212 protein-coding genes (2 of these 212 running past the window's edge) are annotated in these 230686 nt (G+C 65.6%); 84 read left to right on the top strand and 128 right to left on the bottom strand.

The features are described from left to right. The 6 genes in view from RT614_RS12535 to RT614_RS12510 are tightly spaced (at most 31 nt apart) and all read left to right on the top strand, a layout consistent with a single transcriptional unit that may run on beyond the window. Positions 1-165, top strand: the final stretch of a protein-coding gene (locus RT614_RS12535; RefSeq protein ID WP_313622483.1) for an alginate O-acetyltransferase AlgX-related protein. 891 nt of this gene lie to the left of the window's left edge; 165 of the gene's 1056 nt are visible here — the last part of the coding sequence; its start codon lies off the left edge, out of view; its stop codon occupies positions 163-165. Between the two features lie 9 nt (positions 166-174). After that, complete coding sequence (locus tag RT614_RS12530; protein ID WP_313622416.1) at positions 175-1755, top strand: MBOAT family O-acyltransferase; 1581 nt, start codon at positions 175-177, stop codon at positions 1753-1755. A 24-nt stretch (positions 1756-1779) separates the two neighbouring features. After that, positions 1780-2019, top strand: a complete 240-nt coding sequence (locus RT614_RS12525; RefSeq protein WP_313622415.1) for an acyl carrier protein — start codon at positions 1780-1782, stop codon at positions 2017-2019. A 31-nt stretch (positions 2020-2050) separates the two neighbouring features. Next, positions 2051-3553, top strand: a complete 1503-nt coding sequence (locus RT614_RS12520; RefSeq protein WP_313622414.1) for an AMP-binding protein — start codon at positions 2051-2053, stop codon at positions 3551-3553. Then, complete coding sequence (locus tag RT614_RS12515; protein ID WP_313622413.1) at positions 3550-4224, top strand: alginate O-acetyltransferase AlgF; 675 nt, start codon at positions 3550-3552, stop codon at positions 4222-4224. Before RT614_RS12520 ends, RT614_RS12515 begins: the two co-directional genes overlap by 4 nt. Before the next feature lie 9 nt (positions 4225-4233). After that, positions 4234-5364 (top strand): acyl-CoA dehydrogenase family protein, encoded by a 1131-nt coding sequence (locus RT614_RS12510; protein ID WP_313622412.1) that lies wholly within the window; start codon positions 4234-4236, stop codon positions 5362-5364. A gap of 16 nt (positions 5365-5380) precedes the next feature. On the opposite strand, the gene RT614_RS12505 is transcribed toward RT614_RS12510, so the two are convergent. The 5 genes from RT614_RS12505 to RT614_RS12485 form a co-directional block, all read right to left on the bottom strand. Further along, positions 5381-6253, bottom strand: coding sequence for a DUF4434 domain-containing protein (locus RT614_RS12505; protein ID WP_409558460.1), 873 nt, complete (start codon positions 6251-6253; stop codon positions 5381-5383). A gap of 132 nt (positions 6254-6385) precedes the next feature. After that, on the bottom strand, positions 6386-6799 hold the full coding sequence (locus RT614_RS12500; RefSeq protein ID WP_313622411.1) for a YidB family protein: 414 nt from the start codon (positions 6797-6799) through the stop codon (positions 6386-6388). A 117-nt stretch (positions 6800-6916) separates the two neighbouring features. Beyond that, on the bottom strand, positions 6917-8134 hold the full coding sequence (locus RT614_RS12495; RefSeq protein WP_409558459.1) for a lytic murein transglycosylase: 1218 nt from the start codon (positions 8132-8134) through the stop codon (positions 6917-6919). After that, positions 8122-8838, bottom strand: coding sequence for an MOSC domain-containing protein (locus RT614_RS12490; RefSeq protein WP_313622409.1), 717 nt, complete (start codon positions 8836-8838; stop codon positions 8122-8124). Before RT614_RS12490 ends, RT614_RS12495 begins: the two co-directional genes overlap by 13 nt. A 15-nt stretch (positions 8839-8853) precedes the next feature. Then, on the bottom strand, positions 8854-9678 hold the full coding sequence (locus RT614_RS12485; protein ID WP_313622408.1) for a ferritin-like domain-containing protein: 825 nt from the start codon (positions 9676-9678) through the stop codon (positions 8854-8856). Positions 9679-9774: 96 nt separating this feature from the next. Between RT614_RS12485 and RT614_RS12480 the strand changes: the two genes are divergently transcribed. After that, positions 9775-10902 carry a GNAT family N-acetyltransferase gene (locus tag RT614_RS12480; protein ID WP_313622407.1) on the top strand — a complete coding sequence of 376 codons (1128 nt, stop codon included), beginning with the start codon at positions 9775-9777 and terminating at the stop codon, positions 10900-10902. A 132-nt stretch (positions 10903-11034) separates the two neighbouring features. Here the strand turns inward: RT614_RS12480 and RT614_RS12475 are convergent, their stop codons facing one another. Further along, positions 11035-11505: a DUF1854 domain-containing protein gene (locus RT614_RS12475; RefSeq protein ID WP_313622406.1), complete on the bottom strand. Its 471-nt coding sequence runs from the start codon at positions 11503-11505 to the stop codon at positions 11035-11037. A gap of 21 nt (positions 11506-11526) precedes the next feature. Next, complete coding sequence (locus RT614_RS12470; protein WP_313622405.1) at positions 11527-13812, bottom strand: ABC transporter ATP-binding protein; 2286 nt, start codon at positions 13810-13812, stop codon at positions 11527-11529. Positions 13813-14072: 260 nt separating this feature from the next. Here RT614_RS12470 and cphA (RT614_RS12465) point away from each other — a divergent pair, with 260 nt between their 5' ends. From cphA (RT614_RS12465) to RT614_RS12445, 5 genes are all read left to right on the top strand, one after another. Continuing rightward, positions 14073-16688, top strand: coding sequence for a cyanophycin synthetase (gene cphA, locus RT614_RS12465; RefSeq protein ID WP_313622404.1), 2616 nt, complete (start codon positions 14073-14075; stop codon positions 16686-16688). Between the two features lie 62 nt (positions 16689-16750). Continuing rightward, positions 16751-19321 carry a cyanophycin synthetase gene (gene cphA, locus RT614_RS12460; RefSeq protein ID WP_313622403.1) on the top strand — a complete coding sequence of 857 codons (2571 nt, stop codon included), beginning with the start codon at positions 16751-16753 and terminating at the stop codon, positions 19319-19321. A gap of 562 nt (positions 19322-19883) precedes the next feature. Further along, the gene (locus RT614_RS12455; protein WP_313622402.1) at positions 19884-20084 is read left to right on the top strand and encodes a CsbD family protein; all 201 of its coding nucleotides are present in this window, start codon (positions 19884-19886) and stop codon (positions 20082-20084) included. Positions 20085-20112: 28 nt separating this feature from the next. Next, on the top strand, positions 20113-20277 hold the full coding sequence (locus RT614_RS12450) for a DUF1328 domain-containing protein (protein ID WP_082586272.1): 165 nt from the start codon (positions 20113-20115) through the stop codon (positions 20275-20277). Positions 20278-20351: 74 nt separating this feature from the next. Next, on the top strand, positions 20352-20690 hold the full coding sequence (locus tag RT614_RS12445) for a BON domain-containing protein (RefSeq protein ID WP_313622401.1): 339 nt from the start codon (positions 20352-20354) through the stop codon (positions 20688-20690). A gap of 92 nt (positions 20691-20782) precedes the next feature. On the opposite strand, the gene RT614_RS12440 is transcribed toward RT614_RS12445, so the two are convergent. The 10 genes from RT614_RS12440 to RT614_RS12395 form a co-directional block, all read right to left on the bottom strand. Further along, positions 20783-21655 (bottom strand): PhzF family phenazine biosynthesis protein, encoded by an 873-nt coding sequence (locus tag RT614_RS12440; RefSeq protein WP_313622400.1) that lies wholly within the window; start codon positions 21653-21655, stop codon positions 20783-20785. Between the two features lie 75 nt (positions 21656-21730). Then, positions 21731-23128 (bottom strand): 4Fe-4S binding protein, encoded by a 1398-nt coding sequence (locus RT614_RS12435; RefSeq protein ID WP_313622399.1) that lies wholly within the window; start codon positions 23126-23128, stop codon positions 21731-21733. A gap of 41 nt (positions 23129-23169) precedes the next feature. After that, complete coding sequence (locus RT614_RS12430) at positions 23170-24018, bottom strand: FTR1 family protein (protein WP_313622398.1); 849 nt, start codon at positions 24016-24018, stop codon at positions 23170-23172. A gap of 14 nt (positions 24019-24032) precedes the next feature. Then, a complete protein-coding gene (locus tag RT614_RS12425; RefSeq protein ID WP_313622481.1) occupies positions 24033-24374 on the bottom strand; it encodes a cupredoxin domain-containing protein in 342 nt (113 codons plus the stop codon). A 14-nt stretch (positions 24375-24388) separates the two neighbouring features. Beyond that, positions 24389-24925, bottom strand: a complete 537-nt coding sequence (locus RT614_RS12420; protein WP_313622397.1) for an iron transporter — start codon at positions 24923-24925, stop codon at positions 24389-24391. 218 nt (positions 24926-25143) lie between these two features. After that, positions 25144-25710, bottom strand: coding sequence for a polyhydroxyalkanoate synthesis repressor PhaR (gene phaR / locus RT614_RS12415; protein ID WP_313622396.1), 567 nt, complete (start codon positions 25708-25710; stop codon positions 25144-25146). Between the two features lie 120 nt (positions 25711-25830). After that, on the bottom strand, positions 25831-26568 hold the full coding sequence (locus tag RT614_RS12410; protein WP_180099096.1) for a 3-ketoacyl-ACP reductase: 738 nt from the start codon (positions 26566-26568) through the stop codon (positions 25831-25833). An 84-nt stretch (positions 26569-26652) separates the two neighbouring features. Then, positions 26653-28287, bottom strand: a complete 1635-nt coding sequence (gene phaC, locus RT614_RS12405; RefSeq protein WP_313622395.1) for a class I poly(R)-hydroxyalkanoic acid synthase — start codon at positions 28285-28287, stop codon at positions 26653-26655. Between the two features lie 115 nt (positions 28288-28402). Next, the gene (gene pgeF / locus RT614_RS12400) at positions 28403-29167 is read right to left on the bottom strand and encodes a peptidoglycan editing factor PgeF (protein WP_313622394.1); all 765 of its coding nucleotides are present in this window, start codon (positions 29165-29167) and stop codon (positions 28403-28405) included. Continuing rightward, on the bottom strand, positions 29155-30195 hold the full coding sequence (locus RT614_RS12395) for an RluA family pseudouridine synthase (protein ID WP_313622393.1): 1041 nt from the start codon (positions 30193-30195) through the stop codon (positions 29155-29157). The genes pgeF and RT614_RS12395 overlap by 13 nt, the downstream gene beginning before the upstream one ends. A 137-nt stretch (positions 30196-30332) precedes the next feature. On the opposite strand from RT614_RS12395, the gene RT614_RS12390 reads away from it, so the two are divergent. Further along, a complete protein-coding gene (locus RT614_RS12390) occupies positions 30333-31091 on the top strand; it encodes an outer membrane protein assembly factor BamD (protein WP_313622480.1) in 759 nt (252 codons plus the stop codon). 65 nt (positions 31092-31156) lie between these two features. Here the strand turns inward: RT614_RS12390 and RT614_RS12385 are convergent, their stop codons facing one another. Further along, positions 31157-33247 (bottom strand): ATP-dependent DNA helicase, encoded by a 2091-nt coding sequence (locus tag RT614_RS12385; protein WP_313622392.1) that lies wholly within the window; start codon positions 33245-33247, stop codon positions 31157-31159. A 238-nt stretch (positions 33248-33485) separates the two neighbouring features. On the opposite strand from RT614_RS12385, the gene tex reads away from it, so the two are divergent. Continuing rightward, positions 33486-35861 carry an RNA-binding transcriptional accessory protein Tex gene (gene tex, locus RT614_RS12380; protein ID WP_313622391.1) on the top strand — a complete coding sequence of 792 codons (2376 nt, stop codon included), beginning with the start codon at positions 33486-33488 and terminating at the stop codon, positions 35859-35861. 303 nt (positions 35862-36164) lie between these two features. Then, a complete protein-coding gene (locus tag RT614_RS12375; RefSeq protein ID WP_313622390.1) occupies positions 36165-36671 on the top strand; it encodes a hypothetical protein in 507 nt (168 codons plus the stop codon). 115 nt (positions 36672-36786) lie between these two features. On the opposite strand, the gene RT614_RS12370 is transcribed toward RT614_RS12375, so the two are convergent. From RT614_RS12370 to RT614_RS12315, 12 genes are all read right to left on the bottom strand, one after another. Beyond that, complete coding sequence (locus tag RT614_RS12370) at positions 36787-38142, bottom strand: tryptophan--tRNA ligase (RefSeq protein WP_313622389.1); 1356 nt, start codon at positions 38140-38142, stop codon at positions 36787-36789. A gap of 99 nt (positions 38143-38241) precedes the next feature. Further along, positions 38242-38565: a DUF3325 domain-containing protein gene (locus tag RT614_RS12365; RefSeq protein WP_313622388.1), complete on the bottom strand. Its 324-nt coding sequence runs from the start codon at positions 38563-38565 to the stop codon at positions 38242-38244. Then, positions 38562-40259, bottom strand: coding sequence for a PepSY-associated TM helix domain-containing protein (locus RT614_RS12360; protein WP_313622387.1), 1698 nt, complete (start codon positions 40257-40259; stop codon positions 38562-38564). The genes RT614_RS12365 and RT614_RS12360 overlap by 4 nt, the downstream gene beginning before the upstream one ends. After that, a complete protein-coding gene (locus tag RT614_RS12355) occupies positions 40256-40537 on the bottom strand; it encodes a DUF3649 domain-containing protein (RefSeq protein ID WP_313622479.1) in 282 nt (93 codons plus the stop codon). Before RT614_RS12355 ends, RT614_RS12360 begins: the two co-directional genes overlap by 4 nt. A 260-nt stretch (positions 40538-40797) precedes the next feature. Continuing rightward, entirely contained in the window at positions 40798-43311 is a 2514-nt protein-coding gene (locus RT614_RS12350; RefSeq protein WP_313622386.1) for a TonB-dependent siderophore receptor, read from the bottom strand. Between the two features lie 82 nt (positions 43312-43393). Further along, positions 43394-44413 carry a FecR domain-containing protein gene (locus RT614_RS12345; protein ID WP_409558452.1) on the bottom strand — a complete coding sequence of 340 codons (1020 nt, stop codon included), beginning with the start codon at positions 44411-44413 and terminating at the stop codon, positions 43394-43396. Next, positions 44406-44939: a sigma-70 family RNA polymerase sigma factor gene (locus tag RT614_RS12340; protein ID WP_313622384.1), complete on the bottom strand. Its 534-nt coding sequence runs from the start codon at positions 44937-44939 to the stop codon at positions 44406-44408. Before RT614_RS12340 ends, RT614_RS12345 begins: the two co-directional genes overlap by 8 nt. 112 nt (positions 44940-45051) lie before the next feature. Then, on the bottom strand, positions 45052-46143 hold the full coding sequence (gene zapE / locus RT614_RS12335) for a cell division protein ZapE (protein ID WP_313622383.1): 1092 nt from the start codon (positions 46141-46143) through the stop codon (positions 45052-45054). Positions 46144-46235: 92 nt separating this feature from the next. Further along, complete coding sequence (lpdA, locus tag RT614_RS12330; RefSeq protein ID WP_313622382.1) at positions 46236-47663, bottom strand: dihydrolipoyl dehydrogenase; 1428 nt, start codon at positions 47661-47663, stop codon at positions 46236-46238. A gap of 132 nt (positions 47664-47795) precedes the next feature. Beyond that, positions 47796-49034, bottom strand: coding sequence for a 2-oxoglutarate dehydrogenase complex dihydrolipoyllysine-residue succinyltransferase (gene odhB, locus RT614_RS12325; protein ID WP_175122879.1), 1239 nt, complete (start codon positions 49032-49034; stop codon positions 47796-47798). A gap of 103 nt (positions 49035-49137) precedes the next feature. Next, on the bottom strand, positions 49138-52005 hold the full coding sequence (locus tag RT614_RS12320) for a 2-oxoglutarate dehydrogenase E1 component (protein ID WP_313622381.1): 2868 nt from the start codon (positions 52003-52005) through the stop codon (positions 49138-49140). Positions 52006-52333: 328 nt separating this feature from the next. Then, a complete protein-coding gene (locus RT614_RS12315; RefSeq protein ID WP_313622380.1) occupies positions 52334-52804 on the bottom strand; it encodes an Lrp/AsnC family transcriptional regulator in 471 nt (156 codons plus the stop codon). Positions 52805-52997: 193 nt separating this feature from the next. Between RT614_RS12315 and RT614_RS12310 the strand changes: the two genes are divergently transcribed. After that, on the top strand, positions 52998-54014 hold the full coding sequence (locus tag RT614_RS12310) for a 1-aminocyclopropane-1-carboxylate deaminase (RefSeq protein ID WP_313622379.1): 1017 nt from the start codon (positions 52998-53000) through the stop codon (positions 54012-54014). A 44-nt stretch (positions 54015-54058) separates the two neighbouring features. Here the strand turns inward: RT614_RS12310 and RT614_RS12305 are convergent, their stop codons facing one another. After that, positions 54059-55267, bottom strand: a complete 1209-nt coding sequence (locus RT614_RS12305; RefSeq protein ID WP_313622378.1) for an MFS transporter — start codon at positions 55265-55267, stop codon at positions 54059-54061. A 146-nt stretch (positions 55268-55413) separates the two neighbouring features. On the opposite strand from RT614_RS12305, the gene RT614_RS12300 reads away from it, so the two are divergent. The 4 genes from RT614_RS12300 to RT614_RS12285 all read left to right on the top strand — a co-directional run bounded on the left by RT614_RS12300 (position 55414) and on the right by RT614_RS12285 (position 60355). After that, positions 55414-56331, top strand: a complete 918-nt coding sequence (locus RT614_RS12300; protein WP_313622377.1) for a LysR family transcriptional regulator — start codon at positions 55414-55416, stop codon at positions 56329-56331. A 115-nt stretch (positions 56332-56446) separates the two neighbouring features. After that, complete coding sequence (gene puuE / locus RT614_RS12295; protein WP_313622376.1) at positions 56447-57391, top strand: allantoinase PuuE; 945 nt, start codon at positions 56447-56449, stop codon at positions 57389-57391. An 11-nt stretch (positions 57392-57402) separates the two neighbouring features. Next, positions 57403-59118, top strand: a complete 1716-nt coding sequence (locus RT614_RS12290; RefSeq protein WP_313622375.1) for a hydantoinase/carbamoylase family amidase — start codon at positions 57403-57405, stop codon at positions 59116-59118. Between the two features lie 4 nt (positions 59119-59122). Then, positions 59123-60355 carry a M20 family metallopeptidase gene (locus RT614_RS12285; RefSeq protein ID WP_313622374.1) on the top strand — a complete coding sequence of 411 codons (1233 nt, stop codon included), beginning with the start codon at positions 59123-59125 and terminating at the stop codon, positions 60353-60355. A 22-nt stretch (positions 60356-60377) separates the two neighbouring features. Here RT614_RS12285 and RT614_RS12280 read toward each other — a convergent pair whose 3' ends face one another. Next, complete coding sequence (locus tag RT614_RS12280) at positions 60378-62429, bottom strand: OPT family oligopeptide transporter (protein WP_313622373.1); 2052 nt, start codon at positions 62427-62429, stop codon at positions 60378-60380. Positions 62430-62641: 212 nt separating this feature from the next. On the opposite strand from RT614_RS12280, the gene mdeB reads away from it, so the two are divergent. From mdeB to RT614_RS12265, 3 genes are all read left to right on the top strand, one after another. Continuing rightward, positions 62642-65329, top strand: coding sequence for an alpha-ketoglutarate dehydrogenase (mdeB, locus tag RT614_RS12275; RefSeq protein ID WP_313622372.1), 2688 nt, complete (start codon positions 62642-62644; stop codon positions 65327-65329). A gap of 218 nt (positions 65330-65547) precedes the next feature. Next, positions 65548-67848: an NADP-dependent malic enzyme gene (locus RT614_RS12270; RefSeq protein ID WP_313622371.1), complete on the top strand. Its 2301-nt coding sequence runs from the start codon at positions 65548-65550 to the stop codon at positions 67846-67848. 170 nt (positions 67849-68018) lie between these two features. Then, entirely contained in the window at positions 68019-68471 is a 453-nt protein-coding gene (locus RT614_RS12265) for a DUF2214 family protein (protein ID WP_313622370.1), read from the top strand. A gap of 9 nt (positions 68472-68480) precedes the next feature. Here the strand turns inward: RT614_RS12265 and RT614_RS12260 are convergent, their stop codons facing one another. The 8 genes from RT614_RS12260 to RT614_RS12225 form a co-directional block, all read right to left on the bottom strand. Beyond that, positions 68481-69593, bottom strand: a complete 1113-nt coding sequence (locus RT614_RS12260) for a hypothetical protein (protein ID WP_313622369.1) — start codon at positions 69591-69593, stop codon at positions 68481-68483. Positions 69594-69681: 88 nt separating this feature from the next. Continuing rightward, on the bottom strand, positions 69682-70992 hold the full coding sequence (locus tag RT614_RS12255) for a citrate synthase (protein ID WP_013392312.1): 1311 nt from the start codon (positions 70990-70992) through the stop codon (positions 69682-69684). A 19-nt stretch (positions 70993-71011) separates the two neighbouring features. After that, positions 71012-71272, bottom strand: a complete 261-nt coding sequence (locus tag RT614_RS12250) for a succinate dehydrogenase assembly factor 2 (RefSeq protein ID WP_076519448.1) — start codon at positions 71270-71272, stop codon at positions 71012-71014. Positions 71273-71406: 134 nt separating this feature from the next. Further along, the gene (locus RT614_RS12245; RefSeq protein ID WP_056322095.1) at positions 71407-72123 is read right to left on the bottom strand and encodes a succinate dehydrogenase iron-sulfur subunit; all 717 of its coding nucleotides are present in this window, start codon (positions 72121-72123) and stop codon (positions 71407-71409) included. 18 nt (positions 72124-72141) lie between these two features. Further along, a complete protein-coding gene (gene sdhA / locus RT614_RS12240) occupies positions 72142-73920 on the bottom strand; it encodes a succinate dehydrogenase flavoprotein subunit (protein ID WP_175122896.1) in 1779 nt (592 codons plus the stop codon). 3 nt (positions 73921-73923) lie between these two features. Continuing rightward, entirely contained in the window at positions 73924-74307 is a 384-nt protein-coding gene (gene sdhD, locus RT614_RS12235) for a succinate dehydrogenase, hydrophobic membrane anchor protein (RefSeq protein ID WP_056567857.1), read from the bottom strand. Next, positions 74308-74721: a succinate dehydrogenase, cytochrome b556 subunit gene (gene sdhC / locus RT614_RS12230; RefSeq protein WP_008161845.1), complete on the bottom strand. Its 414-nt coding sequence runs from the start codon at positions 74719-74721 to the stop codon at positions 74308-74310. A 120-nt stretch (positions 74722-74841) separates the two neighbouring features. Beyond that, entirely contained in the window at positions 74842-75621 is a 780-nt protein-coding gene (locus RT614_RS12225) for a GntR family transcriptional regulator (RefSeq protein WP_171664171.1), read from the bottom strand. A 368-nt stretch (positions 75622-75989) separates the two neighbouring features. Here RT614_RS12225 and RT614_RS12220 point away from each other — a divergent pair, with 368 nt between their 5' ends. The 14 genes from RT614_RS12220 (at position 75990) to RT614_RS12155 (ending at position 90900) form a co-directional block, all read left to right on the top strand. Next, complete coding sequence (locus tag RT614_RS12220; RefSeq protein ID WP_054429535.1) at positions 75990-76979, top strand: malate dehydrogenase; 990 nt, start codon at positions 75990-75992, stop codon at positions 76977-76979. A 170-nt stretch (positions 76980-77149) separates the two neighbouring features. Further along, positions 77150-78040, top strand: coding sequence for a methylisocitrate lyase (prpB, locus tag RT614_RS12215; protein ID WP_105237844.1), 891 nt, complete (start codon positions 77150-77152; stop codon positions 78038-78040). A 90-nt stretch (positions 78041-78130) separates the two neighbouring features. Further along, on the top strand, positions 78131-79324 hold the full coding sequence (gene prpC, locus RT614_RS12210) for a 2-methylcitrate synthase (RefSeq protein ID WP_313622368.1): 1194 nt from the start codon (positions 78131-78133) through the stop codon (positions 79322-79324). Positions 79325-79381: 57 nt separating this feature from the next. Further along, a complete protein-coding gene (locus RT614_RS12205) occupies positions 79382-80833 on the top strand; it encodes a bifunctional 2-methylcitrate dehydratase/aconitate hydratase (protein WP_313622367.1) in 1452 nt (483 codons plus the stop codon). Between the two features lie 166 nt (positions 80834-80999). Beyond that, on the top strand, positions 81000-81428 hold the full coding sequence (locus tag RT614_RS12200) for a CopD family protein (RefSeq protein ID WP_313622366.1): 429 nt from the start codon (positions 81000-81002) through the stop codon (positions 81426-81428). Positions 81429-81956: 528 nt separating this feature from the next. After that, positions 81957-83309 carry a class I SAM-dependent RNA methyltransferase gene (locus RT614_RS12195; RefSeq protein WP_409558458.1) on the top strand — a complete coding sequence of 451 codons (1353 nt, stop codon included), beginning with the start codon at positions 81957-81959 and terminating at the stop codon, positions 83307-83309. Between the two features lie 265 nt (positions 83310-83574). Next, positions 83575-83763, top strand: a complete 189-nt coding sequence (locus tag RT614_RS12190) for a hypothetical protein (RefSeq protein ID WP_008161862.1) — start codon at positions 83575-83577, stop codon at positions 83761-83763. Positions 83764-84099: 336 nt separating this feature from the next. Next, complete coding sequence (locus RT614_RS12185; protein WP_313622365.1) at positions 84100-84621, top strand: RDD family protein; 522 nt, start codon at positions 84100-84102, stop codon at positions 84619-84621. Between the two features lie 138 nt (positions 84622-84759). Beyond that, positions 84760-85668: a DUF2167 domain-containing protein gene (locus tag RT614_RS12180; protein WP_313622364.1), complete on the top strand. Its 909-nt coding sequence runs from the start codon at positions 84760-84762 to the stop codon at positions 85666-85668. Positions 85669-85808: 140 nt separating this feature from the next. Next, the gene (locus RT614_RS12175) at positions 85809-86681 is read left to right on the top strand and encodes a UDP-2,3-diacylglucosamine diphosphatase (RefSeq protein WP_313622363.1); all 873 of its coding nucleotides are present in this window, start codon (positions 85809-85811) and stop codon (positions 86679-86681) included. Between the two features lie 125 nt (positions 86682-86806). After that, entirely contained in the window at positions 86807-88525 is a 1719-nt protein-coding gene (locus tag RT614_RS12170; protein ID WP_313622362.1) for an AMP-binding protein, read from the top strand. A 2-nt stretch (positions 88526-88527) separates the two neighbouring features. Next, on the top strand, positions 88528-89049 hold the full coding sequence (locus RT614_RS12165; RefSeq protein WP_313622361.1) for a gamma carbonic anhydrase family protein: 522 nt from the start codon (positions 88528-88530) through the stop codon (positions 89047-89049). Positions 89050-89122: 73 nt separating this feature from the next. Then, complete coding sequence (gene hslO, locus RT614_RS12160; RefSeq protein ID WP_313622360.1) at positions 89123-90052, top strand: Hsp33 family molecular chaperone HslO; 930 nt, start codon at positions 89123-89125, stop codon at positions 90050-90052. Positions 90053-90126: 74 nt separating this feature from the next. Beyond that, positions 90127-90900 (top strand): pilus assembly protein, encoded by a 774-nt coding sequence (locus tag RT614_RS12155; RefSeq protein WP_313622359.1) that lies wholly within the window; start codon positions 90127-90129, stop codon positions 90898-90900. A gap of 48 nt (positions 90901-90948) precedes the next feature. Here the strand turns inward: RT614_RS12155 and ftsB are convergent, their stop codons facing one another. The 4 genes from ftsB to RT614_RS12135 form a co-directional block, all read right to left on the bottom strand. Then, positions 90949-91383: a cell division protein FtsB gene (ftsB, locus tag RT614_RS12150; protein ID WP_313622358.1), complete on the bottom strand. Its 435-nt coding sequence runs from the start codon at positions 91381-91383 to the stop codon at positions 90949-90951. Positions 91384-91450: 67 nt separating this feature from the next. Next, entirely contained in the window at positions 91451-92737 is a 1287-nt protein-coding gene (gene eno / locus RT614_RS12145; RefSeq protein ID WP_008161881.1) for a phosphopyruvate hydratase, read from the bottom strand. Positions 92738-92741: 4 nt separating this feature from the next. Then, the gene (locus tag RT614_RS12140; protein ID WP_008161884.1) at positions 92742-93026 is read right to left on the bottom strand and encodes a DUF1330 domain-containing protein; all 285 of its coding nucleotides are present in this window, start codon (positions 93024-93026) and stop codon (positions 92742-92744) included. A 203-nt stretch (positions 93027-93229) separates the two neighbouring features. After that, entirely contained in the window at positions 93230-94882 is a 1653-nt protein-coding gene (locus tag RT614_RS12135) for a CTP synthase (RefSeq protein ID WP_313622357.1), read from the bottom strand. 222 nt (positions 94883-95104) lie between these two features. On the opposite strand from RT614_RS12135, the gene RT614_RS12130 reads away from it, so the two are divergent. Continuing rightward, positions 95105-96106, top strand: a complete 1002-nt coding sequence (locus RT614_RS12130) for a hypothetical protein (protein WP_313622356.1) — start codon at positions 95105-95107, stop codon at positions 96104-96106. A gap of 100 nt (positions 96107-96206) precedes the next feature. Here the strand turns inward: RT614_RS12130 and RT614_RS12125 are convergent, their stop codons facing one another. The 9 genes from RT614_RS12125 to RT614_RS12085 form a co-directional block, all read right to left on the bottom strand. After that, entirely contained in the window at positions 96207-97997 is a 1791-nt protein-coding gene (locus RT614_RS12125; protein WP_313622355.1) for an aminopeptidase P family protein, read from the bottom strand. Between the two features lie 14 nt (positions 97998-98011). After that, positions 98012-98845 (bottom strand): M55 family metallopeptidase, encoded by an 834-nt coding sequence (locus RT614_RS12120; RefSeq protein WP_313622354.1) that lies wholly within the window; start codon positions 98843-98845, stop codon positions 98012-98014. A gap of 20 nt (positions 98846-98865) precedes the next feature. Continuing rightward, positions 98866-99960, bottom strand: coding sequence for a P1 family peptidase (locus RT614_RS12115; protein ID WP_313622353.1), 1095 nt, complete (start codon positions 99958-99960; stop codon positions 98866-98868). Between the two features lie 144 nt (positions 99961-100104). Then, positions 100105-101004, bottom strand: a complete 900-nt coding sequence (gsiD, locus tag RT614_RS12110; protein ID WP_313622352.1) for a glutathione ABC transporter permease GsiD — start codon at positions 101002-101004, stop codon at positions 100105-100107. A gap of 7 nt (positions 101005-101011) precedes the next feature. Further along, on the bottom strand, positions 101012-101932 hold the full coding sequence (gsiC, locus tag RT614_RS12105) for a glutathione ABC transporter permease GsiC (protein WP_313622351.1): 921 nt from the start codon (positions 101930-101932) through the stop codon (positions 101012-101014). 89 nt (positions 101933-102021) lie between these two features. After that, the gene (gene gsiB / locus RT614_RS12100; RefSeq protein WP_313622350.1) at positions 102022-103575 is read right to left on the bottom strand and encodes a glutathione ABC transporter substrate-binding protein GsiB; all 1554 of its coding nucleotides are present in this window, start codon (positions 103573-103575) and stop codon (positions 102022-102024) included. A 38-nt stretch (positions 103576-103613) separates the two neighbouring features. Beyond that, on the bottom strand, positions 103614-105500 hold the full coding sequence (locus RT614_RS12095; RefSeq protein ID WP_313622349.1) for a dipeptide ABC transporter ATP-binding protein: 1887 nt from the start codon (positions 105498-105500) through the stop codon (positions 103614-103616). Between the two features lie 116 nt (positions 105501-105616). Continuing rightward, the gene (locus tag RT614_RS12090; protein WP_313622348.1) at positions 105617-106597 is read right to left on the bottom strand and encodes an isoaspartyl peptidase/L-asparaginase; all 981 of its coding nucleotides are present in this window, start codon (positions 106595-106597) and stop codon (positions 105617-105619) included. After that, positions 106594-107469, bottom strand: a complete 876-nt coding sequence (locus RT614_RS12085) for a MurR/RpiR family transcriptional regulator (protein WP_313622347.1) — start codon at positions 107467-107469, stop codon at positions 106594-106596. Before RT614_RS12085 ends, RT614_RS12090 begins: the two co-directional genes overlap by 4 nt. A 187-nt stretch (positions 107470-107656) precedes the next feature. On the opposite strand from RT614_RS12085, the gene RT614_RS12080 reads away from it, so the two are divergent. Continuing rightward, on the top strand, positions 107657-108118 hold the full coding sequence (locus RT614_RS12080) for a GNAT family N-acetyltransferase (protein WP_313622346.1): 462 nt from the start codon (positions 107657-107659) through the stop codon (positions 108116-108118). Between the two features lie 100 nt (positions 108119-108218). Here RT614_RS12080 and RT614_RS12075 read toward each other — a convergent pair whose 3' ends face one another. The 3 genes from RT614_RS12075 to RT614_RS12065 all read right to left on the bottom strand — a co-directional run bounded on the left by RT614_RS12075 (position 108219) and on the right by RT614_RS12065 (position 110323). Then, on the bottom strand, positions 108219-108872 hold the full coding sequence (locus RT614_RS12075) for a CoA transferase subunit B (RefSeq protein ID WP_313622345.1): 654 nt from the start codon (positions 108870-108872) through the stop codon (positions 108219-108221). Between the two features lie 12 nt (positions 108873-108884). Beyond that, the gene (locus RT614_RS12070) at positions 108885-109583 is read right to left on the bottom strand and encodes a CoA transferase subunit A (protein ID WP_313622344.1); all 699 of its coding nucleotides are present in this window, start codon (positions 109581-109583) and stop codon (positions 108885-108887) included. Positions 109584-109873: 290 nt separating this feature from the next. After that, the gene (locus tag RT614_RS12065; protein ID WP_313622343.1) at positions 109874-110323 is read right to left on the bottom strand and encodes an acyl-CoA thioesterase; all 450 of its coding nucleotides are present in this window, start codon (positions 110321-110323) and stop codon (positions 109874-109876) included. Positions 110324-110436: 113 nt separating this feature from the next. On the opposite strand from RT614_RS12065, the gene RT614_RS12060 reads away from it, so the two are divergent. The 4 genes from RT614_RS12060 to RT614_RS12045 all read left to right on the top strand — a co-directional run bounded on the left by RT614_RS12060 (position 110437) and on the right by RT614_RS12045 (position 114555). Then, complete coding sequence (locus tag RT614_RS12060) at positions 110437-112083, top strand: electron transfer flavoprotein-ubiquinone oxidoreductase (protein ID WP_313622342.1); 1647 nt, start codon at positions 110437-110439, stop codon at positions 112081-112083. A gap of 71 nt (positions 112084-112154) precedes the next feature. After that, positions 112155-113006, top strand: coding sequence for an NAD-dependent epimerase/dehydratase family protein (locus RT614_RS12055; protein ID WP_313622341.1), 852 nt, complete (start codon positions 112155-112157; stop codon positions 113004-113006). 71 nt (positions 113007-113077) lie between these two features. Beyond that, positions 113078-114214 (top strand): cytochrome, encoded by a 1137-nt coding sequence (locus RT614_RS12050; protein ID WP_313622340.1) that lies wholly within the window; start codon positions 113078-113080, stop codon positions 114212-114214. Continuing rightward, positions 114211-114555 (top strand): antibiotic biosynthesis monooxygenase, encoded by a 345-nt coding sequence (locus tag RT614_RS12045; protein WP_313622339.1) that lies wholly within the window; start codon positions 114211-114213, stop codon positions 114553-114555. The genes RT614_RS12050 and RT614_RS12045 overlap by 4 nt, the downstream gene beginning before the upstream one ends. Before the next feature lie 18 nt (positions 114556-114573). Here the strand turns inward: RT614_RS12045 and ltaE are convergent, their stop codons facing one another. The 6 genes from ltaE to RT614_RS12015 all read right to left on the bottom strand — a co-directional run bounded on the left by ltaE (position 114574) and on the right by RT614_RS12015 (position 122620). Continuing rightward, entirely contained in the window at positions 114574-115584 is a 1011-nt protein-coding gene (gene ltaE / locus RT614_RS12040; protein WP_313622338.1) for a low-specificity L-threonine aldolase, read from the bottom strand. A gap of 40 nt (positions 115585-115624) precedes the next feature. After that, positions 115625-116473, bottom strand: coding sequence for a DMT family transporter (locus tag RT614_RS12035; RefSeq protein WP_409558457.1), 849 nt, complete (start codon positions 116471-116473; stop codon positions 115625-115627). Between the two features lie 168 nt (positions 116474-116641). Continuing rightward, entirely contained in the window at positions 116642-118621 is a 1980-nt protein-coding gene (gene acs / locus RT614_RS12030; protein ID WP_313622336.1) for an acetate--CoA ligase, read from the bottom strand. A 329-nt stretch (positions 118622-118950) separates the two neighbouring features. Then, on the bottom strand, positions 118951-120291 hold the full coding sequence (locus tag RT614_RS12025; protein ID WP_313622335.1) for an MFS transporter: 1341 nt from the start codon (positions 120289-120291) through the stop codon (positions 118951-118953). Then, complete coding sequence (locus tag RT614_RS12020) at positions 120288-120695, bottom strand: heme-binding protein (RefSeq protein ID WP_313622334.1); 408 nt, start codon at positions 120693-120695, stop codon at positions 120288-120290. The genes RT614_RS12025 and RT614_RS12020 overlap by 4 nt, the downstream gene beginning before the upstream one ends. After that, entirely contained in the window at positions 120692-122620 is a 1929-nt protein-coding gene (locus RT614_RS12015; protein WP_313622477.1) for a propionate--CoA ligase, read from the bottom strand. Before RT614_RS12015 ends, RT614_RS12020 begins: the two co-directional genes overlap by 4 nt. Positions 122621-122869: 249 nt before the next feature. On the opposite strand from RT614_RS12015, the gene RT614_RS12010 reads away from it, so the two are divergent. Then, on the top strand, positions 122870-123529 hold the full coding sequence (locus tag RT614_RS12010) for a C40 family peptidase (protein WP_313622333.1): 660 nt from the start codon (positions 122870-122872) through the stop codon (positions 123527-123529). Positions 123530-123712: 183 nt separating this feature from the next. Here the strand turns inward: RT614_RS12010 and RT614_RS12005 are convergent, their stop codons facing one another. The 4 genes from RT614_RS12005 to RT614_RS11990 form a co-directional block, all read right to left on the bottom strand. Beyond that, a complete protein-coding gene (locus tag RT614_RS12005) occupies positions 123713-124036 on the bottom strand; it encodes a DUF2325 domain-containing protein (RefSeq protein WP_035212827.1) in 324 nt (107 codons plus the stop codon). A 210-nt stretch (positions 124037-124246) separates the two neighbouring features. Beyond that, on the bottom strand, positions 124247-125191 hold the full coding sequence (locus RT614_RS12000; protein WP_008161940.1) for a CysB family HTH-type transcriptional regulator: 945 nt from the start codon (positions 125189-125191) through the stop codon (positions 124247-124249). Between the two features lie 96 nt (positions 125192-125287). After that, entirely contained in the window at positions 125288-126781 is a 1494-nt protein-coding gene (locus RT614_RS11995) for a CoA-acylating methylmalonate-semialdehyde dehydrogenase (protein WP_313622332.1), read from the bottom strand. Positions 126782-126875: 94 nt separating this feature from the next. Next, positions 126876-128093 carry an ABC transporter substrate-binding protein gene (locus tag RT614_RS11990; protein ID WP_313622331.1) on the bottom strand — a complete coding sequence of 406 codons (1218 nt, stop codon included), beginning with the start codon at positions 128091-128093 and terminating at the stop codon, positions 126876-126878. Between the two features lie 202 nt (positions 128094-128295). On the opposite strand from RT614_RS11990, the gene RT614_RS11985 reads away from it, so the two are divergent. After that, positions 128296-129216 (top strand): LysR family transcriptional regulator, encoded by a 921-nt coding sequence (locus RT614_RS11985; RefSeq protein WP_313622330.1) that lies wholly within the window; start codon positions 128296-128298, stop codon positions 129214-129216. 41 nt (positions 129217-129257) lie between these two features. Here RT614_RS11985 and lptF read toward each other — a convergent pair whose 3' ends face one another. After that, positions 129258-130361, bottom strand: coding sequence for an LPS export ABC transporter permease LptF (lptF, locus tag RT614_RS11980; protein ID WP_313622329.1), 1104 nt, complete (start codon positions 130359-130361; stop codon positions 129258-129260). A 57-nt stretch (positions 130362-130418) separates the two neighbouring features. On the opposite strand from lptF, the gene RT614_RS11975 reads away from it, so the two are divergent. From RT614_RS11975 to RT614_RS11935, 9 genes are all read left to right on the top strand, one after another. Continuing rightward, entirely contained in the window at positions 130419-131927 is a 1509-nt protein-coding gene (locus RT614_RS11975) for a leucyl aminopeptidase (RefSeq protein WP_313622328.1), read from the top strand. A gap of 22 nt (positions 131928-131949) precedes the next feature. Continuing rightward, a complete protein-coding gene (locus RT614_RS11970) occupies positions 131950-132411 on the top strand; it encodes a DNA polymerase III subunit chi (RefSeq protein WP_313622327.1) in 462 nt (153 codons plus the stop codon). Between the two features lie 62 nt (positions 132412-132473). Beyond that, complete coding sequence (locus RT614_RS11965; protein ID WP_313622326.1) at positions 132474-132884, top strand: hypothetical protein; 411 nt, start codon at positions 132474-132476, stop codon at positions 132882-132884. A gap of 132 nt (positions 132885-133016) precedes the next feature. Continuing rightward, the gene (locus RT614_RS11960; RefSeq protein ID WP_175122939.1) at positions 133017-133727 is read left to right on the top strand and encodes a Bax inhibitor-1/YccA family protein; all 711 of its coding nucleotides are present in this window, start codon (positions 133017-133019) and stop codon (positions 133725-133727) included. A gap of 90 nt (positions 133728-133817) precedes the next feature. Beyond that, positions 133818-134735, top strand: coding sequence for an aldo/keto reductase (locus RT614_RS11955; protein ID WP_313622325.1), 918 nt, complete (start codon positions 133818-133820; stop codon positions 134733-134735). Positions 134736-134739: 4 nt separating this feature from the next. After that, the gene (locus RT614_RS11950; RefSeq protein ID WP_313622324.1) at positions 134740-136029 is read left to right on the top strand and encodes an NTP/NDP exchange transporter; all 1290 of its coding nucleotides are present in this window, start codon (positions 134740-134742) and stop codon (positions 136027-136029) included. Between the two features lie 90 nt (positions 136030-136119). Further along, the gene (locus RT614_RS11945) at positions 136120-137076 is read left to right on the top strand and encodes a tripartite tricarboxylate transporter substrate binding protein (RefSeq protein WP_313622323.1); all 957 of its coding nucleotides are present in this window, start codon (positions 136120-136122) and stop codon (positions 137074-137076) included. 31 nt (positions 137077-137107) lie between these two features. Next, complete coding sequence (locus RT614_RS11940) at positions 137108-138088, top strand: succinylglutamate desuccinylase/aspartoacylase family protein (protein WP_313622322.1); 981 nt, start codon at positions 137108-137110, stop codon at positions 138086-138088. Positions 138089-138091: 3 nt separating this feature from the next. After that, a complete protein-coding gene (locus RT614_RS11935; RefSeq protein ID WP_313622321.1) occupies positions 138092-139192 on the top strand; it encodes a pyridoxal-phosphate dependent enzyme in 1101 nt (366 codons plus the stop codon). Between the two features lie 15 nt (positions 139193-139207). Here RT614_RS11935 and RT614_RS11930 read toward each other — a convergent pair whose 3' ends face one another. From RT614_RS11930 to RT614_RS11845, 18 genes are all read right to left on the bottom strand, one after another. Further along, positions 139208-140116: a LysR family transcriptional regulator gene (locus tag RT614_RS11930; RefSeq protein WP_313622320.1), complete on the bottom strand. Its 909-nt coding sequence runs from the start codon at positions 140114-140116 to the stop codon at positions 139208-139210. Between the two features lie 21 nt (positions 140117-140137). Continuing rightward, positions 140138-140725, bottom strand: coding sequence for a DNA repair protein RecO (gene recO / locus RT614_RS11925; protein WP_313622319.1), 588 nt, complete (start codon positions 140723-140725; stop codon positions 140138-140140). After that, positions 140718-141608: a GTPase Era gene (era, locus tag RT614_RS11920; RefSeq protein WP_313622318.1), complete on the bottom strand. Its 891-nt coding sequence runs from the start codon at positions 141606-141608 to the stop codon at positions 140718-140720. The genes recO and era overlap by 8 nt, the downstream gene beginning before the upstream one ends. Continuing rightward, a complete protein-coding gene (gene rnc, locus RT614_RS11915; RefSeq protein ID WP_313622317.1) occupies positions 141605-142366 on the bottom strand; it encodes a ribonuclease III in 762 nt (253 codons plus the stop codon). Before rnc ends, era begins: the two co-directional genes overlap by 4 nt. Positions 142367-142368: 2 nt before the next feature. Continuing rightward, positions 142369-143253 carry a signal peptidase I gene (gene lepB, locus RT614_RS11910; RefSeq protein WP_313622316.1) on the bottom strand — a complete coding sequence of 295 codons (885 nt, stop codon included), beginning with the start codon at positions 143251-143253 and terminating at the stop codon, positions 142369-142371. 23 nt (positions 143254-143276) lie between these two features. Next, positions 143277-145070 carry a translation elongation factor 4 gene (lepA, locus tag RT614_RS11905; RefSeq protein ID WP_313622315.1) on the bottom strand — a complete coding sequence of 598 codons (1794 nt, stop codon included), beginning with the start codon at positions 145068-145070 and terminating at the stop codon, positions 143277-143279. A gap of 290 nt (positions 145071-145360) precedes the next feature. Continuing rightward, on the bottom strand, positions 145361-146842 hold the full coding sequence (locus RT614_RS11900) for a DegQ family serine endoprotease (RefSeq protein WP_313622314.1): 1482 nt from the start codon (positions 146840-146842) through the stop codon (positions 145361-145363). A gap of 38 nt (positions 146843-146880) precedes the next feature. Beyond that, positions 146881-147969, bottom strand: a complete 1089-nt coding sequence (locus RT614_RS11895) for a MucB/RseB C-terminal domain-containing protein (protein ID WP_313622313.1) — start codon at positions 147967-147969, stop codon at positions 146881-146883. Then, complete coding sequence (locus RT614_RS11890; protein ID WP_313622312.1) at positions 147969-148475, bottom strand: sigma-E factor negative regulatory protein; 507 nt, start codon at positions 148473-148475, stop codon at positions 147969-147971. The genes RT614_RS11895 and RT614_RS11890 overlap by 1 nt, the downstream gene beginning before the upstream one ends. 12 nt (positions 148476-148487) lie before the next feature. After that, positions 148488-149087, bottom strand: coding sequence for an RNA polymerase sigma factor RpoE (gene rpoE, locus RT614_RS11885; RefSeq protein ID WP_008161984.1), 600 nt, complete (start codon positions 149085-149087; stop codon positions 148488-148490). A gap of 492 nt (positions 149088-149579) precedes the next feature. Continuing rightward, entirely contained in the window at positions 149580-150809 is a 1230-nt protein-coding gene (gene fabF, locus RT614_RS11880) for a beta-ketoacyl-ACP synthase II (RefSeq protein ID WP_313622311.1), read from the bottom strand. A 186-nt stretch (positions 150810-150995) separates the two neighbouring features. Continuing rightward, entirely contained in the window at positions 150996-151235 is a 240-nt protein-coding gene (gene acpP / locus RT614_RS11875) for an acyl carrier protein (RefSeq protein WP_003813816.1), read from the bottom strand. A gap of 192 nt (positions 151236-151427) precedes the next feature. Beyond that, positions 151428-152180 carry a 3-oxoacyl-ACP reductase FabG gene (gene fabG, locus RT614_RS11870; RefSeq protein WP_313622310.1) on the bottom strand — a complete coding sequence of 251 codons (753 nt, stop codon included), beginning with the start codon at positions 152178-152180 and terminating at the stop codon, positions 151428-151430. 4 nt (positions 152181-152184) lie between these two features. Beyond that, entirely contained in the window at positions 152185-153120 is a 936-nt protein-coding gene (gene fabD / locus RT614_RS11865; RefSeq protein ID WP_313622309.1) for an ACP S-malonyltransferase, read from the bottom strand. A 95-nt stretch (positions 153121-153215) separates the two neighbouring features. Beyond that, entirely contained in the window at positions 153216-154202 is a 987-nt protein-coding gene (locus tag RT614_RS11860; RefSeq protein WP_313622308.1) for a beta-ketoacyl-ACP synthase III, read from the bottom strand. Further along, positions 154202-155269: a phosphate acyltransferase PlsX gene (gene plsX / locus RT614_RS11855; protein ID WP_313622307.1), complete on the bottom strand. Its 1068-nt coding sequence runs from the start codon at positions 155267-155269 to the stop codon at positions 154202-154204. The genes RT614_RS11860 and plsX overlap by 1 nt, the downstream gene beginning before the upstream one ends. A 59-nt stretch (positions 155270-155328) precedes the next feature. Beyond that, positions 155329-155511 (bottom strand): 50S ribosomal protein L32, encoded by a 183-nt coding sequence (gene rpmF, locus RT614_RS11850; RefSeq protein ID WP_006218037.1) that lies wholly within the window; start codon positions 155509-155511, stop codon positions 155329-155331. 52 nt (positions 155512-155563) lie between these two features. After that, positions 155564-156202, bottom strand: a complete 639-nt coding sequence (locus tag RT614_RS11845; RefSeq protein WP_409558456.1) for a YceD family protein — start codon at positions 156200-156202, stop codon at positions 155564-155566. A 177-nt stretch (positions 156203-156379) separates the two neighbouring features. Here RT614_RS11845 and RT614_RS11840 point away from each other — a divergent pair, with 177 nt between their 5' ends. Genes RT614_RS11840 through RT614_RS11830 form a run of 3 tightly spaced genes read left to right on the top strand, consistent with a single transcriptional unit; the run spans position 156380 to position 158477 of the window. Next, a complete protein-coding gene (locus RT614_RS11840) occupies positions 156380-156982 on the top strand; it encodes a Maf family nucleotide pyrophosphatase (RefSeq protein WP_313622305.1) in 603 nt (200 codons plus the stop codon). Then, the gene (locus RT614_RS11835; protein ID WP_313622304.1) at positions 156979-157689 is read left to right on the top strand and encodes an SAM-dependent methyltransferase; all 711 of its coding nucleotides are present in this window, start codon (positions 156979-156981) and stop codon (positions 157687-157689) included. The genes RT614_RS11840 and RT614_RS11835 overlap by 4 nt, the downstream gene beginning before the upstream one ends. Positions 157690-157691: 2 nt before the next feature. Continuing rightward, complete coding sequence (locus RT614_RS11830) at positions 157692-158477, top strand: N-acetylmuramoyl-L-alanine amidase (protein ID WP_313622303.1); 786 nt, start codon at positions 157692-157694, stop codon at positions 158475-158477. Positions 158478-158492: 15 nt separating this feature from the next. Here RT614_RS11830 and msrQ read toward each other — a convergent pair whose 3' ends face one another. The 4 genes from msrQ to RT614_RS11810 form a co-directional block, all read right to left on the bottom strand. After that, complete coding sequence (msrQ, locus tag RT614_RS11825) at positions 158493-159143, bottom strand: protein-methionine-sulfoxide reductase heme-binding subunit MsrQ (protein ID WP_313622302.1); 651 nt, start codon at positions 159141-159143, stop codon at positions 158493-158495. Positions 159144-159151: 8 nt separating this feature from the next. After that, complete coding sequence (gene msrP / locus RT614_RS11820) at positions 159152-160114, bottom strand: protein-methionine-sulfoxide reductase catalytic subunit MsrP (protein WP_313622476.1); 963 nt, start codon at positions 160112-160114, stop codon at positions 159152-159154. Positions 160115-160264: 150 nt separating this feature from the next. Next, positions 160265-160933: an HAD family hydrolase gene (locus RT614_RS11815; protein WP_313622301.1), complete on the bottom strand. Its 669-nt coding sequence runs from the start codon at positions 160931-160933 to the stop codon at positions 160265-160267. A 1-nt stretch (position 160934) separates the two neighbouring features. After that, positions 160935-161897: an RluA family pseudouridine synthase gene (locus RT614_RS11810; protein ID WP_409558451.1), complete on the bottom strand. Its 963-nt coding sequence runs from the start codon at positions 161895-161897 to the stop codon at positions 160935-160937. Between the two features lie 522 nt (positions 161898-162419). Between RT614_RS11810 and RT614_RS11805 the strand changes: the two genes are divergently transcribed. Beyond that, positions 162420-165470: an Rne/Rng family ribonuclease gene (locus RT614_RS11805; protein ID WP_313622299.1), complete on the top strand. Its 3051-nt coding sequence runs from the start codon at positions 162420-162422 to the stop codon at positions 165468-165470. Positions 165471-165595: 125 nt separating this feature from the next. Here the strand turns inward: RT614_RS11805 and RT614_RS11800 are convergent, their stop codons facing one another. Beyond that, on the bottom strand, positions 165596-166492 hold the full coding sequence (locus tag RT614_RS11800) for a LysR family transcriptional regulator (protein WP_313622298.1): 897 nt from the start codon (positions 166490-166492) through the stop codon (positions 165596-165598). Positions 166493-166662: 170 nt separating this feature from the next. Here RT614_RS11800 and RT614_RS11795 point away from each other — a divergent pair, with 170 nt between their 5' ends. Next, a complete protein-coding gene (locus RT614_RS11795) occupies positions 166663-167598 on the top strand; it encodes a dihydrodipicolinate synthase family protein (protein WP_313622297.1) in 936 nt (311 codons plus the stop codon). 63 nt (positions 167599-167661) lie between these two features. Here the strand turns inward: RT614_RS11795 and RT614_RS11790 are convergent, their stop codons facing one another. Together RT614_RS11790 and RT614_RS11785 are read right to left on the bottom strand one after the other, a co-directional pair. Next, the gene (locus tag RT614_RS11790; protein WP_313622296.1) at positions 167662-169209 is read right to left on the bottom strand and encodes an altronate dehydratase family protein; all 1548 of its coding nucleotides are present in this window, start codon (positions 169207-169209) and stop codon (positions 167662-167664) included. A 62-nt stretch (positions 169210-169271) separates the two neighbouring features. After that, a complete protein-coding gene (locus tag RT614_RS11785; RefSeq protein WP_313622295.1) occupies positions 169272-170279 on the bottom strand; it encodes a tripartite tricarboxylate transporter substrate binding protein in 1008 nt (335 codons plus the stop codon). An 83-nt stretch (positions 170280-170362) separates the two neighbouring features. Between RT614_RS11785 and RT614_RS11780 the strand changes: the two genes are divergently transcribed. Further along, positions 170363-170578, top strand: a complete 216-nt coding sequence (locus RT614_RS11780) for a hypothetical protein (protein ID WP_313622294.1) — start codon at positions 170363-170365, stop codon at positions 170576-170578. Here RT614_RS11780 and RT614_RS11775 read toward each other — a convergent pair. The 5 genes from RT614_RS11775 to argE form a co-directional block, all read right to left on the bottom strand. Further along, positions 170566-171114: an acyloxyacyl hydrolase gene (locus tag RT614_RS11775; protein ID WP_313622293.1), complete on the bottom strand. Its 549-nt coding sequence runs from the start codon at positions 171112-171114 to the stop codon at positions 170566-170568. The genes RT614_RS11780 and RT614_RS11775 overlap by 13 nt on opposite strands. A 285-nt stretch (positions 171115-171399) precedes the next feature. Next, entirely contained in the window at positions 171400-172275 is an 876-nt protein-coding gene (accD, locus tag RT614_RS11770; RefSeq protein ID WP_313622292.1) for an acetyl-CoA carboxylase, carboxyltransferase subunit beta, read from the bottom strand. A gap of 36 nt (positions 172276-172311) precedes the next feature. After that, positions 172312-173175 (bottom strand): tryptophan synthase subunit alpha, encoded by an 864-nt coding sequence (trpA, locus tag RT614_RS11765; protein ID WP_313622291.1) that lies wholly within the window; start codon positions 173173-173175, stop codon positions 172312-172314. 4 nt (positions 173176-173179) lie between these two features. After that, the gene (gene trpB, locus RT614_RS11760; RefSeq protein WP_313622290.1) at positions 173180-174379 is read right to left on the bottom strand and encodes a tryptophan synthase subunit beta; all 1200 of its coding nucleotides are present in this window, start codon (positions 174377-174379) and stop codon (positions 173180-173182) included. Positions 174380-174498: 119 nt separating this feature from the next. Beyond that, the gene (gene argE, locus RT614_RS11755; RefSeq protein WP_313622289.1) at positions 174499-175650 is read right to left on the bottom strand and encodes an acetylornithine deacetylase; all 1152 of its coding nucleotides are present in this window, start codon (positions 175648-175650) and stop codon (positions 174499-174501) included. A gap of 134 nt (positions 175651-175784) precedes the next feature. Between argE and RT614_RS11750 the strand changes: the two genes are divergently transcribed. Continuing rightward, positions 175785-177098 (top strand): MFS transporter, encoded by a 1314-nt coding sequence (locus RT614_RS11750; protein WP_313622288.1) that lies wholly within the window; start codon positions 175785-175787, stop codon positions 177096-177098. A 39-nt stretch (positions 177099-177137) separates the two neighbouring features. On the opposite strand, the gene RT614_RS11745 is transcribed toward RT614_RS11750, so the two are convergent. Next, a complete protein-coding gene (locus RT614_RS11745; RefSeq protein WP_313622287.1) occupies positions 177138-179414 on the bottom strand; it encodes a bifunctional (p)ppGpp synthetase/guanosine-3',5'-bis(diphosphate) 3'-pyrophosphohydrolase in 2277 nt (758 codons plus the stop codon). Between the two features lie 107 nt (positions 179415-179521). Here RT614_RS11745 and RT614_RS11740 point away from each other — a divergent pair, with 107 nt between their 5' ends. Both RT614_RS11740 and RT614_RS11735 read left to right on the top strand, forming a co-directional pair. Beyond that, the gene (locus tag RT614_RS11740; protein WP_313622286.1) at positions 179522-180355 is read left to right on the top strand and encodes a zinc-dependent peptidase; all 834 of its coding nucleotides are present in this window, start codon (positions 179522-179524) and stop codon (positions 180353-180355) included. After that, complete coding sequence (locus RT614_RS11735) at positions 180352-180861, top strand: NAD(P)H-dependent oxidoreductase (RefSeq protein ID WP_313622285.1); 510 nt, start codon at positions 180352-180354, stop codon at positions 180859-180861. The genes RT614_RS11740 and RT614_RS11735 overlap by 4 nt, the downstream gene beginning before the upstream one ends. Positions 180862-180966: 105 nt before the next feature. On the opposite strand, the gene RT614_RS11730 is transcribed toward RT614_RS11735, so the two are convergent. Together RT614_RS11730 and pncB are read right to left on the bottom strand one after the other, a co-directional pair. Further along, on the bottom strand, positions 180967-181317 hold the full coding sequence (locus RT614_RS11730; protein ID WP_056321843.1) for a RidA family protein: 351 nt from the start codon (positions 181315-181317) through the stop codon (positions 180967-180969). Positions 181318-181388: 71 nt separating this feature from the next. Then, positions 181389-182564: a nicotinate phosphoribosyltransferase gene (gene pncB, locus RT614_RS11725; RefSeq protein ID WP_313622284.1), complete on the bottom strand. Its 1176-nt coding sequence runs from the start codon at positions 182562-182564 to the stop codon at positions 181389-181391. 157 nt (positions 182565-182721) lie between these two features. Here pncB and fdxA point away from each other — a divergent pair, with 157 nt between their 5' ends. From fdxA to RT614_RS11665, 12 genes are all read left to right on the top strand, one after another. Next, a complete protein-coding gene (gene fdxA / locus RT614_RS11720) occupies positions 182722-183045 on the top strand; it encodes a ferredoxin FdxA (protein ID WP_006389264.1) in 324 nt (107 codons plus the stop codon). A gap of 48 nt (positions 183046-183093) precedes the next feature. Next, positions 183094-183894, top strand: coding sequence for a ferredoxin--NADP reductase (locus RT614_RS11715; RefSeq protein WP_313622283.1), 801 nt, complete (start codon positions 183094-183096; stop codon positions 183892-183894). 212 nt (positions 183895-184106) lie between these two features. After that, on the top strand, positions 184107-185333 hold the full coding sequence (locus RT614_RS11710) for a polyhydroxyalkanoate depolymerase (RefSeq protein ID WP_313622282.1): 1227 nt from the start codon (positions 184107-184109) through the stop codon (positions 185331-185333). 112 nt (positions 185334-185445) lie between these two features. Further along, entirely contained in the window at positions 185446-186087 is a 642-nt protein-coding gene (gene rsxB / locus RT614_RS11705) for an electron transport complex subunit RsxB (RefSeq protein WP_313622281.1), read from the top strand. Then, positions 186084-186719: an endonuclease III gene (gene nth / locus RT614_RS11700; protein WP_313622280.1), complete on the top strand. Its 636-nt coding sequence runs from the start codon at positions 186084-186086 to the stop codon at positions 186717-186719. Before rsxB ends, nth begins: the two co-directional genes overlap by 4 nt. Positions 186720-187070: 351 nt before the next feature. Continuing rightward, positions 187071-187844 carry an ABC transporter ATP-binding protein gene (locus RT614_RS11695; RefSeq protein ID WP_313622279.1) on the top strand — a complete coding sequence of 258 codons (774 nt, stop codon included), beginning with the start codon at positions 187071-187073 and terminating at the stop codon, positions 187842-187844. Beyond that, a complete protein-coding gene (locus RT614_RS11690; protein WP_313622278.1) occupies positions 187841-188551 on the top strand; it encodes an ABC transporter ATP-binding protein in 711 nt (236 codons plus the stop codon). The genes RT614_RS11695 and RT614_RS11690 overlap by 4 nt, the downstream gene beginning before the upstream one ends. Positions 188552-188612: 61 nt before the next feature. Next, entirely contained in the window at positions 188613-189827 is a 1215-nt protein-coding gene (locus tag RT614_RS11685; protein WP_313622277.1) for an ABC transporter substrate-binding protein, read from the top strand. 96 nt (positions 189828-189923) lie between these two features. Further along, positions 189924-190811, top strand: coding sequence for a branched-chain amino acid ABC transporter permease (locus RT614_RS11680; protein WP_313622276.1), 888 nt, complete (start codon positions 189924-189926; stop codon positions 190809-190811). Further along, positions 190808-191791 carry a branched-chain amino acid ABC transporter permease gene (locus tag RT614_RS11675; protein ID WP_313622275.1) on the top strand — a complete coding sequence of 328 codons (984 nt, stop codon included), beginning with the start codon at positions 190808-190810 and terminating at the stop codon, positions 191789-191791. Before RT614_RS11680 ends, RT614_RS11675 begins: the two co-directional genes overlap by 4 nt. Positions 191792-191909: 118 nt before the next feature. Beyond that, positions 191910-192932 (top strand): ABC transporter substrate-binding protein, encoded by a 1023-nt coding sequence (locus RT614_RS11670; RefSeq protein WP_313622274.1) that lies wholly within the window; start codon positions 191910-191912, stop codon positions 192930-192932. A gap of 98 nt (positions 192933-193030) precedes the next feature. Further along, entirely contained in the window at positions 193031-193876 is an 846-nt protein-coding gene (locus RT614_RS11665; protein WP_313622273.1) for a branched-chain amino acid aminotransferase, read from the top strand. A gap of 11 nt (positions 193877-193887) precedes the next feature. Here RT614_RS11665 and RT614_RS11660 read toward each other — a convergent pair whose 3' ends face one another. The 18 genes from RT614_RS11660 to RT614_RS11575 all read right to left on the bottom strand — a co-directional run bounded on the left by RT614_RS11660 (position 193888) and on the right by RT614_RS11575 (position 210973). Continuing rightward, complete coding sequence (locus RT614_RS11660; RefSeq protein WP_313622272.1) at positions 193888-194700, bottom strand: N-acyl homoserine lactonase family protein; 813 nt, start codon at positions 194698-194700, stop codon at positions 193888-193890. A 1-nt stretch (position 194701) separates the two neighbouring features. Continuing rightward, entirely contained in the window at positions 194702-195415 is a 714-nt protein-coding gene (locus RT614_RS11655; protein ID WP_313622271.1) for an ABC transporter ATP-binding protein, read from the bottom strand. Further along, positions 195402-196184 carry an ABC transporter ATP-binding protein gene (locus RT614_RS11650; protein ID WP_313622270.1) on the bottom strand — a complete coding sequence of 261 codons (783 nt, stop codon included), beginning with the start codon at positions 196182-196184 and terminating at the stop codon, positions 195402-195404. The genes RT614_RS11655 and RT614_RS11650 overlap by 14 nt, the downstream gene beginning before the upstream one ends. Continuing rightward, entirely contained in the window at positions 196181-197155 is a 975-nt protein-coding gene (locus RT614_RS11645) for a branched-chain amino acid ABC transporter permease (RefSeq protein ID WP_313622269.1), read from the bottom strand. Before RT614_RS11645 ends, RT614_RS11650 begins: the two co-directional genes overlap by 4 nt. Before the next feature lie 3 nt (positions 197156-197158). Continuing rightward, positions 197159-198028, bottom strand: a complete 870-nt coding sequence (locus tag RT614_RS11640) for a branched-chain amino acid ABC transporter permease (RefSeq protein ID WP_313622268.1) — start codon at positions 198026-198028, stop codon at positions 197159-197161. 18 nt (positions 198029-198046) lie between these two features. Then, positions 198047-199210: an ABC transporter substrate-binding protein gene (locus RT614_RS11635; RefSeq protein WP_313622267.1), complete on the bottom strand. Its 1164-nt coding sequence runs from the start codon at positions 199208-199210 to the stop codon at positions 198047-198049. A 51-nt stretch (positions 199211-199261) separates the two neighbouring features. Then, complete coding sequence (locus tag RT614_RS11630; protein ID WP_313622266.1) at positions 199262-200110, bottom strand: alpha/beta hydrolase; 849 nt, start codon at positions 200108-200110, stop codon at positions 199262-199264. Continuing rightward, positions 200107-200502 carry a hypothetical protein gene (locus tag RT614_RS11625; protein ID WP_313622265.1) on the bottom strand — a complete coding sequence of 132 codons (396 nt, stop codon included), beginning with the start codon at positions 200500-200502 and terminating at the stop codon, positions 200107-200109. Before RT614_RS11625 ends, RT614_RS11630 begins: the two co-directional genes overlap by 4 nt. Positions 200503-200616: 114 nt before the next feature. Then, positions 200617-201288, bottom strand: coding sequence for a 3-oxoacid CoA-transferase subunit B (locus RT614_RS11620; protein WP_313622264.1), 672 nt, complete (start codon positions 201286-201288; stop codon positions 200617-200619). Next, positions 201278-201970: a 3-oxoacid CoA-transferase subunit A gene (locus tag RT614_RS11615; protein WP_313622263.1), complete on the bottom strand. Its 693-nt coding sequence runs from the start codon at positions 201968-201970 to the stop codon at positions 201278-201280. The genes RT614_RS11620 and RT614_RS11615 overlap by 11 nt, the downstream gene beginning before the upstream one ends. A gap of 31 nt (positions 201971-202001) precedes the next feature. Then, on the bottom strand, positions 202002-203174 hold the full coding sequence (locus tag RT614_RS11610) for a thiolase (RefSeq protein ID WP_313622475.1): 1173 nt from the start codon (positions 203172-203174) through the stop codon (positions 202002-202004). Next, a complete protein-coding gene (locus RT614_RS11605; RefSeq protein WP_313622262.1) occupies positions 203174-203572 on the bottom strand; it encodes a Zn-ribbon domain-containing OB-fold protein in 399 nt (132 codons plus the stop codon). Before RT614_RS11605 ends, RT614_RS11610 begins: the two co-directional genes overlap by 1 nt. A gap of 57 nt (positions 203573-203629) precedes the next feature. Next, the gene (locus tag RT614_RS11600) at positions 203630-205717 is read right to left on the bottom strand and encodes a 3-hydroxyacyl-CoA dehydrogenase NAD-binding domain-containing protein (protein WP_313622261.1); all 2088 of its coding nucleotides are present in this window, start codon (positions 205715-205717) and stop codon (positions 203630-203632) included. A gap of 7 nt (positions 205718-205724) precedes the next feature. After that, positions 205725-205937, bottom strand: a complete 213-nt coding sequence (locus RT614_RS11595) for an acetyl-CoA carboxylase biotin carboxyl carrier protein subunit (RefSeq protein ID WP_313622260.1) — start codon at positions 205935-205937, stop codon at positions 205725-205727. 41 nt (positions 205938-205978) lie between these two features. Continuing rightward, positions 205979-207364: an acetyl/propionyl/methylcrotonyl-CoA carboxylase subunit alpha gene (locus RT614_RS11590; protein ID WP_409558455.1), complete on the bottom strand. Its 1386-nt coding sequence runs from the start codon at positions 207362-207364 to the stop codon at positions 205979-205981. Next, complete coding sequence (locus RT614_RS11585; RefSeq protein ID WP_313622258.1) at positions 207364-208908, bottom strand: acyl-CoA carboxylase subunit beta; 1545 nt, start codon at positions 208906-208908, stop codon at positions 207364-207366. The genes RT614_RS11590 and RT614_RS11585 overlap by 1 nt, the downstream gene beginning before the upstream one ends. Positions 208909-208954: 46 nt before the next feature. Next, positions 208955-209935 (bottom strand): tripartite tricarboxylate transporter substrate binding protein, encoded by a 981-nt coding sequence (locus tag RT614_RS11580; protein ID WP_313622257.1) that lies wholly within the window; start codon positions 209933-209935, stop codon positions 208955-208957. 69 nt (positions 209936-210004) lie between these two features. Continuing rightward, complete coding sequence (locus RT614_RS11575) at positions 210005-210973, bottom strand: tripartite tricarboxylate transporter substrate binding protein (RefSeq protein ID WP_313622256.1); 969 nt, start codon at positions 210971-210973, stop codon at positions 210005-210007. A 172-nt stretch (positions 210974-211145) separates the two neighbouring features. On the opposite strand from RT614_RS11575, the gene RT614_RS11570 reads away from it, so the two are divergent. The 5 genes from RT614_RS11570 (at position 211146) to RT614_RS11550 (ending at position 216896) form a co-directional block, all read left to right on the top strand. Continuing rightward, complete coding sequence (locus tag RT614_RS11570; RefSeq protein WP_409558450.1) at positions 211146-212600, top strand: aldehyde dehydrogenase; 1455 nt, start codon at positions 211146-211148, stop codon at positions 212598-212600. 73 nt (positions 212601-212673) lie between these two features. After that, positions 212674-213570 carry an NAD(P)-dependent oxidoreductase gene (locus tag RT614_RS11565; RefSeq protein ID WP_313622255.1) on the top strand — a complete coding sequence of 299 codons (897 nt, stop codon included), beginning with the start codon at positions 212674-212676 and terminating at the stop codon, positions 213568-213570. Positions 213571-213589: 19 nt separating this feature from the next. Next, positions 213590-214306: an IclR family transcriptional regulator gene (locus RT614_RS11560; RefSeq protein ID WP_313622254.1), complete on the top strand. Its 717-nt coding sequence runs from the start codon at positions 213590-213592 to the stop codon at positions 214304-214306. Between the two features lie 47 nt (positions 214307-214353). Next, complete coding sequence (locus RT614_RS11555) at positions 214354-216495, top strand: phosphocholine-specific phospholipase C (RefSeq protein WP_313622253.1); 2142 nt, start codon at positions 214354-214356, stop codon at positions 216493-216495. After that, complete coding sequence (locus RT614_RS11550; RefSeq protein WP_313622252.1) at positions 216477-216896, top strand: ASCH domain-containing protein; 420 nt, start codon at positions 216477-216479, stop codon at positions 216894-216896. The genes RT614_RS11555 and RT614_RS11550 overlap by 19 nt, the downstream gene beginning before the upstream one ends. A 99-nt stretch (positions 216897-216995) precedes the next feature. On the opposite strand, the gene RT614_RS11545 is transcribed toward RT614_RS11550, so the two are convergent. The 7 genes from RT614_RS11545 to RT614_RS11515 all read right to left on the bottom strand — a co-directional run bounded on the left by RT614_RS11545 (position 216996) and on the right by RT614_RS11515 (position 224113). Continuing rightward, positions 216996-217757: an ABC transporter ATP-binding protein gene (locus RT614_RS11545; protein WP_313622251.1), complete on the bottom strand. Its 762-nt coding sequence runs from the start codon at positions 217755-217757 to the stop codon at positions 216996-216998. Beyond that, on the bottom strand, positions 217757-219592 hold the full coding sequence (locus RT614_RS11540; RefSeq protein ID WP_313622250.1) for a branched-chain amino acid ABC transporter ATP-binding protein/permease: 1836 nt from the start codon (positions 219590-219592) through the stop codon (positions 217757-217759). The genes RT614_RS11545 and RT614_RS11540 overlap by 1 nt, the downstream gene beginning before the upstream one ends. Before the next feature lie 4 nt (positions 219593-219596). Further along, on the bottom strand, positions 219597-220634 hold the full coding sequence (locus tag RT614_RS11535; RefSeq protein WP_313622249.1) for a branched-chain amino acid ABC transporter permease: 1038 nt from the start codon (positions 220632-220634) through the stop codon (positions 219597-219599). Between the two features lie 177 nt (positions 220635-220811). Continuing rightward, the gene (locus RT614_RS11530) at positions 220812-221975 is read right to left on the bottom strand and encodes an ABC transporter substrate-binding protein (RefSeq protein ID WP_313622248.1); all 1164 of its coding nucleotides are present in this window, start codon (positions 221973-221975) and stop codon (positions 220812-220814) included. A gap of 270 nt (positions 221976-222245) precedes the next feature. Beyond that, positions 222246-222803, bottom strand: coding sequence for a biotin transporter BioY (locus RT614_RS11525; protein ID WP_313622247.1), 558 nt, complete (start codon positions 222801-222803; stop codon positions 222246-222248). 39 nt (positions 222804-222842) lie between these two features. Beyond that, positions 222843-223439 (bottom strand): energy-coupling factor transporter transmembrane protein EcfT, encoded by a 597-nt coding sequence (locus tag RT614_RS11520; protein ID WP_313622246.1) that lies wholly within the window; start codon positions 223437-223439, stop codon positions 222843-222845. Further along, positions 223436-224113, bottom strand: coding sequence for an ABC transporter ATP-binding protein (locus RT614_RS11515; protein WP_313622245.1), 678 nt, complete (start codon positions 224111-224113; stop codon positions 223436-223438). Before RT614_RS11515 ends, RT614_RS11520 begins: the two co-directional genes overlap by 4 nt. Before the next feature lie 52 nt (positions 224114-224165). Here RT614_RS11515 and msrB point away from each other — a divergent pair, with 52 nt between their 5' ends. The 4 genes from msrB to RT614_RS11495 all read left to right on the top strand — a co-directional run bounded on the left by msrB (position 224166) and on the right by RT614_RS11495 (position 226283). Beyond that, positions 224166-224564: a peptide-methionine (R)-S-oxide reductase MsrB gene (gene msrB / locus RT614_RS11510; RefSeq protein WP_313622244.1), complete on the top strand. Its 399-nt coding sequence runs from the start codon at positions 224166-224168 to the stop codon at positions 224562-224564. Continuing rightward, positions 224565-225149, top strand: a complete 585-nt coding sequence (locus RT614_RS11505) for a septation protein A (protein ID WP_313622243.1) — start codon at positions 224565-224567, stop codon at positions 225147-225149. 70 nt (positions 225150-225219) lie between these two features. Beyond that, positions 225220-225489, top strand: coding sequence for a BolA family protein (locus RT614_RS11500; RefSeq protein WP_313622242.1), 270 nt, complete (start codon positions 225220-225222; stop codon positions 225487-225489). A 17-nt stretch (positions 225490-225506) separates the two neighbouring features. Beyond that, positions 225507-226283, top strand: a complete 777-nt coding sequence (locus RT614_RS11495) for a peptidylprolyl isomerase (RefSeq protein WP_313622241.1) — start codon at positions 225507-225509, stop codon at positions 226281-226283. A gap of 167 nt (positions 226284-226450) precedes the next feature. Here the strand turns inward: RT614_RS11495 and ligA are convergent, their stop codons facing one another. The 3 genes in view from ligA to smc are tightly spaced (at most 46 nt apart) and all read right to left on the bottom strand, a layout consistent with a single transcriptional unit that may run on beyond the window. After that, positions 226451-228550: an NAD-dependent DNA ligase LigA gene (gene ligA / locus RT614_RS11490; protein ID WP_313622240.1), complete on the bottom strand. Its 2100-nt coding sequence runs from the start codon at positions 228548-228550 to the stop codon at positions 226451-226453. Further along, positions 228550-229635, bottom strand: coding sequence for a cell division protein ZipA C-terminal FtsZ-binding domain-containing protein (locus RT614_RS11485; protein WP_313622239.1), 1086 nt, complete (start codon positions 229633-229635; stop codon positions 228550-228552). Before RT614_RS11485 ends, ligA begins: the two co-directional genes overlap by 1 nt. 46 nt (positions 229636-229681) lie before the next feature. Continuing rightward, positions 229682-230686, bottom strand: partial view of a chromosome segregation protein SMC gene (gene smc / locus RT614_RS11480; protein ID WP_313622238.1) — the end only. Its footprint extends 2529 nt past the window's final position; 1005 of the gene's 3534 nt are visible here — the last part of the coding sequence; its start codon lies off the right edge, out of view; it ends in the stop codon at positions 229682-229684.

Here is a 230686-nt window from a genome sequence, read left to right as displayed (position 1 = left end):
ATGAGCCTGGATGGCGGGCAGTTTTCGGGCGCGCTGCTGCTGGCGCTGAAGCAGCGCAAGCAATGGCCTGCAAGCCTGAAGCTGGTGATCTGGGAGTTCTCCGAGAACGCGCTGTCCCTGCCGCTGACGGCGGACGAGCAGGCCCTGTTGGCCCGCATCCCGTAGCGAACCAAGATGCTATTCAACTCGTACCTTTTCCTGCTGATCTTCCTGCCCGTCACGCTGGCGGTGTACTACGCGCTGGGACCGCTGAACGTGCGCCTTGCGGCGCTGTGGCTGTGCCTGACTTCCATCGTTTTCTATGGCTGGTGGAATCCGCAGTTCGTCGTGCTGCTGGCGGGCTCCATTGCCTTCAACTACATCGTCAGTCAGTTGGTGCTGCACTATGTGGACCGCCCCCGGCTGCAGGGACTGATCGTCGGCCTGGGCGTGGGCGCCGACCTGGCGCTGCTGTTCCACTACAAGTATTTCGCAACGCTGCTCAATTTCCTGAACGACCTGGGCATGACGGGTTCGTCGATGGACGACATCATCCTGCCGCTGGGCATCTCGTTCTTCACGTTCACGCAGATCGGCTACCTGCTGGACTGCAAGGCCGGCGTGGTGAAGGAGCGCAGCCTGCTCAGCTACGTGCTGTTCGTCACGTTCTTTCCGCACCTGATCGCGGGCCCCATCCTGCATCACAAGGAAATGATGCCGCAGTTCGCCCAGCCGGAGAATTACCGGTTCAAGGCTGAAAATCTGTCGGTGGGCGCGATGCTGTTCGTGATCGGGCTGGCCAAGAAGGTGCTGCTGGCCGACGGCATCGCCCCGTATGCGGACGCCGGCTTCGCGGCTCCGGGTGAATTGCAGTTCTTCGGCTCGTGGGGCGCCAGCCTCTGCTATGCGCTGCAACTCTACTTCGATTTCTCCGGCTATTCGGACATGGCGCTGGGCCTGGCCAAGATGTTCGGCATCCGCTTCCCGTTGAATTTCAACTCGCCCTACAAGGCCGGCAACATCATCGAATTCTGGGCGCGCTGGCACATGACGCTGACGCGCTACATCACCGCCTACCTGTACTACCCGGTGGCGGTGGCGGTGAACAAGTGGCGCACGGACCGCAACCTGCCCGTCGGCTCGGCCGGCCTGAAAACGCTGAGCGGCTTCGCCGGCAGCATCGCGCTGCCGACGCTATTCACGATGACGCTGGCGGGGGTATGGCACGGCGCGGGCTTTCAGTTCGTCGTGTTCGGCCTGCTGCACGCCATGTACCTGTCGGTGAACCACGCCTGGCGCATTTTTGTCGTGGGCCGCAAGCCTGCGGCGGCGCGGCAGTCGCATCCCGCCACGCGCGCGCTGTGCGTCCTGGTGACTTTCATTGCGGTGCTGGTGGCGCAGGCCTTTTTCCGCGCACATGGCGTGGGCGACGCGCTGCTGCTGGTGCAGGGCATGGTCGGCGCGCGCGGCACGGAATCGCTGGACCTGTCGGCGCACGTCGCGGGACTGGCCTGGGGCGACGCCTGGCGCGTTATCGTTGGCCATCACCTGCAACTGATCTATGCCGTCGTGCTGCTGTCCATCGCCTGGTTCACGCCCAATGCGCACCAGATTCTGGGCCGCTATTCGCCCGCGCTCTTCAAGCCGCATGAGGCCCCGCAGGCCTTCATGCGCTGGCGCCCCAACCTGGCCTGGATGGCCGTCATGCTGGCGCTGCTGGCTTTTTGCCTGGTCAACCTGCACAAGGAAACCCGGTTCCTCTACTTCCAATTCTGACCGCACGCGGTCACGGAGCCCCTTATGGACATCAACGCTATCGAAGCCAAAGTCGCGCAAATCGTCGAAGGCATCATCCTCACGCAAGTCGATCCCGACACCCTGCTGATCGAATCTGGCCTGGTCGACTCGCTGGCCGCCGTCGACGTGGCGCTTGCCGTGGAGCGCGAATTTGGCTGCAAGATCCCGCCGACCGAGATCGACGTGCACCTGGAATCCGTGCACACGCTGGCCGCCTTCATCGCACAGAGCGGCCGCGTCTGACGCGCGCGCAAAAGCCAGGAGGGCCGCGACCATGCGCTTCGATTTCCAGAGCTGCGATTTCACGGACACGCAGGCCGGCGCCGACGCCATCGCCGTGGTGGACGCGCAAGGCGCGTTGACATGGGGCGACCTGCGCGCGGCGACCATGACATGGGAAGAGGCGGCGGTAGCCGCCGGGGCCCGCGCGGGCGTGCCGCTGGTGATCTCGGGCCACAAGGAGGCCGCATTCCTGGTGGCCATGCTGGGCTGCCTGCGGCTGGGCGTTCCCTTCGTGCCGGCGGATGTCATCAACCCGCCCGAGCGCATTGCGCGCATCGGCGAACTGGTGCGGGCGGCCCTGCGCTACGACGCGCAGGCGCAGGCTTTTGTGCGCGCCGCGGACGATCCCGCTGTCCTGGACGAAAAAGACCTGGCCTACGTCATGTTCACGTCGGGCAGCACAGGCGACCCCAAGGGCGTGCAGATCGGCCGCGAAAGCGTGGCCCTGTTTGCCGGCTGGATACGCGACTGCCTGGCATTGGGCCCCGCGCCGGTCTTCATGGACCAGATGCTGTTCAGCTTCGATTTCTCGCTGTTCAACTGGGTCGGCGCGCTGGAACTGGGCGGAACCTGCGTACTGTGCCCGCGCGAGACCATCGCGCAGCGCGACGCCTTCGTCTCGTACCTGGCCGCCACGCGCATCAGCGTATGGGCTTCCACGCCCTCGTTCGTGCGCCAGCAACTGTTCAACCCCGCCTTCGACCACCACCATCTGCCCGACCTGCGCGTCTTCGTCTTCGGCGCGGAATCCCTGACGCCGTCGATGGCGGAGGAACTGTGGCAGCGCTTCCCCCTGGTGCGCATCATCAATTCCTACGGGCCGACGGAGGCCACCTGCTCCACCACCTGGGTGGAGATCGACGCGGCCTTGCGCGCCGCGGCGCCGAATCCCTATCCCATCGGACGCGCCAAGCCCTATGCTGATGTCTTCATCGAGCACGGCGAGATCAACATCGTGGGCGACCACGTCATGCGGGGCTACCTGAACCGCCCGGACCTGAACGCGACGCGCATGTTCATGCGTGACGGCAAACGCGGCTATCGCAGCGGCGATCTGGGCGAGATCGACGCGCAAGGGCTGGTCACGTTCCGCGGCCGCATCGATGACCAGATCAAGCTGCACGGCTACCGCATCGAACTGGCCGAGATCGACGCCGCCCTTGCCGCCCTGCCCGGCGCGCGCGCGGGCGCGACGGTGGCCTTGCGCCGCGCGGACGGGGCCATCGTCCGGCTGATCGGCTTCGTCGAGCCGGCTGCGGCTGGCCCGGTCCTGGACGGCGATGCGTCAGCGGCGCCCGCGCTGCAGCCGCTGCCGTCGGAGCTGGCCGACTGGAAGCCAGCGCTGGGCAGGCGGCTGCCGCCCTACATGATTCCTTCCGAACTGGTGGCCTGCCACCGCTTTCCCACGACCAGCACTGACAAGGCGGACCGCAAGCAGCTGGAACGCCTGTATCTGGACGCGCGCCTCAGCAAGAAACCGGAGCAGCAAGCATGACTCGCCCTTTCCATTCCCTGATCCTTGCCGTGGCCCTGTCGGCCTGCGCCGCCAGCGCCGCCGCCGAAGGCGTGCTCGCCCAGCTGTATGCGGCGCGCCCCCCGGCGGGGTCGTCCTTCGTGCGCGTGGTCAATCCGCACGTGAACCCGTTGCAGGCGCAGATCGGCCAGGGGCCGGCGCAAGAGATCGGCCTCGACCGGCAGGCCACCACTTACGCCATCGTCAAGGGCAACCAGCCCTTCGACGTGCGCATCGACGGCAAGCTGGCGGGCACCTTGCAGGTTGCGCCCGACACCTTCAGCACCCTGGTGCCGCGGCGCGACGGCGGCAGGCTGTCCTTCAGCGTGATCGACGACAGCGCCGGCGCGCAGGATGCATTGAAGGCGGAGTTGCGCTTCTATAACCTGGCGGCCGACTGCCCAGCGGGCGGACTGTCCGTAAGCCCGTCGGGCCCCGTGCTGTTCAAGGACATCGAACCGGGCGGCTCGGCGGCCCGCGCCATCAACCCCGTCAGCGCCACGCTGGCGGCCGGCTGCGGCGCGGAGGCATCGCCGGCCCTGCCGCTACCCGCGCTGCAGCCGGGCGACCACTACAGCCTGTTCCTGACCGGCACCGCGCAGGCCCCCGTGCTGCGCGGCCAGGTCAGCGGCACGGACCCCTACAGCAAGTAAGGAAGCATCATGCGCCGCGTATTCCGGGATGACCACGAACTGTTCCGCGACCAGGTCAAGCGCTTCATCGCCAACGAGATCGCGCCGCGTTATGCCGAATGGGAAGAGGCTGGCGTGACCCCTCGCACGCTGTGGCGGCGCGCCGGGGAAGAAGGCCTGCTCAACTGCGCGTTGCCGGATCCCTACGGCCTGGGCGGAGATTTCGGCCATTCGGCCGTGGTGATCGAGGAGCTGGCCCGCGCGAACTTCCTGGGCATCGGGTTTTCTATCCATTCCGACATGGTGGCGCCGTACCTGTGGAACGTCGGCACCGATGCGCAGAAAGACCGCTGGCTGCCGGCCATGACGCGGGGCGAAACGATCGGCGCCATCGCGCTGACCGAGCCCGGCGCGGGCAGCGACCTGAAGGCCGTGCGGACACGGGCGCGGCGCGACGGCGACCACTATGTGCTCAATGGCCAGAAAACCTTCATCACCAACGGCGTCAACGCGGGGCTGGCCATCGTGCTGGCCAGCACCGAACCCGACCTGGGCGCCCGCGGTTTGTCGCTGTTCTGCGTCGAAGAGAACCTGCCCGGCTACACCAAAGGGCCGGCGCTGAACAAGATCGGGCAGCACAGCCAGGACACCTGCGAGCTGTACTTCGACGATGCGCGCGTGCCCGCCGATTGCCTGCTCGGGCCGCTGAACAACGCCTTCGAAATCATGACGCGCGAACTGGCGCGCGAACGACTGGCGATCGCGCTGCGCGCTGCCGCCTCGCAGGAAGGCATGCTGGACGAAGCCGCGCAGTACACGCGCGATCGCAAGGTGTTTGGCCGGCGCGTGATCGACTACCAGAACACGCGCTTCAAGCTGGCCAGCGCGCGGGCCCAAAGCACCATGCTGCGCGTCTTCCTGGACGACTGCCTGGCGCGCATGATGGAAGGCGAGCTGGACGCCACCACGGCCGCCATCGCCAAGCTCAACGCCACCGAGATGCAGGGCCGCATCCTTGATGACCTGCTTCAGCTTTACGGCGGCTACGGCTACATGGCGGAATACGGCATTGGGCGCGCCTGGACCGACGCCCGGGCGCTGCGCATCTTCGGCGGCACAAGCGAAGTCATGCTCGAGATCATCGGCCGCAGCTTCAACTGACAGCGCATGGCGGCCCTCAGAGGCGCGCATCCATCCAGTCGCGCAGCAGCGCGCGCGCTTCGGGCGTGTCGTCGATGACCCACGGATCCAGCGCAAATGCCACGATCCGCTTGGCCCCGTAACCCCGCGCGACTTCCCACTGCTGCCTGACGCGATCGAACTCCGCGGAGCGCGCCTTGAAAGTGGTGCCGTCATTGGCCCCCGAGGGCAGCTCCTCGAATAGTTCCAGAATCAGGTCGAACGATGCGTGGCGCGCCAGCAGCATGTCGTGCAACGGCGCCAGCGCCTGGAAATTGGCGAGCCCCGCCACACCCACGCCGTCCTGGATCATCGGATGGATGCGCACGTGGTCCAGGATGTGGCTCCAGAGCTTCATCAGCGATCCGTCGCCCGGCAGGCGGCTGTGATAGGTGGAGATGCAGGGAACGCCCCGGCTGGCGTCGCGCGCGGCTTGCGACAGCGCGTCCAGCCACGGCACCAGCAACGCCTGGCGCTCGGCGGAGGCCCAGTTGTACTGCTCCAGCTCATACGGCAGATACCATCCGCGGAACGCTTTGCGCTGGTTCCAGGACGCTGACCGCATGTACGCCACGCCCCGCTCGCGCGTCTGGTCCAGGTAGGTAGCCAGTGCCGTGGTGTCGGCGCGGGCCAGCACGTCCCACCAGCGCTGGTCGTACGGCAATCCCACATGGATGCCTATGCCCTGCCGCGCCGCCTCGTCGAAGAGCGTGCGCAGCAGGGAATCGGGAACCATCCAGTCATCCGGACGGCCGCCTTCCAGGCCGACCCACTGCAGGAAGATTTCGCGGCAACCCAGCCGCCGGAAGGACCGCAGCCGAAGCCGCCAATCTTCGGGAGTCAGGTCGAGATGGCTGCGCCACAGCTGCAGGAATGTCGCGTTGAGCGAAAGCGGCGGCGAACACGCCGCCAGGGGGACCAGCGAACCGATGGCCAGCGCCTGGAGCAGGCGCCGGCGGGCAAGAGACTTGAGCTGCGGATGTGCCAGGAAAGAACCCTGCCTTTATCCGCGGTTGCCGAACATGCCTGACAGGGATGCCAGCAGATCGGTCGGGTTGAACTGCTGGCCGGGCTGCACCTCGCCTTGCGGCGTGGCCTTGTCGACCAGTTGCGGCAGAAGGGCCGACAGGGAATCCAGCACGGAGTTGGTGTCCTGCCCCGTCTTGGCGGCCAGATCGTTCACGACGCCGGGGTCCAGCACCGAGCCCAGCTGGCTGGGGCTGACGGGCAGGTTCTGGCCGGTGCCGATCCACGAGGCCACGATTTCGCTCAGGCCGCCCTTCTGGAAGCTGGCGATCAGGCCTGTGAGGCCGCCCGGGTACTTGTTCAGTTGCTCGATCAGCGCCGGCAGCAGCGATGCAGATCCGCCTTGCTGACCGCCGCCGGCCATCGAGGCCAAAGTGTCCAATAGACTCATTGCCGCGCTCCTGGAAAAGTCGGGAAACCAGTATAGGCCCATGAAAGACGCCGCGTGCGCGCTCAGGGCCTGCGAAAGCCCCCGACTTTGCAAAACTTGTAAATGCCGCGTGCGGGCTCAGCCTCCCGGCGCAGCGGCAGCACGCAGCGCCTTCAGCGCCTTCTGGCCCGCGCGCCCGTCGGCAGGCAGCCCGAGTTCCCGCTGCGCGGACTGCAACGCCTGGCGGGTGCGGGCGCCGACCATGCCATCGGGTTCGCCGACCTCATAGCCGCGGGCGATCAGCAGGCGCTGCAGTTCACGCCGTTCCGCCCGCGACAGGCCGGGATCGTCCGTGGGCCAGGGCTGGACCAACAGCCCGCCCCCGCGCAGCCGATCCGACAGGTGCGCGATCGCCAGGGCATAGCTTTCCGCGGCGTTATAGGAATACAGGGCGTCGAAATTGCGCGTGACCAGGAACGCCGGGCCGCCGCGGCCGGCGGGCAGCAGCAGTCCTGCTGGCGTGTCGCCGGCGGGCAAGGGCTGGCCGTCGGCCCGTGTCACGCCCTGCCGCACCCACGCCGACATGGGCCGCTTGTTCTTGCGCCCTGCCCCCTTCGTGTCCAGCCCGGCGGGCAGTCGCACCTCATACCCCCAGTGCAGCGCGGAATTCCAGCCTGCGCGCTTGAGGAAGTTGGCTGTGGACGCCAGCGCGTCCGGCACGCTGTCGACCAGGTCGCGCCGGCCGTCGCCATCGAAATCCACCGCCAGGCGCAGGTAGGTCGACGGCATGAACTGGGTCTGGCCAAAGGCGCCGGCCCAGGAACCGACCAGCCGATCGGACGCGATGTGTTCGTCCTGGATGATCTTCAGGGTGGCGAAGAATTCGCCGCGGAAATACGCCTGGCGGCGGCCGAAGCACGACAGCGTGGACAGCGACGTCAGCAGCGGACGGCCGCCCAGCGTTCGACCAAAATTGCTTTCCACGCCCCACACCGCCGCGATGGTGGCCGGATCCACGCCGTAGCGCTGCGACGCGCGCTCCAGTTCGGCCTGCCAGCGCGCCATGCCAGCCTGCCCGTCCGCCACGCGCTCGTCGTCGACCAGGCCCGCCATGTAATCCCAGATGGGCGTCTTGAACTCGGGCTGGGCATCCAGGAGGTCGATCACCGCCATGTCCGGCGCGAGATTCGCGGTGTGCGTATCGAAGGTTGTCGCCGAAACGCCGGCCTTCAGCGCCGGGCCGCGCAATTGGGACAGGCAGGCGGCAAAGTCGTCGGCGGCCAGCACCGCCGGAGCCAGCAGGATCAGCGCGGTGCTAGCAAGTGCGCGGCCCAACAGGGTTTTCATGCTTGGGATTCCTTGGGAGGTGCGATCGCGGCATCGCCTTGCAGGCGCCGCGTCCAGTCTTCGACTTCGCCGGCGCGGGCGCGCTTTTCAAACAGCGCGCGCCAGTTGGGCGACAGTTCCGGCAGATTTGCCAGCGCATGCAGTATGTCCGGATCCAGCACGCGGCGATTCAGGATGTCCTGCACGCGCGCCAGTGTCCATTGCGCGTGCGGCCGCTCGTGCAGCGACAGCGTGTCGCCCGGCGCCAGCCAGCCCGTCTGCAGCACGCGGTAGTACCAACCGGTCATGCCGCTGGCCTGCACCTGCGCCGCCATGCCCTTGCGGCCGAAGCGGTGGTCCAGCTTCCAGCACGGCTGGCGCGCCTGTGACACCTGGATCACCGCCGTGCCGGCGCGGTAGACATCGCCCACGCAGACGTCGCTTTCCGTCATGCCGGACGTGGAGATGTTCTCGCCGAAGGCGCCAGGCGCGCGCAGCACCGCGCGATCGCCCAGCGCATCGAGCCACGCGGGATAGTGGTCGCGCGCGTAGTGATGCAGCGCCTTTTCGGGGCCGCCGTGATAGCGGCGGTCGGCCTGCTCGTCACCGCCCAGTCCTTCCGGCCCCAGCCACAGGCGTTCGGCGACGGGGTGCTTGTCGATGCCGCTGTCGCGGCCGGACTCGCCCAGCGGACGGACGGCGCCGGTCAAGAGCGCGTCGATGGTAATGTGCATTCGTTTGCCTTCGGATCAGCCCGCCTGCAGCGCGGCAAGCTCGGCGTCGTCGAAACCGGCGGCGCGGCGCGCCTCCAGGTTGAAGGGGCCGCGCAGGCGCGGGGCGTCATAGCGCTGCGCCAGTTCGGCATAGCAGGCGACGGGCTCCTTGCCCGCCAGCGCGCATTGCTGCTTGTACCAGTGGTTGCCGATAGCCACGTGGCCGATTTCATCGCGCAGGATGATGTCCACGATGGCCGCGCTTTCCGCGTCGCCCGCGCCGGCCAGCTTGTTCCGGATCATGGGCGATGCGTCCAGCCCGCGCGCCTCGAGCGTGCGCGGCACCAGCGCCAGGCGAGCCAGCAGGTCGTCCTGCGTTCTTTCGGCCATGTCCCACAAGCCGTTGTGCGCGGGAAAATCGCCGTAGGCGTGGCCCAGGGCGTCCAGCCGCTGGCGCAGCAGGTCGAAATGCAGCGCCTCTTCGCGGGCGACGCGCAGCCAGTCGCGATAGAACGCCTCGGGCATGCCGGCAAAGCGCCAGATGATGTCCAGCGCAAGATTCACGGCGTTGAATTCGATATGGGCCAGCGCGTGCAGCAGCGCGGCGCGCCCCTCCTGCGTGGCCATGGAGCGGTGGCTGACCTGCGCGGGCGCCACCAGTTCAGGCCGCGGGGGCCGGCCGGGCAGTCCGTCGACAGGCGGGAACACACGCTCGCAATCCAGCCTGACGTCATCGGCGATGGCACGCACGCGCGCCAGTTTTTCCGGCCATGTCGCCGCCGCCAGGGCCGCCAGCGCCTGTGCGCGCATGCAGTCCGGTTCGTTGCCCTGCCCGTCCGGGGAGGTATTGCTGCTGTGCATGTTGCTTCGCTTCCCAGGCGTCCCGCCGGCGCCTCAAATCCCTGTCGATGGCACGGCTTCGCCGCCATGCGTTCACGAAGACTTTATCATTCGCGGATGGATGACCTGCGCCTGACCGTTGAAACCGACCTCTCCCGCATCGATGCCCGGCAATGGGACGCGCTTGCCGGCGACCAGCCCTTTCTGCGGCACGCCTTTTTGCTTGCCTTGCACGAAACCGGCTGCGCGGCGCGCGGCACCGGCTGGGCGCCGCACTACCTGGCGCTGTGGCGCGGCGATGCGCTGGCCGCGGCGGCGCCGCTCTACCTGAAATCGCATTCGCGCGGCGAGTACGTGTTCGACTACGCCTGGGCAGACGCCTTCCAGCGCCATGGCATGCGTTACTACCCCAAGCTGCTGTCGGCGGTGCCGTTCACGCCGGTCACCGGCCCGCGGCTGCTGGCGGTGAACGACGAAGACCGCGCCACGCTGGTGCGCGGTCTGGTGGCGTTTGCAGAGGAAATCAACGTGTCGTCGCTGCACGTGCTGTTTCCCGTCGACGCCGATATGCGCGCCTTGCGGGAAGCGGGTTTCATGATCCGCGAAAGCGTGCAGTTCCACTGGACCAACGCGGGCTATGCGGACTTCGACGCGTTCCTCGCGGCGATGAGCCACGACAAGCGCAAAAAGATCCGGCAGGACCGCAAGAAAGTGGCCGCGGCCGGCCTCTCGTTCCGCTGGTTGCGCGGCTCCGATATCGGCGAACAGGACCTGGAATTTTTTTACGCGTGCTATTGCCGCACGTACTTCAACCACGGGAATCCGCCCTACCTGAGCCGCGAATTCTTCGATCGGGCGTATCGCGAGCAACCCGATGCATTTGTGCTGATCCTGGCCGAACGCGAAGGCGAGCCGGTGGCGGCTGCGCTGAATCTGGCCGGCGGCGACGTGCTGTACGGCCGCTATTGGGGCGCGACCGAATACGTTCCCGGGCTGCACTTCGAGACCTGCTACCTGCAATCCATCGCCTGGTGCATCGCGAACGGCATGGCGCGTTTCGAGGGTGGCGCGCAGGGCGAACACAAGATGGCGCGGGGCCTGCTTCCGACGCCGACGTGGTCGGCGCACTGGGTGGCCCATCCGGGGTTCGCCGAAGCGATACGGAACTTCCTGGACGAAGAGACCGAGGCGGTCTCGGATTACCTGGGCGAACTGGAATCGCATACGCCCTTCAAGAGCGCCTGACGTCGCGTCAGGTGATGGGCCTGCGCCTGCCGCGAGCGCCCGATATCCGCCAGCTGCTGATGCAGGCACAACGCTGTCATCGCAGGGGCCAAACGTCGGGCGGAGGAGCTCCGAAGCGGCGGAGCCTTCGTGTCAGAGAAAACGATCCAGCAGCTTGCGGCTGTGCTTGTCCAGCGCCTGGATGTCGCGCACCAGATAGAAAATGCCGTGGTTATCGGCGATGAGCAGCGTGTGCGGGCTCAGGCGCCGGATGTCCTCTTCGCCGCGCAGCGTGAACGAGGTCGGGCCGCGGTCAGTTTCGACTTTCCAGGTGCTGGGCGTGGCATAGGTGGACACGCTGCTCAGCTTCTGGATTTCCGGCATGAACTCGCGGCTGGCGAGTTCTTCTTCGATCAGGCCGCGCTGCTCAGCGGGCACGTCGGACAGGTGTTCGATCCACACCAGTTCGTGTCCGTCGCTTGTCACCAGCGACAGGCCGCGGCCCGCCTCACTGATGGGAAAGGCACGAACGGGAATGACGCCCTCGTGCGACTCGCCGTCGGCGGACTGGAATTCAAGACGCCCGAAGGCGTTGCGGCGCAACTGAAAGGACGGCAAGGTCATGGCGTTGTTTCCGGTTCCGCGTCAGGCCACGGCGGCCATGTCTTCGCTGCCCGACGCCTGCGCATCGGCTTCGGCCTGGCGCGCCTGCGCCTGGTACAGGCGATAGTAGGCGCCCTCGCGGGCCATCAGTTCTTCGTGCGGCCCCTGCTCCACGATCTGGCCGCGGTCCAGTACCACCAGCCGGTCCGCCTTGCGCAGCGTGCTCAGGCGGTGGGCGATGGCGATGGTGGTGCGGCCGCGCACCAGGTTGTCCAGGGCCTTCTGGATTTCCTTTTCGGTGGTGGTGTCCACCGACGAGGTCGCTTCGTCCAGGATCAGGATGCGCGGATCGATCAGCAGCGCGCGCGCGATCGAGATGCGCTGGCGTTCGCCGCCGGACAGCGCCTGGCCGCGTTCACCCACCAGCGAATCGTAGCCGTGCGGCAGGCGCAGGATGAACTCGTGCGCGTGGGCTGCACGCGCGGCCGCCACGATCTCGTCACGGGTGGCGTCGGGCCTGCCGTAGGCGATGTTCTCGGCGATGGTGCCGAAAAACAGGAAAGGCTCTTGCAGCACCAGACCGATGTTGCGGCGATAGTCGGCCACGCGCACCGACCGGATGTCGGCGCCGTCCACCAGCACCGCGCCTTCGGACACGTCGTAAAAGCGGCAGATCAGATTGATCAGCGTGCTCTTGCCCGAACCGCTGTGCCCCACCAGGCCGATCATTTCGCCGGGCGCGATGGTCAGGTTCAGGCCGCGGATGACCTGGCGGTTGCCATAGCGAAAGCCCACGTCGCGCAGTTCGATGCGGCCGTTGATGTGCGGCAGCTTGGCCGGATTCTGCGGTTCCGGCACGCTGGATACGTGGTCCAGAATGTCGAAGATGCGCTTGGCGCCGGCGGCGGCCTTCTGCGTCACCGACACAATGCGGCTCATCGAATCCAGGCGCATGTAGAAGCGGCCGATATACGCCAGGAACGCGGCCAGCACGCCCACCGTGATCTGCTTTTGCGACACCTGCCAGATACCGAAGATCCACACCACCAGCAGGCCGACCTCAGTCAGCAACGTGACGGTCGGCGAAAACAGCGACCACGTGGTGTTGACGCGGTCGTTGACTTCCAGGTTGCGGTTGTTGGCTTCGCGAAACCGCGCAACTTCGCGCTTTTCCTGCGCAAACGCCTTGACCACGCGGATGCCTGGAATCGTGTCGGCCAGCACGTTGGTGATTTCCGACCAGATGCGGTCGACTTTTTCAAAGCCATGCCGCAGGCGGTCTCGCACGGCGTGGATCATCCAGATGATGAAGGGCAGCGGCACCAGCGTGACCAGCGCCAGCCACGGGTTGATGCTGATCAGGATGACGGCCGTCATCGCAATCATGAGGATGTCGGTGGCGAAGTCCAGCAGGTGCAAGGACAGGAACACGCAAATGCGGTCGGTCTCGCTGCCGATCCGGGAAATCAGGTCGCCGGTGCGCTTGCCGCCGAAGTACTCCAGCGACAGTTGCTGCAGGTGCGCGTAGGTGGTGGTGCGCAGATCGGCGCCGATGCGTTCGCTGACCCAGGCCAGGATGTAGGTCCGCGCCCAGCCCAGTCCCCAGGCCAGGATGGCTGATCCCAGCAGCCCGCCCAGGTAAAGCCGAACCAGGCTGTAATCGATGGGGGCCCCGTTCTGGAACGGGATCAGCACATCGTCCATCAGCGGCATGGTGAGGTACGGCGGCACCAGGGTGGCGGCCGTGCCCAGCAGGGTCAACAGGAAACCGGCAAACAGCGGGCCCCGGTATGGCCGGGCAAAACGCCAGAGCCGCAGCAACGCCCAGGTGGTGGACGGCGCCGCCTGCTCCTGGTTGCAGGTCGGGCATTCTTCTTCGCCCGCGGGAATGACGTTATTACAGATGGTGCAGGTGCGCTCCGCCAGTTCTTCGGCGGGTTTGCCGGAAAGCCGGATGGACTGCTGGGTTTCGAACTGAGCCAGGAGGCGCAGCGCGGCCGGGTTGCAGGCCAGCGTGAAACGCCATACGGCCAGGCGCCCCGCGTCATCGTGCAACTCGAGCACGGCGGCGCCGGCGTGGTCGCTGAGCGAAAGCTTTAATTGGGGGCCATATGACCAGGATTCCCAGCCGGAATCGTCGGGAAGGCGGGCGAACAGCCGTTTGTCGGTAACGGCGACCAGGCCCGGCTGGAACTTCAAACGCTGATCTAGGTCTATTTCGACCCAGGCCAGAAGGGTTTCGTCATCCGCCAGTTCAGTGCGGATTTCATCCCGCCAGCGGGCAGGAAAAGCATCGGCAAGGCCGGAAAGCAGGTGTGGTTTTTTCATTGGAACGCATACCGGGCCAGGACTCTGCCCTACTAGGCGGCAACCGGTTCGACGCCGTCGGCGGCAAACGTGTCCCTTCCTTACAACACAACGAGTTCACGCCTTTAAGGCGTCGTATAGTAGCAGCCGATTTTTCTAATTAGGAATATCTGGGATCCCCCAACTCGTTGGCATTATTCTAAAGGCGCAACCCCAATAAACTCGCGGTCTTTCATAGGGGCGTCCGCGCGTGCCAACCTGCTTCTCAAGTAAATTAAAACATGAAAAAGAAAGACATTGAATTTATCGATGTCGTGGCTTTGCGCGGCCCGAACATTTGGACGTATCGCCCGGTCCTTGAAGCATGGGTGGATATCGGCGAACTGGAGGATTACCCCTCCAACACGATTCCCGGATTTTATGAGCGCCTGACCGAATGGCTGCCGACCCTGATCGAACACCGATGCAGCCCCGGTGTGCGCGGCGGCTTCCTTGCCCGCCTGAAAGAAGGCACGTGGCCTGGACACATTCTCGAGCACGTCACGCTTGAACTGCAGAACCTGGCCGGCCTGCGCGGCGGCTTCGGCAAGGCCCGCGAAACTTCCCAGCGCGGGGTCTACAAAGTGGTGGTGCGCGCCTGGCAGGAACAGGTCACCCGCACCGCGCTGAACGAGGCGCGCGACCTGGTCATGGCCGCCATCGAGGACCGCCCGTTCGATGTGCCCGCCACCGTCGCGAAGCTGCGCAGCCTGGTCGACCGCCATTGCCTGGGGCCAAGCACCGCCTGCATCGTGGACGCCGCCGACGACCGCGACATTCCCTACATCCGTTTGTTCGAGGGCAACCTCGTCCAATTCGGCTACGGCTCGGCGCAGCGCCGCATCTGGACGGCCGAGACCGATCGCACGAGCGCCATCGCCGAAGGCATCTCGCGCGACAAGGACCTGACCAAGGAACTGCTTTCCACCTGCGGCGTGCCCGTGCCGGAAGGCCGGCTGGTCGAAAGCGAGGCAGACGCCTGGGAAGCCGCCGAGGACATCGGCCTGCCCGTGGTCGTCAAGCCGTACGACGGCAATCACGGCCGCGGCGTGTTCACCAATCTGACGACCCGCGAAGAAGTGATTTCCGCCTACCGCGTCGCCGTGGACGAAGGCAGCGGCGTGATCGTCGAGCGCTTCGTGCTGGGCAATGAACACCGCCTGCTGGTGGTGGGCAACCGCATGGTCGCCGCCGCGGCGGGCGAGCCGGCCTGGGTGACGGGCGACGGCAAGTCCACCATCACCGAACTGATCGACAGCCAGATCAACACCGATCCGCGTCGCGGCCGCACCGAGAACCACCCGCTCAATCCCGTGCGCCTGGACTCCGCCGCCCGCCTGGAAATCGCCCGCCAGGGGCTGTCCGACAACAGCGTTCCGCCTGAAGGCCAGCGTGTGCTGGTGCAGCGCAGCGGCAACGTGGCCTTCGACGTGACCGACCGCGTCCACCCCAGCGTCGCGGCCACCGTGACGCTGGCGGCCCGCATCGTCGGCCTGGACATCGCCGGCGTGGACCTGGTGGCCGAAGACATCAGCCGCCCCCTGGACGAACAGCGCGGCGCCATCGTCGAAGTCAACGCCGGCCCGGGCCTGCTGATGCATCTGAAGCCCGCCGACGGCACGCCACGCCCCGTGGGTCGCGCCATCGTCGACCATCTGTTCCCGGACGGCGACGCGGGACGCATCCCCATCGTTGGCGTGACCGGCACGAACGGCAAGACCGTCGTGGCCCGCCTGGTGGCGCGGCTCTTGCACCTGTCGGGCAAGCGCACCGGCCTGGCGTGCAGCGAAGGCCTCTACCTTGACCGTCGCCTCGTCCAAAAGGGCGACCGCGCCGACTTCGCGTCTGGCACGCGCCTGCTGATGAACCGCAACGTGGATGCCGCCGTCATCGAAAACGACAGCGGCGTGATCCTGGGCCAGGGTCTGGCTTACGATCGCTGCCAGGTTGGCGTGGTCACCAACATCGACGACGGCGACCATCTGGGCGAATTCGACATCAACGAAACGGAGCGCCTGTTCAACGTGTTCCGCACGCAGGTGGACGTGGTCCTGCCGGACGGCGTCGCCGTGCTGAACGCGCGCGATCCGCGCGTGGTTGAAATGGCCGAGCTCTGCGACGGGTCCGTCATCTTCTTTGGCATCGACCCCGCCCTGCCCGCCATCACGGCGCACCTGCAGCAGGACGGCCGCGCCGTGTTCGTGCGCGACGGCGGCATCGTGCTGGCGCGGGGCGACCAGGAAGAGCGCCTGGCCGACGTGGCCGCCATTCCGCTGACGCACGGCGGACGCGTGGCCTTCCAGGTCGAAAACGTGCTGGCGGCCGTGGGCACGGCGTGGGCGCTGGACATCCCGGTGGAGCTGATCCGCGCCGGCATCGAAACCTTCGATATCGACCAGGCCGACGCCCCCTGGCAGTTCACCCTGTTTGAACGCAAGGGCGGCACGGTCGTGGTGGACGACGTGCACAACGCATCCGCGCTGCGTCCGTTGATCACGGCCATCGACCAGTTCCCGTCGACGACGCGCGCCGCGGTCTACTCGGCCGGCGCCGACCGCCGCGACGCGGACCTGATCGAACAGGGCAAGCTGCTGGGCGATGCGTTTGATCGTGTCGTGCTTTATGACGACACGACCGTGCGCAGCAAGCGTCCCGAGGGCGAAGCCCGCGCGCTGCTGCGCCAGGGCCTGGCGCAAGGCAGCCGCGTCAAGGACGTCCAGGAAGAACCTGACCACGGCACGGCCATCGGCCGGGTGCTGGACGGCATGGCTTCCGGGGACTTCGTCCTGCTGCAGTCCGACGAGGCGTTCTCCGGCCCCACCATCGACCTGGTCCGCCGCTGGATCCAACAAAACTGACACTATCCCGCGCGCGCCCGCAGCCACACGCGGACGCGCGCCAGTCGACAGGAATACCTGCCATGGAAGTCTCCCGTATCCGAGCATTGCGCGGCCCCAATCTCTGGAGCAAGAACACCGCGATCGAGGCCATCGTGTCCTGCGGCGATGCCGAATGCTCCATCGACAACCTGCCCGAGTTCGAAGCCCGCCTGCGCGCGCGGCTGCCGCAGACCGGGTTGCTGCGCCCCGAAGGTCACCAGGGCTCGGTGTCCATCGCCCACGTGCTGCAGATCGTCGCGCTGACGATGCAGGCGCACGCCGGCTGCCCCGTCACGTTCGGGCGCACCGCATCCACCATCGAGCCCGGCGTGTTCCAGGTGGTGGTTGAATACAGCGAAGAAGAAGTCGGCAAGCTGGCGATGGAGCTGGCGCAAGACCTGGTGCGCGCCGCGCTGGACGACACGCCGTTCGACATCGCCGACGCTTTGAAGCGCCTGCGCGAACTGGACGAAGACGTCCGCCTGGGGCCCAGCACGGGCTCCATCGTGAACGCCGCCACGACCCGAGGAATCCCTTATCGCCGCCTTACGCAGGGCAGCATGGTGCAGTTCGGCTGGGGCAGCAAGCAGCGCCGCATCCAGGCCGCGGAAACCGATCTGACCAGCGCCATCTCCGAATCCATCGCGCAGGACAAGGACCTGACGAAGATGCTGCTGGACGCCGCTGGCGTGCCGGTGCCGATGGGCCGTTCGGTCACCAGCGCCGAAGAGGCCTGGGAAGCCGCGCAGGAACTGGGCGGTCCGGTGGTCGTCAAGCCACGCGACGGCAGCCAGGGCCGCGGCGTCGCCGTCAACATCGAGACGCGCGAACGCGTGATCCAGGCGTTTGAAGTGGCCGAGGAAATCAGCTCCGAAGTCATCGTCGAACGCTACATCCCGGGCCACGACTTCCGCCTGCTCGTCGTGGGCGGCGCGCTGGTCGCGGCATCGCGCCGCGATCCGCCCCAGGTAACCGGCGACGGCCAGCACACCATCCGCCAGCTGGTCGACCAGGTCAACGCGGACCCGCTGCGCGGCGACGGCCACGCCACCTCGCTCACGAAGATCCGTTTCGACGACATCGCCCTGGCCACGCTGAAGAAGCAAGGCTTTGGCGCGGATTCCGTGCCGCCCGCCGGCACGCTGATCTTCCTGCGCAACAACGCCAACCTGAGCACCGGCGGATCGGCCACCGACGTCACCGACGAGGTCCACCCCGAAATGGCGGCGCGCGCCGTATCCGCGGCCCGCATGATCGGTCTGGACATCTGCGGCGTGGACGTCGTGGCCGAAAGCGTCCAGTACCCGCTGGAAGAACAGCATGGCGGCGTGGTCGAGGTCAACGCCGCGCCCGGCCTGCGCATGCACCTGAATCCGTCGTTCGGCAAGGGACGCGCGGTGGGCGAGGCCATCATCGCGAACATGTACGCGGATGGCGACGACGGCCGCATCCCCGTCGTCGCGGTCGCGGGCACGAATGGCAAGACCACCACGGTTCGCCTGACCGCGCACATCCTGGGCGCAGCGGGCAACCGTGTGGGCATGACGAACTCCGACGGGGTCTACGTGGACAACCTGCGCATCGACACGGGCGATTGCAGCGGCCCCCGCAGCGCCCGCAGCGTGTTGATGCACCCTGACGTCGACGCCGCCGTGTTCGAGACCGCGCGCGGCGGCATCCTGCGCGAGGGCCTGGCCTTCGACCGCTGCGACGTCGCCATCGTCACCAACATCGGCATGGGCGACCACCTTGGCCTTGGCTACATCAGCACGGTCGAAGACCTGGCGGTGGTCAAGCGCGTCATCGTCCAGCACGTGCATCCTTCCGGCATGGCCGTGCTGAACGCCGCGGATCCCATCGTGGCCGAAATGGCCTCGAGCTGCCCCGGATCGGTGACCTACTTCGCCGACGACCGCAACCATCCCGTCCTGGCGACACATCGCGCCCAGGGCCTGCGTTCGGTCTACCGCGAGGGCGACGCAATCGTCGCGGCACAGGGCGCCGACGAAGTCCGCATCCCGCTGTCCGAGATCCCGCTGACGCGCAACGGCACGATCACGTTCCAGGTCGAGAACGCCATGGCGTCGATCGCGGCGGCGTGGGCGCTGGACCTGGGCTGGGACGTCATCCGCCGCGGCCTGGCTACCTTCGTCAACGATGCGCAGACGGCTCCCGGACGATTCAACGTGTTTGAATACCGCGGCGCGACGGTGATTGCGGACTACGGCCACAACCCCGACGCCATCCAGGCGCTGGTGCGCGCGGTGGACGCCATGCCTTCCAAGCGCCGCTCCGTGGTCATCAGCGGCGCGGGCGACCGCCGCGACGAAGACATCCGCATGCAGACCGAAATCCTGGGTGCGGCATTCGACGACGTGCTGCTGTACCAGGACCAATGCCAGCGCGGTCGCGCCGACGGCGAAGTGCTGGCCCTGCTGCGCGAGGGCCTGGTGGGCGCCAGCCGCACCACGCACACCGAGGAAATCCACGGGGAATTCCTGGCGATCGACACGGCCCTGGCGCGCCTGACTTCCGGCGACCTGTGCCTGATCCTGGTCGATCAGGTGGAAGAGGCGCTGGAGCACATCGCCCAGCGCATCTCGCAGGCCTGAACCGCGCGAGCGCAAAAACGAACGGGGCGCCCTGCGGCGCCCCGTTTTTTTTATGCGCATCCCGCGCGCATGCGCCCTTTACGCGCGAGGCGAGGCCAACGGCGCCGTCGCCTGATACCGGTCTGTCACGTGCGTGCAGCCAACGGCCGCCATGGCGCCCAGCGCCAGCAAGAGCGCGCTGCAAAGTCGTTTCGTCATGCGAGCTTTCCTTTTTTCCGTGTTGAACCGCCAGCCGGTTCCGAGTGGACTATACCGGCATGCGCACACCCCTACCACCCGCGCCAGTGCTTGCTTTCGAGCGGATCCGTTACGAGCCACGCTCAAAAGGGGTCAAATGGTTGCTCAAATGTAACTCAGCCTCCTGGCACCCGAATGGGGCTTTCTCGTCGGAAATTCGCCGATTTTCCCGAGGGGGCGCCGTTACATTTTTCCACAGCCCCGTTTGACGCCCTTCTGCGGGACTCGTACGGTAGTAACTAGCTGATCAGTACCCAACTCAACCGCGCCAGACGGGTTTATAGGCCATAAGCCTGTCGCCGCAAGCAACCAGAGAGAGGTCACCATGAACAACGACATCATCGCCGGAAAGTGGAAGCAGCTGACGGGCAAGGCCAAGGCGGCCTGGGGTGAACTCACCGATGACGAGCTGACCCGCTCGGAAGGCAACGCCGAACGCCTGGCCGGCCTTATCCAGGAGCGCTACGGCAAGACCAAGGAAGAGGCGCAGAAGGAAGTCCGGGATTTCTTCGACCGCAATCCCTGATTCCAATTAACCACCAGGAGAAGCTGACATGCTGCATTACGCCGTAGTTTTCTTCGTCATCGCGATCATCGCGGCTGTCCTGGGTTTCGGCGGTATCGCCGCCGGCGCCGCGGGCATCGCCAAGGTCCTGTTCTTTGTTTTCCTGGTACTGGCGCTGCTGTCCATTCTGGGCGGCGCCTTCCGCAAGAAATAGAACACGCACCGGAGCTTTCCCAGATCATCATTGCGTCTTGAACGCGCAAAACACCACTAACAAGGAGCATTACTATGGAAATTCGCAAGCTGATCGCCGCCGCCGCACTGGGTACGGGCGCTGTCTTCACTTCCATGGCTTTTGCCGCCAACGACGGCAAGCCTAAACAGTCCGTGGGTGAATACGCGTCCGACGCCACCGTGACCACCAAGGTCAAGGCCGCTTTCGTGGCCGACAAGCAACTGAGCGCTTTGGAAATCGCCGTGGAAACCAACAACGGCGTCGCCACGCTGACCGGCACCGTGGGCACCGCCGCTGAAGCGGACCAGGCCGCCAAGGTCGCACGGGGTGTCGAAGGCGTGAAGCAGGTCATGAACAACATCAAGGTCGACCCAGCCAAGAACCGGAAGTAAGACCGGCTTCGTTCATACCCGAGCCTGAAATGAAAGCGGCGCCTGTGGCAACACAGGCGCCGCTTTTGCATGGGCTAGCTTGAGCTACGTCGCTACAGCGTGACGCTGCCTCTGCCGATCTCGAGGGCTTGGCCGCCCACCTGGATCCGGCCGTCTTCAAGAACATCCAGCATCAGGCGGCACGGCCGTCCGGTCTGGTCGCCCTGCTGCACCTGGATGCTGGCCGGCAACGAATGCTGGCGATGCAGCAGCCAGCCGCCCAGGTTGGCGCATGCCGACCCGGTGCCCGGGTCTTCATGGATGCCGCCGCCCGGCTTGGCGTAGAAATAGCGGGCGACCACCACCTGCCGTCCGTCCTGCACATTGGCTTCATCGAAGGCAAACACGTAAAGCGTCTTGCGGCCCAGGCTGCTGGCCTGCCAGCGGTGAAGCTGGGATGCGTCGGGCGCTGCCCGGCGCACCGCGTCGACGCTGGCCAGCGGCACCAGCAGATGGTCGGCGCCGGTATCCACCCATATCGGGTCCGCCTGCAAATCAGTTGCGGACAGGCCCACCAGCGCGGCGATGCCTGCGCGGTCGAGTTCGGGCGCCGCGGTGCGCACGCCGTCCGGGCACGGCGCAGTGAATGTCCAGGCGTCGCCGTTGGCGGACAAGGGCACGACGCCGGCCGGGAACTCCAGTGTCAACGCGTCGCCGGTCTGCTGGAGACTGCGCACGACCTGCGCCGTGCCGATGGCCGGATGGCCGGCGAACTTCATTTCGAAGCCCGGCGTGAAGATGCGCACCCGCGCCGCCGCATGGTCGGAGGGCAGGATGAATGTGGTCTCGGACAGCTTGAATTGCGCCGCGAGATTGAGCATGGTGGCATCGTCCATGCCGCGGGCGTCTTCAAACACGCAAAGCTGGTTGCCGCTGAAAGTGGACGAAGCAAAGACGTTGAGCAGGCGGAACGCGTAAGTGGCCATGGCAAAAAGCAAACTGGAGAAATGCCGGCCATGGCCGGCGAAGTCCCCACTTTATCGCAGCGTCTTGAAGGCCGCTTACCAGACCGCGAAGAACAGCACCCAGGCCAGGCAGAACGGCGCGAGGCCCGCCGCCAGCACCAGGCCGGCCAGGACTTTGCGCGGTGCGCTTGCCGGACGCGGCTTGAGCAGCCGCGCATAAAGGCGCAGGGTCCAGAGCACCGCGAGCGTCAGCAGCGTAAAGCGCACGGGCGTCGCCCACGCCGCCTGAACGCCTTCATGCTTGAGCAGCGTGATCGTGGTTGCCGACAGCCCCAGGAACACACCGATGCCGGCGGACGGGATCAAGGCCTGGGCCAGCTTGTGCAGGCCGGGACGCCCCCAGCGCGTAACGGGCGCGCCCGGCACGGGTGCGGCGGGCGCCAGCCGGTCCGCGATCCAGAGCGACAGGAAGGTTGCGCCGCCCACGCACACTGTTGCGCCAACCACGAACAGCAGGATGCCCGCGCCGTCCAGCCACGAAAAGCTGTCGTTCACGTCCGGGTAGTGCGTCAGGATGAACCAGGGTGCGTTGTCCATCAGCGGCCACATGATGTCGTGTTCGACCAGCCAGGTGGCCGCCCACTGCTTGGCCGTCACGTACCAGGGGCTGGCGCTCCAGAGGAACGCGCCGATGGCGATGCCCATCAGGCCGAAGCACAGCAGCGCCGTCTGCCAGGGATCGCCGTCGGTCACGTGCACGATCTCTTCTTCGGGCGACCTTGGGGTAAGCGCGATCGCGCCGCGATAACCGCTGCATCGGCCGCACACGTGGCAATCGCCCGCGCCCTTCATGTGGCGCAGCGGCACCAGCGGCGCGCAGTTGATGGGTTCGATGCGGATGACCGGATGGCGCCACTTTTCTTCGTCGACCTTGAAATGCCAGGGCGCCAGCTTGGCCAGCAGATTGAACACGCCATTGACCGGGCACAGGTATTTGCACCACACCCGCTTGCTGCGGCCGTATCGCCAACCGACGATCATGGCCGCCACGGTCGATCCGCCCAGCACGGCCAGGACGGCCAGCGGATACTGGTAGACGCTGACCAACTGGCCGTAGATCGTCGTCAGCCCGAAGGCCACGAACGGCCAGCCGCCCCAGCGCATCCATTTGGGGATGGCGCGGCCCTGGCCGCGCTCGCTGGCCCATTCGGTAAGCATGCCTTCCGGACAGAGCCAGCCGCACCAGGCGCGGCCGAGGATCGGCATGGAAATCAGCACGAACGGCCACCATACGCCCCAGAACGCGAACTGCGCCACGACGGTCAGGTTGTTGAACACCGACGCCGTGTTGTCGGGCAGCGGCATCAGCGCCGGCACGATCAGGAGGAATGCGTAAAACGCGACAATGCCCCACTGCAGCTTGCGCAACAGCGGGGCATGGTCACGGAGAAAGTCGGCGATACGGGAGGTTGCCCTCCCGAGCAAAGCTGCCATGGTCAAACCTTCAAATATTCAGTCCGGCGAAAAGACCGGAATCAGGATGCCCCCCGGGCTGCGGGCACCGGGGCGGCCTTGCCGCCCACCCAGCGCAGAAGCGCCCAGACGACGATCCAGTAAGCCACCCACAACAGCACCGAGATGAGCGCGGGCAATGCGCGGTAGCCGGCAAAGTCGGCAAGCACCTTGCCAAAGCCCGTGCTGTCGCTCAGCAACCAGGAGCTGTCCCAGACCGGGTCGACGATGGTCGGCAGGACGTCCAGCGAAATCAGGTGATCCAGGCCGCCCACCAGCAGCGAACCGGCCAGGAGCAGCAGCAGGATTTCAGTCAGGCGGAAAAAGCGGCGCCACGTGATGAGCTTGCCGCCCAGTTGCAGCAGCCAGAACGTCAGCAGCGCCACGGCAAAGCCCGCCACGCCAGCCAGAGCCAGCATCAGCATGTCGCTGCCGCCCTCGCCCGCCGACACGGTGCCGTACAGGAACACCACGGTCTCGCTGCCTTCGCGGGCCACGGCGATAGCCACCAGGACCAGCAGGCCCCACCAGTTGTCATTGGCCACGGACGACCGCGCGCCGCTTTCGAGTTCGCCCTTGAGCGTGCGGCCGTGTTTCTTCATCCACACGACCATCTGCACCACCAGGGCGCAAGCCGCCAGAGACATGATGGCCTGGAACCATTCCTGGCCTTCGTCGCTGAGCCAGGACGACACGCCCAGCAGCACCAGCGCCAGCGCCACGGCCAGGGCCAGCCCGGCTGCAACCCCGCCCCACAGATAGGGCAGCCCGCGCTTGCCTTCCGGCGTGGCGCGCAGCCACGAGTACAGGATGCCCACGACGAGCAGGGCTTCGACGCTTTCGCGCCAGACGATGAAAAGTACCTGTTCCATGGCTTGCTGCCGTTCTATTCCTTGGGCTTGACGACCAAGGTGCCTTTCACGCTTTGGTGAAAGTCGTCAAAAAAGGGATACTCGCCCGGACGCGAAATGGTGATCACCACGAAGGATTTCACCCCCGGGCCCAGGACTTTTTCCTTGCGCAGCGGAATGCTTTCGAATTCCACCGGCTCATTGCTTTCGTTGATCAGTTCGATCTTGAAACGGCCCGCCGGGACTTCCAGCGTGGCGGGCTCGAACGTGCCGTCCGGCTTGAATCTCAAGGTGAACGTGGGCAATTCGTCCGCCTGCGCGGGCGCCATGCCGGCCACCCCGGCCAGGCCGATCAGCATTGCGGCAAGAACGCGCAGCAGGCGGGGCACGATCAGTAACCGCCCTTCTTGCCGGTGCCGGCGTAGACGAATTCGTATTCCAGGTCGAACGGTTCAAACCAGTCGCCCACGCCGGTTTCCTTGTCGACGTGACGGCCGAAATGGCTCATCTTGTTCGCGGTCGGCGGCAGGATCGTGTACTTCAGCTTGTACTTGCCCGGGCCTTCGAGCTTGACGTTTTCGCCATAGTGCGGACCATCGTTGGCCACCATGGGCATGAACGTGCCCTTCTGCACGTTCTGGCTGCCGACCTTCTGGATTTCGTAGTTCACGACCAGATAGGGCACCCACTCGCCTTCCGGAAAGCCCGTCTTGTTGCCGGCGGTGGCGTGGATGTCGGCCTCGAGGTGCACATCGGAGTCCTTGGCCGGACGCATCATTCCGGGCGGGTCCATTTCGATCGGCTGCAGGTAAACCGCGCCGATTTCCATGCCGCCCTTTTCTACCGGCTTGCCGATGGGGTATTCGGCCGCATTCGCGGCGGACACGCTCAAAGCGACAATGGCCAGCGCCAAGGCTTTCTTGATCATGTGCATAATCCTCGAGACAAATGAAAATAACGGCTCCAAAACACAAACAAGAACCGTTTTCATTAATTTACGGGATTTTGCTGACACATCCCTGAACTTCGCCGCCTAATAAGTGCCGGATCATTGCGTTCGGTCAAGCTGCAAAAAGGCCGCCGCGGCTTTCGCCACGGCGGCCCTATCACTTGACGCAGGCCAGCGGGGCCCGGCGTCAGCCGTTCTTATTTGCGTCCCGCGCCGGGGTTGCCGCCGGGCGTGAACGGGAAAGTCGAGAACATCGCGCGGGTCTGGTCCTGCATCTGGTCCTGCATCTGCACGAACAGGTTTTTGCTCTGGTCGATGTAGTTGTTCATCATGTTCTGCAGCATGGGCGTCTGCACGTTCATGAATTGCGTCCAGGCTTCAGGCCCGAACTGGCTTCCATACAGGCCCTTCGACTGCTCAGCCATGCGCTGCTGGATCTCCATGAACGCCTGGATGTTCTTTTCCAGGTAGGACCCCATGATGCCTTGCATGGCGTGGCCGTAGAAACGGATGATCTGCGACAGCATGTTCGACGAGAACATGGGCATGCCGCCGCTTTCCTCTTCCAGGATGATCTGCAAAAGGATGCTGCGCGTCAGGTCTTCGCTGCTCTTGGCGTCGACGACCTGGAACTCCTCGTTGGCCAGGACCAGTTGCTTGACATCTGCCAGGGTGATGTAGGTGCTGGTCCGGGTGTCGTATAAGCGACGGTTGGGGTACTTTTTAATCAGGCGCAGGCTGGCGCCGGTTTGTGCTTGCGTCATGGTTGTCCCCGGATCGGGCGATCTCTTAGGCTTCGAATAAGGTGAAGTGTAATACCGGCCGGCCTTTTGCCCGAGGCCAGCCGGAGCCGGTGGCGCCGCCTTGCGGCGGCCCACGTTGCGTCAGCCCATGTGCAGGCCGCCGTTGAGCGAGAAGTCCGCTCCGGTCGAAAAGCCGGATTCGTCGGACGCCAGCCATGACGTCATGGAGGCGATTTCCTCGGGTGTGCCCAGGCGGCGCACCGGAATCGTCGCGACGATCTTTTCAAGCACGTCCGGGCGGATGGCTCGGACCATGTCGGTGCCGATATAGCCCGGCGAAATCGTGTTGACCGTCACGCCCTTGCTTGCCACTTCCTGCGCCAGGGCCATGGTGAATCCATGGATGCCGGCCTTTGCCGTGGAGTAGTTGGTCTGGCCGAACTGCCCCTTCTGGCCATTGACCGAACTGATGTTGATGATTCGTCCCCACTGGCGCTCGACCATGCCGTCGATGACCTGCTTGGTCACATTGAACAAGCTGTTCAAGTTGGTATCGATGACCGCGCGCCAGTCGTCGGCGCTCATTTTCCGGAACAAGCCATCGCGGGTGATGCCCGCGTTGTTGACCAGCACGTCCACCGGACCAAGATCGGCGGTGACCTTTTCGAAAGCGGCCACCGTGGAATCCCAGTCGGACACGTTGCCGACGGACGCATAGAACGTAAAGCCTTGCGCGGCCTGCTCATCCAGCCATTGCTGATAGTTGCGGCTGGGGCCGCAGCCTGCCACCACGCGAAAGCCATCCTTGGCCAAGCGCTGGCAAATAGAGGTGCCAATCCCGCCCATCCCGCCTGTTACGTAAGCCAGTTTTCCGCTCATTGGACTTCCTCCTGTGTGCGACGGACGCCTCGTTGATTAATAGCCTTCTTTGTAGCCCGGTGATCGACCGCAAGCCGCGCGGTGTCAGGCAGCCCGGACCTTTACATACCTGCCAGGAGCCGGCTCGATCGGCCGGTACTTGGCATTGCCTGTCTTTTCCTTCGCCTTGACCTGCTTGCCCGCATGGCCGGCCAGCCAGTCCGTCCAGTCCGGCCACCAGCTGCCGGGATGCTCGACGGCCTGCTCGAACCATGCCTTGGGATCGCCAGGCAGGGGCTGGTTCGTCTGTTCCAGCGCGTCGGCCACCCAGTAGCTGCGACGCTTCTTGGCGGGCGGATTCACCACGCCCGCGATGTGGCCGGACGCGCCCAGCACGAAGCGCTGGGGTCCGCGCAGGATCTGCGTGGATGCATAGGCCGACACCCAGGGCACGATATGGTCTTCGCGCGATCCGAAGATATACGCGGGCATGTTCAGCCGCGTCAGGTCGAGCGGGAGGCCGGCTGCCTGCGCGCGGCCCGGCACCTTCAGATTGTTCTCCAGGTAGGTATTGCGGAAATACCAGGAGAAGAAGGGGCCCGGCAGATTCGTGCTGTCGCCGTTCCAGAACAGCAGGTCGAAGGCCGGCGGCTTCTGCCCCTTCAGATAGTTGCCGACCACGTAATTCCAGACGAGCTCGTTGGGCCGCAGGAAGGAGAACGTGGTGGCCAGATCGCGACCCGGCATGAGGCCGCCCTTGCCCAGTTGATGGTCGCGCAGCAACGCGTGGGCCTCGTCGACGAACACATCCAGGATGCCGGTGTCGTGGAAATCCAGCAGCGAGGTCAGCAAGGTAAGCGAGGCCACGGGGTGTTCGCCGCGCGCCTCGGCCAGCGCAAGCGCCGACGCAAGCATGGTGCCGCCCACGCAGAAGCCTAACGCGTTGACCTGCGGCTGCTTGCTGATGTCGCTGGCCACGCGCAGCGCCTGCAGCACGGCATCGTCCAGATAGTCGGACCAGGTGGCGCGGTCGACGCCGTCCGTATCCGAATCCACCGGATTGCGCCACGAAATCAGGAACACCGTCTGGCCCTGCGCGACCGCATTGCGCACGAAGGAATTTTCGGGCTGCAGATCCAGGATGTAGAACTTGTTGATGTTCGGCGGCACGATGACCAGCGGCCGCTCGAACACGGTGGCGGTCGAGGGCGCATACTGGATCAGCTGGAACAGCGTGTTTTCGTAGACCACGTCGCCCGGCGTGGTGGCGACGTTGCGGCCGATTTCGAAATGGGACTCGTCGGTCTGCGTGATGCGCCCTTTGCGGACGTCGCCCAGCAGGTTCGCCATGCCTTCGGTCAGTGCGCGGCCCGCGCTTTCCACGATGGACTGCTGGGCGTCGGGATTCAGCGCCAGGAAGTTCGCCGGAGACAGCGCGTCGATCCACTGCATGATCGAGAATCGCAGGCGGTCGCGCATCGGTTCGCTGACCTGCGCCGCATCGACCATGCGCGACATGGCGCGCGCCGACAGCAGATAGGTGTGAGCCAGCAGCAGGTGGGAAGCATTGGCCGCCCAGGCCTCGCCCGAGAAGCGGCGATCGGACGGCGGCGCCAGCGCGCCGCGCCGGGCATCGTCGCAAAGGCGTTGCCATTCGCGAGAAAATTCTGCCTGGATGTCAGCCAGGACTTCCGGTGCCACGCTCACCGGAATGGGACCTGCGGAGAGATTGGCATTCACTTCGACACCTTGTTATCGAAACTTCGCGATTGATGTTGCATTCCGTGTCCAGGACTGTCAATGCGGGTATACAAGGAGGGGCCGCACCGGGCCCGGGCTCAGCGTTTGAGCGGCGTCAAACCGGGTCCAACCAGGCCAGCAGCGCCATGCGTCCAGTCTCGCCGTCGCGCCGGTACGAAAAATACCGGTCCGACTCGCTCACCGTGCATATCCCGCTAAGGGACACTTCTTGTACCCCGGCGCGCCTCAGCCGAAAATCCGCCAATCCGGCGAGGTCGGCCAGCCACTTGCCCGCGATGCCCGGCCGTGGCGCGAAATAGCGCGCGGTGGCCGGGTCGTCGGTCGTGAACGCATCCAGCACGTCCTGCCCCACTTCGAAATGCCGCGGCCCGATGCCCGGCCCGACCCAGGCGCGCCAGGACGTGGCCTGCGGCGCCTTGGCGCGCATGGCGGCCAGCGTATGTTCCAGCACCCCGCCCGACAGGCCGCGCCAACCGGCGTGCGCGGCTCCCAGCACGTTGCCGCTGGCGTCGGCAATCACGACGGGCAGGCAGTCGGCCACCATGATGGCGAGTACGCGTCCAGGCTGCGCCGTGACGCTGGCGTCCACCGCAGGTTCCGGCGGCACGTCGGGACGGTCGGCGTCCACGACCTCGCTGCCATGAACCTGGCGCAGCCACAAGGGTTCGGACGGGACCGCCGCGCGCACGCGGCGACGGTTCTCGGCCACGGCGTCGGGATTGTCGTTGGCGCGCAGGCCGAGGTTCAGGGTGTCGTGCGGAGCCACTCCCACCCCGCCCGCGCGGGTGGTGCAGAAATAGCCGACGCCCGGCCATTCGGGGCCGGTGACGACGGGCAGGCCCGCGATCAAGCGCTCCATGCGATGCTCTCCTGGACTTGCGCCATGTCGGCGGGCACCGCCGCGGCGAACTGGACTTCTCCGCCGCCGCCCGGATCGTCGAAATGCAGCGCGCGGGCATGCAGCATCTGGCGCTGCGCGCCAGCGATATTCTTGCCGCCGTAGATCGTGTCGGCCAGCAGCGGATGGCCAAGGCTGGCCATGTGCACGCGGATCTGGTGGGTCCGGCCGGTTTCCAGGCGGCACACCACTTCGGTGACGCGGCCGCCGGGATCCACCATGCCGCGGCGGGCCGGGGCGTAATTGGTGATGGCCGGCTTGGGCGCCACCGGCCGCTCGACGCTCATGCGCACCGGCACGCGCGGATCCCGGCCGATGGCGCGGTCCACTTTGCCGGAGGCGGCAAGCCAGCCATGCGCCAGCGCGACATATTCGCGACCCATGCTGCGCGCCTGCAACTGGCGCACCAGGTGGGTCTGCGCGATCTCGTTGCGGGCCACCACCATCAGCCCGGAAGTGTCCTTGTCCAGCCGATGCACGATGCCGGCTCGGGCCACCTGGGCCAGTTCGGGATAGCGGTACAGCAGGCCATTGAGCAGCGTGCCGCTCCAGTTGCCGGCGCCCGGATGCGTGACCAGCCCCGCGGGCTTGTTGACCACGATCCAGTCGGGGCTTTCGGCCACGACGGCGAATTCGACGGGTTCCGGCGTGAACGCCTGGGTTTCGGGCGCGGGCTGGGCCCAGACCGTCAGTTCGTCTCCCGGCCCGACCGTCTGCCGGACCTTGCCCGGCTGGCCGTTGACCAGCACGTTGCCGGATTCGATCCAGCCCTGCAGGCGGTTGCGGGAGTGATCGGGCAGCAGTCCGGCCAGCACCTTGTCGAGCCGGTCAGCCCGGGTGGCGGACGGCACTGTTACAACTTGAGGTTCACCGCGGGGGGATTCGTCGAGCGTTTCGTCGTCGGCGCCCAGATCGGCGGCATTTTGGTCGACGGAACCCTGGAGTTTGCCGTCGGAAACAAGATCTGCGCGGGCGGCTGTATCAGACATGGAGACAAATCATATAATCAGCCTGCCATGCTAACACCAAGGATACGATTCTCGTGATTCACCACCCTGCAGCTCCCTCGAACCCCGCATCCCGCAGCGGGTCGGTTTTGCGCGTGGTCATCGCGCTATTTGCCGCCATGGTCATCGCCGGTTGCAGCGGCACCGACGGCAAGTATGACAAGACCACCAACTGGAGCGCAGAGCAACTCTACGCGGACGCGAAGGCCGAAATGTCCTCGGGCGGCTGGAAAGAAGCCCGCGAGCGCCTGACCGCCATCGAAAGCCGCTATCCCTTCGGCGTCTATGCCCAGCAGGCGCTGCTTGAACTGGCGTACGTCAACTGGAAAGACGGTGAAAACGAACAGGCGCTGGCCGCCATCGACCGCTTCCAGCAGCTCTACCCCAACCACCCCGGCACCGACTACGCGCTGTACCTGAAGGGCCTGATCAACTTCACGCCGGCCAGCGCGTTCATGACCAACATCACCGGCCAGGATCCGTCCGAGCGCGACCCCAAGGGCCTGCGCGCGTCCTATGACGCCTTCAACGAACTGATCAAGCGCTACCCCGAAAGCAAGTACAGCGTCGACGCCGAAAAGCGCGTGGCGTGGCTGGTCAACACCATCGCCATGAACGAAGTCCACGTCGCCCGCTACTACTACGAGCGCGGCGCATATGTCGCGGCGGCAAACCGCGCGCAGACCGTCATCACCGATTTCGAAGGCGCCCCCGCCACCGAAGAGGCGCTGTACCTGATGGTCGAGTCGTACGACAAACTGCACATGACCGAACTCAAGAACGACGCGCAGCGAGTCTACGAAAAGAACTACCCGAACAGCGAATTCCGCACCAAGGGCCTGAAGGCCGACAAGAGCTGGTGGAATCCGTTCAACTGATTCCGCCCGCATGGGAATAAAAATAGCCCTTCGCTTGAAGGGCTATTTTTTTGCCCGGGGCGGGCTTATTCGTCGTCGGGGCCGCGCTTGCGCCGGTAGAACGCCAGCACTTCTTCCAGTTCGCGTGTGCGCGCAAAGGGCGGCAAGCCGCGCCACAGGCGCTTGCCGTAGGGCTTTTCAACCAGGCGCGCATCGCCAACCATCAGCACACCCCAATCCGACTCCGTGCGGATCAAGCGGCCGGCGCCCTGCTTGAGCGAAATGGCGGCCTCGGGAAGCTGGTATTCCGCGAACGGATTGCCGCCCTGGGCGCGACAGGCCCGCAGCCGGGCCTCGATGACGGGATCGTCGGGCGGCGCGAACGGCAGCTTGTCGATCGCCACAAGAGTCAGGACATCGCCCGGCAGGTCGATGCCTTCCCAGAAGCTTGCGCTGCCCACCAGTATGGGGTGCTTGAGCTTGCAGAAGCGATCCAGCAGGTCGCGGCGCGTGCCCTCTCCCTGTTTCAGCAGCGGCCAGTCATGCCCCGCGTCGTCGAAGGCGTCGGCCAGCAGGTTGGCGACCTTGTCCACCGCGCGCAGCGTGGTGCAAAGCACCAGGGTGCCGCCTGGACTGGCTTCCAGCAACGGCATCAAGGTCTGGACGAAACGGTCCAGGAACTGCGGCGACTGGGGCTCCGGCATGCCGCGCGGCACGAACAGCAGCGCCTGTTCGGGGTAGTCAAAAGGCGATTCCCATTTGCCCGTGCGGGCGCGGTCCAGGCCAAGCTGGCTGGTGAAGTGCGTGAACTCGCCGTTGATGGACAGCGTGGCCGACGTCATGATCCAGGCCTGGCCCGGCTTGCGGAATTTGGAGAAGGCCTGCGCCACCGATAGCGGCGCCGAGTGCAGGCGCACGTGGTGCAGGCCGTGTTCGACCCAGCGCACCGCGGGCCCCGTCCATTGTTCGGCCAATGCGGCGCCTTCCAGAATGGCGGCAGGCGTGGACGGCCCGTCGCCCAGCGCGCTTTGCGTGGGCGCCTGGTCGTCGCGGCCCCAGCCTTCGTCGTCCATTGCGCCGCCGGCTCGTCCCGGCGTCGCCCAGCGCTTGAGCTTGACCGAAATCTCGGCGCCCGAACGCGCGGCCGCGAGCAGGTCGGGATGCTTCTCGGCCACCGCGCCAAGCGCCTTGGTGGCGCTGTCCACGGCTTCGCGCAACGCCAGGAACGCTTCGTCGAATTCCTCGGGGTTGGGGATGGCTTCGAACGTGGCCTTGCGGCCCGGCATCTTGTCCAGCGGCGCACAGGCCAGGCGCAATTCACGCGCGGCGGTTTCCAGGTGCCGGCTGACGTCGCTCCATTTGGCGGCTTCACGCGCGTAGGCCAGCCCGGCGACTTCCAGCGCGCGGCCGAAGTCCATCAGTTGATGCGTGGACACGCTGCTGCCAAGAAAGCGCGTGGCGGTGTCGGGCAGTTGATGCGCTTCGTCGAAGATGACGGTGTCGGCTTCGGGCAGCAGGTCGGTGACGCCCTCTTCGCGCAGCATCAGGTCGGCCATGAAAAGCGCGTGGTTGACGACGACCACGTCGGCCTCCTGGGCCTGGCGGCGCGCCTTGACCACGAAGCAGTCGCGGATGCGCGGGCATTCCTGGCCCAGGCAGTTTTCACGGGTGGACGTCACGCGCTGCCAGATGTCGGCGTCTTCGGGCACCTGCGCGAGGTCGCCGCGGTCGCCGGTCTTGGAGATGCCCGCGAACACCTGGATCTGGCGAAGCTGCTGGATCTCGGAGCGCGACTTCAGCGCGCGCTCGTCGCCCTGCAGGCGTTCCAGGTGGTAGTGGCAGACATAGTTGCCACGGCCCTTGAGCAGCGCCGCGGTCACGGGCGCAGCCAGCGCCGCGCGGACCCGCGGCAGATCACGGGTGAAGAGTTGGTCCTGCAAGGTGCGCGTGCCGGTGGAAATCAGCACCTTGCCGCCTTGGATGAAGGCAGGTACAAGATAGGCCCAGGTCTTGCCGATGCCGGTGCCGGCTTCGGCCACCAGCGTGGCGCGGTCCTGGATGGCCTGGCCAATGGCCTGCGACAGTTCTACCTGTGAAGGGCGCGGCTTGTAGCCGGGCAAGGCCGTGGCCAAAGGCCCGTCCTCGTCGAAGAATTCGGAAATGTCCAGGTCCAGCATTACAGCAGCCTAGTGTCGGTCGGGATGGGGTGAACCGGTGCCGGGACATGCGGTTCGGGCGCCAGACACTGATTTGGGAAAGGACCCAAATGATACCCGTTGCCGCCGCGCTTGCCCGCTTGCGCGTTGCCGCAAGTGCTCCTACAGAGGGACAGATCGATCCCCTCCGGGCACGTTCTGTAACAGCGGCTTATGGCACAATCCGCCCCTTGTTTTTCCTTTTTGCCGTCGTATAGAGATGTCTGAAACTTCCGCTATCACGTACGTCGCCGCCGGCGTCGACAACGCCCGCATCGTCGCGCAGATCGCCACCGAGCTTGGCGCGCGCGCTACCCAAATCGCTTCGGCGGTGGAACTGCTGGATGACGGCGCCACCGTGCCCTTCATCGCCCGTTATCGCAAGGAAGCCACCGGAGGCCTGGACGATACGGTGCTGCGCAACCTGGAAGTCCGACTGGGCTACCTGCGCGAACTCGAAGAGCGCCGCGGCGCCATTCTTGAGTCCATTTCGCAGCAGGGCAAACTCACGTCCGAACTGCAGCAGGAAATCGGCTCGGCCGACACCAAGCAGCGACTGGAGGATTTGTACGCGCCGTACAAGCCCAAGCGCCGCACGCGCGCCCAGATCGCCCGCGAGGCCGGCCTCGAGCCCCTTGCCGACGGCATCCTGGCCGATCCGGCCTGCGACCCCGCCGCGCTGGCCGCGCAGTACCTGAATCCCGAGGCCTCCATCAACGACGCCAAGGCGGCGCTGGACGGCGCGCGCGACATCCTGGCCGAACGCTACGCGGAAAACGCGGATCTGCTGGCCGACATGCGCGAGCACCTGTGGTCCACCGGCCTGATCTACTCGAAGATGATCGACGGCAAGGAAGCCGAGGGCGCCAATTTCCGCGACTGGTTCGACTTCAACGAACCGCTGCGCACCCTGCCCTCGCACCGCATCCTGGCGCTGCTGCGCGGCCGCCAGCAAGGCGTGCTTGAACTGCGCCTGGGCCTGGAAGCCGAACTCGAAGCACAGACGCCGCATCCCTGCGTCGCGCGCATCGCGAATTTCCTGAAGCTGGGCAACGGCCTGTTCGCGCTGGACGCAACGCCGCGCGCCCGCTGGCTGGGCGAAGTGTGCCGCTGGACCTGGCGCGTGAAGCTGTTGACGGCATTCGAAAGCGAATTGGTCGGCCGCCTGCGCGAAAGCGGCGAAGCCGAGGCGATCCGCGTGTTCGCCGCCAACCTGAAAGACCTGCTGCTGGCCGCCCCCGCGGGCCCCAAGGCCGTGCTGGGCCTGGACCCCGGCATCCGCACCGGCTGCAAGGTCGCCGTGATCGACCAGACCGGCAAGGTGGTCGACACCACCACCGTGTACCCGTTCGAACCGCGTCGCGACCGCGAGGGCACGATCAACACGCTGGCCGCGCTGGTGGCGCGCCACAAGGTGGACCTGATCGCCATCGGCAACGGCACGGCTTCGCGTGAAAGCGAAAAGCTCGTGGGCGACATGATGGAACGCTTCCCGGACCTGAAGGTCACCCGCGTGGTGGTGTCCGAAGCCGGCGCATCGGTGTATTCGGCATCGGAAACCGCCGCCCTGGAATTCCCCGACCTGGACGTGACCCTGCGCGGCGCCGTGTCCATCGCGCGCCGCCTGCAGGATCCGCTGGCCGAACTGGTCAAGATCGACCCCAAGGCCATCGGCGTCGGTCAGTACCAGCACGACGTCAACCAGCGTGAGCTGGCGCGGTCGCTGGACGCGGTGGTCGAAGACTGCGTGAACGCCGTGGGCGTTGACGTCAACACGGCCTCGGCGGCCCTGCTTGCCCGCGTGTCGGGCTTGAATTCCCTGCTGGCCAAGAACATCGTGGCGTGGCGCGACGAGAACGGCGCGTTCCCCACGCGCGAGATCCTGCGCAAAGTGCCCCGCTTCGGCGACAAGGCGTTCGAACAGGCCGCCGGCTTCCTGCGCATTCCGCAAGGCGACAATCCGCTGGACGCTTCGTCCGTGCACCCGGAAGCCTATCCGGTGGTCGAACGCATCGTGGCCAAGATCAAAGCCGAAGTGAAGCAGATCATCGGCCAGCGTGACGCCCTGAAGGGCGTGTCGCCGTCCGACTTCACCGATGAGCGCTTCGGCCTGCCCACCGTGAGGGACATCTTCGCCGAACTGGAAAAGCCCGGCCGCGATCCGCGTCCCGAATTCAAGACGGCCCAGTTCAAGGAAGGCGTCGAAACGCTGAACGACCTGTATCCGGGCATGGTGCTGGAAGGCGTCGTCACCAACGTGGCCAACTTCGGCGCGTTCGTCGATATCGGCGTGCACCAGGACGGCCTGGTCCACATCTCGGCGCTGGCCGAGAAGTTCGTGAAAGACCCCCGCGACGTGGTGCGCGTGGGCCAGACGGTCAGCGTGAAGGTGCTGGAAGTGGACGTCGCGCGCAAGCGCGTGGCCCTCACCATGCGCCTGAACGACACCGCCTCGCCCGCACGTCGCAGCGGCGACGCGCCCAAGGGGGGCGACCGCCCGCGCCGCCAGGGTGACGGTGGCCGCAGCGCGGGCGCCAGCGGCGCAGGCGGCATGAACAGCGCCATGGCGGATGCGTTCGCCAAGCTCAAGCGCTGATCGCTGCGCTTCGGCACCAAGATCCCGGCTCATCGCCGGGATTTTTTTTGCCCCCGCCTCACCGCCCCTGCCCCTAGGACTTACCCGTAGCAAGCCGGCTTTCGTTGCGTTGTCTCAATTCGAAATAACAAAAATAAGAGAAAATATCGAATTGTGTCTAAATAATAAAAAGCCACACCGCGGGGTGATCGCCCCGACGACACAAGACCCACGATCAGGCGAGCAGCGGCGCGAAACGTCTATCGGGAAGCAGCACAAGAAAAACAGCGCCCCCCCCCTGATAGACCCGGAGATCCATCCGCCATGCTCAGCATCATCACGCTTGCCGCCAACGAAACCGCGACCATCACCGAAAAAGAATTCGGCCCAAGCGGCGTCTACGGCGACGTCACATTGGGCCAGTATTCGCATTTGATCGTGGACGGCGCTGAACTGACGTTCAAGCATGTCACCCTGGAACGCCTGGGCAGCCGGGTCATCGAACTGCGCAACGGCGCGCAGTTGCACGTGGGGGCGTTGGGCTTTGCCAGCATGGGCGCCAGCATCATCTACCGCATCGGCGCAGGCTGCGTGCTGACGTACGACGCCAGCCAGTGGGATCCAGAGGTCGTGGCCAACACCACGTTCGATTTCGCCAGCCAGGGCAGCGGCACGCTGAAGTACTTTCCGTTCATCAACCCGGAATGGCTGGACTGTCCCAATGTCACCGGCTATTCCGACGGCGATCTGCTTGAAATCGCCGGGCAAGGCCATGTGCAGCGCTTCCAGGTGCGCGACGGGCGCATCGTGGCCAGCGCGCGGCTGAACTGATCGCCAGGCTGAGACGCAGCGCGCGGCCGGTTGCCGCGGCGTTTGGCGCCTGCCTGTGGCACAGGCAGGGCCCGACATCCTGCAGGCGGTGCTAGACGCGCCGCCTTCCCGCCGATTATTCCTGCGACAGCGACTGCAGGGCCTCGCGCGTGCGAGACAGCAGCGCGGCGGGTTCGCCTTGCGCACCGGCGGGCGCCGACGCAACGGCCACGCCGTCGATCAGCACCGCATAACCCTGCGCGCTGGGCTCCAGGAAAGCGTCCGAGCCTTCCGCCTGCAGGCGGCGCATCAGCGCGCCGGCTTCCTTGGGGTCGGCAAAACCTTGCGACAGCAGCAGCTCTTCGCCGTCCGCGGCCAGCAGGCGGAAGCGGAAGCTGCCGTCCTCGTCGCGGAAGCTCACGAAGCGCGCGCCCTTCGACTTTTCCTTTTTGCCCTTGGCGCCCTTGCCCGACGCGGCAGCCGCGCCCAGGGTGCGCAGGCCCACGGCCTCGCGCAATTCCTGCATGAACGGCACAGCCAGTTTGCGGGCCTTGGCGGCGCCGGCCTGCAGGATGTCTTCGATGCGGCCCGGATTGGCGATCAGGTCGATGTACTTTTCGCGCATCGGGGCCAGCAAGGTTTCCAGATGCAGGTAGAGCGCCTGCTTGGCATCGCCCCAGCCCATGCCTTCTTCGAGCTGCTTGCGGAACGCCGCCGACTCCGCCTGCGTCGCGAACGCGCGATACAGGGTGTACAGATGCGAGGACTCGGCGTCCTTGGGTTCGCCCGGCTCGCGCGAGTCGGTCACGATGCGCATCACGGAAGCGCGCAGCGCGCTGGCGCCGCCTTCGAACAGGGGAATGGTGTTGTTGTAGCTCTTGGACATCTTGCGGCCGTCCAGCCCGGGCAAGGTGGCGACCTCTTCTTCGATGACCACTTCAGGCAGCGTGAAATAGTCGCGCCCGTAAAGGTGGTTGAAGCGCTGGGCGATGTCGCGCGCCATTTCCAGGTGCTGGATCTGGTCGCGGCCCACGGGCACCTTGTTCGCGTTGAACATGACGATGTCCGCGGCCATCAGCACCGGATACGAGAACAGCCCCATGTTGATGCCGTCGTCCGGGTCCACGCCCTTGGCCACGTTCTGGTCCACCGAGGCCTTGTACGCATGCGCCCGGTTCATCAGGCCCTTGGCCGTGACGCAGGTCAGCAGCCAGCTCAGTTCGGGGATTTCCGGGATGTCCGATTGGCGGTAGAACGTCACGCGATCGTGGTCCAGGCCCACGGCCAGCCACGTCGCGGCGATTTCCAGGCGCGAGCGCGCGACCCGTGCGGGATCGTCGCACTTGATCAGCGCGTGGTAGTCCGCCAGAAAGAAGAATGCGTCCACGCCGGGTTGCGTACTGGCCTGGACCGCCGGACGAATTGCGCCCGCGTAGTTGCCAAGGTGGGGAGTTCCAGTGGTGGTGATGCCGGTAAGGACGCGGGTGTTCATGAGGCGAAATGGCGTTTGCGTGGGGAAGCCGCCAGTGTAACTTGCCGCGCTGCGGCTCATCCGGCGCCCGGCGATCGAATCACCCGGATGCGCGACGGCCTACAGCACCGCCAGCAACGGCGCGGCCAGCGCGCACAGCCCGCCGGCGGTCAAGGCCGCGCGCGGCCGGAACGTCAGGAACCAGATCAGCAAAAGGCCCGCGATGCTGAGGATGCCGATCCATTCGACCGTCCCGTAGCTCCAGCCCCAGACCGCCGCCGACGCCCACAGGGAAAGCGCAAGCGCGATCCAGCCAAACAGCCGCAGCGGCAAGCGGTGCCGGCGCGGCAGCGCGCGGTCGAACAGGTCTTCGTAGTGACGGTCCATGCCCAGGCACAGGGCGGAAAACCCCGCATAGGCCAGGCAGAAGGCGGCAAGCGTCATGGCATATCACCTCGCGGTTCAAGAACGGTCCGTTGGGTCGCGGCGGTAACCGCGGGCGTCTGGACGACGGGCGACGCGGCGGCGGCAACGGCGGCCTTCACGGCTTCATTGCGTTGGGGCCGGGCCTTTCCGGGCGTCTTGGCAGGCGCCTTGCTGGCCTTGGCGGCCTTGCGGGCCATCCATCCGAACAGCACGGCGCTGGCCAGGCAGGTCAGGTCGAAGCCGGCCATTACCCAGTCTCCCTCGGGCAGGGACACGCCCAGGTGTCGGTGCGTGGTAAGCGCATTGACGACGGGCACCAGGGCCAGCGCGGCGGCGGCGACGGCCAGCAGGTCCTGCCACTTGCGCCGCTGGAACAGGAAGGCGTAGACCAGGGACAGGCCCCACGCCGAGAAGAATGCGCGGACTTCCCACACCTGGCGTCCCGGCATTTCCGCCGGCAGCAGGCGGTTGGCCAGGAACACGGCCGCAACGCCGAACACCACGCCGGCGATGGTGCCCGCGTTCAAGCCGTCCACCAGGCGCAGCGAAAAGGCTTCGCGCGCATCGCCGGGGCGCGCCTTCTGGCGGCGCTTGGCGATCCACAGCACCAGGCCGGTGGCGACCATTCCCGTGCCGGCCAGGCTGACCAGGAAATAGAGCCAGCGCAGCAGCGGCTCGGCAAACAGCCCCAGGTGCAGGCCGGTGATGGCGCCGGCGGTGACGACCGTAGCGCTGCGCTCGTCCGAGCCTTCCTGCAGCGCGCCCGTCACGCCGTCGAAGCGCATATAGGGCGCCAGGCGGCCGTACGACACGCCATCAGCCTCATCGCGGGTCAGCGTGATGGTGGCGCCCGCGTCGCCCGGATTGTTGACCGTCACGCGCCCCACCCTGCCTTGCCAGTGCTGCTGGGCCTGCTCCACGAGCGGCGCGATGGCCACCAGCGGCGCAGGCTGGTTCAGCGGCGGCGTGACCTTGAAGGCTTTGAAGACGTCGTCCGTGTACTGCCGGGGCGTGTCATAGACGGCCTGGATGCCCGCCGGCATCAGCATCACCATGAACAGCACAAGACCGCTGAAGGTGATCATCAGGTGAAACGGCAGGCCCAGCACCGACAGGACATTGTGTCCGTCCATCCAGGCGCGCTGACCGCCCTTCTTCGGCCGGAAGGTGAAGAAGTCGGTGAATATCTTCTTGTGGGTGATGATGCCGCTGATGATCGCCACCAGCATGAACATGCCCGCAATGCTGGCCAGCCAGCGTCCCCATGGGAACGCGGTTTCCAGTTCGAAATGGAAGCGGTAGAAGAAGTCGCCGCCGCGCGTCTGGCGGCCCGTGACGGCCTGCCCGGTAGCCGGATCGAGCTTCACGCGCACGAAGCCGCGTTCGCCCGGCTTGGGCTTGGGGGTCTGGTACAGCAACTGGATCAGCGGTTCGCGATCCGACGGGGGCGTGATGAACCAGCGCTTGGCGTCCGCCGCGTTTTCATTCAGGTAGCGCTGCGCGGTTTCCACCGCCTGCACGGCGGGGCCCGGCTGCACCTGAATCTCGGGCTGCATCCAGCGCGTGATCTCCGGGCGGAAGAAAGCCAGGGATCCGGTCAGGAACATGGCGAACAGCACCCAGCCGAAAATCAGGCCGGCCCAGGTGTGCAACCACGACATCGATTGGCGCAGGCCCTCTTCGCCCTGGGCCTTGGGCTTGGCTGCTTTCATGCCGCCCCCATCATGCGACCCGCCAGGAACAGGCCGCCCAAAATCGCCGCAGGCCCCAGGATGCCCGCCCAGGCACGCCAGGCGTTGCGCGTGGCGAACACCCAGATGACGCCGCAGGCGTAGACCACGAAGGACAGCAACTGCGCGGTGGTGACGGCATCCGCTCGACCCAGCGGCAACCACACCGCCAGGCAGGCGGCAGCGGCAGAGGCCAGGGCATAGCCGCCCAGAATGGCGGCCGTCGCCCGGGAAAAGACGGCGATACGGTAGCGCATCATGCCTGCGCCGGCTGCGGGAGCTTTCACTTGTTCTTGCTGATGGTAGTTGCGGAAACGGTGCGTAAGCCGGTACGAGCCCAGGCGGTTCGCGCGGATTTCCTGCGAAGGGTATGAATTATAACCATTCTCGTTAACGTGAGAACGTCATCGAATGGGGCGTGACGGATGGGAACTGGCGGACTGGAAAGTGGCGGACTGAAAGACTTTGCGCGGCGCCAAACGAAAAGGCGGCCCCGCCGGGGCCGCCTTTTTCCTTGCGATTACCAGCGATAGCGCAAGCTGGCCTTGATCGAGCGCTGATAGCCGAACCAGCACCAGGACTCGCCCGAGCATGAAGCGATGTATTCCTTGTCGAACAGGTTCTGAATGTTCAGGGCCACCTGCATGCCCTTGAGCGAGGGCGACGCGCGGCCCAGGTCATAGTCCAGCATCAGGTCCACCAGCGTGACCTTCGGCACCTTCAGTGTGTTGGCGTCGTTGGCATACGACGACCCGATGTAGCGTACGCCGCCACCGACTCCCAGGCCGGCCAGCGGCCCTTCCTTCAGCTGGTAGCGCGCCCACGCCGAGGCCTGTTGCGACGGCAGCGCAACCGGCGTCTTGCCCTTCAGGTCAAAGCCGGTCGTGTTCGGGTATGCCTTGGTGTACTCGTTGTTCATCAGGGAGTAGGCAGCGATCAGCGACAGCCCGCGCATCGGTTCGGTCTTGGCTTCCAGCTCGATACCCTGCGTGCGCACCTCGCCCGCCTGGATCGAGCAGCGTCCGCCGGACGTGCCGCACAGGTGCGTCGGATCGGGATCGGTGGTCGTCATGTTTTCGCGGCGGATGTCGAAGGCCGCGAACGTCAGCAACGTCGACGAGCCCGGCGGCTGGTACTTGATGCCCACTTCGTACTGCTTGCCCTCGATCGGCTTGAAGGGCGTGTTGTTCCAGCCCGTGCCCGACTGGGGCTCGAACGACTCCGAGTAGCTGAAATACGGCGCCACGCCGTTGTCGAAGTTATAGATGGCGCCAAACCGGCCGGAGAACGCTTCCGCGTTCAGGGACGACGGCGTCACGCGGCCCGTGGAGATCGCCTTGCTTTCGCCCACGTTGCGCGACCAGTCATAGCGCCCGCCCAGCAGGAAGGACAGACGGTCGAACCGCATCTGGTCCTGGAAATACACGCCGGTCTGGTATTGCGTGGTGGTGGCATCGGTGGAAAACGCCGGAACGGGGATGTTCTGGTGATTGTCCGGGTTCTTCACGTACAAGGCCGGCGCGGACCCGAAGCCCGACAGCGTGTCGGTCTTGACGTGCTGGTAGTCAAAGCCCACCAGCACGTTGTGGCCGATCTTGCCCGTGTTGAAGCGGGCCTGCAGGTTGTTGTCGATGGTCAGCGCGCCCACTTCCACGTCCGTCGCGATCGATGCGCGCTGGTGGTACAGGTAGGTCCTGTCCGTGTAGCCGTAGTAGTTGGTCATCGCACCGTAGATGCTGCGGTACTTGGCGTCCGCATGCGTCCAGCGCAGGCTTTGCGACACCTTGAAGGTGTCGTTGAAGCGATGGTCCAGGATGTAGCCCAGCGAATAGCTCTTGCGGTCGCTCTTTTCGAAGTTGGCGTCGCCGTCGTAGTAGTCAGCGGGCAGGCGGAAGCCGTCCGGCGCGTTCAGCAGCGTGCGCATCGCGGGCGCGGCGCCATACGAACCCATGTCGGGATCGTGCTGGAAGTTCGTCAGCACCGTGAACGACGTGTCCGCATTGGGCTTCCACGCGAAGGCCGGCGAGACGAAATAACGGCGCTCCTTGGTGTCCTTCACCTGGCCGTCGGACATGTAGCCCGAACCAACCAGGCGGTACAGGTACTTGCCCTCTTCGTCGATGGGGCCGCCAAAGTCGAAGTTGGCCCGGCGGAAATCATAGTTGCCGACCTGCAGCTCGACTTCGCGCTGCGCTTCTTCCAGCGGCCGCTTGCTGACCTGATTGACCACACCGCCAGGACCGCCCTGCCCGTACATGACAGAGGCCGGGCCCTTGAGCACGTCCACGCGTTCCAGCCGGAAGGCATCCACCTGCGGCAGCGCGTCGCGGCCGCCGAACACGCGCAGGCCGTCCAGGTACGTGGATGCGGAAAAGCCGCGCACGTTGAACTGGTCCAGGCGCGTCGCCGTGGCGCCGCGCGATTCGGTGGCCACGCCGGCCGTGTAGCGCAGCACCTGGTTCAGCGTCTGCGCGCCCTGCTCGACGATCTGTTCACGCGTGACCACGGACACCGACTGCGGCGTCTCGATCAGCGGCGTGTCGGTCTTGGTGGCGCTGGCGCTGGCCGTGGCCACATAGCCCACGGTGGGCGCGTAAGCGCTTTCGGACATGCCCGAAACGGTCACGGGCGCGAGCACGTGCGTATCGCCCGACGACGCCGGCGCGGGCGCCAGCGTCCAGGTATTGCCGGATTGCGCGCGCGCCTGCAGGCCGCTGCCCGACAGGATGCGGGCAAAGCCTGCGCCCACGGTATACGCGCCGTCCAGCCCTTCCGAGCGTCGCCCGCGCACCAGCGCCGGGTCGAACGACAGCACCACGCCGGCGCTGCGCGCGAACTGCGTCAGCGCGTCGGCAAGGGGGCCTGCCGGAATCTGGTAGCTGCGCTGCGCGCTGGCGGCGGCCGGCGCGGACTGCGCCCAGGCTACCGGGACGACGGCGACGAGCGCGCCCGCGCAAGTGGCGGCCAGCACGGCCTTGCGGCCGGCGGTCAGCGGTGCACGCAGGCGCGTATGGATTGAAGCGGACACAAACATCTCCCTGTACGGTGGTCTCTATTCCTGCTTTCCGTACGGGGCGGCAAAACCTGCAATGCGTCGGCAAAGAATTTTGTAACTGTCAGATCTCGCGAGGTCCGACCTGCAGCCAGTATTGGGTATGGCGCGTGACGGTGATCGGCAAGGCGGGCTCCAGCGCCTTGAGCGCCCGCTCGGCATCGTCCAGTGGAAACACACCGGACAGCCGCAATGACGCGACCGCGGGATCGACGCGGATCACGCCCACCCGTTGGCGCGCCAGGTATTCGGCGAAATCGTCCAGACGCCATTCTTTGGCCACCACCATGCCGTCCACCCAGGCAAGGCGGTCAGGATCCGACGCCCCGCGGCGGGTCTCGGCATCGTCGGCATAGGCCAGACGCTCTCCTGCGTTCACGTGAGTCAGAACGCCGTGCCGCAGCAGCGCCACGCTGCCTTCGTAGACGCCGACGCGCGAGCCAAGGGCTGTGCGCCGCAGGTCGAAACGGGCGCGTTCGGCCCGCAGTTCTCCGTAGCCAGTGTCAACGCGCAATGCCTCGATGCCTGGACGCAGTTCGGCCGCCACCAGCATTTCGCCGCGCAGCAGGTCGATGTTGCGCGCATTGCCGCTCACGTTGACGCGCACGGCCGTATCGCTGTTCAGCGTGACGCGCAGCCCGTCGGCCAACGCCAGCGATCGCCTTTCTCCGACATCGGTACTGAAGTCGGCGACCAGCCGCTGCCACGGCGCATGGCGATAGCCCGCCCAGCCTGTGACCGCTACGCCAGCGATGGACAGCATGCCGCGCAATGCGGCGCGCCGGCCGCGCGATGCGGGGGCGTTCAGCGCGGTATGCGCCAGCGCCGATGGCACCCGGCGCGCGTCTTGGCCGATGGCCTGCAGACGATCCCACGCCAGGCGATGCGCCGGGTCCTCCGCCAGCCAGGCGCTACAGGATTCCTGGTCTCGCAAATCCGCCACCCCGGACTGCAGCTTGGCCCACCAGACAATCGCCTGGCGCACGACGGAGTCCGAGGGGCGATGGGCTGGCGGCAGTCGGTGCAGCGGCCGGCGATCTGGCGGCCGGCGGTCCGGCGGCATTCCGTTGGCGGTGTCAGGCATGAAGCGCCGCATAGCACGCGGACATCGCGCGCACCATGTATTGCTGCACCGAACTCAACGACACGTCCAGGCGTTCGGCGATCTCGGGATAGGTCAAACCGTCCAGTTGGGACAGCAGGAACGCGGACCGGGCTTTGGGCGGCAGTCCGTCCAACTGCCGGTCCAGCGCCATCAGCGCCTGCAACTGCTCGGCCTGCGCCTCGGGAGACGGCGCGTACGGTTCGGGCACCGATTCCAGGTAGGCGAGGTACGCGTGTTCCAGCGCGGCATGGCGCTGGTGGTCGATGACCAATCCCTTGGCGATCGTTGTGAGCAGCGCGCGCGCTTCGGTCGCGCGCACCTGCTTGCGACCCTGCATCACCCTGACGAAAACGTCCTGCGCCAGGTCTTCGGCGCGGTGCTCGCACCCCAGCTTGCGGCGCAGCCACCCGAACAGCCACGGGCGATGATCGCGATACAAGCCATCGACGGGCGCGATCTGGGCGTCTGCGCACGGCGCCGATGAGGAAAGCAAGGTGGAAGACACGGTTGAGACTGCGGTGCTTGACCAAAAGTCTCAAAATCTTAATTGATAATGACTTGCATTAACAATGACTAAGGCGGTCCGGCCCGAAAAAATCGGACCGGATGCAGCATAACTACAACGACGCCGCCAATCGGCGCTCGGATTCCAGGTATTCGCGCGACTGCATTTCCAGGATGCGCGAGACCGTGCGATGGAACTCGTTGGCCAGCGCCCCTTCGGTATAGATCTCCTCGGGCTCGCACTCGGCGGACATGATCAGCTTGACGCGATGGTCGTAGAACACGTCGATCAGCCAGGTGAACCGGCGCGCCTCCGACGCCTGCCGCGGACCCATCCTGGGCACGCCCGACAGGATCACCGCGTGAAAGCGGTTCGCCAGCTCGAGGTAGTCGTTCTGCGAACGGGGCCCGCCGCACAACGTGGCGAAGTCGAACCACACCACCGAGCCGCCCAGCGCCAGGGCGCGGATCTCGCGATGCTCGATATGCAGCAGGGGCTCCTGCGGAGGGGTGTCCGCCAAGCTGTTGAAGGCGGCTTGCAGCGCCTGCTGGGCATGTTCGTCCAGCGGCGTGTGATAGCACTGCACCTGCTCCAGCGAGCGCCGGCGGTAGTCCACGCCGGCGTCCACGTTCATGACGTCCATCCGCGCCTGGATCAGCGCGATGGCCGGCAGCACGCGGTCGCGATGCAGCCCGTCGGTGTACAGCGTCGACGGTTCGTAGTTGGACGTCATCACGAAGGACGTGCCGTATTCGAACAGCTTGAACAGTAGACGGTGCAGAATCATCGCGTCCGCCACATCGGACACGTGGAATTCGTCAAAGCAGATCAAGCGATAGCGCTTGGCCACGCGCCGCGCCACCTCGTCCAGCGGATCCTGCATGCCCTTCACTTCTTCGAGTTCGCGGTGCACGCCGCGCATGAACTCGTGGAAATGCAGGCGCGTCTTGCGCACGACGGGCACGGTGGCGTAGAAGGCGTCCATCAGGAAGCTCTTGCCGCGGCCCACGCCGCCCCACAGATAGACGCCGCGCGGCACGTCGGGGCGGTTAAGCAGCTTTTTCAGCGCATTCGAGCGCATCGACTTGAACTTGATCCATTCGTCGTAATAGCGCTGCAAGCGGTCGATCGCCGTCTTCTGCGCGTCGTCGGGCTTGTAGCCGCGTTCGGCCAAGGCGTGTTCGTAGTATTCGCTGACGTTCATGTGGGAAGCGGATCAGGCTGAATGGAATAAGGCGATAAAGAAAAGGGCGGGTCCTGGAACCCGCCCCCGGTCTTGCAAAAGTCAAGCGCGACTTAGAAGTTCAGCGCGCGCTTGTCCACGGCCAGAGCGGCTTCCTTCACGGCTTCCGACAGGGTCGGGTGCGCGTGGCAGATGCGGGCGATGTCTTCGGCGGCGCCGCGGAATTCCATGATGGTCACGGCTTCCGAGATCAGTTCCGAGGCCATCGGGCCCACGATGTGCACGCCCAGGACTTCGTCGGTCTTGGCATCGGCGATCACCTTGGCAAAGCCGGTGGTGTCGCCCAGCGCGCGGGCGCGGCCGTTGGCCAGGAACGGGAAGCTGCCGGCCTTGTACTCGCGGCCTTCGGCCTTGAGCTGCTGCTCGGTCTTGCCAACCCAGGCGATTTCCGGCGAGGTGTAGATGACCCACGGCACGGTGTCGAAGTTGACGTGGCCGTGCTGGCCGGCGATGCGCTCGGCAACCGCCACGCCCTCTTCTTCGGCCTTGTGCGCCAGCATCGGGCCGCGCACCACGTCGCCCACCGCCCAGACGTTCGGCAGGTTGGTCTTGCAGTCGCCGTCCACGGCGACGAAGCCGCGCTCGTCCAGCTTCAGGCCAACGGCGTCGGCATTCAGGCCGCCGGTGTAGGGAACGCGGCCGATCGAGACGATCAGCTTGTCCACCACCAGCTTCTGTTCGGCGCCCTTGGCGTCGACGTAAGGCACGGTCACCGACTTGGCGGTCGCCTTGATCTCGCCGATCTTGACGCCCATCTGGATGTTCAAGCCTTGCTTGGTGAAGGCCTTCAGGGCTTCCTTGGCCACTTGCGCGTCAGCAGCGGCCAGGAATTCCGGCATCGCTTCCAGGATCGTGACTTCGGAACCCAGGCGGCGCCACACGCTGCCCATTTCCAGGCCGATCACGCCGGCGCCGATGACGCCCAGCGTCTTGGGCACGGCGCCGATGTTCAGCGCGCCGTCGTTGGACAGCACGACCTTTTCGTCGAACGGCAGGCCGGGCAGTTCACGCGCCGACGAACCGGTGGCGACGACCACGTGCTTGGCGACGAGGTCTTCCTCGGCGGTGCCGGTGACCTTGATGGCCCAGCCGCCGTCGACCTGGCCGGCGAAGGCGCCCTTGCCATGGAAGAACGTGACCTTGTTCTTCTTGAACAGGTACAGGATGCCGTCGTTGTTCTGCTTGACCACCGTGTTCTTGCGGCCGATCAGCGTGTCGAGCTTCAGGCTCACGCCCTTGACTTCGATGCCGTGCTCGGCGAAGTGGTGGTTGGCTTGTTCGAAGTGTTCCGACGATTGCAGCAGCGCCTTGGACGGGATGCAGCCGACGTTGGTGCAGGTGCCGCCAGGAGCCGGGCCGCCTTGGCCATTCTGCCAGGCGTCGATGCAAGCCACCGACATGCCGAGTTGCGCGGCGCGGATGGCGGCGATGTAGCCGCCGGGGCCGGCGCCGATCACGACGACGTCAAATTGTTTGGACATAGTGTTCTCGCGAATGAGGATTGGGGTGGAGCACGCCCCGCCCAGCGGCTGGGGGCTGCGGACCGGCGGGGAGCCGGCCCGGGCGCCGCGGAACCCGGGGGTTGCGCGCGGCGCCGGCCAGGGGCGTCGAGATTACAGGTCCAGCAACAGGCGCTGCGGATCTTCCAGGGCGTCCTTCATGGCGACCAGGCCCAGCACGGCTTCGCGGCCGTCGATGATGCGGTGGTCGTAGGACAGGGCCAGGTAGTTCATCGGGCGGATGACGATCTGGCCGTTTTCGACGACGGCGCGATCCTTCGTGGCGTGCACGCCCAGGATGGCCGATTGCGGCGGGTTGATGATCGGGGTCGACAGCATCGAACCGAACACGCCGCCGTTGGAGATCGAGAACGTGCCGCCGGTCATTTCTTCAATGCCCAGCTTGCCGTCGGCAGCGCGGCGGCCGAAGTCGGCGATGGTCTTTTCGATGTCGGCGATGGACAGCTGGTCGGCGTTGCGCAGGATCGGCACAACCAGGCCGCGCGGGCTGCCGACAGCGATGCCGATGTCGAAGTAGCCGTGATAGATGATGTCCTTGCCGTCGATCGAAGCATTGATCAGCGGGTACTTCTTCAGGGCGGCGACAGCGGCCTTGACGAAGAACGACATGAAGCCCAGCTTGATGCCGTGTTCCTTTTCGAACTTGTCCTTGTACTTGGCGCGCAGATCGATGACCGCCTGCATGTTCACTTCGTTGAACGTGGTCAGGATCGCGTTTTCCTGTTGCGACTGCAGCAGGCGCTCGGCGATGCGGGCGCGCAGGCGGCTCATCGGCACGCGCTGTTCCGGACGGCCGTCCAGCGACAGCGTGGTCGGGGCGGGAGCAGCGGCAGCCTTGGCCGGGGCGGCCTTGGCGGGAGCGGCGCTGGCGGCCAGGGCATCGCCCTTGGTCACACGGCCGTCACGGCCCGAGCCAGCCACGGAAGCGGCGTCAACGCCCTTCTCGGCCAGGATCTTGGAAGCGGCGGGCGACGCGACGCCGGCAGCGGCGGTCGAGGCCGGTGCGGCAGCGGCGGGCGCGGGAGCAGCGGCGGCTTGCTCGGCAGCCTTGGGGGCTTCGGCGGGCGCGGTGGCGGCAGCGCCGGCCTTGGCGGCCGTGTCGATGCGGGCCAGCACTTCGCCGGAGGTCACGGTGCTGCCATCGCCCTTGACGATTTCAGCCAGCACGCCCGAGGCGGGGGCCGGCACTTCCAGCACGACCTTGTCGGTTTCGACTTCGATCAGGATTTCGTCGGCTTCGACGGCAGCGCCCGGCTGCTTCTTCCAGGTCAGCAGGGTCGCTTCGGAAACGGATTCGGAAAGTTGGGGAACGACGACGTCGGTAATAGCCATTTTATTTATTCCGTAAAGAGTGTGTTCTTGTCACGCGGCGCGGCAAGGTTCGAAACGGGGTTCCGGAACACTTGCCGCCCGCGGCGCGTGCATCAAGTAAAGGTTACTTCGTCAACATGACCTTGAACTTGGGCGCGAAGGCCGTTTCGATCAGGGCCTTCTGCTGCTCCTGGTGCTTGGCCAGGTAGCCCACGGCCGGCGATGCCGAAGCGGCACGGCCTGCGTAGCCCAGCTTCTGGCCTTCGACCATGTTCTCGTACACGTGATGCTGAACGTAGAACCAGGCGCCTTGGTTCTGGGGTTCGTCCTGAACCCAGATCACCTCGGTGGCCTTCGGGTACTTGCGCAGCTCGGCTTCGAACGACTTGTGCGCAAACGGATACAGCTGTTCGACGCGGACGATGGCGACGTTGTCGGCGCCACGCTCGCGGCGGGCGTTGACCAGGTCGTAGTAGACCTTGCCCGAGCAAGCCAGGACGCGCTTGACCTTGCTGGCGTCGATGGCGTCGTCGACCTCGCCGATCACCGGGCGGAAGCTGCCGCCGGCCAGATCGGTCAGGGGCGAACCCGCATCCTTGTTGCGCAGCAGCGACTTCGGCGTGAACAACACCAGCGGCTTGCGGAACGGACGGATCATCTGGCGGCGCAGAACGTGGAAGATCTGCGAAGCCGACGTCGGCTGGATGACCTGCATGTTGTTGTCGGCGCAAAGCTGCAGGAAGCGCTCGATGCGGCCCGACGAGTGCTCGGGGCCTTGGCCTTCGTAGCCGTGCGGCAGCATCAGGGTCAGGCCCGACTGGCGGCCCCACTTGGCTTCGCCGGAGCTGATGAACTGGTCGATCACGACCTGGGCGCCGTTGACGAAGTCGCCGAACTGGCCTTCCCAGATGGTCAGCGTGTTGGGCTCGGCGCTGGAGTAGCCGTATTCAAAGCCCAGCACAGCCTCTTCGGACAGCACGGAGTCGATCACGGTGAACGGAGCCTGGCCTTCCGACACGTTCTGCAGCGGAATGAAGGTGCCGTCGTTCCAGCGTTCGCGGTTCTGGTCGTGCAGCACGGCGTGGCGGTGCGTGAACGTGCCGCGGCCCGAGTCCTGGCCGGTGATGCGGATGGCGTAGCCCGAGGACACGAGGGTCGCGAAGGCGAGGTGTTCGCCCATGCCCCAGTCCAGGTTCATTTCGCCCTTGGCCATGGTGCGACGGTCGTTCAGCAGCTTGGCGACCAGCGGGTGCACCGTGAAGCCTTCCGGCACGGTGGTGATGCGTTCGCCGATGCGCTTCAGTTCAGCCAGCGGCACGGCGGTGTCGGCCTGGTCGGTCCACTTGGCGCCCAGGAACGGCGACCAGTCGATGGCGTACTTGCTCTTGTAGTCGGTCAGCACCGGTTCAATGGTGCGCTGGCCGTCTTCCATGAGCTGGCGGTAGTCCTTGACGAGCTGATCGGCTTCGCCGTCGGCCAGCACGCCTTGCGTGGTCAGCTTGTCGGCGTACAGCTTGCGCGTGCCGGGGTGATGGCCGATGCGCTTGTACATCAGGGGCTGCGTCAGCGACGGGGTGTCTTGCTCGTTGTGGCCCAGCTTGCGGAAGCAGACGATGTCGACGACGACGTCGTGACGGAACTGCTGGCGGTAGTCCAAGGCCAGCTTGGTGACGAACACCACGGCTTCGGGATCGTCGCCGTTGACGTGGAACACCGGGGCTTCGATCATCTTGACCACGTCGGTGCAATACAGCGTCGAACGCGAATCGCGCGGGTCGGACGTGGTGAAGCCGATCTGGTTGTTGATGACGATGTGCAGCGTGCCACCCGTGCCGTAGCCGCGCGTCTGGGCCAGGTTCAGGGTTTCCATCACGACACCCTGGCCGGCGAAGGCCGCGTCGCCGTGCACCAGCACCGGCAGCACTTGCTGGCCTTCGGCGTCGCCGCGGCGTTCCTGGCGAGCGCGCACGCTGCCTTCGACGACGGGGTTGACGATTTCAAGGTGCGACGGGTTGAAGGCCAGCGACAGGTGGACGGGGCCGCCGCGCGTGGACAGGTCGCTGGAGAAGCCGTTGTGGTACTTCACGTCGCCGTCGGTCAGGCCTTCGGCGTGCTTGCCTTCGAACTCGGCGAACAGGTCGCCGGGCATCTTGCCCATGATGTTCACGAGCAGGTTCAGGCGGCCGCGGTGGGCCATGCCGACCACGATTTCCTGGACGCCGTTTTCACCGGCGTGGTTGACCACTTCGTCCATCGAGGCGATGAAGCTTTCGCCGCCTTCCAGCGAGAAGCGCTTCTGGCCGACGTACTTGGTGTGCAGGAAGCGTTCGAGGCCTTCGGACTCGGTGAGCTGCTGCAGGATGTGGCGCTTTTCTTCGACCGAATACGTGGGCGCGCCCAGGGTGGTTTCCAGGCGTTCCTGGATCCAGCGCTTGGCGGCGGGGTCGGAGATATGGGTGAATTCTGCACCGATGCTGCGGCAGTAGGTGTCGCGCAGCGCCTTCAGGATGTCGCGCAGCGTCATGGTGCTGGCGGTCGTGAAGTAGGTGTTGGTGGCCGAGTAGGTCTGGTCCAGATCGGCTTCGGTCAGGCCGTAGAAGGCGGGATCGAGTTCCGGGATCGGGGGACGTTCCTGGCGCTTGAGCGGATCCAGGTCGGCCCAGCGCGAGCCCAGCGAGCGGTAGGCGGCGATCAGCGATTGCACCGACACCTGCTTGCTGGCGACGCTCAGGTCGGGTTCGGCGGCGCGTTGCACGAAGGCATTGGCCTTGGCGCGCTGGGCGAACGATTCGACGATGGGAGCGTGGGCCTGGTCTCGAGTGGACTCCTGGCCGTCGGTTGCGGGAGCGTGCTGCAGCTGGTCGAAATACTCGCGCCAGTTGTCAGGTACCGAACCGGGGTTATCGAGGTAGGCTTCGTAAAGCTCCTCGACATACGGGGCATTACCCCCAAAGAGGTAAGACGTGGATAGAGATTCTATTTCCGAAGACATATCGCTTCACCTTTACGAGTGCTTCACTCGAGACGATGCAGGAAAACCTTCCGCGACACGGGCTTCCCGTTAAGCGGATAGCAGGGGCAGAAGGCGGTGTACAAGCCTTGAAAGCCTATGGAATGAAAGTATAACCCTTTGAGTTTACGGGCGTCTTCCTGCAATTTTGTGGCGCAAAAGCGCTTTCGGAATGCTGTCATGCGGCGAAGGAATGTCCGTCCAACCACTGACATTGCGCCGTCTACACGCCACCAAAATCCGTCATTGCAAAATGCCGCAGCGCGTCATTTTTATTAGCATGAAAGACGAGTGTTGCATTTAAGCCGCGTCAAACTGGCAATGCCGTGGTCGATAAAATCTCTTTCAACACGAAAAAGGTGCGGATCTGGCGTACGCCAGGCAGCTTGATGATCTCGCCCGCATGCAGCTTGTTGAAGCGTTCCAGATCGCGTATGCGCAGCATCAGGAAGTAGTCGAACTCGCCCGCCACCAGGTGGCATTCCAGGCAACCGCTGATGCCCTTGGCTGCTGCCTCGAAGTCGGTGAACGACTCGGGCGTCGAGCGGTCCAGCACCACGCCGACGATGACAAGCGTCGCCATGTCCACATCGGCGGGATCCAGCAACGCGACCGTTTTTCTGATGATGCCTTCGCTTTTCAGGCGTTCGACCCGGCGCAGGCACGCCGCCGGGCTGAGATGGACGCGTGCGCTCAGGTCCAGGTTCGTTATCTGCGCGTCGTCCTGCAGGATGCGCAGGATCTGGCGGTCTATGCGGTCCAGTGTGAAAACGGCGGTCATTGATATGTCCCTGAAAATTTAATTTCGCCGGATTACTAATATAAAAAATAATAAATCCATAGGCTCGAAAAAATCCGATCCCCGATTCGACGAATTAAAAAAATACGCAATTGACCGTTCAATCCCATGATTTCTATGATTTTTGCGAACCGCGCCGCAAAGCGCGGGCCCGCCCGGATCACCAGGAGCCACCATGGATCTGCAACGATTTCCCCGTCACCGTCTGACATTCGGCGACACCCCGATCGAAAAGCTGGACCGTCTTTCCCAGTACTTGGGAGGCAAGGTCGAGATCTACGCCAAACGCGAGGACTGCAACAGCGGCCTGGCCTTCGGCGGCAACAAGCTGCGCAAACTGGAATACCTGATTCCGCAGGCGCTGGAACAAGGCTGCGACACGCTGGTGACTATTGGCGGCATCCAGTCCAATCACACTCGCATGGTCGCGGCGGTCGCCGCCAAGCTGGGGCTGGCCTGCGTGCTGGTGCAGGAAAACTGGGTGGACTATTCGGACGCCGTCTACGACCGGGTGGGCAACATCATGATGAGCCGCCTGATGGGCGCGGACGTGCGCCTGGTGGACCAGGGCTTCGACATCGGATTTCGACGCAGCTGGGAAGACGCGCTGGAAGAGGTGAAGCGACGCGGCGGCAAGCCATACGCCATTCCGGCGGGCGCGTCCGACCACGAACTGGGCGGCCTGGGCTATGTGGGATTTGCCGAAGAAGTGCGGCGCCAGGAAGCCGACCTGGGTTTCAAGTTTGACTACATCGTCGTCTGCGCGGTGACGGGCAGCACGCAGGCCGGCATGGTGGTGGGCTTCGCGGCCGACGGCCGCGCGGACCGCGTCATCGGCATCGACGCCTCGGCCACGCCGGACCAGACGCGGGCCCAGATCCTGCGCATCGCGCGGCGCACCGCCGACCTGGTCGGGCTGGACAAGCCGATCGAAGACAAGGACGTGGTGCTGGACACGCGCTACGCCTACCCCGCCTACGGACTGCCATCGGCCGAGACCAACGAAGCCATCCGCACCTGCGCCCGTCTGGAAGGCATGGTGACGGACCCGGTGTACGAAGGAAAATCCATGCAGGGCATGATGGACATCATCAGCCGGGGCGAGCTTCCCGCCGGATCACGCGTTTTGTATGCGCACCTGGGAGGGGTGCCGGCGATCAACGCCTACAGCTTTCTCTACCGGAACGGATAGCGGCTTCGGTGTCACGGCATGGCCCTGCAGCGACCTGCGATGACCTAGGCCCCCTGCCCGGCCACCGCGGGAAAGCCATGATGCCTGGCGGCTCGCAACACGATCAGCGTTGCCGCCAGCAGGGCCAGCAGCGCGGGCGCAAACGCGTCGACTCCAACGCCGTCGAGCAGAAGGCCGCCAACGATTCCGCCCCCGGCGATCGCCAGGTTCCAGGCCGTGACCAGCATCGACTGCGCCACGTCGGCCGCATTCCCGGCGGTCTTTGCGAGCGCGGTCTGGAACAGCGTGGGCGCTCCGCCGAAGGCCACCCCCCAGGCCGCCCCCGCCGCGTACACCGCGATGGGCATGGTGGCGGCCACCCCCAGGATCAGCGCGGCGAGGGCGAACAGGACCGTGCTGGCCAGGGTAAGCGCACGCAGATGGGTGTCGATCAGCACGCCAATGATCCAGAGCCCCACCAGAGACGCCAGGCCGAACACCAGCAGGATCAGGTCCGTCCGGTCGCCCATGCCCGTCGAAGCCAGGAACGGCGCGATGTACGTATAGAGGATGTTGTGGGCCAGGACGAATGCGAACACCACGAACAGCACCGAGCGCACGCCGGGCATGACCCACACGCTACGCAGCGAGGACCGCTTGCCCGCCCCCTGCCCCGCAAAATCCGGAACCTGGATCCGCACCCACACCATCAGTACCAACGCCAGCGCGCTCATGACGCCGAAGCACAACCGCCAGCCCACCAGGTTGCCCAGAAAGGTGCCCGCCGGCACACCCAGCGACAACGCCAATGGCGTGCCCACCATGGCGATGGCAATGGCGCGCCCCTTCTGGCGGTCGGGAACCATGCGCGCGGCATAGCCCGCCGCCAGCGCCCATAACAGGCCGGCGGACACGCCTGCCAGAAACCGGGCCACCATCGTCAATACATAGCTGGTGGACAGCGCGGTAATGGTATTGGCCACCACGAAACCGGCGATCGCCGACAGCAGCAACGGGCGCCGGCGCGCGCCCTGGGTAGCGGCGGTCAGGGGGATGGCCGCCACCAGCGAACCCACCGCATAGACGGTGACCAGCTGCCCGGCCAACGCCTCGGAAATATTCAGGCCGGCGCTGATCTGCGGCAACAGGCCGGCCGGAAGCGCTTCGGTCAGGATAGTGACGAAGCCGGCCAACGCCAGAGCCAGCAGCGATGCAATGGGAAGGCGCGCACTTTGCGCGCCGCGGCCGACGGCCGTGGTTGGGGAACCAGCCATGTTCTACCTTTTTCAGCGGCCGGTGGCGGCGCAGCGCGCGCGACCAGCCCGTGTTGAATGAAGGCAGCCATGTTGGAGGGAGAGTCGATCCGGGACAATAATGCCGCTGTTCAAAACATATCGGACAAATAGTCTTGAATCGAGCCATGGTTGAATCACTCAGCGCCATCGCGTTCTTCGTCCAGGCGGCGGATACCCTCAATTATTCGGAGGCGGCCCGCAACCTCGGCGTGTCCGCGTCCGCCGTCGGCAAAAGCGTTTGCCGGCTGGAATCGCGTCTGGGCGTGCGCCTGCTGCATCGCAGCACGCGCAGCATCACACTCACCGCCGAGGGCGCCGTGTTCCTCGAACGCTGCCGCCGCATCCTTTGCGAGATCGAAACGGCGGAACTGGAGCTTTCCGAAACCCGGCAAGCGCCGCGAGGCCGGCTGCGCATCAGCCTGCCCCTGGTCGGCATGCTGATCATGCCGGCGCTTACCGCGTTCATGCACCGCTATCCCGCCATCGGACTCGACGTGGATTTCTCGGACCGCCTGGTGGACGTAATCAACGAGGGCTTTGACGTCGTCATGCGCACGGGCGAGCCGACGGACTCGCGCCTGGTTTCGCGTCCCGTTGGCCACTATCGGCTGCAACTCGTCGCATCGCCCGCCTATCTGGCAAGCCGCGGAACACCTGACCATCCCGGCGACCTTGCGCATCACGCCTGCCTGCAGCACAAATTTCCCAGCACCGGAAAACTCGAACCGTGGCCATTGAAACGCGCGCCCGATTCATTGGAATGGGCGCTGCCGGTTTCGATGGTCTGCAACACGTCCGCGGCCTTGCTGGATGTGGCCGTCGCGGGGCTGGGGATCGCATGCCTGCCGGATTTCCTGGTTCGACCGGCGGTCGAAAGGGGCGATCTCGTCCCGGTGCTGGACGGTCACATCGAGCACCAGGGCACCTTCCGGCTGTTATGGCCATCGAGCAAGCACCTGGCGCCCAAGCTGCGCGCCTTCATCGACTTCATGGACGCGGAGCTGTTCAAGGCCGCCCCAGCCGCGCGCGAACTACAGGCGTAGGGCAATCGCGGATAGCGCCGACCGCGCATTTTGATGTACATACTTTGTATACACGAAGCGGTGGCCACGCCGCGTCGTGCCCAGCCCACCCACCTGGCCAGCCGCCGGTTTGCAGATGCCCGCCTACGACACCACGTTGCCCTACCCTCGCGACCTTATCGGCTATGGACGCAATCCGCCTCATGCGCAGTGGCCGGGCAATGCCCGCATCGCCGTGCAGTTCGTGCTGAATTACGAGGAAGGCGGCGAAAACAGCGTCCTCCACGGCGACGCCGGGTCCGAGCAGTTCCTGTCCGAGATGTTCAATCCGGCAAGCTATCCGGAACGCCACCTGAGCATGGAAGGCATCTACGAATATGGTTCGAGGGCCGGCGTGTGGCGCATCCTGCGCGAATTCGAAAAGCGCCAATTGCCATTGACCGTGTTCGGCGTCGGGATGGCCTTGCAGCGACATCCGGACCTGACCGCTGCGTTCGTTGAACTCGGCCATGAGATTGCCTGCCACGGTTGGCGCTGGATTCACTACCAGAACGTGGACGAAGCCACGGAGCGCGAGCACATGCGGCTTGCCATGGATGCCATCACCGCGCTGACCGGCACGCGTCCGCTGGGCTGGTACACCGGGCGCGACAGTCCGCGCACGCGCCGTCTGGTGGCGGATGACGGCGGGTTCGAGTACGACAGCAACTATTACGGCGACGACCTGCCCTTCTGGATGCAGGTGCGCAAGACGGATGGCTCGGTGGCGCCGCAGCTCATCGTGCCTTACACGCTGGATTGCAACGACATGCGCTTCGCGCTGCCGCAGGGCTACTCCCACGCCGAACCATTCTTCCAATACTTGAAAGACAGCTTCGACGCGCTGTACGCCGAAGGCGACGAAGCGCCCAAGATGCTCAGCGTCGGCATGCATTGCCGGCTGCTGGGCCGGCCCGGACGCATCGTCGCACTGCAACGCTTTCTGGACCACATCGCGCGTCACGACCGCGTCTGGGTTTGCCGCAGGCTGGATATCGCCCGGCACTGGAAAGCCACTCATCCCTACACCCCCGCCCGTTGATCAGGACGACCATGGCTCACACCGTAGATGACCTTAACGCCGCCACGCCAGCCCAGGCGCAAGCCTTGCTTGGCGACGTGTACCCGCAGGCGCCATGGGTTGCGGCGCAGGCGCTCGAATCGCGCCCCTTTCGTTCGGTGGCCGACTTGCGCCAGCGCCTGCGGCAAGCCGTGGACGCGGCGGCCCCCGAGGCCCGCGCGGCGCTGGTCAGCGAACACGCCGGCCTGCCGCAGCCGGCCGGCGCCAGCGCCGAAGAAACCGCCCGCCTGGCGCAACTGGGCGCCGCCTATGCGGATCGTTTCGGACGTGCGCCGATCGCCGCCCCGCGCGGGCCGCGAGGCACGGCCCTGGATGGCCGCCAACTTCTGGACGACCTTGCCCGGCGGCTGGACAACCCGCCCGACGCCGAACTGGAAGAATCCCTGCGCCACGTCCATCGCGCCGCCGAACTCGCCTTGCGTGAGCGGTTCGGCGAGCCGGCGTTGGGCAATCACATCTGGGACTGGCACGAAGCGCTCAGCGCCTACAGCGACCCCGGCTATGCCGAAAAAGGCCAGTTGACGGTCACGTACCTGACCGACGCGCATCTTGCTTGCGCGCGGCGCATTTCTGAATGGATGCGTGACTGCGGCTTCGACGAAATCACCGTCGACGCGGTCGGCAACGTGGTTGGCCGCTATCGCGCCGCCCGCCCGGGCGCCCCCACGCTGATGACCGGCAGCCACTTCGACACCGTGCGCAACGCCGGCAAGTACGACGGAAGGCTGGGGATCTTCGTGCCCATGGCCTGCGTGCGAGAACTGCACCGGCAGGGCCGCCGCCTGTCGTTCGATGTGGAAGTCATCGCATTCGCCGAAGAGGAAGGCCAGCGTTATCGGGCGACTTTCCTGGGATCGGGCGCGCTGATCGGCGGCTTCAAGCCCGAATGGCTGGACCAGAAAGACGCCGACGGCATTTCGATGCGCGACGCCATGACGGCGGCCGGACTGCGCAGCGACGATATTCCCTCCCTGCGGCGCGACCCGGCCAATTATCTGGGCTTTGTCGAGGTGCACATCGAACAGGGCCCGGTCCTGTATGAACTGGGGCTGCCGCTGAGCGTCGTCACGTCGATCAACGGCTGCGTGCGCCATCAGGTGCAGATCCTGGGTCTGGCAAGCCATGCGGGCACCACGCCCATGAACCGCCGCCGCGACGCTGCCCTGGCCGCCGCCGAACTGGCACTGTTCGTCGAGCGCCGCGCGGCAAGCGATGGAGACTCGGTCGGCACCGTCGGGATGCTTGAGGTGCCCAGCGGGTCGATCAACGTCGTGCCCGGCGAGTGCCGATTCAGCCTGGATCTGCGTGCCCCCAGCGATGCGCAGCGCGACGCGCTAGTCGACGACGTGCTGGCCGAACTGGCCGCCATCTGCCAGCGCCGCGGCCTGCGCTATGCGCTGGAAGAAACGATGCGCGCCGCCGCCGCGCCCAGCGATCCGCGCTGGCAGCAACGCTGGGAGCGCGCGGTGGACGCCTTGGGCGTGCCCGTGCACCGCATGCCCAGCGGCGCGGGACACGACGCCATGAAGCTGCACGAAATCATGCCCCAGGCCATGCTGTTCGTGCGCGGCCAGAACAACGGCATCAGCCACAACCCGTCCGAATCCACCACCAGCGACGACATCGAGCTGGCCGCCCTCGCCATGCTGGGCCTGCTGGATGCGCTGGACCACGAAACCACGACATAACGCCATGACCGATTACGCCCGACTCGACGCCTGGATCGACGACCACTTCGACGAAGAGGTCCGCTTCCTGCAGGAACTGGTGCGCGTGCCCACTGACACGCCGCCCGGCAACAATGCGCCGCACGCCGCGCGCACCGCGGAACTGCTGCAAGGCTTCGGCCTGGAGGCCGACGCGCATCCCGTTCCCGCGCAGGATGTGCAGGACTACGGCATGCAGTCCATCACCAATCTCATCGTGCGCCGCGAATACGGCAAGGAGGGCCCTTGCATCGCGCTCAATGCCCACGGCGACGTGGTGCCCCCGGGCGACGGATGGACGCATGACCCCTATGGCGCCGAGATCGAAAACGGCAACCTCTACGGCCGCGCCGCCGCCGTCAGCAAAAGCGACTTCGCCAGCTTCACCTTCGCCCTGCGCGCGCTCGAGGCGGTCGCGCGGCCGGCCCGCGGCGCGGTCGAGCTGCACTTCACCTACGACGAAGAATTCGGCGGCCTGCTTGGCCCCGGCTGGCTGTTGCGGCAGGGCCTGACCAAGCCCGACCTGATGATCGCCGCCGGATTCAGCTACGAAGTCGTGACTGCCCACAACGGCTGCCTGCAGATGGAGGTGACGGTGCATGGCAAGATGGCCCATGCCGCCATTCCCAGCAGCGGGGTGGATGCATTGCAGGGCGCCGTCGCGATCCTCAACGCCCTGTACGCCCAGAACGCGCTGTACCGGCAGGTCACGTCCCAGGTCCCCGGCATCTCCCATCCCTACCTGAACGTGGGGCGCATCGAGGGCGGCACCAACACCAACGTGGTGCCCGGCAAGGTCAGCTTCAAGCTGGACCGCCGCATGATCCCCGAGGAGAACGCCGGCGACGTCGAGACCGACATCCGCCGCATCATCCAGGAAGCCGCCGCGACAATGCCTGGCATCCGCGTGGACATCAAACGCCTGCTGCTGGCCAATTCGATGCGCCCCCTGGACGGCGCACAACCGCTGGCGCAGGCCATCCAGAAGCATGGCGAAGATCTTTTCGGCGAACCGATACCCGCGATGGGCACGCCGTTGTACACCGACGTGCGGCTGTACGCCGAAGCCGGCGTACCCGGCGTGATCTATGGCGCGGGACCGCGCACGGTGCTGGAATCGCACGCCAAGCGCAGCGACGAACGCGTGGCACTGGAAGATCTGCGCCGCGCCACGAAGGTCATCGCGCGCACGCTGTCCGACCTGCTGCGGTCAACGTGAGGCCCGGCGCCTGTTCCCGCCGCTACGCCAACCGCATGACGCGGCGCCAGAACAGCACTGCCACCAGCGCGAACACGGCCAGGCCCAGATAGGAAGCCGTTCCCTCGAAGCCTTCGCCCGCGATCGCCAGCGGGGCATCGGTGCCGGCAGCTCCGATGATCGCCGCCATCAGCACGCCCACCAGGCTTTCGCCAACGATCAGCCCCGAAGCAATCAGCACTCCGCGACGGTTCGCCGCCTCGGCATAGCTGTCGTAAGGCTGGCCGGCGGCGGCGGCCCGGCGGCGCAAGGCGCCTTCGAGCAGCCAGGCCAGCAGGGCTCCCACCACGATGGGCGCGGCCACGGTCGGCGGCAGGTAGATGCCGATGCCCACCGCCAGCACGGGGATGCGCGCGACCTTGCAGGTGCGCTTCAGGATTTCGTCCACCACGATGAGGCCCACGCCCACCGCCATGCCGATCAGGATCATCGTCCAGTTCAATTGGTGCGTGAAGATGCCGCGGGCAATCGCCAGCATCAGCGTTGCCTGCGGCGCGGACAGCGCCTGCGCCGGGTCCATGCCCTCGCGCGGCATCGCGTCCGCGAAACCGTAGGCGTTGTACAGCAGCTCGAGCACCGGCGAGATCACGGCGGCACCGACCACGCAGCCGATCAGCAGCGCCACCTGCTGGCGCCACGGCGTCGCGCCTACCAGCCATCCGGTCTTCAGGTCCTGCAGGTTGTCGTTGGAAATGGATGCCACCGCCACCACGGCCGACGTGCTGAAGATCGCCAGGGCGATCGCCATCTGCACGCCGTTCTGCACGGCCATCAGTTCGCCGCCCACGCCCAGCATCAGCACGGAAACCAGCACGATGGCGACGATGCCGACGCCGGAGATCGGGCTGGTCGACGAGCCCACCAGGCCGGCCATGTAGCCGCAGGCCGCCGCCACGAGAAAGCCGAACACAAAGGCGAACAGCACCGCGTACGCCACAAGCTTCCAGATGGCGCCGGCCGACAGCGGCGCACCGGCCAGGAAGACCTGGAATGTGATTACCAGGATCGCCACGAGCACCAGCGTCACGATCGAGATCCAGCCGGCCGACAGGTCGCGTTCGGTGCGCGGGGCGCTGCCGGCGCGCGCGGCGCCTTCCTTGGTCAGCGCCGAAAACGAGGCCTTCACGCCGCGCGCCATCGGCACGAACAGCGTCGCGAGCGTCCAGATGGCGCCCACGCCGATGACGCCCGCGCCGATGAAACGCACCTGTGAAGACCACAGGCCCGTGGCGTAGGACGCCAGCGTTGCGCCGGCCGGCATGTCGCCCATGGCGGTCAGGATGGGCACCGCGATGCCCCACGCGATGATCAGTCCGGTCAGCATCGCCAGCCCCGCCACGATGCCGATCAGGTAGCCCGCGCCAAGCAGCGCCAGCGAAAAACCCATGGGCAGGCGGAACACGGCCCCGCCCAGCGCGACCCACCCGCTGACGCTGTCGCCCAGCACCCGCAGCCCGCTGGCCGCGAAGCTGACCACGGCGGCGGCCAGGCCGCCGGCGACGATGTCGCCCATGCCCGTCTCGGCAGGCTTGGCGGACGCCCGTGCGCCGGTTTGCTCGGCGTCCTGCTCGCGTTCGGCGCTGCCGACGCGAAGGATTTCTGCCGCGGCCACGCCTTCCGGATACGGCAGGTCGCTCTGAACCACCATCACGTGGCGCAGCGGGATGGTGAACATCACCCCCAGCATGCCGCCAGCGGCGCAGATGCCCAGCGTCTGCCAGAACGGAAAGCCCTGCCAGTGGCCCATCATGACCAGGGCCGGCAGGATGAAAATGATGGAGGACAGGGTGCCGGCTGCCGAGGCCTGCGTCTGCACCATGTTGTTTTCAAGGATGTTGGCGTCCTTGAACATGCGCAGGACCGACATCGAGATCACCGCCGCGGGAATGGCGGAGGAAAACGTCAGGCCGACCTTCAGCCCCAGGAAGACATTCGAAGCCGTGAAAATGACGGTGATCAAGGCGCCGAGCAGGACGCCCCGGAACGTCAGTTCCGGCAAGGTGACTTCCGCAGGGACGCGCATGGGTTCGGTCATGGGTTTCTCCCTATTGTTAGCCGCGCATTCTAGCGCCTCGGCGTCCACCCCATGGTCACCGACCGTAAGCACGATCCCGCGGTAGAACCTGCCGTGGCGCGAAAACCAGACAACAGAATATGCTGAAACGCGCGGATTTCTACCAGGATTTTGATTACTCATGCCTGCGGCTAGGGTCTAGCATGAGTGATAAAACAGGAGACAAGCCCACCATGCTCGACCCACGCCAAGCATTTCCCGGACCGGCCCATCAAGACGACGCAGACCCCGCCGAAACCGCCGAATGGCGCGACGCGCTGCAGTCCCTGCTCCAGGCCGAGGGAGCCGAGCGAGCCGGCTATGTGCTGGACAGCGTCCTGGGCCACGCCGCGTCTCTCGGCCTGCGTGCCAACAGCCAGACTCGCACCCCCTACCTGAACACCATCCCGGCCGACCAGGAACCGCCGTTCCCCGGCAACCTGGCCGTCGAAGAACGCATCGCGCGCATCAACCGCTGGAACGCGCTGGCCATGGTGGTGCGCGCCAATCAGGCCCACGGCGAACTCGGCGGACACATCGCCAGCTACGCGTCCGCGGCCGACCTGTTCGAAGTGGGCTTCAATCATTTCTTCCGCGCCCGCACGCCCGACAGCCCGGGCGACATCGTCTACATGCAGCCGCACTCGGCGCCCGGCGTCTATGCCCGCGCCTACCTGGAAGGCTTCCTGGGCGAGGACGACCTGGCGCACTTCCGCCAGGAAATCACCGCCACCGCGCGGGGCCTGCGCGGCCTGTCCTCCTATCCCCACCCGTGGCTGATGCCCGATTTCTGGCAATTTCCCACCGGCTCCATGGGCATTGGTCCCATCAACGCGATCTACCAGGCGCGCTTCATGCGGTACCTGGAGCACCGGTCGCTGGTGCCGGCCGCGGACCGGAAGGTCTGGGGCATCTTCGGCGACGGCGAAATGGACGAACCCGAGTCCATTGCCGCGTTGACACTGGCGGCGCGCGAAAAGCTCGACAATCTGATCTTCGTCGTCAATTGCAACCTGCAGCGGCTGGACGGCCCGGTGCGCGGCAACGGCCGCATCATCGACGAACTTGAAACGCTCTACGCGGGAGCCGGCTGGAACGTCATCAAGCTGGTCTGGGGCAGCGACTGGGACGCGCTGCTGCGCCGGGATACCGGCGGCGCGCTGGCCCGCGCCTTCGCCAACACCGTCGACGGCCAGTTCCAGACCTTCGCGGCCAACGATGGCGCGTTCAACCGCGCGCATTTCTTCAACCAGAATCCCGAGCTTGCGGCCCTTGTGGCCGACTGGTCCGACGAGGCCATTGACCGCCTCCATCGCGGCGGCCACGACATGGTGAAGATCCATGCCGCGTATCACCGCGCCGCGCGCCATCGCGGCCAGCCCACCGTCATCCTGGCGCAGACCAAGAAGGGCTTCGGCATGGGCACGGCCGGCCAGGGCAAGATGACCACGCACCAGCAGAAGAAGCTGGACGACGAAGCGCTGCTGGCCTTCCGCGACCGCTTCGCGCTGCCCATTTCCGACGCCGATTGCCTGGCGCTCAAGTTCCACCGCCCTGCCGACGACAGCGCCGAGATGCGCCACCTGCAGGCGCGCCGCGCCGCCCTGGGCGGCCACATTCCGCGGCGCCAATCGCAGGCTCCGCGGCTGGCGCCGCCGGCCGCGGACCAATGGGCGCGCTTCGCCCTGGCCGCCGACGGCAAGGAAATGTCGTCCACCATGGCCATCGTGCGCATGCTGACCGCGCTGCTCAAGGACCCCACCGTGGGGCCGCGCATCGTGCCCATCGTGGCGGACGAGGCGCGCACCTTCGGCATGGCCAATCTGTTCCGGCAGATCGGCATCTATTCCGCGCAGGGCCAGCTCTACGAACCCGAAGACATCGGGTCGGTGCTGTACTACCGCGAGGCCCGCGACGGGCAGATCCTGGAAGAAGGCATCACCGAGGCCGGCGCGATTTCCTCATGGACGGCGGCGGGCACCAGCTATTCGGTCAACGGCCTGCCCATGCTGCCCTTCTACATCTATTACTCGATGTTCGGTTTCCAGCGCATCGGCGACCTGATCTGGGCCGCCGCCGACCAGCGCACCCGGGGCTTTCTCATCGGGGCGACGTCCGGCCGAACCACGCTGGGCGGCGAAGGCCTGCAGCACCAGGATGGATCCAGCCATATCGTGGCCGCCGCCGTGCCCAATTGCCGGGCCTATGACCCGGCCTACGCCTTCGAGGTCGCCGTCATCGTCGAACACGGCATGCGCCGCATGCTGGACGAACAGCGCGACGAATTCTTCTACCTGACCGTCACCAACGAAAACCTGGCCCAGCCCGACATGCCGGCGGATCCGGGCGTGCGCGAAGGCATCCTGCGCGGCCTGTACCGCCTGCGCCCTGCCCCCGGAGCCGTCGACGTGCGGCTGCTGGGCGCCGGCCCCATGCTGCGAGAATCCGAGATCGCGGCCGCCCGCCTGCAGGCGGAATACGGCGTGAATGCCGAGGTCTGGAGCGTCACCAGCTTTTCGGAACTGGCCCGCAGCGGGCGCCAGGCCGAGCGGGCGCGCGTGCTTGGCCTCGCCACCGCATCGGAAGACGACTGGGTGCGCGCGTGCCTGGGCGCCAGCACAGCGCCGGTAATCGCCGCCAGCGACTACGTCCGCGCCGTGCCCGAACAGATCCGCGCCTGGGTGCCCGCGCCCTACCGCACGCTGGGCACCGACGGTTTCGGCCGCAGCGACACGCGTGCCCAGCTGCGTGATTTCTTCGAAGTCAGCGCCGACTGGATCGTGCTGTACGCGCTGGACAGCCTGGGCAGACAGGATGACGTGAAGGCGCTGCGCCAGAAGCTGAACGCGGACAACCGGCAGGCGCCGCCCTGGGAAATCTAGCCTCGCGGCATCCATTGGCCGTCATCCATTCGGCTGGCGCGACCGGCCGGTTTTTTGATTAAAAGCCAATGGATCGCTGCAGTGCAGCAACCAAGCACCCGCGCTTTCTGGTGAAATACGGGTGTTCCCCAAGCATTTCGCAAAGAATACGGCGGGCCGCGAGCCCGCCTTTGTCATCCCTGCTTCCTTTTCAGTTAGCCCTTACAGGCCCCGATCCCATGGACGAAACTCTCACCAAACTGGCGTTGGATTACCACGCCTACCCCACCCCCGGCAAAATCTCGGTCACCCCGACCAAGACCCTGGCCAACCAGGACGACCTGTCCCTGGCCTACTCGCCCGGCGTGGCGGCGGCTTGCATGGCCATTTTCGACCAGGGCGACGACGCGGCATCCAAGTACACGTCGCGCGGCAACCTCGTGGGCGTGATCACCAACGGCACCGCCGTGCTGGGCCTGGGCAACATCGGGCCGCTGGCCGCCAAGCCTGTCATGGAAGGCAAGGGTTGCCTCTTCAAGAAGTTCGCCGGCATCGACGTGTTCGACATCGAACTGGCCGAAAACGATCCGGACAAGCTGGTTGACATCATCGCCGCGCTGGAACCCACGCTGGGCGGCGTCAACCTGGAAGACATCAAGGCGCCCGAGTGCTTCTACATCGAAAAGAAGCTGCGCGAGCGCATGAAGATTCCCGTCTTCCACGACGATCAGCACGGCACCGCCATCATCTCGTCGGCCGCCATCCTGAACGGCCTGAAGGTCGTGAACAAGGACATCGGCTCGGTGAAGCTGGCGTGCTCCGGCGCCGGCGCAGCCGCCATCGCCTGCCTGGACCTGCTGGTGCACCTGGGCATCAAGCGCGAGAACATCTACGTGATCGACTCCCGCGGCGTCATCTGGGAAGGCCGTGAAGAAAACATGGAGGCCAACAAGAAGCGCTACGCGCAGAAGACCGACGCGCGCACGCTGGCCGACGTGGTCAATGGCGCCGACGTGTTCCTGGGCTGCTCCACCGCCGGCGTGCTGACGGGCGACATGGTCAAGACCATGGCCGACCGCCCGCTGATCCTGGCCCTGGCCAATCCGGAACCCGAGATCCGCCCTGAAGTCGCCAAGGCCGCCCGCCCTGACTGCATCATCGCGACCGGCCGTTCGGACTACCCGAACCAGGTCAACAACGTGCTGTGCTTCCCCTTCATCTTCCGCGGCGCCATGGATGCCGGCGCCTCGCGCATCACCGAAGAAATGAAGCTGGCGTGCGTCAAAGCCATCGCCGATCTGGCCCAGGCCGAACAGAACGATGAAGTGGCCCGCGCCTACGCCGGCCAGGAACTGTCGTTCGGTCCGGACTACATCATTCCCAAGCCTTTCGACCCGCGCCTGATCGTCCAGATCGCGCCGGCCGTGGCCCAGGCCGCCGCCGACTCCGGCGTCGCCGCCCGTCCCATCGAAGACATCGAGGCCTACCGCCAGAAGCTCATGGGCTTCGTGTACCACTCGGGCCAGCTGATGCGTCCGTTGTTCGCCCAGGCCAAGAAGGCGCCCAAGCGCGTCATCTACGCCGACGGCGAAGACGAACGCGTCCTGCGCGCCGTGCAGACGGTCGCCGACGAAAAGCTGGCGTTCCCGATCCTGATCGGCCGTCCCGCCGTCATCGAGATGCGCATCCAGAAGGCAGGCCTGCGCCTCATCGCCGGCCAGCACTTCGAGATCGTGGATCCGGAAGACGACAACCGTTTCAACGAGACCTGGAACGCGTACTACCAGTTGAAGGGCCGCGAAGGCGTGACGCCGGCCATCGCCAAGGCGATGATCCGCAAGCACAACACGCTGATCGGCGCGATGCTGCTGCGTCGCGGCGACGCCGACGCGCTGCTGTGCGGCGTGGCCAGCAAGTACGACAACCAGCTCAAGTATGTCGACGAAATCATCGGCAAGAAGGAAGGCCAGACGTACGCCGCCCTGAACGTGCTGATGCTGCCCGACCAGACGCTGTTCGTCACCGACACGCACGTCAACGAAAATCCGTCGGCCGAAGAGATCGCCAGCATCACCATCCAGGCTGCCGACGAAATGCTGCGTTTCGGCGTGGTGCCCAAGATTGCGCTGCTGTCGCACTCCAACTTCGGCAGCCGTGTCACGGAATCGTCGCGCAAGATGTCGGCCGCGCGCCAGATCGTGCAAGACCGCGCCCCTGACCTGGAAGTCGACGGCGAAATGCACGCCGACGCCGCCCTGTCGGAAAAGATCCGCGTCCTGGCCTATCCGGACAGCACGCTGAAGGGTCCGGCCAACCTGCTGGTCATGCCCAATCTGGACACCGGCAACATCACGTACAACATGCTGAAGATGACGGGCAGCAATGGCGTCGCGATGGGCCCGATCCTGCTGGGCGCCGCGCGCCCCGTGCACATCCTGACCACCAGCGCCACCGTGCGCCGCATCGTCAACATGACGGCGCTGGCCGTCGTCGACGCGCAGCAGGAAGCGGCCGAAGAGGCCAAGAAGCGCCGTCGTTGATCGCGTAGCTTCGCTGCAATGCCAAGGGCGCCCTACTCAGGGCGCCCTTTTTTTGGGCTGGCTCTCGGCCCATGCGGAAAGCCTGCAAACGCGGCGCGCCCTGCATCGGCGCTGGCCGGCGCGCGCGCGCGAATGGTAAAACCTAGCTTGTCCTTTTCCCTGGAGACGACATGCTGGCCGATGCAATGTATGCCTGGTTCCATTACCTGGCCATCTTCGTACTGGTGGTGGTGCTGACCGCCGAAGCCGTACTACTGCGCCCGGACCTGACAGCCGCCGGCGTTAAACGCCTGATCATCTACGATCGCCTCTACGGCGTCAGCGCCATCCTCGTTCTCGTCACGGGCGTGCTGCGCCTGACGCTCGGCATCAAGGGCGCGGCGTTCTACATGAGCAACCCGTGGTTCCACGCGAAGATCACGCTGTTCGTCATCATCGCGCTCTGTTCCATCCCGCCCACGCTGACCTTCCTGCGCTGGGCCAAGCAGTCGCGCCAGCAACCGGCCTTCGTGCCCACCCAGCCCGAGATCAAGCGCGCGCGACGCTGGGTGATGATCGCGTCACACCTGTTCATTTTCCTGCCGCTCTTCGCCGTGCTGATGGCGCGCGGCATGGGGCTCTAACGCACCCGGCTACGGACAGCGCGCGCGGGCGGGCCTTTCCGGCTCTTTGCCGTCGACGATGAAGGTGTCGAAGTGGAACACGCCCGCCGCTTCGTTCTTCACGATATCCAGGACCTCGCCCTGCAGGGTCTGCAGCACCGACATGCCCTCGGGCACGTCCTCGAAGCCCGCGCGTGTTGCCGCATCGCCATTCCATGGGCTGAAGACCAGGATGCCGGGGTACGCCTCGTTCTCGCCGTCGGTCCTGCGCCGCGCCGTCTTGAAGTGCGTGCCGGCTGCGTAGGCCAACCCGCCAAACTGCGTCGGGCACGCCAGCTCCGCATCAGAGATGCGCACCAGCTTGCGCGCTTCATCCAGATAGATTCCCGGCCTGCTCAGGAACAATCCAAACGCCCGCACCGCCTTGTCATCGTTGACTTCGATCCGCCAACGGTCGGTATCGCGCGAGCCGTCCGTGTAGACAGTACCGCCGGATCCGCGCAGAACGGATCCGTGTTCAATGTTCATGCCCTGGACCTGATTGCCCGCCCCCAGCACGCATTGCGTGAACATCTTCATGGCGCCGTCGGGCGCCACATCGAATTCGATGTCCTGCGTGGCGTCGCAATGCCAGCCCTGCACCGTCTGTTCGCCCACGCCGCGCAGGATGACCGTGCGCGGATGCCGGCCCAGCGTCTCGTACGTCGTTTTGTCGTATTCGGTATTCAGGTAGCGCCGCGCCGACGTCGCCTGGACGCCCAGGATTGGCACCGGCTGCGGGAAGGTGGCCTCGATATAGGTGTCGAGCAATCCTTCGTCCTGCAACGTCAGGCGCGTGCCGGCTGGCATGTTCACGCCACCCACCATTGTCGGCTGCTGCAGCGTGACCTTGCGCGCCGCTTCCCGGCGATCGACCTCTCTTCCGACCTGCCACATCATGGCCTGAAACCAGGCATAGAAGCTGAACGGCGCCGCCAGCGCCAGGCACAGCACGGCAGAAGTCTTCCAGTATTTCCGGACAGTCCGGCGCGCGCCGGCGCTTGCCGCAAGCACCACCACCCAGCCCAGGAGCAACAGTCCGGCAAAGAAGCCGGCGGACAACAGAATGAAAAACCCGGCGGAAGGCAGTGCTATCGGAATCATGGGACGCATGATATCCGCAAACTTTCCGGCGGGCAGACGAAAAAAAACCGCCCGAAGGCGGTTTTCTTGCCGAAGCGCGGAAAGCGGATTAACGCTTGTCCATCGGGGGCACGTCGCGCGTGACCGAACCGGTGAACAGCTGACGCGGACGGCCGATCTTGTAGTCGGGATCCGACAGCATTTCGTTCCACTGGGCAATCCAGCCCACCGTGCGGGCCAGCGCGAAGATGGCCGTGAACAGCGAGGTCGGGATGCCGATGGCGCGCTGGACGATACCCGAGTAGAAGTCCACGTTCGGGTACAGCTTGCGCTGCACGAAGTACGGATCCGACAGGGCGATGCGTTCCAGTTCCATGGCCAGCTTGAACAGCGGGTCGTTTTCCAGGCCCAGGGCCGAGAGCACTTCCTTGCAGGTTTCCTGCATCAGCTTGGCGCGCGGATCGTAGTTCTTGTACACGCGGTGGCCAAAGCCCATCAGGCGCACGCCCGAGTTCTTGTCCTTGACCTTCTCCATGAACTCGCCAACCTTGGCGATGCCGCCGTTGGCTTGCAGTTCTTCCAGCATCTGCAGGCAAGCTTCGTTGGCGCCGCCGTGAGCCGGGCCCCACAGGCAAGCCACGCCGGCCGAAATGGCGGCGAACGGGTTGGTGCCCGACGAACCGCACAGACGCACGGTGGAGGTCGACGCGTTCTGCTCGTGGTCGGCGTGCAGGATGAAGATGCGGTCCAGCGCGCGCTCGACGACTTCGTTGACCTTGTAGTCTTCGCACGGCGTGGCGAACATCATGCGCAGGAAGTTGCCCGTGTAGGACAGGTCGTTCTGCGGGTAGATGAACGGCTGGCCTTGCGAGTACTTATAGGCCATCGCAACCAGCGTCGGCATCTTGGCGATCAGGCGGATGGCCGAGATGTGGCGATGCTGCGGGTTCGTGATGTCGGTGGAGTCGTGGTAGAACGCGGACAGCGCGCCGACCAGGCCCGTCAGGACAGCCATCGGGTGCGCGTCGCGGCGGAAGCCGCGCAGGAAGAAATGCAGCTGCTCGTTCACCATCGTGTGATGGGTGACTTGCGAGTCGAAGTCGGCCTTCTGGTCCTTGTTGGGCAGTTCGCCGTTCAGGATCAGGTAGCAGATGTCCATGAAGTCGCAATTGACGGCCAATTGCTCGATCGGGTAGCCGCGGTACAGCAGTTCGCCCTTGTCGCCGTCGATGTACGTGATGCCCGATTCGCAGGCCGCCGTCGACATGAAGCCGGGGTCGAACGTGAACATGCCCGTCTGACCATACAGCTTGCGGATGTCGATCACATCCGGACCGACCGTGCCCTTGTAGACAGGGAACTCAATGGGGGCGCTGCCATCCGAGAAGGATAGCGTGGCTTTTTTGTCAGACAGGTTCATGTTTATTCCTCTCAATTAATCAGAGCGCGCGCATCTGGCCAATAATCGTCCGAAGCCTGGGGGTGTCCAGGTCGCCTTCGAGTTCCTTACGGGCCAGCAGCAAATCGAGAAGATCGTTGTCTCCCATCTCGAAAAGCTGGGTCAATGCGGCCACGTCATCGTCGGTAAGTTCAGCCTCGTGGGCATCCAGATACCGGGTGATGATCAAGTCGTTTTCGAGCAGACCGCGGCGCGCCCGCCAACGCAGTCGCGCCCGCTCCAGTTCAGTTAGCCTGCTCATGCTTTACACCTTAAGGTAATGCCCCCAAAGCCGCGCCCGCCATGCGGGCTTGCTGCCCCCGAGGGGGCGTTTTCGCCTTGGGGTGGCCCGGTGGCAAAAAGCCCTCGGGCCGACGATCAAAAATTTACTTCAAACTAGACCGTGCGGCGGACCATCAGTTCCTTGATCTTGCCGATCGCCTTGGTCGGGTTCAGCCCCTTGGGACAGACGTCGACGCAGTTCATGATCGTGTGGCAACGGAACAGGCGGTACGGGTCTTCCAGGTTGTCCAGACGCTCGCCGGTGGCTTCGTCGCGGCTGTCGGCGATGAAGCGGTAGGCTTGCAGCAGGCCGGCCGGGCCGACGAACTTGTCCGGATTCCACCAGAACGACGGGCAGGAAGTGGAACAGCACGCGCACAGGATGCACTCGTACAGACCATCGAGTTCTTCACGCGCCTCGGGCGACTGCAGACGCTCTTTTTCGGGCGGCGGCGTGTCGTTGATGAGGTACGGGCGAATTGAGTGGTACTGGTTGAAGAAGTGCGTCATGTCCACGATCAGGTCGCGGATGACGGGCAGACCCGGCAGCGGACGCAGGACGATCGGTTCCTTCAGTTCGCGCAGGTTCGTGGTGCAGGCCAGGCCGTTCTTGCCGTTGATATTCATGGCGTCGGAACCGCACACGCCTTCACGGCACGAGCGGCGCAGGGCCAGGCTGTCATCGACGTCGTTCTTGATGCGCACCAGCGCATCAAGCAGCATCTTGTCGGTGGGCTGGAGTTCGACGTCCAGCTTCTGCATGTAGGGACGCTCGTCCTTGTCCGGATCGTAGCGGTAGATTTCGAACTTGACGATTCTCTTGGTGCTCATAGTGGGCTCAATCCGGACTTAGAAGGTACGCGCCTTGGGCGGGAAGGACTCGACCGTCAGCGGCTTCATCTGAACAGGCTTGTAATCCAGGCGGCTGCCTTCGGAGTACCACAGCGTGTGCTTCAGCCAGTTCTCGTCGTCGCGGGTCGGGTGGTCGTCCAGCGCATGCGCGCCGCGGCTTTCGGTGCGGGCGGCGGCCGACTTGATCGTGGCGCGGGCCACTTCGGTCATGTTCGCCAGTTCCAGCGCCTCGACGCGGGCGGTGTTGAACACCTTGGACTTGTCCTTGAAGTAGATGCTGTCGGCTTGCTTGGCCAGATCTTCGATCTGAGTCACGCCTTCGTTCAGCAGGTCCAGCGTGCGGAACACGCCGCAGTGGCGCTGCATCGAGAAGCGGATCGCGTTGCCGATGTCTTGCGTCTTTTCGCCGGACGTACGCGATTCCAGCTTGTTGATGCGGTCCAGCGAGAATTCGACGGCCTGTTGCGGCAGGTCCTGGTGGGCGCGCTGGCGCTCCGGGTGCGAATTCACGATGTGGTTGCCGGTGGCGCGGCCGAACACGATCAGGTCCAGCAGCGAGTTGGTGCCCAGGCGGTTCGCGCCGTGGACCGACACCGCGGCGCATTCGCCGATGGCGTACAAGCCGTTGACGATCTTGTTCTCGCCGTTTTCGCGCGTCAGCACCTGGCCGTGGTAGTTGGCCGGAATGCCGCCCATCTGGTAGTGGATGGTCGGAACGACGGGGATCGGTTCCTTGATCGGGTCCACGTTGCCGAACTTGATGGCGATTTCGCGGATCGAGGGCAGGCGCTTGTTGATGACGTCGGCGCCCAGGTGGTCAAGCTTGAGCACCACGTAGCTGCCGTCCGGACCGCAACCGCGGCCTTCCTTGATTTCCTGGTCCATCGAGCGCGACACGAAGTCGCGCGGCGCCAGATCCTTCAGGGTGGGCGCATAGCGCTCCATGAAGCGTTCGCCATCCTTGTTCAGCAGGATGCCGCCTTCGCCGCGCACGCCTTCCGTGATCAGCACGCCCGCGCCGGCCACGCCGGTGGGGTGGAACTGCCAGAATTCCATGTCTTGCAGCGGGATCCCGGCGCGGGCAGCCATGCCCAGGCCGTCGCCGGTATTGATGAACGCGTTCGTGGAAGCGGCCCAGATACGGCCGGCGCCGCCGGTGGCCAGCACCGTGGTCTTGGCTTCCAGGATGTAGATTTCGCCCGTTTCCATTTCGAGGGCGGTCACGCCCACGACGTCGCCGGCTTCGTTGCGCAGGAGGTCCAGCGCCATCCATTCGACGAAGAACTGGGTGCGCGCCGCGACGTTGCGCTGGTACAGGGTGTGCAGCAGGGCGTGGCCGGTGCGGTCGGCAGCGGCACAGGCGCGCTGGACCGGCTTTTCACCGAAGTTGGCGGTGTGGCCGCCGAACGGACGCTGGTAGATCGTGCCGTCGGGGTTGCGGTCGAACGGCATGCCGAAGTGCTCGAGCTCGTACACGGCGTTCGGGGCTTCGCGGCACATGAATTCGATGGCGTCCTGGTCGCCCAACCAGTCCGAACCCTTGACGGTGTCGTACATGTGCCAGTACCAGTTGTCTTCGCTCATGTTGCCCAGCGAGGCGCTCACGCCGCCTTGTGCGGCAACCGTGTGCGAACGCGTGGGGAACACCTTGGAGAGCACTGCAACGGACAGGCCCGCTTGGGACAGTTGCAGCGAACAACGCATGCCGGCTCCGCCGGCGCCAACGACCACCACATCAAACTGGCGGCGCGGCAGGGATTTCAAGACAGAGACCACGGCTTAAATGCTCCAGAGGATTTGCGCGAAGTAAACGACCGAACCGACCAGCCAGAGGATCGTCAGCACTTGCAGCAGCAGGCGCACGCCCACCGACTTGACGTAGTCCATCCAGATGTCGCGCACGCCAATCCAGGCATGCCAGGCCAGCGCAATGAATGCAAGGGTGGCCAGGATTTGACCAACCGGAAGAACGCCCACGTAGAAATTGAACAGCGCGGTCCAGTGTTCGTACGTGAAGGCCGGCATCATCAGGATGCCGATGAGCAGCACCAGCGTATACACGGCCATGATGACGGCCGTGATGCGCTGGATGATGAAATCCATGACGCCATAGTGGGCGCCAACGACCAGGCGCTTGGGTCCGTAGTTTTTAGCGGCGGCCATTTACAGCACTCCGAACAGTTTGAGAGCGAACACGAGGGTCAGCGCGAGGCTGACGCCGAACACCACGCCGGCGCTCTTCTTGGCCGACAGCTTGTCGATACCGATGTGCAAGTCCAGCAGCAGGTACCGGATGCCCGCACAGAAGTGGTGCAGGTAGCCCCAGACGAGGACCAGGAAGACAAGCTTTACGATCGGGTTGCCGGCGTAGGCGGCCACGGCCGCGAACGTCTGAGGCGCGGCCACGCTGGCCGCGAACAGCGGCAGGATGACCAAGGGAAGACAGAGGAACAACAACGCGCCGCTGACGCGGTGCAGAATGGACAGCTTGCCGGCCAGGGGCAGGCGGTAACTGGCAAGTTGCGCAATACCAATATTGCGAAACTGCGGACGTGGCTTGGCAGCGGTGTCGGACATGACGGCCTCGGTGTTTCGGAACTAGGGAATCGTTACGGCAAAAATGCCGAGCCCTTGCGGGCAAACACGGTATTTTCGCCCAGAGAATGGGTTGGTATCAAATCGTAGGTAAAAAGCTCATCAATTCAGACTATTGCGGTAGTGGTATCGATCGGTCAAGTACAACCCCCGGCGGATTTCCATGGGGCGGTCACCGTACGTGTAAGACACCCGGTCTACCTGCAACAACGGCGCGCCGGCGGCAACATTAAGCAGCGTACAGACTTCGGCCGGCGCGGCGACCGCGCGCAGCTTCTCGTCCGCGCGCACCATGCTCACGCCGAACTCGGATTCAAACAGGCCATAGAGCGGCGCCTTGTTGGCGGTCAGCAGCTCGAGGGTAAGGCCACGGAAAATGGAGCCGGGCAACCAGATGTCGTCCAGCACGGTAGGTGTCTGCCCCATGGACAGCAGCCGGCGGATCATGACGACGGTTTCGCCGGCGCGCAGGTCCAGCGCCCGGGCGATCTCGGCGGGCGCGCGCAGGCGCCGGCATTCCAGGATGCGGCTTTCCGCGCGGCCGGCCTCGCCCTCTTCGTCGGGGGCCAGGCGCAGGAATCGGTAGCGCACGCGGGCTTCGTGATGGGTGGCGACAAAGGTGCCCTTGCCCTGGCGGCGCAGCAGCATGTGCTCGGCCGCAAGCTCATCGACCGCCTTGCGCACCGTGCCCTGGCTCACCTGAAAGCGGGCGGCCAGATCGATTTCGCTGGGGATGAGCTCGCCGGGCTTCCATTCACCGCGTTCGAGGCTTTGGACAAGCAGATCCTTGATCTGGCGGTAGAGCGGACTGAAAGCGGCCCCCTCGCCCGTTGGACGGGCGGCGCGAGTGCGTAAGGAGGTTTCGGGCCGAGGCTCTGCCATGGATCTTCTTGAAAATGTCATGTTTATCCGGATGAATGGGCAGGCGGCGCAAAGGATGCAAACCCATCCGCAATGCGCTGCCGCCGCCGGTGTTCTGGCTTGATACAGGCGCGCAGCCAACAGGGGCTGCGGCGCATTCGAATAAACGCTCTATTGTGGCATATCGGGAGGCGAGCTGTCCAACGTCTTATGTCTTATATAAGATAGAAGAGCAATTGACGCACACGTAAATTCGATCTAGGATTCAAAGCTGCCCGGGCCCCGCGCCGGACGCCCGCGCGCCCTGCGGCGCGCGCGTCATTTCCCGGGCAACGATTACACTGATTGGTGAGATTTCTTTCTCGCCAAAACCATTACGGAGAACGTCCATGTCCAAGCCTGCCTTGCGTGTCGCCGTCACCGGCGCCGCCGGCCAAATCGGTTACGCACTGCTATTCCGCATCGCCTCGGGCGAAATGCTGGGTAAAGATCAACCCGTCATCCTGCAACTGCTGGAAATCCCCGACGAGAAAGCGCAAAAGGCCCTGAAGGGCGTCATCATGGAACTGGATGACTGCGCTTTCCCGCTGCTGCAGGAAGTCACCGCTCACAGCGACCCGCGCACCGCCTTCAAGGACGCCGACGTTGCCCTGCTGGTTGGCGCCCGTCCGCGCGGCCCCGGCATGGAACGCAAGGACCTGCTGTCGGTCAACGCCCAGATCTTCACGGCTCAGGGCAAGGCCCTGAACGACGTCGCCAGCCGCAACGTCAAGGTCCTGGTCGTCGGCAACCCCGCCAACACCAACGCCTACATCGCCATGAAGTCGGCGCCGGACCTGCCGGCCAAGAACTTCACCGCCATGCTGCGCCTGGACCACAACCGCGCCCTGTCGCAACTGGCCGCCAAGTCCGGCAAGGCCGTCGCCGACATCGAAAAGCTGGTCGTGTGGGGCAACCACTCGCCCACCATGTACCCCGACTTCCGCTTCGCCACCGTCGGCGGCGAATCGCTCTCCAAGCTGATCAACGACGACGCCTGGAACCGCGACACGTTCATCCCCACCGTGGGCAAGCGCGGCGCCGCCATCATCGAAGCCCGTGGCCTGTCCTCGGCCGCTTCGGCCGCCAACGCCGCCATCGACCACGTCCGTGACTGGGTCCTGGGCAGCAACGGCAAGTGGGTCACGATGGGCATCCCGTCGGACGGCTCCTACGGCATTCCGGAAGGCATCATCTACGGCGTGCCGGTCACGACCGAAAACGGCGAATACAAGCGCGTCGAAGGCCTGGAAATCGACGCCTTCTCGCGTGAGCGCCTGGACTTCACGCTGAAAGAGCTCCTCGAAGAGCGCGACGGCGTCAAGGACCTGCTGAAGTAAGCAGCGCGCAGTAAAAAGGATTGGGCCCGTTCATGCGGGCCCAATCCTTAAGCAGGACCGGAACATACACCTGTCTCTCTGCCCAAGCCGCAAGCGATTGTCGCGCAGGGGACAGATTTATTTTTCGGACCCACGCTAAGGTCGTGGGCTACCAAGAACAGGAGACAACCATGTCCAGACCCGAATCGCCCGGCGCCCTCTTCCGTCGCGCGCTCGCCGAAGAGAATCCGCTGCAGATCATCGGCGCCATCAACGCGAACCACGCACTCCTGGCCAAGCGCGCCGGCTACCGCGCCATCTACCTGTCGGGCGGCGGTGTCGCCGCGGGCTCGCTGGGCCTGCCGGACCTGGGCATCAACACCATGGACGACGTCCTGACCGACGTGCGCCGCATCACCGACGTCTGCGATGTGCCGCTGCTGGTGGACATCGATACCGGCTTCGGCCCGTCCGCCTTCAACATCGCCCGCACCGTCAAGAGCCTGATCAAGTTCGGCGCGGCCGCCTGCCACATCGAAGACCAGGTCGGCGCAAAGCGCTGCGGCCATCGTCCCGGCAAGGAAATCGTCACCACCGAGGAAATGGCCGACCGCGTGAAGGCCGCGGCCGATGCGCGCACCGACAGCGACTTCTATCTGATCGCCCGCACCGACGCCATCGCATCGCACGGCGTGGACGCCGCCATCGAACGCGCGCTGGCCTGCGTTGAAGCCGGCGCCGATGCGATCTTCGCCGAAGCCGCCTACGACCTCCCCACCTACGACCGCTTCGTCAAGGCGGTCAAAGTGCCGGTGCTGGCCAACATCACCGAATTCGGCAAGACGCCGCTCTTTTCAGTGGAAGAACTGAAGAGCGTGGGCGTGGGCATGGTGCTGTACCCGCTGTCGGCCTTCCGCGCCATGAACAAGGCCGCCGAGGCCGTGTACACCGCCATCCGCCGCGACGGCCACCAGAAAAACGTGGTCGACCTGATGCAGACGCGCGAAGAACTCTACGACCGCATCGGCTACCACGAATTCGAATCCAGGCTGGACGCGCTGTTCCAGAAGGGCAAGGCCTGACCCCGCAACGCGCTGGCGACGCCGCGGCCACCCCGCAGCACCGCTAGCCACCCATTGCATCTTCCATCGCGTAAGGAAAGGAGTAGAGACATGAGCACGGCTCCCAAGAAGCAAGAAGCCAAATCGGACGCCAAGCCGGAAGAAAAAGCCGGTTTCAAGCCCAAGAAGTCGGTTGCGCTGTCCGGCGTGGTCGCGGGCAACACCGCATTGTGCACGGTCGGCCGCAGCGGCAACGACCTGCACTACCGCGGCTATGACATCCTGGACATCGCTGCCGCCAGCGAGTTCGAGGAAATCGCCCACTTGCTCGTCCATGGCAAGCTGCCCAACAAGGCCGAACTGAAGGCCTACAAGGAAAAGCTGCGCAGCCTGCGCGGCCTGCCCGCGCAGTTGCAAGTCGCCCTGGAAGCCCTGCCGGCCGCCAGCCACCCGATGGACGTGATGCGCACGGCCGTGTCGGTGCTGGGCTGCGTGCTGCCTGAAAAAGACGACCACAACACCCCGGGTGCGCGCGACATCGCCGATCGCCTGATGGCCAACCTGGGTTCGGCCCTGCTCTACTGGTACCACTTCAGCCACAACGGCCGCGTCATCGACGTGCAGACCGACGACGACAGCATCGGCGGGCATTTCCTGCATCTGCTGCACGGCGAAAAGCCCAGCGATGAATGGGTCAAGGCGATGCACATCTCGCTGAACCTGTACGCCGAACACGAGTTCAACGCGTCCACGTTCACGGCACGCGTCATCGCCGGCACGGGCTCGGACATGTTCTCGGCCATCTCCGGCGCAATCGGCGCGCTGCGCGGCCCCAAGCACGGCGGCGCGAACGAAGTCGCCTTCGAAGTGCAGAAGCGCTACGAGACGCCGGAAGAGGCAGAGGCCGACATCCGCCGCCGCGTGGAAGCCAAGGAAGTCATCATCGGCTTCGGCCACCCGGTCTACACGGTGTCCGACCCGCGCAACAAGGTCATCAAGGACGTCGCCAAGAAGCTGTCCAAGAAGGCCGGCACCACCAAGATGTTCGACATCGCGGAACGCCTGGAAACGGTCATGTGGGACGTCAAGAAAATGTTCCCCAACCTGGACTGGTTCTCGGCCGTCAGCTATCACATGATGGGCGTGCCCACCGCCATGTTCACGCCGCTGTTCGTCATCGCGCGCACGGCGGGCTGGTCGGCCCACATCATCGAGCAGCGCATCGACAACAAGATCATCCGCCCCACCGCGAACTACGTGGGCCCGGAAGACCAGAAGTTCGTGCCCATCGACAAGCGCAAGTAAGACGGCATCGAGGGCGCGGCATGGCCACCTGTATTCACTTCCCGAAGAGGTACTGCTATGTCTGCCCCGATCTCGAACGTACGACCCGATCCCGACCAGGTCCTGGCCGATATCGCGGACTACGTCCTGAACTATGAAGTCAGCAGCGAACTCGCGTACGACACCGCGCGCAACTGCCTGATCGACACGCTGGGCTGCGGCCTGGAAGCGCTGGAGTACCCGGCGTGCCGCAAACTGCTGGGGCCTGTCGTCCCCGGCACCATGGTGCCCAATGGCGCCAAGGTGCCGGGCACGCAGTTCCAGCTGGATCCCGTCCAGGCCGCGTTCAACATCGGCGCAATGATCCGGTGGCTGGACTTCAATGACACCTGGCTGGCCGCCGAATGGGGCCATCCTTCCGACAACCTGGGCGGCATCCTGGCCACGGCCGACTGGCTGTCGCGCACGGCGGTTGCAGCGGGCAAGCCGCCGCTTTCCATGCGCGACGTGCTGACGGGCATGATCAAGGCGCACGAAATCCAGGGCTGCATCGCGCTGGAAAACTCCTTCAACAAGGTAGGCCTGGACCACGTGGTGCTGGTCAAGGTGGCGTCCACGGCCGTGGTCGCCCAAATGCTGGGGCTGAATCGCGACGAAGTGATCAACGCCGTATCGCTGGCGTGGGTCGACGGGCAAAGCCTGCGCACGTACCGTCACGCGCCCAATACCGGCAGCCGCAAAAGCTGGGCGGCCGGCGACGCCACCAGCCGGGCGGTGCGGCTGGCGCTCATCGCCCGCACGGGCGAAATGGGGTATCCGTCCGTCCTGACGGCCAAAACCTGGGGCTTCTACGATGTGCTCTTCAAGGGCCAGCCGTTCAAATTTCAGCGTCCCTATGGCAGCTACGTGATGGAAAACGTACTGTTCAAGATTTCGTTCCCCGCAGAATTCCATGCGCAGACCGCGGTGGAATGCGCCATGCAGGTGAACGCCAGCCTCAAGGCCCTGGGCAAGACCGCGGACGACATCAAGAAGATAACGATCCGCACCCACGAGGCCTGCCTGCGCATCATCGACAAAAAGGGTCCCTTGGACAATCCGGCCGACCGGGACCACTGCATCCAGTACATGGTGGCCGTGCCGGTGCTGTTCGGACGCCTGACCGCCGCCGACTACGAAGACGAGGTGGCCCGGGACCCGCGCATCGATGCGCTGCGCGACAGGATCGTCTGCGTGGAAGATCCGGCCTATACCAGCGACTATCACAACCCCGCCAAGCGCTCGATCGCCAACGCGCTGACCGTTGAATTCAATGACGGATCCGCGCTGGATGAAATCGTCTGCGAATATCCCATCGGCCACAAGCGGCGCCGGAACGACGGCATCCCCCTGCTTGAGTCCAAGTTCCGCACCAACCTTGCCCGCGTGTTTCCTCCGCGCCAGCAACAGCGCATCCTGGCCGCCTCGCTGGACCAGCAAACGCTGGAAGCAATGCCGGTCCACGAGTACGTGGATCTTTATGTGATCTGAGCGGCGTGCGCCGCCACGGGCTTCCGGGCACGCGGTCGGCGCCGTTCGAAAAAGCCCGTCACCCCGCCGGGCCGCCCCCAGGCAGAGCGCCTGCGCGGGGACGGCACGCCGGCCAGGCGAGCGCGTCGGGGGCATACAATGCGGCTTTCCTCGAACGGATCACGCCATGGCCATGCTTTGGGTCAAGACCTTTCACATCGTCTTCATCGCTTCCTGGTTTGCCGGCCTGTTCTACCTGCCGCGCATCTTCGTGAACCTGGCGCAGCATTCGGACGAGGCCGTCCAGACCACGCTGCTGGGCATGGCCCGCCGCCTGTATCGTTTCACCACCATCCTGGCCATCGTGGCGGTCATTTTCGGGATGTGGCTTTACCTGGGCTATCGCATCGGCGTAGGCCCCGGCAACGGCTGGATGCACGCGAAGCTGTTTTTCGTGCTGCTCGTCATCGGCTACCATCACGCCTGTGGCCTCATGCTGCGTAAATTCGAACAGGGCAAGAACACCCGTTCGCACAAGTTCTATCGCTGGTTCAACGAAGTTCCCGTCTTGCTGCTCTTGGTGGTGGTGGCGCTGGTCGTCGTCAAACCCTTCTGATACCCCTACCTTTGCACATTCGCCAGGATTCGTATGTCCTCTGATGAACAGGACCGTTCGCGCAAGACGCTGACGATCAAGAAAACGGCGCGCGACGCGCAGGCCGAAGGCGCGCCCAAGCGCACCCGGACCGGGGCGCGCGCCCGCCTGGTTGCGCAGATCGAGCGTACCCGGGATAGCGTCGAACGCCAGAAAGATCCCGTTGGCTACCAGCGGCGCCAGGAAGAGGAAGCGCGCGGCGCGCGCAAGTCCTCCGCCGGCGGCCGAGGCGGCCCGACTGGCGGCCCGGCATCTCGTGGCGGCCAGTCCGAGCGAGGACCATACGAGCGCAATCAACGGGACCGCGCTGCGTCCGATCGCGGCCCGCGTGACCGTGGCCCGGCCGACCGCAGCCCGGCCGATCGCGGCCCGGCCGACCGTGACCGTCCGGCGCGGGGCGCCCGGGACGATAGCCGCCGCGACGCCGGTCCCGGCGCGCGCGCCGGGCGACCGACGCAGCGCGCGCCGCGCCTGCGGGACGACCAATACATCGCCCCGGCCACGCCGGCAGGCCGCTTCTACGATCCGTTCGAGGACGACGGCCCCGCGCCCGAATTCGCCCCCGAGCCCGATTTCTCGCATGAACCGGATCACGCGGAAGAAGCGGATCACGCGCAAGAACCGGATTTTTCTCGCGAACGCACTGCGCCGCGCACTGAAGTTCGCAGCCGGCGCCCTCGCGAATCCCGTCAGGCCGAAACGTTCACCGTTTTCGCCCCCTGCCCCCAAGGCATGGAAGAGGCCCTGACGGCTGAAATGCAGGCGTTGGGCTATGACGACGCCAAAGCCGGCCGGGCGGGCTGCTCATTCACGGCCGACTGGTCGGGCATCCAGCGCGCCAACCTGTATTCGCGCCTGGCCACTCGCATCCTGGTGCAGGTGGCCCACGCCGAGATCTCGCACGAAGACGACATCCTGGATCTGGCCCGCGACACGCCCTGGGAGCGCTGGTTCGGCGCCGAACAGACGCTGCGGGTGGACACGTCGGCCATCAAGAGCCCGGTGCAAAGCCTGCAGTATTGCAACCTGCGCGCCAAGGACGGCATCTGCGACCGCCTGCGCGAACTCGAAGGCGAGCGCCCCAGCATCGACACCGTGCGGCCTGACGCGCGCGTGCACCTCTTCCTGACGGGCCATACCGCCACGCTGTACCTGGACACGTCCGGCGAATCCCTCTTCAAGCGCGGCTGGCGCCTGGACAAGGGCGAAGCGCCGCTGCGTGAGAACCTGGCGGCCGGCATGCTGGCGCTGGCCGGATGGGATCCGGCGGCGCCGCTGGTGGATCCTTTCTGCGGCTCCGGCACGATCCTGATCGAAGCGGCCTGGATCGCGCTGGGCGTGCCGCCCGGCATTTCCCGTCCGTTTGGCTTCGAGCGCCTGCGCGACCACGATGCCTACCGCTGGCGCGATCTGAAGGAAGACGCCCGAGCGCGCATCCTGCCGCAACTGGACGCCCCGCTGGTGGGCTACGACGTCAATCCGCAAGCGATCGAGTTTGCCCGGAACAACGCCGAACGCGCCTGGCTTACGGCCGATTCCATCCGCTTCGAGGTGGGCGACGCCCGCCACGTGACCGCGCCCGCGGACCATGGCTGGATCGTCACCAACCCGCCATACGGCGAGCGCATGGGCGCCGAGCAGGTCGCCGACCTGTGGCGTGAATGGGCCACCTGCCTGAAGCACAACTTCGCAGGCTGGCAATTGCACGTCATCACCAGCGACCTGACGCTGCCCAACCAGATGCGCCTGAAACCCAAGCGCCGCGTGCCGCTGCATAACGGCTCGCTGGATTGCCGCCTGTTCGGATTCGAGCTGGTGGCCGCCGGTTACCGGGACGCCTGAGGCCCTTTACGCCCAAGCGCCGCGCTGCGCCCCGGGGTGGCTAACCCCTTAGGCAAGCGCACGCGGCGCGTTGTAAAAGCGCCGCAACATGCCGGCGCTATCTTTGCTTATGGTGCCTTGCCGCGCAGTTTTGGGGCATCATCAGCACCAAGGTGTTGCCACATTGCACCAGCTTGCACCCGCCTCTTGCACAGTTTCAGGGTAAACCCTATAATTCGGGTTATCCCTAGTAGCAAACAACTGTGCCAAGCCCGTGGAGGCTATTGTGATCAACCCGAACAACACCATCCGTCTTACCGACGAACTCGAGCGTCAATTGATGCTCCAGGCAATTGAAGAACAATTCCGTCCGCACCCGATGCGGGCGCTGGCTGCAGGGCTGCGCAAGCTGGCCCACGGCATCAAGGCCCTGGCTGGCAAGACGAGCGCCAAGAACGCGCACTCCGCTGCCTGAACACGGCCTGGGCCTTCGGGCCCGAAAGATTTTCCCCTTGGGGGCTGCATAGCCCCTTTTATAGACCCGCCCTTACCGGCGGGTTTTTTTTCGTAGGTACCCGGAGCAAGGAGCAGCAAGCACACGAGGCGGCCCCGGCGTGCGGCACCATCCCCTGCAAGGACAGCCGCCCCGCCGCCCGGCCGCCCGAAGGCGGGGCAGCCCCCTCGGGGGCCAGCTAGCACGCGAAGCGTGCGCGGCGTGGGGGCTAACCATACAGCGAAGCGTGCGCGGCGTGGGGGCTAACCATACAGCGAAGCGTGCGCGGCGTGGGGGCTGACCATACAATACGGCTCCATGAACGACGCCTCCCTCGACCAGACTCCCAATCGGCTGCGCCGATTTGCCTGCATGATGTACGAAGCCGTGCTGCTGTTCGGCGTGGTCTTCCTGGCGGGTTACCTGTTGGATACCCTGACCCAAAGCAAGAATGCCCTCGAACTGCGGGGCGCCCGGCAGGCCTGGCTGTTCATTGCGATCGGGGCCTATTTCGTGCTGTGCTGGCGACGCCGCGGGCAGACGCTGCCGATGAAGACCTGGAACATCCGTCTGGTGGACCGCGACGGCAACACGCCGTCGATGGGGCGTCTTGTCCTGCGCTATATCCTGGCGTGGCCGCTGGTGCTGGCCGGCGCAGCCGTGGTTTGGGCCGCAGCCACCGCCACGGGTTGGCCGTCGATGGACATGTTCATCGTCGCGGCGCCTTTCACGATCTTCGCCTGGTCCTGGCTTGACCCCGACGGGCAATTCTTGCACGACCGCATCCTGGGCACGCGCTTGCGCAACGCGCCGCAAGCCAAGTCAAAAAAAGCCCGCTGATCGCCCACCGGCCGCTCGCCAGACACACCTGGTAGCCGAAAGAATCCGAGTGTCGTGAATTAAGGGGCCTGTTCAGAAAGTTGACAGGCATCCGCCAAGACAATGGGGCCCCATTTATCTGACGGCTTCATTATCACCATGCGCGCTTTTCTTTCCCGCCTGCCGCTGGCACTCGCCAGCGCGCTGCTTTTCCTGCATGCGGGCGCATCCGCTCAAAACGCATCGGCCCAGCAAGAAATCGAATCGGCCACCAAAGCGGCCTTCGGCGCTGCCAGGCAAGGCCCCGACGAAGTGACCCTGGGCGACCAGGCCAAGTTGAACCTGCCGCAAAGCATGTTCTTTGTGCCGCGTCCCCAGGCCGAGCGCCTGATGCAGGCATACGGCAACGGCAAGGATCCTTCGCTCCTGGGCGTCGTGATGCCCAAGAGCGACGACGAGGACTGGGTCGTCACCGTGAACTTCGACAAGGCGGGCTATATCAAGGACGACGACGCCCGGAACTGGAACGTCACTGAATTGCTGGACAGTCTGCGCGAAGGCACGGAAGCCTCGAACGAGGAACGCAAGAAGCGGGGCTTCCCGGAATTGACGGTGGACGGTTGGGTGGAAGCACCCAAGTACGACAGCAACACGCAACGCCTGGTGTGGTCTGTCGCCGCAAAGCACAAGGGCGCGGGCGCCGACGAGGATCCCACCGTCAACTACAACACCTACGCCCTGGGACGCGAGGGCTACATCACGCTGGACCTCATCACTGAGAAAGGCCGCGTGCCGATGGACAAGGCGGCTGTGCTGGCATTGCTGGACAACCTGCACTACGTGGAAGGCAAGCGCTACGCCGATTTCGACGCCTCCACCGACAAGGTCGCCGAATACGGTCTGGCGGCGCTGGTGACCGGGGTTGCAGCAAAGAAACTCGGTTTGTTCGCCGTCATCGCGGCTTTCCTGGCCAAATTCGCCAAGGTGGCCATCCTGGCGGCCGCCGCGTTGGGTGGAAGCCTGTGGAAACTGTTGCGGGGCAAGAAGGCGGAACGCCAGCAATCCTGATCCCGGATGCGTGGACACGCCGGCCGGTCTGATCCTGCCGGTGAGCCCGCGCCGCCGCGGGCCCTCCCGCATTTCAACGTCACAACGCTGTCATGGATTCGTCATGGCTTGGTCATCGCGCGATGGTTTCATTCTCAAGCATGACCACAGCCCACAGGGACGCGACCGTGACCGAAATCCAACCTGCCCATTGGCGCGCGCTCTGGATTTCCGATATTCACCTGGGCACTGCCGGGTGCAAGGCGGAATTCCTGCTCGATTTCCTGGACCACAACGAATCGGACACCCTGTACCTGGTGGGTGACATCGTCGACGGCTGGCAGCTGCGCAAGCACTGGCACTGGCCGCGCGCGCACAACGACGTGGTCCAACGCATCCTGCGCAAGGCGCGCAACGGCACGCGGGTGGTGTTCATCCCCGGCAACCACGATGAATTCGCGCGGGAGTTCGCCGGATTTGCCTTCGGCGACATCGAAGTGCTGGACGAAGACGTGCACGTCACCGCCAAGGGACTGCGCCTGCTGGTTCTGCATGGCGACCAGTTCGACGGCGTGATCCAGCACAGCCGCTGGCTGGCGCACCTGGGCGACGGCCTTTATCAATTGGCGTTGTGGATCAACCATCATTTCAACCGCATGCGCAATCGTCTGGGCATGCATTACTGGTCCCTGTCGCAATACCTGAAGCACCGGGTCAAGAACGCGGTGTCGTTCATCACCGATTTCGAGGAAGCGCTGGCCGGCGAAGCCCGGCGCCGGGGACTGGACGGCGTGGTCTGCGGCCACATCCACAAGGCTGAACTGCGTGACGTCGGCGGCATTCTCTATTGCAATGACGGCGACTGGGTGGAAAGCCTGTCCGCCCTGGCGGAAACGCATGATGGGCAGCTGCAACTGCTGGACTGGGCGGTTCTGCAGACCGAGCGCCACCGGGACCCGGCCAGCCGCCCGCCCCGATCGCTGACGCTGCCCGCCCTTCCGTCGGCGCTGCGCCGCCAGGGCAAGTATCCGTGATAACCCTTATGCGTCCCCGTTACGCAACGAGGATATTGCAGTTCACGCCCCTCTAGGTCATGCTTGCAACTGGGTAACGGGCGCGATGGCCCGTTCACGCCGCAACATGCTTACAACATAGGGCCATGAACGACCAATATCAGGCGCTCTACCAAACATTCCGCTGGCTGGTGCCCACCCAGTTCAACATCGCGGAAGCGTGCTGCCACCGCTGGGCATCCAGCAGTCCGGATGCGCGGCGCATTGCCATCTACTACGAAGATGAATCCGGCAACCGCGAGGTCTGGACCTTCGCCCGGTTGGCGGAAGCCGCCAATCAACTGGCCAACGGCCTGGTGAAGATGGGCGTGGGGCGTGGCGACCGCGTCGGTGTGGTTTTGGGACAACGCCCTGAGACCGTGGTTGCCCACATGGCCATCTACAGCGTCGGCGGAGTGGTGTTGCCCTTGTCGGCGCTGTTCGGACCGGAGGCGCTGGAGAGCCGCCTGCGAGACTCCGAGACCCGCGTGGCCATCGTCGACCATGCTTCCAGCACCAACCTGCTGTCCATCACGGACAACTGCCCCGCGCTGCAACAGGTCATCGGAATCGGCTTCGCGGACGAGCGTGTCCTGCCGTGGCGCAGCCTGCTGGCCCGCCAACCCAACGAATTCAAGGCTGTGCAGACGCGGTCCTCGGACCCGGCCATCCTGCTTTACACGTCAGGCACCACTGGCGCCCCCAAGGGCGCGCTGCTGCCGCACAGCGTGCTGATCGGCAACCTGCCGGGCTTCGTAGCCTCGCAAGACTGGTTTCCGAAACCCGCCGATGTGTTCTGGTCGCCTGCAGACTGGGCCTGGACGGGCGGCATGATGGATGCGCTGCTTCCCACGCTGTACTTTGGCCATCCCATCGTCGGCACGCGCGGGCGCTTTTCGGTCGAGCGCGCGTTCGAGCTGCTGGAACGCTACCAGGTCACCAACACCTTCCTCTTCCCCACCGCGCTGAAGATGATGATGAAGGCGGTGCCCGAACCCCGCCACCGCTACCAGCTCGCCCTGCGCTCCATCATGAGCGCGGGTGAAAGCGTGGGCGAATCCGTCTTCGAATGGTGCCGTTCTGCGCTGGGCGTGACGCCCAACGAGATGTTCGGCCAGACTGAAATGAACTACGTGGTGGGCAACAGCAACAAGCGCTGGCCCGCCAAGCCGGGCTCCATGGGCAGGCCGTATCCGGGCCACAACGTGGCCGTGCTGGACGAGCACGGCGCGCCCGTCGCGCCCGGCGAAACCGGCGAGATCGCGGTCAACCGACTGGACATCCACGGTTTCCCCGACCCCGTCATGTTCCTGGGCTACTGGCGCAATGAAGCCGCAACCCTCGCCAAGTTCAAGGGCGACTGGTGCCTGACGGGCGACCTGGCCACCGTGGATCGCGATGGATACTTCTGGTACGCCGGCCGCGCCGACGACGTGTTCAAGTCCGCGGGGTACCGGATCGGCCCCGGGGAGATAGAAAGCTGCCTGGTCGGCCACCCGGCGGTTGCCAATGCAGCCGTCGTGCCAAAGCCGGATGCCGAACGCGGCGCCCTGGTGAAGGCGTACGTGGTGCTGACCCCGGAATTTGCCGACCGCGACCGCGCCGAAGTCACGGAAAACCTGCAGGAGCACGTACGCGAGCGCCTCGCGCCGTACGAATATCCGAAGGAAATCGAGTTCGTGGACGAACTGCCCATGACCACCACCGGCAAGATCCAACGGCGCGTCCTGCGCCTGCGCGAAGAAGAACGCGCGCTAGCCAGCGCAAGCAATACGGACGTTGGAGCAGCGCCTTCTGCCGCCCCGGCGCAGCAACCGGAGACGTAGGCATGGCCATCTATCAACTCAACGATCTCATCCCCCGCATCGACTCGCAGGCCTATGTGGCGGACAGCGCGGACATCATCGGCAACGTCACGCTGGAAGCCGGTGTCAGCATCTGGTCGCACGTTTCCATCCGAGGCGACAACGACGCCATCCTGATCCGCCATGGCACCAACATCCAGGAATCCAGCGTCCTGCACGTGGATGCCGGCTGTCCCATGACGATCGGCCCGAACGTCACCGTCGGGCACCAGGCCATGCTGCATGGCTGCACCATCCACGAAGGCGCCCTGGTCGGCATGCAGGCGATCGTGCTGAACAATGCCGTCATCGGCCGCAATTGCCTGATCGGCGCCGGCGCCATCATTCCCGAAGACCGCGTCATTCCGGACAATTCCCTGGTCATCGGCATCGGCAAGATCGTCCGGGAGCTTTCCGACGAGGAAATCGCCAATCTGCACAAAAATACGGCCCATTACGTGGCGCGGGGCCAACAGTACAAAACAGCGCTCAAGCGCCTGGCCTGACGCCCCCGGCGACCGGCCCAACCCCTGCTGCCAGCAGGGGGAATACCCCCCTCCGATCGGCTAACATTCCCTCATGACCGATCAGCTCAAAAAATACCTTACCGAAGACCGCAGCGCCCGCATCCAGGCGGTGCGCCTGTCCGACACCTGGAAGGCCGTCCAGGCCAACCACGACTACCCCCCAGCCATCACCCATCTTTTGGGCGAACTGGTGGCCGCATCCACGCTGCTCGCCGCGAACATCAAGTTCGATGGCTCGCTGGTGCTTCAGATCCAGGGCGACGGCCCCATCGCCCTGCTGGTGGTGGAATGCCGTTCCGACCTCAGCCTGCGCGCCACCGTCAAGATGCGCGATGGCCATGACGTGCCCACCGAAGGCGACATGCAAAGCCTGCTGAATCCTGGCGGCAATGGACGCTTCATCGTCGTGCTGGATCCGCAGCGCAAGCTGCCCGGCCAGCAGGCCTATCAGGGCATCGTGCCGCTCCAGGGCGACACCGTTGCAGAAGCCCTGCAGCACTACATGAAAGCCTCCGAGCAGCTGGATACCCGCCTATGGCTGTCCGCCGACGCCGACCATGCGGCGGGCATGCTCATCCAGCGCCTGCCCCATCATGGCGGCGCCGACGCGCAGATCCTGTCCGAGCAGGCCGCCACCGAAACGTGGGACCGCATCAATGCTCTGGCTGGAACGCTCAAGGGCGACGAAATGCTGGCTACGGAAATCGACACGTTGATCCACCGCCTGTTCTGGGAAGAAACGCTGGTGGCATTCGACCCCCAACCGGTCAGCTGGCACTGCCCCTGCACCCGCGAGCGCGTGGCCAACATGCTGCGCTCGCTGGGCGAACAAGAGGTCAACAGCATCCTGGCCGAACGCGGCCAGGTGGACGTGGGCTGCGATTTCTGCGGCAAGCCGTACAAGTTCGACGCCGTGGACTGCGCCGCCCTGTTCTCGCCGAACCAGCCGGCTTCCGGAGACGCGCCCCCGACCGTGCACTGACAGGCGCATGGCCTGCGCGGCAAGCGCGCAGGGCCGTTTTCATCACACCGGATTGTCCGTATAGGCGGGCGGTCATGGACGCGCCACACTGCGCACCCATGACCGCCCTCTTCTTTTTTCCGCGTCGGGGCCACGCCCCCTGCCGACAGCATGGCGCCGCCGCCATCGAGTTTGCCGTGGCGGGCGCGATCGTGCTGCTGCTGGGCCTGCTGTCCGTGGAAGCGGCCCGCTGGCATACGGCGCGCCAGATCGCGCACCTGGCCCTCACGGAAGCCGCCCGCGCCGGCGCCACGGCCCACGGCGACCCCGTATCCATCAGGGCGGCGTTTTTGCAGGCGCTGCTGCCGCTGCACGCCGACGCACAAGGCCCTGAGGGCGCCATGCGGCGGCAAGCCCTGGCCATGACGGAAATAGCAGCGTTGACCGGCTCAAGGCCCTGGCGCATCGAAGTGCTGCTTCCGGACGAGCAATCCTTTCGGGAACACAGCCGGCCGGGTTTGCGGGTGGCCGTGGCGCCCGAACTTCGGGCCATCGACAACGACTACCAGGACCTGCAGCATGGCCGCCAGCCGCCTCGCGCAGGCGGGCAGGACATCTTCCAGGCCAACACACTCAAGCTGCGCCTGACCTATCTGCACAAGCCGCTGCTGCCCCCGCTGCGCGCCTTGCTGGCCGTGCTCGGTCGGGGCGACGACAGCTACATGGGAACGGCGCGATCACGGGGCCTGTTGCCCATCATGGTCGAGCTGGAATCGGAAATGCATACGCACCCGGTCGACTGGGCGCGCAGGACGCCTCGCGCGGATGGCGTGGTGCACGGCGAATGCCGCCGGGTACGTTGCAATTAGGAAAGTGATGCGGCGCGGGCAGATGATGCCCGGCCAGCCACCCCGGCTTCAGTGCCGGGCGGTCGAGCCTGAATTCGCGGCGCCGGACGCCGCAGCCGGTCTTGCCGGGGCGGGACTGGCGGGCCGCGCAGCCGGCGCGCTGGTGCGGGCTGGCGTGGCCGGTTTGGGGGCCTCGGCGGAAAGCGAGGCGCCGCCGGTCGGGGGCTGGGTGTTCTTGGGCAGGATGTGCACGAATACTTCGCCGTCGCGCATCATGCCCAGCTCTCCGCGCGCCCGCTCTTCGATGGCTCCGGAACCCCCTTCGAGGTCCCGCACTTCGGCTTCAAGAGCGGCATTGCGCGCGCGCAGGCCTTCGTTGGTCTCGCGCTGCTCCGCCACCTGGCGTTGCAGATCCCAGACCTTGAACCACCCGCCCTTACCCAGCCACAGCGGGTATTGGATCAGGCCTAGCAGCACGAACAGCACCAGGAACAACAGGCGCATACGCGGGAACCCTCAGCAGTCGTGGCGTGGATGCGGCCCCGGCGTCAAGCCGCGGCCGCGCTTCTCATCAACGCAGGTTGTAAAAAGCTTCCAGGCCGGGGTACGACGCCACTTCAGCCAGTTCCTCTTCGATGCGCAGGAGCTGGTTGTACTTGGACATGCGATCCGAACGCGACAGCGAACCGGTCTTGATCTGCATGGCGTTGGTAGCCACGGCGATGTCGGCGATGGTCGAGTCTTCGGTTTCGCCCGAACGGTGCGACACGACGGCGGTGTAGCCGGCGCGCTTGGCCATTTCGATGGCGGCGAACGTTTCCGTCAGGGTGCCGATCTGGTTGATCTTGATGAGGATCGAGTTGGCGACGCCCTTCTGGATGCCTTCGCGCAGGATCTTGGTGTTGGTGACGAACAGGTCGTCGCCCACCAGCTGCACCTTCTTGCCCAGTTGGTCGGTCAGCAGCTTCCAGCCTTCCCAGTCGTTTTCGGCCATGCCGTCTTCGATGGAGATGATCGGGTATTTGTCGCACCACGTGGCCAGCAGGTTGGTGAATTCCTGCGAGGAAAGCGAAATGCCGCCTTCGCCGGCCAGGGTGTACTTGCCGTCGCGGTAGAACTCGGAGCTGGCGCAGTCCAGGCCCAGGGCGATCTGCGAGCCCGGCTCGTAGCCGGCTTCGGTGATGGCCTTGAGGATGAGCTGGATGGCGGCTTCATGGCTGGGCACGTTGGGGGCGAAACCACCCTCGTCGCCGACGGCGGTGGACATGCCTTGGCCGTGGATCAGCTTCTTGAGCATGTGGAAGACTTCGGCGCCCCAGCGCAGGGCTTCGCGGAAGCTGCCAGCGCCCACCGGCAGGATCATCAGTTCCTGAAGATCGAGCGTGTTGTTGGCGTGCGCGCCGCCGTTGATGACGTTCATCATCGGGACGGGCATGCTCATGGGGCCGCTGCCGCCGAAATAACGGTACAGGGACAGGCCCGATTCATCGGCGGCGGCGCGGGCCACTGCCATGCTGGCCGCCAGGATGGCGTTGGCGCCCAGGCGTTCCTTGGACTCGGTGCCGTCCAGCTCGATCAGGGTGCGATCGACGAACGTCTGCTCCTGCGCGTCCAGGCCCATCAGGGCTTCGGAGATTTCCGTATTCAGGTTTTCAACGGCGCGCAGCACGCCCTTGCCCAGATAACGGCTCTTGTCGCCGTCGCGCAGCTCGATGGCTTCGCGGGCGCCGGTGGATGCGCCGGACGGCACGGCCGCACGGCCCATGGCGCCGGATTCCAGCAGCACATCGCATTCCACGGTGGGGTTGCCGCGCGAATCCAGAATCTCGCGGCCGATGATGTCGACGATTGCACTCATGACTTTACATTCCCTGAACGATAAACATATTCATGACGGCCGCGCCTTCGCGGGCGTTGCGGGCACGGCGGTACTGCCAGGAGTCGTAGAAAGCCTGCGCCGCGGCCATGGACGGAAACTCCATGACGACGGTACGGCCAGGCTCACGCCCCTCGAGATGCCGGGATTCGCCGCCGCGCACCAGGATCTTCGCATCGTACGCGCGCATGGCGAGCGTGGACAGGCGTTTGTAATCCTCGTACTGCGCGGGTTTCGTGACTTTGACGTCGGCGATCAGATAGGCACTCATGGGGTTCCTTCAGAGCAGTTGCGTTGGTTTCGGTCTGACGCCGGATACAACGCCGCCGCCAGTGTCGCGCAAGGCGGCCGGGCGACGCATATCCGATGCTAATCGGTTGTATCCGAAAGAAGCGCCGCCGTACAGGGCGGCGCTGGGGAAACGGCCCGCGGCCTCGAAGATCCGCTTACGGAACTCGAGACCGCGGACGCGCATCAGGCCTCCTGGCCGCGGCGAGCTTTCTGCTCGATGGCGGCGCGGATGTAGCTGGAGAACAGCGGATGACCGTCGCGCGGGGTGGACGTGAACTCGGGGTGGAACTGCACACCGACGAACCACGGGTGATCCGGCAATTCCATCATTTCCGGCAGATTTTCGCTGGGGGTGCGAGCACTGATCACCATGCCGGCCTCTTCAAGGCGCGGCACGTAGACGTTGTTGACCTCGTAGCGATGACGGTGACGCTCGTTCACTTCGTCGCCATAGATGGCCTGGGCGCGGGTGCCCGACTTGATCGGCACGCGCTGTGCGCCCTTGCGCATGGTGCCGCCCAGGTCGGACGTGGTGTCGCGCTTTTCGACCTTGCCTTCGCGGTCCATCCATTCCGTGATGAGTGCAACCACGGGGTGCGGCGCGGAGGGATCGAATTCGGTGCTGTTGGCGCCGCCGAGGCCGGCGACGTGGCGCGCGAATTCGATGACGGCCAGTTGCATGCCCAGGCAGATGCCCAGGTAAGGCACGCCGTTTTCACGGGCGTAGCGGATGGCGGCGATCTTGCCTTCGGTGCCGCGCTTGCCGAAGCCGCCCGGAACCAGGATGGCGTCCAGGTGCTTGAGCTGGTCGGTGCCGCGGGTTTCGATGTCTTCCGAGTCGATGTACTCGATGTTGATCTTCGAGCGCGTGTGAATGCCGGCGTGGACCAGCGCTTCCGTCAGCGACTTGTACGACTCGGTGAGGTCGACGTACTTGCCGACCATGCCGATGGTGAGCTGGTGTTCCGGATTTTCCAGCGCCTCGACCAGGTTGTCCCACATGGACAGATCGGCCGGCGGCGGGGTCAGGCCCAGGGCTTCGCAGACGATGTTGTCCACGCCCTGCTTGTGCAGCATGGCGGGGATCTTGTAGATGGAATCGGCGTCCCAGACGGAAATGACCGCATCCAGGGGCACGTTGGAGAACATCGAGATCTTGGCGCGCTCGTCGTCGGGGATGCGACGGTCGGCGCGGCACAGCAGCGCGTTCGGGTAGATGCCGATTTCGCGCAGCTTCTGCACCGAGTGCTGCGTAGGCTTGGTCTTGAGTTCGCCGGCGGAGGCGATGAACGGGACAAGCGTCAGATGGACGAAAGCCGCGTTGTTGCGTCCCATGCGCAGGCTCATCTGGCGCGCGGCTTCCAGGAATGGCAGGGATTCGATGTCGCCCACCGTGCCGCCGATCTCAACGATGGCGACGTCGGTGTTGCCGTTCCAGCCGGCTTCGGCGCCGCGGGCGATGAAGTCCTGGATTTCGTTGGTGATGTGCGGAATCACCTGGACGGTCTTGCCCAGGTAGTCGCCACGGCGCTCTTTGCGCAGCACGGACTCGTAGATCTGGCCGGTGGTGAAGTTGTTCACCTTGTGCATGCGAGCGGAAATGAAGCGCTCGTAGTGGCCCAGGTCCAGGTCGGTTTCGGCGCCGTCTTCAGTGACGAACACTTCACCGTGCTGGAAGGGGCTCATCGTGCCCGGATCGACGTTGATGTAGGGGTCGAGCTTCAGCATGGTTACCTGCAAACCACGCGACTCGAGAATGGCGGCAAGCGACGCGGCGGCGATGCCCTTGCCCAGGGAAGACACCACACCGCCGGTGACAAATACGTATTTGGTCATCGTAATGAGCACCCGGGACGAGCGGGCGCGTGCGGGAAATTTGGATTATAGCCGGGCGCCGCGACTTGTTTGGGTTTTCCCCTAGCTTCAGCCGGGTAACATTTGACTGCACTCGGCACGACACTGGCGCAAGGGGCGCGCGCGGCCGTGCTATGGTCCATCCCTAATTTCTCATGGCCGCAGCATTCGGGCGGCCCGTTCCCGTCCTTCGCCCACGCGCCGATGACCACCCTGTCCCGCCCCGCCTATTCCCTCGCCTGGCGATTCGCCGCCGCCGCCGTCCTGCTGCGGCTGGCGTATACCTTGCTCACCCAGGTCTATACCTTGATGGGTCCGTCGCCCTACCTGGACCGGCTGCGCGAAAGCTACATGCAGCCGCCCGTGCTGGCGCCGTTGCTGGCCAATCTGGCCTCCACCCTGCTGATCGTCGGCCTTGCCGCCTGGGGCTCGACGCGCCAATGGCTGACGCGCCACGACACGTCCACCGTCGATCAGCCTGGCCGCTTTCTGGGCGTTTTCCTTGCCCTGCAGGCGCTCTACACGCTTTGCCTCACCAGCGGCGTGGCCGTGACGCAGACCGCCATGGTGACAAGCCTGATCAAAAGCGGCTCGCTGCTCGAGGAATGGTTTGGATTGGGCGTCACCGGCCGGTTCATCGTCATGAACCTCCTGATCCGGATGATCACCATTCCGTTGGAAATCCTCGGCATCTGGCTGGCCGTGCACATCTCGGCCTGGACCGCAGCCCCCGCCGGACCTGCCGGCAGCCCCGTCATGACGCGCCGGAACGTGGCATGGATTTGCGGGCTGACCGTCATGATCTGGCAGACCAGCGTTTCCATCATGCTGGGCGCCTACATGCAGATGCATGCTCTGGGCGCGGGCTGGGCGGAACATGCGCTCGGATATTGGCTGCTGCCCATTGTCTTGCTCGCGCTGAGCACGCTGGTCTGCCTGAACGTGCTGCCCCGGGGGCTGGAACGGCCCACGCTGGGCCGCGCCGTGGCGCTGGGCAGCCTTGCCTTCTGGTTCGCCCAGGCGTCGGGCGTCGGGCTGGGCCTGGTGGTGCTGAAGTCCATGACCTGGGACCAGCTTGCCTGGGCCGCCGAATCGCAGGCCGCTACCGGCCTGGCCCTGTTGTTCTATGGTGCGCTGCTGGCGCTGGGCTGCGTGATCGGCGTGCGCATGCTCTACCGCAAGCCAGTGGACGGGCCCGCACGCTAGGCCGCGTGCCGTTCCATGCAAAAAGGCCGCGGTGGCATGCCCCGCGGCCTTTATTTTGCGCCGGCGCATCCGCCGGCGAATCGGCCAGCAACGCGCGCGATCAGATCGCCGCGCAGCGTCGCTTCAGCCAGTCCAGCGCCTCGCCGTCGACCAGCGGCGACAGGCGTTCCAGCACCGTCTTGTGATAGTCGTTCAGCCAGTCGATTTCGTCCTCGCGCATCAGCGAGGGCTCGATGCAGCGCGTGTCGATCGGACACATCGTCAGGGTTTCGAAACACAGGAACTCGCCCAGCTCCGACGTCAGCCAGCTGCGGTTGGCGACCAGGTTCTCGATGCGCACGCCCCAGCGGCCGGGCCGGTAGATGCCGGGCTCGTTGGACGTGATCATGCCGGGCTCCATGGCCGTGTGCGGCCCGGGCATCGCGCGGTACGAAATGACCTGCGGGCCTTCGTGCACGTTCAGGAAGTAGCCCACGCCGTGGCCGGTGCCGTGGCCATATTCCGCGCCGCCTTCCCAGATGGGCGCGCGCGCGATGGCGTCCAGCATGGGCGACGGCGTGCCGCGCGGGAACGAGGCGCGCGACAGCGCGATCATGCCCTTGAGCACCAGCGTGAAATCGACCTTCTGGTCGGCGCTGGGCGCGCCAACCGCGACCACGCGCGTGATGTCGGTGGTGCCGCCCAGGTATTGGCCGCCCGAGTCGATCAGCAACAGGCCATCGCCTTCGATGGTGGCGTGCGATTCCGGCGTGGCGCGGTAATGCGGCATGGCGCCATTGGCATTGAAGCCGGCGATGGTGGCGAAGCTGGGGCAGACGTACGCGGGCCGGCGCGCGCGGGCGGCGGTGATCTGCTCGTCGATGGTCAGCTCGGTGATGGTTTCCTTGCTCAGCGCGCCTTCGAACCAGGCGAAGAACTCGCACAGCGCGGCGCCGTCCTGCGCCATCGCCTGGCGCACATTGGCCAGCTCGGCATCGGTCTTCCTGGACTTCAGCAGCGTGGAAGGGTTGATGGCTTCGACGCGCGGCACGGCGGGGTCCATGGCATGGAACACGCCGCACGTCACGCGGGCGGGGTCGATCAGCAGCTTCTGGTCCAGTTCCAGCGAGGCCAACGCATCCGCGGCCTGCGCATAGCCCGACACGTCCACGCCGTCGGCGGCCAGGACCGCCCGAAGCGCGTCGTCGATCTTGCCGTCCGCCACGAAAAGCGTGGCGTGGTCCAGGCCCACCAGCGCATGCGCCACGAAGACGGGGTTGTAGTCGACGTCCGCGCCGCGCAGATTGAACAGCCACGCGATGTCGTCCAACGTGGAAATGAAATGCACGTCGGCGCCGTGGGCGCGCATGGCCTCGCGGATTTGCGCCAGCTTGTCGGCGCGGGCCACGCAGGCGTCGGGGGCCACGTGCTCGTAGATTTTCGCGTCGGGCAACCCGGCGCGGTCGGACCAGACATCGTCCAGCAAGTCCTCGCGGATCTCCAGCACGGCGCCAGAAGTCGCCGCCGCTGCCGACAGTGCCCGGAACGCGCCCAGCCCCAGGACCTGGCCATCCACGCCGATGACGTCGCCAGCGCGAGTGTTGGCAGCCAGCCAGTCCACGTGGCCCGGCGTCGTGGCCAGCGCGATCTTCATCAGCTGCACGCCGGTGCCGGCCAATTGCGCTTCCGCCTGCACCCAGTAGCGGCTGTCCACCCACAGGCCGGCGAAGTCGGCCGTGACCACCAGCGTGCCCACCGAGCCCGTGAACCCGGACAGCCAGCGCCGCCCCTGCCAGCGAGCCGGCAGGTATTCGGACAGGTGCGGGTCCGAAGAGGGAACGACATAGGCGGACAGGCCGCGGCGGCTCATGGCCTGCCGCAATTGGGCGATACGGGCGTCGGTGCTAGACATGGAGAGAGGGATCCTTAGCGCAACATGAAAGACATGGCGGCCAGGCTGTTCAACGTGCGGACGGCGGACTGCATGCTATCCGTGGTGAATCGCAAGGTGACGCCGTCCACGCGTTCAAGCGTGGGCCACATGCAGAACAGGTCGGCCAAGGCCGCGCTCTGCGTCTGCAACCGGCATTCTATAGGGGCGGGAAAGCAGAACGGAACGGCTTTCTTGTCGCCGCCCCGCTTCAGGTTGCGCACCGCGGTTTCGGCCGCGGCGGCGATCGCCCGGCGCGATGCGGCCGGCGACAGCGTCACGCCGCTGCCCTGGCCGTGGGCCACCTTGGTTTGCACCCATTCGGCGCCGGGGAAGGTGTCGCGGGTTTCTTCGATGAACACGTCATCGCCGGTGCCCAGGATGACGGGCACGCCCATTTCGCCGGCCAACGCGCCGTACAGCCCGGCCTCGCCCAGTTCCATGCCGTTGATGACGACGCGTGCGAAGGCGAAGCTGTTGATGGTGTGGGCCAGGATTCCGCGGCCTTGCGAGCGCGAGTGGTAGCCGATCATGAAGACGGCGTCGCAGCCCTCTTCCAGCCCGCCCATCATGCCCAGGTAGCGCGGCTTGCCCAGCACCAGCCGGGCGCGTTCGTCCAGGCCGTCCGGCAGCAGGTTGCGAAACCCGCCATGCGAGTCGTTGACCAGGATCTCTTCGGCCCCGCCGGCGATCGCGCCCTGCACGGCCGCATTGGCCTCGGCGGTCATCCAGGCGCGGGCGCGCTCGTATTCGCCGTTGCCGGCACGGACCTGTTCGGCATGGAAGACGCCAGCGACGCCTTCGATATCGGTGGAAATCAGGATCTTCATGAAATGCGCCTTCGAAATGTTCAGAATTCGGTATCGGACAGCCACTGGCGCCAATCGGGCGCGGCCTGGCGGATGGAATCGCGACGATGGCCGTCGCGGCCGGTCACGGCCTCGGCATGCCACAACGCGGAAATGATGGCCTGTTCGCAGGCTTCAGCGGCCGCCTCGAACAGCGGATCGATGCGAGCCTCGTGCAGCATCGCCATCGCCGGCATGGGCGCATCGGCCAATTGGGGGATCGTGTACGCGGTCGAGAAGGCCAGCGCGATGTCGCCGCTGCCGTGACCGAACACCGATCCGGTGCGCGCCAGGCCGGCGCCCGCGCGCAGCGACAGGCGGCGCAACTGGCGCGAATCCAGCGGCGCGTCGGTGGCCAGCAGCAGGATGATGGAGCCCTTCTCCGGCGCGATCACGGCGTTCTCGCCCTGCTGCGCCAGGCCACGGTCCAACTGGTCAGCCAGCCGGCGGCCGAACGGCCGGCCCGCGACGGTGAGGTTGGGCAGGCGGCCGAAGTTCGCCAGCACCAGCGCCCCGACGGTGTGTTGCTGGCCCGACTGGATCTGCGCCACGCGCGAGGCCGAACCGATGCCGCCCTTGAACGAAAAGCACGACATGCCCCGGCCGGCGCCGACGGCGCCCTGCTCGAACTCTTTGCCCGCGGCGGCCAGCGCGTCGGCGTAGTGCGACTCCTGGACCGCCAGCGCCTGGATGTCGTTCAGATAGCCGTCGTTGCACTCGAAGACCAGCGGGTTGACGGTGGCCATGCCGCGGCCGATGCCCGGATTGGCCGCGACCGCGGCGCGGATCTGCGCATTGGCCACGGTGCCCACGCCGAACGTGTTGGTCAGTGCGATGGGCGTTTCCAGCACGCCCAGCTCCTGCACCTGAACCAGCCCGGTGCTCTTGCCGAAACCGTTCAGCACGGTGGCCGCAGCCGGCGCCTTGTCCAGATAGGGGTCGCCGCCATGCGGACGCACGACGGTGACGCCGGTCTGCAGCGGGCCTTCAGCCAGCGTGCAGTGGCCGACCGTGATGTCGCCCACGTCGCAGATCGAGTCCAGCGGGCCCGAGGGCAGTACGCCGATACGCGGGATGTCCAGCGCTTGTTTGTCCATGTTCGTTACGTGTCGCCACGCTCCAGAATGCAAAACGCCGCCACCCTGAGTCCGGGACACGCACTTTGCAGTACGTGGCGGACGGAGGCGGCGGCGGAAAAATCGCCCTCCACGCCGGCCCTCGTGCAAGGTCCGGCGGCAGGTTTACTTGCGGTCGATCTTGGGATCGAGCGCGTCGCGCAGGCCGTCGCCCAGCAGGTTGAACGCCAGCACCGTCAGGAAGATCGCCAGCGCCGGGAAGATCGCGACGTGCGGCGCAATCACCATGTCGGCGCGCGCTTCGTTCAGCATCGCGCCCCACTCCGGCGTGGGAGGCGAAGCGCCCATGCCCAGGAACGACAGGCTGGCCGCGGTGATGATCGACGTGCCGATACGCATCGTGCCGTACACCACGATCGGCGAGATCGTGCCGGGCAGGATGTGGCGCATGATGATCGTCCAGTCGGACGCGCCCACGCTCTTGACCGCTTCGACGTAGGTCATCTGCTTGATCGACAGCGTGTTGCCGCGCACCAGGCGGGCAAACGCCGGCACGCTGAACACGGCCACGGCGACGATCACGTTGACCATGCTGGAACCCAGGATGGCGACCACGCCGATGGCCAGCAGCATGCCGGGGAAAGCCAGCAGCACGTCGGAGATGCGCATCGTGATGCGTTCCCACCAGCCCTCGTAGTAGCCCGCCATCAGGCCCATGAAGGTGCCGACGATGGCGCCCATGGCGACCGACAGGAAGCCTGCGGCCAGCGAGATGCGCGCGCCCATGATGATGCGGCTGAAGATGTCGCGGCCCAGCGAATCCACGCCCAGCCAGTGGGTAGCGGACGGGCTGGCGTTCAGCGCGTCATAGTCGAAGAAGTTCTCGGGGTCGAACGGCACGATCCACGGCGCGAAGGCCGCGACGACGACCAGCAGCAGGACGAACATGCCCGCGCCGACGGCGAGCTTCTGCTTCTTGAATTTGCGCCAGAACTCGGTGGCGGGCGTGCGCACGTCGTTCTTGGGAACGGCGGCGATGGTCGCGGCGGGTGTCGAATTGCTCATTGCCGCCTCACTTGTAACGGATGCTGGGATTGATGACGCCATAGAGCACGTCGACAATCAGGTTGATCAGGATGAATTCCAGCGAGAACAGCAGCACGAGGCCCTGGATCACCGGATAGTCGCGCTGGGTCACGGCGTCAACCAGCAGGCGGCCGAGGCCGGGCCAGTTGAAGACGGTTTCGACCACGATGGAGCCGCCCAGCAGGAAGCCGAACTGCAGGCCCATCATCGTGACGACGGGAATCAGCGCGTTGCGCAGCGCGTGCTTGATCACGACGCGACGCTCGGTCAGCCCCTTGGCGCGCGCGGTCCGCACGAAGTCTTCCTGGACCACTTCCACGAAGGAAGCCCGCGTGAAGCGCGCCATCACGGCAGCCACGGCGGCGCCCAGCGTGATGGACGGAAGAATGTAGTGTTGCCACGTCGAGGCGCCCACGGTGGGCAGCCAGCCGAGGTTCACGGAGAACACCTGCATCAGCATCATGCCCAGCGCGAACGCGGGGAACGAGATGCCGGACACCGCCAGCGTCATGCCAAGACGGTCGGGCCAGCGATTGCGCCATACCGCCGACACGATGCCGATGATCATGCCGAAGGTCACGGACCAGACCATGCTGGCGAGCGTGAGCCACAACGTGGGCATGAAGCGGTCGGCGATTTCGGTCGAGACGGGGCGCTTGGTGCGCAGCGAGGTCCCGAGGTCGCCTTGCAGCATGTGGCTGAAGTAGCGCACGAACTGCTGCGGCAGGGGCAGATCCAGCCCAAGTTCCTTGCGCACCAGTTCAACGGTGGACTGGTCGGCCTCCGGCCCTGCGGCCAGTCGCGCCGGGTCGCCCGGAAGCATGTGCACAAACAGGAACACGACCACCGCTACCAGCAGCAGCGTGGGGATCATGCCCAAAAGACGTTTGACGATGTAGGTCAGCATTGAAATTCCTGCAACATCGGCGGGGACACCGCGTCCCCGCCGTATGTGGCCTTACAAGGGCCCGAGGGCCCCAAGGGTTACTGCTTGGTTTACTGCTTCAGGTCGATGTCGCCGAACCAGAACGAGGTGTCCGGTTCCACGTACACGCCCGACAGGTTCTTCGACTTGACGTACAGGTTGTTCTGGGTCACCAGGAAGGCCCACGGGGCGTCCTTCCAGATGGTTTCCTGAACGTTCTTGTAGATCTCGGTCTTCTTGGCGCGATCGGTCGTGGCCAGCGCTTGCTGGATGCCGTCGTCAACCGACTTGTTCGAGTAGTACGACACGTTGTTCAGCACCGGCGGGAAGGCGGCGGTGGTCAGCAGCGGACGCAGGCCCCAGTCGGCTTCGCCGGTCGAGGACGACCAGCCCGCGTAGTACATGCGGACCTTGGCGTCTTCGGGCTTCTGCACTTGCTGGACGCGCTGCACGCGCTGGCCGGATTCCAGGACTTCCACGGAAACCTTGATGCCGACCTGGGCGAGCTGCTGCTGCAGGAACTGAACCACCTTCACCGAGGTGCCGTCGTTGTAGGCGGACCAGAGCTGGCTTTCGAAGCCGTTGGGGTAGCCGGCTTCGGCCAGCAGGGCCTTGGCCTTCTTGATGTCGTACGGCCATGCGCCCATCTTGTGTGCGAAGTCCACGCCTTGCGGCACGACGCCGTCGACGACGGTGGCGTAGCCCGAGAACGCGACCTTGGCCAGCGCTTCCTTGTTGATGGCGTAGTTGATGGCTTCGCGCACCTTGACGTTGTCGAACGGCTTTTGCTGCGTGTTCATCGACAGGTAGCGGGCCATGATCGAGTTCTGGTGGTCGACCACGTCCAGCTTTTCGTTCTTCTTCAGCACGGCGGCTTGCTCGAACGGCACCGGGAAGGCGAAGTGCGCTTCGCCCGTCTGCACCACGGCGGCGCGGGTGTTGTTGTCCGTCACGGTACGGAAGGTCAGCGTGTCGACCTTCGGGTAGCCCTTCTTCCAGTAGCCGTCGAACTTCTTGACCTTCAGGTATTCGGCGGGCTTCCATTCGACGAATTCGAACGGGCCGGTGCCGACCGGGTGGAAGCCGATTTCCTTGCCGTACTTGGCCAGGGCGGCGGGCGAGATCATCATGGCGGCCGGGTGGGCCAGCGCGTTGATGAAGGCCGAGAACGGCTTCTTCAACGTGATCTTGACGGTCATCGGATCGACGACTTCGGTCTTTTCGATGACGCTGAACTGGATGTAGCGCGACAGGCGGTTGTCCGGATTGGCCGGACGGTCGAAGTTGATCTTGACCGCTTCGGCGTTGAAGTCGGTGCCGTCATGGAACTTGACGCCGGGACGCAGCTTGAACGTGTAGACCAGGCCGTCTTCGCTGACGGTGTAGTCGGTCGCCAGGACCTTCTGAACCTTCAGGTCCTTGTCGAATTCGAACAGGCCTTCGTAGTAGGCCTTGCCAGCCGCCTGGTTCAGCGTGCTGTTGGTGTTGTAGGGATCAAGCGTTTCCAGCGCGATGGAAACGGCAAACGTCACGTCCTTGGCGGCGTGGGCCATCGGCGCGGTGAGCACGCCGAAGGCCAGCGCGGCAGCGGCCATCAGCTTGGTGGGGCGCAGAACTTTCATCATTGCAACTCCTGGTTCCAAAAAAAAGGTCAACTACTGAGTCAATACGCGCCGCCGACGGGATGGCGGGCTACAAAATGATCCGTACCGACCTGGACCAGCGGTTGCACCACCGGTTCGTCGTTCAGTTTGCGGATCGGGCTGGGAATTTCATCTGACAGCAAGGTGCGCTTCATGTGGCGGCGCGCCGGATCGGCGATCGGCACGGCCGACATCAGCTTCTTGGTGTAGGGATGCTGGGGATTCTCGAAGATTGCGCGGCGCGGGCCGATCTCGACAATCTGGCCCAGGTACATCACCGCCACGCGGTGGCTGACGCGTTCGACCACGGCCATGTCGTGCGAGATGAACAGGAACGAAATGCCCATGTCGCGCTGCAGGTCGATCAGCAGGTTCACGATCTGCGCCTGGATGGACACGTCCAGCGCGGACACGGATTCGTCTGCGATCACGACCTTGGGGTTCAGGGCCAGGGCGCGCGCGATACAGATGCGCTGGCGCTGGCCGCCCGAGAATTCATGCGGATAGCGCTGCGCCATTTCCGGCGGCAGGCCCACGCGCTCCAGGAGTTCGGCCACGCGGCGCTCGGCATCCTTGCCCTTGGCCACGCCGTGCACCAGCAGCGGTTCCATGATGGAAAAGCCGACGGTCACGCGCGGGTCCAGCGAGGCGAACGGGTCCTGGAACACGAACTGGATGTCGCGGCGCAGGGATTGCAGTTCGGTGTTCTTCAGACGCACGATGTCGCGGCCGCCGAAGCGGATCTCGCCGCCCTGGCTGTCCACCAGGCGCAGCAGCGAGCGGCCCGTCGTGGACTTGCCGCAACCCGATTCGCCCACCAACGACAGGGTCTCGCCGGGATACAGGTCGAAGCTGACCTTCTCCACGGCGTGGACGCGGCGCTGGACGCGGCTCATGATGCCGCCGCGCAGGTCGAAGCGCGTCACCAGGTCGCGCACGCTCAGGATGGGCTCGCGCTTGGCGGCGGGCACTTCCTGCGTGCTGGCGGCGCCGGCTTCGGCCACCGGCTGGGCCTTGCCTTCCACCTGCAGCAGCGGGAAGCGCGCGGGCAGGTCCGTGCCCTGCATGGCGCCCAGCTTCGGCACGGCCGACAGCAGCGCCTTCGTGTAGGGGTGCTCGGGCGTGGCGAACACGCGCTCGGAGGGGCCTTCCTCGACCTTGTCGCCGCGGAACATGACCAGCACGCGGTCGGCGACTTCAGCCACCACGCCCATGTCGTGGGTGATGAACACCACGCCCATGTGCATTTCTTCCTGCAACTGACGGATCAGCTGCAGGATCTGGGCCTGGATGGTCACGTCCAGCGCGGTGGTCGGTTCGTCGGCGATCAGCAGCGCCGGCTTGCAGGCCAGCGCCATGGCGATCATGACGCGCTGGCGCATGCCGCCCGACAGTTGATGCGGATAGCGGTCCAGCACCGACTTGGCCTCCGGGATCCGGACCTGCTCCAGCATGCGCAGCGCCTCGGCGCGCGCCGCCGCCGCATCCATGCCCTGGTGCTCGCGGATCGATTCGGCGATCTGGTCGCCGGCCGTGAACACCGGATTCAAGGAGGTCATCGGCTCCTGGAAAATCATTGCCATGTCGGCGCCGCGCACATTGCGCATGACGCGTTGACTGGAATTGGCCAGATCGATCACGGAGCCATTGCGGCGGCGCAGGGCCATGGTGCCCTGGGCGATGCGACCACCGCCGTGTTCCACCAGCCGCATCAGCGCCAGGGACGTCACGGACTTGCCCGAACCCGATTCGCCCACGATGGCCAGGGTCTCGCCCCGGTCCACATGGAACGACAGATTGCGCACGGCTTCGACCGTGCGCTCGGAACCCACGAAGCGCACCGTCAGGTCGTCGACCTGGACCACGCGGTTTTCCGGCATCGCCAGGCTGTTTGCGCGATCAACCATCTCTTTTCATTCCCAAAAAAATCCCCATGCCTTGTCCACTGCGTGGGCTGCCGGTCTCGAGGGTTCGATTCCTGGAGCGCCCCGCTGGGACAAGTACTAATTCAAACCGCCGCCGCTCATCGGTAGATGGCGGTCACCGGCTTCTCGCCTACGCGGGCGTAACCCCGGTACATGCCTTCCGTGTTGAACGGCAGGGCCACATTGCCCTGAGCGTCCACGGCCACCAGGCCGCCCTTGCCGCCGATAGTGGGCAGCTTTTCCATCACAACGCGGTCCGCCGCCGTTTCCAGCGACGCGCCGCAGTATTCCATCTGCGCCGCGACGTCGTACGCCGCGACCATGCGGATGAACATTTCGCCCGTGCCCGTGGTGGACACGGCGCAGGTCTTGTTGCTGGCGTAGGTGCCGGCGCCGATCAGGGGCGCATCGCCCACGCGGCCGACCTGCTTGTTCGTGATGCCGCCGGTGGACGTGGCCGCGGCCAGGTTGCCCTGCGCATCGACGGCAACCGCACCCACGGTGCCGAACTTCTTGTCGGCATCCAGCGGGTCTGCCGGGGCGGGCTGGCCGCGGGCGACCATCGCCTGGCCGTCATGGTCCAGCACAGCGGCGTCAGGCGTTTCGCGTTGCACACGCAGCAGTTGTTCGCGGCGGGCTTCGGTCGAAAAGTACGAGGGATCCACGAGTTCCAGGCCTTCCTGGCTGGCGAACGTTTCCGCGCCCTCGCCCACGAAGAACACATGCTTGCTGTTTTCCATGACCTTGCGCGCAGCGAAAATGGGATTGCGCACGCGGTTCACGTTGGCGATGGCGCCCGAACGCAGGGTGGCGCCGTCCATGATGGCGGCGTCCAGTTCGTGGGTGCCGGCGCTGGTGAACACGGCGCCGTGCCCGGCGTTGAACAGCGGGCAGTCTTCAAGCAGGCGCACGGCCTCGGTCACGGCGTCCAGCGCGCTGCCGCCCTTGGCCAGCACGGCCTGGCCGGCGGTCAGGATGGACTCCAGGGCCGCCAGGTATTCCTGTTCTTTCTCGGCAGACATGGCCGCGCGGGACATCGCGCCGGCGCCACCGTGAATAGCGATCACGGGTTGAATCATCGTTTACCTACTCCATGGATGAGCCACGGCATGACGGACTGGGTGACCCCAGCGGCGGCCGCGACGGAATTCTTGGCCCGATAGGCCACCGCCGCGGACAGGGCTTCGATCAGCCCGAGCGCGGCGGTTTCGGAATTGGGGATCAGCTGGCGGGCGGAGAACGCGTACAGCACGACCGAGGCCGTGGGCGCCAGCGGAGACGTGGGCTTGTCGGTCAGCACCAGCACGGGCACCCCGGCCTGCTTGGCCGCGCCGGCCAGCGTCACCGTGTCCGCCAGGTAGCGCGGAAAACCGATGGCGATCACCAGGTCATTGGCGGTCATGCGCGACATCTGGCGCGCTGCGTGCGACACCCCACCAGGACCGGCCAGCGATTCGACGGAATGCAGGTGCATGCACAGGCCGCGTTGCAGCAGCCCGGCCAGGAAGCCGCTGGCGCCAAAGCCGATGATGAAGACCCGCTCGGCCGCCAGGATGGCATCGACCGCCTGCTCACAGGCGGCGGAATCCAGCGCCTGCAGGTTGCGCTGCGAGTTGCGGATGTCTTCTTCCAGCGTGGCGGCGAAGATCTGCACGGCGCTGGCCGAGTGCGCCAGTTCGGTGCGCAGCTTTTCCACAGGCTCCAGGGCGGCCTCGAAGCCGCGCGCCAGTTCGGCGCGGAACTGCGGATAGCCAGGAAGGTCCAGGGCGCGCGCAAAGCGGTTTGCCGTGGCGACCGACACACCCACCGCCACCGCGAACTCGTCGATCGTCATGGTGGCCACCCGAAACTGATGTGCCAGGACGTACTCAGCCATCTTGTGCTGGGTCCGGCTCAGCGCGGGCTGGGCCCGGGCAATCCGATCAGCGATCGTTATGGCGGCCTTGTTCATCAAAAGCGAGGGAGTTCAGGAGGCTGGTGTTTATGTAAATCTGTTTACACGCAAATTTTAGATAAGAAAATAGATTTTCATACTAAGGGTATACCCGTGAATGGATGTAACAGTGAGGCCCAAATACCCGGGCGCGTTTGCGTTACGCTTGTTCCCCTCGAATTTTTCCCGCTATATGGAATACCCGATGTCGCCCGCATGGACTTGCAAGCACCACGCCGAACTGACCACCACCGAGCTGTACGCCCTCCTGCGCTTGCGCTCGGAAGTATTCGTGGTTGAACAGAATTGCGTGTTCCTGGACCTGGACGGCAAAGACCTCCAGGGGCAGACGCAGCACCTCATGGCATGGCGCAACGGCGAACTAATGGCCTATTGCCGGTTGCTGGAACCGGCCCTGAACGAAGGCCAGGCCGTCATCGGCCGCGTCATCACCGCCCCCGCCGCCCGCGGCACCGGCCTGGGCCACGAACTGATGCGCCGCGCCAAGCAGGAAGTGCAGCGGCTGTGGCCGGACCAGCCGGTCTACCTGGGCGCGCAGGCCCGCCTTCGGAACTACTACGGCGGCCATGGCTTCGTGCCGGTCACCGAGGAATACATGGAAGATGGCATTCCGCACGTGGGCATGCTGCTGCAAGAGGTCGTCTAGCGCCCTCGTGCAGCTCCTTCCAGCCATGAAAAAAGCGCCCCGCAAGGGGCGCTTTCGTTGGGGCGACCGTGCTGGCGCCGGCCAGCGCGACGGCCGATCCTTATTGGACCGCCGACACGTCCAGTTTGGCGGCTGTCTTGGACTTGATCTCGTCCACCGTCACGCCAGGAGCCGTTTCCAGCAGCTTCAGGCCGTTCTCGGTGACTTCCATCACGCCCAGATCGGTGATGATCAGGTCGACGACACCGACGCCGGTGAGCGGCAGGTTGCATTCAGGCAGCAGCTTGATGTCTTCCGAGCCGTCCTTCTTCTTGGCGACGTGCTCCATCAGGACCACCACGCGGCCGACGCCGGCCACCAGGTCCATCGCGCCGCCCATGCCCTTGACCATCTTGCCCGGGATCATCCAGTTGGCCAGGTCGCCCTTTTCGGAGACCTGCATCGCGCCCAGGATGGCCAGGTTGATCTTGCCGCCGCGGATCATCGCGAACGAGTCGGCAGACGAGAAGATCGACGAGCCGGGCAGCGTGGTGACCGTCTGCTTGCCGGCGTTGATGAGGTCGGCGTCGACTTCGGCGTCGGTGGGGAACGGGCCGATGCCCAGAAGGCCGTTTTCGGATTGCAGCCAGACTTCGACGCCCTTGGGCACGTGGTTGGCGACCAGGGTGGGCAAGCCGATGCCCAGGTTCACATAAAAGCCGTCTTGCAGCTCGCGCGCGGCGCGAGCCGCCATTTCATCGCGGGTCCATGCCATGTCGTGTTCTCCTTAGGCCGGGCGAGTGGTGCGTTGTTCGATGCGCTTTTCCGGGGTCGTGTTCAGCACGATCCGCTGCACATAGATGCCGGGCAGATGGATCTGGTCCGGATCCAGGCTGCCGGTGTCGACGATTTCCTCGACCTCGACCACCGTGAACTTGCCCGCCATGGCGACGTTCGGATTGAAGTTGCGGGCCGTCTTGCGGAACACCAGGTTGCCGCTGCGGTCGGCGATGTGCGCCTTCACGAGCGACACGTCCGGCACCAGCGAACGCTCCATCACGTACTGATGGCCGTCGAATTCACGGATTTCCTTGCCGTCGGCCACGATGGTGCCCACGCCGGTGCGGGTGAAGAACGCCGGAATGCCGGCGCCGCCAGCGCGCAGCTTTTCGGCCAGCGTGCCCTGCGGCGTGAATTCAAGCTCGAGTTCGCCCGACAGGTACTGGCGTTCGAACTCCTTGTTCTCGCCCACGTACGACGCGATCATCTTGCGCACCTGGCGCGTATTGAGCAACTGGCCCAGGCCGAAACCATCGACGCCCGCATTGTTGCTGATGCAGGTGAGATCCTTGACGCCCGAATCGCGCAGCGCGGCGATCAGTGCCTCGGGGATACCGCAAAGGCCGAAACCGCCCACGGCGATCATCTGACCGTCCTTGACGATGCCTGCCAGCGCTTCCTGGGCGCTTGCATAAACCTTGTCCATCGCTCCAACTCCTAGTTAAGGTCTAACCAAAGTGAGCCCGCCCCGCCGCTTCTTGTGCGGGAATCCCGTGAATGGCCGGGAATATCGGGGCAAGCCCTGTCTTTCCTTGGGGCGCGGCTGCCGGCGCACGCTTTGCGGGCATCGCGGCAGGGCCGGATTTCCGTTGGGCGGCAGCGCCGAGGGTGGCGCGCCCTCATTGCTTTTCTGATTTTGCGCTAGATTTTACCGGCATGCCCGGCCAAAGCACGCGCTATTTTGGCGGGCCCGCGGCGCGCGCGCCCTGATGCTGCTTACGCAGCCGGCGTGAATTGCGTAGCCATCTGCGCCAGGACCTCGGGCGGCCACGGGGCGGACGTATTGGCCACGTAGTCCATCCACACCAGGACATTGCGGCCACGCGCGTAGGGGCCGGCGTCGTCGCCCACTTTATCGAGCAGCAGTTCGAACTCGGCGCTGGAGCGGCCGATGCGCGTCACTTTGTGCGTGACGCGGACCGTGGCCGGGTAGGTCAACGGACGCAGGAAATCGCACGAGGCATGGGCCAGGATGGCGCCATTGTCGGCGGGCAGCTCAAAGCCGGCGCGATACAGGATCTGCATGCGGGCCTCTTCCATGAGGCGGAAATACAGCGTGTTGTTCAGATGATTCAGGGCGTCTGAATCGCCCCAGCGCAGCGGCAATTCAAGTTGATGGGTATCGCCCACCGCAAGAAGCCGCGCAGACAGATTGTCCGGGTTCACCGATTACTCCTGATGGCTAAAAGAAATGCGAAGGCATACTCGACCTCCGCCTGCAATACAATCGCCGATAATACTTCCAGCCAAATATGGAATACATACGGGGAGCTTTGCAAATGTCTGAACGCGAGTCGATGGAATATGACGTGGTCGTGGTTGGCGGTGGACCCGCCGGCCTGGCCACCGCAATCCGTCTGAAGCAGCTGGCCGCTGAAAAGAACCAGGAGATCGGCGTCTGCGTCCTTGAAAAAGGCGCGGAACTGGGCGCGCACATTCTGTCCGGCGCCGTCATGGACCCGCTGGCGCTGACCGAGCTCATCCCCGACTGGAAAGAAAAAGGCGCGCCGCTGAACGTGCCCGTCACGCAGGACAAGTTCCTGTTCCTGTCCGAAACGGGCGCGCGCGCCACGCCGAACTGGCTGCTGCCGCAGTGCTTCCACAACGAAGGCAACTACATCGTCCGCCTGGGCGACGTCGTCAAGTGGATGGGCGAACAGGCAGAAGCGCTGGGCGTCGACATCTTCCCCGGCTTTGCCGCCGTTGAGATCCTGTACGACGAAAACGGCGCGGTTCGCGGCGTGGCCACGGGCGACATGGGCGTTGCACGCGACGGCACCCACACCGACCACTACCAGCCCGGCATGGAACTGCATGCCCGCTACACCGTGTTCGGCGAAGGCGCGCGCGGCCAGCTCGGCCGCCAGCTCATCGAACGCTACAAGCTGGACGACGGCCGCAATCCGCAGTCGTACGGCATCGGCATCAAGGAAATGTGGGAAGTCGATCCGGCGCAGTCCAAGCCCGGCCTGGTCGTCCACACCGCCGGCTGGCCGCTGGATGCCGACACCTACGGCGGCTCGTTCCTCTATCACCTGGACAACAATCTGGTGGCCGTGGGCATGATCGTCGGCCTGGACTACGCCAACCCCTGGCTGTCGCCCTTCGACGAATTCCAGCGCTACAAGACGCACCCCGCCATCCGCGGCACCTTCGAAGGCGGCAAGCGCATCGCCTACGGCGCCCGCGCCATCACGGCCGGCGGCCTGCTGGCGCTTCCCAAGCTGACGTTCCCGGGCGGCGTGCTGGTCGGTTGCGAAGCCGGCTTCCTGAACGCCTCGCGCATCAAGGGCAGCCACGCCGCCATCAAGTCGGGCAAGATGGCCGCCGAAGCCGCCTTCGACGCCCTGGCCGCCGACCGCCGCCAGGACGAGCTCACCGCCTACCCCAAGGCCTTCGAGGCCTCGTGGCTGCACGCCGAACTGAACAAGGCGCGCAACTTCAAGCAGTGGTTCAAGAAGGGCCGCACGATCGCCACGCTGATGACCGGCATCGAACAACTGCTGTTCAAGGGCAAAATGCCCTGGACGCTGCGCCACAACAAGCCCGACCACGCCTGTCTGCAGCCTGCGTCGCAATGCGCGCGCATCGACTATCCCAAGCCCGACGGCAAGCTCACGTTCGACAAACTCAGCTCGGTGTTCATCTCCAACACCAACCACGACGAGAACGAGCCCGTCCACCTGACGCTGAAGGATCCCACCGTACCGGTGAAGGTGAACCTGGCCAAGTACGGCGGCCCTGAAGCGCGCTACTGCCCGGCCGGCGTCTACGAATTCGTCAAGGACGACCACGGCGAGGACCGCCTGCAGATCAACGCGCAGAACTGTGTGCATTGCAAGACCTGCGACATCAAGGACCCGACGCAGAACATCGTCTGGGTGGCTCCGCAAGGCGGCGAAGGTCCGGTCTACAGCGGCATGTGATTCCCGGGCGTCCGCGCCCGCCTTAAGGCGCCCCGTGGGGCGCTTTTTTTTCCACCCTCGGGAACGACACCATGAGCGAACGCGTACTTCTTATTGGCTGCGGCGACCTTGGCCAGCGCGTGGCGCGGCGCTTCCTGGCCCGGGGCGACACCGTTTACGCCCTGCGCCGCAATCCTCCGGCCGACGACAACAGCGGCATCCATTGGCTGCGGGGCGACATCACGCGTCCGGACTCGCTGCCCGCGTTGCCGCAGGGCGTGACGCGGCTGATCCATCTGCCTTCTCCCGGCGCGCGCGATCCCGATGCCTACCGCGGCGTGTTCGTCGACGGTTTGCGCAACGTCCTGCAGGCGCTGGATGCCTCGGCGCTCCAACGCATTGTGTTCGTGTCATCCAGCGCGGTGTACGGCGAACACCACGGCGACTGGGTGACTGAAGACACGCCGCCTGCGCCGCAGGGCTTCAATGGGCGCGTGTTGCTCGAGGCCGAGGCTGCGCTGGCGGCGCAGCCCGTCTCGTCGACCGCCCTGCGGCTTGCGGGTCTGTACGGACCCGGTCGCATGCAGCTGATCGAACGGCTGCGCAGCGGAGCCGCCGGCGCGCCGGTCGAGCCCGAGCACTGGGCCAATCGCATCCACATCGACGATGCCGCCGCGGCAGTGGTCCACCTTGCGCTCCTGCCGAAGGTCGAAGCTGTGTATATCGGCTGCGACGATACGCCGTTGCCCCTGCATGTCTTGTACGCGGACCTTGCCCGGCTGATCGGTGCGGCGGCGCCGCGCGTCGCGCCCGCGCCAGCCAACGTGGGCAGCAAGAAGCTCAGCAACGCGCGGCTGCGCGCCAGCGGCCTGACGCTGCAGTGGCCGGACTCACGCGCGGGCTATGCCGCGTTGCTGGCGGAGGCCGGCGCGTCGCAGGCATAGTTCGACCGAGGCCGAATCGTTGGCTGGCGGGGTGGCGGATACTGGCGCCCAGATCACTACCTGCGAGCGCCATGCAACCCGCCCATCCCCTTGACGCCGTCACCCATCCCGATCCGTATCCGTACTACGCCGCGCTGGCGCAAGGCCGGCCTTTGTACCGGGACGCGGCGCTCGACCTTTGGATCGCCGCGCATCCCGACACCATCGCTGCTGTGTTGCGCCATCCCGCCGCCCGCGTCCGACCCGTCGCGCAACCGGTGCCGCCGGGCCTGTGCCCCGGCCCAGCCGGCGACATGTTCGGCCGATTCGTGCGCATGAACGACGGCGCGTCGCATGCGCGCCTGAAGACCCTGCTTGCGGCGTTCATCCAGCAGCAGCAGCAGCAGCAGCAGCAGCAGCAGCAGCAGCAGCAGCCCGCCCTGGAAACACCGACCTGGCTTCCCCCCGCGCCGCAAAACGCCGCCGGCGTCGACCGCTACCTGTACGCCGCGCCCGTCCACGCCCAGGCGGCGTTCTTGGGGTTGCCCGAAACAGTTCATGCCGACTGCGCGACGGATATCGCTGATTTTCTGTCCGCGCTGCCGCCCAATGCGGGTCCTGACCGAACCGCCGCCGCCCATGCCGCCGCCGAGCGTCTGCAAGCCCGGCTGGAGTCCCACCTGGCCGGCCCGCAAGCTGCGCCGGCGATGCGCACGCTGAGCGCTGACGCGGCGCTGGCGGGCATCGCTCCCGGCGTGCTGGCCGCCAATCTGGCGGGCCTGCTGTTCCAGTCCTGTGAGGCGGGCGCCGGGCTGCTCGGCAACGCGCTGCTCATGGCCGGGCGGCGCGGTGCGTGCGCCCAACCGACGGGTGACGTCGCCCGGGAGCTGATCGAAGACGTCTTGCGTCACGATCCGCCGCTGCACAACACCCGCCGTTTCATGGCCGAAGCCGCCGATATCGGCGGACAGCGCATTGAAGCCGGCCAGACCGTGCTGCTGGTGCTTGCGGCGGCCGCCGCCGTCCAACCTGGCGCCGGATGGACCTTCGGCGCGCATGGACACGCCTGCCCCGGCAGCGACTTGGCAATCCGCCATGCCGCCAACGCGCTCATGCACCTGCTGCACGCAGGCGTTGACGCGACCGCGCTGGCGGCCAGATTCCGCTATCGCCCGCTACCCAACGCGCGCGTGCCCCAGTTTGATTTTCTTGAGGACAGCAACCCATGATTGCCGTGATATTTGAAGTCGAGCCCGCCCATGGCGACCCCGCGCCCTACCTGGACATCGCCGCCGGCCTTATCGAAGAGCTGCGCGCCGTGGACGGATTCATTTCCGTCGAGCGCTTCCAGAGCCTGTCCACGCCGGGCAAGCTGCTGTCGTTGTCTTTCTGGCGGGACGAGGAAGCGGTGCAACGGTGGCGATCGCTGGAATCGCACCGCCGCGCCCAGGAGGCCGGGCGCGGTGGCGTGTTCCAGAATTACCGGCTGCGCGTCGCGCAGGTGCTGCGCGACTACGGAATGAAGGAACGCGCCCAGGCGCCGGCGGACAGTCGCGACCGGCACGGCTGAGCGCCTCCGAACTGGCCGTCAGCGCAACAAACGGCCCACGGCTTCAACCACCCGGCGCACGTCCTCGGCCGACACATCCAGGTGCGTCACCAGGCGAGTCGGGCCGCCGTACACCGCCCGCATCAGGATGCCTTCCTTGGCCAGCGAAGCGGTGAGCGCGTCGCAGCGCGAGGGTTCGAATTCGGCGAACACCATGTTGGTGTCCTGGCCAAGCACCTTCACGCCGGCGATGCCGCGCAGCCCTTCCGCCAGCAGACGGGCATTCTCGTGGTCTTGCGCCAGGCGGTCGACGTTGTGCTCCAGCGCATACAGGCACGCTGCCGCCAACACGCCGGACTGGCGCAGTCCGCCGCCCAGCATCTTGCGCCAGCGGCGGGCGCGGGCAATCAGTTCTTCGCTGCCCACCAGCACGGACCCCACTGGCGCACCCAGGCCCTTGGAAAAGCAGATGGACACCGAATCGAAGGGCTGGCACAGGTCCGCGACGGGCTTGCCGCTGGCCACCGCCGCGTTGAACACGCGCGCCCCGTCCAGGTGCGTGCCCAGACCGTGCTCGCGTGCCCAGGACGTGGCGGCCTGGATGTAGGCCGCAGGTATCAGCTTGCCGTGGAAGGTGTTCTCCAGGGCCAAAAGGCGCGTGCGCGCAAAATGCGGATCGCCCTTGGGCTTGAGCGCCGCCGCCAGCTTTTCCAGCGGCAGAGATCCATCCGGCGCGTGCTCGATCGGCTGCGGCTGGATGCTGCCCAGCACCGCCGCCCCGCCCCCTTCGTACTTGTAGGTATGCGCAAGCTGGCCCACGAGGTATTCGTCGCCCCGGTCGCAGTGCGCCATCAGCCCGGCCAGATTGCTTTGGGTGCCCGACGGAAAGAACAGGCCGGCGGCCTTGCCGGTGCGTTCGGCCAGCGTTTCCTGCAGGCGGATCACGGTGGGGTCGTCGCCCATCACGTCGTCGCCGAGCGGCGCGCTGGTCATGGCCTGCAACATGGCGGCGCTGGGTCGGGTGACGGTATCGCTACGCAGATCGATCATGGGAAATTCCAGGGAAACAAGAGAAGGTCGTCAGTAAAAGTCAGTCGGCGTTCGCCGCAGGCGCGGCGCGGCTCACCACCCAGATGCCGGCCAGGATCAGCGCCATGCCGCCCAGTTCGACCGGCGTGGGCCGCTCGGACAGGATCGCCCACGCCAGCAGCATGGCCACGACGGGCACGCCCAGGCTGGACAGGCCGGCGATGGACGCGGGCACACGCCGCACCACCTGCAGCCACAGCAGCCAGCCTGCCGCCGTGGCGATCAGCACAATGTAGGTCATGCCGGTCCAGAGCGGCCAGTCCCATTGGGCCGTCATCTGCGGCACCAGATAGGCCACCGGCACCATGGCCAGGCCGCCGAACAGCATCTGCCAGGCCGTGAACGTCATCACATCGGGGGCATACCGATCGAACATGCGCTTGGACAACACGGTGCCCACGCCCCAGCACAGGCCGCTGCCCAGGCCCAGCAGCACGGGGCGGATGTCGCCAAGACCATTCCAGGGCTCAACAAAACAGACAAGTCCGATGGCAGCCAGCACGATGCCGGCCGTATGGCGCGCCGTGGGGCGCTCGCCCAGGAGCCACCACGCGAACAGGATCACCCAGAACGGCATGGTGTACGCCATGAGCGACACCTTGCCCACGCCGCCCGACACCAGCGCCGTCTGCACGAATCCCTGAAAGCCGGCGGTCTGCGTCAGGCCGATCAGCAGGGTCAGCTTCCAGGGCGGCATCGTCAGCCGCCGGTGCGTTGCGATCGCCAGGGCGAACAGCACGAGGCTGCCCACCACATAACGCAGCGCCACGAAATCGAACGGGCCGATGTAAGGCACGATCAGTTTCATCGCGATCCAGCTGCCCGCCCAGACCAGGATGGTGCTGAACATCAGGGCAAGCCCTGCGCGATCGAAACTGCTGCTGCTCACGGGTGTGGCTCCGCTTGGTGAAAGGGGTGATCAGGAAAGACGACGCCCGTGCCGCAACATGCCGGCACGGGCGTAGACATTATGCGCCTGTCGCGCTGCAAATGGCCGGCAAGGTCCGGCCTGATGCGCTTACAGCGGCTTGGAGAGCTGGTCCAGGATGGCGGGGTTCTCCAGCGTGGACACGTCCTGCGTGACTTCCTCGCCCTTGGCCACCACGCGCAGCAGCCGGCGCATGATCTTGCCGGAACGCGTCTTGGGCAGGTTGTCGCCGAAGCGGATGTCCTTGGGCTTGGCGATGGGGCCGATTTCGCGGGCCACCCAGTCGCGCAGCTGCTTGGCGATGGCCTGGGCCTCTTCGCCTTCCGGACGTGAACGCTTGAGCACAACGAAGGCAACCACGGCTTCGCCCGTCGTGTCGTCGGGGCGGCCTACGACGGCGGCCTCGGCAACCATTTCGTGCGCAACCAGCGCCGATTCGACCTCCATCGTGCCCAGCCGGTGGCCCGACACGTTCAGGACGTCGTCGATCCGGCCCATGATCCAGAAATAGCCGTCCGCGTCGCGCTGCGCGCCGTCGCCGGCAAGGTAATAGCCGCGCAATTCGGACGGAAAGTAGCTTTTCTTGAAGCGCTCGGGATCACCCCAGATGTTGCGGATCATGGCCGGCCACGGGCGCTTGATGACCAGAAAGCCGCCATTGCCCTTTTCGACGTCACCGCCGGTTTCGTCGACGATGGCCGCGGCGATGCCCGGCAAGGGCAGCGTGCAGGAACCCGGCTTGGTCGGCGTGGCGCCCGGCAGCGGCGTGATCATGTGGCCGCCGGTTTCCGTCTGCCACCAGGTATCCACGATGGGGCAGCGCTCGCGGCCCACGTTCTTGTGATACCAGATCCAGGCCTCGGGATTGATGGGCTCTCCCACCGTGCCGATGATGCGCAGGCTGTCCAGGTCGTAGTTCTGCGGATGCGCCTCGGGCGTGGCCTCGGCCGCCTTGATCAGCGAGCGGATCGCGGTTGGCGCGGTGTAGAACGTGGTGACCTTGTGGCGGGCGATCATGTCCCAGAAGCGGCCGGCGTTCGGGTAGGTGGGCACGCCTTCGAAGACGATCTGCGTCAGGCCCGCGGCCAGCGGACCGTAGGTGATGTACGTGTGGCCGGTAACCCAGCCCACGTCGGCGGTGCACCAGTAGACGTCGTCCTTGCGGGCGTCGAAGGTCCATTTGACGGTCAGCAGCGCCCACAGCAGGTAGCCCGCCGAAGAATGCTGCACGCCCTTGGGCTTGCCGGTGGAACCGGACGTGTACAGGATGAACAGGGGATGCTCCGCATTGACCGGCACCGGCTCGCAGGTATCCGGCTGGCCGGCTTCGACGTCATGCATCCACAGGTCGCGGCCTTCGTTCCATTGCAGCTTGCCGCCGGTACGGCGGTACACGATGACCTTGGTGACGGCCTCGCAGCCGCCCATGGCAATGGCTTCTTCAACCGCGGGCTTGAGGGGGATCGTCTTGCCGCCGCGGACTTGCTCGTCGGCGGTGATGACAAGCGACGCGCCGACGTCGACGATGCGTTCCTGCAGGCTCTTGGCCGAGAAACCGCCGAACACCACGGAGTGCGTCACGCCCAGGCGCGCGCACGCCTGCATGGCCACCACGGCTTCGATCGACATGGGCATGTAGATGATGGCGCGGTCGCCCTTCTTGTAGCCCAGCGCGGCCAGCCCATTGGCGAAACGGCACACGCGGGCCAGCAGTTCGCGATAGCTGATCTTGTCGACCTTGCCGTCATCGGATTCAAAGATGATGGCGGTCTTGTCGGCGTTGCCGTTGGTCAGGTGGATGTCCAGGCAGTTGGCCGAGACGTTCAGTTCGCCGTCGCCAAACCAGCGGTAGAACGGCGCATCGGACTCGTCCAGGACCTGCGTGAAGGGCTTGGTCCACTGCAGGTTGTCGCGGGCCTGCCTGGCCCAGAATCCGTCGAAGTCGTTCTCGACCTGTGCGCACAGCGCGTTGTAGGCGTCCATGCTGGGAATCGCGGCGCCCTGCGCGGCGCGCTCGGGCGGCGGAAACACGCGGTTTTCCACCAGTACGGACTCAATGGCGTTCGACATGATCTTTGTCTCCAATCGGTGATTCTGTTGTTTATGCTGCTTTTTTATTACCCACCTGCAACCGTATCGCCGCGCTCTTACGGGCACCTTACGCAAAATGCGGGCCGGAGCCCGCGCTTCTGCGCGGCGCGCAACGAAGCATCGACGCCGGTCGGGGGCAAAAAGACGCCAAAAGGCGCCGACCGGGCAGCATGCACAAGCCAACGACGCACCGGCTTGCGGTGCGCCAACAATGCCAAGCAATCAGCGCGCGCCGCCGCAGGGTTGGTGCCGCGGCGCGGGGCAGTCCATAAGGATAGCAGTCGCCAGAGGCTTGGCGTATCCCGCATTCAGGCGGTCCGGCGGGCCAGGCCGCCCTTCATGTCCACCCGCGACAATAGGACCAGTCCGCCAACGAAGAACAGTCCGGTGACAAGAATGGCCAAGCGGTGGTTGCCCTCGGTGACCCACGTCACCAGGCCGTAGGTCAGCGGTCCGATCACGGCGGCAAGCTGCACGGCGAAGGTCCATAGCGAATAGAACTCGGCCAGCCGTCCGGGCGGCGCCAGCGCGCCGGTCATGGCCCGGCCCGCGCTCTGCGTGGTGCCCATGCACAGCCCGGCCAACGCCGCGGCAACCCAGAATACCGGCGCCGTCACGGCCGCATAGGCCACCAGCACCATTACGATCCAGCCGACGAGCGTAATGGCCAGCGCCGGCTTGTGGCCGATGCGATCCTGCACGTAGCCGAAGGAGAACGCGCCCGCCGCCGCACCGATGTTCACGGTGAACACCAGCAGCATGATCTGCGGCGTGGTGAAGCCCATGACTTCGGCCGCATAGACGGCCGCCAGCGTGATCACTACCGAGATGCCCGCCTGGTAGCAGGCGATGCACATCAGCAGACGCCGGAACTCTGGAAAATGCAGTCCGGTCTCGCGCCACGCAAAGGCCAGCCGCCTGAGCATGTGCAGCGCGGCCGGATTACCCGGCTGCGGCCGGGCGCGTTCGCGCAGCATGAAAAAGGACGGCAGCGCGGCCAGCGCAAAGACGGATGCCGTGACGACGACGACCCAGGGGACGAATTGTTCCGCCGTGGCGCCGCGCGCCTCGGCCAGCGTCACCACGACGAGCGAGAGCCCGAGGGTGAGCATTCCGCCGCAATAGCCGAAGCTCCAGCCCCACCCGGACACGCGCCCCAGCGCCTGCGGCCTGGCCAGTTCCGGCAGGAACGCCGCAACCACGGATTCGCCCACGCAATAGCAGTAGTTGGATACGACGATGGCGGCCAGCGCCAGCCAGACATCGCCCGGCCCGGCCTGAGTGAGCACCAGGGTGGCCGCCACGCAGCCCATCGTGCTGGTATAGAGCAGGCGCCGCTTTCCGGCACGCGCGTCAGCGCGGGCGCCCAAGGTGGGCATGGTCAGCATGATGATCAGGTACGACAGCGACAGCGCCGACGTCCAGGCCAGTGTGGCCCACGTCGCGCGTGCGGCGACCACGCCGACGAAATAGGTGCTGAAGACCGCCGTGAGGATCACGGTGGTGTAGCCGGAGTTCGCGAAGTCGTACATGGCCCAGGCAAAGACTTCGCGTTTGGCGACGCCGGGGTTCAGCGGACCTGTGTCCGTTCCCCCGACGTCGTGCGCGGAAACGCCTGCCGGCGTTTCCGGCGGCAGCGCCTGGCTCATAGGCCCAGCGCGGCGATGCCTGCTTGCGCGATCTGCACGTCTTCGGTCGACTTCACGCCCGAGACGCCCACGGCGCCGACGACCTGGCCTTCAACCACGACAGGCACGCCGCCCTCGAGCATGCCTTCGATCAGCGGCGCCGACAGGAACGAGTAACGGCCATTGTTGATGAGCTCTTCGTACACGCGCGATTCGCGGCGGCCCAACGCGGCCGTCTTGGCCTTGGCGGGCGCGATGTGCGACGAGATGGGAGCCGCGTCGTCCAGGCGCAGCATGCCCAGCAGATGGCCGCCATCGTCGGTCACCGCGATGGTGACGGCCCATTTGTTCTGCAAGGCGTGTGCTTCGGCCGCGGCCAGGATCTTCTTGACGTCGTCGGCGCTCAGCACGGGTTTGGTTTTCATTGCAGTGACTCCTTGATCTGTTCGAGGGCGTTAGGGTCTTCCATGGTGGTGAGGTCGCCGGGATCGCGCGATTCGCATACCGCGACGATCGCGCGGCGCAGCACTTTGCCGGAACGGGTCTTGGGCAGTGCGCCCACGAACCGTATCCTGGCCGGCCTTGCGACCGCGCCCAGCTGTTCCTCCACCAGCCGCATGATATCGCCTTCCAGCTGCTTTGCCCCTTCCGGCGTGTCGGCGCCAGCGGGATTCTTCAGCACGGCGAATGCCATGGCCACCTGCCCCTTCAAGGGGTCCGCAACGCCCACGACCGCGCACTCCGCGATGCCGCTGTGGCTGTTGACCGATTCCTCGATCTCCCGCGTGCCCAACCGGTGACCGGCCACGTTGATCACGTCGTCCGTGCGGCCCAGGATGAACCAGTAGCCGTCCGGATCCACCAGCCCCCAATCGAACGTGGAATACACCTGCCGCCCCGGGATGGATGTGAAATAGGTTTGAACGAAGCGCTCGTCGTCGCCCCAGATGGTGGACATCGCGCCGGGCGGCAGCGGCGGCACGATGGCCACCACGCCCTTCTCGTCCGGCCCCAGATCTTCGCCGGTGGATTCGCTGACGATCCGCGCGTCGAACCCATAGACCGGAAACGACGGGCTGCCGAAACGCGTGGGCACTTTTTCGACCCCAGGCTGCGCCGAGAGGATCGGCCAGCCCGATTCGGTCTGCCAGTAGTTGTCGATGATGGGTTTGCCCAGCCCCTCGGAAATCCACTGGGCGGTCGGCTCGTCCAGCGGTTCGCCCGCCAGGTACACGGCCCGCAACGTGGACAGGTCGTGCTGCTTGAGCAGCGCCGGGTCCTGCCGCTTGAGCACGCGCACTGCCGTAGGCGCCGAGAACAAGGTGTTCACGCCAAACTGCTCGACCAGCTTCCAGAGGATCGCGCCGTCGGGGCGGACGGGCGTCCCTTCGTACAGGATGGTGGCCTGGCCGCCGATCAACGGGCCATAGACGATGTAGGAATGTCCCACCACCCAGCCGATGTCGCTGGTGCAGAAATAGGTGTCGCCCGGGCGGCCGTCGAACAGGTATTCCATGGACGACGCCAGCGCCACCGCGTAACCACCCGTGTCGCGTTGCACGCCCTTGGGTCGGCCCGTCGTGCCGGACGTGTAGAGGATGTAGCTGGGCTCGGAAGATTCCAGCCATTCGACCGGCACGCGGGCGCCGCGATGGCGTTCGCGCAAGGTGGCGTAGTCAAGGTCGCGTCCCGCCACGGGCTCGAAGGGGGACAGGCCCCGGTTGAACACCACCACGGACGACGGCGGCGACTTGGCCAGCCCCAGCGCCCGGTCCAAAAGCGGCTTGTAGGCCACCACTTTGCCCGCACGCGAACCGCCATCCGTGCAGACGATCACCTTGGGCTCGGCATCGTCGATGCGCTGGGCCAGGTTCACGGAAGCAAAGCCGCCGAACACCACGGAGTGGACGGCGCCGATGCGCGCGCAGGCGAGCATCGTGAACACGGCTTCCGGCACCATGGGCATGTAGAGCAGCACGCGGTCTCCGCGCCCGACGCCCAGTTCGCGCAGCATGGCGGCCGCGGCGTTGACCTCTTCGTAGACGTCCTGGCGCGTGTAGATGCGCTCCTGGTCCACCTCGGTGGACACCCAGATCAGGGCGGGTTTGTCAGCCTGCGTGGGCAGCCAGCGGTCTACCGCGTTGTAGCAAAGATTGGTGCGGCCTCCAACGAACCACTTGGCGAATGGCGGTCGAGAAAAATCCAGCACAGACTCGAAAGGCGTTTCCCAATGGATGCGCGTGGCCTCCTCGCGCCAGAACGCGTCGCGATCGTGAACCGAGCGATACTGGAAATCCCGGGTTCTTTGCATGTTTGTCTCCTGGTATTGTTCATAGGCCTTAAGGCTGATTGATTTCTTGTCAAATCTTTTCGGTCATTCTGGTAGGCAAACCTTGCACGAGGCTTGCCGCAAGTCAAAAAATTCTTCCAGATGTCCACGCTGCATGGATATTTAGGGCCGTTACGTCACGAATCGGCCTTAAAAGTTTGGTAGAATCCCCGCGAAGTTGCACACAATTGTTGATTTTGCTGACATTTCGGCCTGATCCCCGGCTAATGCCTGGGTTCGTGTCGTCATCGGCTGATCATCCCCAGGCGAATGCATCGACACTCCATACTCGCGCGATTCAATTCATCCACTGGCCAGGCAAAGCGCGGTCTGCGCATGCTCGCGCTGGTTGCATGCGTCGCGGGTCTTGCGGGTTGCGCCAGTACTAGTCAAAAGTCAACCGCCCATACGTCCGAGATCGATCCGTACGAAATGGAATGGGTAGCCACCTCCGATGACCCCATCGGAATGCTGGTGGTGCAAAAATTCAAGCGTGAACGCCAGCGCACCCTTTCGGGTGTCGGCAGCGACAACGCCATGGTCAGCGAGGCCCTGAACCATCTGGGCATCCGCTACCGCTTCGGCGGCAACTCCCCCGACACCGGTTTCGATTGCAGCGGCTTGGTCGCTTACTCGGCCGAACGTTCCCTGGGCCTGAAGCTTCCGCGCAATGCCGCCGAGATCGCCCGACAAGGCATCTCCGTCGCCAAGAACGAACTCAAGGCCGGCGACCTGGTCTTCTTCAACACGATGGGCCGCCGCTATTCCCACGTGGGCATCTACCTGGGCGACGATCGCTTCGTGCATTCGCCCAGCGCCGGCGGCGTGGTGCGTGTCGAAAACATGACCATGGCCTACTGGACCAAACGCTACAACGGCGCCCGCCGCCTGGACAACAGCCTGTTGGCATCGGCCCGCGCGGCAAACTGACCGCGCCGCCCTTCGGCACCATAGTCGCACGCGGGCCAAACGGCGCGCCATCCCCCTGAATGCAAAACGCCGCCGGACTTTCCAGTCCGGCGGCGTTTCAGTTTTTTCTCTTCGCGGCTTTTCAGGCCGCAGGCCGTGACGGCCTCCCCAGTTTTCTGTGCATGCGCGGCAAGACGCGTCGAATCAATGCACGGTGCCGGCGCGCGGGCACAGGCCGCACTGCTGCAGCGCCTGCTGCATGCTGCATACGGAACGGCGACAAGCAACGACCCTGATGCCACCACGCTGCGCCGCGTTGCGGAAGGTCTTCATGACGTTATGGCCAAGGAAATCGGTCAGCAAAATGACCAGTTGGGTGCCCGAGGGCAATTGCAGGGTCTTCTTTTGATGCGAGGGATCGCGCCCGCTGATGTGGTGCGTGATCGAGATGTTGTGTCCTTTGAGCAGATCGGGAATATTGCCGAGGCGGTCGGCGCCTACTACCACTGCACTAAGTCCTGCCGTCATGATGAACCTCACTGGGTCGTTGAGCCTGGATGTAATGATAATGATTCCTATTTTTTCGTCAACTCAAATGAGATCAGTTCTTATTTAATTATTTTTATGAGCTTATGGAAAGGGATAGCCGCCCGCCCCTTCCGTCCAGCCCTGTCCCGCAAAAAAAAACGCGGCGTCACCGGGACGCCGCGCCTGTTGCCGCAGAGAGCGGAGCTTTCGTTACTTGGGCGCGCCCTGCACGGCGTCCGTGACGACGGCCCGGGTCAGCGACGGCGCCAGCATTTCCAGGAAGGTGTACACGTAGTCGCGCAGGAAGACGCCAGCTTTCACGCCCACCCGGGTCGTGTGCGTGCCGAACAGGTGGCCTACCGGCAGTCCGACCAGGTTCGAGTCCCGGCGCGGGTCGTAGGCCACGCCGGCGATGATGCCGATGCCCAGGCCCACGTCGACGTAGGTTTTGATCACGTCGGCGTCGATGGCCTCGAGCACGATGTCGGGGTGGATGCCCTGGTTCGCGAAGATCTCATCGATCGTGCTGCGGCCGGTGAAGGCGCGGTCGTAGGTCACGATGGGATATTCGGCCAGTTGCGCCAGCGACAGGCGCTTGGCGGCGCTGGAAGTCAGTTCCGCCAGCGGATGGTCCGGGCGCACGACGACCGTGTGTTCCCACGCATAGACGGGCAAGGTCGCAAGGCCAGGGGTCAGGGCCAGCGACTCGGTCGCCAGCGCCAGGTCGGCCTGCTCATGCAGCACCATTTCGGCAAGCTGGGCGGGGCTGCCCTCTGCCAGCGACAGGTGGACTTTGGGAAACTGCTTGCGGAACGCCGGGATCACGCGGGGCAGCAGATACCGCGCCTGCGTGTGGGTGCACGCGATGACGAGGCCGCCCTCGTCCCGGCGCGCGAATTCGTCGCTGACTTTTTTCAGGTTGTCGACTTCGCGCATGATGCGGTCGATCACCTGGGACACCGCCAGGCCGGGCTTGGTCAGCCCCTTGATGCGCTTGCCATGCCGTTCGAAGATCTTGATGCCCAGCTCGTCCTCGAATTCGATGATGGCCTTGGACACGCCCGGCTGTGAGGTATAGAGCATCCGGGCGGCTTCGGTAAGGTTGAAGTCGCGCCGGATGGTTTCACGCACGAAACGAAATTGCTGGAGGTTCATTAATTGGCCCCTGATAGACGGGCCAATTATAAGTAATAAGAGCGCCTTGCTATATGAATTATTCGTATAAGCTTAGGAGCAAGGCGTCCCCCCTTTTCAGCGCATCGAGATCGTGGTGTTGACGGTCTTGGCGTGCGCGGACCAACGGGCGGTCACGGTTTTGGTCTGCGTCCAGAACTGGACCGCCTGCTTGCCGTTGGGCCCGAGGTCGCCCAGCTTGGAGCCGCGCGACCCCGTGAAGCTGAACCACGCGACCGGCACGGGGATGGGCACGTTGATGCCGACCTGACCGACGTCGATGTTGTTCTGGAAGTAGCGCGCCGCGCCGCCGTCCTGCGTGAACAGCGCCACGCCGTTGCCGTTGGGATTGCGGTTGATGAACGCCACCGCGTCCTCCAGCGTTTCGACGCCGACGCAGCACAGGACCGGTCCGAAGATTTCTTCGGTGTAGATGGTCATGTCCTCGGCCACGGCGTCAAAGACCGTCGGGCCCACGAAGTTGCCTTCCTCGAAGCCCGCCACCTTCAGGTTGCGGCCGTCCAGCAGCAGCTTGGCGCCTTCGTCCACGCCCTTCTGGATCAGGCTTTCGACGCGCTTCTTGGCGTTGGGCGAAACGAGCGGGCCCAGATCGGCTTCGCGGTCCGTGCCGGCGTTGACCTTGAGCTTTTTCGCGCGCTCGACGAAGTCGGGCAGCCAGTTGCGCGCCTCGCCCACCAGCACGGCCACCGACGAGGCCATGCAGCGCTGGCCGGCGGCGCCGAAGGCCGCGCCCAGAAGCTGGTTCAACGCCACTTCGGGGTCCGCGTCCGGCAGCACCACGCAGTGGTTCTTGGCGCCCATCATGGACTGGCAGCGTTTGCCGGCGGCCGATGCGCGGTTGTAGATCTCGGTGCCCACGCGCGTCGAACCGATGAACGACACTGCCTTGATGTCCGGATGTTCGCACAGACCGTTGGCCGTTTCGGGGCCGCCGTGGACCACGTTCAGCACGCCGGGAGGCAGGCCGGCTTCCAGCGCCAGTTGAGCCAGGAATAGCGACGAGGTCGGATCCTGCTCGGACGGCTTCAGAACGAAGGTGTTGCCGCAAGCCACGGCAATCGGGAACATGAAGCACGGCAGCATCACGGGGAAGTTGAACGCGGTGATGCCCGCGCACACGCCCAGCGGCTGGATGAGGGTGTAGACGTCGATGCCGGACGCCGCGTTTTCCGCGTACTCGCCCAGCTGCAGGTTGGCGATCGAGCACGCGTGTTCGACCACTTCCAGGCCGCGGCCCACTTCGCCTTCGGCGTCGGGTAGCGTCTTGCCGTGCTCGCGGGTAATCATCTCGGCCAGCTTGCCGGTGTTGGCGCGCAGCAGTTCCTGGAACTTGAGCATGACGCGCATCCGCGCGCCCTGCCCGCTGTTGCGCCAGGTCTTGAAGGCCTCCTTGGCGTTGGAGACGGCCAGGTCCAGTTCTTCGCGCGTGGCGAAAGGCACCTTGGCAACGACCTCCTGGTTGGCGGGGTTGATCACGTCCCGCCATTCGGTGGTTTTGGACTGCACGAGCTTGCCGCCGATCAGTAGCGGTACGCGGGGGACTTCACTCATTTTGATGCTCCTCACACTGCATTGGTCGATGCGGAAGGAATTCCGCGTTCTTGAATCTTGCCGCGCCCGCACCAGCCTTCGCGGGCGCGTGGTCTTATTTCTTCACCAGCGGGCAGGTGGAATCGGCCAGGGGCTGGAAGGCTTCGGCCGCCGGGATGGTGGCCACGAGCTTCGAATAGTCCCAGCCGCCCTTGGAGTCCGCGGGCTTCTTGACTTCGTACAGGTACATGTCGTGGATCACGCGGCCGTCGGGCCGGATCGACGCATTGCGCATGATCGGATCCTTGATGGGCTGTTCGCGCATCTTGTCGGCGACGACTTTGCCGTCGGTGCTGTTGGAGGCGGCCACGGCGCGCAGGTAATGCAGCACGCTCGAATAAACGCCGGCCTGCGTCATGGTGGGCTTCAGGCCGCGAAAGGCCTTTTCAAAGCGCGTCGACCATTCCCGCGTGGCATCGTCGTAGTCCCAGTAAAAGCCGTCCACGTAAGACAGGCCCTGGGCGTTTTCCAGGCCGAGCGCGCGCAGGTCGGACAGGAAGATCAGCAGCGACACCAGGCGCTGGCCGCCGGCGACGATGCCGAACTCGCGCGCCTGCTTGACGGCGTTGACCGTATCCTGGCCGCCATTGGCCAACGCCACGACCTGCGCCTTGGAGCTCTGGGCCTGCAACAGGTACGACGCGAAATCGGGCGCGTTCAGGGGATGCCGCACGCTGCCGGCGACCGTGCCGCCCAGCGCCTTGACGGCCTTGACCGTGTCGGCCTCCAGCGAGTGGCCGAACGCATAGTCCACGGTGATGAAGAACCAGGATTTGCCGCCTGCCCGCACGGTGGCCTTGGCGCCGCCCGCGGACTGCGAATAGGTGTCGAACATCCAGTGAAAGCCCACGGGCGAGCAATCCTTGTTGGTCAACGCCGTGGTGGCCGGCCCCGAAAACATCACCACCTTGTTCTTTTCGCGGGCGATGCCCTGCACGGCAAGCGCCACCGCGGAATTGGTCAGGTCGGCGATAGCGGTGACCCCGTCGCGGTCGAACCATTCGCGAGCCCGGGCCGCGCCGACGTCCGCCTTGTTCTGGTTGTCCGCGGACACCAGGTCAATCTTCATGCCCTTGCACTCGGCGGCCAGGCAGTCGTCGATGGCCAGTTGGGCCGCCGCGACCGAGCCCGCTCCCCCCATGCCGGCATAAGTGCCGGACATGTCCGTCAGAATGCCGATCTTCACTGGCGGCTTGTCTGCCGCGTAAACCTGACCCAGCAATGCGGCGCCCAGACACAAGCCTGCGGCGACTCCGCGTGCGTGCACTTTCATGGATTTGTCTCCTGAGTTTTTATGCGCTGATTTCTAGCGTTATGGCGCCGTCTTTGCGGCTAGCGGTCCCAGGGCATAGCCCAAGGCCAGCCGATCCAGTGTAGATGTGTGAAAATCAACAAGCAACACCAGAAATGCACATTCCTTGTGCATTTCCGCACAGTAGAAACGGGCCCTCGCACATGGGCCGGAGAGCCGGAATTTGCTGGATTGGGACAGCCTGAGATATTTCCTGGAAGTGGCCAGGACGCAGCGCGTCAGCGCGGCGGCGCGCAAGCTCGGCGTCGAGCACACGACCGTATCGCGCCGCATCCGGGCGCTTGAGACGGAGCTCGACACCCTGCTGTTCGAAAAGTCGCGCAGCGCCGGCTTCGTGCTGACGGATGACGGCCAGCGGCTGTTCGTCCACGCCGAGCAGATGGAAAGCGTGGTGCACACGGCGCGCGAAAACCTGTCCGGCATCGGGCAGGCGCTATCGGGCCACCTGCGCATCGGCGCCACCGAAGGCTTCGGCAGCTATGTGCTGACGCCCCTGGCGGCGGACTTCCAGCGGCGCTACCCGCACATCACGCTGGACATCCTGCCGGTGCCGCGCTTTGTCAGCCTGTCCAAGCGCGAGGCCGATCTGGCCATCACGATCGAGCGCCCCCAGCGCGGTCCGTATGTGTGCAGCAAGCTGTGCGATTACACCCTGCGTCTGTACGGCACGCCCGACTACCTGGCGCGCCACGCGCCCATCCGGAAACGCGCCGACCTGGCGGATCACACGTTCATCGGGTATGTGGACGAGCTGCTGTTCAGCGAACGGCTGCGCTACCTGGAAGACCTGCTGCCCGCCAGCAAGGTGGTGCTGCGCAGCACCAGCGTGGTGGCGCAATACCACGCGGCGTTGCAAGGCCAATCGCTGGCGATCCTGCCCTGCTTCATCGCCGCGCAGGACCCTCGGCTGAAACCCGTGCTGGAAAACGAGATCGAGATCACGCGCTCGTTCTGGATGTATTGCCACGAAGATCTGCGCAAGCTCAAGCGCGTCACCGTGCTGTGGGAATTCATCCGCAAATCGGTGTTGAAGAATGCGGATCTGCTGGCGGGCCGGGGCGGGAAGATGCGTTACCTGCCCTGACCGGGCGCCGGCGCCGCTGGCGCTGGCGGCAATTCCGCTTTCTAGGCGCTGTTCTTCGGCGCCTTCACGCGCAGGCGGCGCATCAGCAGGTACGCGGTCAGCAACGCCACCGCCCCGTGGATCGCCCACACGCCCAGGCCGAAGCTGAGCTTGCCGTTCGAGATCCAGGCGCGCGACAGATTGATCATGTTCATATAGAGCAGCCCGACCAGCCCGGCGATCAGCAGGTCGCCCGAACGACCCAGACGCGGATTGACCGCACCCAGCGGAATGGCCAGCAGCGCCAGATTCAGCGCCGCCAGGGGCAGCGAGATGCGCCACATGACTTGCGACCAGCTGCTGTTGGTATTGTCTTCCATGAGCTGCGGCGTGCTGCGCGCCTTGGAAGAACGCTCGGCCGCGGCGCGAGCCTCGGCCACCGGGTCGTCGCCGGACTTGCTTTCAAGGCGCAGGCCGTACTTTTCGAAATGCACCAGGCGCAGCTCGGGCGTGCCCGGCTTCAGGTCATAGCGGTGGCCTTCGCCCAGCACGAGGAAGCGGTCGCCGTTGGGCAGGGTTTCGCTGTGCGCGCTGCTTGCAGTCAGCACACTGAGCCATTCGGGGCCGATCTCGCGGGCGAATACGTTGCCCAGTTCGTCGCTGGGATTGACGGGGTCTTCGGCGAAGAACACGCGGCTGCCGCCGGACGATTCCGCGAACTGGCCGGCCGTGACCTTGGACAGGTCGGAACGCTGCTCGAACCGTTCGTGGTATTCGCCGATCTGGCGGTAGGCCCACGGCGAAGCCACCAGCGTCAGGCCCGCCACCGCGATGGCCACCGGAACCGCGACTCGCAGCACGGGCTTGAGCCAATCGGCCAGAGACAGGCCGCTGGCGAACCACACCACCATTTCGGATTCGCGGTAATTGCGCGTGACCGTGGTCAATACGGCGATGAAGATCGACACCGCCAGGATGGTTGGCAGCGCGGTGATGGTCGACAGCGCGGCCAGGACCACGACGACGTCCGCTCCGATGTTGCCTCCCGCGGCCTCGCCAAGCAGGCGCACGAGAAGCACGCTGAGCCATACGATGAGCAACGTGGAAAAGACAACGCCAGCGTGACTGGTGATCTCGCTGACGACAGAGCGTTTAAATAGAGACATGGGAGAATATGCGGGATAATCGACCGCATCATACACAGACGCACACGGGAAACCCTCATGGAATTTAGCACACAGACCACTGCTTCCCTGCACCAGGTCAAAACCGCCGCTCTCGCCGTCGGCGTGTACGCGGATGGCGTGTTGAGCCCCGCCGCCGACATCATCGACCGCGCGTCCAACGGCGCCGTGCGGTCCGTTGTCAAAAGCGAATTCCGCGGCCGCGCCGGCTCCACCCTGACGCTGCGCAACCTGCCGGGCGTCGCCGCCCAGCGCGTGGTCCTCATCGGCCTGGGCAAGCAGGATGAATTCTCGGCCCGCACGCATGCGTCGGCCGAACAGGCCTTTGCCGCGGCCTGCGTCGCCGCGCAGCTTACCGAAGGCGTGTCCACGCTGGTTGCCAACCCCATCGCCGACGTGGACGTGATCGCCCGCGCGCGCAGCGCCGCCATCGCGGCCGGAGCCGCCGCGTATCACTACGACGCCAGCTTCGGCAAGCCGGATCGCGACGCGCGTCCCAAGCTCAAGAAAATCGTGCAGGTGGTCGAACGCGCCGACGCCGCCCAGGCCCAGAAAGGCCTGCGCGAAGGCGCCGCCATCGCCAATGGCATGGAGCTCACCCGCACGCTGGGCAACCTGCCGGGCAACATCTGCACGCCCACCTATCTGGGCGACACCGCCAAGCGCCTGGCGCGCGAGTTCAAGTCACTGAAGGTCGAAGTGCTGGACCGCAAGCAGGTCGAAGCGCTAGGCATGGGATCGTTCCTGTCCGTGGCCCGCGGTTCCGAGGAAGCGTTGCGCTTCATCGTGCTGCGCCACGCGGGCGCCAAGCTGGCCAAGAAGGCCGCCAAGACCGCTCAGGGCCCCATCGTATTGGTCGGCAAGGGCATCACGTTCGATGCCGGCGGCATCTCGCTCAAGCCCGCTGCCACCATGGACGAAATGAAGTACGACATGTGCGGCGCGGCCAGCGTGCTGGGCTCGTTCCGCGCCCTGGCCGAACTCGAGCTGCCGCTGGATGTGGTCGGCCTGATCCCCGCCTGCGAAAACCTGCCCAGCGGCAAGGCCAACAAACCGGGCGACGTCGTCACCAGCATGGCCGGCCTCACCATCGAAATCCTGAACACCGACGCCGAGGGCCGCCTGGTCCTGTGCGACGCCCTGACCTACGCCGAACGCTTCAAGCCGTCCGCCGTGATCGACATCGCCACGCTGACCGGCGCCTGCGTCGTCGCGCTGGGCAACGTCAACACCGGCCTGTTCTCGAAAGACGACGGCCTGGCGGACGCACTGGCGTCGGCTGGCCGCCGTTCGCTGGACACCGCGTGGCGCATGCCCATGGACGACGCCTACCAGGAACAGCTCAAGTCCAACTTCGCCGACCTCGCCAACATCGGCGGTCCCCCGGCCGGCGCCGTCACGGCGGCGTGCTTCCTGTCGCGCTTCGCCAAGGCCTATCCCTGGGCGCACCTGGACATCGCGGGCACGGCCTGGCGCGGCGGCAAGGACAAGGGTGCAACGGGCCGCCCCGTTCCCCTGCTGATGCAGTACCTGCTGGACCAGGCTTGAAGCGCCTGTCCCCGGAAGCCGCATGATGCGCATCGACTTTGCTTTCGGCGCGCCCGACCGCTTGCGGACGGCCTGCCAGGTCGTGCGCAAGCGCTTCCTGGCCGGCCAACGGCTGGTGGTGTACTGTAAAGACGGCTCTCGGCTGGCCGCGTTCGACCGCATGCTCTGGGCGTTCGACGACACGGCCTTCGTGCCGCACGTGCTGGCCAACGATCCCCTGGCTTCCGAAACACCGGTGGTGCTCACCGCCGGCGATCCCGGCCAGGCCGCGCAAGCGGTGGCGCAGGCCAACCAGCCCGCGCCATGGCTGCTGAATCTGGATGACGAATGCCCGCCCGGATTCGAAGCCTTCGAGCGCCTGCTTGAAATCGTCTCGGACGATCCCGACGACAAGCAGGCGGCCCGCCAGCGCTGGCGCACGTACCAGACGGCCGGTCACACGCCGCAAAGCCACGATCTGAGCCGCACGGCGCCCGGCGGCTGATCGCCCCTTCTTCCCGGCGCGCGCGTCCGTCCGCCGCGCCCTTCAGAACTTCGGGAGTCCTCATGCCCTCTCGCTCATCCGACCCCGGTATCCCCACCCTGACCCAACGTGCCGAACCCTCGCTTCATGAACCCACCCGCGACGACGCCGATGCGCCGCTGCTGACGGAACTGGCTGACGAAGCCGGCCCCACGTACGACGACGACCCGTTTCCCGTGCTGACCGATGTCGCGGACGAGGACGAGGACGAGTCGCCCGCGCCCGCCCCCGCCCCCGAGCCGGAGCGCCGGCTGGCCGCAGCGCAGGCGGCGGCGCTGCCCGACGCCACCGTGCTGGCTGCGCGCCTGCAGGCCGAGGTTGAACAGGCCATGCGGCAGGCGCTGGCCGACGCCATCGAGCAGATTCAGGAGCGCATGGATGCGGAACTGCCTGCTATCGTTGCCCGTGTGCTCCATGAAGTTCGCCGGGGCTGACCTTCGGCAAACCGCAGCCGAAGTCCCCGGTCTAATTCCTCTTCAAACTGGATTCTTCAGGGAACTGTAAGGTATCCTTCGCATCTAAGCCTTCTAGGCAATCACTATATTTGCCGTATACAGGAGTTCTCCATGAACGAATATCGTCCGTCCCCTTTTAACCGTTCCGGCTCGGTCGCCGGCGCGCCGGGCGAGGTCGCTCGCAACCAGGTCCTGCGCAACACGTACTGGCTGCTCGCCCTGTCGCTGATCCCGACGGTTCTGGGCGCCGCAGTCGGCCTCTACACCGGCATCAACCGCGTCATGGGCGCCAGCCCGGGCTTGTCCGCCATCGTATTCCTGGTGGGCGCCTTCGGCCTGATGTTCGCCATCGAAAAGAACAAGAACAGCTCGCTCGGCGTGGTCCTGCTGCTGGCCTTCACGTTCTTCATGGGCGTCATGCTGTCGCGCCTGCTCGGCTTCGTCATGGGCATGAGCAACGGTTCGCAGCTCGTCATGACGGCGTTCGGCGGCACTGCAATCGTGTTTGGCACGATGGCCACCCTGGCCACCACCATCAAGCGCGACCTCTCGGGGCTGCAGAAATTCCTGTTCATCGGGGCGGTGGTGATCCTGGTGGCCGCTCTGGCCAACATCTTCCTGCAGCTGCCCGCCCTGATGCTGACCATCTCGGTGCTGGCCATCGTCATCTTCTCGGCCTTCATGCTGGTCGACCTGCAGCGCGTGGTCAACGGTGGTGAAACGAACTACGTTTCCGCCACGCTGGCCATCTACCTGGACGTCTACAACGTCTTCTCGAACCTGCTGATGCTGCTGGGCATCTTCGGCGGCAATCGCGAGTAACACCCACTCGCCAGACCGGTACACGGGGGCCTACATTCAAATGTAGGCCCCTTTTTCATTGTCCAACCCTTTGCCCGACGGAGCCCCGCCATGCCCGACCGCCGCCGCTTCCTCCAGACCGCCGCCAGCGCCGCCTTGTTGGGATCGGGCTTGCCGGCATGGTCGGCCGCCCCCGCGACTTCGATGCTGACACGCTCGATCCCCTCGTCCGGCGCGACGTTGCCGGTGATCGGGCTGGGCACCGCCGACACCTTCAATGTGCCGCCCGGCGACGCCGCGGCCATGGCGCCGCTGGCGCAGGTGCTGCAGACCCTGATGCAGGCGGGAGGCACGCTGATCGACACCGCGCCCAGCTATGGCGACGCAGAGGCCGTCACCGGCGCGCTGCTGGCGCGCGACCCAGGGCTGCGGGCCCGGCTCTTCCTGGCCACCAAGATCAGCACCCGGGGCCACGAATCCGCCATGCGCCAGGTGCGGCAATCCCAGAAGGACCTGGGCAGCGACAAGCTGGACCTGATCCAGGTCCATAACCTGATCGACACCCGCAACCAGCTCGCCCTCCTGCGCGAGCTGAAGCAGCAGGGCGTTACCCGCTACATCGGGATCACCCACTACACCGATCATGCGCATGACGAACTGACCGAGCTGGTCGAACGGGAAAAGCCCGATTTCCTGCAGGTGAACATGTCGGTGGGAGCGCGCAACGCTGAAAAGCGCCTGCTGCCCGCATGCCAGGCCAACGGCGTCGCGGTGCTGATCAACCGTCCCTTCCAGGATGGCGCGCTGTTTCGCCAGGTCAAGGGAGTGCCGCTGCCCGCGCTTGCCGCGGACATCGACTGCACATCCTGGGCGCAGCTGTTCCTGAAATTCATCGTCGGCCACCCCGCCGTCACGGCAGTCATTCCCGCTACGTCCAAGCCGGCGAACATGGCGGACAACGCCCGCGCCGGATTTGGCCGGCAGCCCGACGCCGCCATGCGCGAACGCATCGCCGCGCTGCTCGCCTGACGTCATGACGGCCGTCCTGGCATCCTGGCGCGCCCGCGCAGCGCGGGCCTTGGGAATCCGGGAAGAGGAACTCGCGCCCGCCGCCTGCGGCTTTGCGTTTTTCTTCTTCCTTTTCTGCGGCTACTTCATGCTGCGCCCGATCCGCGAGACCATGGGCATCCAGGCCGGCGTAAATCAACTGCAGTGGCTGTTCACCGCTACGTTCCTGGCCACGCTGGCCGTGGTGCCGCTCTTCGGGTGGATATCCGCCCGCGTCGCGCGGACCACCCTGGTGACCTGGGTCTACGCCATCTTTGCGCTGACCATGGTGGGCTTCGCCATCCTGCTTTATCTGCAGCCGGGCAGCGTCTGGACGGCGCGCACGTTTTACGTGTGGCTGTCGGTATTCAATCTGTTCGTGGTCTCCATCGCCTGGAGCCTGATGGCCGACGTCTTCCACATGGAGTCGGCCAAGCGCCTGTTCGCCCTGATCGCCGCGGGCGCCAGCGCGGGCGGCCTGTGCGGCCCGCTATTGGGCGCCTTGCTTGCAAGCATATTGCAGCCGGCGGGTCTGCTCCTTCTGTCGGCCTTGCTGCTGACCGCCACGCTGCCGCTCAAGCAATGGCTGCTGCGCTGGCGCGCCGCGTCGCGTCCGGAAATCGGCCTGGACGACATGCAGCGTCCAATCGAAGGCACGATACTCGCGGGCCTGTCGCGCATTTTTCAGTCGCGCTATCTGCTGGGCATCTCGCTCCTTGTTGTGCTGCTGGCCACGCTCAACACCTTTCTGTACATGGAGCAGGCCCGGCTGGTGGCGGACGCATTTCCAGACACCGCCCAGCGCATCCGCGTCTTCAGCGCGTTGGACTTTACCGTGCAGACCCTGGCGCTGCTGTCCCAGATCTTCATAACCGGGCGCGTGGCCGCCCGGCTTGGCGTGCGCTTCCTGCTGACCGCGGTGCCGCTGGCCGTGGCGATCGCGTTTCTGGCGTTGGCGGCCTATCCCGTCTTCGGCGTGCTGGCGGCCGCCATGATCCTGCGCCGGGCGGGCGAATATGCCCTCATCAGGCCCGGCCGCGAGATGCTGTTTACGGCGGTCTCGCCCGAAGACAAATACAAGACCAAGAACGTCATCGACACCGTGGTCTACCGGGGCGGCGACGCGGCCAGCGGCTGGGTCAAGGCGGGCGTGGACATGCTTGGGTACGGGGCGTCGTTGATCGCGCTGCTGGGCGCAGCGATCGCGCTGGGCGCGGCGGCAATCGGCTTTGGATTGGGCAAGAAGGCGGATCGGCGCAACGCCGACACTGATTAGATTTTGTCGAACACCCATCTGACTGGGCCAAACGGATTCCCGACTGCACCGACGCACAATGGCGCAGCTCTCAACGCCTCGGGAATCGTCATGAAACGCACCGCCTGCCTTGCCGCCCTGTTGCTTTGCCTTGCCGCGCCCAACGCGCAAGCCGATTATCCGGAACGCCCCATCACGCTGATCGTGCCTGCGGCCGCCGGCGGCAATGCGGACATCACCGCGCGCCTGGTGGGCCAGGAAATGAGCCGCTTGCTGGGCCAGCCGGTGGTCATCGAGAACCGGGTCGGCGCCGGCGGCCGCATCGGCACGCAGGCCGTCGTGCGGGCGCCGGCCGATGGCTACACTATCGGCTATGCGCACGTCGGCACGCTGGTGCTGCACCGCTACCTCTTCAAACAGCAGCTTTATGACCTGGACCGCGATATCGCGCCGATCGGCCTGGTGGCCGAGACGCCCAACGTGATCGTGGTGAACGCGTCTTCTCCGTACCGCGACCTGAAAGGCTTCATCGAAGCCAGCCGCGCCCAGCCAGACAAGCTGACCATGACGTCGGCGGATCCCGGCACCACCAGCGAGGTCGGCGTCAAGCTGTTCATCGCCCAAACCGGCGCCGCGGTGCGCCAGATCCCCTACAAGGCCACGGCCGCGCAGCTTTCCGATCTTTTGGGCGGCCATGTCGACTCCATGATGGAAAACCTGCCGCCCCTGATCGGCAACCTCAAGGACGGACGTCTGCGCGCCCTGGCCGTCACCACACGCAAGCGCGCCGCTTCCAACCCCGATGTGCCTACCGTGGCGGAACAGGGCTACCCGGACTACGAGCAGTCCGCATGGAGCGCGCTGGTTGCCCCGGCCGGCACGCCAACCGCGGCCATCGCCCGGCTGAATTCCGCGATGAACCAGGCGTTGCGTTCGGACGCCGTCAGCAAGGAACTGCGCAGCCGATCCCAGGAGCCCCTGGGCGGCAAGCCGCAAGACGTACAGACCCAGATTCGCAAGGAGCTGCCCAAATGGGAAAGCATCATCAAGGCCGCCACGCTGGATTGACCGGCGCACACCCCCTGACAGGAGCCGCCGCATGGTCCGCGTAAGCCGCGAGGACTTTTCCGTTGCGGCCGCCACCAATGCGTCGGCCTATCGCCGGGTCATGATTCCCGTGCTGCGTGTCGACGCGGGGCCCGGGCCGGCCGTCGCGTTGATCGCCGGCGTGCACGGAGATGAATGGGAAGGCCAGGCCGCCATCCTGGACCTCTGGCATCAACTTCCCGACATCCTGCAGCGCGGCACGGTCTACCTGCTGCCCGCCGTGAATGCCGAAGCTTCGCTGGCCGGCACGCGGCTGTCGCCCTCCGACGGCGGCAACCTGAATCGCGCGTTTCTGGGCGAGCCCGCTCGCGGCTACACGGAAAGCGTGGCGGCCGCGCTCGAGGCCCGGCTGTTGCCACGGGTTCAGGCCATGGTGGACGTGCACAGCGGCGGCGCGTCGCTGCGCTACCTGCCCTCTTCGGTCATCACGCGCTACGGCGACGACGCCTATGACGCGCGTCTGCCAGCGCTGGCGCGCGCCTTCGGGCTGCCCGATTGCGTGTACTTTCGCGGCACGGAGGCCGGCTCGATGCCCGCCGCCGCCAGCCGCCACGGTGTGTTGCGCCTGAGCGCCGAGATCGGCGGCGGCCGGGAAACCAGCCAAAGGCTGGCCGACCGTTGCCGCGACGGATTGCTGGGCTGCCTGGCCGAGCTTGGCCTGCTGCCGGATCGCGCGCCGCCTCAGGACCAGCAAGTCCGGCTTTACGACCTGGACGCGCCCACCGCCACCCTGCGCGCGCGCGAGGCCGGCGTGTTCGTGCCCGGCGTCGAACTCGGCCAATCCGTCGCCGCGCTCCAGCATGTCGGACGACTGATCGAACCCGCGCGCCCAGATACGCCCATGCGCACCCTGCTCAGCCCGCAGGCCGGCACCGTCGTCTGCCTGCGGCCAATCGCCCGCAGCGACGACGGGGACTGCCTGCTTCAGGTGGCGCCCGCCCTTCCCCTGGACTCCCTTGCATCAAAGTACTGACCCATGCAGATGAACCCTGGTTTGTCCGGCCTGCGCTGCATCCGCTGCGCCAGCCTCTGGTCCCCCGGCGACTATCCTGAAGGTTGCCCAAGCTGCCTCGCGGCCGGCCACCCCGCCACGCTCGAATGCCAATACGAGGCGTCCACCTTGGCGGGCGCCATTCCCCTTCCCGTGCTGTCGCCCATCACGCTGGGCGAAGGCAACACCCCCACCCTGGAGTCCGCCGAACTGGCGCAGGCCGAAGGCGTGGACCGGTTGTGGATCAAGTGCGAAAGCGCCAATCCCACTGGCAGCCACAAGGACCGCATGTCGGCGCAACTGGTGTCGCGTGCCCGCCTTGCGGGCGCAACACGCGTGGCCGCGGCTTCCAGCGGCAACGCCGGCGTGTCGCTGGCCGCTTATTGCGCTGCCGCCGGTCTGGACGCCGATATCGCCATCACGCGGAACTGCCCGCCCCTGCAACGCGAAGCGATGGAGCGCTTTGGCGCGCGACTGCGCGCCTTCGACGACAGCCTGGGCCGCTGGCCCTACGTCGCGGACCTGTGCCGCAACCAGGGCGCCTTCGCCGGCACCAACTACCTGAATCCCCCCGTGGGCACGCATCCGTACGGCGTGGAAGGCTACAAACCCATCGCGCAGGAGATCCTGGACGATTGCGGCGTGCCCACGGACATCATCGTGCCGACGGCGCGCGGCGACCTGCTGTGGGGCATCTTCCTGGGCTGGCAGCATCTGCTCCAGGCGGGGCGCATTTCGCGTCTGCCCCGATTGCACGCGGTGGAACCTTACGCGCGGTTGTCGCGCGCGCTGGAAACGGGCGACGCGCGCGGCCAGTGGGAAAGCGCGACGGAACAGTATTCGATTGCAGGAGGCACGTGCACGCTCCAGGCCCTGGAAGCCCTGGCCCGCTCAGGCGGCGCCCCGGTCGAGACTTCCGACGCACAAGCCGGGCAGGCGCGGCAACGGCTTGAACGCATGGGGCTGGGCGCGGAACTGTCATCGGCGGCCGCGCTGGCGGCCGTTTCCCGGCTACGGCGGGCCGGCAGACTCGACGCGGAGTCTTCGGTGGTGCTGATACTGACGTCGGACGGACGCCGGGGCTGAGTCAGACCGCCCGCGCTACACGCCGAAGCGCTCAACCAGCGGCGCCAGGGCGGCGCGCAGGCAGGTAGCCCAGAATTTGCCTGCCTCGGACAACGGCCGGCTGCCATGCAGAATCATGTGGCATTCGAAATGGACGGGCGCCGCCAGCGGGCGGTAGCACAAGCCCGCCGCCTCCATGCCCAGCGCCGTCGCGGGGTTGGCGATGCCGATCCCGTGTCCGGCCAGCGCCAACTGGCACACCGTGCTGGAATACGGCGTTTCAATGGCCACGCGCAGGTTGGCTCCCGCCTGGCGCAATAACGCATCCAGGCGCTTGCGCGAACCGTCCTCGGCGTTCAGCGCAATCACGTCAGCATCGGCCAGGTGCGAAAAATCCACGGACTCCAGGCGCGCCAACGCGTGCCCGGCCGGGAAGACCGCCACCGCCCTCAGGCTGGCCAGCCGATGCCCCCGCAAGCCCTCCAGTTCGGACTCGTCGGCAACGGCAGCCAGGTCAAGCTCGCCAGACACCACCATGTCGCGCAAGGTATTGGAATCGCGGATCTGCAGATAAAGCGGCGTATCCGGATAGCGGATCCGAAAACGGGAGATCGCGTCGCTGACGATCGCGCCGCTGTAGGCGTGGATGCAACCGATGCGCAGCCGCGGCTGCGCCGCGCCGCGGATGGCCCGGATCTTGCGCCCCAGGCTTTCCAGGCCGACGTTCAACCGCCGGATTTCCTCGTACAGCAGCGTCGCCTCGGGCGTGCGGTGCATGCGCTGGCGCACGCGCTCGAACAGACGCAGCTCGATGCTGGCTTCCAGCGCGGCCAGCGTGGCACTGACGGTTGCGGGCGACACGTCCAGCCGTCGGGCCGCGGCGGTCACGCTTTCCGTCTCGTAGACAGTGCGGAAGGTCTCGACCTGTTTGAGCGTGAACGTCATGAGGCCGGGCGCGTCGCGCGTTCAGATGCGTTGAAGGTCCAGCAGCACGCGCCGAGTCGACAGCGGGCGGCCGGCCAGGATTTCGGCAAGACGCGCCCGCAGGTCGGCACGCAAGGCGGGCTCGATGGTGGGGTCGTCGAAATCGGGAGGCGCCTCGTCCACCCCATAGCCGGTCTCGCGCAGCAAGGTCCATTCGAAGCGTCGCAGCGCGCCGGCAGCGCGCGTGCCGTTGGACAACTGCTGCAAGGCCATGTCGTAGGCGTCGAACAGCAGTGGATGCGCATCCTCGCGAGGCAAGAGCCGCAGCAGCAGTTCGTTCATGTACCAGGCCGACATCAGGGCGGCGCCGGCCAAGGGCCGTATGCCGGCGATCTCGGCGCGCGTCAGCGTCTTGACTTCGCCGTTGCCGGTCCAGGACAGCAGCAGCGGCTGAAAGGCGGACAACACGGGACGCAAAACGGAATAAGGGCGCTTCGCGCCCTTGGCGACCATGGCCACGCAGCCGTGGTCGCGCGAGAAGGTCTGGACAATCAGTGAGGTCTCACGCCACGCCGTGGCGTGCAGCATGAACCCCGGGCGATCCTGGACGCGAGGCGCCCTTCTACTCATATCCCAGATCGCGCAGCGCACTCTCGCGGTCGGACCAGCCCTTGCGCACCTTGATGTAGACCTCCAGGTGCACCGGCTTGTCCAGCAGCTTGGCGATGTCCTGCCGCGCCTCGGTGGCGATGCGCTTCATGTGCATCCCGCCGGCGCCCAACAGGATGGGCTTGTGGCTGTCGCGCTCGACGACGACACAGGCGTTGATGCTGGCGCCCTTGGCGGTCTCTTCCCATTGCTCGATGACGACGGTGCAGCCATAGGGCAGTTCGTCGCCGACCAGGCGGAAGATCTTCTCGCGCACGAGTTCGGCGGCGATGAAGCGCATGGGGCGGTCGGTCAGCGTGTCCTCTTCGAACATCGCCTCGCCTTCCGGCAAGCGCGATGCGATTTCGTCCAGCAACTGGTCAAGCTGCTGATTCTTGGTGGCGCTGACCGGCACCACGGCGCCGAACGGGTGCAGCGCCATGATCTTCGAAACGAAGGCGAACAGGTCGTCGCGGTTCTTCAGCGCGTCGATCTTGGAGATGGCCAGGATCGTGCGCTCGGATTTGGGCAGGAGCGGCAGCAGCTTGGCATCGCCTTCGGACCACTTGCCGGCTTCAACCACGTGCACGACCACGTCCACGTCGGCCAGCGCCTGCGTCACGACGCGGTTCATCATGCGGTTCATCGCGCCGCCATGGCGCGTCTGGAAGCCCGGCGTGTCGACGAACACGAACTGCTCGTGCTCGCGGGTCAGCACCCCATGGATGCGGTGACGCGTGGTCTGCGCCTTGCGCGACACGATGGAAATCTTGGAACCGATCAGGGCGTTCGTCAGCGTGGACTTGCCCACGTTGGGACGGCCGACGATGGCAACGAAGCCGGTACGAAAAGGGGTATCGCTCATTTAGTCTCTTGAGCCACTGCCACGGGCAGCGACAATTGCGCGGTCTTGCGCGCCTTGCCCGACTTGCGGGCGGCCTTGGTGGCCGGGCTGATGGCCAGTGCGGCCTCGAGCGCCAGCTTGGCCGCCGACTGCTCGGCGGCGCGGCGGCTTGCGCCCGGCGCCATCACCTTGATATCGAGCGCCGGGATGGCGCATTCGACTTCGAATTGCTGGCTGTGGGCCGCGCCGTGCGTCGCCACCACCGTATACAGCGGCAGCGCCATCTTGCGGCCCTGCAGGAATTCCTGAAGCAAGGTCTTGGCGTCCTTGCCCAGGGTCTTGGGATCGACGGAAGCCAGCACCGGCTGGTACTGGCGAACGATCACGCGGCGGGCGGCGTCGAACCCCGCATCCAGGAAGACGGCGCCGAAGATGGCTTCGACGGTGTCCGCCAGAATGGACGGACGGCGAAAGCCGCCGCTCTTGAGCTCGCCTTCGCCCAGACGCAGGTATTGCGACAGTTCCAGGCGCTGGGCGATATCCGCCAGCGACGCCTGCTTGACCAGGTTGGCCCGCAGGCGGGAAAGGTCGCCTTCATCGATCTTGGAGTAACGCTCGAACAGCATCGCCGCCACGACGAAGTTCAGCACGGAATCCCCCAGGAATTCCAGCCGCTCGTTATGGCGCGCACCGTGGCTTCGGTGAGTCAGCGCTTGTTCGAGCAATGCTGCATCACCGAAGTGGTGATCCAGGCGGTTTTCTAGCGTGGCTAGCGACATAATCAGTTGAATCGGCCGATGCGGCTGAGATCGCTGAAGTTCATCCAGATAAAGAAGGCGCGGCCGACGATGTTGGATTCGGGAACGAAGCCCCAGTACCGGCTGTCCGCGCTGTTGTCCCGATTATCGCCCATGGCGAAATAATTGCCTTCGGGTACCTTGCAGCGTACCCCATTGCGGCTGTATTGGCAGTTCTGGCGGTTGGGAAATTGCCACATCGCGGAGTACTCCTGCGGCTTGCCCTCATCCAGCAGGATTTTGTGGTCAACTTCGCCCAACTTCTCTTTATATTGCGCGATATACGAGACACGATCGGGTTCAAAATAATCGCCGTCCCGCACATGCGGCACCAATTCGCCGTTGACGTAGAGCTTTTTGTCCAGGTAGGCGATCTCGTCGCCCGGCAGGCCGACCACGCGCTTGATGTAGTCCACGTCCGGATCAACCGGGTAGCGGAACACAAAAACGTCGCCTCGCTGCGGCGATCCCACGGGGATGATTTTCTTGTCGATCACCGGCAGCCGCAGACCATAGCTGAACTTGTTCACCAGGATCAGATCGCCCGACTGCAGCGTGGGCAGCATCGATCCCGACGGAATGCGGAACGGCTCGACGACGAACGAGCGCAGCATGAACACGAACAGGATGACGGGAAAAAAGCTGACCGCGTATTCGATCCACCACGGCACACGCCGCGCGGCATCGCCGGCTTCACGACGCAGTCGCTCGGCTTCCTGAGCGTCGCCGATCAGGGCCGTGTCGTATTGCGCCATCGCCGCCTCGGCGCGGCGCTCGCGCCCTTTGCGCAGCACCGCCAGATCAAGCACCCAGATTACGCCGGTAAGGACCAGCAGAACGAAAAGGATCAGGGCAAAGTTCCAACTCATCAGCTAACCGCCTTCTTGTGGTTCTATTTGTCTTCCACTTGCAGGATGGCAAGGAACGCCTCCTGCGGAATTTCCACGCTGCCCACCTGCTTCATGCGCTTCTTGCCGGCCTTCTGCTTTTCAAGCAGCTTCTTCTTGCGCGAAATGTCGCCGCCATAGCATTTGGCCAGCACGTTCTTGCGCAGGGCCTTCACGTTTTCACGCGCGATGATCTCCGCGCCAATGGCCGCCTGGATGACGACGTCGAACATCTGGCGCGGGATCAGGCCGCGCATGCGGGTGACGACGTCACGGGCGCGATGGCGCGCGTTGCTGCGGTGGACAATCACGGCCAGCGCATCGACGCGGTCGTTGTTGATCAGGAGGTCAACGCGAACCACGTCCGCCGAGCGGTATTCCAGGAATTCGTAGTCCATCGAGGCATAGCCTCGCGAGACCGATTTCAGCTTGTCGAAGAAGTCGAGCACGATCTCGGCCAGCGGGATCTCGTAGACGAGATGGACCTGGCGGCCGTGGTAGCTCATGTTGACCTGCACGCCGCGCTTGTTGTTGCACAGCGTCATGACCGGGCCGACATAGTCCTGCGGCATGAACAGCGTGACCTTCACGATGGGCTCGCGAATGTCCTGGATCTTGCCGATCTCGGGCATGCGCGAAGGGCTTTCCACGGTGATCACGGAACCGTCGCGCTGCTCGACTTCGTACACCACCGAAGGCGCGGTGGTGATGATGTCCATGTCGAACTCGCGCTCCAGGCGCTCCTGCACGATTTCCATGTGCAAGAGACCCAGGAAGCCGCAACGGAAGCCGAAGCCGAGCGCCTGCGAGACTTCCGGTTCGAACATCAGGGCGGCGTCGTTCAGCTTGAGCTTTTCGAGAGAATCGCGCAGTTGGTCGTATTCGGAGCTTTCCACCGGATAGAGTCCGGCGAACACCTGCGGCTTGACTTCCTTGAAGCCCGGCAGCGGCTTGGCGGCAGGCTTGTTGGCCAGCGTGACGGTATCGCCGACCTTGGCGTCTTCAAGCTGCTTGATGCCGGCGATGATGAAGCCCACTTCGCCCGCCGACAAGTGCGGACGCTGCTGCGACTTCGGCGTGAACACACCGGTCTGTTCGCAGAGATGGGTGGCGCCCGACGCCATCAGCAGGATCTTGTCCTTGGGTTTGAGCACACCGTTGATGATGCGCACCAGCATGACCACGCCCACGTAGTTGTCGAACCACGAGTCGATGATCAGGGCCTGCAACGGCGCGTCCGGGTCGCCCTGCGGGGACGGCACCTTGGCGACGATGGTCTCCAGGATTTCGTCGATGCCCATGCCGGTCTTGGCGCTGGCCAGCACGGCGTCCGAGGCGTCAATGCCGATCACGTCCTCGACTTCCTGGCGGGCTCCGTCCGGATCCGCCTGCGGCAGGTCCATCTTGTTCAGCACCGGCACCACTTCCACGCCCAGCTCGATGGCGGTGTAGCAGTTGGCGACCGTCTGCGCTTCCACGCCCTGCGAGGCGTCCACCACCAGCAGCGCGCCCTCGCACGCAGAAAGCGAGCGGCTGACTTCGTACGAGAAGTCGACGTGCCCGGGGGTGTCGATCAGGTTCAGGTTGTAGACCTTACCGTCCTGCGCCTTGTAATGCAGGGCGGCCGTCTGGGCCTTGATGGTGATGCCGCGCTCGCGCTCGATTTCCATGGAATCGAGGACCTGCGCCGACATTTCGCGATCCGCCAACCCGCCGCAGCGTTGGATCAGGCGATCGGCCAGGGTCGACTTGCCATGATCGATGTGGGCAATGATGGAGAAGTTGCGGATATGCTGCATGCTTGAATTTATAAGGGACGGAACGAGCGGCACATGGCCGGAAGACACCGTCGCCGGGGTACGCACGGCCGACGTGTAGGGCGCAGACGGGCTAAGCCCGGACAAAAACGAGGGGGCGCCAGGCGCCCCCTCTTGCGGCAACCAGCCATTTTAGCCGGTCTTGGGCCATTTTTTTTGCCCAAGGCGCGCCCCGGGGCAAAAACCGCCCTTGGAGCCCGGCATGTTGCTGGCCTCAGACCGGTGTCGGGCCGCGGCGCGCGTCCTGATGGCGCCGGCGGCCCAGCGCCGCATCACTTGGACGCCGGCACCGCCACCCATTGCGTCTGGTCGCCGCGGCGCACCAGCAGGCCAGCCGCGCGGCTCTTGTCCAGCTTGGCCACCAGTTCGCCGAATTGCTTGGCGCCAGTGACGTCGGTGTCGTTCAGGGCCAACACAATGTCGCCTTCCTGCAGACCGGCCTTGCCAGCCACGCCTTCGGCAACCTTGACCTGGACGCCGCCCTTGATGCGCAGCTTCTTCTGCACGTCGGCGGGAACGTCGACCACGCTCAGGCCCAGCGCATTCGTGACCTCGGGGGCAGGCGCCGGCTTCTTGCCGGCCGCGGCGGCCTTTTCAGTCGGAATCTCGCCAACCTTGACGGACAGGGTCATGCTCTTGCCACGGCGCCAGATTTCCATATTGGCGCGCGTGCCCGGCTTGGTTTCACCGACGATGCGCGGCAGATCGGACCAACGCTTGATGGGCTCGTTGTTGAACTTCAGGATCACGTCGCCGGGCTGCACGCCCGCCTGCTCGGCGGGACCCTCGGCTTCCACGCTGCTGACCAGGGCGCCTTCGGCCTTGGGCAGTCCGATGGCCTCGGCAACATCCTTGCCCACTTCGCCGATCTGCACGCCCACACGGCCGCGCGTCACCTTGCCGGTGGTGCGCAGTTGGTCGACCACGCGCATGGCTTCGTCGATGGGAATCGCGAGCGAAATGCCCATGAAGCCGCCGCTGCGCGAAATGATCTGGGAATTGATGCCCACGACCTCGCCGTCCAGGTTGATCAGCGGGCCGCCCGAGTTGCCGGGGTTGACCGCCACGTCGGTCTGGATGAACGGCAGGTATTCGCCCGTGTCGCGGCCAATGGCGCTGACGATGCCGGATGTGACGGTGGAATCCAGGCCGAACGGCGAGCCAATGGCCAGCACCCATTGGCCCTTCTTCAGCTTCTTGGGATCGCCGATCACCAGCGGCGTCATGTCGGTGGCTTCGATCTTGATGAGCGCCACGTCCGTGCGCTCGTCGGTGCCGATGACCTTGGCCTTGAATTCACGGCCGTCGGTCAGCGTCACGTAGATGTCCGTCGCATCGACCACCACGTGGTTGTTGGTCAGGATGTAGCCATCGGCGGAGACGAAGAACCCCGAGCCTACGCCGCGCGGCACCGTGCGTTCTTCCGGCGTCGGCTGGGGACGCTGGCGCGGACCGGGCGACGGCTGGCCAGGCGGCTGGAATTCAGGCCCGAAGAACCAGCGGAAGAGCTCGTAGGGATCGTTTCCGCCGCCCGGGCCGTTGGCGCCGCGCACCGGCACGGTGGCCGTGGTGCGGATGTTCACGACGGCCGGATCGGCCTTTTCAACGATGGCCGTGAAGTCGGGCAGCCCGACGGCTGCCGGCGGCGTCTGCGCCGCCGTTATGGGAACGTAGGCGGCGGACAACATCGCCCCCGCCGCGACAGCCGCCAGAAAGCGCCGGAAAAAAGCGTTCGACACCGTCATTGCTTTCATAAGTCACTCCGAAATTGCTGCTTGCGGACGGGCAAGGATCACTTGGATCCGCCCTCCGTCGGTGCGGCTGCCGCGGGTGCGGGAGGCACGTACTCAGTGGCTTGCGCGAGCTGCTCCAGCGTGCCGGCGGGCACTTCGCCCACCGCGGTCAGCCAGAAGTCCGCGATACGCGCGCCGTACACATTGATCGCACCGCGCTGGGACGCGCCATGCGGCGGCTGGTGATCGCGCTGGCCATCATAGGGTTCGATGAAGACCGAGATCGCGGCCAGGCCATCGGACAGCACCATCTGGCTTACCGGCGAACCGCGTTTCATCGAGCGCGACACCTGCATGATCGCCTTGAAGCCCTTGGGCGCCGGAATGCGCCACCCCTGTGCTGCAAGGTCCACCGGCTTCATCGTGGCTTCGAGCACCTTCCAGTCGCGGGTATTCCAGCGCGAGGACAGCGACTGCGGGTCGACTTCGGAACCCAGACGCAAAGACGTGAAGGACACCTGTTCGACCACGCCATGCGCGGCATTCAGGGTCTGCGCCTTCAGGAGCAAATTGGTTTCGACGTCCGCACACAGGCGATAGCCGTAGCGCAGCTTGTCCAGCGGTTCAATCGTGATGAGCCGGCATTCGCGCCCCGCAACGCGGTGCAACGCCGATTCCGCGCGTATCTTGTAGTGCTCGGACAGATTGGCCGGATCGCCCAGCAGCAGGCCCGGGAAGCGATCGCCGCGGCGTCGCTCGACCAGCACGGTCTTGCGCTCGGGGATGAGGCACTGCACGTCGTCGTTGTGGCGCAGATATTCGCGCGGCTGCCCGTCCAGAACTTCCAGGCGTTCGCGCTCGCCAGTGCCGTCCAGGACGTGCACGAGGCGCGACGATTGGATCATTTCGCCTTGCTGGTACATGAAGACGCCGGCGTAGTCCTGCTTGCGCGCTGCCTGCTGGATGCGCGTGAGCAGTTGCACGATGTCATCGGTCTGGCTGGCAGGCGTACTGCCTGCGGCGGCCGCGGGGCCGGGCACGGCAAGGAAAGCGGTGAGGAGCGTGGCGGCCAACCAGCCGGCGCGGTGCGCCTGCCACGAAGCGGCACGTCCCAGCACCGGCCAGCGCGTTGGAAGCACCAGCGCCATCAACGTCCTGCTCCGACATCGAACGACACCTGCCGCACCGCGCTGGGGCCGGCCATCTGGCGATGGGCCTCCAGGTAGTCGCGCAAGCCCGAATCGTCAGAGGCGGAAGCGGGGGAGCTGGCGTCGGCCAGCACGCGCACCTCGGTGGCAGAGGGACCCGTCACGTAGGGCTGCGCCACCCAGGCGACCGTCGCCACGGCGGCGGCTACGGCCAGGCCGGACAAGCCCATGCGCAAAGGCGAGCGGCGCCGGGGCGCCGCTACGATGGGCAATTCGGCATCCAGCGCCCGTGCCAGCCGGGCCTGGAAGGCCGCACTGGGCGTCAGCGCCAGGTCCGAATTGCGTAGGGAATCACCGATCAGATGATAGGTGTCCCAGGTCTGACGTCCCTCTTTGGACAACAGACTGGGAAGAATATCGTCGGAATCCTCTCCGTCCATCCAGGCGGAGACCGATTCCTCCCAGGAGGACTCGGCGATCTCAACGGACTTGGCTGCTGTTTGCATGACTGCCACTCCTTACCAGCGACGCTCGACATCGGTGTCGAGCAATGGACGCAACTTGGTGGCAATGGCTTCACGCGCACGAAAAATGCGGGAGCGCACCGTACCGATGGGGCAGTCCATGCTCTGGGCGATGTCTTCGTAACTCATACCTTCGATTTCACGCAGGACAATTGCAGTGCGCAATTCTTCAGGCAATTCCTCAATGGCCGCGTTCACCGTCTCGGCGATTTCGCGGCTGGCAACCATGGATTCCGGCGTGCTTATATCCGTTAGGTTGTCGGTTTCGTTAAAAGTTTCACCGTCTTCCGTTTCAATCGCGTTAGGCGCGCTGGGACGCCGCCCTTGCGAGGCGAGCCAGTTCCGCGCCGTATTGATGGCGATGCGATACAACCAGGTGTAGAAAGCGCTCTCGCCCCGGAATTGCGGCAGCGCGCGGTAGGCCTTGATGAAGGCTTCCTGGGCGACGTCCTCGATTTCGGCCGGATCCCGGATCATCCGGGCCAGCAGGCGAAGAATCTTGCGCTGGTATTTCAGGACCAGCAGGTCAAATGCCTTCTTGTCGCCCCGCTGGACGCGCGCGACAAGCTCGGCGTCGACTTCGCGCTCGCTCATGACGCCTCCTGTGGGCCGAGCGCCGGGCGGGTGCGCCGCGCCGACCCCGCGAGCAGGCGCAGACGCCGCCAGGAGTCGGGTCGCAACGTCTGTCGCCAGACGGTGAGTGTGATTTTGCTAGTGGTAAAGGCCGTACTCCCGGTGGGCAAGGGCTGCAAAGTGAGCGTCAGCCACGCTGGGCCCCGTCGCTGGTCCAGCAAAACCGCATCTTGCCAGCCAGATGGCCGGCAAAGCTGCCAGCAGCCGGATCCGGCTGCCGTACGTAGCGCCGTTACCGGGGACGGGGTGCTCCGTGCCGAGTGTAACAGCCCGGCCAGGACCAGCAAAAATGCGCCCAGCGCAAGAGCAGCCCCGGCGTGGCCATGCCACGAGGCCGCCGCCAGCACGCTTGCCACGGCCGCAGTCAGCGCCAGCCCGAGGAGCGCAGTGGCGCCCCTGGGCTGCGAGACAGGTACGCGGAACGACCAACGCCCCCCGACCGAGCCTTCCAAATCAGACCCGGCGAACGGCCATGGAGCCGTTGGTGCCGCCAAAACCGAACGAGTTGGACAGGCCGACGTCGATCTTCATCTGCCGCGCCTCGTTGGCGCAGTAATCCAGATCGCACTCGGGATCTTGATTGAAGATGTTGATCGTCGGAGGCGAGACCTGGTTGTACACGGCCAGGGTCGTGAACACGGCCTCGATACCGCCGGCGGCGCCCAGCAAGTGGCCGGTCATCGACTTGGTGGAGTTGACCACCAGGTTCTTGGCGTGGTCTCCGAAGGCCAGCTTCAGCGCATCGGTTTCGTTCTTGTCGCCCAGCGGCGTCGACGTGCCATGCGCGTTGACGTACTGCACGTCCTCGGGGTTCAGGCCACCGTTGCGCAGGGCATTGATGACGCCGCGGCGAGGACCGTCCTTGTCCGGTGCGGTGATGTGATGAGCGTCGGAGCTCATGCCGTATCCGGCGAATTCACCGTAGATACGCGCGCCGCGCTTCTTGGCGTGCTCGTATTCTTCAAGCACCAGGACACCGGCGCCCTCGCCCAGCACGAAGCCGTCGCGGTCGCGGTCCCAGGGACGCGATGCCGTCTGAGGATCATCGTTGCGGGTCGACAGCGCGCGCATCGCGGCAAAGCCGCCAATGCCCAGCGGCGACACGGTCGATTCGGCGCCGCCGGCGACCATGACGTCGGCATCGCCGTATTCGATCAGGCGTGCTGCGTCACCGATGCAATGCAGGCCGGTGGTGCATGCGGACACGACCGCGTAGCTCGGGCCCTTCATGCCATAGGCGATCGACAGATGGCCGGAGATCAGGTTGATCAGCGAACCAGGAACGAAGAACGGAGAAATCCGGCGAGGTCCCTTCGCAAGGTATTCGACCTGGGTTTCTTCGATGCGCGGCAGACCGCCGATGCCGGAACCCACGATCACGCCGATGCGCTCGGCATTGGCTTCGGTGACTTCCAGACCGCAATCGCGCCAGGCCTGCATTCCGGCGGCCAGGCCGTAATGGATAAACGTATCCATCTGGCGGGCTTCCTTGGCCGAAATATAGGTACTGATGTCGAAGTCTTTGACTTCGCCAGCAATGTGGGTGGTGATGGCAGAGGGATCGAAACGGGAGATGCGGCTGATGCCAGAACGTCCGTTGACGATATTGTCCCAAGCGGTGGTCAGATCATTTCCTACGGGGGAAACGATACCCAGGCCGGTGATGACGACACGTCGCTTCACGGATGACTCCTCAAACAGACAAAAGAAAGGCGGTTTTCGGGATGCACTGCGCGTGTGGACCACATGAAAGCGGGTCAGGCATTACAACGCCCTTCCCGCCGGTGGACCACACGGCAATTCCTGAAACCGCCCTGATTCCCGGTTGGCCGAGGTGAATTCGGGCAACCAGAACGATATAGGCTGAGCTTACTGCTTACCGTGCGAATTGATGTAGTCAATCGCTTGTTGCACGGTCGTGATCTTTTCGGCCTCTTCGTCGGGGATCTCGGTCTCGAATTCGTCTTCGAGGGCCATGACCAGTTCGACCATGTCGAGCGAATCGGCACCGAGGTCGTCAAGGAAGGAGGATTCGTTCTTGATCTCGGCTTCGTTGACGCCAAGTTGTTCAGCGACGATCTTCTTGACGCGCTGTTCGATGCTTTCCATGCAGATCTCCAATTGGGAAAAATCCCGCGAATTATAGCCAAGCGCGGAGTGATGCAACGCCTGACCGTGACAAAAATAACACCGCACCTGTTCTGTCGCCGAGAGCGGCGCAGGAAATACCGTGTGCGGCGTTTCCGGTGAATCGCGCGCGGCCCTGCCGGCTGCCCGGCTGCGGCGCACGCGATTCGTGATTTATTGCATGTACATCCCGCCGTTGACGTGCAGGGTGGTGCCGGTAATGTAACCCGCCTGGGGCCCGGACAAAAATGCCACGGCATGAGCAATATCAGCCGGCGAACCCAGGCGGCCAAGCGGAATCTGTTGCAACAGCGCAGCCGTCTGGTTTTCACCCAGCGCGCGCGTCATGTCGGTGTCGATGAAGCCGGGAGCCACGCAGTTGACGGTGATGTTGCGGCTGCCCAGTTCACGCGCCAGCGCGCGGGACATGCCAGCCACGCCCGCCTTGGCGGCGGCATAGTTGGCCTGGCCGGCGTTGCCGCTGGAACCCACCACCGACGTCACGTTGATGATGCGTCCCCAGCGCGCCTTCATCATGCTGCGCAGCACGGCGCGCGACAGGCGGAAGACGGATGCCAGATTGGTGTCGATGACCGCCGACCAATCGTCGTCCTTCATGCGCATCGCCAGCGTATCACGGGTGATGCCGGCGTTATTGACGAGGATGTGCGGACCGCCGCCTTCCTTGCCCAGCGCGTCGATCAGCGCATCGCAGGCTTCGGGATTGGTCACGTCGAGCACCACGCCGCGGCCGCCAAACGGTGCCAGCGCTTCCGTGATGCCAGCCGCGCCCGATTCGGAGGTGGCCGTGCCGACGACCGTTGCGCCGCGACCCGCCAGTTCCTGGGCGATTGCCCGGCCAATGCCACGGGTGGCGCCGGTGACCAGCGCGATCTTGCCCTGCAGTTCGGTCGAGGTATTGTCCATGTGTTCAGTTTCCGTTGACGGCGGCCAACGCCGCTTCCAGCGAAGCCGGGTCGGTGATCGCCAGGCCGGTGAGTTCCGGGTCGATGCGCTTGGTCAGGCCGGTCAGCACCTTGCCCGGACCGCATTCGATGACGTGCGTGACGCCCTGCGCCTTCATGGCGCGCAGGGTTTCGACCCAGCGGACAGGATGCCATGCCTGGCGCACCAGCGCATCGCGGATTGCCCCGGGTTCCGTGGGCGAAGCCACGTCGACGTTGTTGATGACCTGCACTTGCGGCGCCGAGACGGAGACGTCGGCCAGCGCGGCGGCCAACACGTCGGCGGCGGGCTTGAGCAGGCTGGAGTGGAACGGCGCGGATACCGGCAGCAGCAGCGCGCGCTTGGCGCCCGCGGCCTTGGCCAGTTCGCAGGCGCGTTCGACTGCAGCCTTGTGACCGGCGATCACGACCTGAGCCGGCGCGTTGAAATTCACGGCCTCGACCACTTCACCCTGCGCGGCTTGAGCGCATGCGGCGCGGACGGCGTCGTCGTCCAGGCCCAGGATGGCGGCCATGGCGCCAGTGCCAACGGGCACGGCGGCTTGCATGGCGTCGGCGCGCACGCGCACCAGTCGCACGGCGTCTTCGAGCGCCAGCGAACCCGCGGCAGTCAGCGCGGCGTATTCGCCCAGGCTGTGGCCGGCCACGACATCAGGCTTGCGGCCGCCCGCGGCACACCAGGCCGCGTAGAACGCGGCGCCGGCGGTCAGCATCGCGGGCTGGGTATTGGTGGTCAGGTTGAGCTGTTCGGCAGGGCCTTGCGCGATCAGCGCGCCGAGGTCCTGCCCCAGGGCCTGCGAAGCGCGGGCCACGGTGTCGGTGACCGCGGCCACGCCGGACCAGGCGTCCAGCATGCCGACAGCCTGCGAACCTTGGCCAGGAAAGACAAAAGCGATTTTCATGATTGTGCGTCTGGATTGATTCAGTGTCTGTGAGGGATGCCAGGCGCGCTCACCGACGGGTCGCGGCACGCATGCCGCCCCGCCGGGGCTCGCCATTACATGCGGGCCAGTACTGAGCCCCAGGTGAATCCGCCGCCCACGCCTTGCATCAGGATGAGCTGGCCAGGCTTGACTCGGCCATCGCGGCGCGCGGCGTCGAGCGCCAGCGGCACGCTGGCCGCGGACGTATTGGCATGGCTGTCGACAGTGATGACGACTTTCTCGACCGGCACGTCAAGCTTGCGCGCCAGGAAATTCAGGATGCGCACGTTGGCCTGATGCGGAATCAGCCAATCGACGTCGGCGACGCTGACGCCGGCCTCGGCGCAGGTGTCGCGCGCCGAGCGGTCCAGCACGGTGACGGCCTGCTTGAAGACGGCCTGGCCGTCCATGCGCAGGAACGGGTCGCCCGTCACGTCGCCGTAGGCCACGTTGCCCGCGGCGCTGAGGATCTTCATCTGGCTGCCATCGGCGTGCAACTGCGCGGCCAAGATGCCGGGCTTGTCGGAAGCCTTCAGGACCACCGCCCCGGCCCCGTCGCCGAACAGCACGCAGGTGCCGCGGTCGTTCCAGTCCAGGATGCGCGAGAACACTTCGGCGCCGATCACCAGCGCACAGCGTGCGCGGCCGGCGCGGATGAAGCTGTCGGCGGTGGTGAGCGCGTAGACGAAACCGCTGCAGACGGCTTGCACGTCGAACGCGGCGGAACCCTTGGCGCCCAGATTGGCCTGCACCAGGCACGCCGTACTGGGAAAGACGAAATCAGGGGTGGAAGTGGCCACCACGATCAGGTCGACTTCTGACGCGTCGACACCCGCATCGGCCAGCGCGCGGCGCGAGGCCTCGGTGGCCAGCTGGCTGGTGGTCACGCCGCGTTCGGCCAGATGGCGCTGACGGATGCCCGTGCGCTCGACAATCCATTCGTCGGAAGTGGCGATATCGCGCGTCGCCAGTTCCGCAGCCAGTTCGTCATTCGAAACCACGCGTTCCGGCAGGAAGCTGCCAGTGCCCGCGATCACGGAATATTTCATTGCGGTATCCATCAAGCGGTGTCCCCAGCCACGTTTGGCGACGCCGCCGAAGGGCGATCGCCGGATTGAACGCGCTTGGTAATTTGAGCGACCGTCTGAGCGGTGCGCTCCAGCAGTTTACTCACTACGGCTTCGCGGGCTCGCTGCAACGCAAAACCGAAGGCGTAAACGTCCGCGGAACCGTGGCTCTTGATGACCACGCCACGCAGGCCGAGCAAAGCGGCGCCGTTGTAGCGACGATTGTCGACGCGGTTGCGCAGGCGGTTCAGCACCGGCTTGGCGACCGCGCCGGCCAGCAGCGTGATCAGGTTGCGTTTGAACTCTTCGCGGATGACGCTGGACAACATCTTCGCCAGCCCTTCCACGGACTTGAGCACGACGTTGCCGACAAAGCCGTCGCAGACGACGACGTCGACCGTGCCCTTGAAGATGTCATTGCCTTCCACGTTGCCGTAGAAATTCAGCGGGCTGCCGCGCAGGAGTTCGGCAGCTTCCTTGACGACTTCGTTGCCCTTGATGACTTCTTCGCCGATGTTGAGCAAGCCCACGGTGGGATTGTCGCGATGGTCCACCGCCTGCGACAGCGCGGCGCCCATGATGGCGAATTGCAGCAGGTGCTCGGCCGTGCAGTCCACGTTCGCGCCCAGGTCCAGCACCGTGGTGGCGCGGCCAGTCTGGTTCGGAATGGACGTGGCGATCGCGGGGCGGTCAATGCCGTCCAGCGTCTTGAGCACGTAGCGGGAAATGGCCATCCAGGCGCCGGTGTTGCCGGCAGAGACGCAGGCGTCCGCGCGCCCGTCCTTGACGGACTGGGCGGCGAGGCGCATGGAGGAGTCTTTTTTGCGGCGCAGGGCGACCTCGACCGGGTCGTCCATGGTGACGACTTCGGAAGCCGCCACGATCTCAAGGCGATCTCGCGCCACGTTGCGGTGCTCTGAAAGCGCCGCTTCGATAGCCTCGGGAAGCCCGACCAGCAATAGCCGGGTGTCCGGAAATTGCCGGGCGAACTCGATCGCAGCCGGAATCGTGACGGGCAGACCGAAGTCTCCGCCCATACAGTCTATGGCGATGCGTATCACGGGTGCCAGGTATCAGCGCTCAGCCGAAATGGTCCGAGTACGAGTTCGGCCCGGGGGCCTTATTCGTCGGCCTTGGTCTTCAGGACCTTGCGGCCACGGTAGAAGCCATTCGGGCTGATGTGGTGACGCAGGTGCGTTTCACCGGTGTTGGGTTCGATGGCGGTCGACGGGGCCACCAGAAAATCGTGCGAGCGGTGCATACCGCGCTTGGAGGGGGACTTCTTGTTTTGTTGAACGGCCATGATGACTCCTAGAAACGGGGCGCATTGTACGCGATGCGGCCCGATGTTGATCTCAATCTTTGTGCTTCAGTTGTTCCAGCACCGCAAACGGCGACGGACGCTTGACAGCGGGCTCCTCTTCAGGAGCTTCGCTGGCCTTGGCCTGCGCGCCCGGGCATACATCATGCTTGGGCACATACGGAATGCTCAGAATGAGCTCATCTTCGACCTGGGCCAACAGATCAAAGTGATGCGACCCGACCACCTTTTCAGGCAGATGAGCCACAGAATCCCTTCCTTCGCCTTCGTCGTCCTCGTCGTCGTCGCCATCGCCTTGTTCAGCAACGGAGTAACCATCGTCGAGGTCGTCTTCGGATTTGACCAGCTGCAGCACCACTTCGCTGTCCACGGGATACGCAAACGGCGCATTGCACCGCTGGCATACCACTACCGGATTTGCCTGCACGCGCAGACGCAAGAGCGGCTGACCCAGCAACAAGCCGGTCTTGCCTTCTTCGCCCTGCACGGACCAGTTCACCAGCCCGGCCTCGCCAAGGGGCTGCTCGGGCAAGCCGTCAGCCACTCGGGCAAGCCGCACCAAAGCGATACTGCCCTGCGCCGCCTTGCCCAGACGAGCAAAAGCGAAGGCATCGATACGCTTGATGCCGACATCCGCGCTTGCAGGGTTCGCATTCTCAGCGCCTGCATTCACGGTGCCAACATTCGCATTGCCCACATTCGCAGTGACATCGCTGCCAGCACCTGCCGATCCGCCCGTACTGCGGCTTGTGCCGCCGGGCTTTCCCTTGGGTGTCATGTTGATGTTCCTGCAAAAATGCCGCAAAACGTTAGATAATACTGTGACTTACGTATTACCGTCAAATGCCGCATGCCCCAGAAGCCTAGCCTTATCCTCGCGTCCAGCTCGCGTTACCGCAAAGAACTGTTGTCGCGCCTGCGCCTGCCCTTTATTGCGATTTCCCCCGATGTAGACGAAACACCACAACCCGGCGAAACGCCGGAGGCGCTGGCATTGCGCCTGTCCGTGGCCAAGGCCTTGGCAGTTGCGGCCAAGCATCCGGACAGCATCGTGATCGGGTCGGATCAGGTAGCCACGGTGGACGGCGCGCCCATTGGCAAACCGGGAGACTTTCCGCGGGCCCAGGCGCAACTACGTGCGCTGTCGGGACAACTGGTGGAGTTTCACAGCGCCCTGGCAGTGACCGACGGCCAACGGGTGGAAAAGTCTGACATCATTACCCGCTGCCGGTTCCGCAAGCTTTCGGACCACGCCATCGACGCCTATCTGCGCGCCGAAGAGCCTTACGATACCGCAGGCAGCGCCAAGGCGGAAAGCCTGGGCATCGCCCTGATGGAAAGCATCCAGAGCGACGATCCCACGGCCATCATAGGCCTTCCCCTGATCGAATTGACCCGGCTTCTGGCAACTTTCGGACTGGATCCGCTCGACGCGCCGGGAGCAACGGCATGAGCGGCGCGCTGCACCTGATTCCCGTCAGCCTTGGCGACGCGCCGCCCGATCGGTGGCTGCCCGCCGAAGTACGCACCCTGGCTGGCCGGCTGGACACCTACATCGCCGAGAACGCCAAGACGGCACGCGCCTTCCTGAAGCTCATCGGCACCACCCGTCCGCTGCAGGAAATCACGATCCACACACTGACGGACAAGGCAGACGCCGCGCAGATCAAGGCCTGGCTGGAACCGGCAAAGCAAGGCGCCGAGATCGGATTGGTGTCCGAAGCGGGTTGCCCCGCAGTCGCAGACCCTGGCGCCAAAGTGGTCGACGCGGCGCACCGCCTGGGAATTGCCGTCAGACCGTGGGTGGGCCCCTCGTCCATCCTCCTTGGCCTCATGGCAAGCGGCCTGGACGGCCAGCGCTTCGCCTTCTATGGTTACGCCCCCGTGGACGCCGCTGAACGGGCCAAGCAATTACGCGCGTGGGAGCAGCATTCCGCCCGCCACAACCAGACCCAGCTGCTGATCGAGACGCCCTACCGCAACGCCGCCATGTTCTCCACGCTCGTGGCCACGCTGAAGGGCGATACGAAGCTTTGCGTGGCGCGCTCAATGACGACCCCCGATGAATGGGTCGTCACGCACACGATCGCGGAATGGAAAAAACTGCCGGCGCCGCAGCTCGACAAGCTGCCTACGCTTTTCCTCTTCCTGGCTCGTTGACCATGTTCCGTCTTTTTTGCATTCTGCTGGCCGCGGCAGCGCTGGCCGGCTGCGCGGCGCGGGGACCGGCGGGGCTCGACCTGGACACCTCGATCACGGCGGTCAGCCAAAGCAGCCGCGTCCGGTCAGTGGTGTTGCACTACACCACCGTGGACGACGCCAAATCGCTGCATCTCCTATCCAAGGGCAAGGTCAGCGCCCACTATCTGGTGGACGTCGACGGCCGCACGTACCGGCTGGTAGACGAAAACCGCGCCGCCTGGCACGCGGGCGCCAGCTCCTGGTACGGCAATATCGCCATGAACAGCACGTCCATTGGCATCGAGATCGTCAATGCCGGGTGGACCGAAGGCGAAGACGGCAAGCCCGTATGGCATGCGTACGACGAGCGCCAGGTGCGCGCCTTGACCATCCTGCTGCGCGATGTCATCCAGCGCCACGCCATCGCGCCGGAGAACGTCGTGGGCCATAGCGACATCGCGCCCCAGCGGAAAGTAGACCCGGGACCGCTATTTCCCTGGAAGGAGCTGGCCAGTGCAGGCATCGGCCGCTGGTACGACGAAACGGGCGCCGCGGCGCACCTGGCGCGCCTGCAGGTCGAAGGAACCCCGGATGTGGCCTGGTTCCAGAAGCAACTGCAACGACTGGGCTACACCTGTCCGCAGGACGGCGTTCTGGATCGCACCACCATCAACACGCTGGCCGCGTTCCAGATGCACTACCGCCCCACGCTGCACGACGGCCAGCCGGACGCGGAGACCGCGGCCATCATGCTGGCGATGCTGTAGCGGCGAGAGCGCTGACTAAGGCCGGCGCCGCCACCACGCCACGATGCGCCATCCCAGCAGCACGGCCAGCACCGCGGCATAGATCGCGGGCTGCGTCAGGTCGTTCTTGCCCGCCTTGTGCCACCAGTAGTGCAGGATCGCCAGCAGTCCGATGGCGTAGACGGCCCGATGCAGGGTCTGCCACCGCTTTCCCAACCGACGCATGGCCCACTGGGTAGAGGTGGCAGCCAATGCCGTCATCAGCACGAAGGCCGAAAATCCCACCAAGATAAAGGGGCGTTCGCCGATGTCGCGGACCATTTCCGCCGGATCAAACCCTCGATCCCACCAGACCCACGCCATGAAATGCATGGCGGCGTAAAAGAAGGCGAACAGGCCGCACATGCGCCGCACGCGCACCAGCGCCGGCTGACCCGTGATACGGCGCAGCGGCGTGATGCCCAGCGTTACCAGCAGACAGACCAGCGCCCACGTCCCCGAGGATCGCGTCAGGAATTCCACGGGATTGGCGGTCAGGCCATTATTCATCCCCAGCCAGATCCAGCGCAGGAACGGCGTCAGCCCCAACAGGAACAGCAGGGGCTTGAAGCGCGCGACCGCTTTTGCCGAGATCTGTGTCTTACCTGAGGCCGGGGCGGACCCCGCCTGAGGCGCACTTGCAGACATGCCGGGCTTCAATAGTTGGCCTTCAAATCCATGCCCTGGTAGAGCGACGCCACCTGATCACCATAGCCGTTGAACATCAGAGTCTTGCGCTTGGGAGTGAACAGGCCGTCCTCGCCGATCCGGCGTTCAGAGGCCTGACTCCAGCGTGGATGCGCGACGTTGGGGTTCACATTGGCGTAGAAGCCGTATTCCTGCGGGGCCGCCTTGACCCAGGACGTTACCGGCGGCTTTTCGACCAGCCGGATCTTCACCAGCGACTTGCCCGACTTGAAACCGTATTTCCAGGGAATCGCCACCCGCAAGGGCGCGCCATTCTGGTTGGGCAAAACCCGGCCATAGACCCCAAACACCAGCATCGTAAGGGGATGCATGGCCTCGTCGATGCGCAGCCCTTCTACGTAGGGCCAGTCCAGAATGGCGGCGCGCACGCCGGGCATGTTTTCACGCTGCACGGCGGTGACGAATTCCACATACTTTGCGTTGCCCGTGGGCTCGACCTGCTTGAGCACTTCGGACAGCGAATACCCCACCCACGGGATAACCATGGACCACCCTTCAACGCAGCGAAGGCGATACACCCGGTCTTCCATGGGCGCTAGCTTGAGGAGGTCGTCGACGCTGAAAGTGCGCGGCTTGCCGACTTCACCCTCGACGCTGACCGTCCAGGGACGTGTCTGCAATTTGCCGGCATTTTCTGCGGGATCGCGCTTATCTACGCCGAATTCGTAGTAATTGTTGTAAGAGGTGACATCGACCAGCGAGGTCTGCTTGTCCATGATGCTGAAAGCCGGGTTGGCTTTGCCCGGCAAAGTGCCGGCATCCCGGGCAAAGGCGCTGCGCGCCGCCCACCCCGGCAACCCCGCCGCCGCCGCGACCATGCCGGCGCGCAGCATCAGGTCTCGGCGAGAGCGCCAAATGGATTCCGTCGTGATCTCGGAGGGAACAATATCGTCGGGCTTGCGTATCAGCATCATGGTCTCCGGTTTGGCGCGGCAGGCGCGATGAAAGCGCCCGTCGCCATCCATGGACGTTGCACGAGCCCATCATATTCCGCGCGCCCGCAATGCGAGCGCGCCTATGGAATAGACCAGGCGGCCCGGCAGACGTTCCGCGCGTCGACGTTAAGACTGAATGCCCGTCGCGACCCGCGCCAACAACCAGTCTCGAACCAGCGGCACGCTGTCGAGCACCGCTTGGGGTGCACACCCCTGCAGCTCCTTCAGCGTGTGCGCGCCGTAGGTCACGCCCAGACCATGAACGCCCGCGTTGCAGGCCATTTGCAGATCGTGCGAGGTGTCGCCCACCATCACGACGCGGGCGGGGTCGACATCCAGCTCCTGCATCAGCTCGTGCAGCATCGCCGGATGCGGCTTGCTGAAGGTTTCGTCCGCCGTCCGCGTGGCGTCGAACAGCGGCCCCAGGCCGGTGGCGGCCAAGGCGCGAGTCAGTCCAACCCGGCTTTTGCCTGTGGCAACGGCCAGCCGCACGTTCTGGTTGGCCAAATCACCCAGCAGTTCCTGTATGCCCTCGAACAGGCGCAATTCGGGGTCGCGCAGCAGATAGTGGGTGCGATAGCGCTCAAGGAAGCGCGGCAGCATGGCCTGTGTCAGCTCGGGCACGGCGCGGCGCAAGGCGCTTTCCAGGGACAGACCGATCACCCAGCTCGCTTCGGAGGCGGAAGGCACGGCCAGATCCAGGTCCCGGCAAGCGCCCTGGATGGCGGCCACGATGCTGTGCGTGGAATCCATCAGGGTGCCATCCCAGTCAAAGACGACCAGTGAATACGACATATCAGACCGACTCCAGAGTTTTCAGCAGATTCCGGCAAGCAGGCGGCAGCTCGGCGGTAAGGGTCATGGCCTCGCCCGTCAGGGGATGAGGGAAGGTCAGACTGTGGGCGTGCAGGAACATCCGGCCAAAACCCTGGCGGGCGAACTGCGCTCGGACGTCGTCACTGCCATATTTGTCGTCGCCCACGATGGGAAAGCCGCTGGCTGCCAGGTGCACCCGAATCTGGTGGGTGCGGCCGGTGCGCAGTTCGGCGTCGACCAGACTGTAACCGCCAAACCGCTGTTTCAGGGTGACGATGGTATGCGCCGTCTGCCCGTCCGGATCCACTTTGACCCGTCGCTCGCCGGACTGCGTGGTCCACTTGGACAGCGCCAGCTTGATATGTTGGCGGTCATTTACCCAATCGCCTTCGACAAGCGCAAGGTAATGCTTGTCGCTGCGACCCTCGCGCAGCATGGCGTGCAGCGCCAGCAGCGCGCTGCGCTTCTTGGCGACCATCAACAGCCCAGAGGTTTCGCGGTCCAGCCGGTGCACCAGTTCCAGGAACTTCGCATCCGGCCGGGCGGCCCGCAACTGTTCGATCACGCCAAACGACACCCCGCTGCCGCCATGGACGGCCACGCCGGCGGGCTTGTCCACCACCAGCATGGCGTCGTCTTCGAACACGACGGGGAATTCCGCGCCGGGCACGGGCCGGGGCTTGGTCGGATCGGGCAGGCGCAGCGGGGGGATGCGCACGACATCGCCTTCCGCGATGCGGTAGTCGACCGCGATACGTCCCTTGTTAACCCGAACCTCGCCGCCACGGATGGCCTTGTAGATATGGGTTTTGGGAACTCCCTTGCACAGGCGCATGAGGAAGTTGTCCAGGCGCTGCCCGGCATGCTCGGCGCCCACTTCGACCATTCGGACGGCAGGGGCGGTTTTAGAGGCGGAATGTGGGGTGGAAGTTTCTTTGCGCATTGCGGAAAGCGACATATAATCGGGACAGCCTTAAGGGGCTGAACAAGCCGCCTGGCGTAGAGATGCAACCAACACGCAACTCCGTCGAGCGCGCGGGCCGCCATTGTACTGCCTGCTCATTCAACCCCTGGGTCTCTTGGTCGCCGGCGCAACCGAGCCCTGTGGAATAGTGGTGTGGCATTCATTTTGCCCGCTGTCCCGGCAGGTCCGTTGCATGCCGCAAGCGGCTCTGAAGCACTGCAAGAATCGTCGCATATTTAAAGCACCAGCTGCGTGTAGGCAACCAATCCGACCGCAGCTGCCGTTCACAGCACAACTCCGTCAAACCACAATCAGTGAAGCTGACCCTCCTGCTGACAGAACCCCGTGCCCCACGGCACGACGTGCCCGCCTGACCCGCGGCGGATACGCCTGGGCGCCGCCCAGGTACGGTCCGCATTTCTTGCTCGCTTCAGCCGCAGCCCGAGTGGCCCGAGGTCACGCGCCGATATCGGCGCGTCATGACAACGGAGAAACCCTCTCATGAAGCGCATGCTGTTCAATGCGACGCATCAGGAAGAATTACGCGTCGCTATCGTCGATGGGCAAAAACTCATCGACCTTGACATCGAGACTGCCGGCCGCGAACAACGCAAAGGCAACATCTACAAAGGTGTCATCACCCGGATCGAACCCGGCCTCGAAGCCTGCTTCGTCAACTACGGCGAAGACCGCCACGGCTTTCTGCCTTTCAAGGAAGTCGCCCGCAGCTTCTTCAAGGAAGGCGTGGACGTTCGCAGCGCCCGCATCCAGGACGCCCTGCGCGAAGGCCAGGAACTGATCGTCCAGGTTGAAAAGGAAGAACGCGGCAACAAGGGCGCAGCCCTGACCACGTTCATCTCGCTGGCCGGCCGCTACCTGGTCCTGATGCCCAACAACCCCCGTGGCGGTGGCGTTTCGCGCCGCGTCGAGGGCGAGGACCGCCAGGAACTGCGCGACACGATGGAGCAGCTGGACCTGCCCCAGGGCATGAGCATCATCGCCCGCACCGCAGGCATCGGCCGCAACGTCGAAGAACTGCAATGGGACCTGTCCTACCTGCTGCAGCTCTGGACCGCCATCGATGGCGCCGCGCGCGACAATTCCGCGCCGATCCTGATCTATCTGGAATCCAGCCTGGTCATCCGGGCCATCCGCGATTACTTCTCGCCGGAAATTGGCGAAATCCTGATCGACACCGACGAAATCGCCGATCAGGCCACCGCCTTCATGAGCGTGGTGATGCCGGACAATGTCCAGCGCGTCAAACGCTATCGCGACGACATCCCCCTCTTCTCGCGTTTCCAGATCGAACACCAGATCGAAACGGCGTACTCGCGCACGGTACAGCTGCCCTCGGGCGGCGCCATCGTGATCGACCACACCGAAGCGCTGGTCTCCGTCGACGTCAACTCCGCCCGCTCCACCCGCGGCGCCGACATCGAGGAAACCGCGCTGCGCACCAACTCCGAAGCCGCCGACGAAGTGGCCCGCCAATTGCGCTTGCGCGACCTGGGCGGCCTGATCGTCATCGACTTCATCGACATGGAAGACAGCAAGAACCAGCGCGCCGTCGAACAGCGCCTGCGTGACGCCCTCCATTTCGACCGCGCCCGTGTGCAAATGGGCAAGATCTCGCGCTTCGGCCTGATGGAATTGTCCCGCCAGCGCCTGCGTCCCGCCCTGAACGAAGGCTCGCACATCACCTGCCCGCGCTGCAACGGCACCGGCGTGATCCGCGACGCTGAATCCAGCGCGCTGCACGTGCTGCGCCTGCTGCAGGAAGAGGCCATGAAGGAGAACACCGCGGCGGTCCACGCCCAGGTTCCCGTCGACGTGGCCACCTACCTGCTGAACGAAAAGCGCGCCGACATCACCAAGATGGAAGCCCGCCTGAAGGTCAACCTGATGCTGATCCCCAACAAGCATCTGGAAACCCCGCACCACCACATCGAACGCCTGCGCCACGACGATCCGCGCCTGGAAGAACTGAAGACCAGCTTCGAGCTGGTTGAAGCGCCGGCCACGGACGCCCCCTGGCAGCCGCGCGAAAGCGAAATCAAGGCTCGCCCGGAAGCGCTGGTCAAGGGCATCACGCCTTCGCAGCCCGCTCCCGTGTCCACGCCTGTTCCGGCCGCAGCGCCTGCCGCGCCCGCTTCGGGCGCCGGCCTGGGTGGCCTCTTCAAGCGCCTGGTTGGCTGGCTGACCGGCGGCTCCGAGCCCGCCAAGCCCGCGCCCGCCGCTGCCGAAGAAACCACGAAGCGCGCTGCCTCCACGCGCGGCAAGGGCCGCGGCAGCCACGACGGCCAGGAACGCCGTGGCGAACGCCACGGTTCGGACCGCAACCGCAATCGCCGCGGCGAAGCGCGCGGTGAAGGCGCCGAGAGCGCCGAAGGCGGCCGCCACCACGTGCGCGGCAACCGCCGTTCCGACAGCGAACGCGGCAACCGCGGTGAAGCCCGCGGCGAACGCGATACGCAGGCCGCCACCCAGGCAGCCCTGGCGTCCAACCGCCCCGACCAGGCAGCGGAACTCAACGGTGAAGACACCGGCGCCGGCCGCAACCGCCGCCGTGGCCGTGGCCGCAACCGCCGCGAGGAAGGCCAGGCCGACGCACCGATGAGCGAACAGGAAAGCATGGTTGCCGCCCTGGCTCAGACGGTCGCCACCGCGCTGCCCGAATCCCGTTCGGAAACCCGGCCCGAGGCCCTGCCCGCCGCCGAGTCCGCCCAGGAAACCGCTGACGCCGTCGAACAGACTGCAGACGGAATCCCGGCCGTTGAAGGCGCCGAAGGCGCCGATCCCGAGCGCAAGCGCCGCCGTCGCCGCAGCCGCCGCGGCCGTCGCAGCCAGGACGAAGCAGGTCTGTCCGGCACCGACGAGCAGCAGGAAGAAGGCGCCGACGAAGCCGGCGAAACGCAGGCTGCAGACGTCGCCGTTCAGTCGGACGCCGTTGCCGCCCCGGCGCCGGTCCAGCCGGCCGAAGCAGCCCCGGTGCAGCCCACTCAGCCCGCTGCGCAGCCGGCTCCGACGCAGGAAACAGCCGTCGAGCAGGCCGAGCCCTCGAAGGTCGAGCCCGTGCAAGCCGCCGCCGAGCCCGTGGCTCAGCCCGTGCAAGCCGCTGCCCCCGAGGCAACGGCGCCGGTAAGCGTCGAAACCGCCAGCGAGGCTTCCGTCCCCGCCGCGCCCGTGCAGGTGGATGCTCCCGCGGTCGAGCCGGTGATCCAGGCCCCGGTGGCCACCCCGGCCGAAACGGTAGCCGCCTCGGTTGCGCCGTCGCCCGCCCCCGTGGCTCCCGCGCCCGCCCCGGTGGCCCCGGTCAGCGCGCAGCAGCCCATCGTGGTGCCTGCCGCCGCCCCCGCCGCCAAGGCGCAAGCCCTGCATGACGTGGTCAACGCCGCTGGCCTGCAGTGGGTGGAAACCGATCCGGAGCGTCACGCACAAACGCAACTGCGTATCGCCGCCGCGCACACGCCGGTCCGCCTGGGCCGCGAACGCAAGCCGGTGACTGCGGTTTCGAACGAGCCGCTGGTCCAGGTCGAAACGCGCCACTAAGCCGCAAGCCCGCAAGGGCTTCGGTTTGAAACGCCACACCCCTGAAGCTGGATACCTATCCGGCTTCAGGGGTGTTTTTCTTGGCCGGTGGATTGCTGGAGGCGTCCCCAGCCAAGCAGGCGACCTCAGTCGTCGCTGCTGCGACGCTCGGGAGGGTTCAGTGCCCGCCCCGCTTCTTCCACGAACGCTTCCGCCAGGGCTGAATGAGGCATGTGCCGCGCCCAGAGGATGCCCATGCGGCGCAGCGGCGCGCGGCCCGGCAGAAGTACTCGCCTGACGCGCCGGCTATCGAGCCAGTCAGGCGCCCAATCCGGCACCAGCGACACGCCGAGGCCTTCGGAGACCATGCACGCGATGCCCATCAGGCCATCGACCTCAAGCCGCTCGCGCGGCGCGATGCCGTGCTGGCGCAGGTACTGGTCCGCCAGGCGACCTCCCCAGACGTTGCGGTCATAGCGGATGAAGGGCTGCGACCGCATCAGTTCGTGGGCGTCATTGCCCGGCGTATCCGGCGGCGCCAGCACGACAAGCGGCTCTTCGGTCACCTGTTTCCAGGCGTAGCCCTTGGACAGGTTGAATTGAGGCTTGACGATGAACGCCGCGTCCAGGTCGCCGTTGATCACGCGGTGGTACAGGTGATTGGACGTACCGGGCTCCATGAACACGGCAAGCTTGGGCAGGCGCCGATACAGGCGCGACAGCACGATAGGCATGATGCCCGTCAGGGCCGACGCCGAGACGCCCAGGCGCAGCTCGCCCAAGGGTGCGTCGTCGGCAGCGCTGGCGCGCAGGTCGCGCACTTCGCGCAGCACGCAGCGCGCGCGCTCCAGCACCTTCAACCCTGCCTCGGTCGCCTTGACGCTGCGTCCCACCCTCTTGACCAGCGTGGCGCCCAGTTCTTCTTCCAGCGTGCGCACGCGCGCCGCGATGGCGGCCGGCGTCAGGTCGAGCCGTCGGGCGGCCTCGGCCAACGATCCGCTTTCGACCACCGACACGAAGCTCTGCACGTAACGAGTATCCATCGTCTCCCCTCTTCTGATGCGTGGCTTGCGCAACGGCAAACCACAACAATTTTATGGATTGAACCCATTAAACAGCAGATGTTCATTGGGCGGATCGGTGCCAGAATCAGGTGTTGCCGCCGCGACGCCGCGGCACGCGTTTTCCATCCACCCGAACACGAGTAGAGAACATGACGACCCCTGCCCGCATTCCCGGCGTTTTTTCTCCGGTCCTGACGCCATTCGATGAGCGCCATCGCCCGGCGTTGGGCCGCTACGTGAAGCATTGCCGCTGGTTGCGCGAGCAATCCGTCGGTCTGGCCATCTTCGGCACCAACTCCGAGGCCAATTCCCTGTCACTGGCCGAAAAGCACACGCTGCTGGACGCCCTGCTCGACGCCGGCGTGGAGCCCTCGGCCCTGATGCCAGGCACGGGCGCGTGCGCGCTGCCGGACGCCGTTGCACTTACGCAGCACGCGGTGCGCAGCGGCAGCATGGGTGTGTTGGTGTTGCCGCCCTTCTACTACAAAGGGGTCAGCGATGAAGGGTTGTTCCGCTATTACGCCGAGCTGATCGAAGGCGTGGGCGACGACAAGCTGCGCATGTACCTGTACCACATCCCGCCCGTGAGCCAGGTGCCTTTGAGCCTTGATCTGATAGACCGGCTGCTGGACCGCTATCCGGGCATCGTGGCGGGCGTGAAGGACAGCGGTGGCGACTGGGCCAACACCGCCGCCATGATCGAACGCTTCGGCCCGCGCGGGTTCCAGGTCTACGCCGGCAGCGAAGCCTTCCTGCTGCAGACGTTGCGCGCCGGCGGCGTCGGCTGCATCACGGCCACCGGCAACGTCAATCCCGGCCCGATCGTGGCGCTGCAGCAGCGCTGGCAGGAGGCGGACGCCGACGACCGCCAGGCCGGCTTGAACGCCACGCGCAACGTGTTCCAGCAATTTCCCATGATCCCGGCCATGAAGGCGGCCATTGCATGGAAGTCCGGCGATGCCGCATGGGCCACGGTGCGTCCGCCCCTGGTCGATCTGAATGCCGGACAAACCGACGCTCTGAAGGCGGCGCTGGAAGCGAACGGCTTCGACATGCCGGGCGCGGCCTCGCTGTCCGACGCCTGATACGCCCCTCGGCCCGCGGAGGGCCGTGCAAGGCCCTCCGCCGCCAGCGCGCTGAACGCGCGATCAGCTCACGACGCCGATGTTCCAGGGAACGAACTCGTGGTCGCCCAGGCCCAGAAGTTCGCTCTTGCTGCGTTCACCCGAGGCCACGCGCAGGATCTCCTCGAAGATGCGCTGCGCCACCTCTTGCAGCGTGGCGGTGCCGTCCAGGATGTCGCCGCAATTGACGTCCATGTCTTCCGTCAGCCTTTCGTACATCGGCGTATTGGTAGCCAATTTCACCGACGGAACCGGCTTCGCGCCGAACATCGATCCGCGGCCGGTCGTAAAGCAGATCATGTTTGCGCCGCCTGCAATCTGTCCGGTGGCCGATACGGGATCGAAGCCGGGCGTGTCCATGAAGACCATTCCCGGCTGCCGGACGGGCTCGGCGTAGCGATACACCTCCATCAGCGCCGTCGTGCCGCCCTTCATGGTCGAGCCCAGCGATTTCTCGAAGATATTGGCCAGGCCGCCCATCTGGTTGCCCGGACTGACCTTGCCGTTGATCTGCACGTCGCGTCCCGGCGAATACTCTTCCTTCCACCAGCGAATGCGCTGCACCAGCCTCTCTCCGACTTCGCGGCTGCGGGCGCGCGAGGTCAGCGTGTGCTCCACGCCGTAGATTTCGGGCGTCTCGGACAGGATGGCCGTGCCGCCGTGGCGCACCAGGATGTCCATGGCCGCGCCAAGCGCCGGATTGGCAGTGATCGACGAAAAGCCGTCCGAGCCCCCGCACTGCAGGCCGATGGTCAGGTGCCGCGCCGGCACGGGCACTCGCGTCACGTCGTTGGCCTGCGGCAGCATGGCCTTGACCGCGTCGATGCCCGCCTCGATGGTTTTTCGCGTGCCGCCGGTCTCTTGCATGATGAAGGTCTTCAGCCGCGCGCCTGCCTCAAGGCCCTGGTCCTTCAATAGCGCATCGAGCTGATTCCGTTCACAACCCAGGCCGACGATGAGCACCCCAGCGAAATTCGCATGACAGGCGTAGCCGCCCATCGTGCGGCGCAGAAGGTCCATCGGTTCGCCGGACATCTCCATGCCGCAGCCCATGCCGTGGCTAAGCGCCACCACGCCGTCCACGTTCGGATAGGCCGCCATCAGTTCGGGCGTGAACGCCGCGGCAATGCGGTGCACCACGGTCGCCGAGCAATTCACCGTCGCCATAATGCCGATGTAGTTTCGCGTGGCGACCTGCCCATTGGCGCGGACGATACCCTGGAAGCGCGCCTGTTCGGACTCCGGCAGGACGGCCGTTGGCACGTAGTCCCGCGCGTGCGCGTAGTCCCTGTCGAACTCCTGGAAATCCATGTTGTGCGAGTGGACGTAGGTGCCGGCGGGAATGTCCGCGGCGGCAAAGCCGATGCACACGTTGTATTTCAGGATGGGCTCGCCGGCGCGCAGGTCGCGCGCCGCGATCTTGTGGCCGGCCGGCACCTGGCTGCGGCTGACGAGGCCTTCCGACGGAACGGCCGTACCGATGCCGATGGGCACGCGCGCCACCACGACGTTGTCCGCGGAATGAAGCCGGATGACGGGACCGGCGGCCCGTTTTTCGGTGAAATCGATCATATCGTTGTCTCGGAAAAATGAAGGCGCGTCCGATGGCGGACGCGCCAGCGACGGCACGGCCGTTACTCGGGCTTGATGCCGATGTCGCGGATCAGCACCGACCAGCGTGGAAGTTCGGCGCCGACGAAGCGCGTGAACGTGTCGGAATCGCTACCCACCACCGTGAAGCCCTGTTCGCTCAGCTTGGCCTGCATATCGCCCTGATCCAGGGCGGTGCGGATGGATTGGGAAAGCTTGTCGATCACGGGCCTGGGCGTCTTGGCGGGCGCGAAGACGCCATACCAGGTCGCCACCTCGAAATCCTTGAATCCCGATTCGGCCAGCGTGGGAATCTGGGGCGCCTTCGGGTCCCGCTTCAGGCTGGTGATGGCAAGCGGCCGGACCTTGCCGGAGTTGATGTGCGGCAGCGCCACCGGCAGGTTTGCGAACATGTAGGGAACGTGTCCGCCAAGCACGTCGGCGATTGCCGCCGACTCTCCTTTGTACGGCACGTGCGTCACCTTGGTGCCGACCATGTGGGCGTACAGTTCGCCGGCGATGTGCTGCGGACCTCCCTGGCCGGACGAGGCGTAGCTCAATGCCCCATTGCCCGCCTTGCGGATATGGTCGGTCAGTTCGCCCACGCTTTTCACGTCGACCAGGGCCGGATTGACCACCAGGATGAGCGGCATGGTCACGACCTGCGATACCGGCTCGAAGTCCTTCTCAGGCTTGAAAGGCAGCGTGGGAAACAGTGAAGGAGCAACCACCATCGTGGATTGCGAACCCAGGAACAGCGAATAGCCATCGGCGGGAGAGCGCGCGACGTTGTCCGCCGCGATCGTGCCCGTGGCGCCCGCCCGGTTTTCGACCACCACCTGCTGGCCCAGGCTTTCGGCCATCTTGGCGCCGACCAGCCGCGCAACGATATCCGCACCGCCGCCGGGCGCGAAGCCGACGACCATGCGCAATGGCTTGTTGGGGAACTCATCGGCCATGACGGTGAACGAGGCAGCGCCGAGGGCAATGGCAAGGCCCAGCGCGCCGGCGATGCGCGCCGCCCGGCGCGCGAGCATACAGGGGTATTTCATCTGACTGTCTCCGTTCGCCATCGTCGGAGGCCCTGCTCGCGCAGCGCGGCGAAACGCAAACCCCTGCGATGGCTGATTGTGTGATGTGGGTACGCCAGGGCATTCTGGCCATTGCAACCCGCACCAACAAGTACGCGGACACGCAGTCAAAACATAATATTTTTGTGGTGTGGGCGTGCGACGTCGCGTCGCCCGGGCAGCCGCAAGCAAAAAAAATCCACCCAAAGGGTGGATTTGCAGTCTCTTTTCGCCAGGCGGGCGCCTGGCGTGCCGGTCAGGCGGTGAATCAGAACTGGTAGGTGTACGTCAGCTGAACGACGTCGAGGCCGGGATTCGGGCGCTTGATGCTGGCGTTGGAGAAGTGCGAGTAGCGCACGCCGATACGATTGTTCGGCGTCAGCAGGAAGCCCAGGCCGACGTGGTCGCCGAACTGGAAGGCCGTGCTGATGTTTTCGTCGGCGAAGCGCGTGCTGGAGAACAGCGTGGCGCCGATACCCGCTTCGATGTAGAAGCGTTCGCCGGTCCACCAGCGGAACATCGGGATGGCATTGAACTGCCAGACGTGGCCCGGCGAACGCGAACCGTCGGCCTGCCAATACGAAGCGCCAAATTCCGGCGTGAGGTCCAGTCGGCCCCAGTTGCCGCCGAAGTGGTAAGTCCAGACCGAGGGAGTTTCGTAGTTGAGGGTGAGGCGCTGATAGTGGTCGCCGATGCCGTAGTGCAGGCTTACGCCGCCCTGGGTGCCTTCGGATGACTGGGCGCTTGCGAAAGTGGCAACCCCTGCCAGGGCCAGGCCGGCAAGGCGCGTCAGTATTTTCTTCTTGGTCGACTGCATCGGAATAACTCCATCTATTTCTGGACTAACGGGGAACCATAGCAAAATCCGGGTCAGCTGGCTTTGCGCATGTCGCAATATGGCAACAATTTCGCGTGAAAAAGACTGTTCCGAAAATCGCGAGATTCGGGCTTGTGGGAAATCGCGCCATGCGGCCAGAGCAAGCACCGTGCCCAGGGTCGGGGCGTCCAAAAGAAAATGCCGCCGACAACGGAAACGTCGCCAGCGGCATCGTGCCGCGGCGCCGGCTGCTAAATGCCGCACCGGCGCCAGGGAATGTCTTCGTCAGGCGGTGACCACGTCCGCGGGCTGGTTGGTCAGCAGAGCCAGCAGGCGAGCGATTTCCTCGCGCAATTGGCGGCGGTCGACGACCATGTCGATCGCGCCCTTCTGCAGCAGGAACTCGGCGCGCTGGAAGCCTTCCGGCAGCTTTTCGCGCACGGTCTGCTCGATAACGCGCGGACCGGCAAAGCCGATCAGCGCCTTGGGTTCTGCAATCACCACGTCGCCCATGAAGGCAAAACTGGCGGACACGCCGCCCATCGTGGGATCGGTCAGCACGCTGATGAACGGCAGGCCGGCGGCCGACAGGCGCGTCAGCATGGCGTTCGTCTTGGCCATCTGCATCAGCGACAGCAGGCTTTCCTGCATGCGCGCGCCACCCGAGGCAGCCACGCAGATGAACGGGGTCTTGTTGTCCAGCGCCGCTTGTGCGCCGCGCGCGAAGCGTTCGCCGACCACGGAACCCATGGAGCCGCCCATGAACTCGAATTCAAAGCAGGCCAGCGTGGCGGGCACACCGCGGATGGAGCCGCTCATGACCACCAGCGCGTCGGATTCGCCCGTGGCCTTGACGGCCTCTTGCAGACGTTCTGGATACTTGCGCGTGTCCTTGAACTTCAGGGTGTCGACCGAACGCGTGTTCTGGCCGATTTCGACGCGGCCTTCCATGTCGAGCAGCGAATCGATGCGGGCGCGAGACCCGATCCGCATGTGGTGGTCGCACTTGGGGCAGACATGGAGGTTGGCTGCCAGGTCTTCGCTATACAGCACCGATTCGCACGAAGGGCATTTCACCCAAAGGCCTTCGGGGACGCGGCGGGCGCCGCTATCGCTGGTTTTATTGATGCGAGGCGGCAGGAGTTTATCGATCCAGCTCATTGATTATTCATCCCGTTTGAGATCGCGCCCGGCCGCTCAGGCCGACGCGTTCTCTCGTTTTACTTGATCCAGCGCCTGCCGGATGGTGCGCAGCCAGCCGCTGGCGGCGGCGACTGCGGCGTCGGTTTTCTGGGCAGCGGCCGCGTTGGCGGCCGCCTGCTCCATGGTTTCAATCAGTTTGCTGCCGATGACGACCGCGTCGGCTGAACGCGCCACGCGCTGGGCGCTTTCGGCGTCGCGGATTCCGAATCCCACGCCGACCGGAATGTCGCGCACATGGCGGCGAATCAGGGCGACGCGTTCGGCCACGTTATCGGTGTTGAGCGAACCCGCGCCCGTCACGCCCTTGAGCGACACATAGTAGACATAGCCGCGCGCGACCTGCGCCACGGCCTTGATGCGGTCTTCGGTGGACGTGGGCGCCAGCAGGAAGATGGGCGCGATGCCCTGTTCGCCCAGCGTGGCGGCGAATTCGACGACTTCTTCCGGCGGATAGTCCACGACCAGCACGCCGTCCACGCCAGCCGCTGCGGCGCGGCGGGAGAATTCGGACTGGCCCATGCGTTCGATCGGGTTTGCGTACCCCATCAGGACCACGGGGGTGTCGGTATCGCGCTGGCGGAATTCAGCCACGAGTTCAAGCACGCGCGACAGGCCAACGCCCTGAGCGATGGCGCGGTCGGCGGCGCGCTGGATCACGGGGCCGTCGGCCATGGGATCGGAAAACGGCACGCCGAGCTCGATGACGTCGGCGCCGGCTTCGACCAGCGCATGCATCAGGGGAACGGTCGCGGCGGGGGAAGGATCGCCGGCGGCAATATAGGGGATCAGGGCCGCGGCGCGGCCGGATTGAGCGGTGCGCGCGAATGCCGCGGCAATGCGATCGGTACGGGTTGTCATGGTGTCAGAGCTCGATACCGGCACGTTCGGCGACGGTGTGCATGTCCTTGTCGCCGCGGCCCGACAGATTGACCAGGATCACGGCGTCGCGCGGCAGCGTGGCGGCCATCTTCGCGGCCTGGGCAATGGCGTGGGACGATTCCAGCGCCGGCATGATGCCTTCGATGCGGCAACAATCGTGGAAGGCCTTCAGGGCTTCGTCGTCGGTGATGCCGACGTATTCGGCGCGTCCCGAATCCTTGAGCCAGGCGTGTTCCGGGCCGACGCCGGGGTAATCCAGGCCGGCCGACACGGAATGGGTTTCCTGGACCTGGCCGTCGGCGTCCTGCATGACGTAGGTGCGGTTGCCGTGCAGCACGCCTACCTGGCCCGCGGCCAGCGATGCAGCGTGCTTGCCGCTGTCCATGCCCTCGCCTGCGGCCTCGACGCCGATCAGGCGCACGTTTTCGTAGGGGATGTACGGATGGAAGATGCCCATGGCATTGGAGCCGCCGCCCACCGCCGCCACGACGTAGTCGGGCTGGCGGCCGATGGCCTCGGGCATCTGCGTCAGGCATTCGTTGCCGATGACGGTCTGGAAGTCGCGCACCATGCGGGGATAGGGGTCGGGACCCGCCACCGTGCCGATGATGTAGAACGTGTTTTCGATGTTGGTGACCCAATCGCGCATGGCTTCGTTCAGCGCGTCCTTCAGGGTGCGCGAGCCGGAGGTGACCGGCACCACCGTCGCGCCCAGCAGTTTCATGCGGTAGACGTTGGAGGCCTGGCGGCGGACGTCTTCGCTGCCCATGTACACCACGCATTCCATGCCGTAGCGGGCCGCGACCGTGGCGGTGGCCACGCCGTGCTGGCCCGCGCCGGTTTCGGCGATGACGCGCGGCTTGCCCATGCGCTTGGCCAGCAAGGCCTGGCCGATGCAATTGTTGACCTTGTGGGCGCCGGTGTGGTTCAGGTCTTCGCGCTTGAACCAGATTTGGGCGCCCCCCAGGAGCTCGGACCAGCGGCGTGCGTGATACACGGGGCTGGGCCGGCCGACAAAGTGCTTGAGTTCGTAGTTGAACTCTTCCAGGAAGGCGGGGTCGACGCGGCAGCGGTCATAGGCCGCGCGCAGCTCGTCGAGCGCGTGCATCAGCGTTTCCGCCACGAAAACACCACCATAAGGCCCGAAGTGGCCCTTGGCATCTGGAAAGTCGTAAGGTTTCACCAAGCAATCTCCCCCGGCATCGCGGCAGGCCACTGCCGGCCGCAAATCCGGTTTGCAACCCGTCATTTTACCTGACGCGGGCGGCAGCGGGTCGGCGCCCGCCGGGCCGCCCTGGCGCGTCAGAGGGACTGCCCCATCCGGCGCAGGAACGTCTCGCACGCGGCCAGTTGGTCCAGAGCCACGTATTCATTGGGCTTGTGGGCCTGTTCGATGTGGCCGGGGCCGCAGACCACCGTGGGAATGCCGATGCCCTGGAACAGCCCGGCTTCAGTCCCGTACGCGACCTTGCGCGTGGCGCGATCTTCGGTCAGCGCGCGCACCAGCTGGGTGATGGCGGCTTCTTCAGAGGCTTCCAGGGCGGGCGCGGCGGCGCCGGTCTCGATTTCGATGCTGGCGCCTTCGAATTCGGCCTTCATGCGCGGAAGCAGCTCTTCACGCACGTATTTTTCGACTTCGGCCTGGATATCGTCGGGACGCATTCCCGGCAGGTTGCGGAATTCATAGGTGAATTCGCACAGTTCGGGAATGGTGTTGACCGCGATGCCGCCCCGGATCTGGTTGGTGGTCATCGTGGAAAACGGCACGTCGTAGAACTGGTCGTACGGGCCATTGGCCTTGAAGCTGTCGGCCACGTCGCGGATGCGGCAGATGAGCCGGGCGGCGTATTCGATGGCATTGCAGCCGCGGGGCGTGAGCGACGAGTGGGCCGCCTTGCCGTGCACCTTGCAGCGAAACAGATTGATCCCCTTGTGAGCCACCACCACCTGCATGCCGGTGGGTTCGCCCACCACGCAGCCTTCGGGGCGAATGCCGCGCTCGTGCAAGTCCGCCAGCATGTACGGCGCACCGGCGCAGCCGACTTCCTCGTCGTACGAGAACGCCAGATGAATGGGCTTCTTGCGGGGCATGGCCATGAATTCGGGGACCAGTGCCAGCGATCCGGCGATGAACCCCTTCATGTCGCAGCTGCCGCGGCCGTAGAGCAGGCCGTCTTTTTCGACGAGTTTGAACGGATCCGTGCTCCAGTCCTGGCCGTCCACGGGCACCACGTCGGTGTGGCCCGACAGGACGATCCCGCCCTGCTGGTTGCCGTCCTGCGCGGGCAGCGTGGCGAACAGATTGGCCTTGGTGCGCTCGGGATTGTGCGCCAGCCACGCATCGACGCCCTGGCCCTTTAGCCAATCACGGACGGTTTCGATCAAGGCAAGATTGGAATTGCGGCTGGTGGTGTCAAAGCCAACCAGCGTTTCCAGCCAGGTGCGCGCGTTCATGTCACTACTCTCTTGGGGAAAAGGTGCAGTGTAAAGCCAGGACGCGGCCGCGTCCCGGACGGCTTGCGAGACCCCGCGCCGGGCCAGTCGCCTAGAATGGCGCCCGGAAAGAAAACCGCCCCCAAGGAGAAAACGTGCAGCACAAAGCAGTTCCCACACGCAACATCGTGGCCGCAGTGATAGGAAATGCCCTCGAATGGTATGACTTCCTGGTATTTGCGTTCATGACGCCGATTATCGCAAAGCTGTTCTTCCCCACCGACCCCAGCATTCCCGGCAGCGAACTCAACGCCATCCTCATGACCACCGCCATCTTCGGCGTCGGTTTCTTCATGCGCCCCGTGGGCGGCATCATCCTGGGCCTTTATGGGGACAGAAAGGGCCGCAAGGCCGCCATGGTGCTGGTGACCTCGCTGATGGCGGTCTCCATTGCGCTGATCACGGTCGCCCCGACCTATCACGCCGCCGGCATCCTGGCGCCCATTTTCATCCTCATCGCGCGCCTGCTTCAGGGCTTTTCGGCGGGCGGCGAGTTCGGGACGTCGACGGCGCTCCTGATCGAAATGGCGCCCAATGGCCGGCGCGGCTTTTACGGGTCCTGGCAGATGGCTGGCCAGATGCTGGCCCTGCTGATCGGCGCAGCCTGCGGCACGCTGATCACCGAGTTCTTCACCGAGCAGCAGATCGCGGACTGGGCATGGCGTTTGCCTTTCGCCTTTGGCCTGGTCATTGTGCCGATCGCCATCTATATCCGCCGCAACGTCGATGAGACGGACGCCTTCAAGAAGATGAAGGAAGACGACCGCCACGCCGCCGCCCGCGGTGAAGTGCAGCGCCTGTCGCTGGGTCAGATGCTCAAGACCCACACGCGCGAGACGCTGATCGGCGTGGGGCTGGTGGTCACGGCGACCGTGTCCATCTACATCACCTTCACGTACCTGGTCACGTATTCGACGAAGGTCCTGATGCTGCCGCTGAACCAGACCTTCCTGGTGCAGATGGCCGGCGCGGCGCTGATGGTGCTGCTGACCCCGTTCATGGGCGCCTGGTCCGACCGCGTCGGCCGCCGCCCGCTGGTGATCGGTTCGCTGATCGGCTATCTGATCGTGCTGTATCCGCTGTACTTCTGGCTGTCCGACGCGCCGTCGATCGGCCGCCTCTTGACCGTGCAGGTCGTGGTCTGCATTTTCGTGTCGGCCTTCTTCGGCGTGTTCAGCACGGTGATGGCGGAATTGTTTCCCGCGCGCGTGCGTTCGGTGGGACTGTCGCTGGCCTATAACGTGGCCGTGATGATCTTTGGCGGCTTCGCGCAGTTCATCGTGACCTGGCTGATCAAGACCACCGGCTCTCCGATGGCGCCGGCCTACTACGTGATGTTCGGCGTGGCCCTGGGCCTGATCGCTGCGTTCTACATGCGCGACCGCGCGCACGAGGACCTGGAGCACTAAGGTCCCACGGCCGGCGGCGCAACGCTGCCGGCCGCCGCCCTAGCGGCGGGTGGCCGAGGACACGCCTGGCACCTCGGCCAGCGCATCCAGTGCGCGCGACAGCGATTCTCCGCCGCGCACTTCCACCGTGAACACCATGTGGGCAAGCGACTGCTTGCTCTGCGTGTTCACGCCCACCACATTCAGGCGCAGCCGCGCGAAGACTTCGGACAGGTCCCGCAGCAGGCCCGAGCGATCGTGCGCGCGCACGCTGACGTCCACGGGGTAGAAGGTGTCCGCCGTTTCCCCCCAGGTGACCTCGATGACGCGCTCGGGCTCGCGCGCGGCCAACGCCAGATAGCTGTGGCAGTCGCGTCGGTGGATGGACACGCCCCGCCCCCGGGTGACAAAGCCGGAGATCGCGTCGGGCGGGGCCGGACGGCAGCAGCGCGCCAGTTGCGTCAGCAGCGAACCCACCCCGACCACCAGCACCCCGCTCTTGCCGCTTTTTTCGGCGCTGCCGGCGCTGGCGTGCCGCAGGGCGGCAGGCGTGGGCTCGGTGGCGGGCGCGGGTTGCTGAAACAGCGTATCGATCTGCCGCAGGCTGAATTCTTCCTTGGCCGCCGCGACGTAAAGATCGTCGGCGCGGGCAAAACCCAGGTTCTGGGCGAGCTGCTCAAGATTGACCGCCGTCTTGCCCAGGCGCTGCAATTCCTTTTCGACAAGCGCCTGGCCCTGGGTGATGCGCTGCTGCAATTCGATGGCGTTGAACCACATGCGCACCTTGGCGCGCGCGCGCGGGCTGGCCAAAAAGCCCAGCTGCGGGTTGAGCCAGTCGCGCGACGGACCGCCGGACTTGGCGGAAATGATCTCCACGGTCTGGCCAGTGGACAGGCGCGTCTGCAGCGGCACCATCTGGCCATCGACGCGGGCGCCGCGGCAGCGATGGCCCAGGTCGGTATGCAGGTGATATGCGAAATCCACCGGAGTGGCTCCGGCGGGCAGTTCGATCACGCGCGCCTGCGGCGTCAGCACATAGATGCGCTCGTCGGTATGCGCGGGCGCCGCCACCGCGCCGCGATGCCTGCCCGATGAGGACTTGCCGGCCGCAGCCTTGGCGGGCTCGGGCGCCGCCTCGCCGCCTTCCACGTCGCTGTTCCAGGCGAGCAGCTGGCGCATCCACGACAGTTGCCGGTCGTATTCGCTGGAGGCCGCGACCTGCCCGCCCTTGGCGCCCGCTTCCTTGTAGCGCCAATGCGCGGCCATCCCGTATTCCGCGAACTGATGCATTTCCCGCGTGCGTATCTGCACCTCGAACGGCCGGCCGTCGTCGTCGGACACCACCGTGTGCAAGGACCGGTAGCCGTTCGGCTTGGGCCGCGAGATGTAGTCGTCGAACTCCTCGGAAAGCGGGGTCCACATTTCGTGCACCATGCCCAGCGCGGTGTAGCAGGCGCGGACGTCGTCCACGATGACGCGCAGGGCGCGCAGATCGTACATCTGCGAGAAATCCAGCCGCTTCACGCGCATCTTGTTCCAGATGCTGTAGATGTGCTTGGGCCGGCCGCTGACCTCGGCGTCGATGCCGCTTCGGGCCAGCGCCTGCTGCACGCGTTCGATGGCCGCGGCGATGAAGGCCTCGCGCTCGACCCGCTTTTCTTCGAGCAGGCGGGCGATGTGCTTGTATTTTTCGGGCTCGAGGAAACGGAACGACAGGTCCTCCATTTCCCATTTGATCTGCCAGATGCCCAGCCGGTTGGCCAGCGGCGCGTAAAGGTCCAGGGTCTCGCGCGCGAAGTCCGGCGAACACGGGGCCTTGCTTTCCGCATGCCAGCGCAGCGTGCGCAGGCGAGACGCCAGGCGCATCAGCACGATGCGCAGGTCGGCCGCCATGGCAAGCAGCATCTTGCGCTGCATTTCCTTCTGGGAGCCGCTTTCGGCGGCGGCATCGCTGGCCTGGCGGGCGACCACGCCCAGCCGCAGCAGGGCATACGTGCCCTGCACCAACCGTGCGATTTCGGCGCCGAAGGCGGCGGCGACGGGATCATTGCGCAACGACGGGGCGGGCGCCATCAAGTCGGTGGGCAACGCGGCCAGCAACGCGGCGGCGCGGGTGGCGGCATCGGTGTGCAGCGCCGCCAGGATGCGAACGACGCCGGCGCCATGCTCGGCCAGGGGTTCGCCCGTAAGCGCGTGTTGTCCTTCGAAGCGGGGCGCGGCCCAGGCAACGGCCCGGTCGATCAATGCCAGGCCGTCGGCGTCCAGACCCGCCCCGGCTTCTTGCCGCCAGGAAGCGTCGAATGGCGAAGGCGCATCGGGAACAGGCGGGGCGGACATGACGGACGTAGCGCGGGTATTTGGTTGAATATCCCGACACTCTACACTAGGGTTCAATCACCCTGAACACCCTGCCGCACCCCGGCATATGCAAGGAACCAAAGCTTATGTTGCGCTGGCTGAAGGCCCGGGGCGCCCGCCCGTCCGCGGTGGCCGAAATGCAGGCCCGCATCCCGCCTGAACTCTGGCGGCAGGTGCTGGAGGCCCACCCCTTCCTGGCGGCGCTGACCGCCGACGAAGCCGCCCAGTTGCAGGCGCGCTCGGCGTGGCTGCTGGCCAGCAAATCCGTCAATGGCGCCCAGGGACTGGAGGTATCGGACTTCATGCGCCTGTCCATTGCGGCGCAGGCCAGCCTGCCGATCCTGAACCTCGCCCCCGAACTGTACGAAGGCTGGGACGAAATCATCGTGTATCCGGCCGGTTTCCGCATTCCGCGCTCGCGCCAGGACGAGGACGGCGTGGTCCACGAATACCTCGAGGACGCCGCCGGCGAAGCCTGGGAAGGCGGCCCGCTCGTCCTCTCGTGGGAAGACGCCCAGCTTTCCGATGGCGGCTTCAACGTGGTCATCCATGAGTTCGCCCACAAGCTGGACCTGCGCTCGGGCTTCGCGGACGGCATGCCCTCTCTGGCGGCGCATCCCGACCTGAAGCCCCGCGTCTGGCGCCAGGTGCTGGACGACAGCCTGGACCGATTCATTGCGGCGGTCGACGCGGTGGAAGCTGCCATTCCTCGCGACGTGGACCCGGAAAGCCAGGAGGCCGACGCCTGGTATGGCCAGTTGCCCATGGACCCCTACGCCGCCACGGACGAAGCCGAGTTCTTCGCCGTCAGCTCCGAGCACTTCTTTGTGGACCCGTACCCGATGCACCAGGCCATGCCCGAGTGGTATGCCTTGCTGCGGGCCTACTATCGCCAGGATCCCTTGGAGCGGTACGCATGAAGCAACTGCTGATCGTCTGGCATTCGCGCACTGGCGCAGCGCGGCAGATGGCGCAAGCCGCCGCGCGGGGCGCCGCAGCCGCCGCCCTGGCTCTGGAACAGGCGGACGATCTGCACGTCGAACTGCGGCGCGCGGCGGACGTGGACGCCGATATGCTGCTGGCCAGCCACGGTTACCTGTTCTGCGCCCCTGAGAACCTTGCCAGCCTGAGCGGTGAAATGAAGGAATTCTTCGACCGCAATTACTACGCCGTCCTGGACCGCATCCAGGGCCTGCCCTATGCCGCCATGATCAGCGCCGGCAGCGACGGCGCGGGCGCGGCGCGGCAAGTCGAGCGCATCTGCACCGGCTGGCGTCTTGCCGCCGTAGGGCCGGCGGTAATCGTCAATCTGGGCGCGCAGACCGCCGAACAGATCCTGGCGCCCAAGACCGTGCCGCCATCCGAACTGGCTCGCTGCGAGGAACTGGGCGGATTGCTGGCCGGCGTCATGCTGATGGGGGCGTGACCCTCCATTCCGGCCGCGCAAACAAAAAGCCCTCGGCGCGAGGCTGAGGGCTTTTTATTGCTCAAGGCATGCCGGACGCTGACAGCGCCCGGCGCGCGGCGCATGTCAGAGCGCGGCCGTCACGACGATCTCGACCTTGTAGTCGGGGTTGGCCAGACGGGCTTCGACCGTGGCGCGGGGAGGCGAATTGCCGTCGGCGACCCACGCGTCCCAGGCCTTGTTCATGCCGTCGAATTCCTTCATGTTGGCCACGTAGATCTGCGCCATGAGGATCTTGGTCTTGTCGGTGCCGGCCTCGGCCAGCAGGCGGTCGATCGTGGCCAGCACTTGCTCGGTCTGTCCGGTGATGTCCAGCGTGGCGTCGTCCGGCACCTGGCCTGCCAGGTAGGCGACGCCGTTGTACACGGCCATGTCCGACAGGCGCTTGGTGACGTGGAAGCGCTTGATGCTGCTCATGAGAATTCCCCTAGAGTCGAGTGGTTTGATTGGAACTGTGCATTGAACCCGCCATGGACGCGCAGGCGTCTTCAAGCGGGCGGCAACTGGAAGACCTGGCGCAGATAGGCCAGGTAAGCGGGATCGTCGCACATGGTTTTTTCGGGCGCGTCCGACACCTTGGCCACGGGCTGTCCGTTGCAGCGAACCATCTTCATGACGATCTGCAGGGGCTCGTGACCGAGGTCGTTGGTAAGGTTGGTGCCGATGCCGAATGACACCTTGCAACGGCCCGAGAACTGGCGGGCCAGCTCGATGGCCCGCGGAAAAGTCAGTGAGTCCGAGAACACCAGCGTCTTGGCGCGCGGATCGACGCGGTTCTTGCGATAGTGCTCGAGCAGGCGTTCACCCCAGATGAATGGATCGCCTGAATCGTGGCGCGCGCCATCGAACAGCTTGCAGAAATACATGTCGAAGTCGCGCAGGAAGGCATCCATGCCGTAGACGTCGGACAGCGCGATGCCCAGGTCGCCTCGGTATTCCTTGGCCCAGACTTCCAGCGCGAACACCTGCGAATCGCGCAGGCGCGGTCCCAGGGCCTGGCAGGCCTGAAGATATTCATGGCCCATCGTGCCCAGCGGCAGCACGTCGTGCTCTTTCGCCAGCAGCACATTGCTGGAGCCGGCGAAGTGCGGGCCCATTTCGGCCTTCATGGTGGACACGATTTCCTCGTGCCATACCTTGGAAAAGCGGCGACGCGTCCCGTATTCGGCGACGCGGAAGTCCGCCAGCGCCGGATCGTCCAGCACCAGGTGCATCTTGGATTGCAGGCGCTTGCGGCCTTCTTCCCAATCCGGATGCTTGCGCGTGTTGCGGAAATAGACTTCGTTGACGATGGCCAGCACGGGGATTTCGAACAGGATCGTGTGCAACCACGGCCCCTTGACCTCGATGCTGATTTCGCCGGGCCCTTCGCCTTCGGTGATGTGGATGCAGCGCTCGGGCATATGGAACAGCCCAAGGAAATCAACGAAGTCGCTTTTGATAAAGCGCAAGCTGCCCAGGTATTTAAGTTCGTCTTCCGTGAAGCGCAATTGGCAAAGCTCATGCACTTCCTGGCGGATTTCGTCCATATACGGGCGCAAATCGACGCCCTGGGTACGGCACTTGTACCGGTACTCGACCTGGGCAGCGGGGAAGTGATGCAGGACCACCTGCATCATGCTGAATTTATACAGGTCGGTGTCGAGCAGCGAAGTAATAATCATGATTGCGCGTTTCGTTTCGCGACACCATAGCATAGAGAACACGCCGTTCGGCACGATGGGCCACGCTGTCAATACGGGTATTGCCGGCACATCGTCGCGGCATTGGGTAAAATCCGCCCATTAAGACACACCTGCCGCCGATCCCCGGAGTTCCTGAATGACCCACGTAGTCACCGAAAACTGTATCAAGTGCAAGTACACCGATTGCGTAGATGTGTGCCCGGTGGACTGTTTTCGTGAGGGTCCGAACTTCCTCGTGATCGACCCGGACGAATGCATCGACTGCGCGGTTTGCATTCCGGAATGCCCGGCCAACGCCATCTACGCCGAAGAAGACGTGCCGCAGGACCAACTCAATTTCATCGCGCTGAACGCCGAACTCTCGCCTGAATTCGCCAGCATCAGCCGTGCCAAGAAGCCCCTGCCCGACGCCGACGAATGGAACGGCAAGCAGGACAAGCTGCAATACCTGGAAAAGTAATCCACGGGCGCCGGCCGCAAGCCGGACGGCGCCACGTGCGATGTCCCGATGACCGACGACTCCAAATACACGCGCCAGACCATCACCAGCGTCCACACCTGGGTGCCGGACAAACTGTCCTCCGTGCGCGTGACGCGGGACGAAGCCTATACCTTCCTGCCGGGCCAGTTCGCCCGGGTCGGCCTGCCCGGCGCGGACGATCCCGATGGTCCTCCCACGATATGGCGCGCCTACTCCATGGTCTCCGCCCCGCATGAACCCGGGCTGGAGTTCTATTCCATCGTCGTTCCCGAAGGCCTGTTCAGTCCGCGCATGGCCCGTTTGCAGCCCGGCGATGCGCTCTACGTCGAAAAGGCGCCGTACGGCTTCCTGACGCTGGAGCGCTTCGCGCCTGAAGGCGACCTCTGGCTGCTGGCCTCGGGCACCGGCCTGTCGGCCTACCTTTCGATCCTGCGCGACCCCGCCGTCTGGCGTGCATACCGCCGCATCATCCTGGTGCATGGCGTGCGTACGGCGGCGGAACTGGCCTACCGCCAGGAAATCGAATCCTGGCGCGCCGATCCGGCCCTGGCCGACGTCTTCGCGGCGGATCCCGGCAAGCTCGTCTACCTGCCCATCGCCACGCGCGAATCCCTCCCGGGCATGCCCCAGGAGCGCATCACCACACTGATCGCCGACGGCCGCCTGGAGCAGCTCGCCGGCCAGCCACTGGACCCCGAGACCGCCAAGGTCATGCTGTGCGGCAACCCTGCCATGCTGGCAGAGGCACGAAAATTGCTGGGTGATCGTGGATTCAAGCCAGGACGCCGCGGCATTCCGGGCAACCTGGCGGTAGAAAACTACTGGTGATCCGGCACTGCATGGCGTAGTGCGTAAATCCTCCTTTTGGTATCACCGCAGGGCATTAAAGCGGCCCTAAACTGGTGCCAAAAACATGACGGGTCGCTTTTTAGCAACAAAATCAGGCACTTTGCCTGACATTCTTCAGGCTGATTGGAAATAACGTTACGCCTCGGAGCAATAATCGGGGCACACGCTCGACCCAGAAGGACTTCCCCGAAATGCTGTACCAATTGCACGAAATGCAGCGCGCTTTCCTGACTCCGTTCGCTGCATTCACGGACGCCGGTTCTCAGCTGTTCTCCAGCCCCTACAGCCCGCTCGCCTATACCCCGATTTCCCGCCAGATGGCCGCCGGGTACGAGTTGATGACCCGTATCGGCAAGGAATACCAGAAGCCTGCCTGGAATCTCCCCACCACCCAGATCGACGGCAAGTCCGTCCGCGTGATCGAGGCCGTGGCGCTGGACAAGCCCTTCTGCCGCCTGGTGCATTTCCAGCGCGACGTCCGCCTTGCCGGCAAGAACGATCCCAAGGTTCTTCTGGTGGCCCCGCTTTCAGGGCACCACGCCACGCTGCTGCGCGACACCGTCCGCGCCCTGCTGCCCGCCCATGACATCTATGTCACCGACTGGGTCGACGCCCGCATGGTGCCGCTGTCGGCCGGCCCCTTCCATCTGAACGACTACGTCCGATACGTGCAGGATTTCATCCGCCACCTGGGCCCGGACGTCCACGTCATTTCCGTCTGCCAGCCCACGGTGCCGGTGCTGGCCGCCGTATCCTTGATGGCCTCGGCCAACGATCCCTGCCAGCCCCGCAGCATGGTGATGATGGGCGGCCCCATCGACCCCCGGCAATCCCCCACGCAGGTGAACCGCCTGGCCACCACCAAGCCGTACTCGTGGTTCGAAAACCAGGTCATTCACCCCGTGCCGCCGCGCTATCCGGGCGCCGGCCGCAAGGTGTATCCGGGTTTCCTGCAGCATGCCGGGTTCATGGCCATGAACCCCGACCGCCACATGAAGTCGCACTATGACTTCTACCTGGACCTGCTGCGCGGCGACGACAGCGACGCCGAAGCGCATCGCCGCTTCTACGACGAGTACAACGCCGTCCTGGACATGCCGGCCGAGTTCTACCTGGACACGATCCGCATGGTGTTCCAGGACTTCTCGCTGCCCAACGGCACCTGGGAAGTGGACGGCAAGCTGGTCCGCCCCGCCGACATCAAGGACGTCGCCCTCTTCACCATCGAAGGCGAACTGGACGACATTTCGGGCCAGGGCCAGACGCGCGCCGCGATCAAGCTGTGCAAGAACATCCCGGCTGACCGCAAGTCGCACTACACCGCGCCCAACTGCGGCCATTACGGCATTTTCTCGGGCCGCCGCTGGCGCGAAATGATCTGTCCTAAAATTGCCGAGTTCATCCGGCAATCCGCATAGGAACGGCGCCAAGCCGTTCGCAAGGCAGCGCGCGGGCAGAGGTCCCGCGCCGCCAGCAGCCTGATCCGTATTCACGGGGCCCGAGCGGCCCTTTTTCATTTATTGGCTTTACATGTCCTGTCGCTCACTTGCCGACCGCATCGATGCCTTGCTGCCGCAGACGCAATGCACGAAATGCGGATACGACGGCTGCCGGCCGTATGCCGACGCAATCGCCGAAGGCGCCGCGCCGATCAATCGCTGTCCGCCGGGCGGCGAGGAAGGCATTGCCGCGCTGTCCGCGCTGCTCGACGTTCCCGCCCTGCCGTTGGACCTGGCGCGCGGCGAGCCTGGTCCCCTGCTGGTCGCCCGCATCGACGAATCCCACTGCATCGGCTGTACGCTGTGCATCCAGGCCTGTCCGGTCGACGCCATCGTGGGCGCCAACAAGCACATGCACACCGTGCTTGAGGACTGGTGCACGGGCTGCGACCTGTGCGTGGCGCCCTGTCCTGTCGATTGCATCCAGATGGTGCCCGCCGGCCGCGCGTGGACCGTCCAGGACGCCGCGATCAGCCGCCAGCGCCACCGCAGCCACCTCGCGCGAGCAGAGCGCCTGGCATCCGACAACGCGCGGCTGATGGCGCCCGAGGCGCCCGCCACTGCCTCGCCCGCGCCGGTCGTCGACGACGCTCAGAAAGAAGACCGCAAGCGCTCCGCCATCGAATCCGCGCTGGCCCGAGCCCGCGCACGCCGCAATCCCTCGCAGTCATGAACGCCGCCAAACGCCGAGAAATTTTCGCCCGCCTGCACGCCGCCAATCCCAGCCCGACCACCGAGCTGGAATACGACACGCCGTTCCAGCTTTTGATCGCCGTGCTGCTGTCGGCGCAGGCCACGGACAAGTCGGTCAACATCGCGACGCGCAAGTTTTTCCCGCAGTACGGCACGCCCGAAGCGCTGCTGGCCCTGGGCGAGGAAGGCCTGGCCGACTACATCAAGACCATCGGCCTGTACCGCACCAAGGCCAAGAACGCGATCGCGACCTGCAAGCTGCTGATCGAGCAGCATGGCGGCGAAGTGCCGAAGACGCGAGAAGCCCTGGAAGCCCTGCCGGGCGTGGGCCGCAAGACTGCCAATGTGGTGTTGAACACCGCATTTGGACAACCGACGATGGCCGTGGATACGCATATCTTCCGGGTCTCCAACCGCACCGGCATCGCCCCCGGAAAGAACGTGCTGGAAGTCGAGCTCAAACTCGAAAAATTCGTGCCCCGCGAATACCTGCTCGATGCCCATCACTGGCTCATCCTGCATGGCCGCTACGTCTGTGTGGCGCGCAAGCCCAAATGCCCCCAGTGCGGCATTTCCGACCTCTGCGAATTCAAGCAGAAAACCCCTGCCTGAAGCATCCGGCGCGCGCCGGCTCGCAATTGAAGCGAGCGGAAAACCGGGTTTTCCCTCGCCTTTAATTGCATTACGTCTTGATGACGGTCAACGCTTAATTGCTGCAACGCATTTCCATATTGGAAAGGCTTTCTCCCCTTGCGAGCACAGCATTGTCGGCATGCCGACAATTCAGCTTTCCGCAGTGCAAAACCTATGACAAACCCTCATGGAATTTTGATTGCGACGTCCGCATACTCGCCGGCAACTCATAAGAAAACTAAGCACGCAAACAGTTTTCTCAACCCTGCGGGGGCCTGACGCAACGACGTCCGGCAGAGACCATATAAATACAACGCTGGTGCAGCGAACATGGATGACACAATCCTGGAGACAAAAGGCCTCACCAAGGAATTCCGCGGCTTCGTCGCGGTCAATGGGGTCGATTTGCGTATCAAGCGGGGCGAGATTCATGCCTTGATCGGGCCTAACGGCGCGGGCAAGACCACATGCTTCAACCTGCTGACGAAATTTCTCTCTCCCACGTCGGGAAGCATCAAGTTCAACGGTATCGACATCACCGGCGAGCGGCCTGCGCAGATCGCCCGGCGCGGCATCATCCGTTCGTTCCAGATCTCGGCGGTGTTCCCGCACCTGACCGTGCTGGAAAACGTTCGGATCGGCCTGCAGCGCAAGACCGGGCTGTCATACCATTTTTGGCAAAGCGACAAGCGCCTGGCCACGCTGAATGAACCCGCGCGCGCCTTGCTTGAACAAGTGGACCTCGGCGGCTTCGCCGACGAGACCACCGTCAATCTGCCGTACGGCCGCAAGCGCGCGCTGGAGATCGCCACCACGCTGGCGATGGAGCCCGAGCTGATGCTGCTGGACGAACCCACCCAGGGAATGGGCCACGAAGACGTGGACCGCGTCACGCAACTGATCAAGCGCGTGAGCGCCGGACGCACCATCCTCATGGTGGAACACAACATGAACGTCGTGTCCTCCATCGCCAACACCATCACCGTGCTGGCGCGCGGTTCGGTGCTGGCCGAAGGTTCCTACGCCGAAGTCTCCCGCCATCCGGCCGTGATGCAGGCTTACATGGGCACGACCGACGGCGAACTTCAAGGAGCGCACGCATGAGCACCCCGGCACTTGAAATCTCGGGCCTCAACGCCTGGTACGGGGAATCGCACATCCTGCACGGCGTGGACATGCGCGTGGGACAGGGCGAAGTCGTCACGCTGCTGGGCCGCAATGGCGCCGGCCGCACCACGACGCTGCGCGCCATCCTTGGCCTGACCGGATCGCGCAAGGGCTCGGTACGCATCCACGGCACCGAAGCCATCGACCTGCCCACCTACAAGATCGCCCACCTGGGCGTCGGCTACTGCCCCGAAGAACGCGGCATCTTCGCCAGCCTGTCCTGCGAAGAGAACCTGCTGCTTCCGCCCGTCGTGGGCTCGCTGGGCGGCGGCATGTCGCTGGCCGAAATCTACGACATGTTCCCCAACCTGCAGGAGCGCCGGAATTCGCCGGGCACGCGCCTGTCGGGCGGCGAACAGCAGATGCTCGCGGTGGCGCGCATCCTGCGCACCGGCGCGAACCTGCTGCTGCTGGACGAAATCTCCGAAGGCCTGGCGCCGGTCATCGTGCAGGCGCTGGCCCGCATGATCACTGCGCTCAAGCAGCGCGGCTACACCATCGTCATGGTCGAGCAGAACTTCCGCTTTGCCGCGCCGCTTGCCGATCGCTTCTACGTCATGGAGCACGGCCAGATCGTCGAGCACTTCGAAGCGAACGAACTTTCAGAAAAACAGGACACGCTCAACGAACTGCTGGGCGTCTAAAGCAACCTGTCATCCGCCGGAACCCCGGCAAACACCACACGTAGGGAAGAGGAGTCATCCCATGAAGCTGCACACCATCACTGCTGCACTGGCCATGGCGGGCCTGGGATTCGCGGGGGCAACCGCCCACGCTCAAGGTATCTCCGACGATGTCATCCGCATCGGGTTCATCACCGACATGTCGGGCGTCTACTCCGACATCGACGGCAAGGCCGGCCTGGACGCAGTCCGCATGGCGATCGAAGACTTCGGCGGCACGGTCAACGGCAAGAAGATCGAAGTCGTCTCGGCAGACCACCAGAACAAGGCCGACGTGGCGTCGGCGCGCGCTCGCGAATGGTTCGACCAGCAGAAGGTCGACGTCATCATCGCCGGCACCAATTCGGCCACCAGCCTGGCCATGGCGGCCGTCGCCGCCGAAAAGAAGAAGCCTTTCATCGCCGTGGGCGCGGGCGCGTCGGACCTGACCAACGCGCAGTGTTCGCCCTACACCGTGCACTATGCCTACGACACCGTGGCGCTGGCGCGCGGCACCGGTTCCGCCGTCGTGAAGGACGGCGGCAAGAGCTGGTTCTTCCTGACGGCCGATTATGCATTCGGCCACGCGCTGGAGCGCGACACGATGGCGGTCGTCAAGGCCGCCGGCGGCGAAGTGAAGGGCCAGGTCCGCGCACCGCTGGGCGCCTCGGACTTCTCGTCCTTCCTGTTGCAGGCGCAGGCGTCCAAGGCGCAGATCCTGGGCATGGCCAATGCCGGCGGCGACACCATCAACACCATCAAGGCCGCCAATGAATTCGGCGTGACCAAGACGATGAAGATGGCCGGCCTGCTGGTGTTCATCAACGACGTCCACTCGCTGGGCCTGGACGCCACCAAGGGCATGTACCTGACCGACGGTTGGTACTGGGACCAATCCGACGCCTCGCGCGCCTGGGCCAAGAAGTTCGAAACCAAGGTGGGCCGCAAGCCGTCGATGCTGCAGGCGGGCGACTACTCGTCGGCCACCTTCTACCTGAACGCCGTCAAGGCCACGGGTTCGGATAACGGCGACGACGTCATGAAGTGGATGAAGTCGAACAAGGTCAATGACTTCTTCGCTCAGGGCGGCTACGTGCGCGAAGACGGCCGCATGATCCACGACATGTACCTGATGCAAGTGAAGACCCCGGCCGAGTCCAAGGGCCCGTGGGACTACTACAAGGTGGTGGCGACGCTGCCTGGCGACGAGGTCTACACCAAGTTGTCCGAGTCCACCTGCAAGCTGGTCAAGAAATAAACCAGCCCATGTGATCCCGATCGCGGGCCGGCCTGAATGGCCGGCCCGCGATCCGACTAGCTCGCTTCCTTCCGTACCGCGCAGGATTTTCACAAGATGACTGACATTTTCGGCATCCCCATACAGGCCTTGTTCGGCCAGCTGTTACTGGGCCTGGTCAACGGTTCCTTCTATGCAATGCTGTCGCTCGGACTTGCCGTTATCTTCGGGCTGCTGAACGTCATCAACTTCGCCCACGGCGCCCTCTACATGCTGGGCGCCTTCATCGCATGGATGGGGCTTTCGTATTTCGGCCTGAACTACTGGATCATGCTGATCCTGGCGCCACTGATCGTGGGGCTGTTCGGCATCATCATCGAAAAGCTTTTGCTCAAGCACCTGTACAAGCTCGACCACCTGTACGGGCTGCTGCTCACCTTCGGGCTGACGCTGCTGATCGAGGGGCTGTTCCGCAGCTTCTACGGCGTGTCGGGCCAACCCTACCCCACGCCCGAAGCCCTGCGCGGCGCGACGAACCTGGGCTTCATGATCCTGCCGAACTACCGCGGCTGGGTCGTGGCGGCTTCGGTGATCGTCTGCTTCGCCACCTGGTTCGTGATTGAACGCACCCGCCTGGGCGCGCTGCTGCGCGCCGGCACCGAAAACCCGCGCCTGGTCGAGTCCTTCGGCGTGAACGTGCCCCGCATGATCACGCTGACCTACGGCTTCGGCGTCGCGCTGGCCGGCTTTGCCGGCGTGCTGGCCGCGCCGGTGCTGCAGATTTCGCCGCTGATGGGTTCCAACCTCATCATCGTCGTGTTCGCGGTGGTCGTGATCGGCGGCATGGGGTCCATCTTTGGCGCCATCGTCACCGGGCTGGGCCTGGGCGTTATCGAAGGCCTGACCAAGGTGTTCTGGCCAGAGGCCTCCAGCACGGTCGTCTTCATCATCATGGCCATTGTTCTGTTGATCCGCCCGGCCGGGCTGTTCGGAAAAGAAAAATGAATCGTCAATTCCTGGGCTATGCGGTCCTGGCCATCGTGGTGGCCATGCTTCCCTTTGTCGGCGTGTATCCGATCTTCGCCATGAAGGTCATGTGCTACGCCCTTTTCGCCTGCGCCTTCAACCTGCTGCTGGGCTTTACCGGGCTTCTGTCCTTCGGCCACGCCGCCTTCCTGGGCAGCGCGGCCTACGCGGCCGGGCACAGCATGAAGGTGTGGGGCCTGCCCACCGAACTGGGCATCCTGTTCGGCGTGGCCGTGGCGGCGCTGCTGGGGCTGGCCATGGGGGCGCTGGCCATCCGGCGCAGCGGCATCTACTTTGCGATGATCACGCTGGCGTTGTCGCAGATGGTGTTCTTCTTCTTCCTGCAGGCCAAGTTCACCGGCGGCGAAGACGGCCTGCAAAGCGTGCCGCGCGGCACCTTGCTGGGCCTGGTCGATCTGTCCAAGGACATCAACCTGTACTACGTAGTGATGGCGATCTTCATCATCGGCTACTTCATCATCTGGCGCACCGTGAACTCGCCCTTCGGGCAGGTCTTGCAGGCGCTGCGCGAGAACGAGCCGCGCGCCATTTCGCTGGGCTACGACGTGGACCGCTTCAAGCTGGTCGCCTTTGTGCTGTCGGCCGCGCTGGCCGGCCTGGCGGGCGCCACCAAGACACTGGTGTTCGTGTCGGCCACGCTGTCGGACGCAACCTGGCAGATGTCCGGCCTGGTGATCCTGATGACGCTGATCGGCGGACTGGGCACGCTGACCGGTCCCGTGCTGGGCGCCTTCATCGTGGTGCTGCTTGAGAACAAGGTCGGCGACTTCGGCCAGATGATGGCCAACCTGACCGGCGTGGAATGGTTCCTGCGCCTGGGCGAATCGGTCACCATCGTCAGCGGCCTGATCTTCGTGATCTGCGTGCTGGCCTTCCGCCGCGGCATCGTGGGCGAACTGGGCGCGCTCTTCAACCGGCGGCGCACCGCTCGCGCCTGACCTGCGCATCAGCGCAGCACCGACGGGGCCGCTCAATGCGGCCCCGCTGCATTTCGGCGCTTCGATGCGTTTTGCGGCCCCGTACAATGGCAGGCACCCCACTACACAGGTGCCGACCATGCGCAATACGCATCTCGCCCCCGGCCTCGGCGCGCTCGCGCTGGCCGCCGCCCTGCTGTCCCCCGCCGCGGCCGTCGCCGCTCCCGCCGCTCCCACCTGCGAAGTCGACCGCCCCGTGCGCTTCAGCGGATTGAACTGGGAGTCCAACCTGGTCCTGGCCGGCATCGAGCGCTACGTGCTGGAACATGGCTATGGTTGCAAGACCTCGGTCGAGATCGGTGAAACCTTGCCGATGCTGGCCGCGCTGCAGCGCGGCGACGTGGACGTCACGCCGGAGGTCTGGCCCGGCCAGATCGAAGGCGCCTGGAAAAAGGCGCTGGCCAGCGGCAAGGTGCTGGGCGTGGGGCACGTGTATGACGCCGGCGAAGGCTGGTACGTGCCGCGCTACACCGTTGAACGGCATCCGGAATTGAAGTCGGCCGCTGACCTGGCGCGCTTCAAAGAGGTGTTCGCCGATCCCGAAGACCCGGGCCGCGGCCGCATCTACGGCTGCCCCGCCGGATGGGCCTGCGGCACGTTGAACGACAACCTGCTGCGCGCCCTGAAGCTCGACAAGGACTACTCGCTGTTCGCACCCGGCTCGGGCGCCGCACAGAAGGCGGCCATCGTGTCCGCCTACAAGCGCAAGCGTGACATCGTCTTCTACTACTGGACGCCCACCTCGCTGGTCGGCGCGCTGGACCTGGTCAAGCTGGAACTACCGGCGTTCGACCAGGCCGCCTACACCTGCATGACGGATCCGAAATGCACAAACCCGGTCGCCACCGAGTTCAAGCCCAATCCGGTCGTCACCGGGGTGAATGCGGAGTTCGCCAAGCAGGCGCCGCGCCTGACCGAATTCCTGTCCAAGCTGACCGTGCCCGATGACGCCATCGACGCGACGCTGGGCTGGCTGGAAAACGAGGGCAAGGAACCCGAGGACGCGGCGCGCTATTTCCTGAAGCAGTACCCGCCCGTCTGGCGGCAATGGATGCCGGCGGACGTTGCCGACCGTGTGCAGGCGGCGCTGGCGCGCGAATAGCGCGGGGCGCGGGCCGGTACCGCCACGCCGCCCGGCTCCTGTATCCTGGCGACTCGGCGCCGCAGGCGCCAACCCGATTCAAGCGAAGGAAGACAATCATGGACGCCCTGTTCTGGCACGACGGTCACTGGACCACCCAAAATCCCAAATTGCTGGGCCCCGCCGACCACGCCTTCTGGATGGCCAGCATGGTGTTTGACGGCGCGCGCGCCTTCCGCGGCCTGACGCCCGACCTGGACCTGCACTGCCAGCGCGTGGTGCGCTCGGCGGAAAAGATGCTGATGAAGCCGCAGATGGGCTGGGAAGAAATCCAGGACCTGTGCCTGCAGGCCGTCGCCAAGTTCCCAGAAGGCACCGAGCTCTACATCAAGCCGATGTTCTTCTGCGCGGACGGCTTCCTGCTGCCCGACGCCGACAAGACCCAGTTCGTGCTGCACGTGTTCAAGGTGCCGATGCCCGGCGACCAGGGTTTTTCGGCCTGCTTCTCCAGCTTTGCGCGGTCCTGGCCCAACATGGCGCCTACCGACGCCAAGGCCTCGTGCCTGTATCCCAACGGCCAGCGCGCCATCCGCGAAGCCGCCGAGAAAGGCTTCGACAACGCCATCATGCTGGACGGCGTGGGCAACGTAGCCGAATTCGCCACCAGCAACCTGTGGCTGGCCAGGAACGGCGTGGTTTCCACGCCCGTGGACAACGGCACCTTCCTGAACGGCATCACGCGCCGCCGCGTGCTGGCCCTGCTGAAGGCCGACGGCATCGAGGTGCAGGAACGCAGCCTGACGCGCGCCGACGTCGAGGAAGCCGACGAAGTGTTCTCGTCCGGCAACTACGGCAAGGTCGTCCATGTGAACCGCGTGGAAGACCGCGCGCTGGAGTTCGGCCCGCTGGCCCGCCGCGCCCATCAGCTGTACATGGACTACGCGGAAAGCACCCGCCGCGGCTGACGCGTCGAAGCTCAGTCCTCCCGCGGCGGCAGATGCAGCATCGCCACGTGGGGGGAATTCTCCCAGCGCGGATAGCGCTCCAGCACGGCCGGATCATGCCCGGGCACCACATGCTGGTCGGATTGAGCCGCGCCATACAGCTTGGCGTATCCCGACAGCATCTGCGCCGTGTTGTAGACGATGGGAAACGGCCGTCCCTGCGCCATGTTCTCGTAGTAGTGGCTGGCGTCGGACGCCAGCACCACCCAGCCGCGCGCGGTGTGCACGCGCAGCGCCTGCAGGCCCTTGGTGTGGCCGCCGATTTTCAGCAGTTCGATGCCGGGCAGAAGCGCATCGTCCCCGTCATGGAAGACGACGCGGTCTTCGTACACGCGCCTGACCAGGGCGACGACGTCCTCGACCGCATACGCGTGCCGCAAGGGTTCGAAGCACATGCAGCGCCCCGTCGCGTAGTCCAGCTCGTCGTCCTGCACATGGAAACGCGCCTCGGGCAGCAGGTCCAGGTTGCCGGCATGGTCGTAGTGCAGGTGAGTCAGCACGACGTGCTGCACGTCGGCAGGCTGCACGCCCAGGCCGGCCAGCGCCGTGATGGGGCACTGGATCAGCTCGCGCCGGCGCTTCTGCGCCATCTCCGCATTGAATCCCGTGTCGACCAGCACGATGCGGCCCGCGCCCCGCACCAGCCACACGAAGAAATCCATGGGCATGTCGCCATCGTGGGGATCGCCGCCCAGAAAGTTGTCGCGCCGCTGGCGCGGCATGTGCGCATAGCGGATGGCGTGGATCTCGTACTCGGGAAGCATCGATTGCGTCGCCGCGTTCATCTCATACTCCAAGATAGGCCTTTTGCACGAAAGGATCCGCCAGCAGCTCGGCGCCCTTGCCGCTGCGCACCACTTCGCCGTGCTCGAAGGCGTAGGCGTGGTGCGCCAGGCGCAGCGCAAGCCGAGCGTTCTGCTCGACCAGCACAATTGCGATGCCGCTGTCGCGGTTGATGCGCTGGATCGCCCCCGCGATCTCGGCCACGATCTTGGGAGCGATGCCCAGCGACGGTTCGTCCAGCATCAGCAGACGAGGTTGCGCCATCATCGCACGACCGATCGCCACCATCTGCTGTTCGCCGCCGGACAACGATCCCGCCAGTTGGGCGCGCCGTTCCTGCACCCGCGGAAACAACGCGTAGATTTCTTCGAGGCGCGCGCGCACACCCGACCGCGAACCCGCGACGTGGGCGCCAGCCAGAAGGTTATCCAGGACGGTCATGCGCCCGAACAGCCGCCGCCCCTCCGGAGACAGCGACAGGCCCGCCGACACACGCGCCGCGGAGCCAAGCCGGGCAATATCGCGTCCCTCGAACATGACCCGTCCGCCGGCGACCGGCGCCAGGCCGATCAGGGCCTTCAGCGTCGAACTCTTGCCCGCGCCGTTCGAACCGACCAAGGCGACGATCTGCCCCTGCTCGACGTTGAAGCTGACGCCACGCACCGCTTCCAGCTGCCCATACCGCACATTCAGATTCTGGACTTCAAGCATGGGCATAGTCGGGCGCTCCCAGGTAGGCTTCGATCACGGCGGGGTTCTCGCGGATGGCCTGGGGTGTGCCCTCGGCGATCTTTTCGCCCTGGACCAGCACCACGATGCGATGGCACAGTTCCATCACCAAGGCCATGTGATGCTCCACCAGCAGCATCGTCAGCCCTTCTTCGTCCTGCAACCGCCGCAACAGGCGGCCGAGTTCGTTGCATTCCTCGTGGTTCAGCCCGGCGGCCGGCTCGTCCAGCAGCAGCATGCGCGGCCGGCAGGCCAGCGCCACGGCGATGCCCAGTTTCTTCTGCAACCCGTAGGCCAGCGAACCCGCCGCGGCGTCGCGCCAGGCTTGCAGGTCCAGCAGCGTGAGCAGGCGGTCGACCTCGTGCGTGACTTCAGTGGCCGACAGCAGGTCGTCGGTACGTCCGGCCAGGCGCCGCAGCCAGGAATGGCGCACACGCGACAGCAACCCGCGATGGATGTTCTCGGCCACGGTTACGTCGGGGTAGGTCGACGTGGACTGGAACGTGCGCGCCAATCCATGCACGACCACGCGGCTGGGGGCCGCGCCAGAGATATCGCGGCCATCGAAATGGACCGACCCCGCGGTGGGCGGCATGGCGCCGCTGATGACGTTGAAGGCGGTGGTCTTGCCCGCGCCGTTCGGACCGATCAGTCCCACGATCTCGCCTCGGGCGACGGAAAACTCCAGGCCGCGCAGGGCCGCCAGTCCGCCGAAGCTGCGCGACAGGCCCCGCACCTGCAATAAAGGCTGGCTCATTGTGACTCCTTGCGCCGGCGCGCCTGCCACGGCCCCGGCAGGCCGGCCAGGCCGGCCGGCAGAAAGCGCAGGATCAGGATCAGCGCCGCGCCATAAAAGATGTGCTGCGTCTGCACCGCCCCGCGGAACAGTTCGGGCAGCGGCGTCAGCACCATGGCGCCGATCAGGCCGCCCCAGACCGAGCGGCGGCCGCCGATGACCAGCATGATGATGAAGCCGATGGAAATGCTGGCGTTGAAGGATTCCGGCGACACATAGCCGACATAGCGCGCCTGCAAGGCGCCGCCGGCGGCGGCCAGCGCGCAGCCGCCGACGAAGGCGCACAACTGGATGCGGCGCACGGACAGGCCCGTCGATTCGGCCAGGGCGGCGTTCTCGGCCACCGCGTCGATGGCGTGGCCGAAAGCCCGACGCGCCACCGCCGCGAGCAGCGCCACGGATCCGAGCGCCACGCACAGCGCCAGGCCATAGAAGCTGGCGCGCGTGTCGAACACCAGGCCTGCCAGCGCAGCCGGCTGGATGCCGGTGACGCCGTTGGCGCCGCCGGACCACGACGAGCCGTCCAGCAGGATCAGCCGCACCAGTTCGCCGAAGGCGAAGGTCACCAGGACGAAGTACACGCCTTTCAGGCGCAGGATGATCGAGCCCAGCGTCAGCGCGACCAACGCGCTCAACGCCACGCCCGCCAGGGTGGCGGGCACGAAGCCCCAGCCCAGGTGGCGCGCCGCCAGCACCGACCCATAGGCCCCGATGGCGACATAGGCGGCATGGCCGAGCGACAGTTGCCCGCAGCGGGCAATGAGCGCCAGGCCGTTGACGATCAGGACGTTCAGGCAGGTCAGCACGGCCAGGTGCTGCACGAATGGCCCCGCGAACCACGGCGCCGCCGCGGCCGCGGCCAGGACGGCCCACAGCAGCCAGCGCACGGGCGCGGGCCGGCTCAGGCCGGGATCAAGCGAAATTGCAGTCATGGCTTATGCCTCCCCCCGGCCAAGCAAGCCTTTGGGCCGCACGACCAGCATCACGATCACGATGGCGAAGATCAGCATGTCCGCCGTGCTGCTTTCGAACAACAGGCTGCCGTAGCTTTCCGCCAGCCCCAGCGCCAGGCCCGCGACGGCGGCCCCTGGAATGCTGCCCAGCCCGCCCAGGATCACCACGATGAACGCCTTGAGCAGCGGCGTGGCGCCCACGAAGGGCGACACCGAGAACAGGGGCGCCATCAGCGCGCCGGCCACCGCCGCCAGCCCGACGCCCAGGCCGAAGCCCAGCGGGTAATAGATGCGCGAACGGATGCCCTGGATGGCGGCGATCTCGAAGTCCTCCACCACCGCGCGCAGCGCGCGGCCGGGCCGCGAGTACCGCAGGAAGCCGTACAGCAGCGCCAGCGCCAGCAGCGCGAACACCACGACGTACACCCGAGACAGCGGAATCACCACCTTGCCCATGCGCGCCGTGCCCTGGGCGACGGCCGGCATGGACAGCGGATCCGGGCCGAAGAACATCAGCGCGACGTTTTGCAGGATCATGGCCAGGCCGATCGTGGCGATCATGCCGTTGAGCTCGTCGCGTCTGAACGGCTTGAGCACGCCCCATTCCAGCACCGCGCCGCCCGCCACCGCCAGCGCGAAGGTCAGCGCCACGGCGGGCAGGAACGTGAAGCCCGCCTGGGTGGTCAGGTAGTACGCGCCGAACGCGCCCAGCATGTAGAACTCGCCGTGGGCAAAGTTCACCATCCGCATCACGCCGAACACCAGCGTGAAGCCCACGGCCATCAGCAGATACAGCAGGCCCACGATCAAGCCGTTGATCGTGGCCTGCGCCAGCAGAATGCTCCAATCCACGTCGGTTCCCCCGCCGCGCTAGCGGCATCCCTCGACGGTGCAGCGCGCAAGAATCACCTCGCGGCCGTCCTTGACCTCGGCCACGTAGAACGGCGCATTGAGCTGGTGGTTGATGCCGTACATGGCCTGACCCGTCCAGCTCAGCTTGCCCAAGGACCCGTCAAAGCCATCCAGCTTCACCATCTCGGCGCGCACGCGGTCGGTGTCCTCGACGGTGCCGGCGCGGCGCATGGCCTCGAACAGCATGTTGGTGCCGTCGTAGAAAGCCGGGCTGAAGCCGTTCATCGGATGCTTGTACTTGGCGGCGTAGCGCGCGGCGTACGCCTGCGTGGCCGGCAGGGCCGGATCGATCGGCGTGTGGACCAGCATGCCCTCGGTGGCCTGCTTGCCCGCGACGTTGACGATCTCCTGCGTGGCCGGGCCGCCGGTGCGCACGATCTTGCCTTCGAATCCGAGTTCGCGCGCCTGCTTCACGATGAGGCCCGCGGTCGTAGGGGAATTGCCGTCCAGTTCGATGGCGTCGATGCCGCGCGCCATCATGCGGGTCAAGAGGGGCACGAAGTCGACGCGGTCGCGCTCGAAGAATTCCTTGGTGGCCAGCGCGGCGCCCGCCTTCTTGTAGGCGCCTTCCAGGTCCAGCGCGATCTGCTGGCCCGTCTCGTCGTTGGGGAACAGCGCGCCGACCTTGCGCAGGCCCTGCGCCTTCACCAGCCAGTCGATCTGGGGCTGCGAGACCTCGGCCGTGGTGACGTTGGGACGGAAAGTGTAAGGCTTGTCGGCGGCCAGCGCCTTGGACGTGAAGCCCAGCGTCAGCAGGATCACCTTGTTCTTTTCCGTCATCGGCTGGATGGCCAGCACCGGCGCCGAGCCGACCGGGCCGATCACATAGCGCACCTTGTCCTCGAACACCAGGCGGTTCGCCACCGTGACGGCCTCGTTCGCCTGGTACTTGTCGTCATAGGCCACGACCTGGACGCGGTACTTCTTGCCGCCCACCTCGAGCCCTCCCGCCTCGTTCACCTGGTCGGCCGCGATCTCGGCGGCGTTCTTCATGCCCTGCCCCCACGCGGCGCCCGCGCCGGACAGCGTGACCAGGGCGCCCAGCTTCAGCGTGTCTTGCGCCTGGGCGGCGGAAACTGCGGCCAGCGCGAAAGCGCCGGCCAGGATGATCGGATAACGCATGTTGTCTCCTGAGGGGAGGCGGGCAGCCTCGGCCCGCCGGTAATGCCTGCTCTACTGGCGGGCGATGGCGTCCAGCACCGGCAGCACGTAGCCGCGGAACTGCTCCGGGTTTTCGCTCATCGGGAAATGTCCCAATTCGCGCATGACGGTCACCTCTGCGCCGGGTATGCCGGCCGCGGTGCGCAAGGTATCTTCCGGCGTGCAGGAGAAGTCGTATTCCCCCGTCAGCAGGTAGAGCGGGCAGCGGTCGGTGCGGATGCCGTCCAGGCGTCCCCGCAAGTCGCTGTCCACCCGATAGAAGTACAGGTCGCCGCGGAACACGCCGGGGCCGCCCTGCATGTACTGCCAGAGCGTTTCGTGGCGATACACCGCGGGCGACTGCGGCGCGACCAGCCCGGACACCAGCGCGGCGCAGACTTCGCCCCCGTGGACGTCGCCACGATGCAGCCAGGACGTGTCGTACCAGGGCTGCTGGTGGTCGGCGGCCTCGACGCCGATCAGGGCGCGGAAATAGTCGGAATGAAGATGCGCAAGCTGCAGCACGATGCGCCCGCCAATGGAGCAGCCGATCAGCGCCGGGCGGTCCAGCGCCAGCGCCTGGCAGAAAGCCATCACGGTCTGGACGTAGAGTTCCGTGGAAAGCCGGTATTCCTCGTCCTGCCAGCCTTCGGGCGGATACGACTTGCCGTGCCACGGCATGTCGAACGCGATGACCCGGTAGCGCGAGGTGATGTCCGCATCGCACATCATGTGGCGGTACTGGCGGCTGTCCGCCCCGGCGGTGTGCAGGCACACGAGCGGAATGCCCTGCCCGGCTTCCTCGAAATAGACGCGGCAGCGCTTGCCTGCGATGTCGAACGACGCGTAGCGGCCGACGATGGGTTCCAGCGCCGCGTTCATGCCTGCGCCTCCCGAGGGGCGGCCAGCAGGTCCTTCACGAACTGCAGGTGCGCCATCAGCGGTTGCAGGTTGCCCTGGATGGAGAGTTCGCCGCGCTTGCTGAGCGCAAAGATGTCGTGCCAGCCGGCTTCCGGCACGGCCTGCCAGAAGCGCGACCATGCGTGTTCCGAAGCCTCCAGCGATACGTCGCTGGAGGGCAGCGGCGCACCGGGAATGTCGGCGGTGGCCACGCGGCCGTCGCGGATGCGAACGAGGACGGGATGCGCGCCGAATCGCACGAGGAGGTCCATATTGACCAGACGAGGCCGCGAGAACGACAGCGCGTGGCTGCAGAAGCGCTGCGCAAGCTGTGCGCCGCCCATGTCCCGCGCAGGCATGGCTTGGGTTTCCATTGTCTCTTCCTGTTTTTGTCGTTCTTATATGCAGAACGCTTATTCTTTCTGTAAGAACATTCTAAATAGCGAAAACTCCCCGTGTCAACACGGGGAAAGTACGGGCGCGGCGCGTTATTGCGGCGCCAGCGCGCGGCAATCGTCGGCCAGCTCCAGCGGGCAACCGGTAAGCGATTGCAGGACGTCGAAGCCCAGGCCCGCGACCATCGCCCGCACCCGCATGCCTCCCGGCAACACGTCGATGATCGCCAGATCCGTGTAGAGGCGGTCGACGACGCCCGCGCCGGTTAGCGGATAGGTGCACTCGCGCACGATCTTCGGCTGGCCGTCCTTGGTGACGTGCTCCATCGTGATGTAAACCTGGCGGGCGCCTGCGACGAGGTCCATGGCGCCGCCCACCGCCGGGATCGTGTCCGGCGCGCCCGTGTCCCAGTTGGCCAGGTCGCCCTTTTCGGATACCTGGAATGCGCCCAGCACGGTCAGGTCCAGATGCCCGCCGCGCATCATGGCGAACGAGACGACGTGGTCCGTGATGGACGCCCCCGGCAGCAGCGTGACCGCTTCCTTGCTGGCGTTGATCAGGTCCAGGTCCAGCGGCGCGCCGGGATCGCCCGGACCCATGCCCACGATGCCGTTCTCGGTATGCAGGATCACGTCGCGCCCGGGCGGCAGGAAGCCGGACACCAGCGTCGGGATGCCGATGCCCAGGTTGACGTAGGCGCCGTCCTCGATGTCGGCGGCGACCAGGCGCGCGATGTCGCGCCGGCTGAGTTTTTCATAGGCCATGCGCGTCTCCCACCTTCACCACCCGTTTGACGAAAATACCCGGCGTCATGACGTGCTCGGGCGGAATGCCGCCCAGCTCCACGATCTCGTCCACCTGCGCCACTGTCGTGGCGGCGGCCATGCACATCACCGGCGCGAAGTTGCGGCCGGCGTAGCGGTACACCAGGTTGCCCCAACGGTCCGCGGTGCGCGCCTTGACGAAGGCGTAGTCGCCCTTGAGCGGCGACTCCAGCACATACCCGACGCCATCGATGACGCGGGTCTCTTTGCCGCGCGCCAGCGGCGTGCCGAAGGCGGTGGGCGTGAAGAACGGGCCCAGGCCCGCCCCGGCCGCGCGCATGCGCTCGGCCATCGTGCCCTGCGGCACGCATTCGAGTTCGACCTTGCCCGAGCGATACGCGTCGGCGAATTCGGCGGCGTTCGGATTCTTGCGATCGGACGAGCGGGCGAACGAGCAGATCATCTTGCGCACCCGCCCGGCCTGCACCAGCTCGCTCAGGCCGCGCCTGCCGTTGCCGGCATTGTTGTTGACGATGGTCAGGTCGCGCGCGCCCTGGTCCAGCAGCGCGCAGACCAGTTCGGTCGGCACGCCCGAGGCGCCGAATCCGCCGATGAGGATCACCGCGCCGTCGCGCACGTCCGCCACAGCGGCCGCCAGGGAATCGACTGTCTTGTCCAGCATGCAATGCTCTCCTGCTAGGGAAACGGTGGACTCAGCGCGTGGCCGGCCCGCCCAGAATGGCCGTCGACTGGCTGGACAGCGTCCCGCCGTTGCCATGCACCAGCGCAATGTCGGCCCCCCGCACCTGGCGGTCGCCTGCCTGCGCCCGCAGTTGGCGCACGGCCTCGATCACCAGGAAGATGCCGTACATGCCCGGATGCACGCACGACAGGCCGCCGCCGTTGGTGTTGACCGGCAGCCGACCGCCCGGCGCAATGCCGCCGCCCTGCACGAACGCGCCGCCCTCGCCCTTCCTGCAGAATCCCAGATCCTCCAGGAACAGCAGCGTGTTGATCGTGAAGGCGTCGTACACCTCGGCCACGTCCACGTCGCCCACGCCCACGCCCGCCATGGCGAGCGCGCGCTTGCCCGACTCGGCGGCCGCCGTGACGGTCAGGTCCTCCATGGACGAGATCTGCCGGTTCCACACGGCCGTCGCGCTGCCCAGCACGTAGACGGGCGGCTGCTTCAGTTGGCGCGCGCGATCCGCGCGCACCATTACGTACGCGCCGCCACCATCGGTGACCAGGCAGCAGTCGCGCACGGTCAGCGGGTCCGACACCGGGCGGGAGGCCAGCACGTCTTCGATCGACAGCGGATCTCGCATGGCGGCCTCGGGGTTGAGCCGGGCCCACGCCCGCGCGGCCACCGCCACCTCGGCAAGCTGTTCGCGCGTCGTGCCGTACTGGTGCATGTGCCGGGCGGCGGCCAGCGCATAGGAGGTCACGGGCTGCAGCGGGGAATAGGGATGTTCGAATGGCTGCGGATCAAGCAGCGTGCGCGCCTTCACGCCTTCCTTGCGGCCGAACACCGCCGTCTTCTGCGTGCTGCCGTAGCACACGAGCACCGCATTGCATTGCCCCGACATCAGGGCCATCACCGACGGCAGCAGATGCGAGACAAAGCTGGACCCGCCCAGCATCGTGGCTTCGATGTAACGAGGCCTGATGCCCAGGTACTCGGCCACGGGCATGCTCCACATCGTGGCCGACGAGCTGCACGTGGCCAGGCCGTCGATGTCGCGCATCGTGAGTCCGGCGTCCGCCACCGCCCGCAACGCGGCCTGCGCCAGGACTTCCATTTCGGTATAGCCGTGGGCTTCGCCCAGGCCCGCGTGCCCCACTCCAGCGATGGCGACTTGCCCGCGCAACGATTCCAGCGACATCATGCTTCCTCCGCGGGCACGAACACCACCTGCGCCTGGTCCGCGTCGCGCACGACGCGCGCCCGCACCGGCATGCCGATCCTCAGGCCGTCCGGCGCGACGCCGTCGATGCGGCTCATCATGCGAACGCCCTCTTCCAGGTCGACCAGCGCGACGTTGTAGTCGCCGCCGGCTTCGGGCTTGCGCCGCACGATGCTGAACGAATAGACCGTGCCGGCGCCGGAAGGGTCCGTCCACGCCAGGTCCGCCGCGCCGCAGTGCATGCACAGCACGCGCGGATAGAACTGATGCGCGCCGCAGCCGGCGCAGCGCTGGATCTGGAAGCGGCCTTCGGCCAGCTTCGAAAAGTACTGCTCCTGCGGTCCGCGCGCGGCGGACCCTGCCTGTTCCAACTGCATGCCTTGTCTCCTGATTCTTTTCCCGAGGGGCGCGACATCCGCCGCAGCCCCTTTCCGTCACAAATCCGCGAAGCTCTGCCCGTTCGCCACCAGCCTTTCCAGCAGCGGCGCGGGCCGCCAGAGCTCGCCGTGCTCGGCGTGGAAGCGCCGTATCGTCGCCAGCACCTCAGGCAAGCCTTGCTGGTCGGCATAGAACAGCGGCCCGCCCCGATGCACGGGAAAGCCGTAGCCGTTGACGTAGATCACATCGATGTCCGACGCGCGGCGGGCGATGCCCTCTTCCAGAATGCGGGCGCCCTCGTTGACCAGGGCATACATCGTGCGCTGCACGATTTCCTCGTCCGAGACCGTCCTGCGTTGGATGCCATCTTCCCGGGCGCAGGTTTCAATCAGCGCCAGCACTTGAGGATCTTCGACCGGGGTCCGGCTGCCGGCCTCGTAGCGGTAGAAGCCGCTGCCCGTCTTCTGGCCGAAGCGCCCCAGTTCGCACAGGCTGTCCGCCACGCGCGAATAACGCACGTGAGCCGGCCGGGTAGGCGCCATGCGCTTGCGGAACGCCCAACTGATGTCCAGCCCCGCCATGTCGGCCATGCGCAGCGGTCCCATCGCCAGCCCGAAGCGTTGCAGCGCGCCGTCCACCTGGGACGGCGTGGCGCCTTCCTCCAGCAGGAAATGCGCCTCACGGGTGTAGGGGCTGACCATGCGGTTGCCTACGAACCCATCGCATACGCCAACCAGCACCGGCAGCTTGCCCATTGCGCGCGCCAGCTTGAACACCGCCGCAACCACGTTGCCGCCGGTCTCCCGGCCCTTGACGACTTCCAGCAGGCGCATGACGTTCGCGGGGCTGAAGAAGTGCATGCCCAATACCTGGGAGGGGCGGCCGGTGAAACCGGCGATCTCGTCTATGTCCAGGCGCGAGGTGTTCGACGCCAGGATGGAGCCGGGCTTGCAGATCCGGCCCAGCGACTCGAATATCTGGCGCTTGACCGCCATATCCTCGAAGGCGGCTTCGATCACCAGGTCGGCTTCTCGAAGATCGCCCATGTCCACGCTGCGCCGGATGCGCGCCTCGCGCGCCTCGACCTGCGCCGGGCTGAGCTTGCCCTTGGCTGCGGTGGCGGCGTAGTTCTTGCGGATTTGCGACCACCCGCGCTCGAGCGCCTGCGCGTCGCGTTCTATCAGCACGACGTCCAACCCGGCATTGGCCAGGCTCATGGCGATGCCACCGCCCATCGTGCCGGCGCCGATCACGCCGACGGTGGCGATCGATGTCGCCGCCCGCCATTCGGCTGGCAGTTTGACCGCGGCGCGCTCGGCAAAGAACAGATGACGCTGCGCCTTGGACTGGCTGCCATTGACCAATTCAAGAAAACGTTCACGTTCGAAGGCAAGGCCGTCGTTCAGCGTGGCGCGCAGGGCGAACTCCACGCAATCCGCGCAGACCTGCGGCGCCAGGCAACCGCGGTAGCGCCGCGCGGCCTCTTGCCGAGCCTGCTCGAAAACGCCCGGCTCCGCGGGAGCGGTCACCTGACGCGCTCCCACCCTGCGCGCCGCCAGCGGCGCGTCAGCGACGGCCAGCGCATAGGCTGCCGCGCGCTGGCGCAGATCGTCGTCGTACACCTCGTCGACCAGCCCGCATTCCGACGCCGCGTCGGCGTCGACCGCGTCGCCCCCGCAGATCATCGCCAGCGCCCGCTCGACACCGACCAGGCGCGGCAGCCGCTGCGTGCCGCCGGCGCCGGGCAGCACGCCCAGCTTTACCTCGGGCAGGCCCAGCGATGCGCCCGCCAGCGCCACGCGATAGTGGCAGCCCAGCGCCAGCTCCAGGCCGCCGCCCAGCGCCGCGCCATGGATCGCCGCCACCACGGGCTTGTCGGCGTCTTCGATCAGCGCGATGACAGACCGCAGCGTGGGCTCGCGCGTCGACATCGGCGTATTGAACTCGCGAATTTCGGCGCCGCAGCAGAAGAATTGCCCGTCGCCCGCCAGCACCAGCGCGCCCACCGCGTCGTCGGCCAGCGCGGCCTGGATCGCCGCGTGCAGTTCCTGTCGCAGGTCGGCGCTGAGGCTGTTGACCGGGGGATTGCGCAGCGACAGCAGCGCGATCCGGCCTGATTCCAACCGTTCCGTATGGATCAGCATGGCGGCCTTACTCCAGTTCAACCACGACCTGCCCTTCGTCCACCTCGTCGCCCTCGCCGACCAGCACGCGCGCCACGATGCCCGCGCGTTCGGCCTCCACGGGGATTTCCATCTTCATCGACTCCACCTTGGCGACGCTGTCGCCGACTTCGACGCGCTGGCCGGGACGGACGGTGACGGCGACCACACGGCCTACGACGGGGGTTTCCACTTTGAACATTGCCTTCTCCTTGTAGTTGTCAGATTGGTCCGGCCGCCCGCCTACGCGGCCTGCGCCGCGACGCGCGCTTCCTGCAGAATGCGATCCGCCATGCCGGTGCTGACCTGGCCGGCGCGGAACGCCGGGTCGTCCAACACCCGCAGCACGAAAGGAATATTGGTCTTGACGCCGTCGACCCGGAACTGCGCCAGCGACGCCGCCAGAAGATCCAGGGCCGCTTCGCGCGTCGCCGCGTGGGCGATCACCTTGGCCAGCATCGGGTCGTAATGGCTGGACACCCGGCACCCCTCGGCATAGCCCGTTTCGATGCGCACGCCGGGCAACGCCGGCGGCGCGAACGCCCGCAGCACACCGGGCGACGGCAGGAAACGCACGGGATCCTCGGCGTAGACGCGCGCCTCCACGGCATGTCCGTTCAGGGGAGGCACGCGCGGCAGCACGTCTTCCATCCGCTCGCCCGCAGCAAGCCTCAGCTGCGCCGCCACCAGGTCAACGCCGGTCACTTCTTCCGTGACGGCGTGCTCCACCTGCAGGCGCGTATTGATCTCCAGGAAGGAAAAGCCGGACTCCGGTGTGTACAGCATCTCCACGGTGCCGATCACGTCGTATCCCATGCCCGCCAGCATCGATTCCAGCCGGGTGCCCATGTCTTGCAGCGCGGCGCGGTCCAGCGCGGGAGCTGGCGCCTCTTCCAGGACTTTCTGGTGCCGGCGCTGCGTGGAGCAATCGCGTTCGTACAGGCAGCGCACCTGGCCGTGGCGGTCCGCCAGGAACTGGAATTCGACGTGGCGCGGATTGCGCAGCAGCTTCTCCAGATAAAGGTCGGACCCGCCGAAGCTGCGTTCGGAGATCTGCCGGGCCCGCGCCCATTGGGCTTCAGCGTCCTCGGGGCCGTCCAGCGCAAGCATGCCGATGCCGCCGCCCCCCGACGCGGGTTTGATCAGCACCGGGTAGCCCAATTCCTGCGCCGCCTGGCGCAGCGCGGCCAGGTCGTCTCTCAGGACGGCGCTGCTGGGCGCCATCGGCATGCCCAGCGCTCGCATCGCGTCGCGCGCCTGGGTCTTGTGGCCCAGCATGCGGATCCAGCGCGGCGACGGGCCAACGAAGACCATGCCGGCCGTTTCCACCGCTTCCGCGAAATCCGCGTTCTCGGAAAGGAACCCGTAGCCCGGATGCAGGGCGTCTGCGCCGGTCTCGCGCGCGACGCGCAGCAAGGTTTCCCGGTTCAGGTAGCTTTGCGCCGCGGGCGCCGGCCCGATCGGAACCGCCACGTCCGCTTCGCGCACGTGCGGCAGATCCTGGTCTGCCTCGGAATAGACCGCGACCGACTCGATGCCCAGGCCGCGCAGCGCGCGGATGACCCGGCGGGCAACGGCGCCCCGGTTGGCCACAATGACACGTTTCATGGTGTGCTCCAGGCTGGCCATCACGGGCGGTAGCCGAAGGCGCGCGGGCCGGGTTCGCGCAGCGGCGCGACCAGTTCCACGAACTCCTCCAGCACCCGGCGGGTTGCGGCGGGGTCGATGATGTCTTCCACGACGAAGGCTTCGGCGCTGCGGAACGGAGAAGTCAGGCTGCGCACGCGCGCCTCGATCTCGCGCGTCTTGGCTTCGGGATCCTCGGCGGCCTCGATCTCGGCCTTGTAGGCGACTTCCAGTCCGCCTTCCACCGGCAGCGAGCCCCACTGGGCTGAAGGCCACGCATAGCGGAAGTTGAAGCGGCCCGCGCTCTGGTGGCCGCCGGCCGCCACGCCGAAGGCCTTGCGCACGATGATCGAGCACCACGGCACGGTGGACTGCGCCACGGCCGTCAGGGCGCGCACGCCATAGCGCATGGCGCCGGCCTTCTCGGCATTCAGCCCGATCTGGAATCCCGGCACGTCGACCAGGTTCACCACCGGCAGATGGAAGGTTTCGGCAAGATCCAGCAGTCGGGTGAATTTTTCGGCGGCGGGGCCGTCCCAGCCCCCACCGTAGTGATAGGGATCGCTGGCGAACACCGCCACCGGCCAGCCGTCGATCCGGGCCAGGCCCGTGATCACCGCGCGGCCCCAGCGCTTGCCGATCTCCATGAAGGAGTCCTCGTCGACCAGCGCCTGCACGATCGGCCGCATCTTGTACACGGCGCGCGTGTCGGCCGGGATGGCGCCGCGCAGCCAGTCCTGCGCGCCTGCCTTGCCCGGCTGCGCCGCGCGGGGCGGCAGCTCGTGCACCGAGCGCGGCAGATACGAGAGGAAGCGCCTGGCCATGGCGAACGCGGCCTCTTCGGAATCGGCCTCGTCGTCCACCACGCCGTTGCGGGTGTGGATGTCGCTGCCGCCCAGTTCGTTCTTGTCCAGGTTCTGGCCGATGCGGGCGACGACGGGCGGCCCCGCGATGAAGAGCTGCGACGTGTCGCGCACCATGACCGAATAATGGCTGGCCGCGACGCGCGCCGCGCCCAGCCCTGCCACCGAACCCAGCGCCAGAGACACGACGGGCACGGTCGCCAGGTTCTGCGCCATCAGCGGCCACATGCGCAGCTTGGGCAGCAGCGTGTGCCCCTTGATCTCGATGCTGCGCACCGATCCCCCGCCGCCCGTGCCGTCCACCAGCCGAAGCAGCGGCAACCGCAGGTCCTGCGCCATGCGCTCGGCCTCGACCAGCTTGTCGCCGACGGCGCCGTCGTTCGCGCCGCCGCGCACGGTGAAGTCGTCGGCGGCGACGACCACCGGCCGGCCCTGTACCTTGGCCCGGCCGATCAGCAGGTTCGACGGCGTGAAATCCGTCAACCGGCCTTCGGCGTCGTACTCGCCGCTGCCCGCCAGCGCACCCACCTCCCGGAAGGATTCCGGGTCGACCATCCGGTCGATGCGCTCGCGCACCGGCAGCTTGCCGGCTTCGCGATGCCGGCGCACCTTCGCCTCGCCCCCCATGCGCGCGGCCCACTCCTTGCGCAACGCCAATTCCTGCAGTTCTTTTTCCCAGGACACCTTGTGCTCCTTGCTGCCAGTTGCCATCGCGGCCTGCGCCGCCGGTTCAGTCGATCTTGATGTTTGCGCGCTTGATGAGCGTCTCGTTCTGCTTGAGCTCATCCGCGATCTTTTGGCGGAATGCCTGCGGCGTCTGTGTCGACGGATTGCCCTGCATCGCCAGCCGCGCCCGCACCGCGGGGTCCTTGGCCGCCTCGGCGATCTCCCGGTTCAAGCGTTCGACCACCGCCGGCGGCGTGCCCGCCGGCGCAAAGACGCCAACCCAGAAGGAAATGTCGAAGTCCGGATAGCCCAATTCGGCCACGGCCGGAACGTCCGGCAGGTCATGCCAGCGCTGCGCGGTGGACACGGCAAGCGCCTTGAGCTTGCCGGCCTTGATGAGCGGCACGCCCGACAGCGTGTCGAATCCGAAGTCGACCTCTTTGGACATCAGTCCGGCTTCCATCGGCGCCGCGCCGCGGTACGGCACGTGCAGCATCTGGACGTTGGACATGGTGGCAAGCTGCGCGCCCGCCAGGTGCATGAGGTTGCCGTTGCCGGCGGACCCGTAGCTGACCGTGTTGGGATTGCGTCTGGCCAGTTCCACCAGCGACTTGACGTCGCTGACGCCCGCCACGCGCGGGTTTTCGGCGTTGATGGTCAGGATGAACGGTACGGAGACCACGGTGGTCACCGGCGCGAAGTCCTTCAGCGGGTCGTACTGCAGGTCCTTGTAGAGCAAGGGGTTGACGGTGATCGAACTGGAATTGCTGACCAGGATGGTGTAGCCGTCAGGCTTGGCCTGCGCCACCATGCGCGCCGCGATCATGCCGTTGGCGCCGGTCTTGTTTTCCACGACGAACGATTGCCCCATGCGCGTGGACAGCGCGTCGCCGATGATGCGCGCCACGGTGTCGATCGTGCTGCCGGGGCTGAAGCCCACGACGAACTTCACCGGCGCGTTGGGAAAGTCCGCGGCGCCCGCGGCCAGGGGTAGCGTCGAGAACCAGGCGAACGCGCCCGTTGCCAGCCATTTTCTAACTGCCATGATGTGTCTCCTCCGTGATGGTCCCGCGCCGCGCGCTGCATTGGCGCGTGGCTGCGGGCAAGTTGGTGTCTACTGCGCTGCGACGGCGCCGGAAGCCTTGACGGCCTGGCCCCACTTCTCCTCTTCCTGCTGCATGAATGCGGCGAACGCCTGCGGCGTGCTGTTGACCACTTCGCCGCCCAGGCCCTCGATGCGCGCCTGCATGTCGGGCGTAGCGACGATCTTCGACACGTCTTCGTAGATGCGTTGCGCCTGTTCCTTCGGCATGGCGGCGGGCGCCAGCAGGCCGAACCACGTTGCGGCCTCGAATCCCGGCATGCCCGCTTCGGCGAACGTCGGCACGTCACGCAGCGCCTGCACCCGCTTGCCGTTGGCCACGGCCAGGGCGCGCAGCTTGCCGGACTGGATCAGCGGCAACGCCGACGTGATGGTGGCCAGCATCATCTGCACCTGTCCGCCCGCCAGGTCGGTGAACGCGGGCGAGTCGCCGCGGTACGGCACGTGCGTGATGGACGATTGCGTGGCGATCTTGAAGAGCTCACCGCTCAAGTGCTGCGCCGTGCCGTTGCCCGGAGACGCGAAGTTCACCGACCCGCCGTTCTGCTTCAGGTAGGCCAGGAATTCCGGCAGCGTGTTGGCCGGGATGGAAGGATTGATCACCAGCACCAACGGCACCTTGGTGACCAGCGTGATGGGCGCAAAGTCCTTGACGGGGTCGTAGTTCAGCTTGCTGTACAGATGCCCGCTGATGGTGTGCGCGGACGTGGTCATGAACAGCGTGTAGCCGTCGCCACGCGCGCGGGCCACGGTGCTGGCGCCGATGGTCGTGCCGGCGCCAGCACGGTTTTCGACGATGACTGTCTGGCCCCACGCCTGCGTCAGGCGTTCGGCCACGGCGCGCGCGACCACGTCGGTGGCGCCCCCGGCCGGGTACGGCACGATCATCGACACGGGCTTGGAAGGATAGGTATCGGCGTGCGCCGTTCCCGCGATCAGCGCCGCGGCACAAGCCAGCGCGCGCAGCCATTTGCGTTGCATGGGTAGGTCTCCTCTTGTCATCGATTGAAGGTTTGCTTTATTCTTATCGTTCCAATAGACAGAACGCTTATTCTATTTTATATTTTTTCAAACCGAGACTGTCAACGAATAAATGCGTGGCGGCCCTGCGCGGCCGGCGTACAGATACCCATCAAGAGAGGAAAGGCAATTCATGTCCGAATCATCGGAAACCCTTAAATCCATGCTGATTGGCGGCGAATGGATCGCGCAAGGCGACGCCGCGTTCGAGTCCGTCAACCCCGCCACCGGCGCCCGCAATTACCTGATCAGCGCCGCGTCCGACGCACAGGTGGACCAGGCGGTGCAAGTTGCCTGGCAGGCGCAGCGCCAACCAGCATGGCGCGACATGCTGCCCCATCAACGCGCCGCGATCCTGCGCCGCATCGCGGATGGCATGGACCAGAACGCCGCCCTGCTCGCGCGCCTGCAGATGATCGAAAACGGCAAGGTCTGGGCGGAATGCAAGGCGCAGGTCGCCAGCGCCGCGGCCACTTTCCGCTACTACGCCGGCGTTTGCGAAACCCTGGGCGCCGAAGTCACGCCGCCGCGCGGCAACTATCTGTCCATGACGCACTACGATCCGTACGGCGTGGTCGTGGCGATCACGCCGTGGAACTCGCCGTTGACGATGGAGGCGCAGAAGGTCGCGCCGGCGCTCGCGGCCGGCAACGCCGTCATCCTGAAGCCTTCCGAAGTCACCTCGTCGCCCGCGCTGGAATTGGGCCGCATCGCACTGGAAGCCGGCCTGCCGCCGGGCATCCTGAACGTGGTGACGGGCCTGGGGTCCACCGTGGGCCGGCGTCTGGTGGAACATCCCGGCGTGCGCATGGTGTCCTTCACCGGCGGCACGGCAAGCGGCCGCGCCATCGCGCATGCCGCCGCGGAAAAGCTGATGCCCGTGGCTCTGGAACTTGGCGGCAAGTCGCCTCACATCGTGTTTGCGGACGCAGACCAGGACGCCGCGATCGAAGGCGTCATCGGCGGCATCTTCGAAGGCAGCGGGCAATCCTGCGTAGCGGGCTCGCGGCTGTACGTCCAGCGCAGCATCGCCGAGTCCTTCATCGACAAGCTCGTGGCGCGCGCAGGCCGCCTGAAGGTGGACATGCCCGACGCCGATGGCGCGCAGATGGGCCCCATCGCGTCGTTCGGCCACCGCGAAAAAATCGAAGGCATGGTCGAGTCGGCACGCCGCGAAGGCGCGCACGTGCTGCTGGGCGGCGAACGGCCCGAAGGCGACGCCCTGTCTGCGGGCGCGTTCTACCGCCCCACCATCCTGGGCGGCCTGGCGCGGGACGCGCACGTCGTGCGCGAGGAAATCTTCGGTCCGGTGCTGTGCGCGCTGGTCTTCGACGACGAGGACGACCTGGTCGAGCAGGCCAACGACAGCGCCTACGGCCTGGCATCCGGCATCTGGACGGCGGACTATCGCCGCGCCTGGCGCGTCGCCAAGCGCCTGGAAGCGGGCAGCGTGTGGATCAACACCTACAAGCAGCTTTCCATTTCCACGCCTTTCGGCGGCTTCAAGCAAAGCGGCATCGGCCGCGAAAAGGGCGTGAGCGGGCTACGCCTGTACCAGCAATCCAAGGGAATCTATTTCGGCATGTAGGCCGGCCGCTTTCCTGAAGACCATTCAAGGCCGCGCTGGCGGCCGTCCCAATCTATTTTCGGAGACTATCCTCATGCCTGAATTTCAACGAGCCGGCTTCATCGGCCTGGGCGTCATGGGCGAACCCATCTGCCGCAACCTGGCCGCCAAGGGCGGGCTGCCCGTGCTGGGCTGCGACAACGATCCCGCTCCCCTGCAGCGCCTTGCCGCGCACGGCGTCGCCACGGCGACGGCGGCGCAGATCATGCGCGACTGCGACGTGGTGTTCCTGTCCCTGCCGTCTGGTGAAGTCGTGGCGCAGCTGGCGCGCGCCGCCGACGGCCTGCTGGCCAACGCGCGCAGCGGCCAGTTGATCGTCGACCTGAGCACTTCGCCCGTGGACGTAACGCGCGAGCTGGCTGGCGAATTCGCCGCCAAGGGGGCGACCTTCATCGACGCTCCCGTGGCCCGCACACGCGCCGCAGCCGAGGCCGGCACCCTGTCGGTCATGATCGGCGGCGACGCGCAGGTCTTTGCCCGCGTGAAGCCGCTGGTCTCCACCTTCGCCAACGAAATCACCCACTGTGGCCCCGTCGGCAGCGGCCAGGTCGTGAAGATCCTGAACAATATGGTGCTGTTCGAGACCGTGGTGGCGCTGTCCGAGGCCCGCGCGATCGCGCGCCGCTCCGGCGTCGATCCGCAGGTCCTGCTCGAGACCTTCACACGCGGTTCGGCGGACAGCTTCGCGTTGCGCAACCACGGCTTAAAGGCTATTCTGCCCGCAGACTTTCCCGAAAAAGCCTTCCCTGTGGACTACGCCCGCAAAGACCTGCGCTACGCGCTGGCGCTGGCAGACCAGACCGGCGTAGAGGCGCTGGGAGCCCGCAACGTAGACCACTGGTTCGACGCGGCGCTCGCCCAAGGGCACGGCAACCGCTATTTCCCGGTCATCAGCCGGGTGATCGATCCGGAGTCGGGAACCACCGCGTAATCACCCCCCTATCATTCCAATGAGTCGTACCCCTACTCAGGACAATTCCACCGACGGCGTCGCCGCCGTCGAACGCGCCCTGACCATCGTCGGGGCCGTCGCGCAACGCACCGATCCCATCACGCTTGCCGATCTTTCCCGGGCCACGGGGTTTTACAAGAGCACGCTCTTGCGGCTCATCGCTTCGCTTGAAAAGGCCGCCCTGGTGGTGCGCCGCGCCGACGGGCGCTACGCGCTCGGGCCTTACGCCCATCACCTCGGACGCGCCTACGAAGCCACCTACCGCCTGACCGAAACCATTCTTCCGCTGCTGCAGGGCCTCGTCGACAAGGGCACCGAAAGCGCGTCCTTCCACGTCTACAACGACGCGCAGACGCGCGTGTGCCTGTTGCGGGTGGATTCGCACCATTCCACGCTGGACCGCATCCGCGTCGGCGACCTGCTGCCGCTGGACAAGGGTGCGGCGGGCAAGCTGCTGACAGCCTATATGGTGGACGGCCAGTCGCCTGCGCAGGCCGGCCTGATGCTCACGTCCATGGGCGAACGCGATCCCAACTGTGCTGCGGTGGCCAGCCCGGTCTTCGGCCCCGATGGCGACCTCTGTGGCGCCATATCCCTGTCGGGCCCCAAAGAACGCTACTCGCCGGCCGCCGTCAAGAAAATGGGCAAGCTGGTGCAGGACGCCGCAGCCGAAGCCACCCGCGCGCTGGGCGGCCGCTGGCCGTCAGGCAAATAACAGGAAAGGCGGCGTACGCTGTGGGCTTCCGAACGCCGGACGAGCCCATGCAAAGCAGACGCGATTTTCTCCGCAACAGCGCCGCCCTGGCGGGCGCCAGCAGCGCGCTCGCGCTGTTTCCGGCGGCCATCCGCCGCGCACTGGCCATTCCCGCCAACCAGCGCACCGGCACGATCCGCGATGTCGAGCACATCGTCATCTTCATGCAGGAAAACCGCTCGTTCGACCATTATTTCGGCGGACTGGCGGGCGTGCGCGGCTTCGGGGACCGCTTCCCGATTCCGGTTCCTGATAGCCCCGATGCCCGCAACCGCACGGTCTGGGCGCAGTACAACGACAAGCCCGACGAAGGCGCGCCGCGCACCGTGCTGCCATACCGCCTGGATACGCGCGAGGCCTACGAGGCCATCCGCGTGGCCAGCACCCCGCACACGTGGTCGAACGCGCAGGACGCTTGGGACGCCGGCCGCATGGGCAACTGGCCGGCCGCCAAGAAGAACCATTCCATGGCGTACTACGCGGAAGACGACCTGCCCTTCCAGTACGCGATGGCGCGCGCCTTCACTGTGTGCGATGCCTATCACTGCTCGTTCACCGGCGGCACCAACACCAACCGGCTGTTCCTCTGGACCGGCACCAACGACGGTCTGGCGCGGGGCAACGGGCCGGCGCTGGGCAACGTCTACAACAAGCTGACCGGCGGCGACCCTGCCGGCGCCTATACCTGGACCACCTATCCGGAACGGCTGGAGCGCGCGGGCGTGAGCTGGCGCATCTACCAGAACATGGCGGACAACTATTCGCTCAACCCCACCGCCGGATTCAAGGCCTATCGCGACGCCTATCTGGGCCTGCCCGGGTCGATGGCGGCGTTGAAGGAAAAGGCCCTGACGACGCGCGACCTGGACCTGCTGCGCCAGGACGTGCTGGACGGCACGCTGCCGCAGGTGTCGTGGATCTGCGCCACCCGCGCCGGATCCGAGCACCCCAGTCCGTCCAGCCCGGCGCAGGGCGCGGACTACACGGCCCGCGTGCTGGACGCCCTGACCGCGAATCCCGAGGTCTGGAGCAAGACGGTCCTGCTGCTGATGTTCGACGAGAACGACGGATTCTTCGACCACATGCCGCCCCCCGCGCCGCCTTCGCGCAACGCCCAGGGCGAATATGCCGGCGCCTCCACGGTGGACACCCGTGGCGAATACCACGGCCACGTCACCGGCGTGGAAAAGGACGACACGCCGGCCCACCTCAACGGCGTCTACGGGCTTGGCCCGCGCGTGCCCATGTACGTCCTGTCGCCCTGGACGAAGGGCGGCTGGGTCAATTCCCAGGTGTTCGACCACACGTCGGTGCTGCGCTTCGTCGCGCGTCGTTTCGGCGTGGCCGAGCCGAATATCTCGCCCTGGCGCCAGGCCGTGTGCGGGGACCTGATGTCGGTCTTCGATTTTGCGTCGCCCGACGACCAGGATCGGCTGCACGCCCTGCCCGCCACCGCCGAGCGCGCGGCGCGGGCCGCCGCGCTGCCAGGCACCGTCAAGCCGCCGGCGCCGACGTCCGCGGCGCTGGCGCAGCAACAGCCGGGCGCCCGGCCATCGCGCGCGCTGCCGTATGCGTTGCACACCGACGCCAGTGTCCAGGATGACCGCGTGTCCCTGCGCTTCTCCAACGTTGGGGCCGCCGGCGCGGTGCTGCACGTCTACGACCGGCTGGACCTGGAAAGCGGCCCGCGCCGCTATACCGTGGAGGCAGGCAAATCGCTGCAGGATTCGTGGCGCGCTGCGCACGACGGCCGCTACGACCTGTGGATCATCGGCCCGAACGGCTTTCACCGGCACTGCGCCGGACGCATCCGGCCGACCGGACCAGCGCTGGAGGTCTCGTGCCGTTACGAAGGCAGCACACTACGGGTGTCGCTGCATAATCCGGACGCCCGGCCCCGCGCTTGCCGCATCGCTCCGAATGCCTACGACTACCCGCGCGAATCCAGCCTGACGCTGGCCCCGGGCGAAAGACTCGAGCTGGCGTGGGACATGTCCCGCAGCGGCGGCTGGTACGACGTCAGCGTGCACGACCCGGACGACCCGTTCTTGCTGCGCCGGCAGGCCGGCCGCATCGAGACGGGTTCGCACTCAACCTCGGACCCCGCGATGGGACCGGAACTGATACTTCAATGGACGCCCCAACCGTGAAGCCTCCCGCCCCCTACGACACCGCAGTGACCTTCCAGTTCGGCGATTCTCCCGAGCTTGCCGACGCCCTGCTCGCCCTGGTGCTTGCGGGCGCCAAGACCGCCACCTGCGGCGCGCTGCGCGACTACGACGACGACGACCCCGCGCCCGCGGCGGGCCGGCAAGATGTGGTGCTGGACGGCCGGGGACGGCCGGCCTGCGTCATCGAAACCGAAAGCGTCCTCATCCAGCGCTTTGACCAGGTGGACGAGGCGTTCGCGCTGGCCGAAGGAGAAGGCCCCTATGAAGAATGGCGCGACGCGCATATTGCGTACTTCGAACGCAACGGCGGATACGCCCCGGACATGATGCTGGTGTGCGAGCGGTTTCGTTTGATCCACGTCTTCGATCGCGACGAGTAAAGCCCGGCGCCGCCGCATGACGCGCACGCGCACCAGGCATGAAAAACGCCGGCCCCTTGCGGTGGCCGGCGTTTTTGTGGGCGGAATGCCAGGAGCGGCTCAGGCCGCTTCGGCGCCCTTGCCCAAGCCCAGATAGCTTTCGATGACCTTGGGGTCGCCGGCCAGTTCACGGGCGGGGCCATGCAGGATGACTTCGCCGGTTTCCAGCACGTAGCCGTAGTCGGCCACCTGCAGCGCGGCGCGCGCGTTCTGCTCGACCAGCAGGATCGCCACGCCGGTCTCGCGCAGGCGAGCGATGATGTGGAAGATCTCGCGCACGATGCGCGGCGCGAGGCCCAGGCTGGGTTCGTCCAGCATCAGCAGATTGGGCTTGGCCATGAGCGCGCGGCCCACGGCCAGCATCTGCCGTTCGCCGCCGGAAAGGGTGCCGGCCTGCTGGGCGCGCCGTTCGCGCAGCCGCGGGAACAGGTCGAACACTTCATTCAGCGTGTCGCGCCAGCCGCTTTCTCGGGCGCGGTAGCGCCGAAAGCCGCCCAGCAGCAGGTTGTCTTCCACGGACATGCTGCCAAAGAGCTCGCGGCGCTCGGGCACCAGCGACATGCCGGCACCAACACGGCGTTCCACCAGCCAGCCCGACACGTCGCTGCCGGCGTACTGGACCGTGCCAGCTGCGTGGCCGGTCTGGGGCAGAGAACCCATGATGGCGTTCAGCATCGTGGACTTGCCGGCGCCGTTGGCGCCGATGACCGTGACGATGCTGCCAGCCGGCACGGTGAGCGTGGCGCCGACCAGCGCGCCCACCTTGCCGTAGCGGGCGGACAGGTTGGTGACTTCGAGGACGGGAAAATTCGTTGCGCTCATCACACGCCTCCTGCGGGCACGGGCTTGGCCTGGTCCGCTTCGGGCAGGTCGTCGTCGATGCCGCCCAGGTAGGCTTCCAGCACCGCCGGGTTCTTTTGCACGTCGGCCGGCACGCCTTCGGCCAGCTTGGTGCCGAAATCCATCACCACGAGGTGGTTGGTCAGGCGCATCACAAAATCCATATCATGTTCGACGAGCAGGATGCTCATGCCCTCGGCGCGCAACTGTTCCAGCACGCGCGCCAGATCCTGCTTTTCCTTGTAGCGCAGGCCGGCGGCCGGTTCGTCCAGCAGCAACAGGACCGGATCGCAGGCCAGCGCCCGCGCAATTTCCAGGATGCGCTGCTGACCAAGGGCCAGGTTGCCCGCCTGTTCGTACAAATATTCGCCCAGGCCCACGCGCTTGAGCTGCTGCGCGGCTTCGTGCAGCAGTTGGGCCTCGCGAGCCCGATCCGAATGCAGGGCGCCGGCCAGCACGCCCACGTCCGAACGCATGTGTGCGCCCAGCGCCACGTTCTCCAGCACGGTCATGCCCGGCAGCAGCTGGACGTGCTGGAACGTGCGGCCCACGCCCATCTTGGCGATTTCGCGCGCCGAGCGGTTGTCGATGCGCTCGCCCATGAACGTGACCTGGCCACGCGTCACCGGCAGCACGCCGCTGATCAGGTTGAAGGTGGTGCTCTTGCCGGCGCCGTTGGGACCGATGAGGCCCATGATCTCGCCGGAGCTGACCTTGAAGGTGATGTCGTTGACGGCGACCAGGCCGCCGAATTCCTTGCGGATGGCGTCCACTTTCAGCACGACCTGCCCGGCCTGCGGGCGCTCGCGCGCGGGCAGCGCCGGGGCCGACGCGGGCGGCGCCAGGCTGCGACGCGAACCGTCCGCGCCCGTGATGCTGCCCCACCATCCCGCCAGGATCGGCCACAGGCCGTTGCGGGCGTATTGCAGCATCAGGATCAGCAGCACGCCGAAGACGATCATCTCGAAGTTGGCGTTGGTGTCCAGCAACCGGGGCAGCAGGTTCTGCAGTTGATCCTTCAGCACCAGGATCACGCTGGAGCCCAGCAGGGCGCCCCAGACGTAGCCCGCGCCGCCAACCACCGCCATGAACAGGTATTCGATGCCGTAGTTCAGGCCGAACGGACTGGGGCTGACAGCGCGCTGCATGTGGGCATACAGCCAGCCCGACACGCAAGCCAGCAGCGCGGCCCACACGAAGATCACGATCTTGTAGGCGGCGGTGTTGACGCCCATGGACTCGGCCATGCCCGCCCCGCTCTTCAGCGCGCGGATGGCGCGGCCGGGACGCGAGTTGAGCAGGTTGCGCGTGGCCCAGAGCGCCAGCAGCACGCATACCCAGATCAGGTAATAGATGTGGCGGCCGCTGGCCAGCGAGATGCCGAAGATGCTGATGGGCTCGATGCCGGCGATGCCGTCATGCTTGCCCAGCCAGTCGATGTTGCCGAACAGGTAGTACAGCGACAGGCCCCAGGCGATGGTGCCCAGCGGCAGGTAGTGGCCCGACAGGCGCAGCGTGATCGCGCCCAGCAAGTAGGCAACGACAGCGGTCAGCACCAGGCCGGCGGGCAGCGCCAGCCAGGGCGATACGTCGTATTGCGTCGTGAGGTAGGCGGTGGTGTAGGCGCCCAGGCCGACGAACGCGGCCTGGCCGAACGACGTCAGGCCGCCGACGCCGGTCAGCAGCACCAGCCCGAGCACGACCAGGCTCGCAAGCCCGATGTAGTTGAGTTGCGTCACCCAGAATTCGGGCGTCGCCGACACCAGCGGCAGGCCCGCCAGAACGACGAGAAACACGGCAAGCAGAATGCGGTTCATGGCTTTATTCCTCTTCGTCCGCGTGATGGGTGCTGAACGAACGCCAGACCAGAACCGGGATGATCAGGGTGAAGACGATCACTTCCTTGTAGGCGCTGGCCCAGAACGACGAGAAGGATTCCAGCACGCCGACGAGCAGCGAGCCCGCCGCCGCGATGGGATAGCTGGCCAGTCCGCCGATGATGGCGCCGACGAAGCCCTTCAGGCCGATGAGGAAGCCGGTGTCGTAATAGACCGTGGTGATCGGAGCGATCAGCATGCCGGACATCGCGCCGATGCCCACGGCCAGCGTGAACGTCAGGGAACCCGACATGTTGGTGCTGATGCCCACCAGCCGCGCGCCGCGGCGGTTGACGGCGGTGGCGCGCAGCGCGCGGCCATACAGCGTCTTGCCGAAGAACAGCCACAGGGCAATGATGAGCAGCGCGCAGGTCGCGACGACGAACAGGCTTTGCGCCGACCACGTCATGAATCCCAGATCCACCTGCCCGCTCACGAAAGCGGGCGTGCGCCAGCCTTCCGCGCCGAAGAACACAAGCGCCAGGCCCATCAGCGCGAAGTGCACCGCGACCGAAACGATCAGCAGCACCAGCACGGTGGCTTCGGCCAGGGGCTGGTAGACGATGCGATAGACCATCGGCCCCATCGGCACGACCAGGAACAGCGTGAGCAGCATGTTCAGCCACAGCGAGTTCTCTGCGGCGGTGTAGCTTTTGGTCAGCCAGAACAGCGCCAGCGGCAGGATCACGCAGGTGGCGATGGTTTTCGGCAGGCCCGCGGCGCTACGGGTGCGCAGGGCGCGCAGCAGCTCGAGCGCCAGGCAGACCAGGCCCAGCAGCGGCAAGAGATAAGCGGTGCCCGGCACTTTGCCGTCCACCAGCATGGCCAGGGTCAGGGCGCCGAACGCCACGAACTCGCCCTGGGGAATGAAAATGACGCGCGTAACGGCGAAAACCAGCACCAGAGCCATGCCCAGCAGGGCATAGATAGCGCCGTTGACGACACCGTCTTGCAGCAGGATCAGCGCAATTGATGAATCCATCTAACAACTACCTTGTGGTTTCTTGGTGTTCCGGCCCCACCCGGAACACTGATACGACACACCGGCCGGAGAGGCCGGTGCGAAGTACTGCCGGGAGCACACGGCGGGCGGATTACCGCCCCCCGCGCTGCGAGCGCCCGCGAATCGGGCGGCCCGCGATCAGGCGATCCAGGGGTATTACAGGCCGGGCTGGTAGACCCACTTGCCGTTTTCCACCTTGACGATGACGCGCGAGCGTTCGTCAAAGCCGGCGTGGTCCGTGGGCGACATGTTGAACACGCCTTGCGACACGGCCAGATCCTTCACGCCTTCCAGCGCATCGCGCATGGCGACGCGGAATTCCGGCGTGCCAGGCTTGGCGCCCGACTTGAGCGCCACGGGCAGTGCGGCGACGACCAGTTGGCCGGCATCCCACATGTGGCCGCCGAACGTGTTGGTCGAACCGGCGCCGTTGGCCTTTTCATAGGCTTCGACGTAGGCCAGGGCCGACTTTTTGACCGGGTTGCTGTCGGGCAGTTGCGCGGCGACCAGCAGCGGACCGGCCGGCAGCAGCATGCCGTCGCAGTCCTTGCCGCAGACGCGCAGCACGTCGTTGTTGGCGGCGCCGTGGGTCTGGTAGATGGTGCCGCCGTAGTTGCGCGCCTTCAGTTCCTTTTGCGGCAGCGCGGACGGAGTGCCGGCGCCGGCGATCAGGATCGCGTCGGGCTTGGCGCCGACCAGCTTGAGCACCTGGCCCGTCACGCTGGTGTCGGTGCGGCCGTATTTTTCGACGGCGACGATCTCGATGCCCTTGGCCTTGGCGGCCTTCTGCATCACGTCGAGCCAGCCGTCGCCGTAGGCGTCGGCAAAGCCGATGAAGCCCAGGGTCTTGACCTTGGACTTTGCCATGGCGTCAGCCAGGGCGCCGGCCATCAGCGCATCGTTCTGGGGCGTCTTGAAAACCCAACGGCGCTTGTCGTCCACGGGTTCGACGATCTTGGCGCTGGCGGCCACGCTGATCATCGGCACCTTGGCTTCGGCGGCCACGTCCACCATGGCCAGCGAGCCCGGGGTGATGGACGTGCCGATCAGCACGTCGACCTTGTCGTCGGAAGCCAGCTTGCGCGAGTTCTTCACAGCCTGCGTCGTGTCGGTGGCGTCGTCCAGGACGATCCATTCGATCTTCTGGCCGGCGACTTCCTTGGGCAGCAGCGCCACCGTGTTGCGCTCGGGGATACCCAGCGAAGCGGCGGGACCGGTGCTGGCCACCGTGACGCCAACCTTGACCTGTGCGCTCGCCAGAAGCGGCAGAGTCAGGGCTACAGCGGCGGCGGCCGCGGACAAGCCGAAGTGCTTGCGCATATTTTTGTCTCCTGTGGTGGCTCTTATGTGCCTCGAACGAGGCGAAGCGAGCCTGTTTAAAGTTATACAGAAAAAAATATTATATGGTTAAAACAGTATCAGATGACCTAGCGCAACTACGGTAATTCCCTGATGTGCTACGGAAACCACCATTTTGGCGAACGCGTTTGTTAATGGCGAACTTGTACTTGAAAGGGTTGCGGGCGTCAGTTGGGGGATTCCCTTGGAGCGGCCGGGGTCTTTATGACAGCGCCGGCGCCTTCACGACATTCAGCGGCCCAGCATCGGCCACACGCGCTCCACCCGCGACGCCACCCAGGCGGCCAGCACGGCCTTGACCAGGTCGCCCGGCAGGAACACCGCCACGGCGGCGGCAGCCTTGCCGATATCCATTTTGGCCACCGCGGCCAGCCACGGCACGCCGAAGGCATACACCACGGCGATGCCGCCGACGACGCAGGCCACGACATAGCCCGCCAATCCCATCCAGGTGCGCGACGTCCGGGCCGCCAAGCGGCGAGCCAGCCAGCCCGTCACCAGGGCGCCGGCCACCATGCCGATCAGGAAACCACCCGTAGGTCCGAAGAACGCGCCCAGCCCTCCCCGGCCGCCGGGCAGGACCGGCAGGCCGACGGCCGCGAGCGCCAGGTACAACAGGCACGCCAACGCGCCACGGACGGGTCCCAGCATCGCGCCGGCCAGCATGACCCCCAGCGTCTGCAAGGTGATGGGCACGGGAATGCCGGGCATCGGGATCGGCGGCATCAGGCTCAGGACGACGATCAGCGCCGCGAACAGCGCGATCAGCACGGTATTGCTGGATTTCATGGTGTTGCCCCTAAGATTGACGGACACGGCGTCCCGTCTTCAGAAACTACGCGCATCGATCGCTTCGGCCACTTCCTGGGCGCGCTTCAAGGTCAGCACGATCAGCGGCACGATCAAGGCGACCGGATTCGCGCCCAGTCCGCGCGCGGCCTGCGCCTCGCGGATTTCCTGGAAGTTTCGCCAGATCTCGGGCACGAAACGCAGCGCCAGCGCCAGCGCCAACGCCACCTTTTCGGCGTCCACGAGGCCAGTGCGCTCGAACGGCCGCAATGCGCTTTCACAGACACCGATCAGGTCCGAGGTGCGGGTGGCCAGCGTGACGGCCAGCGCCAGTCCGACCATCGCCGCCACGCGCAGCACGACGGCCAGCGCCTCGACCGGCCCCAGGAACCAGCCCGTGAACAGGGCCATGGCCAACAGCACCCACAATAGCCCTCGCACCTGGCGCCACACGGCTGCCGCGGCGACTCCCGTGGACCACACAAACCCCGCAGCGATTGCGCAGGCAAGCGCCAGCCAGGCCGGATCGCGCAGCATGAACAGCCCCGCGCCCGCCGCCATCAGCGCCAGCAATTTGACCCACGCCGGCAGGCGATGCAGCGGCGTGGCGCCCGCGACGTACAGGGGCTCCATCATCCGCAGTGTTCCCGATACCAGCGCAAGGCCGGCCCCGGCACATCGTCGGCAGCGATCGCGCCGTCGCGCACGACCAGCACGCGGTCGAAGTCTTCCAGCAGGTCCAGGTCGTGGCTGACGACGATGGCGTCGTGAGGCAGTCCCGCGATGGCGGCGAGCACGCGGTTGCGGTTGCGCAAGTCCAGTTGCGTGGTTGGCTCGTCGAAAACGATCAGCGCGGGCTCCATGACCAGCACCGCCGCCAGCGCCACCAATTGGCGCTCGCCCCCGGACAGGGTGTGGCTGCTGCGGTCGGCCAAATGGCCCACGCCCAGACTGTCCAGACCGGATTCGATACGGGCTTCGCGCTGCTGTTTGTCCGGCGCTAGGCGCTTGAGCCCGAAGGCCAGGTCTTCGCGCACGATGGGAAAGACGATCTGGTTTTCCGGATTCTGGAAGACGAAGCCGACCCGCCCCCGCACGGCCTTCAGGTCCTGGCGCGTGTCCAGTCCGTCCACCCGCACTGTCCCCGACGACGGCATCACCAGCCCGTTGATCAGGCGCGCCAGCGTGCTCTTGCCGGCCCCATTTGGGCCGACGATGCCGATGCGGCGTTCGGCCAGGGTCACGCTCACCCCGCGCAACACTTCTGCCTGGGGCGTGGACACTACCGCCTGGTCAAACTCGATTAACATGGGGCGGGATTATGCCCGAACCATTTCGGGCATCGCGACTCCAAGAGCTCATATGGAAAAAGTACGCAAAACCGACGCCGAATGGCGCGCCCAGCTTTCCCCGGAAGAATACGTGGTCACCCGCCAAAAGGGTACCGAACGCGCGTTCACGGGCCGCTACTGGGATACTTTCACGCCGGGCATCTACCGCTGCGTGGGCTGTGGCACGGCGCTGTTCGCATCCGACACCAAATTCGACGCCGGCTGCGGCTGGCCCAGCTACTTCCAGGCGCTGGACCCGGAACTGGTGCGCGAAGAACGCGACACCACCCACGGCATGGTGCGCACGGAAGTGCTGTGCAACGTCTGCGACGCGCACCTGGGCCACGTCTTCCCCGACGGCCCCGAACCCACCGGGCTGCGCTACTGCATCAATTCCCTGTCGATGACGTTTGAACCCATAGAAGACTGAATGAAGAAGTTTCTGTTCGACCTGTTTCCGCTGTTCCTGTTCTTCATCGCCTACAGGTACACGGACATCTTCATCGCGACCGGCGTCGCCATGGCCGCAGCCGTGCTTCAGATTATCTGGCTGAAGGCCACCGGCCGCGCCACCGAAGCCATGCACTGGATCAACCTGACCGTCATCCTGGTTTTCGGCGGCGCGACCATCTGGCTGCACAGCGACGTCTTCATCAAGTGGAAGCCCACGGTCCTGTACTGGATGTTCGGTGGCGCCCTGGTGTTCGCCCGCCTGTTGTTCGGCCGCAACCTGATCCGCCGCCTGATGGAAAAGCAGATCCAGTTACCGGACGCTGCGTGGGACAAGCTCAATATGGTCTGGGCCGCCTTTTTCCTGGTTGCCGGCGCACTGAACCTGTACGTGGCCTTCTCGGGACACTTCACCGAGTCGCAGTGGGTCAGCTTCAAGGCGTTCGGCCTGATGGGCCTGATGATCGTCTTCGTGATCGGACAGTCGCTGTGGCTGGGCAAGCACATCCAGACCGAGGAAAACTCTCCTGCCGGCCCGGGCACGACGCCGCCCGGCAAGCCCTGAGCCGCTCTCTCCATCCCAGGCGCGCGCCCCCGTCGCGGGGCCGGCGCGCCGGAACTTTCCCCCTGCCCCCATGTCAGAAACCACCGATCGCATTGCCCTGATCCGGGAGCGGCTCGCCGCCCTGGAACCCCTCAGCCTGGACATTCTGGACGACTCGCATTTGCATGCCGGCCACGAAGGCAGTAAAAACGGCGCCGGCCACTATCGCGTGATCATCGTAGCGCCTTGCTTTGCGGGGCTCTCGCCCGTCGCGCGACATCGGCTGGTGTATCATCATTTGCAAGATTTGATCCCTTATCCGATTCATGCGCTTGCGCTTGACGCCCAGGCTCCCAAATAGAAAGTAAAAGGATATTCATGAAACGCATCGTCATGCTGGCTGCGGCCTGCGTCATCGCCGTGCCTGCTTTTGCGCAAAACGTTGCCACCGTCAACGGCAAGGCCATTCCGCAAAAGAGCCTGGATCAATTCGTCAAGCTCCTGGTCGGCCAAGGCGCCACTGATTCGCCGCAACTGCGCGAACAGGTCAAGCAGGAAATGATCAACCGTCAGATCTTCGTGCAAGCCGCCGAATCCAGCGGCATCGCCAAGCAGGCCGACGTCCAGACCGAAATCGAACTGGCCCGCCAAGGCATCCTGGTCCGCGCGCTGATGGCCGACTACCTGGCCAAGCACCCGGTCACCGACGCCCAGGTCACCGCCGAATACGAAAAGATCAAGAAGGAACAAGCCGGCAAGATGGAATACAAGGTCCGCCACATCCTCGTCGAAGACGAGAAGACGGCGAACGACCTGCTGGGTCAGATCAAGAGCAACAAGAGCAAGTTCGACGACCTGGCCAAGAAGAACTCCAAGGACCCCGGCAGCGCCGAAAAGGGTGGCGACCTGGGTTGGGCTCCCCCGACCAACTACGTCCAGCCGTTCGCGCAGGCCGTGACCCAGCTGAAGAAGGGCCAACTGGTCGACAAGCCCGTCCAGACCCAGTTCGGCTGGCACATCATCATGGTCGACGACACCCGTCCGGTCGAATTCCCGCCGATGGACCAGGTTCGTCCGCAACTGGAAGAAATGCTGCGCCAGCAAACCCTGGCTGACTACCAGAAGCAACTGCGCGACAAGGCCAAGATCCAGTAAGGACTCGCCCCGCCAAAAACTGCCCGCCTGTCGCGGGCAGTTTTTTTTGGGGGCTTCGCGCGGCGCCCGCTCGCTGGTAGCAAAGCGGAAGCGCCCCAGGCAGCACATGCAAAAAGGGCTGCGCGCCAATGGCGTGCAGCCCTTTTTGCATGCAGCGACGCCGCGAATCAAGCCATGCCGAGCAATGCCTTCAACCCGTCTTCGTCCAGCACGGCCACGCCCAATTCCTGGGCCTTGGTCAGCTTGCTGCCCGAGTCTTCGCCCGCCACCAGGTAGGCCGTTTTCTTGGACACCGACCCGCTGACCTTGCCGCCGGCCGCCTGGATATGCATGGACGCCTCTTCGCGGGTCCAGTTGGGCAGCGTGCCGGTCAGCACGAAGGTCTTGCCGGCCAGCGTCGTGCCTTGCGGCGCGGCTTCCGCCACAGGGTTCACGCCCTGCGACTTCAGTTGCTCGATCACGTCGCGGTTGTGCTGTTCGGCGAAAAAGTGGTGGATCGACGCCGCCACCACGGGCCCTACGTCCGGCACCGAGGACAAGGCGTCCTCGTCGGCGTCCATGATGGCGTCGATGCTGCCGAAATGCCGCGCCACGTCGCGTGCCGTGGTCTCGCCCACGTGGCGGATGCCCAGCGCGTACAGCAGTCGGGCCAGGCCCGGCGCGCGGGCCTTGTCGATGGCGGCCACCAGGTTGTCGGCGGACTTCTGGCCCATGCGGTCCAGACCCACCAGTTCCAGCGGGCGCAGGCCGTACAGATCGGCCAGCGTCTTGACGCGGCCGCTGTCGACAAGCTGGTCCACGAGCTTTTCGCCCAGGCCTTCGATGTCCAGCGCCTTGCGGCTGGCGGCATGCCACAGCGTCTGCTTGCGTTGCGCGCCGCAGAACAGTCCGCCCGTGCAGCGCGCGATGGTCTCGCCTTCCAGGCGCTCGATGGCGGAACCACAGACCGGGCACTCGGTGGGCATGGCGAATTCGCGCGCGTCGTCCGGACGCTTGTCGAGCACCGGGCCCAGCACCTCGGGGATCACGTCGCCCGCGCGGCGCACGATGACCGTGTCGCCGATGCGCACGTCCTTGCGGCGGATCTCGTCTTCGTTGTGCAGCGTGGCGTTGGTGACGGTGACGCCGCCCACGAACACGGGCTTCAGCCGCGCAACCGGTGTAATGGCGCCGGTGCGCCCTACCTGGACTTCGATATCCAATAACGTGGTGGTGGCTTCTTCGGCGGCGAACTTGTGCGCCAGCGCAAAGCGCGGCGCCCGCGCCACGAATCCCAATACCTTCTGGGCCGGCAGCGAATCCACCTTGTAGACCACGCCGTCGATGTCATAGGGCAGATCAGCGCGCATGGCGCCCACCTTGGCATAGAAAGCCATCAGGCCTTCGGCGCCGGTAGCCCGGTGGTTATGCACCACATTGACGGGCAGACCCAGCGACGCCAGCCATTCCAGCATGGCGCCGTGCGACTTTTCCGGCAACTGCGAAGCCTCGGCCGCGCCAGCGGACGCTTCGTCGAACAGGCCGCTCTGCGCGCCGGCCAGGCCGTGGACCTCGCCCCAGCCGTAGGCAAAGAAACGCAGGGGACGCTTGGCGGTGATGCGCGGATCGAGCTGACGCAAGCTGCCCGCGGCCGCGTTGCGCGGATTGACGAAGACCTTCTCGCCGCGCTTGGCCTGCGCCTGGTTCAGTTTTTCGAAGTCGGCGCGGTTCATCAGCACTTCGCCGCGCACTTCCAGCACCTTCGGGGCCGCGCCTTTCAGCTGCAGCGGAATCGCCTTGATCGTGCGGATATTGGACGTGACGTCCTCGCCCGTCTGACCGTCGCCACGGGTGGCGGCCTGCACCAGGCGGCCGTCTTCGTAGCGCAGGCTGATCGCCAGGCCATCGAGCTTCAGTTCACAGAAATAATCCGGTTGCTGGGCCGGGCCCAGCATGCCGGCGCCGCGCAAGGTGTCAGTGACGCGGCGATCGAATGCCGCGACCTCTTCCTCGTCGAAGGCGTTGTTCAGCGACAGCATGGGCACCACATGGCGCACGCTGCCGAAGGCGGACACCGGCGCCGCGCCCACGCGCTGCGTGGGCGATTCCGGCGTCACCAGGTCAGGGTGCTCGGCCTCGAGGGCCTGCAGTTCCCGCATCAGCCCGTCGTACTCGGCGTCCGAGACGGAGGGTTCGTCGTAGACGTAATAGCGGACGTTGTGCTGTTCGATTTCGGCGCGCAGGCGCGCCGCGGCTTGCGCCGGGTTCTCGCCGGACCCGCCAGCCATCAGGCAAACACCCGCTGGGCGCGCTCGCTGCCGGCGGGCAGGCCCGCCTGTTCAAGCTGGCCGAACAAGACCTGCAGTCGTTCGTCGATGACGGTCTCGGATCCTTCGGCCAGCGGCTTGCCCTGGTCGTCGACCAGTTCGGCGCGCAGGCGGGCGGCAAGATCGCGGCCCACGTCGACCATCCGACCGAATGCGCGGGCGTCAGCGGGGCTGCAGGGCACGTCCAGCAACAGGTACAGGCGTTCGATGCCGCCCATGCCCGCATCGAACGCCGCGCCGTCGGCGCGCGCCAGCGTGAAACGTGCCACGCCGTTCTCGGCAGGCCACGCCAGGCGGTTGCCGTCGGCGACGAAGCCGGTGTCGCGCGCTACGGCCAGCACTTCTGCGGCGGGCTGGGCAGAACCCAGCAGCAGCGTCAGGCCGACCTGGGTATCCAGGGCAGCGCAGGTGTCATCCAGGCGAGCGCCCTGCTCCAGCACGGCCTGCTGGTCAGGCCCTTCGATGGTGGCGTCGAAGCGTTCCGCCATGTCCTGGGCCCGGGCCCAGGCTTGCGACCATTCGATGGCGGTCAGCGGACCACTCCGATTGGCCAGCAGGACAGCCAGCTGCATGGACGCATAGGACTCGCCGGAATGGACGCGCGCGCGATGGCGGCGCTGGTCGGTTTCGGCGAACACGCGCATGGGCTTGCGGCCCACGCTGCGCAGGCTTTGCATGTAGGGCAGCAGGTCGGCGCCGCGCACGGGTTCAGCGAAGTTGATTTCGATGACCACTTCGCACGCGGGATCGGGTTCTTCGGCGTCGTCGGCATCGCTGCCGGGGTCAACCGGGGCGGGTTGGCCGGGCTGCGCGCGAACGGAGTCGCCTCCCATGCCGGGCTCGCGCCGGGCGGCTGCGGCAGCCGCGGCGCCGGCCGCACCGGCGCCCGCATGTGTCCCTGCACCCAGCAGCGGATCCTGTTCGGACGTCGGGAAATGGCTTTGCATCTTGCGCCGGACACGCCGGTCCTGCCACCAGTTGAATCCCAACACCAGCAGTATCAGCAAGACGCCCAGGGCAATCAGCCCGATCTGCAAATCACTCATGTGTAAATCCCGCGCCAGCCAGGCGGCGCCTTTCTCAATATTGGGTTTATGCCGCTTCGGAGGCCATCATCTGGACGGCCGAATCTATGTCTACCGCAACGATACGCGAAACCCCCTGCTCTTGCATGGTCACGCCGATCAATTGCTTGGCCATCTGCATCGCGATCTTGTTGTGCGAGATGAAGAGGAACTGCGTCTGCTCGCTCATGTTGGCGACCAGATTGGCGTAACGCTCGGTGTTGGCGTCGTCCAGCGGCGCGTCCACTTCGTCCAGCAGGCAGAACGGCGCCGGGTTCAGCTTGAACAGCGCGAACACCAGCGCGGTCGCGGTGAGCGCCTTTTCGCCACCCGACAGCAGGTGAATGGTGCTGTTGCGCTTGCCGGGAGGCTGGGCCATCACCTGCACGCCGGCATCGAGGATTTCCTCGCCCGTCATGCTGAGCTTGGCCTCGCCCCCGCCGAACAGCCTGGGGAAGAGATCGCCGAAATGCCCGTTGACGATGTCGAACGTCTCTTGCAGCAGTTCGCGCGTTTCGCGATCGATCTTGCGGATGGCGTCTTCGAGGGTCTCGATGGCCGTCATCAAATCCTGGTGCTGCGAATCCAGGAAGCCCTTGCGCTCGCGCGACGTGTTCAGTTCGTCGAGCGCAGCCAGGTTGACCGACCCCAGGGATTCGATCTGGCGCGAAATGCGCCCGACTTCCTGCTGCAGCCAACTGGCGCGGCGCCATTCGTCGGGCTGGTTGGCCAGGAACTGGGCCAGTTCCTCGCGGTCGACTTCGCGCGCGTTGAGCTGTTCGGTGAACTGCTCTTCGGCAAGACGGGCGGCCTGCTCCTGCAACTGCAGTTCCATGATGCGCGCGCGGCGCGGCTCAAGGGTCTGCTCCTGCTGTTGCCGGTCTTCGTCGGCGCCACGCAGCAGCGCCGCGATGTTTTCCATCTCCTGGCGGGCGCGCGACAGCGCTTCTTCGCGTTCCGCGCGGGCTTCCAGGGCATCCTGCAGGCCGGCCTGAGACGCGGAGGCGTCGAGCTCCGCCAGGTCCTGCATCAA

It is taken from the genome of Achromobacter sp. (assembly GCF_032102605.1).
Classification (GTDB): domain Bacteria; phylum Pseudomonadota; class Gammaproteobacteria; order Burkholderiales; family Burkholderiaceae_B; genus Achromobacter.
Note: the sequence above shows the minus strand (reverse complement) of the source record. Positions and strands in the feature narration are given on the sequence as shown.

Excerpts from the sequence above, each read along its gene's own strand:
- RT614_RS12530 (WP_313622416.1), top strand. The coding sequence starts at position 175 with ATGCTATTCAACTCGTACCTTTTCCTGCTGATCTTCCTGCCCGTCACG.
- RT614_RS12525 (WP_313622415.1), top strand. The coding sequence starts at position 1,780 with ATGGACATCAACGCTATCGAAGCCAAAGTCGCGCAAATCGTCGAAGGC.
- RT614_RS12520 (WP_313622414.1), top strand. The coding sequence starts at position 2,051 with ATGCGCTTCGATTTCCAGAGCTGCGATTTCACGGACACGCAGGCCGGC.
- RT614_RS12515 (WP_313622413.1), top strand. The coding sequence starts at position 3,550 with ATGACTCGCCCTTTCCATTCCCTGATCCTTGCCGTGGCCCTGTCGGCC.
- RT614_RS12510 (WP_313622412.1), top strand. The coding sequence starts at position 4,234 with ATGCGCCGCGTATTCCGGGATGACCACGAACTGTTCCGCGACCAGGTC.
- RT614_RS12500 (WP_313622411.1), bottom strand. The coding sequence starts at position 6,799 with ATGAGTCTATTGGACACTTTGGCCTCGATGGCCGGCGGCGGTCAGCAA.
- RT614_RS12490 (WP_313622409.1), bottom strand. The coding sequence starts at position 8,838 with ATGCACATTACCATCGACGCGCTCTTGACCGGCGCCGTCCGTCCGCTG.
- RT614_RS12485 (WP_313622408.1), bottom strand. The coding sequence starts at position 9,678 with ATGCACAGCAGCAATACCTCCCCGGACGGGCAGGGCAACGAACCGGAC.
- RT614_RS12480 (WP_313622407.1), top strand. The coding sequence starts at position 9,775 with ATGGATGACCTGCGCCTGACCGTTGAAACCGACCTCTCCCGCATCGAT.
- RT614_RS12475 (WP_313622406.1), bottom strand. The coding sequence starts at position 11,505 with ATGACCTTGCCGTCCTTTCAGTTGCGCCGCAACGCCTTCGGGCGTCTT.
- RT614_RS12470 (WP_313622405.1), bottom strand. The coding sequence starts at position 13,812 with ATGAAAAAACCACACCTGCTTTCCGGCCTTGCCGATGCTTTTCCTGCC.
- cphA (WP_313622404.1), top strand. The coding sequence starts at position 14,073 with ATGAAAAAGAAAGACATTGAATTTATCGATGTCGTGGCTTTGCGCGGC.
- cphA (WP_313622403.1), top strand. The coding sequence starts at position 16,751 with ATGGAAGTCTCCCGTATCCGAGCATTGCGCGGCCCCAATCTCTGGAGC.
- RT614_RS12455 (WP_313622402.1), top strand. The coding sequence starts at position 19,884 with ATGAACAACGACATCATCGCCGGAAAGTGGAAGCAGCTGACGGGCAAG.
- RT614_RS12450 (WP_082586272.1), top strand. The coding sequence starts at position 20,113 with ATGCTGCATTACGCCGTAGTTTTCTTCGTCATCGCGATCATCGCGGCT.
- RT614_RS12445 (WP_313622401.1), top strand. The coding sequence starts at position 20,352 with ATGGAAATTCGCAAGCTGATCGCCGCCGCCGCACTGGGTACGGGCGCT.
- RT614_RS12440 (WP_313622400.1), bottom strand. The coding sequence starts at position 21,655 with ATGGCCACTTACGCGTTCCGCCTGCTCAACGTCTTTGCTTCGTCCACT.
- RT614_RS12435 (WP_313622399.1), bottom strand. The coding sequence starts at position 23,128 with ATGGCAGCTTTGCTCGGGAGGGCAACCTCCCGTATCGCCGACTTTCTC.
- RT614_RS12430 (WP_313622398.1), bottom strand. The coding sequence starts at position 24,018 with ATGGAACAGGTACTTTTCATCGTCTGGCGCGAAAGCGTCGAAGCCCTG.
- RT614_RS12420 (WP_313622397.1), bottom strand. The coding sequence starts at position 24,925 with ATGATCAAGAAAGCCTTGGCGCTGGCCATTGTCGCTTTGAGCGTGTCC.
- phaR (WP_313622396.1), bottom strand. The coding sequence starts at position 25,710 with ATGACGCAAGCACAAACCGGCGCCAGCCTGCGCCTGATTAAAAAGTAC.
- RT614_RS12410 (WP_180099096.1), bottom strand. The coding sequence starts at position 26,568 with ATGAGCGGAAAACTGGCTTACGTAACAGGCGGGATGGGCGGGATTGGC.
- pgeF (WP_313622394.1), bottom strand. The coding sequence starts at position 29,167 with ATGGAGCGCTTGATCGCGGGCCTGCCCGTCGTCACCGGCCCCGAATGG.
- RT614_RS12395 (WP_313622393.1), bottom strand. The coding sequence starts at position 30,195 with ATGTCTGATACAGCCGCCCGCGCAGATCTTGTTTCCGACGGCAAACTC.
- RT614_RS12390 (WP_313622480.1), top strand. The coding sequence starts at position 30,333 with ATGGTCATCGCCGGTTGCAGCGGCACCGACGGCAAGTATGACAAGACC.
- RT614_RS12385 (WP_313622392.1), bottom strand. The coding sequence starts at position 33,247 with ATGCTGGACCTGGACATTTCCGAATTCTTCGACGAGGACGGGCCTTTG.
- tex (WP_313622391.1), top strand. The coding sequence starts at position 33,486 with ATGTCTGAAACTTCCGCTATCACGTACGTCGCCGCCGGCGTCGACAAC.
- RT614_RS12375 (WP_313622390.1), top strand. The coding sequence starts at position 36,165 with ATGCTCAGCATCATCACGCTTGCCGCCAACGAAACCGCGACCATCACC.
- RT614_RS12370 (WP_313622389.1), bottom strand. The coding sequence starts at position 38,142 with ATGAACACCCGCGTCCTTACCGGCATCACCACCACTGGAACTCCCCAC.
- RT614_RS12365 (WP_313622388.1), bottom strand. The coding sequence starts at position 38,565 with ATGACGCTTGCCGCCTTCTGCCTGGCCTATGCGGGGTTTTCCGCCCTG.
- RT614_RS12360 (WP_313622387.1), bottom strand. The coding sequence starts at position 40,259 with ATGAAAGCAGCCAAGCCCAAGGCCCAGGGCGAAGAGGGCCTGCGCCAA.
- RT614_RS12355 (WP_313622479.1), bottom strand. The coding sequence starts at position 40,537 with ATGATGCGCTACCGTATCGCCGTCTTTTCCCGGGCGACGGCCGCCATT.
- RT614_RS12350 (WP_313622386.1), bottom strand. The coding sequence starts at position 43,311 with ATGTTTGTGTCCGCTTCAATCCATACGCGCCTGCGTGCACCGCTGACC.
- RT614_RS12345 (WP_409558452.1), bottom strand. The coding sequence starts at position 44,413 with ATGCCTGACACCGCCAACGGAATGCCGCCGGACCGCCGGCCGCCAGAT.
- zapE (WP_313622383.1), bottom strand. The coding sequence starts at position 46,143 with ATGAACGTCAGCGAATACTACGAACACGCCTTGGCCGAACGCGGCTAC.
- lpdA (WP_313622382.1), bottom strand. The coding sequence starts at position 47,663 with ATGTCCAAACAATTTGACGTCGTCGTGATCGGCGCCGGCCCCGGCGGC.
- odhB (WP_175122879.1), bottom strand. The coding sequence starts at position 49,034 with ATGGCTATTACCGACGTCGTCGTTCCCCAACTTTCCGAATCCGTTTCC.
- RT614_RS12320 (WP_313622381.1), bottom strand. The coding sequence starts at position 52,005 with ATGTCTTCGGAAATAGAATCTCTATCCACGTCTTACCTCTTTGGGGGT.
- RT614_RS12315 (WP_313622380.1), bottom strand. The coding sequence starts at position 52,804 with ATGACCGCCGTTTTCACACTGGACCGCATAGACCGCCAGATCCTGCGC.
- RT614_RS12310 (WP_313622379.1), top strand. The coding sequence starts at position 52,998 with ATGGATCTGCAACGATTTCCCCGTCACCGTCTGACATTCGGCGACACC.
- RT614_RS12305 (WP_313622378.1), bottom strand. The coding sequence starts at position 55,267 with ATGGCTGGTTCCCCAACCACGGCCGTCGGCCGCGGCGCGCAAAGTGCG.
- RT614_RS12300 (WP_313622377.1), top strand. The coding sequence starts at position 55,414 with ATGGTTGAATCACTCAGCGCCATCGCGTTCTTCGTCCAGGCGGCGGAT.
- puuE (WP_313622376.1), top strand. The coding sequence starts at position 56,447 with ATGCCCGCCTACGACACCACGTTGCCCTACCCTCGCGACCTTATCGGC.
- RT614_RS12290 (WP_313622375.1), top strand. The coding sequence starts at position 57,403 with ATGGCTCACACCGTAGATGACCTTAACGCCGCCACGCCAGCCCAGGCG.
- RT614_RS12285 (WP_313622374.1), top strand. The coding sequence starts at position 59,123 with ATGACCGATTACGCCCGACTCGACGCCTGGATCGACGACCACTTCGAC.
- RT614_RS12280 (WP_313622373.1), bottom strand. The coding sequence starts at position 62,429 with ATGACCGAACCCATGCGCGTCCCTGCGGAAGTCACCTTGCCGGAACTG.
- mdeB (WP_313622372.1), top strand. The coding sequence starts at position 62,642 with ATGCTCGACCCACGCCAAGCATTTCCCGGACCGGCCCATCAAGACGAC.
- RT614_RS12270 (WP_313622371.1), top strand. The coding sequence starts at position 65,548 with ATGGACGAAACTCTCACCAAACTGGCGTTGGATTACCACGCCTACCCC.
- RT614_RS12265 (WP_313622370.1), top strand. The coding sequence starts at position 68,019 with ATGCTGGCCGATGCAATGTATGCCTGGTTCCATTACCTGGCCATCTTC.
- RT614_RS12260 (WP_313622369.1), bottom strand. The coding sequence starts at position 69,593 with ATGATTCCGATAGCACTGCCTTCCGCCGGGTTTTTCATTCTGTTGTCC.
- RT614_RS12255 (WP_013392312.1), bottom strand. The coding sequence starts at position 70,992 with ATGAACCTGTCTGACAAAAAAGCCACGCTATCCTTCTCGGATGGCAGC.
- RT614_RS12250 (WP_076519448.1), bottom strand. The coding sequence starts at position 71,272 with ATGAGCAGGCTAACTGAACTGGAGCGGGCGCGACTGCGTTGGCGGGCG.
- RT614_RS12245 (WP_056322095.1), bottom strand. The coding sequence starts at position 72,123 with ATGAGCACCAAGAGAATCGTCAAGTTCGAAATCTACCGCTACGATCCG.
- sdhD (WP_056567857.1), bottom strand. The coding sequence starts at position 74,307 with ATGGCCGCCGCTAAAAACTACGGACCCAAGCGCCTGGTCGTTGGCGCC.
- sdhC (WP_008161845.1), bottom strand. The coding sequence starts at position 74,721 with ATGTCCGACACCGCTGCCAAGCCACGTCCGCAGTTTCGCAATATTGGT.
- RT614_RS12225 (WP_171664171.1), bottom strand. The coding sequence starts at position 75,621 with ATGGCAGAGCCTCGGCCCGAAACCTCCTTACGCACTCGCGCCGCCCGT.
- RT614_RS12220 (WP_054429535.1), top strand. The coding sequence starts at position 75,990 with ATGTCCAAGCCTGCCTTGCGTGTCGCCGTCACCGGCGCCGCCGGCCAA.
- prpB (WP_105237844.1), top strand. The coding sequence starts at position 77,150 with ATGTCCAGACCCGAATCGCCCGGCGCCCTCTTCCGTCGCGCGCTCGCC.
- prpC (WP_313622368.1), top strand. The coding sequence starts at position 78,131 with ATGAGCACGGCTCCCAAGAAGCAAGAAGCCAAATCGGACGCCAAGCCG.
- RT614_RS12205 (WP_313622367.1), top strand. The coding sequence starts at position 79,382 with ATGTCTGCCCCGATCTCGAACGTACGACCCGATCCCGACCAGGTCCTG.
- RT614_RS12200 (WP_313622366.1), top strand. The coding sequence starts at position 81,000 with ATGGCCATGCTTTGGGTCAAGACCTTTCACATCGTCTTCATCGCTTCC.
- RT614_RS12185 (WP_313622365.1), top strand. The coding sequence starts at position 84,100 with ATGAACGACGCCTCCCTCGACCAGACTCCCAATCGGCTGCGCCGATTT.
- RT614_RS12180 (WP_313622364.1), top strand. The coding sequence starts at position 84,760 with ATGCGCGCTTTTCTTTCCCGCCTGCCGCTGGCACTCGCCAGCGCGCTG.
- RT614_RS12175 (WP_313622363.1), top strand. The coding sequence starts at position 85,809 with ATGACCACAGCCCACAGGGACGCGACCGTGACCGAAATCCAACCTGCC.
- RT614_RS12170 (WP_313622362.1), top strand. The coding sequence starts at position 86,807 with ATGAACGACCAATATCAGGCGCTCTACCAAACATTCCGCTGGCTGGTG.
- RT614_RS12165 (WP_313622361.1), top strand. The coding sequence starts at position 88,528 with ATGGCCATCTATCAACTCAACGATCTCATCCCCCGCATCGACTCGCAG.
- hslO (WP_313622360.1), top strand. The coding sequence starts at position 89,123 with ATGACCGATCAGCTCAAAAAATACCTTACCGAAGACCGCAGCGCCCGC.
- RT614_RS12155 (WP_313622359.1), top strand. The coding sequence starts at position 90,127 with ATGGACGCGCCACACTGCGCACCCATGACCGCCCTCTTCTTTTTTCCG.
- ftsB (WP_313622358.1), bottom strand. The coding sequence starts at position 91,383 with ATGCGCCTGTTGTTCCTGGTGCTGTTCGTGCTGCTAGGCCTGATCCAA.
- eno (WP_008161881.1), bottom strand. The coding sequence starts at position 92,737 with ATGAGTGCAATCGTCGACATCATCGGCCGCGAGATTCTGGATTCGCGC.
- RT614_RS12140 (WP_008161884.1), bottom strand. The coding sequence starts at position 93,026 with ATGAGTGCCTATCTGATCGCCGACGTCAAAGTCACGAAACCCGCGCAG.
- RT614_RS12135 (WP_313622357.1), bottom strand. The coding sequence starts at position 94,882 with ATGACCAAATACGTATTTGTCACCGGCGGTGTGGTGTCTTCCCTGGGC.
- RT614_RS12130 (WP_313622356.1), top strand. The coding sequence starts at position 95,105 with ATGACCACCCTGTCCCGCCCCGCCTATTCCCTCGCCTGGCGATTCGCC.
- RT614_RS12125 (WP_313622355.1), bottom strand. The coding sequence starts at position 97,997 with ATGTCTAGCACCGACGCCCGTATCGCCCAATTGCGGCAGGCCATGAGC.
- RT614_RS12120 (WP_313622354.1), bottom strand. The coding sequence starts at position 98,845 with ATGAAGATCCTGATTTCCACCGATATCGAAGGCGTCGCTGGCGTCTTC.
- RT614_RS12115 (WP_313622353.1), bottom strand. The coding sequence starts at position 99,960 with ATGGACAAACAAGCGCTGGACATCCCGCGTATCGGCGTACTGCCCTCG.
- gsiD (WP_313622352.1), bottom strand. The coding sequence starts at position 101,004 with ATGAGCAATTCGACACCCGCCGCGACCATCGCCGCCGTTCCCAAGAAC.
- gsiC (WP_313622351.1), bottom strand. The coding sequence starts at position 101,932 with ATGCTGACCTACATCGTCAAACGTCTTTTGGGCATGATCCCCACGCTG.
- gsiB (WP_313622350.1), bottom strand. The coding sequence starts at position 103,575 with ATGATGAAAGTTCTGCGCCCCACCAAGCTGATGGCCGCTGCCGCGCTG.
- RT614_RS12095 (WP_313622349.1), bottom strand. The coding sequence starts at position 105,500 with ATGGTTGATCGCGCAAACAGCCTGGCGATGCCGGAAAACCGCGTGGTC.
- RT614_RS12090 (WP_313622348.1), bottom strand. The coding sequence starts at position 106,597 with ATGATTCAACCCGTGATCGCTATTCACGGTGGCGCCGGCGCGATGTCC.
- RT614_RS12085 (WP_313622347.1), bottom strand. The coding sequence starts at position 107,469 with ATGAACAAGGCCGCCATAACGATCGCTGATCGGATTGCCCGGGCCCAG.
- RT614_RS12080 (WP_313622346.1), top strand. The coding sequence starts at position 107,657 with ATGTCGCCCGCATGGACTTGCAAGCACCACGCCGAACTGACCACCACC.
- RT614_RS12075 (WP_313622345.1), bottom strand. The coding sequence starts at position 108,872 with ATGGCATGGACCCGCGATGAAATGGCGGCTCGCGCCGCGCGCGAGCTG.
- RT614_RS12070 (WP_313622344.1), bottom strand. The coding sequence starts at position 109,583 with ATGGACAAGGTTTATGCAAGCGCCCAGGAAGCGCTGGCAGGCATCGTC.
- RT614_RS12060 (WP_313622342.1), top strand. The coding sequence starts at position 110,437 with ATGTCTGAACGCGAGTCGATGGAATATGACGTGGTCGTGGTTGGCGGT.
- RT614_RS12055 (WP_313622341.1), top strand. The coding sequence starts at position 112,155 with ATGAGCGAACGCGTACTTCTTATTGGCTGCGGCGACCTTGGCCAGCGC.
- RT614_RS12050 (WP_313622340.1), top strand. The coding sequence starts at position 113,078 with ATGCAACCCGCCCATCCCCTTGACGCCGTCACCCATCCCGATCCGTAT.
- RT614_RS12045 (WP_313622339.1), top strand. The coding sequence starts at position 114,211 with ATGATTGCCGTGATATTTGAAGTCGAGCCCGCCCATGGCGACCCCGCG.
- ltaE (WP_313622338.1), bottom strand. The coding sequence starts at position 115,584 with ATGATCGATCTGCGTAGCGATACCGTCACCCGACCCAGCGCCGCCATG.
- RT614_RS12035 (WP_409558457.1), bottom strand. The coding sequence starts at position 116,473 with ATGTTCAGCACCATCCTGGTCTGGGCGGGCAGCTGGATCGCGATGAAA.
- acs (WP_313622336.1), bottom strand. The coding sequence starts at position 118,621 with ATGTCGAACGCCATTGAGTCCGTACTGGTGGAAAACCGCGTGTTTCCG.
- RT614_RS12025 (WP_313622335.1), bottom strand. The coding sequence starts at position 120,291 with ATGAGCCAGGCGCTGCCGCCGGAAACGCCGGCAGGCGTTTCCGCGCAC.
- RT614_RS12020 (WP_313622334.1), bottom strand. The coding sequence starts at position 120,695 with ATGAAAACCAAACCCGTGCTGAGCGCCGACGACGTCAAGAAGATCCTG.
- RT614_RS12010 (WP_313622333.1), top strand. The coding sequence starts at position 122,870 with ATGCATCGACACTCCATACTCGCGCGATTCAATTCATCCACTGGCCAG.
- RT614_RS12005 (WP_035212827.1), bottom strand. The coding sequence starts at position 124,036 with ATGACGGCAGGACTTAGTGCAGTGGTAGTAGGCGCCGACCGCCTCGGC.
- RT614_RS12000 (WP_008161940.1), bottom strand. The coding sequence starts at position 125,191 with ATGAACCTCCAGCAATTTCGTTTCGTGCGTGAAACCATCCGGCGCGAC.
- RT614_RS11995 (WP_313622332.1), bottom strand. The coding sequence starts at position 126,781 with ATGAGTGAAGTCCCCCGCGTACCGCTACTGATCGGCGGCAAGCTCGTG.
- RT614_RS11990 (WP_313622331.1), bottom strand. The coding sequence starts at position 128,093 with ATGAAAGTGCACGCACGCGGAGTCGCCGCAGGCTTGTGTCTGGGCGCC.
- lptF (WP_313622329.1), bottom strand. The coding sequence starts at position 130,361 with ATGTCTCTATTTAAACGCTCTGTCGTCAGCGAGATCACCAGTCACGCT.
- RT614_RS11975 (WP_313622328.1), top strand. The coding sequence starts at position 130,419 with ATGGAATTTAGCACACAGACCACTGCTTCCCTGCACCAGGTCAAAACC.
- RT614_RS11970 (WP_313622327.1), top strand. The coding sequence starts at position 131,950 with ATGATGCGCATCGACTTTGCTTTCGGCGCGCCCGACCGCTTGCGGACG.
- RT614_RS11965 (WP_313622326.1), top strand. The coding sequence starts at position 132,474 with ATGCCCTCTCGCTCATCCGACCCCGGTATCCCCACCCTGACCCAACGT.
- RT614_RS11960 (WP_175122939.1), top strand. The coding sequence starts at position 133,017 with ATGAACGAATATCGTCCGTCCCCTTTTAACCGTTCCGGCTCGGTCGCC.
- RT614_RS11955 (WP_313622325.1), top strand. The coding sequence starts at position 133,818 with ATGCCCGACCGCCGCCGCTTCCTCCAGACCGCCGCCAGCGCCGCCTTG.
- RT614_RS11950 (WP_313622324.1), top strand. The coding sequence starts at position 134,740 with ATGACGGCCGTCCTGGCATCCTGGCGCGCCCGCGCAGCGCGGGCCTTG.
- RT614_RS11945 (WP_313622323.1), top strand. The coding sequence starts at position 136,120 with ATGAAACGCACCGCCTGCCTTGCCGCCCTGTTGCTTTGCCTTGCCGCG.
- RT614_RS11940 (WP_313622322.1), top strand. The coding sequence starts at position 137,108 with ATGGTCCGCGTAAGCCGCGAGGACTTTTCCGTTGCGGCCGCCACCAAT.
- RT614_RS11935 (WP_313622321.1), top strand. The coding sequence starts at position 138,092 with ATGCAGATGAACCCTGGTTTGTCCGGCCTGCGCTGCATCCGCTGCGCC.
- RT614_RS11930 (WP_313622320.1), bottom strand. The coding sequence starts at position 140,116 with ATGACGTTCACGCTCAAACAGGTCGAGACCTTCCGCACTGTCTACGAG.
- recO (WP_313622319.1), bottom strand. The coding sequence starts at position 140,725 with ATGAGTAGAAGGGCGCCTCGCGTCCAGGATCGCCCGGGGTTCATGCTG.
- era (WP_313622318.1), bottom strand. The coding sequence starts at position 141,608 with ATGAGCGATACCCCTTTTCGTACCGGCTTCGTTGCCATCGTCGGCCGT.
- rnc (WP_313622317.1), bottom strand. The coding sequence starts at position 142,366 with ATGTCGCTAGCCACGCTAGAAAACCGCCTGGATCACCACTTCGGTGAT.
- lepB (WP_313622316.1), bottom strand. The coding sequence starts at position 143,253 with ATGAGTTGGAACTTTGCCCTGATCCTTTTCGTTCTGCTGGTCCTTACC.
- lepA (WP_313622315.1), bottom strand. The coding sequence starts at position 145,070 with ATGCAGCATATCCGCAACTTCTCCATCATTGCCCACATCGATCATGGC.
- RT614_RS11900 (WP_313622314.1), bottom strand. The coding sequence starts at position 146,842 with ATGAAAGCAATGACGGTGTCGAACGCTTTTTTCCGGCGCTTTCTGGCG.
- RT614_RS11895 (WP_313622313.1), bottom strand. The coding sequence starts at position 147,969 with ATGGCGCTGGTGCTTCCAACGCGCTGGCCGGTGCTGGGACGTGCCGCT.
- RT614_RS11890 (WP_313622312.1), bottom strand. The coding sequence starts at position 148,475 with ATGCAAACAGCAGCCAAGTCCGTTGAGATCGCCGAGTCCTCCTGGGAG.
- rpoE (WP_008161984.1), bottom strand. The coding sequence starts at position 149,087 with ATGAGCGAGCGCGAAGTCGACGCCGAGCTTGTCGCGCGCGTCCAGCGG.
- acpP (WP_003813816.1), bottom strand. The coding sequence starts at position 151,235 with ATGGAAAGCATCGAACAGCGCGTCAAGAAGATCGTCGCTGAACAACTT.
- fabG (WP_313622310.1), bottom strand. The coding sequence starts at position 152,180 with ATGGACAATACCTCGACCGAACTGCAGGGCAAGATCGCGCTGGTCACC.
- fabD (WP_313622309.1), bottom strand. The coding sequence starts at position 153,120 with ATGAAAATCGCTTTTGTCTTTCCTGGCCAAGGTTCGCAGGCTGTCGGC.
- RT614_RS11860 (WP_313622308.1), bottom strand. The coding sequence starts at position 154,202 with ATGGATACCGCAATGAAATATTCCGTGATCGCGGGCACTGGCAGCTTC.
- rpmF (WP_006218037.1), bottom strand. The coding sequence starts at position 155,511 with ATGGCCGTTCAACAAAACAAGAAGTCCCCCTCCAAGCGCGGTATGCAC.
- RT614_RS11840 (WP_313622305.1), top strand. The coding sequence starts at position 156,380 with ATGCCCCAGAAGCCTAGCCTTATCCTCGCGTCCAGCTCGCGTTACCGC.
- RT614_RS11835 (WP_313622304.1), top strand. The coding sequence starts at position 156,979 with ATGAGCGGCGCGCTGCACCTGATTCCCGTCAGCCTTGGCGACGCGCCG.
- RT614_RS11830 (WP_313622303.1), top strand. The coding sequence starts at position 157,692 with ATGTTCCGTCTTTTTTGCATTCTGCTGGCCGCGGCAGCGCTGGCCGGC.
- msrQ (WP_313622302.1), bottom strand. The coding sequence starts at position 159,143 with ATGTCTGCAAGTGCGCCTCAGGCGGGGTCCGCCCCGGCCTCAGGTAAG.
- msrP (WP_313622476.1), bottom strand. The coding sequence starts at position 160,114 with ATGCTGATACGCAAGCCCGACGATATTGTTCCCTCCGAGATCACGACG.
- RT614_RS11815 (WP_313622301.1), bottom strand. The coding sequence starts at position 160,933 with ATGTCGTATTCACTGGTCGTCTTTGACTGGGATGGCACCCTGATGGAT.
- RT614_RS11810 (WP_409558451.1), bottom strand. The coding sequence starts at position 161,897 with ATGCGCAAAGAAACTTCCACCCCACATTCCGCCTCTAAAACCGCCCCT.
- RT614_RS11805 (WP_313622299.1), top strand. The coding sequence starts at position 162,420 with ATGAAGCGCATGCTGTTCAATGCGACGCATCAGGAAGAATTACGCGTC.
- RT614_RS11800 (WP_313622298.1), bottom strand. The coding sequence starts at position 166,492 with ATGGATACTCGTTACGTGCAGAGCTTCGTGTCGGTGGTCGAAAGCGGA.
- RT614_RS11795 (WP_313622297.1), top strand. The coding sequence starts at position 166,663 with ATGACGACCCCTGCCCGCATTCCCGGCGTTTTTTCTCCGGTCCTGACG.
- RT614_RS11790 (WP_313622296.1), bottom strand. The coding sequence starts at position 169,209 with ATGATCGATTTCACCGAAAAACGGGCCGCCGGTCCCGTCATCCGGCTT.
- RT614_RS11785 (WP_313622295.1), bottom strand. The coding sequence starts at position 170,279 with ATGAAATACCCCTGTATGCTCGCGCGCCGGGCGGCGCGCATCGCCGGC.
- RT614_RS11780 (WP_313622294.1), top strand. The coding sequence starts at position 170,363 with ATGTGGGTACGCCAGGGCATTCTGGCCATTGCAACCCGCACCAACAAG.
- RT614_RS11775 (WP_313622293.1), bottom strand. The coding sequence starts at position 171,114 with ATGCAGTCGACCAAGAAGAAAATACTGACGCGCCTTGCCGGCCTGGCC.
- accD (WP_313622292.1), bottom strand. The coding sequence starts at position 172,275 with ATGAGCTGGATCGATAAACTCCTGCCGCCTCGCATCAATAAAACCAGC.
- trpA (WP_313622291.1), bottom strand. The coding sequence starts at position 173,175 with ATGACAACCCGTACCGATCGCATTGCCGCGGCATTCGCGCGCACCGCT.
- argE (WP_313622289.1), bottom strand. The coding sequence starts at position 175,650 with ATGAACGCGCGCACCTGGCTGGAAACGCTGGTTGGCTTTGACACCACC.
- RT614_RS11745 (WP_313622287.1), bottom strand. The coding sequence starts at position 179,414 with ATGTCCGCCCCGCCTGTTCCCGATGCGCCTTCGCCATTCGACGCTTCC.
- RT614_RS11740 (WP_313622286.1), top strand. The coding sequence starts at position 179,522 with ATGTTGCGCTGGCTGAAGGCCCGGGGCGCCCGCCCGTCCGCGGTGGCC.
- RT614_RS11735 (WP_313622285.1), top strand. The coding sequence starts at position 180,352 with ATGAAGCAACTGCTGATCGTCTGGCATTCGCGCACTGGCGCAGCGCGG.
- RT614_RS11730 (WP_056321843.1), bottom strand. The coding sequence starts at position 181,317 with ATGAGCAGCATCAAGCGCTTCCACGTCACCAAGCGCCTGTCGGACATG.
- pncB (WP_313622284.1), bottom strand. The coding sequence starts at position 182,564 with ATGATTATTACTTCGCTGCTCGACACCGACCTGTATAAATTCAGCATG.
- fdxA (WP_006389264.1), top strand. The coding sequence starts at position 182,722 with ATGACCCACGTAGTCACCGAAAACTGTATCAAGTGCAAGTACACCGAT.
- RT614_RS11715 (WP_313622283.1), top strand. The coding sequence starts at position 183,094 with ATGACCGACGACTCCAAATACACGCGCCAGACCATCACCAGCGTCCAC.
- RT614_RS11710 (WP_313622282.1), top strand. The coding sequence starts at position 184,107 with ATGCTGTACCAATTGCACGAAATGCAGCGCGCTTTCCTGACTCCGTTC.
- rsxB (WP_313622281.1), top strand. The coding sequence starts at position 185,446 with ATGTCCTGTCGCTCACTTGCCGACCGCATCGATGCCTTGCTGCCGCAG.
- nth (WP_313622280.1), top strand. The coding sequence starts at position 186,084 with ATGAACGCCGCCAAACGCCGAGAAATTTTCGCCCGCCTGCACGCCGCC.
- RT614_RS11695 (WP_313622279.1), top strand. The coding sequence starts at position 187,071 with ATGGATGACACAATCCTGGAGACAAAAGGCCTCACCAAGGAATTCCGC.
- RT614_RS11690 (WP_313622278.1), top strand. The coding sequence starts at position 187,841 with ATGAGCACCCCGGCACTTGAAATCTCGGGCCTCAACGCCTGGTACGGG.
- RT614_RS11685 (WP_313622277.1), top strand. The coding sequence starts at position 188,613 with ATGAAGCTGCACACCATCACTGCTGCACTGGCCATGGCGGGCCTGGGA.
- RT614_RS11680 (WP_313622276.1), top strand. The coding sequence starts at position 189,924 with ATGACTGACATTTTCGGCATCCCCATACAGGCCTTGTTCGGCCAGCTG.
- RT614_RS11675 (WP_313622275.1), top strand. The coding sequence starts at position 190,808 with ATGAATCGTCAATTCCTGGGCTATGCGGTCCTGGCCATCGTGGTGGCC.
- RT614_RS11670 (WP_313622274.1), top strand. The coding sequence starts at position 191,910 with ATGCGCAATACGCATCTCGCCCCCGGCCTCGGCGCGCTCGCGCTGGCC.
- RT614_RS11665 (WP_313622273.1), top strand. The coding sequence starts at position 193,031 with ATGGACGCCCTGTTCTGGCACGACGGTCACTGGACCACCCAAAATCCC.
- RT614_RS11660 (WP_313622272.1), bottom strand. The coding sequence starts at position 194,700 with ATGAACGCGGCGACGCAATCGATGCTTCCCGAGTACGAGATCCACGCC.
- RT614_RS11655 (WP_313622271.1), bottom strand. The coding sequence starts at position 195,415 with ATGCCCATGCTTGAAGTCCAGAATCTGAATGTGCGGTATGGGCAGCTG.
- RT614_RS11650 (WP_313622270.1), bottom strand. The coding sequence starts at position 196,184 with ATGAGCCAGCCTTTATTGCAGGTGCGGGGCCTGTCGCGCAGCTTCGGC.
- RT614_RS11645 (WP_313622269.1), bottom strand. The coding sequence starts at position 197,155 with ATGACTGCAATTTCGCTTGATCCCGGCCTGAGCCGGCCCGCGCCCGTG.
- RT614_RS11635 (WP_313622267.1), bottom strand. The coding sequence starts at position 199,210 with ATGCGTTATCCGATCATCCTGGCCGGCGCTTTCGCGCTGGCCGCAGTT.
- RT614_RS11630 (WP_313622266.1), bottom strand. The coding sequence starts at position 200,110 with ATGAACGCGGCGCTGGAACCCATCGTCGGCCGCTACGCGTCGTTCGAC.
- RT614_RS11625 (WP_313622265.1), bottom strand. The coding sequence starts at position 200,502 with ATGGAAACCCAAGCCATGCCTGCGCGGGACATGGGCGGCGCACAGCTT.
- RT614_RS11620 (WP_313622264.1), bottom strand. The coding sequence starts at position 201,288 with ATGGCCTATGAAAAACTCAGCCGGCGCGACATCGCGCGCCTGGTCGCC.
- RT614_RS11615 (WP_313622263.1), bottom strand. The coding sequence starts at position 201,970 with ATGCTGGACAAGACAGTCGATTCCCTGGCGGCCGCTGTGGCGGACGTG.
- RT614_RS11610 (WP_313622475.1), bottom strand. The coding sequence starts at position 203,174 with ATGTCGCTGGAATCGTTGCGCGGGCAAGTCGCCATCGCTGGAGTGGGG.
- RT614_RS11605 (WP_313622262.1), bottom strand. The coding sequence starts at position 203,572 with ATGCAGTTGGAACAGGCAGGGTCCGCCGCGCGCGGACCGCAGGAGCAG.
- RT614_RS11600 (WP_313622261.1), bottom strand. The coding sequence starts at position 205,717 with ATGCTGATCCATACGGAACGGTTGGAATCAGGCCGGATCGCGCTGCTG.
- RT614_RS11595 (WP_313622260.1), bottom strand. The coding sequence starts at position 205,937 with ATGTTCAAAGTGGAAACCCCCGTCGTAGGCCGTGTGGTCGCCGTCACC.
- RT614_RS11590 (WP_409558455.1), bottom strand. The coding sequence starts at position 207,364 with ATGGCCAGCCTGGAGCACACCATGAAACGTGTCATTGTGGCCAACCGG.
- RT614_RS11580 (WP_313622257.1), bottom strand. The coding sequence starts at position 209,935 with ATGGCAGTTAGAAAATGGCTGGCAACGGGCGCGTTCGCCTGGTTCTCG.
- RT614_RS11575 (WP_313622256.1), bottom strand. The coding sequence starts at position 210,973 with ATGCAACGCAAATGGCTGCGCGCGCTGGCTTGTGCCGCGGCGCTGATC.
- RT614_RS11570 (WP_409558450.1), top strand. The coding sequence starts at position 211,146 with ATGTCCGAATCATCGGAAACCCTTAAATCCATGCTGATTGGCGGCGAA.
- RT614_RS11565 (WP_313622255.1), top strand. The coding sequence starts at position 212,674 with ATGCCTGAATTTCAACGAGCCGGCTTCATCGGCCTGGGCGTCATGGGC.
- RT614_RS11560 (WP_313622254.1), top strand. The coding sequence starts at position 213,590 with ATGAGTCGTACCCCTACTCAGGACAATTCCACCGACGGCGTCGCCGCC.
- RT614_RS11555 (WP_313622253.1), top strand. The coding sequence starts at position 214,354 with ATGCAAAGCAGACGCGATTTTCTCCGCAACAGCGCCGCCCTGGCGGGC.
- RT614_RS11550 (WP_313622252.1), top strand. The coding sequence starts at position 216,477 with ATGGACGCCCCAACCGTGAAGCCTCCCGCCCCCTACGACACCGCAGTG.
- RT614_RS11545 (WP_313622251.1), bottom strand. The coding sequence starts at position 217,757 with ATGAGCGCAACGAATTTTCCCGTCCTCGAAGTCACCAACCTGTCCGCC.
- RT614_RS11540 (WP_313622250.1), bottom strand. The coding sequence starts at position 219,592 with ATGAACCGCATTCTGCTTGCCGTGTTTCTCGTCGTTCTGGCGGGCCTG.
- RT614_RS11535 (WP_313622249.1), bottom strand. The coding sequence starts at position 220,634 with ATGGATTCATCAATTGCGCTGATCCTGCTGCAAGACGGTGTCGTCAAC.
- RT614_RS11530 (WP_313622248.1), bottom strand. The coding sequence starts at position 221,975 with ATGCGCAAGCACTTCGGCTTGTCCGCGGCCGCCGCCGCTGTAGCCCTG.
- RT614_RS11525 (WP_313622247.1), bottom strand. The coding sequence starts at position 222,803 with ATGAAATCCAGCAATACCGTGCTGATCGCGCTGTTCGCGGCGCTGATC.
- RT614_RS11520 (WP_313622246.1), bottom strand. The coding sequence starts at position 223,439 with ATGATGGAGCCCCTGTACGTCGCGGGCGCCACGCCGCTGCATCGCCTG.
- RT614_RS11515 (WP_313622245.1), bottom strand. The coding sequence starts at position 224,113 with ATGTTAATCGAGTTTGACCAGGCGGTAGTGTCCACGCCCCAGGCAGAA.
- msrB (WP_313622244.1), top strand. The coding sequence starts at position 224,166 with ATGGAAAAAGTACGCAAAACCGACGCCGAATGGCGCGCCCAGCTTTCC.
- RT614_RS11505 (WP_313622243.1), top strand. The coding sequence starts at position 224,565 with ATGAAGAAGTTTCTGTTCGACCTGTTTCCGCTGTTCCTGTTCTTCATC.
- RT614_RS11500 (WP_313622242.1), top strand. The coding sequence starts at position 225,220 with ATGTCAGAAACCACCGATCGCATTGCCCTGATCCGGGAGCGGCTCGCC.
- RT614_RS11495 (WP_313622241.1), top strand. The coding sequence starts at position 225,507 with ATGAAACGCATCGTCATGCTGGCTGCGGCCTGCGTCATCGCCGTGCCT.
- ligA (WP_313622240.1), bottom strand. The coding sequence starts at position 228,550 with ATGGCTGGCGGGTCCGGCGAGAACCCGGCGCAAGCCGCGGCGCGCCTG.
- RT614_RS11485 (WP_313622239.1), bottom strand. The coding sequence starts at position 229,635 with ATGAGTGATTTGCAGATCGGGCTGATTGCCCTGGGCGTCTTGCTGATA.